The sequence below is a fragment of the Dactylosporangium sp. CA-139066 genome (assembly GCF_050936175.1).
Lineage (GTDB): Bacteria > Actinomycetota > Actinomycetes > Mycobacteriales > Micromonosporaceae > Dactylosporangium.
In genome coordinates this window covers 7,199,889-7,430,574 of sequence record NZ_JBNJNH010000001.1, presented here as the reverse complement: position 1 = coordinate 7,430,574, position 230,686 = coordinate 7,199,889, and the positions used below count along the sequence as shown (strand labels likewise).

General features: G+C 72.5%; 185 protein-coding genes, 8 tRNA genes and 3 pseudogenes (1 of these 196 running past the window's edge). 94 read left to right on the top strand and 102 right to left on the bottom strand.

Translation table 11 applies throughout. From position 1 onward, the window contains the following. Positions 1-322: 322 nt before the first annotated feature. Positions 323-4,381 carry a PIN domain-containing protein gene (locus tag ACQEVU_RS34055; protein ID WP_433330870.1) on the top strand — a complete coding sequence of 1,353 codons (4,059 nt, stop codon included), beginning with the start codon at positions 323-325 and terminating at the stop codon, positions 4,379-4,381. Positions 4,382-4,608: 227 nt separating this feature from the next. Here ACQEVU_RS34055 and ACQEVU_RS34050 read toward each other — a convergent pair whose 3' ends face one another. The 3 genes from ACQEVU_RS34050 to ACQEVU_RS34040 form a co-directional block, all read right to left on the bottom strand. After that, a complete protein-coding gene (locus ACQEVU_RS34050) occupies positions 4,609-5,001 on the bottom strand; it encodes a hypothetical protein (RefSeq protein WP_433330868.1) in 393 nt (130 codons plus the stop codon). A 55-nt stretch (positions 5,002-5,056) separates the two neighbouring features. Further along, complete coding sequence (locus tag ACQEVU_RS34045; protein ID WP_433330866.1) at positions 5,057-5,515, bottom strand: MarR family winged helix-turn-helix transcriptional regulator; 459 nt, start codon at positions 5,513-5,515, stop codon at positions 5,057-5,059. Positions 5,516-5,954: 439 nt separating this feature from the next. Further along, a complete protein-coding gene (locus ACQEVU_RS34040; protein ID WP_433330864.1) occupies positions 5,955-7,193 on the bottom strand; it encodes a tyrosine-type recombinase/integrase in 1,239 nt (412 codons plus the stop codon). A 334-nt stretch (positions 7,194-7,527) separates the two neighbouring features. Between ACQEVU_RS34040 and ACQEVU_RS34035 the strand changes: the two genes are divergently transcribed. Next, positions 7,528-7,908, top strand: coding sequence for a helix-turn-helix domain-containing protein (locus ACQEVU_RS34035; protein ID WP_433330862.1), 381 nt, complete (start codon positions 7,528-7,530; stop codon positions 7,906-7,908). A 38-nt stretch (positions 7,909-7,946) separates the two neighbouring features. Here the strand turns inward: ACQEVU_RS34035 and ACQEVU_RS34030 are convergent, their stop codons facing one another. The 7 genes from ACQEVU_RS34030 to ACQEVU_RS34000 all read right to left on the bottom strand — a co-directional run bounded on the left by ACQEVU_RS34030 (position 7,947) and on the right by ACQEVU_RS34000 (position 13,218). Beyond that, positions 7,947-9,056, bottom strand: coding sequence for a hypothetical protein (locus ACQEVU_RS34030; RefSeq protein WP_433330860.1), 1,110 nt, complete (start codon positions 9,054-9,056; stop codon positions 7,947-7,949). Continuing rightward, the gene (locus ACQEVU_RS34025; protein ID WP_433330858.1) at positions 9,053-10,105 is read right to left on the bottom strand and encodes a tyrosine-type recombinase/integrase; all 1,053 of its coding nucleotides are present in this window, start codon (positions 10,103-10,105) and stop codon (positions 9,053-9,055) included. The genes ACQEVU_RS34030 and ACQEVU_RS34025 overlap by 4 nt, the downstream gene beginning before the upstream one ends. A gap of 512 nt (positions 10,106-10,617) precedes the next feature. Beyond that, a complete protein-coding gene (locus tag ACQEVU_RS34020; RefSeq protein ID WP_433330856.1) occupies positions 10,618-11,628 on the bottom strand; it encodes a tyrosine-type recombinase/integrase in 1,011 nt (336 codons plus the stop codon). Next, positions 11,625-12,074 (bottom strand): AbrB/MazE/SpoVT family DNA-binding domain-containing protein, encoded by a 450-nt coding sequence (locus ACQEVU_RS34015; protein ID WP_433330854.1) that lies wholly within the window; start codon positions 12,072-12,074, stop codon positions 11,625-11,627. Before ACQEVU_RS34015 ends, ACQEVU_RS34020 begins: the two co-directional genes overlap by 4 nt. Positions 12,075-12,170: 96 nt before the next feature. After that, a tRNA-Leu gene (locus ACQEVU_RS34010) sits at positions 12,171-12,254 on the bottom strand. A gap of 176 nt (positions 12,255-12,430) precedes the next feature. Continuing rightward, a complete protein-coding gene (locus tag ACQEVU_RS34005) occupies positions 12,431-12,577 on the bottom strand; it encodes a GPGG-motif small membrane protein (RefSeq protein ID WP_433330852.1) in 147 nt (48 codons plus the stop codon). A gap of 44 nt (positions 12,578-12,621) precedes the next feature. Then, positions 12,622-13,218: a hemerythrin domain-containing protein gene (locus ACQEVU_RS34000; RefSeq protein ID WP_433330850.1), complete on the bottom strand. Its 597-nt coding sequence runs from the start codon at positions 13,216-13,218 to the stop codon at positions 12,622-12,624. 92 nt (positions 13,219-13,310) lie between these two features. Between ACQEVU_RS34000 and ACQEVU_RS33995 the strand changes: the two genes are divergently transcribed. The 7 genes and pseudogenes from ACQEVU_RS33995 to ACQEVU_RS33965 all read left to right on the top strand — a co-directional run bounded on the left by ACQEVU_RS33995 (position 13,311) and on the right by ACQEVU_RS33965 (position 17,286). Then, the gene (locus ACQEVU_RS33995) at positions 13,311-14,144 is read left to right on the top strand and encodes an SGNH/GDSL hydrolase family protein (RefSeq protein ID WP_433330848.1); all 834 of its coding nucleotides are present in this window, start codon (positions 13,311-13,313) and stop codon (positions 14,142-14,144) included. Between the two features lie 85 nt (positions 14,145-14,229). Then, positions 14,230-15,531 (top strand): M20/M25/M40 family metallo-hydrolase, encoded by a 1,302-nt coding sequence (locus ACQEVU_RS33990; protein ID WP_433330846.1) that lies wholly within the window; start codon positions 14,230-14,232, stop codon positions 15,529-15,531. 37 nt (positions 15,532-15,568) lie between these two features. Further along, positions 15,569-16,270, top strand: coding sequence for a hypothetical protein (locus ACQEVU_RS33985; RefSeq protein WP_433330844.1), 702 nt, complete (start codon positions 15,569-15,571; stop codon positions 16,268-16,270). 199 nt (positions 16,271-16,469) lie between these two features. Next, positions 16,470-16,592: a hypothetical protein gene (locus tag ACQEVU_RS33980; protein ID WP_433330842.1), complete on the top strand. Its 123-nt coding sequence runs from the start codon at positions 16,470-16,472 to the stop codon at positions 16,590-16,592. 37 nt (positions 16,593-16,629) lie between these two features. Continuing rightward, positions 16,630-16,938 carry a sigma factor gene (locus tag ACQEVU_RS33975; protein WP_433330840.1) on the top strand — a complete coding sequence of 103 codons (309 nt, stop codon included), beginning with the start codon at positions 16,630-16,632 and terminating at the stop codon, positions 16,936-16,938. Continuing rightward, positions 16,847-17,077 (top strand): annotated as a pseudogene (locus ACQEVU_RS33970) (sigma factor-like helix-turn-helix DNA-binding protein); the annotation flags it as partial. The gene ACQEVU_RS33975 and the pseudogene ACQEVU_RS33970, both read left to right, overlap by 92 nt. Before the next feature lie 26 nt (positions 17,078-17,103). Next, positions 17,104-17,286 (top strand): hypothetical protein, encoded by a 183-nt coding sequence (locus ACQEVU_RS33965; RefSeq protein WP_433330838.1) that lies wholly within the window; start codon positions 17,104-17,106, stop codon positions 17,284-17,286. 40 nt (positions 17,287-17,326) lie between these two features. Here the strand turns inward: ACQEVU_RS33965 and ACQEVU_RS33960 are convergent, their stop codons facing one another. From ACQEVU_RS33960 to ACQEVU_RS33925, 8 genes are all read right to left on the bottom strand, one after another. After that, positions 17,327-17,656: a hypothetical protein gene (locus tag ACQEVU_RS33960; RefSeq protein WP_433330836.1), complete on the bottom strand. Its 330-nt coding sequence runs from the start codon at positions 17,654-17,656 to the stop codon at positions 17,327-17,329. A 200-nt stretch (positions 17,657-17,856) separates the two neighbouring features. Next, entirely contained in the window at positions 17,857-21,753 is a 3,897-nt protein-coding gene (locus tag ACQEVU_RS33955; RefSeq protein ID WP_433330834.1) for a hypothetical protein, read from the bottom strand. Positions 21,754-22,076: 323 nt separating this feature from the next. Then, positions 22,077-23,195, bottom strand: a complete 1,119-nt coding sequence (locus ACQEVU_RS33950) for a phosphorylase (RefSeq protein ID WP_433330832.1) — start codon at positions 23,193-23,195, stop codon at positions 22,077-22,079. Further along, complete coding sequence (locus ACQEVU_RS33945) at positions 23,192-23,389, bottom strand: hypothetical protein (protein WP_433330830.1); 198 nt, start codon at positions 23,387-23,389, stop codon at positions 23,192-23,194. The genes ACQEVU_RS33950 and ACQEVU_RS33945 overlap by 4 nt, the downstream gene beginning before the upstream one ends. A gap of 22 nt (positions 23,390-23,411) precedes the next feature. Further along, a complete protein-coding gene (locus ACQEVU_RS33940) occupies positions 23,412-24,026 on the bottom strand; it encodes a GTP-binding protein (protein ID WP_433330828.1) in 615 nt (204 codons plus the stop codon). Next, positions 24,007-24,405 carry a DUF742 domain-containing protein gene (locus ACQEVU_RS33935; RefSeq protein ID WP_433330826.1) on the bottom strand — a complete coding sequence of 133 codons (399 nt, stop codon included), beginning with the start codon at positions 24,403-24,405 and terminating at the stop codon, positions 24,007-24,009. Before ACQEVU_RS33935 ends, ACQEVU_RS33940 begins: the two co-directional genes overlap by 20 nt. Positions 24,406-24,415: 10 nt before the next feature. Next, on the bottom strand, positions 24,416-24,838 hold the full coding sequence (locus tag ACQEVU_RS33930; protein WP_433330824.1) for a roadblock/LC7 domain-containing protein: 423 nt from the start codon (positions 24,836-24,838) through the stop codon (positions 24,416-24,418). Between the two features lie 46 nt (positions 24,839-24,884). After that, positions 24,885-27,215, bottom strand: a complete 2,331-nt coding sequence (locus ACQEVU_RS33925; protein ID WP_433330822.1) for a sensor histidine kinase — start codon at positions 27,213-27,215, stop codon at positions 24,885-24,887. Positions 27,216-27,242: 27 nt separating this feature from the next. On the opposite strand from ACQEVU_RS33925, the pseudogene ACQEVU_RS33920 reads away from it, so the two are divergent. Then, positions 27,243-28,763 (top strand): annotated as a pseudogene (locus ACQEVU_RS33920) (hypothetical protein); the annotation flags it as partial. Between the two features lie 196 nt (positions 28,764-28,959). Here ACQEVU_RS33920 and ACQEVU_RS33915 read toward each other — a convergent pair. Together ACQEVU_RS33915 and ACQEVU_RS33910 are read right to left on the bottom strand one after the other, a co-directional pair. Further along, positions 28,960-30,279 carry a cytochrome P450 gene (locus ACQEVU_RS33915; RefSeq protein ID WP_433330820.1) on the bottom strand — a complete coding sequence of 440 codons (1,320 nt, stop codon included), beginning with the start codon at positions 30,277-30,279 and terminating at the stop codon, positions 28,960-28,962. Between the two features lie 9 nt (positions 30,280-30,288). Then, positions 30,289-31,140: a terpene synthase family protein gene (locus ACQEVU_RS33910; RefSeq protein WP_433330818.1), complete on the bottom strand. Its 852-nt coding sequence runs from the start codon at positions 31,138-31,140 to the stop codon at positions 30,289-30,291. A gap of 234 nt (positions 31,141-31,374) precedes the next feature. Between ACQEVU_RS33910 and ACQEVU_RS33905 the strand changes: the two genes are divergently transcribed. Further along, on the top strand, positions 31,375-32,370 hold the full coding sequence (locus tag ACQEVU_RS33905) for a helix-turn-helix domain-containing protein (RefSeq protein ID WP_433330816.1): 996 nt from the start codon (positions 31,375-31,377) through the stop codon (positions 32,368-32,370). A 185-nt stretch (positions 32,371-32,555) separates the two neighbouring features. Here the strand turns inward: ACQEVU_RS33905 and ACQEVU_RS33900 are convergent, their stop codons facing one another. The 5 genes from ACQEVU_RS33900 to ACQEVU_RS33880 form a co-directional block, all read right to left on the bottom strand. Beyond that, on the bottom strand, positions 32,556-33,980 hold the full coding sequence (locus tag ACQEVU_RS33900; protein ID WP_433330814.1) for a dihydrolipoyl dehydrogenase family protein: 1,425 nt from the start codon (positions 33,978-33,980) through the stop codon (positions 32,556-32,558). A 124-nt stretch (positions 33,981-34,104) separates the two neighbouring features. Further along, complete coding sequence (locus ACQEVU_RS33895) at positions 34,105-35,412, bottom strand: cytochrome P450 (RefSeq protein ID WP_433330812.1); 1,308 nt, start codon at positions 35,410-35,412, stop codon at positions 34,105-34,107. A 1-nt stretch (position 35,413) separates the two neighbouring features. Then, positions 35,414-37,135, bottom strand: coding sequence for an FAD-dependent oxidoreductase (locus ACQEVU_RS33890; RefSeq protein ID WP_433330810.1), 1,722 nt, complete (start codon positions 37,133-37,135; stop codon positions 35,414-35,416). An 86-nt stretch (positions 37,136-37,221) separates the two neighbouring features. Then, complete coding sequence (locus ACQEVU_RS33885; RefSeq protein ID WP_433330808.1) at positions 37,222-39,063, bottom strand: DUF4118 domain-containing protein; 1,842 nt, start codon at positions 39,061-39,063, stop codon at positions 37,222-37,224. Between the two features lie 155 nt (positions 39,064-39,218). Continuing rightward, positions 39,219-40,565, bottom strand: a complete 1,347-nt coding sequence (locus ACQEVU_RS33880; protein ID WP_433330806.1) for a family 43 glycosylhydrolase — start codon at positions 40,563-40,565, stop codon at positions 39,219-39,221. 257 nt (positions 40,566-40,822) lie between these two features. Between ACQEVU_RS33880 and ACQEVU_RS33875 the strand changes: the two genes are divergently transcribed. The 6 genes from ACQEVU_RS33875 to ACQEVU_RS33850 are packed head-to-tail and all read left to right on the top strand — an operon-like array spanning position 40,823 to position 47,258. Then, positions 40,823-42,106 carry an ROK family transcriptional regulator gene (locus tag ACQEVU_RS33875; protein WP_433330804.1) on the top strand — a complete coding sequence of 428 codons (1,284 nt, stop codon included), beginning with the start codon at positions 40,823-40,825 and terminating at the stop codon, positions 42,104-42,106. Then, a complete protein-coding gene (locus ACQEVU_RS33870; protein ID WP_433330802.1) occupies positions 42,090-42,911 on the top strand; it encodes an ABC transporter permease in 822 nt (273 codons plus the stop codon). The genes ACQEVU_RS33875 and ACQEVU_RS33870 overlap by 17 nt, the downstream gene beginning before the upstream one ends. Next, positions 42,908-43,750, top strand: a complete 843-nt coding sequence (locus ACQEVU_RS33865) for an ABC transporter ATP-binding protein (RefSeq protein ID WP_433330800.1) — start codon at positions 42,908-42,910, stop codon at positions 43,748-43,750. Before ACQEVU_RS33870 ends, ACQEVU_RS33865 begins: the two co-directional genes overlap by 4 nt. Positions 43,751-43,768: 18 nt before the next feature. Beyond that, complete coding sequence (locus ACQEVU_RS33860; RefSeq protein ID WP_433330798.1) at positions 43,769-44,782, top strand: aliphatic sulfonate ABC transporter substrate-binding protein; 1,014 nt, start codon at positions 43,769-43,771, stop codon at positions 44,780-44,782. After that, the gene (locus tag ACQEVU_RS33855) at positions 44,779-46,281 is read left to right on the top strand and encodes a sulfatase-like hydrolase/transferase (RefSeq protein WP_433330796.1); all 1,503 of its coding nucleotides are present in this window, start codon (positions 44,779-44,781) and stop codon (positions 46,279-46,281) included. The genes ACQEVU_RS33860 and ACQEVU_RS33855 overlap by 4 nt, the downstream gene beginning before the upstream one ends. Then, complete coding sequence (locus ACQEVU_RS33850; protein ID WP_433330794.1) at positions 46,278-47,258, top strand: formylglycine-generating enzyme family protein; 981 nt, start codon at positions 46,278-46,280, stop codon at positions 47,256-47,258. Before ACQEVU_RS33855 ends, ACQEVU_RS33850 begins: the two co-directional genes overlap by 4 nt. Before the next feature lie 59 nt (positions 47,259-47,317). Here ACQEVU_RS33850 and ACQEVU_RS33845 read toward each other — a convergent pair whose 3' ends face one another. From ACQEVU_RS33845 to ACQEVU_RS33830, 4 genes are all read right to left on the bottom strand, one after another. Further along, complete coding sequence (locus ACQEVU_RS33845; RefSeq protein WP_433330792.1) at positions 47,318-49,687, bottom strand: family 43 glycosylhydrolase; 2,370 nt, start codon at positions 49,685-49,687, stop codon at positions 47,318-47,320. A 202-nt stretch (positions 49,688-49,889) separates the two neighbouring features. Beyond that, positions 49,890-51,314, bottom strand: a complete 1,425-nt coding sequence (locus tag ACQEVU_RS33840; protein ID WP_433330790.1) for a sulfatase family protein — start codon at positions 51,312-51,314, stop codon at positions 49,890-49,892. 46 nt (positions 51,315-51,360) lie between these two features. Then, complete coding sequence (locus tag ACQEVU_RS33835) at positions 51,361-51,702, bottom strand: DUF202 domain-containing protein (protein ID WP_433330788.1); 342 nt, start codon at positions 51,700-51,702, stop codon at positions 51,361-51,363. Beyond that, entirely contained in the window at positions 51,699-52,070 is a 372-nt protein-coding gene (locus ACQEVU_RS33830) for a YidH family protein (RefSeq protein ID WP_433330786.1), read from the bottom strand. Before ACQEVU_RS33830 ends, ACQEVU_RS33835 begins: the two co-directional genes overlap by 4 nt. Before the next feature lie 78 nt (positions 52,071-52,148). Here ACQEVU_RS33830 and ACQEVU_RS33825 point away from each other — a divergent pair, with 78 nt between their 5' ends. Then, positions 52,149-53,321 (top strand): ROK family transcriptional regulator, encoded by a 1,173-nt coding sequence (locus tag ACQEVU_RS33825; RefSeq protein ID WP_433330784.1) that lies wholly within the window; start codon positions 52,149-52,151, stop codon positions 53,319-53,321. Between the two features lie 76 nt (positions 53,322-53,397). Here the strand turns inward: ACQEVU_RS33825 and ACQEVU_RS33820 are convergent, their stop codons facing one another. Then, positions 53,398-54,375: a YihY/virulence factor BrkB family protein gene (locus ACQEVU_RS33820; protein ID WP_433330782.1), complete on the bottom strand. Its 978-nt coding sequence runs from the start codon at positions 54,373-54,375 to the stop codon at positions 53,398-53,400. A gap of 110 nt (positions 54,376-54,485) precedes the next feature. Here ACQEVU_RS33820 and ACQEVU_RS33815 point away from each other — a divergent pair, with 110 nt between their 5' ends. Beyond that, positions 54,486-55,880 (top strand): MFS transporter, encoded by a 1,395-nt coding sequence (locus ACQEVU_RS33815; protein ID WP_433330780.1) that lies wholly within the window; start codon positions 54,486-54,488, stop codon positions 55,878-55,880. Positions 55,881-55,887: 7 nt separating this feature from the next. Here the strand turns inward: ACQEVU_RS33815 and ACQEVU_RS33810 are convergent, their stop codons facing one another. From ACQEVU_RS33810 to ACQEVU_RS33800, 3 genes are all read right to left on the bottom strand, one after another. Next, on the bottom strand, positions 55,888-56,790 hold the full coding sequence (locus ACQEVU_RS33810) for a cutinase family protein (RefSeq protein ID WP_433330778.1): 903 nt from the start codon (positions 56,788-56,790) through the stop codon (positions 55,888-55,890). A 269-nt stretch (positions 56,791-57,059) separates the two neighbouring features. Beyond that, a complete protein-coding gene (locus ACQEVU_RS33805) occupies positions 57,060-57,845 on the bottom strand; it encodes a hypothetical protein (protein WP_433330776.1) in 786 nt (261 codons plus the stop codon). A gap of 255 nt (positions 57,846-58,100) precedes the next feature. After that, positions 58,101-58,880, bottom strand: a complete 780-nt coding sequence (locus ACQEVU_RS33800) for an SDR family NAD(P)-dependent oxidoreductase (RefSeq protein ID WP_433330774.1) — start codon at positions 58,878-58,880, stop codon at positions 58,101-58,103. Between the two features lie 149 nt (positions 58,881-59,029). Between ACQEVU_RS33800 and ACQEVU_RS33795 the strand changes: the two genes are divergently transcribed. Further along, positions 59,030-59,686: a hypothetical protein gene (locus ACQEVU_RS33795; protein WP_433330772.1), complete on the top strand. Its 657-nt coding sequence runs from the start codon at positions 59,030-59,032 to the stop codon at positions 59,684-59,686. 50 nt (positions 59,687-59,736) lie between these two features. On the opposite strand, the gene ACQEVU_RS33790 is transcribed toward ACQEVU_RS33795, so the two are convergent. From ACQEVU_RS33790 to ACQEVU_RS33770, 5 genes are all read right to left on the bottom strand, one after another. Next, positions 59,737-61,098, bottom strand: coding sequence for a hypothetical protein (locus ACQEVU_RS33790; RefSeq protein WP_433330770.1), 1,362 nt, complete (start codon positions 61,096-61,098; stop codon positions 59,737-59,739). Positions 61,099-61,244: 146 nt separating this feature from the next. Then, positions 61,245-62,591, bottom strand: coding sequence for a hypothetical protein (locus tag ACQEVU_RS33785; RefSeq protein ID WP_433330768.1), 1,347 nt, complete (start codon positions 62,589-62,591; stop codon positions 61,245-61,247). Then, a complete protein-coding gene (locus ACQEVU_RS33780; protein WP_433330766.1) occupies positions 62,566-63,576 on the bottom strand; it encodes a sugar transferase in 1,011 nt (336 codons plus the stop codon). Before ACQEVU_RS33780 ends, ACQEVU_RS33785 begins: the two co-directional genes overlap by 26 nt. Before the next feature lie 40 nt (positions 63,577-63,616). Then, positions 63,617-65,503: an asparagine synthase (glutamine-hydrolyzing) gene (asnB, locus tag ACQEVU_RS33775; RefSeq protein ID WP_433330764.1), complete on the bottom strand. Its 1,887-nt coding sequence runs from the start codon at positions 65,501-65,503 to the stop codon at positions 63,617-63,619. Positions 65,504-65,551: 48 nt separating this feature from the next. Then, positions 65,552-66,331, bottom strand: a complete 780-nt coding sequence (locus ACQEVU_RS33770) for a WecB/TagA/CpsF family glycosyltransferase (protein WP_433335186.1) — start codon at positions 66,329-66,331, stop codon at positions 65,552-65,554. A gap of 348 nt (positions 66,332-66,679) precedes the next feature. Here ACQEVU_RS33770 and ACQEVU_RS33765 point away from each other — a divergent pair, with 348 nt between their 5' ends. Further along, entirely contained in the window at positions 66,680-67,882 is a 1,203-nt protein-coding gene (locus tag ACQEVU_RS33765; protein WP_433330762.1) for an LCP family protein, read from the top strand. A gap of 11 nt (positions 67,883-67,893) precedes the next feature. Here the strand turns inward: ACQEVU_RS33765 and ACQEVU_RS33760 are convergent, their stop codons facing one another. From ACQEVU_RS33760 to ACQEVU_RS33695, 14 genes are all read right to left on the bottom strand, one after another. Then, complete coding sequence (locus ACQEVU_RS33760; RefSeq protein WP_433330760.1) at positions 67,894-72,063, bottom strand: CHAT domain-containing protein; 4,170 nt, start codon at positions 72,061-72,063, stop codon at positions 67,894-67,896. Between the two features lie 14 nt (positions 72,064-72,077). Further along, on the bottom strand, positions 72,078-72,977 hold the full coding sequence (locus ACQEVU_RS33755) for a hypothetical protein (RefSeq protein ID WP_433330758.1): 900 nt from the start codon (positions 72,975-72,977) through the stop codon (positions 72,078-72,080). Next, entirely contained in the window at positions 72,974-73,354 is a 381-nt protein-coding gene (locus tag ACQEVU_RS33750) for a hypothetical protein (RefSeq protein ID WP_433330756.1), read from the bottom strand. The genes ACQEVU_RS33755 and ACQEVU_RS33750 overlap by 4 nt, the downstream gene beginning before the upstream one ends. A gap of 121 nt (positions 73,355-73,475) precedes the next feature. Further along, complete coding sequence (locus ACQEVU_RS33745) at positions 73,476-74,807, bottom strand: Dyp-type peroxidase (protein WP_433330754.1); 1,332 nt, start codon at positions 74,805-74,807, stop codon at positions 73,476-73,478. Continuing rightward, entirely contained in the window at positions 74,804-75,829 is a 1,026-nt protein-coding gene (locus tag ACQEVU_RS33740) for a hypothetical protein (RefSeq protein WP_433330752.1), read from the bottom strand. Before ACQEVU_RS33740 ends, ACQEVU_RS33745 begins: the two co-directional genes overlap by 4 nt. A gap of 13 nt (positions 75,830-75,842) precedes the next feature. Continuing rightward, a complete protein-coding gene (locus tag ACQEVU_RS33735; RefSeq protein WP_433330750.1) occupies positions 75,843-76,376 on the bottom strand; it encodes a hypothetical protein in 534 nt (177 codons plus the stop codon). Between the two features lie 176 nt (positions 76,377-76,552). Then, positions 76,553-79,909 carry a S8 family serine peptidase gene (locus ACQEVU_RS33730; protein WP_433330748.1) on the bottom strand — a complete coding sequence of 1,119 codons (3,357 nt, stop codon included), beginning with the start codon at positions 79,907-79,909 and terminating at the stop codon, positions 76,553-76,555. A gap of 288 nt (positions 79,910-80,197) precedes the next feature. Next, on the bottom strand, positions 80,198-80,809 hold the full coding sequence (locus tag ACQEVU_RS33725; RefSeq protein ID WP_433330746.1) for a TetR family transcriptional regulator: 612 nt from the start codon (positions 80,807-80,809) through the stop codon (positions 80,198-80,200). An 18-nt stretch (positions 80,810-80,827) separates the two neighbouring features. Next, a complete protein-coding gene (locus tag ACQEVU_RS33720; RefSeq protein WP_433330744.1) occupies positions 80,828-81,640 on the bottom strand; it encodes a fatty acid desaturase in 813 nt (270 codons plus the stop codon). After that, positions 81,637-83,145 (bottom strand): phytoene desaturase family protein, encoded by a 1,509-nt coding sequence (locus ACQEVU_RS33715; protein ID WP_433330742.1) that lies wholly within the window; start codon positions 83,143-83,145, stop codon positions 81,637-81,639. The genes ACQEVU_RS33720 and ACQEVU_RS33715 overlap by 4 nt, the downstream gene beginning before the upstream one ends. A gap of 142 nt (positions 83,146-83,287) precedes the next feature. Further along, positions 83,288-84,340, bottom strand: coding sequence for a trypsin-like peptidase domain-containing protein (locus tag ACQEVU_RS33710; protein ID WP_433330740.1), 1,053 nt, complete (start codon positions 84,338-84,340; stop codon positions 83,288-83,290). 467 nt (positions 84,341-84,807) lie between these two features. Beyond that, positions 84,808-86,922: a (Fe-S)-binding protein gene (locus tag ACQEVU_RS33705; protein ID WP_433330738.1), complete on the bottom strand. Its 2,115-nt coding sequence runs from the start codon at positions 86,920-86,922 to the stop codon at positions 84,808-84,810. Further along, a complete protein-coding gene (locus ACQEVU_RS33700) occupies positions 86,919-87,947 on the bottom strand; it encodes an electron transfer flavoprotein subunit alpha/FixB family protein (protein WP_433330736.1) in 1,029 nt (342 codons plus the stop codon). The genes ACQEVU_RS33705 and ACQEVU_RS33700 overlap by 4 nt, the downstream gene beginning before the upstream one ends. Further along, positions 87,944-88,714: an electron transfer flavoprotein subunit beta/FixA family protein gene (locus ACQEVU_RS33695; protein ID WP_433330734.1), complete on the bottom strand. Its 771-nt coding sequence runs from the start codon at positions 88,712-88,714 to the stop codon at positions 87,944-87,946. The genes ACQEVU_RS33700 and ACQEVU_RS33695 overlap by 4 nt, the downstream gene beginning before the upstream one ends. A 238-nt stretch (positions 88,715-88,952) precedes the next feature. Here ACQEVU_RS33695 and ACQEVU_RS33690 point away from each other — a divergent pair, with 238 nt between their 5' ends. After that, complete coding sequence (locus ACQEVU_RS33690; RefSeq protein WP_433330732.1) at positions 88,953-89,903, top strand: LLM class flavin-dependent oxidoreductase; 951 nt, start codon at positions 88,953-88,955, stop codon at positions 89,901-89,903. A gap of 158 nt (positions 89,904-90,061) precedes the next feature. Here the strand turns inward: ACQEVU_RS33690 and ACQEVU_RS33685 are convergent, their stop codons facing one another. Further along, the gene (locus ACQEVU_RS33685) at positions 90,062-91,027 is read right to left on the bottom strand and encodes a DUF1152 domain-containing protein (RefSeq protein ID WP_433330730.1); all 966 of its coding nucleotides are present in this window, start codon (positions 91,025-91,027) and stop codon (positions 90,062-90,064) included. Positions 91,028-91,050: 23 nt separating this feature from the next. After that, a complete protein-coding gene (locus tag ACQEVU_RS33680; protein WP_433330728.1) occupies positions 91,051-93,339 on the bottom strand; it encodes a putative bifunctional diguanylate cyclase/phosphodiesterase in 2,289 nt (762 codons plus the stop codon). Positions 93,340-93,484: 145 nt separating this feature from the next. On the opposite strand from ACQEVU_RS33680, the gene ACQEVU_RS33675 reads away from it, so the two are divergent. From ACQEVU_RS33675 to ACQEVU_RS33620, 12 genes are all read left to right on the top strand, one after another. After that, positions 93,485-94,429, top strand: coding sequence for a hypothetical protein (locus ACQEVU_RS33675; protein ID WP_433330726.1), 945 nt, complete (start codon positions 93,485-93,487; stop codon positions 94,427-94,429). 348 nt (positions 94,430-94,777) lie between these two features. Continuing rightward, positions 94,778-95,596: a hypothetical protein gene (locus ACQEVU_RS33670; protein WP_433330724.1), complete on the top strand. Its 819-nt coding sequence runs from the start codon at positions 94,778-94,780 to the stop codon at positions 95,594-95,596. 32 nt (positions 95,597-95,628) lie between these two features. Further along, positions 95,629-96,264 (top strand): hypothetical protein, encoded by a 636-nt coding sequence (locus tag ACQEVU_RS33665; protein ID WP_433330722.1) that lies wholly within the window; start codon positions 95,629-95,631, stop codon positions 96,262-96,264. Then, positions 96,264-97,139: a PP2C family protein-serine/threonine phosphatase gene (locus ACQEVU_RS33660; protein ID WP_433330720.1), complete on the top strand. Its 876-nt coding sequence runs from the start codon at positions 96,264-96,266 to the stop codon at positions 97,137-97,139. The genes ACQEVU_RS33665 and ACQEVU_RS33660 overlap by 1 nt, the downstream gene beginning before the upstream one ends. After that, positions 97,136-98,629 (top strand): FHA domain-containing protein, encoded by a 1,494-nt coding sequence (locus ACQEVU_RS33655; RefSeq protein ID WP_433330718.1) that lies wholly within the window; start codon positions 97,136-97,138, stop codon positions 98,627-98,629. The genes ACQEVU_RS33660 and ACQEVU_RS33655 overlap by 4 nt, the downstream gene beginning before the upstream one ends. Then, entirely contained in the window at positions 98,626-100,098 is a 1,473-nt protein-coding gene (locus ACQEVU_RS33650) for a serine/threonine-protein kinase (protein WP_433330716.1), read from the top strand. The genes ACQEVU_RS33655 and ACQEVU_RS33650 overlap by 4 nt, the downstream gene beginning before the upstream one ends. Then, positions 100,095-106,292, top strand: coding sequence for an Ig-like domain-containing protein (locus tag ACQEVU_RS33645; RefSeq protein ID WP_433330714.1), 6,198 nt, complete (start codon positions 100,095-100,097; stop codon positions 106,290-106,292). The genes ACQEVU_RS33650 and ACQEVU_RS33645 overlap by 4 nt, the downstream gene beginning before the upstream one ends. 19 nt (positions 106,293-106,311) lie before the next feature. Then, the gene (locus ACQEVU_RS33640) at positions 106,312-107,280 is read left to right on the top strand and encodes an AAA family ATPase (protein WP_433330712.1); all 969 of its coding nucleotides are present in this window, start codon (positions 106,312-106,314) and stop codon (positions 107,278-107,280) included. Further along, entirely contained in the window at positions 107,277-108,461 is a 1,185-nt protein-coding gene (locus ACQEVU_RS33635; protein WP_433330710.1) for a DUF58 domain-containing protein, read from the top strand. The genes ACQEVU_RS33640 and ACQEVU_RS33635 overlap by 4 nt, the downstream gene beginning before the upstream one ends. Then, positions 108,458-110,776, top strand: coding sequence for a transglutaminase-like domain-containing protein (locus ACQEVU_RS33630; RefSeq protein ID WP_433330708.1), 2,319 nt, complete (start codon positions 108,458-108,460; stop codon positions 110,774-110,776). Before ACQEVU_RS33635 ends, ACQEVU_RS33630 begins: the two co-directional genes overlap by 4 nt. Next, the gene (locus ACQEVU_RS33625) at positions 110,773-115,182 is read left to right on the top strand and encodes an FtsK/SpoIIIE domain-containing protein (protein ID WP_433330705.1); all 4,410 of its coding nucleotides are present in this window, start codon (positions 110,773-110,775) and stop codon (positions 115,180-115,182) included. The genes ACQEVU_RS33630 and ACQEVU_RS33625 overlap by 4 nt, the downstream gene beginning before the upstream one ends. Positions 115,183-115,229: 47 nt before the next feature. Next, on the top strand, positions 115,230-115,496 hold the full coding sequence (locus ACQEVU_RS33620) for a hypothetical protein (protein ID WP_433330703.1): 267 nt from the start codon (positions 115,230-115,232) through the stop codon (positions 115,494-115,496). 89 nt (positions 115,497-115,585) lie between these two features. On the opposite strand, the gene ACQEVU_RS33615 is transcribed toward ACQEVU_RS33620, so the two are convergent. The 4 genes from ACQEVU_RS33615 to ACQEVU_RS33600 all read right to left on the bottom strand — a co-directional run bounded on the left by ACQEVU_RS33615 (position 115,586) and on the right by ACQEVU_RS33600 (position 120,329). After that, complete coding sequence (locus ACQEVU_RS33615) at positions 115,586-118,066, bottom strand: EAL domain-containing protein (RefSeq protein WP_433330701.1); 2,481 nt, start codon at positions 118,064-118,066, stop codon at positions 115,586-115,588. Between the two features lie 115 nt (positions 118,067-118,181). Beyond that, positions 118,182-118,373: a DUF5703 family protein gene (locus ACQEVU_RS33610; protein WP_433330699.1), complete on the bottom strand. Its 192-nt coding sequence runs from the start codon at positions 118,371-118,373 to the stop codon at positions 118,182-118,184. Between the two features lie 12 nt (positions 118,374-118,385). Next, on the bottom strand, positions 118,386-119,345 hold the full coding sequence (locus tag ACQEVU_RS33605) for a YncE family protein (protein ID WP_433330697.1): 960 nt from the start codon (positions 119,343-119,345) through the stop codon (positions 118,386-118,388). Positions 119,346-119,357: 12 nt separating this feature from the next. Beyond that, positions 119,358-120,329, bottom strand: a complete 972-nt coding sequence (locus ACQEVU_RS33600; RefSeq protein WP_433330695.1) for an aldo/keto reductase — start codon at positions 120,327-120,329, stop codon at positions 119,358-119,360. A 117-nt stretch (positions 120,330-120,446) separates the two neighbouring features. On the opposite strand from ACQEVU_RS33600, the gene ACQEVU_RS33595 reads away from it, so the two are divergent. Genes ACQEVU_RS33595 through ACQEVU_RS33580 form a run of 4 tightly spaced genes read left to right on the top strand, consistent with a single transcriptional unit; the run spans position 120,447 to position 123,625 of the window. After that, on the top strand, positions 120,447-121,490 hold the full coding sequence (locus tag ACQEVU_RS33595) for an LLM class F420-dependent oxidoreductase (RefSeq protein WP_433330693.1): 1,044 nt from the start codon (positions 120,447-120,449) through the stop codon (positions 121,488-121,490). Positions 121,491-121,492: 2 nt separating this feature from the next. After that, the gene (locus ACQEVU_RS33590) at positions 121,493-122,197 is read left to right on the top strand and encodes an MSMEG_4193 family putative phosphomutase (protein WP_433330691.1); all 705 of its coding nucleotides are present in this window, start codon (positions 121,493-121,495) and stop codon (positions 122,195-122,197) included. Between the two features lie 51 nt (positions 122,198-122,248). Then, positions 122,249-122,815: a DUF3090 domain-containing protein gene (locus ACQEVU_RS33585; protein ID WP_433330689.1), complete on the top strand. Its 567-nt coding sequence runs from the start codon at positions 122,249-122,251 to the stop codon at positions 122,813-122,815. Positions 122,816-122,821: 6 nt separating this feature from the next. Further along, complete coding sequence (locus ACQEVU_RS33580) at positions 122,822-123,625, top strand: SCO1664 family protein (protein ID WP_433330687.1); 804 nt, start codon at positions 122,822-122,824, stop codon at positions 123,623-123,625. On the opposite strand, the gene ACQEVU_RS33575 is transcribed toward ACQEVU_RS33580, so the two are convergent. After that, positions 123,622-123,984, bottom strand: a complete 363-nt coding sequence (locus ACQEVU_RS33575; protein ID WP_433330685.1) for a VOC family protein — start codon at positions 123,982-123,984, stop codon at positions 123,622-123,624. The genes ACQEVU_RS33580 and ACQEVU_RS33575 overlap by 4 nt on opposite strands. Positions 123,985-124,335: 351 nt before the next feature. Next, complete coding sequence (locus ACQEVU_RS33570) at positions 124,336-125,124, bottom strand: MerR family transcriptional regulator (protein ID WP_433330683.1); 789 nt, start codon at positions 125,122-125,124, stop codon at positions 124,336-124,338. Positions 125,125-125,221: 97 nt separating this feature from the next. Between ACQEVU_RS33570 and mshC the strand changes: the two genes are divergently transcribed. Beyond that, entirely contained in the window at positions 125,222-126,472 is a 1,251-nt protein-coding gene (gene mshC / locus ACQEVU_RS33565; protein ID WP_433330681.1) for a cysteine--1-D-myo-inosityl 2-amino-2-deoxy-alpha-D-glucopyranoside ligase, read from the top strand. A 542-nt stretch (positions 126,473-127,014) separates the two neighbouring features. Here mshC and ACQEVU_RS33560 read toward each other — a convergent pair. Beyond that, positions 127,015-127,875: a LysR family transcriptional regulator gene (locus ACQEVU_RS33560; protein ID WP_433330679.1), complete on the bottom strand. Its 861-nt coding sequence runs from the start codon at positions 127,873-127,875 to the stop codon at positions 127,015-127,017. 84 nt (positions 127,876-127,959) lie between these two features. Here ACQEVU_RS33560 and ACQEVU_RS33555 point away from each other — a divergent pair, with 84 nt between their 5' ends. From ACQEVU_RS33555 to mctP, 3 genes are all read left to right on the top strand, one after another. Continuing rightward, the gene (locus ACQEVU_RS33555; protein WP_433330677.1) at positions 127,960-128,874 is read left to right on the top strand and encodes a threonine ammonia-lyase; all 915 of its coding nucleotides are present in this window, start codon (positions 127,960-127,962) and stop codon (positions 128,872-128,874) included. A gap of 105 nt (positions 128,875-128,979) precedes the next feature. Continuing rightward, entirely contained in the window at positions 128,980-129,201 is a 222-nt protein-coding gene (locus ACQEVU_RS33550) for a DUF3311 domain-containing protein (RefSeq protein WP_433330675.1), read from the top strand. Positions 129,202-129,207: 6 nt separating this feature from the next. Then, positions 129,208-130,866 carry a monocarboxylate uptake permease MctP gene (mctP, locus tag ACQEVU_RS33545; RefSeq protein WP_433330673.1) on the top strand — a complete coding sequence of 553 codons (1,659 nt, stop codon included), beginning with the start codon at positions 129,208-129,210 and terminating at the stop codon, positions 130,864-130,866. Between the two features lie 63 nt (positions 130,867-130,929). On the opposite strand, the gene ACQEVU_RS33540 is transcribed toward mctP, so the two are convergent. The 4 genes from ACQEVU_RS33540 to ACQEVU_RS33525 all read right to left on the bottom strand — a co-directional run bounded on the left by ACQEVU_RS33540 (position 130,930) and on the right by ACQEVU_RS33525 (position 134,104). Further along, positions 130,930-131,724, bottom strand: a complete 795-nt coding sequence (locus ACQEVU_RS33540) for a GntR family transcriptional regulator (protein WP_433330671.1) — start codon at positions 131,722-131,724, stop codon at positions 130,930-130,932. Between the two features lie 555 nt (positions 131,725-132,279). Continuing rightward, complete coding sequence (locus ACQEVU_RS33535; RefSeq protein ID WP_433330669.1) at positions 132,280-133,242, bottom strand: ketopantoate reductase family protein; 963 nt, start codon at positions 133,240-133,242, stop codon at positions 132,280-132,282. 20 nt (positions 133,243-133,262) lie between these two features. After that, positions 133,263-133,736 carry a hypothetical protein gene (locus ACQEVU_RS33530; protein ID WP_433330667.1) on the bottom strand — a complete coding sequence of 158 codons (474 nt, stop codon included), beginning with the start codon at positions 133,734-133,736 and terminating at the stop codon, positions 133,263-133,265. Then, complete coding sequence (locus tag ACQEVU_RS33525) at positions 133,733-134,104, bottom strand: BlaI/MecI/CopY family transcriptional regulator (RefSeq protein WP_433330665.1); 372 nt, start codon at positions 134,102-134,104, stop codon at positions 133,733-133,735. The genes ACQEVU_RS33530 and ACQEVU_RS33525 overlap by 4 nt, the downstream gene beginning before the upstream one ends. A gap of 137 nt (positions 134,105-134,241) precedes the next feature. On the opposite strand from ACQEVU_RS33525, the gene ACQEVU_RS33520 reads away from it, so the two are divergent. Continuing rightward, entirely contained in the window at positions 134,242-135,456 is a 1,215-nt protein-coding gene (locus ACQEVU_RS33520; RefSeq protein ID WP_433330662.1) for a pyridoxal phosphate-dependent aminotransferase, read from the top strand. Between the two features lie 16 nt (positions 135,457-135,472). Here ACQEVU_RS33520 and ACQEVU_RS33515 read toward each other — a convergent pair whose 3' ends face one another. Next, entirely contained in the window at positions 135,473-136,354 is an 882-nt protein-coding gene (locus ACQEVU_RS33515; protein WP_433330660.1) for a PAC2 family protein, read from the bottom strand. 148 nt (positions 136,355-136,502) lie between these two features. On the opposite strand from ACQEVU_RS33515, the gene ACQEVU_RS33510 reads away from it, so the two are divergent. From ACQEVU_RS33510 to ACQEVU_RS33500, 3 genes are all read left to right on the top strand, one after another. Beyond that, positions 136,503-138,092: a DUF2142 domain-containing protein gene (locus tag ACQEVU_RS33510; protein WP_433330658.1), complete on the top strand. Its 1,590-nt coding sequence runs from the start codon at positions 136,503-136,505 to the stop codon at positions 138,090-138,092. A 10-nt stretch (positions 138,093-138,102) separates the two neighbouring features. Then, positions 138,103-141,615 (top strand): methionine synthase, encoded by a 3,513-nt coding sequence (gene metH / locus ACQEVU_RS33505; protein WP_433330656.1) that lies wholly within the window; start codon positions 138,103-138,105, stop codon positions 141,613-141,615. A gap of 803 nt (positions 141,616-142,418) precedes the next feature. Next, positions 142,419-142,829, top strand: coding sequence for a DNA-binding protein (locus ACQEVU_RS33500; protein WP_433330654.1), 411 nt, complete (start codon positions 142,419-142,421; stop codon positions 142,827-142,829). A 2-nt stretch (positions 142,830-142,831) separates the two neighbouring features. On the opposite strand, the gene ACQEVU_RS33495 is transcribed toward ACQEVU_RS33500, so the two are convergent. After that, entirely contained in the window at positions 142,832-143,401 is a 570-nt protein-coding gene (locus ACQEVU_RS33495) for a hypothetical protein (protein ID WP_433330652.1), read from the bottom strand. Positions 143,402-143,499: 98 nt separating this feature from the next. Between ACQEVU_RS33495 and ACQEVU_RS33490 the strand changes: the two genes are divergently transcribed. Continuing rightward, positions 143,500-144,147, top strand: a complete 648-nt coding sequence (locus ACQEVU_RS33490) for an HAD family hydrolase (RefSeq protein WP_433335184.1) — start codon at positions 143,500-143,502, stop codon at positions 144,145-144,147. A gap of 66 nt (positions 144,148-144,213) precedes the next feature. Here ACQEVU_RS33490 and ACQEVU_RS33485 read toward each other — a convergent pair whose 3' ends face one another. The 7 genes from ACQEVU_RS33485 to ACQEVU_RS33455 all read right to left on the bottom strand — a co-directional run bounded on the left by ACQEVU_RS33485 (position 144,214) and on the right by ACQEVU_RS33455 (position 154,326). Next, the gene (locus tag ACQEVU_RS33485; RefSeq protein ID WP_433330650.1) at positions 144,214-146,763 is read right to left on the bottom strand and encodes an ABC transporter permease; all 2,550 of its coding nucleotides are present in this window, start codon (positions 146,761-146,763) and stop codon (positions 144,214-144,216) included. A 5-nt stretch (positions 146,764-146,768) separates the two neighbouring features. Next, complete coding sequence (locus ACQEVU_RS33480; RefSeq protein WP_433330648.1) at positions 146,769-147,524, bottom strand: ABC transporter ATP-binding protein; 756 nt, start codon at positions 147,522-147,524, stop codon at positions 146,769-146,771. A 221-nt stretch (positions 147,525-147,745) separates the two neighbouring features. Continuing rightward, a complete protein-coding gene (locus tag ACQEVU_RS33475; protein ID WP_433330646.1) occupies positions 147,746-150,304 on the bottom strand; it encodes an ABC transporter permease in 2,559 nt (852 codons plus the stop codon). 4 nt (positions 150,305-150,308) lie between these two features. After that, entirely contained in the window at positions 150,309-151,088 is a 780-nt protein-coding gene (locus tag ACQEVU_RS33470; RefSeq protein ID WP_433330644.1) for an ABC transporter ATP-binding protein, read from the bottom strand. A gap of 90 nt (positions 151,089-151,178) precedes the next feature. Then, complete coding sequence (locus ACQEVU_RS33465) at positions 151,179-151,853, bottom strand: response regulator transcription factor (protein WP_345129515.1); 675 nt, start codon at positions 151,851-151,853, stop codon at positions 151,179-151,181. Next, positions 151,850-153,058, bottom strand: a complete 1,209-nt coding sequence (locus tag ACQEVU_RS33460; protein WP_433330641.1) for a sensor histidine kinase — start codon at positions 153,056-153,058, stop codon at positions 151,850-151,852. Before ACQEVU_RS33460 ends, ACQEVU_RS33465 begins: the two co-directional genes overlap by 4 nt. A 419-nt stretch (positions 153,059-153,477) precedes the next feature. Beyond that, complete coding sequence (locus ACQEVU_RS33455; protein WP_433330639.1) at positions 153,478-154,326, bottom strand: RecB family exonuclease; 849 nt, start codon at positions 154,324-154,326, stop codon at positions 153,478-153,480. Positions 154,327-154,396: 70 nt separating this feature from the next. On the opposite strand from ACQEVU_RS33455, the gene ACQEVU_RS33450 reads away from it, so the two are divergent. The 3 genes from ACQEVU_RS33450 to ACQEVU_RS33440 are packed head-to-tail and all read left to right on the top strand — an operon-like array spanning position 154,397 to position 157,105. After that, a complete protein-coding gene (locus ACQEVU_RS33450; RefSeq protein WP_433330637.1) occupies positions 154,397-155,614 on the top strand; it encodes a site-2 protease family protein in 1,218 nt (405 codons plus the stop codon). Continuing rightward, positions 155,611-156,558: a tRNA (adenine-N1)-methyltransferase gene (locus tag ACQEVU_RS33445; protein ID WP_433330635.1), complete on the top strand. Its 948-nt coding sequence runs from the start codon at positions 155,611-155,613 to the stop codon at positions 156,556-156,558. Before ACQEVU_RS33450 ends, ACQEVU_RS33445 begins: the two co-directional genes overlap by 4 nt. After that, positions 156,536-157,105: a hypothetical protein gene (locus ACQEVU_RS33440; protein ID WP_433045632.1), complete on the top strand. Its 570-nt coding sequence runs from the start codon at positions 156,536-156,538 to the stop codon at positions 157,103-157,105. The genes ACQEVU_RS33445 and ACQEVU_RS33440 overlap by 23 nt, the downstream gene beginning before the upstream one ends. 36 nt (positions 157,106-157,141) lie before the next feature. Here ACQEVU_RS33440 and ACQEVU_RS33435 read toward each other — a convergent pair whose 3' ends face one another. Beyond that, positions 157,142-157,429, bottom strand: a complete 288-nt coding sequence (locus ACQEVU_RS33435; RefSeq protein WP_433335182.1) for a ferredoxin — start codon at positions 157,427-157,429, stop codon at positions 157,142-157,144. A 209-nt stretch (positions 157,430-157,638) separates the two neighbouring features. Between ACQEVU_RS33435 and arc the strand changes: the two genes are divergently transcribed. The 5 genes from arc to prcA all read left to right on the top strand — a co-directional run bounded on the left by arc (position 157,639) and on the right by prcA (position 163,688). After that, positions 157,639-159,405, top strand: a complete 1,767-nt coding sequence (gene arc, locus ACQEVU_RS33430) for a proteasome ATPase (protein ID WP_433330633.1) — start codon at positions 157,639-157,641, stop codon at positions 159,403-159,405. A 649-nt stretch (positions 159,406-160,054) separates the two neighbouring features. After that, entirely contained in the window at positions 160,055-161,572 is a 1,518-nt protein-coding gene (gene dop, locus ACQEVU_RS33425; RefSeq protein WP_433330631.1) for a depupylase/deamidase Dop, read from the top strand. A 46-nt stretch (positions 161,573-161,618) separates the two neighbouring features. Beyond that, a complete protein-coding gene (locus ACQEVU_RS33420) occupies positions 161,619-161,834 on the top strand; it encodes a ubiquitin-like protein Pup (protein WP_190257990.1) in 216 nt (71 codons plus the stop codon). A 150-nt stretch (positions 161,835-161,984) separates the two neighbouring features. Beyond that, on the top strand, positions 161,985-162,824 hold the full coding sequence (prcB, locus tag ACQEVU_RS33415; protein WP_433330628.1) for a proteasome subunit beta: 840 nt from the start codon (positions 161,985-161,987) through the stop codon (positions 162,822-162,824). Positions 162,825-162,863: 39 nt separating this feature from the next. Next, positions 162,864-163,688, top strand: coding sequence for a proteasome subunit alpha (prcA, locus tag ACQEVU_RS33410; RefSeq protein ID WP_433330626.1), 825 nt, complete (start codon positions 162,864-162,866; stop codon positions 163,686-163,688). Positions 163,689-163,724: 36 nt separating this feature from the next. Here prcA and ACQEVU_RS33405 read toward each other — a convergent pair whose 3' ends face one another. From ACQEVU_RS33405 to rfbB, 4 genes are read right to left on the bottom strand one after another with little or no spacing between them, the layout of a single operon-like run. Beyond that, the gene (locus ACQEVU_RS33405; protein WP_433330624.1) at positions 163,725-164,426 is read right to left on the bottom strand and encodes a glycosyltransferase family 2 protein; all 702 of its coding nucleotides are present in this window, start codon (positions 164,424-164,426) and stop codon (positions 163,725-163,727) included. Then, complete coding sequence (locus ACQEVU_RS33400) at positions 164,413-164,817, bottom strand: DUF2304 domain-containing protein (RefSeq protein WP_433330622.1); 405 nt, start codon at positions 164,815-164,817, stop codon at positions 164,413-164,415. The genes ACQEVU_RS33405 and ACQEVU_RS33400 overlap by 14 nt, the downstream gene beginning before the upstream one ends. Continuing rightward, positions 164,814-165,698, bottom strand: coding sequence for a dTDP-4-dehydrorhamnose reductase (rfbD, locus tag ACQEVU_RS33395; RefSeq protein WP_433330621.1), 885 nt, complete (start codon positions 165,696-165,698; stop codon positions 164,814-164,816). The genes ACQEVU_RS33400 and rfbD overlap by 4 nt, the downstream gene beginning before the upstream one ends. Then, the gene (gene rfbB, locus ACQEVU_RS33390) at positions 165,656-166,648 is read right to left on the bottom strand and encodes a dTDP-glucose 4,6-dehydratase (protein WP_433330619.1); all 993 of its coding nucleotides are present in this window, start codon (positions 166,646-166,648) and stop codon (positions 165,656-165,658) included. Before rfbB ends, rfbD begins: the two co-directional genes overlap by 43 nt. 54 nt (positions 166,649-166,702) lie before the next feature. On the opposite strand from rfbB, the gene rfbA reads away from it, so the two are divergent. From rfbA to ACQEVU_RS33365, 5 genes are read left to right on the top strand one after another with little or no spacing between them, the layout of a single operon-like run. Continuing rightward, positions 166,703-167,572 (top strand): glucose-1-phosphate thymidylyltransferase RfbA, encoded by an 870-nt coding sequence (gene rfbA, locus ACQEVU_RS33385; protein ID WP_433330617.1) that lies wholly within the window; start codon positions 166,703-166,705, stop codon positions 167,570-167,572. A gap of 56 nt (positions 167,573-167,628) precedes the next feature. Next, positions 167,629-168,228 (top strand): dTDP-4-dehydrorhamnose 3,5-epimerase family protein, encoded by a 600-nt coding sequence (locus ACQEVU_RS33380; RefSeq protein WP_433330615.1) that lies wholly within the window; start codon positions 167,629-167,631, stop codon positions 168,226-168,228. A gap of 35 nt (positions 168,229-168,263) precedes the next feature. Continuing rightward, the gene (pafA, locus tag ACQEVU_RS33375; RefSeq protein ID WP_433330613.1) at positions 168,264-169,622 is read left to right on the top strand and encodes a Pup--protein ligase; all 1,359 of its coding nucleotides are present in this window, start codon (positions 168,264-168,266) and stop codon (positions 169,620-169,622) included. Positions 169,623-169,658: 36 nt separating this feature from the next. Then, complete coding sequence (locus ACQEVU_RS33370) at positions 169,659-169,880, top strand: hypothetical protein (RefSeq protein ID WP_433330611.1); 222 nt, start codon at positions 169,659-169,661, stop codon at positions 169,878-169,880. After that, positions 169,877-170,458, top strand: a complete 582-nt coding sequence (locus tag ACQEVU_RS33365; protein ID WP_433330609.1) for a hypothetical protein — start codon at positions 169,877-169,879, stop codon at positions 170,456-170,458. The genes ACQEVU_RS33370 and ACQEVU_RS33365 overlap by 4 nt, the downstream gene beginning before the upstream one ends. A 562-nt stretch (positions 170,459-171,020) precedes the next feature. Here the strand turns inward: ACQEVU_RS33365 and ACQEVU_RS33360 are convergent. Beyond that, positions 171,021-172,109: a DUF3866 family protein gene (locus ACQEVU_RS33360; protein WP_433330607.1), complete on the bottom strand. Its 1,089-nt coding sequence runs from the start codon at positions 172,107-172,109 to the stop codon at positions 171,021-171,023. A 105-nt stretch (positions 172,110-172,214) separates the two neighbouring features. Between ACQEVU_RS33360 and ACQEVU_RS33355 the strand changes: the two genes are divergently transcribed. From ACQEVU_RS33355 to ACQEVU_RS33330, 6 genes are all read left to right on the top strand, one after another. Further along, positions 172,215-173,210, top strand: a complete 996-nt coding sequence (locus tag ACQEVU_RS33355) for a helix-turn-helix transcriptional regulator (RefSeq protein ID WP_433330605.1) — start codon at positions 172,215-172,217, stop codon at positions 173,208-173,210. Then, a complete protein-coding gene (locus ACQEVU_RS33350; protein WP_433330603.1) occupies positions 173,207-174,154 on the top strand; it encodes a helix-turn-helix transcriptional regulator in 948 nt (315 codons plus the stop codon). The genes ACQEVU_RS33355 and ACQEVU_RS33350 overlap by 4 nt, the downstream gene beginning before the upstream one ends. 10 nt (positions 174,155-174,164) lie before the next feature. Then, a complete protein-coding gene (locus ACQEVU_RS33345) occupies positions 174,165-174,425 on the top strand; it encodes a hypothetical protein (RefSeq protein WP_433330601.1) in 261 nt (86 codons plus the stop codon). Positions 174,426-174,617: 192 nt separating this feature from the next. Continuing rightward, positions 174,618-174,884 (top strand): Sec-independent protein translocase subunit TatA, encoded by a 267-nt coding sequence (gene tatA, locus ACQEVU_RS33340; protein WP_433330599.1) that lies wholly within the window; start codon positions 174,618-174,620, stop codon positions 174,882-174,884. An 80-nt stretch (positions 174,885-174,964) separates the two neighbouring features. Beyond that, the gene (tatC, locus tag ACQEVU_RS33335) at positions 174,965-175,903 is read left to right on the top strand and encodes a twin-arginine translocase subunit TatC (RefSeq protein WP_433330597.1); all 939 of its coding nucleotides are present in this window, start codon (positions 174,965-174,967) and stop codon (positions 175,901-175,903) included. An 88-nt stretch (positions 175,904-175,991) separates the two neighbouring features. After that, a complete protein-coding gene (locus ACQEVU_RS33330) occupies positions 175,992-176,891 on the top strand; it encodes a diacylglycerol kinase (RefSeq protein WP_433330595.1) in 900 nt (299 codons plus the stop codon). On the opposite strand, the gene ACQEVU_RS33325 is transcribed toward ACQEVU_RS33330, so the two are convergent. Beyond that, the gene (locus ACQEVU_RS33325) at positions 176,888-177,262 is read right to left on the bottom strand and encodes an Hsp20 family protein (protein WP_433330593.1); all 375 of its coding nucleotides are present in this window, start codon (positions 177,260-177,262) and stop codon (positions 176,888-176,890) included. The genes ACQEVU_RS33330 and ACQEVU_RS33325 overlap by 4 nt on opposite strands. 127 nt (positions 177,263-177,389) lie before the next feature. Then, the gene (locus ACQEVU_RS33320) at positions 177,390-178,130 is read right to left on the bottom strand and encodes an HAD family hydrolase (protein WP_433330591.1); all 741 of its coding nucleotides are present in this window, start codon (positions 178,128-178,130) and stop codon (positions 177,390-177,392) included. A gap of 21 nt (positions 178,131-178,151) precedes the next feature. On the opposite strand from ACQEVU_RS33320, the gene ACQEVU_RS33315 reads away from it, so the two are divergent. The 3 genes from ACQEVU_RS33315 (at position 178,152) to ACQEVU_RS33305 (ending at position 185,026) form a co-directional block, all read left to right on the top strand. After that, a complete protein-coding gene (locus tag ACQEVU_RS33315) occupies positions 178,152-180,917 on the top strand; it encodes a DEAD/DEAH box helicase (protein WP_433330589.1) in 2,766 nt (921 codons plus the stop codon). Positions 180,918-180,996: 79 nt separating this feature from the next. Continuing rightward, complete coding sequence (locus ACQEVU_RS33310; protein WP_433330587.1) at positions 180,997-181,932, top strand: MHYT domain-containing protein; 936 nt, start codon at positions 180,997-180,999, stop codon at positions 181,930-181,932. 637 nt (positions 181,933-182,569) lie between these two features. Beyond that, on the top strand, positions 182,570-185,026 hold the full coding sequence (locus ACQEVU_RS33305; protein ID WP_433330585.1) for a glycogen/starch/alpha-glucan phosphorylase: 2,457 nt from the start codon (positions 182,570-182,572) through the stop codon (positions 185,024-185,026). Here the strand turns inward: ACQEVU_RS33305 and ACQEVU_RS33300 are convergent. Both ACQEVU_RS33300 and ACQEVU_RS33295 read right to left on the bottom strand, forming a co-directional pair. Then, a complete protein-coding gene (locus ACQEVU_RS33300) occupies positions 185,012-185,923 on the bottom strand; it encodes a 5'-3' exonuclease (RefSeq protein ID WP_433330583.1) in 912 nt (303 codons plus the stop codon). The genes ACQEVU_RS33305 and ACQEVU_RS33300 overlap by 15 nt on opposite strands. Before the next feature lie 13 nt (positions 185,924-185,936). Continuing rightward, positions 185,937-186,869 carry an anti-sigma factor RsbA family regulatory protein gene (locus ACQEVU_RS33295; protein ID WP_433330581.1) on the bottom strand — a complete coding sequence of 311 codons (933 nt, stop codon included), beginning with the start codon at positions 186,867-186,869 and terminating at the stop codon, positions 185,937-185,939. 147 nt (positions 186,870-187,016) lie between these two features. On the opposite strand from ACQEVU_RS33295, the gene ACQEVU_RS33290 reads away from it, so the two are divergent. From ACQEVU_RS33290 to ACQEVU_RS33280, 3 genes are read left to right on the top strand one after another with little or no spacing between them, the layout of a single operon-like run. Further along, a complete protein-coding gene (locus ACQEVU_RS33290; RefSeq protein WP_433330579.1) occupies positions 187,017-188,114 on the top strand; it encodes a M24 family metallopeptidase in 1,098 nt (365 codons plus the stop codon). Next, positions 188,111-189,247, top strand: a complete 1,137-nt coding sequence (locus ACQEVU_RS33285; RefSeq protein WP_433330577.1) for an acyl-CoA dehydrogenase family protein — start codon at positions 188,111-188,113, stop codon at positions 189,245-189,247. The genes ACQEVU_RS33290 and ACQEVU_RS33285 overlap by 4 nt, the downstream gene beginning before the upstream one ends. A gap of 14 nt (positions 189,248-189,261) precedes the next feature. Continuing rightward, positions 189,262-189,708 carry an Lrp/AsnC family transcriptional regulator gene (locus ACQEVU_RS33280; protein WP_433330575.1) on the top strand — a complete coding sequence of 149 codons (447 nt, stop codon included), beginning with the start codon at positions 189,262-189,264 and terminating at the stop codon, positions 189,706-189,708. Here the strand turns inward: ACQEVU_RS33280 and ACQEVU_RS33275 are convergent. Further along, positions 189,689-190,378, bottom strand: a complete 690-nt coding sequence (locus ACQEVU_RS33275; RefSeq protein WP_433330573.1) for an HAD family hydrolase — start codon at positions 190,376-190,378, stop codon at positions 189,689-189,691. The two genes, ACQEVU_RS33280 and ACQEVU_RS33275, sit on opposite strands and share 20 nt — an antisense overlap. Positions 190,379-190,414: 36 nt before the next feature. Here ACQEVU_RS33275 and ACQEVU_RS33270 point away from each other — a divergent pair, with 36 nt between their 5' ends. After that, a complete protein-coding gene (locus ACQEVU_RS33270; RefSeq protein WP_433330571.1) occupies positions 190,415-190,987 on the top strand; it encodes a histidine phosphatase family protein in 573 nt (190 codons plus the stop codon). Positions 190,988-191,800: 813 nt separating this feature from the next. Here ACQEVU_RS33270 and ACQEVU_RS33265 read toward each other — a convergent pair. After that, positions 191,801-192,325: a GNAT family N-acetyltransferase gene (locus ACQEVU_RS33265; RefSeq protein WP_433330569.1), complete on the bottom strand. Its 525-nt coding sequence runs from the start codon at positions 192,323-192,325 to the stop codon at positions 191,801-191,803. 187 nt (positions 192,326-192,512) lie between these two features. On the opposite strand from ACQEVU_RS33265, the pseudogene ACQEVU_RS33260 reads away from it, so the two are divergent. The 10 genes and pseudogenes from ACQEVU_RS33260 to ACQEVU_RS33215 form a co-directional block, all read left to right on the top strand. Beyond that, a pseudogene (locus ACQEVU_RS33260) lies at positions 192,513-192,659 on the top strand (response regulator transcription factor); the annotation flags it as partial. Positions 192,660-192,984: 325 nt separating this feature from the next. Further along, a tRNA-Asp gene (locus ACQEVU_RS33255) sits at positions 192,985-193,056 on the top strand. Positions 193,057-193,072: 16 nt separating this feature from the next. After that, positions 193,073-193,147, top strand: a tRNA-Gly gene (locus ACQEVU_RS33250). A gap of 14 nt (positions 193,148-193,161) precedes the next feature. After that, positions 193,162-193,234, top strand: a tRNA-Leu gene (locus tag ACQEVU_RS33245). A gap of 24 nt (positions 193,235-193,258) precedes the next feature. Continuing rightward, positions 193,259-193,333 (top strand) — tRNA-Glu (locus ACQEVU_RS33240). Positions 193,334-193,357: 24 nt separating this feature from the next. Further along, positions 193,358-193,437: transfer RNA gene (locus ACQEVU_RS33235), tRNA-Met, on the top strand. A gap of 56 nt (positions 193,438-193,493) precedes the next feature. Then, positions 193,494-193,575: transfer RNA gene (locus ACQEVU_RS33230), tRNA-Tyr, on the top strand. A 14-nt stretch (positions 193,576-193,589) separates the two neighbouring features. Then, a tRNA-Cys gene (locus ACQEVU_RS33225) sits at positions 193,590-193,660 on the top strand. 58 nt (positions 193,661-193,718) lie between these two features. Next, the gene (locus tag ACQEVU_RS33220; RefSeq protein ID WP_433330567.1) at positions 193,719-194,216 is read left to right on the top strand and encodes a hypothetical protein; all 498 of its coding nucleotides are present in this window, start codon (positions 193,719-193,721) and stop codon (positions 194,214-194,216) included. A gap of 199 nt (positions 194,217-194,415) precedes the next feature. Next, the gene (locus tag ACQEVU_RS33215; RefSeq protein WP_433330565.1) at positions 194,416-196,206 is read left to right on the top strand and encodes an LLM class flavin-dependent oxidoreductase; all 1,791 of its coding nucleotides are present in this window, start codon (positions 194,416-194,418) and stop codon (positions 196,204-196,206) included. On the opposite strand, the gene ACQEVU_RS33210 is transcribed toward ACQEVU_RS33215, so the two are convergent. Beyond that, positions 196,191-197,120: an SDR family NAD(P)-dependent oxidoreductase gene (locus ACQEVU_RS33210; protein ID WP_433330563.1), complete on the bottom strand. Its 930-nt coding sequence runs from the start codon at positions 197,118-197,120 to the stop codon at positions 196,191-196,193. The genes ACQEVU_RS33215 and ACQEVU_RS33210 overlap by 16 nt on opposite strands. Before the next feature lie 16 nt (positions 197,121-197,136). After that, complete coding sequence (locus ACQEVU_RS33205) at positions 197,137-198,054, bottom strand: SDR family NAD(P)-dependent oxidoreductase (RefSeq protein ID WP_433330561.1); 918 nt, start codon at positions 198,052-198,054, stop codon at positions 197,137-197,139. A gap of 110 nt (positions 198,055-198,164) precedes the next feature. On the opposite strand from ACQEVU_RS33205, the gene ACQEVU_RS33200 reads away from it, so the two are divergent. Beyond that, positions 198,165-198,743, top strand: a complete 579-nt coding sequence (locus ACQEVU_RS33200) for a TetR/AcrR family transcriptional regulator (RefSeq protein WP_433330559.1) — start codon at positions 198,165-198,167, stop codon at positions 198,741-198,743. On the opposite strand, the gene ACQEVU_RS33195 is transcribed toward ACQEVU_RS33200, so the two are convergent. The 4 genes from ACQEVU_RS33195 to ACQEVU_RS33180 all read right to left on the bottom strand — a co-directional run bounded on the left by ACQEVU_RS33195 (position 198,740) and on the right by ACQEVU_RS33180 (position 203,550). Continuing rightward, positions 198,740-199,231: an LURP-one-related/scramblase family protein gene (locus ACQEVU_RS33195; protein ID WP_433330557.1), complete on the bottom strand. Its 492-nt coding sequence runs from the start codon at positions 199,229-199,231 to the stop codon at positions 198,740-198,742. The genes ACQEVU_RS33200 and ACQEVU_RS33195 overlap by 4 nt on opposite strands. Before the next feature lie 157 nt (positions 199,232-199,388). Continuing rightward, entirely contained in the window at positions 199,389-200,717 is a 1,329-nt protein-coding gene (locus ACQEVU_RS33190; protein ID WP_433330555.1) for a PQQ-binding-like beta-propeller repeat protein, read from the bottom strand. Positions 200,718-200,745: 28 nt separating this feature from the next. After that, entirely contained in the window at positions 200,746-202,773 is a 2,028-nt protein-coding gene (locus tag ACQEVU_RS33185; protein ID WP_433330553.1) for a methyl-accepting chemotaxis protein, read from the bottom strand. Between the two features lie 147 nt (positions 202,774-202,920). Further along, the gene (locus tag ACQEVU_RS33180) at positions 202,921-203,550 is read right to left on the bottom strand and encodes a C40 family peptidase (RefSeq protein WP_433330551.1); all 630 of its coding nucleotides are present in this window, start codon (positions 203,548-203,550) and stop codon (positions 202,921-202,923) included. Between the two features lie 384 nt (positions 203,551-203,934). On the opposite strand from ACQEVU_RS33180, the gene ACQEVU_RS33175 reads away from it, so the two are divergent. Together ACQEVU_RS33175 and ACQEVU_RS33170 are read left to right on the top strand one after the other, a co-directional pair. After that, positions 203,935-205,263: an ABC transporter substrate-binding protein gene (locus ACQEVU_RS33175; RefSeq protein WP_433330549.1), complete on the top strand. Its 1,329-nt coding sequence runs from the start codon at positions 203,935-203,937 to the stop codon at positions 205,261-205,263. A 30-nt stretch (positions 205,264-205,293) separates the two neighbouring features. Further along, on the top strand, positions 205,294-206,613 hold the full coding sequence (locus ACQEVU_RS33170) for a diguanylate cyclase domain-containing protein (RefSeq protein ID WP_433330547.1): 1,320 nt from the start codon (positions 205,294-205,296) through the stop codon (positions 206,611-206,613). Between the two features lie 822 nt (positions 206,614-207,435). Here ACQEVU_RS33170 and ACQEVU_RS33165 read toward each other — a convergent pair. Beyond that, a complete protein-coding gene (locus ACQEVU_RS33165) occupies positions 207,436-207,939 on the bottom strand; it encodes a hypothetical protein (protein ID WP_433330545.1) in 504 nt (167 codons plus the stop codon). Positions 207,940-207,961: 22 nt separating this feature from the next. Here ACQEVU_RS33165 and ACQEVU_RS33160 point away from each other — a divergent pair, with 22 nt between their 5' ends. Both ACQEVU_RS33160 and ACQEVU_RS33155 read left to right on the top strand, forming a co-directional pair. Continuing rightward, positions 207,962-208,783 carry a serine hydrolase gene (locus ACQEVU_RS33160; RefSeq protein ID WP_433330543.1) on the top strand — a complete coding sequence of 274 codons (822 nt, stop codon included), beginning with the start codon at positions 207,962-207,964 and terminating at the stop codon, positions 208,781-208,783. Positions 208,784-208,792: 9 nt separating this feature from the next. Beyond that, the gene (locus tag ACQEVU_RS33155; RefSeq protein ID WP_433330541.1) at positions 208,793-209,620 is read left to right on the top strand and encodes a transglutaminase domain-containing protein; all 828 of its coding nucleotides are present in this window, start codon (positions 208,793-208,795) and stop codon (positions 209,618-209,620) included. A 10-nt stretch (positions 209,621-209,630) separates the two neighbouring features. Here ACQEVU_RS33155 and ACQEVU_RS33150 read toward each other — a convergent pair whose 3' ends face one another. Next, positions 209,631-210,254 (bottom strand): hypothetical protein, encoded by a 624-nt coding sequence (locus ACQEVU_RS33150; RefSeq protein ID WP_433330539.1) that lies wholly within the window; start codon positions 210,252-210,254, stop codon positions 209,631-209,633. 143 nt (positions 210,255-210,397) lie between these two features. Here ACQEVU_RS33150 and ACQEVU_RS33145 point away from each other — a divergent pair, with 143 nt between their 5' ends. The 4 genes from ACQEVU_RS33145 to ACQEVU_RS33130 all read left to right on the top strand — a co-directional run bounded on the left by ACQEVU_RS33145 (position 210,398) and on the right by ACQEVU_RS33130 (position 215,364). Then, entirely contained in the window at positions 210,398-212,083 is a 1,686-nt protein-coding gene (locus ACQEVU_RS33145) for a hypothetical protein (RefSeq protein ID WP_433330537.1), read from the top strand. A 17-nt stretch (positions 212,084-212,100) separates the two neighbouring features. Beyond that, entirely contained in the window at positions 212,101-212,562 is a 462-nt protein-coding gene (locus ACQEVU_RS33140; protein WP_433330535.1) for a hypothetical protein, read from the top strand. A gap of 46 nt (positions 212,563-212,608) precedes the next feature. Further along, complete coding sequence (locus tag ACQEVU_RS33135; protein WP_433330533.1) at positions 212,609-213,715, top strand: IS630 family transposase; 1,107 nt, start codon at positions 212,609-212,611, stop codon at positions 213,713-213,715. 65 nt (positions 213,716-213,780) lie between these two features. After that, positions 213,781-215,364 (top strand): IS1182 family transposase, encoded by a 1,584-nt coding sequence (locus ACQEVU_RS33130; RefSeq protein ID WP_433330531.1) that lies wholly within the window; start codon positions 213,781-213,783, stop codon positions 215,362-215,364. A 183-nt stretch (positions 215,365-215,547) separates the two neighbouring features. Here ACQEVU_RS33130 and ACQEVU_RS33125 read toward each other — a convergent pair whose 3' ends face one another. The 6 genes from ACQEVU_RS33125 to glgC all read right to left on the bottom strand — a co-directional run bounded on the left by ACQEVU_RS33125 (position 215,548) and on the right by glgC (position 224,691). Continuing rightward, positions 215,548-215,988, bottom strand: coding sequence for an SRPBCC family protein (locus ACQEVU_RS33125; RefSeq protein WP_433330529.1), 441 nt, complete (start codon positions 215,986-215,988; stop codon positions 215,548-215,550). A gap of 107 nt (positions 215,989-216,095) precedes the next feature. Then, entirely contained in the window at positions 216,096-218,204 is a 2,109-nt protein-coding gene (gene glgB, locus ACQEVU_RS33120) for a 1,4-alpha-glucan branching protein GlgB (protein ID WP_433330527.1), read from the bottom strand. Positions 218,205-218,212: 8 nt separating this feature from the next. After that, positions 218,213-219,547 carry a maltokinase N-terminal cap-like domain-containing protein gene (locus ACQEVU_RS33115; protein ID WP_433330525.1) on the bottom strand — a complete coding sequence of 445 codons (1,335 nt, stop codon included), beginning with the start codon at positions 219,545-219,547 and terminating at the stop codon, positions 218,213-218,215. A 10-nt stretch (positions 219,548-219,557) separates the two neighbouring features. Continuing rightward, positions 219,558-221,276 carry a maltose alpha-D-glucosyltransferase gene (gene treS, locus ACQEVU_RS33110; RefSeq protein ID WP_433330523.1) on the bottom strand — a complete coding sequence of 573 codons (1,719 nt, stop codon included), beginning with the start codon at positions 221,274-221,276 and terminating at the stop codon, positions 219,558-219,560. 22 nt (positions 221,277-221,298) lie between these two features. Further along, complete coding sequence (locus ACQEVU_RS33105) at positions 221,299-223,413, bottom strand: alpha-1,4-glucan--maltose-1-phosphate maltosyltransferase (protein ID WP_433330521.1); 2,115 nt, start codon at positions 223,411-223,413, stop codon at positions 221,299-221,301. 42 nt (positions 223,414-223,455) lie between these two features. Then, a complete protein-coding gene (glgC, locus tag ACQEVU_RS33100) occupies positions 223,456-224,691 on the bottom strand; it encodes a glucose-1-phosphate adenylyltransferase (protein WP_433330519.1) in 1,236 nt (411 codons plus the stop codon). Positions 224,692-224,753: 62 nt separating this feature from the next. On the opposite strand from glgC, the gene glgA reads away from it, so the two are divergent. Further along, complete coding sequence (gene glgA / locus ACQEVU_RS33095; RefSeq protein ID WP_433330517.1) at positions 224,754-225,947, top strand: glycogen synthase; 1,194 nt, start codon at positions 224,754-224,756, stop codon at positions 225,945-225,947. Here glgA and pcaD read toward each other — a convergent pair. Next, the gene (gene pcaD / locus ACQEVU_RS33090; RefSeq protein ID WP_433330515.1) at positions 225,932-226,699 is read right to left on the bottom strand and encodes a 3-oxoadipate enol-lactonase; all 768 of its coding nucleotides are present in this window, start codon (positions 226,697-226,699) and stop codon (positions 225,932-225,934) included. The two genes, glgA and pcaD, sit on opposite strands and share 16 nt — an antisense overlap. Positions 226,700-226,886: 187 nt before the next feature. On the opposite strand from pcaD, the gene ACQEVU_RS33085 reads away from it, so the two are divergent. Further along, complete coding sequence (locus ACQEVU_RS33085; RefSeq protein ID WP_433335180.1) at positions 226,887-229,388, top strand: ATP-dependent Clp protease ATP-binding subunit; 2,502 nt, start codon at positions 226,887-226,889, stop codon at positions 229,386-229,388. 481 nt (positions 229,389-229,869) lie between these two features. Here ACQEVU_RS33085 and ACQEVU_RS33080 read toward each other — a convergent pair whose 3' ends face one another. After that, positions 229,870-230,686, bottom strand: the 3' portion of a protein-coding gene (locus ACQEVU_RS33080; protein ID WP_433330513.1) for a hypothetical protein. It continues 62 nt past the right edge of the window; the window shows 817 of its 879 coding nt (coding positions 63-879); its start codon lies off the right edge, out of view; it ends in the stop codon at positions 229,870-229,872.

Sequence of the window (230,686 nt, the reverse complement as noted above, 5' to 3'; positions counted from 1 at the left end):
GGCGCCACCATGCGCGGCGCCACCATGCGCTTCCATCACGTGTCGCCGCATCGTGCCCTGGTGCGTGCTGGCTGGCGGCGGTCGAGGGCTGTGCGATCACAATGACCGTGGCAGACGGCATGAACTCTCGCGTCGGCTGAATAGGCATCCAGGGATGCGGTTCCGGTGGTTGCTGCAGCGGAACGGACTCGAGGCTTGCGAGCGCCACGCCCCGAGAATTGTCGTACCGCCGCGAGATGATGGTCCTCGTGCGCGCCCGTTACGTCGCGGCGGCGCTGAGCGTGAGGGGGCGGCTTCGCCGGTGGAGTCGAACGATGGTGGTTTGGCCAGCCCGTACGCCACTGGTGGTGGTGGCACGGTGTTGGAGCACACGTACGGCGCGGTGCTGCTAGCTGCCTTGCTGCAGGGCCATCCGGTGCCCGGCCTCGGCAACGCGATAACGCCGCGTCAGGTAGCGTTCCAGCAAGCTGCCTCGTGTCCCGTCGATGACCTGGTCGTGGTTGGTGACGGCCCGACAGGTTCTCGCTTGATGGCTGTTGGTGTCCGCCGTGCGCCGACGATCAGCGGGGGTAGCGCTCCGTTCGTCACCCTGCTGGTGGACTATCTGCGTGCGGTTATTGATCGGCAGTCCGCACTCGACGGCGATCGTGAGCGGCTGGCCCTTGCTGTCGCCGCGCCCCACTCGGGAGCGAACGAGGTCGAACAGCTGGCGTTCTGGGCCCGGAAGCGGCCCGACGACGCGGCCTTCCGGGACTTCATAGCGGCCCCGAAGCACACCAACGGCAAGGTCCGGGCCAGGCTTCGGCACCTGGACAGCGCAGTGCAGGCGGCCGTGAAGCAGGGCAGGCTAACGCTCGGCAGCCCTGCAGAAGCCGACGCGCTGACCTGGCGGCTGTTGAAGGCGTTGCGGATCATCGAGCTGCGGCTGGAAGGCGATGACCCAGCCGACGCGACGAACGTCGTCAGCCAGTTGGTGCCACTGGCTGGCGGCGCGGCCCGGGCAGTGGCGCTGTGGCAGCACCTGCTGTACCTATCCGCTCAATACGCCCAATCCGCTGCCATCGTCACGTTGGACATGCTCGTACGTGATGTCTCCGCCGTCGTCCAAGTCCCGGGACCAGCGTCGGTACCGATGGCAACGCGTGCAGAGCAGGTCAACGACCGGCTACGGCAGCTTCCGGCTGCGTGCGGGCCGCGGCTACTCGCGGCGTGGCGCGACGACCAGGACCTTGCCTGGCGGCTGATCGCTGCAGTGACCGGTGTCGAAGATCGTCCCGCTGCGGTGCTGGGGCAGTGGCAGGACCATTGTCCTGAATGGCTGGGGACAGCGTCCTGGCAGGTGCAGCTTGCCGCTGGTGAGCTCGCCGCCAGCTATGGCGCAGGTATGCTCGCGGCCGAGCTGTTCATCGCGGCCGCTGACCAGGGAGCCCCGCGCCGCAGTTTGTGGCTCGCCCGGGCGGCCATGATCTACGAGGGCAGCAGTACCGATGACGGTCGTCGGCAGGCGCTCGCAACGCTTCACAGCGCCACCGCCGATGAACCGTACGCGGAGGCCGTCGCCGCGCTGCTGCGCGACGACCCAGGCACCGCGTCCCGGATCGTGGAGGCATGGGTACCGGACCACCCGAGCGACCGCACGCTGCGCGCCGCGTTGCGGGTTCGGCTGGCTGGCCCGGGCGACCCGCGCGTGGACCTATCGCGGGACATGCTCGACCGTGGCTTGCATGTCCTGGCCGACGCGCTTCGGGAACAGTGGGTCCCCGGGCTGGCCGCAGCCAGGGCCGAGCTGCTGATCATCCGCGCCCGGCGCGGGGAGTCCCCGAACTGGGACGCCGACCTGCGCGAGGCTCGGACGTTGGCGCTGCGTGCCCGCGACGAGCGACGCATGTATCGCGGTGACAGTCCGGAGGCCGTCGCGCTGGCCTGCCACGCCAGCCTGCTGCTGATGGACCTGCGCCAGGTCCTGGCACTCGGTGCTCCAGGTGGTGACGCGCTGCCGGTCGAGTCTGCCTCACCGCAGGTATGTGAGTACGTAGCGTTCGCCGCGCTCCACCTCGATGCCCTCGATCTCGCCCGGGACTGCGCGACCCGGCTCACCCACGCTGCCACCATCGCACTGATCGGCGGATACCTCACCAAGGCCGACGGCGGCGACCCGAGTTCGGCGTGGTGGCGTGCAGCCGAGCTCGCTGACGATGACGAGAAACTCGCCCAAGCACTGCTGGCGCTGGCCACCGCTGGAGTCGACGGCCTGACCCGGTTCCCAGCGTTCGCGGCCCGCTACCCGGATGAGGCGGCCGAGCTGCAAGCCGTGGCCGAACTCGCCGCCGGTCGGCCCGGCGCGGCGATCGGCCGCCTGCGACAGCGGCGCCGCTCCTCGATCACCGCCGCGCTCAGCCTCGCCATGGCCTACCAGAAGCTCGGCAACACCGACGACCAGGCGCAAACGCTGCGCGATGCTGCCGACCACTTCAACGACCCGTCACTGCGCCACGCTGCCGCTGAGGCCCTTGCCCGCGCCGACCGTATTGTCGAGGCGCAGGCCGAGGTCGACGCGCTGCTGGCCCGCACGAGCCCGCAGTGGAGTGGCAGAGCCGACGCGCTGCGGCTCGCCACCCACCTCGCCAGCCGCGACGCCCGACTGGATGAGATGTGCCACCTGCTGCATGCCGTACTCGAAGTCGAGCCGGGCGACAGCACAGGCCGATGGGCACTGATCCGCACCCTGTTACAGCGCGGTGACCTCAACGCGGCCTGGCGGGTCCTGCACGACGCACCCGAGCCGCTCGAGCCGTCCAACCCTGCCGACGCTCGGGCCTGGGTGAAGATGTCCCGCCGGCTGGGCCAGCCGGCCGACACGGTCACTGGCTGCCTGCGGCTGCTGCGCCGGTTCGGCGACGACGAACAGTTCGTAGCTACTGTGCTGATCAATTTCGCGCTGCCCTGGCCGACCCCGGTCGAACTCCCCGACGATGTCCGCGCCGGGATCGCTGCCGAAACGGAACGGTTCTTCCAGCGCTGGCCCGACAGCATCCACCTGCGCCGGATCCAAACCATCGACCAGGAGCAGCTGCGCGCGGATCTGGTGGACATGGCCCGCCGTAGCGACGACGAACAGCAGCACTGGCGCCGCCTCGTCCATAACCTTGCCCGCGGCACCGCACCGCTCTGTCTGCTCGCCGCCATGGCCCGACGCAGCTACACCGAGATCTGCCTGTACCGCGCGGACGGCGTACTCCCAGCCCACAAACCCGACCTGCACGAGCTCACCGTATGCACCGAGGCCGCGCGCTCCGCCGAAGACCACGACATCGTGCTCGACGTCCCGGCGATCACGGTTATCCTGGCGCTTCCCGACGACATCCGTATGACAGTGACCGCGCGGTTCGCCCGGGTCATCACCGCCGACGACGTCATGCTCGACGCGCTCAACGCCAGAGACACCCTCAACCTGCGCAGCACCGCATCCTGGCGCTATGACGAACAGCAGGACCACCTGCTGTTGGACGAGACCACCGAGGCCGAAGCGGACCGGCTCGCCCTCGAAGCCAACCGTCTCCACGACGCCGTCGAGGCGCTGAACCGACTCACCCCTCCCAGCGAACGTATCGTCGGCAACCACGCCTCGCCCGCCGTCGTGACCTGGGCCGCGCCGCTGGACCTTGCCCGCGCACGCGGGGCCACCCTCTGGAGCGACGACCCGGCGCTACGCGCTCTTGCCCGCGCAGCCGGCGTCCCTACGACCTCCACCCTGGCCGTATTACGGCATCTCACCACCAGCGGCGCCATCACCGACGACAGACTCGAGCAGTGCATCAGGACGCTGATCAAGGCCCGCATCGGAGACTTCCCACTCAACGAGCAGCGCCTACTCGAATTGGCCGAGGACGACAACTGGAACCCCGCAGCGGTAGCAGCCGCGCTCTCCCGGCCAGCAAGCTGGGCCGACCCCCTGCGCGCGCTCGCGCTCTACCGGCGCATCGTGACTCAGGTCAACTGCCACGCTCCGGCCACCCTCCCGCATTGGCTCTACGCCGCCGTCCGCGGCAGCACGCTCCTCGCCCACCCCGAGCAGGCCACCGGCATGGCCGCAGCCCTGCTCACCGCCACCCTCAAAGCCACCGCAGCGCGTGGCGAACGCGTCGCCCACCTGCTCGCAGCCGCCCGCCAGGCACTCGCCGACACCGCCCATCCCGACCAGGCACCAGCAGCCGACCCGCTGCCCACCGCCGTGACACTGCTGCGCGACGACACCGCCAAGCTGTCTTCGCACCAACTCGCCGCACACTTCGTCACCGCGACCTTCTCCGCACTCCCCGACGCCGACCGGAACACCGTCGCCAAGGCGATGCTCGTCAGACACCGCGATGCATCATGGTGATGAATCGGCAGTCCGCCGCCTGCGGCGGTCTCATTGAGGAGTTCGGCGAACCGCAGGTCGGGTTGCTTGCTGGGGCCCACGCGCCGGGCAGAGACGGGTCGACGAGGACCAGGGCGCGCAGTTGGGCTGGCCGGCACCGGGCGGTACAGCGCAGCTGCGCCATCTGCGCGAGTTGGGCGTCGAGCTGGTGGCGCAGTTCGGCATCCAGGTCCGCGGCCGGCGCAGCGTTACCGGCCGTCACGGGCGGCGAGCATGGACCGGGCCTGGACAATGCCGGGCGGGCGGTGCAGCGCCGCAGCGCGCAGCCGCTCGACCGCCGCGGCGGCGGCCGCAGCCGGCTCCGGCCGGCCGGGCCAGTACGCGCCCAGCAGCGGGCGGACGGCGTTGACGGTCGCGGTCACGCCAGCGCCGTCGGGCAGCGCCGCGAGCGCCGTGCGGGTGCTGGCAACGATCTGGACAAGCCGCGTGCCAACGCCGTCGTTCGACCACGCCGGCCTAGCCCGCCACGCGTCGAGCGCGTCGAACACCGCGGCGGCCGCGGCGTGGATATCGTCGACGAGCTCGGCGTCGGTGACGGCCGCAAGCTCGTGCAGCAGCGCCTCGAACTCGGCGTCGTCCATGGACCGACCGTACCGAACGCCGGTCCTAGCTGCATCACCGGCGGCCGATGAACGATCACCGCAGCCCCAGATCGCCCAAGTGGCGCTCTACCGCCTCGCAGAGACCGCGGAGGTCACCGTGCCTTCTGATATAGGTGACGTCAGACGTACGCAGCGTCGCCTCGACTCGGTCGACGAGCGCATCACCATCTGGCGTGCACACCAGCGCGGCAAGACGTCGATCGTCTACCGGCGTGCGACGGCTGACCAAATCCTTACGGCGAAGCTTCGCGAGGATGCCGCTCAAGGTGGCTCTCGCGATGCCCGCCTGACGGCTCACCTCCATGACGTTGACGTCCGGCTGCACGTGAATGAGGTGCAGCACGACGTAATCCGGCAGTGTGAGACCGGTGCCAGCCAGAGCCCGACGCTCGGCGTTCGCCCGCAACCGCCGGGCGAGTGTCCAAACCGCGACTACCATTGACGTGTCCGCGTCAGCGACAGCCAGGCCGGGCAGCGCCTCTCTGCTGGTCAATGGTGCCGCCTAACCGCTTGGGACGACCGCTTCCACTGAGGGCGTCGCAGCGCCGCGCGATGTTTACCACCTCGCTTGGTCCGAGGAACGGCACCTCCCTGTTGCAGCACAGGCAGTTCAGCCGCTTGCGAGTTCCACCAACTGTCGGCCATACGCTCCCTGCGGACCTGAGCCCCATCACTGTATCGGCACCACGATGGACGCCAAGCAGTTCGAACTCGACCCTGCTCCGCAAGGGGCGACGAGGGAAGGTGCGGGGACGTGTCAGCCAGTGCCACGTCCCCGCACCTTGGCAGCACCAAACGAAGCCTAGGTGCGAGCCCATCGCCTGGACGTCACCGGACGCTCGCGCCTACATTGGAACAGCCTGGCGATGGTGGGCCACTGCCCGAACGGTCAGACAGTCCCGCCACCGATTGCGCCGGGCGACATCGCAGCCCTACGCGGCCATCAGCTCGTCGAGCCGCTCCAACTCCTCGGGGTTGCCCTCGGCGCGCAAGTGGCCGTACACGTCAAACGTCGTCTTGATCGACTCGTGGCCGATCCGAATCTGGATGGCGTACAGGTTCCAGCCCGCATCGATGAGCAGCCCAACATGCGTGTGCCGCAAGTCGTGAAACCGAGGCGTCCGGTGCAGCCGCGACGCACACGAACACGACGACACGGCAAGCGGATCCATCAGAACGCCACGCGACGTCTGCTTCAGCGCAGGCGGGTGCGTCCCGCAGCGCTGCGCGCTCGCCACGGCCCGCAACCAATACTGGTTACGAAAATTATTCGCGTTCCAGATCCTGCCTGACGGTGACGGAAACACGACCCCCTCGGGCGTCGGAATCGCCTCCAGCCGCCTCCGCAAAATCACGCCCAGGCGCCGAGAAACCGTGATCGTGCGAATTGACTTCTTCGATTTCGGCTTACCGACCGTGCCGTTTGCCTTCAGTGCGCGCCGGACGTGAATCTTCACCTGCTTGCCACTCAGGGAAACGTCCTGTTTCTGTAGCGCCGCCAACTCGCCCCACCGCATGCCTGAACCCAGGGCGACGTCAACCATATCCCGAATCTGCCACGGGCAATTCTTCACAAGAACGGCAATCTCAGCCTTTTCGAGGAAGACTGCGTCGAACGGCTCAATAGCCGGAAGATTCTTTCGCTTCTTCCCCGGTTCGGGCGTGCACGGATTGTCGAAGATGTGCTTACCCATCGCCAGTGCGAAAACTTGATGGAGCACCGCGTGGTATCGGTGAATCGAACGTGGCTTCAATCTTGGAATAAGCTTGTCCACCCACTCGTCGACGTCGTCGCGAGTCACAGCATTTAGCCGCTTGCCCCCGAGGACCGGCTTGACCTCGACGTCCAGCATCCGGCGATACTCCTTGAGCACGCCATCCTGAATACCCTTCTTCTTGCCGGTGAACGTGTCGATCCAATCGCCGACGGTCGGAACCTCGGTCGCCGGCGGCGCGTCTGCCTGACTCGAAACGACCTTTAGCTCCGGCAGGTCGAGCACAACCTGGTACACATCCTCGGCCTTAATTTTGTTCCCGTGTCCATCCACGAGCTGCTTCGCGCGAAGCGCAAGCGCCTCGGTTGCGAACGTGCAGTTCTCCCACTTGGCGCCGCGTCCCGCGCGCCACTTCACGCGGAACTGGTCGCTGGCCCGCTGTTCGATCGAAGCCATCCCCGTTGCCTCCCGTCAAAGCCTTCCCGGCGAGACGGACAGTAGCGCGAATCCGTGTTCCCACTGGGAACACGCGACTGACTCGGGGCTGCATCCAGGGCGTATGAACCGGCCATCCCACAGCACATCTACCAGCAGCAATTACAGAAAGTCGCAGGTCGAAAGCATGTCCATAATCACTCGTAATGAACGGTTCATCCCATGAAAGTATGAACCATCCGCGGTGGCCTCTCTAGCCTTAAATACAAATGGATTCGAATGTATTTCGCTTTGACGTATTTGTTCGGGCCGTGCAGCACGGTGCCATCCGACCGGGGACCCCCATTGTCCTAGGATGCTGGACGTGATGTGGCCGATGCCGCAGTCACTGCTCAACACAAAGACTCTGGAGGTTGAGATGCCGAATGCTGCCAGCACCGCCGACGACGGTCAGCGGGTTGAACCGGCGGGAAAGCTGCTGACGATCGACGCGGTGGCCGAGCTCCTCGGGGTCTCGAAGCGTTGGCTGGCGGACGAGTGCCGAGCCGAGCGGGTTGCTCACGTTTACATTGCGCGGCGGCGGCGTTTCAGCACCAAGCAGGTCGAGCAACTCATCGAGCGCTTCAGCGTGCAGCCGCGGCAGAAGGAGCCTGAGCGGCTGCATCCGGCAGTCAGTAACCGGGTCTACCGTCGCCTGCAACGGCAAGGTGTGATCCCACCGAGCGCGCCTGCGTAGACGCTCCGCCGTCGTCGCTGGCGACGGTCGAAGTCCAGTCAGGCCGCAAGCTGCGCAGCGGTGTCTGCTGCGCGGGCCCGTACGGCGTCTATGAAGGCTTGCCGGGCCTGGCGTTCGTGCGCGGTCTCCACGTCTTCGGCGCTGTCGACGTATTCGGCGTACACGGTCCAGCATCCTCGGATCGCGTCAACGAGCTGTTCCAGCAGATCGGGCGACGGTCGGCGCGGGTCGAGCGGGGTCAGCCGGACCGGCTCAACGTGCTCAACCTCGTCGAGGCCGCCCTCGGTCTCGGCCCGCCGGATCGCCTGCTCGATGGCGTCCCTGGCCTCGTAGAGGTCGGCGGCCTCGCCGGCGGCGACAGCGGCTGCCTGTTGGACCAGGCCGATGACCGCCTCACGTGGCGAGCACCGCAGGGACATCATTTCCAGGATCGTCGCCGCCACCGCGTGGGGAAGGGCCTCGAGCCCGTCCGCCGTGTGCAGCACGTCAACGGTGGGAATCCCGGCCATGTCAGCGGCGACACTGGCGGCCGCCCGCAGCCAGTGGGCAGCGGCGACCGCAGCGGCGGTTGGCTCCAGCGTCGTGAACAGCTCCTCGCTGCCGAAGGGGTCACGCCGCAGGGCCTGATCCGCAGCCGCGACCTGGACTGGGGACACGTCGAGCCGGCTCAATGTCACCGCCTGACGAGCCCGTCCGGCAAGGTCACCACCCCCAGCCGCATCAACCCCGGCAACCTCACGCCGCACCTCGGCAAGCACCGTGTCGTCCAGGGCGACGCTTCCGATGGGCCCCAACGCGCGCCCGACCTGGTGTGCGGCGTCTTCGATCGGGTCGTAGAAGTCGAGGTGCACGTCGGCGGCGGTGCGGGCTGCTCGTTGCACCAGTGCGACGATCCGATCGCTCCACGCGGGGCCGGACCCGAGGACCGCCTCGTCATCGTCCCCTCCGTCGCCTGCCATCGAGCCGGCCTGGACGTAACGGTCCCAGAGAGCCGCTGAAAGCGCCGAGAGGCTGTCCGCGAGCGCGGAGCCGTGCCCCGGCGACACAGCCGCGGGCAGCGTCGCCACGGTCTCCGCGAAGGCGCCCCGCCCGGCCGGCCATATGGCGAGCAGTAGGCCGCGATCGGCGTTAACGCCGTAGTTCGTCATACCGTCTCCTCCAGGGTGACGCTCAGATCGCTGGGGTGCAGCCGCGGCGCTGCAGCGAGCGGATGCGGTTCGCCGGTGAGTGCGGCGGTGGCCGCCGCGACCTCATGGACGTCGGCGCGGACATAGGTGGCGGTCGGGCCAGCGTCGCTGCGACCGGTATGACCGGCGAACGCGCGGGCCACGGCGTAGCTGAAGTTCCGCTCCACCCAGGTCAGGGTGGTGTGCCGCAGCCAGTGGGTACTGATCTGCTGCGTCGCGACCCACGGCAGGTGCCGGCCGATGCGCTGCCAGATGTAGTCGTACCGTCGGCGGGTGATCGCTCGGCCGTTGCGGTAACGCACGAGCTGCCCGCGACCGTCCAACGCGGAGCCGCGCTGCTCGGCATGTGTCAGGAGGTGCTGCATGAGCGACGGCGAGATCGGCTGCCAGCGAACGGTTTCACCTTTCTCCCGCAGCCGGACGAGGCACTGCTCGCCGTCCAGGTCGAACCGACGCAGCGCGAGCGCGCCGCCGCGGCGGCAGGCCGTCTCCAGATGCAGCCGCAGCAGCAGGGTATCCAGCTCGGGATCGTTCCCGGTCGTCGAGGCCGTCGCGAACACCTGCGCCAGCTGACCGTCCGTCAATGCGTGCCGGGCACTGGCCAGCCGCCGCGGCTTCGCGACCCGGACCGTCGGATTCGCCCCTTCTGCCAGGAGGCCGTCGGCGACCGCATGTTGATACAGACACCGCAACGCCGAGATCATGTGCTCCGCGGCGCTGCGGCCTCCGCGCGAGTTCGCGCGCACCACCGCAGCCTGCTTCGCGGACTCGGCCAGCTGCTTGATCTCCGAAGCGGTCGGCTCGTCGAGCCGCCGATGACCCCAGACCTGGCGAACCCGCCGCCAGTACGACGCATACGCCCGGCGGCTGCCCGGCGAAACCGCCTCGCTGATCTGATCGAGGTACTCGTCGAAAGTCGGCACGGCGCGCGAGGCCGAGCCGGCGACAAGGTCGTCCGCGGACACGCCCAGGCGGTCCAGCAACAGCCGAACCGTCTGCAGATCAACCACCCCGGATCGACCTTCAGCCGCAATCACGCGAAGACCCCGTTCAGGGGCCGGAGTCGCTCCACGAGGACCGGCATCGAATAGATCATCACCGTGTCACGGGCCGGCCGTGCCACAGCCAGGACGCGATCACCCGGGACGAGTCCAACAGCATGCCGGATCTGCGACGGCAGCCGAAGGTACCCCTGCCTCGTAACGGCCACCCCACCGTCCCCGGCCGGAGCCAGCTGGACCACACCCGCAGCGACGGCGACGGCGAGCAGCCGGCCCGGCGACCACCCGAGCACACGAGCCGGTGACCCGTCCGCCAACCGCCCACGCGCGTCGATCGTCGTCACCACGCAATACCACTCCGCAGCCGTCGCCACTGGCCGCAACACCGGCAACGGCAAACCGGCACGGCGGTGCGGCCCAGCGGCGTCAGGAAGGAACGTCACGCTCCCACCCTCCGGCACCGGCGGCCCGAGCGGCACGTGTCATCACGTGCGTCCACGTGCCGGCCGGGCCGACCAGCGTCACACCAGCGGGTGCGGCTCGCCGGTCAGCGCCGCCACCGCCACGGCGAGTTCTTCGATAGTCGCCTTCACGTACGTGGCGGTGCTGCCGACGTCGCTGCCGCGGTCGGTGTGCCCGGCGTAACCGCGGGCAATGGCGTACCCGAAGTTGCGTTCCACCCAGGTCAAGGTCGTGTGCCGCAGCCAGTGCGTGCTGATCTGCTGCGTCGCCACCCACGGCAGCGCCTCACCGATCCGACCCCACAACGTGTCGTAGCGGCGGCGGGTGATCGGCCGGCCATTGCGGTACCGCAACAACGGCCCGTCCGCCGGCGCCTGCCGCTGCTCGGCATGCAGCAGCAGATGCTGCATGAGCGTGGGGGAGACCGGCTGCCAGCGGACCGTGTCACCCTTCTCTTGCAGCCGGATCAGGCACTGCTTCGCGTCGAGATCCATCGGCCGCAGCGCCAGCGCTCCACCGCGGCGGCACGCGGTCTCGGTATGCAGCCGCAGCAGCAGACCGTCGAGGTCCGGATCGTCACTCGTCCGGACCGCGGCCTCGTTGATCTCCGCCAGCCGGGTGTCCGGCACCGCCCGCCGCGTCGACGGCGCCCGCCGCGGCTTGCCAACCTTCAACGCCGGATTCTCACCCTCCGACAACAGCCCGTCAGCGACCGCCCGCCGGTACAGACACCGCAACGCCGAGATCAGGTTCTCCGCCGAACCGTGCCCGCCCCGCGCATTACGCCGCTGCACCCGATTCGCCTTCACATGCTCCGCCAGCCGCTCGATATCCGACGCCCGAACCTCATCAATCCGCCGCTGCGCCCAATGCTCGAGGACCCGGTTCCAATAGCTGTTGTACGCCTTGCGGCTGCCGTCCGTGACCGCCTCCCGCACGACCGGGATGTACTCGGCGAACGTCGGCGCTGCCGGCCGCCCGGCACCGACGAGATCAGCGGGGGAGATGCCCATCCGCGCCAGCAGCAGCCGGGCGGCCTCCAACTCCGCCGGTCCGACTGCGGCGGTCACAGCGGGTCTCCGAGACGGATCGCGTGCAGCTGCTCGACCATCGCGTCGATCGCCTCCGGCGGATGCACGACGATCAGCTTCCGGTCCGGGTCGCCGGCGAGCAGAACCCGGTCACCGGGCCGCAGATCGGCCCACCGCCGGACTGCCACCGGGATCAGCAGGTGCCCGGTCTGGCTGATCTGGAACACGCCCTGCTCGTCCAGGACGGCAACGATCAGGCGACCCTGCTCGCGGACGTGCAGCCGGGTACCGGCCGCCCACCCGAGCGCCCGGACGACCGACGTTTCGGCGACCCGGCCGCGGTTGTCGATCGTGGAGACCGCGTACTGCCACGAGCGCCGTCGGCCCTCCGGCAGCGTTGCGAGGGGGAGCGGCGGCCGGGCGAGCGGACGCTGCGGCTCACTGCCGGCGGATGACAGGATGAGTGGAGCGATCGGGCGCGTCACGACGCGCCCTCGTAGGTGCGCAGAGATGCACATGGCGAGTGCTCAAGAACACTTGAACACTCGCCACCAAAGTAGGGCAGGTATGCCACAAAAGTGTGTCGAAGGGGGGACTTGAACCCCCACGCCCTATACGGGCACTAGCACCTCAAGCTAGCGCGTCTGCCATTCCGCCACTTCGACCGGCTCGACCATTGTACGCGGTGCTTTCGCCCCGCTCGAACGGTCCTGCGACACATTACACGGTCGGGGCGATCTTGACGAATCGGGGGGTCCGCGACACGCGGCGGCCCCCGGCGCGAGGGCGCCGGGGGCCGTTGTCCGAGCGTGGCCGGAGGGGGTGCCGGCACACTCGGGGTCTATGGATGGAAGATGCTGACGCCACCGGGACCGACCAGCAGCGCAACGATGATCAGGATGATGCCCCACAAGATCTGCCGGCGCAGCAGCGCGACGACACCGGCGATGCCGATCAGCACCGCGAGAATCCACAGGATGGTGTACATATCAGTGTGATACCTCCGTCGGTTGATCGATAAACGTCAGGCGCTCAGAGGTCTTCTTCCCATGTCGTACGCCGGGTAAGCGCGTCCATCACCTTGTCCACGACGCCCAGGGCCGGATCGACGACCTTGTTGAGCGGCGGCGTCGACGGCGTGCCGGGGTGGGGGCGGGTCGGGGCGGCCGACCGGGCGATCTCCACGCGGTTGCCGAGGCGGACGAGCTCGCCGCCGGTGCAGCGCTCGCGCAGGGCCGGGAAGAGCTCGTCGGCGGTGCGCCGGGCGTGGGCGTGCACGTGCTCGGTCACCGAGCGCAGGGCGGCCTCGTCGACGCCCGAGTGCAGGCGCTGCAGGGCCACGAGCAGTTCCGCGTCCGCTGCCAGCTCGCGTTCGGCGATGGCGCGGCCTTCCGGGTGTACCGCATAAATGGCCGGATAAAGGTATTGCTCCTCGGCCGACAGGTGCCGGGCCAGGGTCGCCACCAGCACGTCGGACGCGGCGGGCTCGGTCTGCGCGCGGGCGCACAGGCGGTCGAGGGCCGCGTGGTCGGCCTCGAGCAGGTCGATCATGTCGGGGCCGGCCGGCTCGAAGTCCTCGTCGGGCACGCCCGGGACCGGGGGCAGCGGGGGCAGCGGGGCGTCGCTCATGGGCCGCGGGGTACCCGAGCGCCGAATTCTTGAAACGGCAGGTTACTGGCCGGTACCCTCTCATCAACGTACCTCGATGAAGAGGAGCCGCCATGTCGCTGACCTGGCGGGGGTCCGCCACCCTCGCCGCCCTCACCGCCGCACTGCTTCTCGGGACCGCCGTCCCCGCCGCCGCGGCCGCCACCCCGCCGCCCGGCTCCATCGCCTCCATGGGCGACTCGATCTCCCGCGGCTTCAACGCCTGCGGATGGTACGTCGACTGCCCCAGCCGGTCGTTCAGCACCGGCACCGACAGCGGCGTCAACAGCCACTACCTGCGCATCCGGGCCGTCAACCCGGCGATCAACGGCCACAACCTGAACGACGCGAAGTCCGGCGCCAAGGTCGCCGACATGCCGGGCCAGGCCGCGACCGTCGTGAGCCAGGGCGCGGCCTACGTGACGATCCTCATCGGAGCCAATGACGCGTGTACGTCGTCGGAGTCCTCGATGACCACCGTCGCCGCGTTCCGCTCGTCGCTCGACTCGGCGCTGGGCACGCTGAAGTCGGGGCTGCCGGACGCGAAGGTCCTGATCATCAGCATCCCGGACATCAAGCGCCTCTGGCAGGTCGGCAGCGCGAGCTCCTCGGCGCGGTCGGTCTGGTCGCTTTTCGGCGTATGCCAGTCGATGCTGGCCAACCCGTCCTCGACCGCGGCCGCCGACGCCGCGCGGCGGGACCGGGTGCGCCAGCGCGTCATCGACTTCAACGGGCAGCTCGCCGCCGCGTGTGCCGCGTACGGTGCGAACTGCAAGTATGACGGCGGGGCCGTCTTCGGGTACCAGTTCGTGCTGTCCCAGGTCTCCACCTGGGACTATTTCCACCCGAACGCGTCGGGACAGGCGGTGCTGGCCTCGATCAGCTACGCCGCCGGGTTCGGTTGGTGAAACTTTGGGTGGTCCGGCGGCGACACTGGGTAGCCGTCGCCGGACCACCGGAAAAACTGTCAGTGCCGCCTGATATGACTTCTCCATGGACGCCACCGACGAGGTCATCGACATCTGCCGCGACCTGCTGCGCATCGACACCACCAACACCGGCGATCTCGACACGAGCGCCGGTGAGCGGGTCGCCGCCGAGTATGTTGCGGAGAAGCTCGCCGAGGTCGGCTTCCAGCCGGAGATCTTCGAGAGCGCGCCGGGGCGGGCCAGCGTGGTGGCCCGGTTCGAGGGCGAGGACCCCGCGCGTGACGCGCTGCTGATCCACGGCCACCTCGACGTGGTGCCCGCCGACGCGTCCGAGTGGTCGGTGCACCCGTTCGGCGGCGAGCTCAAGGACGGCTACCTGTGGGGGCGCGGGGCCGTGGACATGAAGGACTTCGACGCCATGGTCCTCGCCTTGGTACGGCAGATGAAGCGCGAAGGCCGCAAGCCCCCGCGCGACGTGGTGCTCGCGTTCGTCGCCGATGAGGAGGCGGGCAGCACCTACGGCGCGCAGTATCTGGTGGACGAGCACCGCGCCCACTTCGACGGCGTGACCGAGGCGATCGGCGAGGTCGGCGGGTTCTCCGTGAGCATCGGCGGCGACCAGCGCCTCTACCTGGTCGAGACCGCGCAGAAGGGCATCGACTGGCTGCGGCTGCACGCCAAGGGTCGGCCCGGGCACGGCTCGATGATCAACGACGACAACGCGGTCACCGCGCTCGCCGAGGCGGTCGCGCGGGTCGGCCGGCACAGGTTCCCGGTCGTGCTCACGCCGACCGTGCGCGACTTCCTGGAGCAGGTGTCGCAGGTCCTCGGCATCGAGTTCGACCTCGACGACCCCGAGGCGGCCGTCGGCAAGATCGGGCCGATCGCGATGATCATCGGGGCGACGCTGCGCAACACGGCCAACCCGACGCGGCTGGCCGCCGGCTACAAGGACAACGTCATTCCGGGCCGCGCCACCGCCACGATCGACTGCCGCACCCTGCCGGGGCAGTCGGAGCTGTTCGAGGAGCAGCTGCGGCGCATCGTCGGGCCGGACATCGAGCTGGAGTACATCCACCGCCAGCCCGCCCTCGAGACCACGTTCGACGGCGCCCTGGTCGAGGCCATGTCGGCGGCGCTGCGGGCCGAGGACCCGGGCGCCGTGCCGGTCCCCTACATGCTCAGCGGCGGCACCGACGCCAAGCAGTTCGCGCGGCTGGGCATCCGCTGCTTCGGCTTCTCGCCGGTCCGCCTGCCCGCCGACCTGAACTTCGGCGCGTTGTTCCACGGCATTGACGAGCGCATTCCCGTGGAGGGACTACAGTTCGGCGTGCGAGTGCTCGACAGGTTCCTGCAGCAGTCCTGACCAAAGCTCTTCAATCGATCTCAGGGGGAGTCCCATCATGACCGACCGGCACGCGGAGCTTGACGCCGCGCTCGAGCGCGTGATCGCGGCGGCCCGCGAGCATCTTGCCGCGGTCAAGGCCGCCAACGGGCGGGCCGACGACGACGAGGTGTGGCGCGCCTACGTGGAGCTCAACAACGCCTCCAACAGTTACGACGAACTGCTGCTCGACGAGTTCGGCGAGGTCACCCCGTGGGACGTCGAGGCGATCGACCCGGAGGAGGCCGACCGCCAGCTCGGCGTCGGCATCGGCGGCGTTGACGGCACCGAGGCCGAGGACCCGCACCCGCAGGTCATCTCGGTCCGCCAGCGCCGCGACTACCGCGTCCCGAGCGTCGCCGCCCTGCTCCGCCTGGCCGAGGCCGCCCGCCGCAACAACCCGGGCGACGGCGACACGTCAGCGGTCGAGACCGTCGGCGAGGCCATCCTGGAGCTCATGCAGGCCGGCGACGGCTCGCTCGGCGCCCTGGACATCCCCGAGCTCGAGTCCCTGGACGGCGTCGTCATCGTCGCCGAGGTCGAGACCCCACTCGACCCGGAGACCTACGACGACACGGACGGCACCGGCCCCTTCACCCTCTCCGACGGCGACCGCGTCGTCGACCGCCTCGACGAGCACGCCTTCGTCGACCTGGACGACGAGCTCGCCGAGGACGCCGACGCGTCGGAGCCGGAGGGCAAGACCGCCGACCGCACCTGACGCCACCCGCCACCTGGCCGCGCCTATCGCACCCGGCCAGGTGGCACCGCACCCCGCGCCCGGCCCGCCGCACCCGGCTGGCCGGGCGCACCGCACTCAGCCAGCCGGATCACCGCCCCAGGCCGGCCGGCTCGCCCCACCCGCCCCGCCGGGGGCACCACATCGCATTCGGCGGGACGTGGCTTCGTCGGCGACGAACATGATGGCGTCGAAATCGGGCCGGGACCACCACGGAGCGTTCGGCCGCGGCTGCAACGCCCTCGACGCCGCCACCCGCCGCACCAGCACGGTGAACCGCGCCATCGTCGCGGGCTGGGACTGAACCCGACCCGCTGTCAACGCGGCGGCGGGCTGGGCGTATGTCTTGCAGGAGTGCCGGCGGGCGGGGGGTCACGGTGCGCGACGGCGAGGACTTTACGCAGTTCGTAGAGCGCTGCGCCCATCGCCTGAAGAAGGTCGCGTTCCTGCTCACCGGCAGCGAGCACGACGCCGAGGACCTCCTGCAGATCGCGCTGGCGAAGTTGTACGTCAGGTGGCGCCGCCTCGACCGGGAGGGCGGTCCGATCGCCTACGCCCATCGAGTCCTCGTCACCACCCACGCGAGCGTGCGGCGGCGGTGGTGGTGGGGCGAACAACCCACCGGCGAGGTGCCTGAGCGGGGGCCGTGAACCGGACCCGGCCGGACGCGTCGACGCTGCGCTCGCCCTGCGGGACGCGCTGCTGACGCTCACGCCGCGGCAGCGGGCGGTCGTGGTGCTGCGGCACTACGAGGACCTCGATGAGCGCCGGGTGGCCGAAATCCTGGGCTGCTCGGTCGGCTGCCGAGCGGGTGGGTGGCCTTCGACCTGGCGGCCCCCGGCTACACGGTCGCGGTGCCGTCGGTGCCCGGCGAGGACCTGCCGCCCGGGGTGCACGACCCGCCGGGCGAGTTCGTCCAGCGGCCCGCCAACGGGCCGAAGACCGTGGTTACCGTCCTGCGCGGCGGGCAGCCGATCCTGGAGCATGACCTCGGCTGACCGGCGGCCGCCCGAAGGCGACCACCGGCCAGCGCCCGGATCAGGCGACCACGTCGACGCCGATCGCCTTGAGGATCAGCTCACCGGTGGCGACGTCGTACACGTCGGTATAGACGTCCTTGACGATCGGGGCGATGCCCTGGGCCGCGTTGAACGCGCCCATCGTCGTCCGCTTGGCGGCGGCCGGCAGCGCCGACGCCTGGGCGGCCGTGAGCCCGCAGGTCGGGTACCCGTCCGCGTTCAAGCGGTAGGCCGCGACTGCGCCCGCCTGGGTCATCCACTTGTCCTTGGGCGGCAGGGACGGGTGGCCGTCGGGAACTCCTCGGCCCGGGCCGCGGTCGCGGACGTCGAACCGGCACACTGCCGGCATGGGTATCAACGCATCGACGACTTTCCCGCCGAGGGTGCTGAGTCCACGATGGCAAGGCCGGGCAGCCGCGCTGTGACGCGCCGCCGCGGCCACGAGCCGTCGCGCAGCCATCGATCCCTTTCAACTGCAAGAGATCCACCTGTCATGGCCCGTCCGGCGGTGCCGCGGACTCTCAATGGCGAGGGTCTGAGGCGCCCGGATCAACCACGGCGCCGGAGCTGACGGTTAAGCTCCTGTGGGAATGAACTGTCGACGACCTGCGACCCGGGTCGTTGCGCGATGAGTGCAGCCAGCCATCGTTTCGCTGAACGGTCGCCAGCGCTGACGCGAGCCTGGCACAGCGTGATGGCGCCGCTGAAGTCGCCCAGCGCGGCCATCTCCTCCGCCTTAAGCCGCGCCGCCTCTGCATCCTGCCATTGACGGGGCGCACGGACGGCGGCATCCCCAACGTCAGTTGCCCCGATCGCCGACTGTGTCGCCGCCAACCACTCCGAAGCCCGCAGGTCGGCCGCTTCGCTTGAAGCACGCAGGCTCTCCTCACGAACCTGTGTCGCGAGCGCAACCTCGAGTTGCCGCCGGGCGTAGATATCCCCGGCATCGCTCATGGCCTGCAGCTCCTCCACGGATCCTTCCGCGGCAAGAAGGTCGGCAAGGCGGCGCGCGCAGGCAAGGTCACCTCGGGAGGCACGTTCGCGAAGCTCCTCAACGGCGCCGCTATCGGCGTACAGATCAGCGAGCCGCCGGACCGCTGCAGCATCGTCGGCGTCGGCGAGCGCCCGCAACTCCTCCACGTGCCCATTCACGGCCAGCACCTCGGCCAGCCGCCAGGCCGCCGCCATGTCGCCCTCCTTCGCGCGTGCTCGAAGTGCCTCGACGTCGCCGGTCTTGGCCAGCACGTGCGCAAGCCGGGCGGCCATGTCAAGGTCACCGGCATCCGCCCGGACCCCCAGTTCCGTCACCTGCCCGTAGTCCTCCAGCAGTTGGGCAAGCGCTATGACGGCAGGCCGATCGCCGGCGTCAGCCCGCTCGCGGAGCTGCACCAAGCGACCGTGCTTGACGAGCAGCTCGGCAAGTGCTTGGCCGATCACCGGGTCGGCGGCGTCTCTAAGCCGGACAGCGATGGCACTGTCGACGCGATTTCGCGTCTCCAGCAGATGCACGAACGCCTTGGTGGTCGATTCGTCAGGGTCCGCGATGCTCGGCCACAGTTCGAGCACGTCATCGACCCGCCCGAACGCGATCAGCAGCGCAGCGAGCCGCGCCGCGTCGCCCTGGTCACCGGCTGCCGCTCCCGCCCGCAGCTGACCGACCCGACGATCCAGATTCCGCAACGCGATCATCTGGGCGTCGGCATATCGGTCCGTGTCGGCGGAAGGCCGCCACACCGCCGCGGCGTCGTCGGTCCGGCCTTGGAGCAGATGCAGGTAGGTGAGCCAGGACAGCGCGACGTCGTCGCCTGCGTCTGCCCGTACCCGCCACACCACGATCGCTTCCTCGACGGTCCCTCTGACCACCATTAGGCTCGCCGCCCACTCGGCGGCGGTCCGATCGCCTGCCGCGGCACGGTCCTGCAATACCCGGACAGCGTCGTCGCTGCGGCCCTCGAGGATCAGTGACACCGCATCGCCACGGGCGTCCACAGCATGCAGGTCCCAAGGTTTCGCGGTCCTGGCCAGTTCGATCTGGACATCTTTCGACAGTGCGGCGGCAAGCGCGTCGCCATGGCTCGCCTGCGCCCTCAGGTGCGCGAGCTTGTCGCGGGTCGCCAACAGATAGGACAGGCGCTCGGCCGCGGCCCGTACGGTGACGTGCTCATACAGCGCCGACGATGTCAGGCGGTTCGACTCGTTGATTTCATCGCGGAGCAGACGCTCGACTCGCTGCTTGGCAATCTCATCGCCGGCTTCCGCCTGCTTGAAAAGGTGGTCCTTGTGCGTCTGGCTGGCCAGACGGTCGTGCAGCAGCGCGTGCCGGAACTGCCACGCCGTGCCTGCCTGACGGATCGTGCCACGCTTGTACGCATCCTCCAGGAACGCCCACAGCCGCCATGGCAGCCGGCCGTTCAGGGCAAGATAGCCGTGCGCGACGCGGAAGCTGATCCAGGTACTCAAGCCGGCACGCAGGGCCGCCGCTGTTCCGTAGACAGCCGCTGCGGTGCCGGCGACGACGGCAACGGACCGAAACTGCGCCAGCGGAGAGTCGAGATCCGGAACGTCGAGGTTCCAGGTGACCGCGAGCCTGAGCCACCCGAACTCGAGCCCACCGAAGGCGGTTGCGGCAATGCCCGCGAACTGGGCGGCCGCCATGATTGCCAGCCGCCGGTTCTCCCACACCGTAGCGATCGGGCTGGATCGCCGGATCCTGGACGGCACCCGCCAGCCGACGAGGGCAGCCGTGAGGCCTCCGCACGCCAGGCCGCCAATGCCGCCGAGGACAAGGTCGTGGACGAGGATGCCGACGACCACCCCGTACACGATCCCGAACGCGAACGAGATGCGGACGCCGCCGTGTCGGCGCCACCGTCGAGACCGATACTTCGACGGCAGGTACGGCGGAAATCCGTTCGGCCACATCGACCTAAACGCTCGAGTGGCGTTGATCGCGATGACCGCCGCGGCCGCGAACGCCGCAAGACCCCCATCCGCCACCCCGCTCACCAGCCCCACGACAAGGCCGACCAGCACGGTCGCAGCGATCGCGGGTAGTGCGGAAAGCCATCGGTTCACCCGCCCCGGGTGGATCGACAGCAGGCCCGGCTTAAGCTGCCACCACCAGAAGTCACGCGAGCCGACGCGGAACAACTGGTACGCGAGGCAGCTCAGCCAGCGCCGAGCACTGACCGGGTCGTAGGTCCGCACGCTGCGCCCACGAACCTGCGGGGCGACCTGCTCCGGGATGTAGACGCTCGCCACGAACGTGTCGATCAGAGAATCGGCAAGCGCCGTCCTATCCGCTAACTGCAGCAGCCTGGACGGCTCGGTGTGCGCTGGGCGATATGCGCTGCGGGCGAGCGACACCATCAGCGGCGTCGACAACACCGCCGCGAGCGGCCCGTCCGGCTCTTGGCGCAACCGGTCGAATACCGGCTGCCATCGGGGCAGGCCCGGCGCCGGATTCGTCAGGAACTCGATCGCCTGCTCCACGTCGACCGGCTCGATCTCAACCACCGCGGCCCGGGAGATGACGACACCGCTGCCGACGACTGCCTGCTCGTACTCGCGGCTCCGACAGGTCACCACCAGGGCGCGGTCGTCGGCCGCGAACGAGTCGAGCGCCTGCACCGCCGCTGCATGGCACCCGCTCGGCACCTCGTCGAGGCCGTCGATGATCGGCAGAATCCCGCCCTGGGACAGCAAGGCGTCCGCCATGGTTCGACCGTCTGCAACGGACCTGCCAAGAAAGGTGAACTCCTCCCGCAACCGGCGCAATAGGAACGCCTCGATCGCCTCCTCCACGGGATTCCAGGAAGCGACCTGCAGCAATACCGGCACGGCGGCTCCGACGCGCCGCCTCTCGATCAGCTGCAAGGTCAGCAGTATCGCCAGCACACTTTTGCCAGCCCCCGGCTCACCCAGGACGACCAATTGCTTACGTGGGAGCTCGACGAATCGTTCCGCGATCTCGTCGACGTTGCCATGCAGCGGCAAGGTATGCCAATCCGCTGCCGAACCGTCGGACACCACCATCTGCCGGCTCGCCGCTACCGCCCGTCCCGTGGACGACCAGCGCACCCGAAGAGGCACCGGCTGCACCACCTGCCGGTGGATCGCCTCCTGCTGCCACTCCCTGCGGACTTCCTTCGCCAGGTCCTCCATCACAAGCGCAACCGCAGGATCTACGGAATTGCCACGGTGATCCCCGAGACTGCCCTGATACAGAACGTCCGCGAGGTCGCCACGGGAGATCGCCAGCAGAGCTGTCGGAAGGTCGTCGAGCCGCTTGCGCTGCTCGAGCCAGTGCCAAGTGTCCAGAGGCTCGTACCCGGTGCGAAATCTCCGTTGCTCGTACGGCGGTACCCCCAGGCATGTGACCAGGTCGATCCAGTCGTCACCGAGCCTCGTGCAGAACTCCCGCTGCGCATCCGTCGAATAGGACATGGCCAGCCGAGCACCACCTTAGTCGAGATCGCTTCACGAACCAATGCATGATCGACGCCGTCGGCGGCAGCTGTTCTTGAGAGCTCATCCGACGTGTCACGAAGCGCAGCGGCCGAAAGGATCGCGATCGGCACCACCGAGCCGCGAGCATGATAACGCTTGCCACATTGCGGCATCCGCACTACTGAGGCGCCACGGTTGTATCGTCGTTAAGCATTGACTGGCTTACTCAAGGAACCTTTCGACAGTGAGCCTCTTCCAACGCGACCTGGCTGGTCAGGTGCGGGTGTCGCAACTTTCCTGATCCACGTGCCGAGGCTTGACTACTGGCCGAAATGGTTGGTCTGAACGTTGTGATCACCGATCCGGACGCCCTGGCCGCCAGTGATGTTGACCGTGTAACGGCCGGGCGTGCCGCTGACGGCGGCGGGCTGGGCGTCCGGTTCGCTACCGGCGCTGTCCAAGACGGTAAACGCGAACGCGGCCGCGTGCCGGGCCGCCGCCGACCGCCGGTGTTCGTCGCCGACCGGCTCGTCGACGCCGAGCATCTCGCTGATGCCAAGAACGGCCAGAGCCTCGGTGCGGCGTCCGAGGTACGCCCCGTGTAGCAGTCCTTCAAACCCCGCGGCGACTGCATCGCTACAGCACCGGCGCAGACGTGCGGCAGCCGCTGATCGGTCTTCGCCGACGACATTGCCGATGGGGACGACCGGCCTGATGACCGCTCGCGGCGGGGTGGCAGGGCCCGGCGGCCGGATCTGCCGCTGCCACCGGCCGTGCCGCGCCACCAGCCGGGCGTGCTGCTGGAGCCGGTGTCCTGGCGCGTGCATCTTGACCTCTGGTGGGTATTCCTCGCCCGCGTCATGATCATAGATAGCGTCAGCGGCGACCACGTCGCCTGGCGCGAGATCCTGCAGGCCGCCGGCCACCCCGACCAGCAGGACCGCATCCGGCTGGAATGCGGCGCTGGCGCGGCCGATTGCCGCATTCGCGGTCACGCCGCCGGCACTGATCTCGGCGATGGCCACCTTCCAGTTGCTGCGTTCGCCAGCGAACGTCCCGATTTCGAACAGCGTGCCCCGTTCCTCCCTGCGTGCCAGTTGATCGAGTTCCTCCTGCAGGTGGCCCGTCACCGCCAGCGTCTCAGCGTCATACGTGGTTAAGACCACCGCTGTCCGCTCGGGCAGGGGCCGAGCCGGCATTTCACGGCCGGCCGGGGCGGCACGGGTCAGTTCCGCGAGATCGTCGCGCCCGATCGCTAGCAGGGCGGGGCCGAGTTCGGCCAGCTTGGTCCGCTGCTCCAGCCATTCCACAATCATGCGCGCCTCATTGCCCTGGATGAAACGCTGCCGCTGCCATGCCGGGATCGCGAGATAGTCAGCGAGTTCGTGCCGGCTGTCGCCGAGACGGCGGTACAGCTCAAGTCGTTGCTGTGGCGTCATGCGCGGCGTGCCTTCCTCTTGCGGGCCGTGCCGTGTCTGCTTCCCATGGCCCGCCGGATCTGGCGCAGCGCGTCATCGGTGAGCAGCGCATCCTGGTGTTCGGGGCCGAGTATCTCGCGTTGGTCCGCCCATAGCGTCCGAAGAGCGATCTCGGCCTGCACCGGGTTGCCCTGTTGCCATTCGTTGGCCGCCATCTCATGGGCTGACCGGGGGGCGCTAGGACGTCGCGGCGCCGGTGCGCTGGAGCTGGGCCCGCTGCTGGGCATGCTTCAGCAGCGTGATCAGGACGGACTTGACCGATTCGCGGCTGCGGGCGTCGCAAAGGACGACGGGGATTTCCGCGCCGAGGTCGAGGGCCACGCTCACCTCGTAAGGCTCATATTGGCGGGCGCCGTCGAAGCAGTTGACCGCGACGATGAACGGCATGCCGATCCGCTCGAAGTAGTCGATCGAGAGGAAGCTGTCTTCGAGGCGGCGGGTGTCCGCAAGGACCACGGCGCCGAGCGCGCCGACCGCGAGCTCGTCCCAGACGAAGAAAAAGCGGTCCTGGCCGGGGGTGCCGAACAGGTACAGCACCAACTGACTGCTGATGGTGATGCGGCCGAAGTCCATGGCCACCGTGGTGGTCGTCTTTCCGGCGACGCCGGTGAGGTTGTCGATGCCGACGCCGGCCTCGGTGAGCGTCTCCTCGGTGCGCAGCGGCAGGGTTTCGCTGACCGCGCCGACGAGCGTGGTCTTGCCGACCCCGAAGCCGCCCGCGACGAGGATCTTCGTAGCCTGGGGCACGATTGGCGCGGCACCGCGGGCCGCGCTAGAGCTGTCGAATGCCACGGATCACCGCTTCGAAGAGGTCGTCGGACGGGGGAGTGGCGGCCGGGTTCGGGTTGTGCGCTCGGATGAGCATCCGGCCGAGCAGGTCGCCGAGCAGGACCCGCACGATCCCGACGGGCAGGTCGAGGAAGGCGGATAACTCGGCGACGGACTGCGGTTGCTGGCAGAGCTCGACAAGGGCGTGGTGCTCCGGGCCGAGCCCTACGTCGGCCGCGGTGAGGGTACGGCCGGCCACGACGATGGTGATGAGGTCGAAGTCGCCGGCGAGAGGTTCGGTGCGGCCGCGGGCAATGGCGTACGGACGGACAACGGGTCCGGCATCAGCGTCGACCCACAGGTCGTCGTCGTGTTCTTCCGGCGTGTTGTAGGGCGTCGTCATCGTCGTCGGGTCACCCCCCGCTCGCCTGGTAGATGTGCGGCCGGGGCTGTGCGGCCAGGTGCTCTTCGGCGCGGGTGATGAGCATGGCCATCTCGTACGCCACCAGCCCGGCATCGGCGTCCGGGCCGGCCAGGACGGTGAGGCAGGCGCCGTGGCCGGCGGCCATGACGAACAGGAATCCCTTGTCGTACTGGATGATGGTCTGCTGGATCGGGCCGACCGGGAACCGCGTCGCGACGCTGCGGGTCAGGCTCTGCATTCCCGAGGCGACCGCGGAAAGGTGCTCGGCATCATCTCGGCCGATCGCGTCGGAGGAGGCGATGCGAAGGCCGTCGGCCGAGAGCACGACAGCATGCTGCACGTCGTCGATGCGGTGGACGAAGTCCTGCATCAGCCAGCTCAGGTCGTGGGGTGCCGTCGAGTCCTGTCCCACGATGGGGTCCTCTCTATGCTGTCGGTGATCGCCGGGGAGAGCGGCGTCACGGCTGCTCATCAGTTGCGGTCGCCGCTGAGGCGCCCGCCGGCGTGGTCTGTTCCGGCCTGGGCAGGCGGCCGGCCTGCTTCAGGCCCGCCTGGAAGGCGCTGACCGCTGTTCTCATGCGCTCCGGCTCGGGCGTCGGAGCGCTTGAAACTGGGCTGCCGGGAGTGACCGAGTCGGCGGCGCTGCCGCTCGCGGCGTGCTGGGCCGCCCTGCGCTGGCGTCGTGGCAGGCCGAAGACCGTGGCCGGCGGGGCGGCGTCGGCGCTCGCCGATGCCGGTGGCGCCGGGCTGATGGCAGGTTGCAGGTCCCGATCCGGGATGACGGGCGGGACCGGGCGGCCGACGGCGGCGGCCGGTGCTGCGGTTTCGTCGGCGTCGGTTTCCTCGGCGGGCGCGTCGAGCGCGGCTAGCGGTTCGGCCTGCTCGCCGCCGGTCGGGACGATGAGCGTATTCGGGAACAGCACGATCGCGGTGGCCCCGCCGTACGGCGAGTGCCGCAGTTGTACGCGTATGCCGTGGCGGTCGGCGAGCCGGCCGACGACGTACAGGCCGAGCCGGACCTTGCCGGTCAGCATGAACTCGGGCGTGTTGGTCAGCTGCTCATTGGCCTGTTCGAGCGCCGCATCGCTCATGCCGAGGCCGCGGTCCACGATCTCGACCACGTAGCCGTTGCCGACGACCTGGCCGCTGACGTCGACGCTGGTGTGCGGCGGGGAGAACGACGCGGCGTTCTCGATCAGCTCGGCCAGCAGGTGTACGGCGTCGGCGACGACGCGGCCGGCCAGGCCCGCCGCCGGGATCTGATGGACGTTGACGCGACCGTAGTCTTCGATCTCCGCGAGCGCGGCGCGGACCACGTCGACCATCGCGACCGGCCGGCGCCAGGTGCGGCCCGGCTTGCCGCCGGCGAGCACGATGAGGTTCTCCGCGTTGCGCCGCATCCGGGTGGCGAGGTGGTCGACGCTGAACAGCCGGGCCAGCGCGGCCGTGTCGGTTTCCTGCCGCTCCATGGCGTCCAGGGTCCGCAGCTGGCGGTGCACCAGGGTCTGGGTACGCCGGGCCAGGCTGTAGAACACGTCGCGGACGCTCTGGCGCAGCTCGGCCTGCTGCACGGCGGCGCGCACGGCGCTTTCCTGCACGGCGTTGAATGCCCGGCCGACCTGACCGATCTCGTCGGTACCGAACTCCAGTGGCGGCGCCTCGGCGGTGACGTCGACCGTCTCGCCGCGGCTCAGCTTCGCCATGACGGCGGGTAGCCGCTGGCCGGCCAGTTCGTCGGCGGCGTCGCGCAGCCGGATCAGCTGGGCGAGCAGCTTCCGGGCGGTGGTGATCGAGATGACGATCGAGGCGATGACGGCGATGAGGCCGAGGCCGCCGGCCAGCAGGAGCCGGACGATGACACCGATGACGGCGGGCGTGGCGCGCTGCAGCGTCTGGTCGGCGGACACCAGCTCGAACTGGCGTAGCTCATCGGTGGCGCCGCTGATCGCGGCCGTCCATTCGGCAATGGTGACCGGGGCGGCCGAGCCCGGCCGGGCGTTCGCGATCACCTTGTCCTCGACCGCGCGCAGCCTCGTCAACGCCTCGTCGGCGATAAGCCGGTCGTACTGCTCACGCTCCGGGCTCGGCAGGTCGGCGGACGCCTCCGCGTAGGCATAGCGCGCCACGCTCACCAGGCCGGCGAAGTCGGCTGGCTCCGTGCCGGTGAACCGGCCGACGGCGAAGACGCCGGAGAGCAGGGCGTCCTCCTGCGACAGGGTTTCGCGGGCGCGGGTGAGCGCGATGAGCGTGCGGGACTCCTTGGCGATCTCGGGGTCGTCCAAGGCGGAGATCGATCCGTACACCCGGAACGCGGCATCGATGATTTTGGTGTAGTCGCCCGCGGTGCTCGATGCGGGCGCGGCGGTGCTGGCGTCGAGGGCGGCCCGTTGGTCGGGGAGCCGGTCCAGCAGAGCCGTCAGGTCGCGGATGCGGGTCTTGAGCGTGCCGTCGGCCGCCAGGGACACGCTGGTTGCGGCGGTGTTGGTGCGGAAGGTGGCGATCGCCTCGTCGGTGCGTTTGCGTTGCTCGCCCAGCGCCTGACGCTGGGCGTCGCGGTTGGCTGCGCTGGCGTGGTAGATCACCGACAGGCGCCGTTCCGCCTGCAGCGCGGCGACCAGCGACTCGGTCGGCCGGCCGACGCCGCCGTCGAGGCTGCTCACCCACAGCACGTTGAGTCCTTCGCGCAGCGTCACCCACGCCGCGAAGGCCCATAGCGCCACCAGCGACAGCAGCAGAGCGATGACCTTGGAGCGTAGCCGTGTACCGCGTTGTTTACCGGACCTGCGCATGCTTACCAAGTTCATTCACCCGTCCCGATGCGAGGCTGGGAATGCGACCGTTGGTGTTCAGCGGGCCGCGCCGGACGTCACCGAATGGGCAAAGCCACCCGGCGGACACAGGCGGGGAATGTATCAGTCTCAGCCGAAGTCGTACACTCGGGTCCTTCGAATGGGTGCCGATGCGTGGTGGGATATTCCTTGGGCAAAGACGTCAATGCAGGCCAGTTGCTTCCCGATCACGATGAGACCGCCGAAACATTGATCGCCGAGACCGCCGCTGACCCGCATGGCGCGGTTTCCGCATCGGTCTACGACACGGCAAGGGTGATCAGTCTCACCCCGTCGCTGGCGGGCCACGCCGCCCGGCTGGAATTTCTCCTGGCGACCCAGGGCGACGACGGCGGCTGGGGCGAGCCGGACGGCTACGCCCTGGTGCCCACGCTGAGCGCCACCGAGGCCATGCTCGCCTGCCTGTCCCGGCCGCCGGCGGCCGTCCCGGCGGCCCGGATGCTCGCCGCGGCACGGCGTGGCCTGGCCGCGCTGCAGTCCTGGTCCGGCGCCCGTGCCCCCGTGCCGGACACGATCGCGGTCGAGGTCGTCGTGCCCGCGCTGATCGATGCGATCAACCGCCACCTCGACGCGCCGATCTCCGAGATCGGGGCGGTGGCCCGGCTCGCGGTGCCGGAGGGCATGGACCCGAACGCGGTGCATCGGGTGACCGCCCGGCTCGGCCAGGGCGCGGTCATCCCGCAGACGTGGTGGGCGTCGCTGGAGGCGCTCGGCCCGGCGGCGACCCGCTCCGCCTTGGTGCGGCCCCACGAGGACGGGATGATCGCCTGCTCGCCGGCGGCGACCGCGGCGTGGCTCGGCGACGGACCCGACCGCGACGCGCCGGGCGCCGCAGCCGCCGCGCGCTACCTCGAACGGCTGCAGTCCGACGGCGGCGGGCCCGTCGCCGGCGTCTCGCCGATCACCTTCTTCGAACGGGCCTGGGTGCTCTCGGCGCTCCCGGCGGGCGCCGCGGCCGCCGCCGGCATCGCGGACATCCTGGACAGCCTGGACACGGCGCTCGGCGTGGCCGGAGCGCCGGCGGGACCGAGCCTGCCGCCGGACTGCGACGACGGCGCGGCCGTCATCACCGCTCTGCACCGCCACGGCCGGCCCCGGCCCGTCGACGGGCTGCTCGGCTACCACACCGGCGAGTACTTCCGGTGCTTCGAGACCGAGCGGACCCCATCGGTCAGCACCAACGCCCACGCGCTGGAGGCGCTGCACGAGGTGATGGCGGCCCGGCCCGGTGAGCGGGCGCGGCTGACCCCGTTCGCCGACTCCACCGCGGCCTGGCTGCTCGAGGCCCAGCATGAGGACGGCTGCTGGTGGGACAAGTGGCACGCCTCGCCGTACTACGCCACCACCGGCTGCGTCGATGCCCTGCGACCCCGCACAGACCCCGGCGCCGTCCGGGCAATCGACCGGGCGGTCGCGTGGACGCTGGCGACGCAGCACCCCGACGGGTCCTGGGGGCGCTGGGGCGGCACCGTGGAGGAGACCGCGTATGCAGTACAGACGCTGGCCAAAGGCCCTTCGAGCCTGAACGTCGCGGCGGCGGTCGCGGCCGGGGCGCAGTACCTGCGCCAGCACCCGGGCACCGGCCCCCAGCGGGGCCTGTGGCACGCCAAGGACCTCTACGCCCCGCTCCGCGTCATCCGGGCCGCCCGGCTCGCGGCCCTGGCCGCCGCGCAGCAGCTCTCCGTCAGCGGCGCTGCAACAGCAGCGTCCCGGGCCGGCGGGGCCGCAGCGCAGCCGTTGCCCGCGCCACGAGCGGACCCGACCCGACCAGCGTCGGCCGGTAGCGGGCCAGGACAGCCGCGACGATGAGCTGCGCCTCCGCCATGAAGAGGTGATTGCCGAGGCACTGGTGGGGGCCGCCGCCGAAGGGCAGGTACGCGTAGCGGTGACGCCTCCCGGCCTGCGGCGCGAACCGGGCCGGGTCGAACCGGGCCGGCTGTTCCCACAGGTTCGGCAGGCGGTGCATCACGTACGGGCTGATCAGCACCGTCGCGCCGGCCGGGATCGGCGCCCCGTCGACGACGTCGGGCTCGGCAACGGTCCGCGGGATCAGCCAGCCGGCCGGAAACAGCCGCATCGTCTCCTGCAGCACCATCTTGGTGTAGCCCAGCCCGTCCAGATGCGCCTGCGTCGGCGCCGACCCGCCGACGACCCGGTCGACCTCGGCGGCGACCTGGGCCGCGACGTCCTGGTGTGCGTCGAGGACCATCCACAGCCAGGTGAGGGTCAACGCCGTCGCCTCGGTGCCGGCGACGAACATCGACACCACGTCGTCGCGGACCTGCCGGTCGGTCAGCGGCTGGCCGTGCTCGTCGCGGGCCGCGACGAGCAGCGACAGGATGTCGTGCCCTCCGGCGCCGGCGTCGCGCGCCCGCCGAACGTGCGGGTACACGATCGCGTCGATCTGGCGGACGGCCCGGTGGAATGCCTTGTCGCCGGGCAGGCGAACCGAGTCGGGGACGAACGGCAGCGCGATGCGCCAGCCCAGCGCGGCGAACGCGGTTGAGATGGCGGCGCCGAGCACCCCCGCCTCCTCGGCGCTGACCCGGTCGGCGAAGAAGGCCCGGATGAGCGCGCGGAACACCACCCGCGTCATCCCCTCGACGAGCGCGACCGGCCGGCCGGCCCGTCCGTCGGCCTCGAGCTCGGCGACGGCGCCCTCAATGGCGTCGGCCATCGTGTCGAGGACCGCTGTGACGCTGCGGGCGGTGAAGATCGGTTGCAGCAACGATCGGCTGCGCTGCCAGTTCGGACCGTCGCTGGCGATGCCGTCGCCCTCCAGCCGGCGTAGCGGCTTCCACAGCATGCCCTCACGGACGTACTGGGCCGGCCGTTCGCGTAGCGCCCGCTGGACATGGTCGGGGTTGGTCAGCAGCAGCGGCCGGACCACCCCCAGGTTCAGCCGCACGATCTCGCCGCCGCTGGCCGCGCCGATGCGCTCCAGGGCGGTCAGCGGATCGCGGGCCAGGGCCGGGACGGCTCGCCACGGTGCAACGCGCTGCATCTGATCCCCTTACCGCAGGTCGGTGACGCGGTAGATCCCAACCGCGACGCGGAGGCTCCGGCGCAGCACGTCGGCCTCGGCGACGTCACGCAGGAGGCGGTCGTGCAACCGCACGTAGTGGTCGATCTGGCGCTCGAGCGCGGCCGCGTCCATCGCCCCCGGGGGCAGCAGCATGACGTTGAGCCGGCCGGCGGCGCGGTCGCGATCGACCGACCTGAGATCGTTGGCGATCCGGACCGCGCGGGCGGCGGCCGTGAGCGCCATGTCGGTCCGTGCCCCGGCAACGGACGCCGGGTCCGGTCCGGCGAGGATGAGCAGGGCGTAGGCGAAGCTGCGGTAGTTGACGTGGTGGGCCGCGACCGAGAGGTACTCCACCACGGTCGGGGCGGCGGCGCGACGCTGACGTATCGCTTGCGCGCGAACGGTGTGCTGCACGCCGGTGTCGATCGCGACGCACAGCGCGTCGGAGAACCGATGGAGCAGCGCCGGCGACGCCGAAGCCGCCCGCAGCGACTCGACGAGCTCGGCGAGCATGGTTTCCAGCACGTGCGGCGCCCCGCTGCCGGCGGGCGCTGCCCGGGCGACCCTCGAAAGACGGGCGGCCAGCCCGGCGAGCACCGCCGCGTCCGCGGCCGTATCGTCCAGTTCGTCGTCAACGAGGAAGGTCCACAGGGTGTAGCGTGCGAGGACGGTGAGCCGGGCGACGTCCAGGTCGGGCGTGATCGCCGCCACGACCCCGGCGAGCCGCATGGCCAGGCCGAGGTCGACGTCGGCACCCCCGGCGCGCCCCCACCGGCACAGGTCCGTGCCGATCGCCTGCGCGACTGCTTCCGCTTGCTCGCACCCCTCGGCCACGATCACGACGTACCCCCTACCGGAGCCAAGGCAGGACTTGCCGCGCTGACCGTCACACAGCGTCGTTCAGCGTTGTTCTCATGGTCACCCTATATCGATGGCGACCACAACCTCTCCGGCCATCTCCGGTGATGTGATCATGCGCACGGTGTCCGCGGGCCACCGCGAAACGCCGGGGCCCCGCCCGCTCTCCGCTACATTGGCGTGCGGCGAAACCGGGCAATGGAGGGTGGTGCCGAGATGCTCGTGACGCAAACCGTCGACGTGTCGGAGCTGCCGGCCAAGGAACGGTTCGACTACTGGTCAGACCTTATTGCCCGGGAGGCGTTGCCGCAGCTTTTCGAGAGCGAGCACGCCGGCGACTTCAACGCCTGGATGCGGGTGACGGAGCTGGGGAATATCCGGCTCTCGTCGTTCAGCTACCCGTCGCTGTACACACGACGGACACCGAGGATGATCCGTCGCGGCGACCCGGAGCTGTATCAGCTGTCGCTGCCGACCACGGGCCGCAGCGTGATCGCGCAGGGCGGTCGCGAGTCAGTGCTGAGGCCGGCCGATTTCGCCCTGGTCGACTCCTCCCGCCCTCATGAGGCATCCCACAGGGTCCACTCGGCGGGCCCGTCGCAGCGGCGGGCCGGGTCGATCACCGTCCTGGTCCCGCACGCCGTGCTGCCCCTGCCGCGCGCCAAGGTCGGCCAGTTGTTCGCGGCGCGCCTGCCCTCCGATGAGGGGATGGGGGCGCTGCTGGGGCAGTACCTGCTGCACATCGCGAAGCATCCTGAGCAGTACGAGGCGTCGGACGCGACGTTCCTCGGCAACACGGCGCTGGACCTGATCGTCGCGATGCTCGCCCGTCAGCTCGACGCGTTGCCGATGCTGCCGGTGGACGCCCAGCACCGCGCGCTGCGCACCCGGATCAGAGCATTCATCGACCAGAACCTCGGCAACCCGCGGCTGACCCCGAAACTGGTGGCCGCGGCCCACAACGTCTCGTCCCGGACGTTGTACCGGCTGTTCCAGGACGAGCCGATGACGGTTGCCGAGCTGATCCGGATGCGCCGCCTCGAGCGGTGCAAGCGCGACCTCGTGCTGCTGGACCGTTCGACCGCGGCGATCGCCGCCCACTGGGGGTTCTCGAGCAACACCCACTTCAACCGGCTGTTCCGGGCAACGTTCGGGGTCACGCCCCAGGCGTACCGCGAGCAGGCTCGGCAACCGGGGTCAACCGCGGTGTAGCCCTCCTGCTCGCAACGTTGGCGCCAATTGTCAACGGGTTGGCGGTGGCTGTCATCGGCGAAGATCGGAACTGCCGCAGACTGGTTCGGCACCAAACGTGCGAACGGGGGATGGGCATGGCGGCGCCGCGGGCCGCCAGCTCATTGACGATGTGGCTGAGCCGGTGGTGAGCGCCGCGGCGGCCTTCACAGGCCGTACTGCTCCAGCAGGCGCAGCCAGATTTCGCTGACGGTCGGGAACGGCGGGACGGCGTGCCACAGCCGATCGAGGGGGACCTCCGCGTTCACCGCGATGGTGGCCGAATGCAGCATGTCCGCCAGGTCGGAGGCGACGAAGGTGGCCCCGAGCAGCACCCGGCGGTCCTCGTCGACGACCAGCTTCGCCCGGCCCGTGTAGCCGACGCCGCGGACCACGGCGCCCGCGACCTCGCCGATGTCGTACTCCACCGTCCGGACGTTGAAGCCGTCGGCGCGGGCCCGCGCCTCGGTGCGCCCCACCATGCTCACCTGCGGCTCGGTGAACACGACCTGGGGCGCGCCCCGGTCGTCGGCGGTGTCGCGCAGCCCCGGTGCCTCGTCGGGGGTGCCGTTGGCGCGGGCGGCGATCACGTCGCCGCACACCCGGGCCTGGTACTTGCCCATGTGGGTGAGCAGGTTGCGGCCGTTGACGTCGCCGACGGCGTACAGCCAGCCGTCCGCGACGGCGGTGGTCCGCATGCTGGCGTCGACCTCGAGCGGGCCGTCCACGCGCAGGCCGATCGTCTCCAGCCCGATGTCGTCGACCGCCGGCCGGCGGCCGGTACCGACCAGGATCTCGTCAGCGTCGATCCGTGCACCGTCGTCGGTGTGCACGGTCACCGGGCCGCCCGGCACCGGCCGCTCGACCTGGGCGACTGAACGGCCGAAGCGCACGTCGATGCCCGACTCGCGCAACGAGCGCGCCACCAGTTCGCCGGCGAACGGCTCGGCCTGGGTGAGCAGCCGCTCGCCGCGCACGAGCATGGTCGTCTCCTCGGCGCCGAGGGAATGCAGCGCCTGGGACATCTCGCACGCCACCGGCCCGCCGCCGATCACGACCAGCCGCTTGGGTACCTGCTGGACGCTGGTCGCCTCCCGGTTGGTCCACGGGCGGGCCTCGGCCAGCCCGGGCAGCGCGGGAATCGCCGGCTTGCTGCCGGTGGCGACGACGACGGCGTGCCGGGCCCGCAGCGTGCGTGTGCCATGCTCCGCCGTCGCGACCTCGGCCTGCAGCGGCCCGGCCAGCCGTCCGTGGCCCCGCACGAACGTCGCCGGGAACTTCTCGATCACGTTCACCGCGTGGCCGTCGTCGTGGTGGGACACCGTCTCGTCGCGGCGGGCCAGCACCTCGGGGGCGTCGATCGGGCCGCGCAGGTGCAGCCCGGGCATCCGGTCCACCTCGGCCGCGAGCTCCATCGGCCACAGCAGCGCCTTGCTCGGTATGCACGCGTAGTACTCGCACTCGCCGCCGGCCAGGCGCTCCTCGACCACGGCCGCGCTCAGTCCACCCCGTGCGGCGCGCGCGGCAACGGTCACCCCGACCGGACCCGCGCCGATCACCACCACGTCGAAGACGTCGTCCTTGTCCGCCATGACGCATCCCTCCCAGCGCCGGATGTGCAGTCCCACGTACCTCCCCGGCAAGCCGGCGATCGAACCGGTGATCCGGTAGGAACCGGTGATCCGTAGGAACCGGCGCGCAGGAGACTCGCAGGAGCTATCGGTGGGCCGGCCGCAGGACACGCTCGCGGGCCGCCGTCCCGGTCGCCGGGGTGACGGCGTCGATGTCGACGAGGAGGTGGCGGGGGCCGCGCAGTGTCGGGTTGGGCCGGTACGGCGGCGGGTCGGCGACGAGGCGGGGGTTCACCAGCCGGCGGGCCAGCGCGGGCAGGGCGACCTGCGTCTCGACCCGGGCGAGCGGGGCGCCGTAGCAGTAGTGGATGCCGCTGCCGTAGCCGAGGTGGACGTTGTCGGTGCGGTCGGGGTCGAAGCGGTCCGGGTCGGGGAAGCGGCCGGGATCACGGCTGCCCGCGGCGAGCATCAGCGCGATCGGCGATCCCCGGGGGATGGTGGTGCCGGCGATGTCGATGTCGGCGAGGGCCGTGCGGCTGGTCAGCAGCTGCACCGGCGGTTCGTAGCGCAGCAGCTCCTCGACCAGCGGGGTGACGAGGTCGGGTTCCTCGCGCAGCCGGTCGAGCACGTCGGGGTGGCGCAGCAGGGTGAGCATGCCGTTGGTGATGAGGTTGACGGTGGTCTCGTGGCCGGCGACCAGCAGCAACGCGCAGGTGCTGAGCAGGTCGGCGCGGGCCATCGGCGCGTGGGGGCCGGTGTCGGTGAGCAGTCCGGAGATCAGGTCGTCGCCGGGGCGGGCGGCGTGGTCGTCGGCCAGCCCGCCCAGGTACTCGCCGAGTTCGCCGGTGATCTGGTTCCGCCTGCGCTGGCGTTCGGCGAACGTGCCGGTGGTCGGGTCGGCGGTCTCGACCAGCCCGTCGGCCCAGTGGTGGAAGCGCGGCTGGTCCTCGCGGGGGACGCCGAGCAGCCGGCAGATCGCGGTGACCGGCAGCGGATAGGCGAAGTCGTCGACGATGTCGATGCGGTGCCGGCCGGCGAGGTTGCCGATCAGGTCGTCGGTGGTCTCGGTCAACCACGGGCGCATGCCCTCGATGCGCTCCGGGGTGCAGGGCGGCCCGAACGGCCGGGTGGCCAGCTCCCGCAGCCGGTCGTGTTCGGGCGGGTCCCGGCTGATGAAGGACAGCGGCAGCCCGGGCAGACCCTCGGCGAACTCGGCGCGGCTGCGGGGGTCGGAGCTGACCCGGTGGTCGTGCAGCAGCATGAGGATCTCGGCGTAGGTGCTGACCACGTACGTGCCGTCGGCCTCCCGCGTCACCGGGGTCCTGCGCAGCTGCGTGTAGAGCGGGTACGGGTTGGCCCGGTTGGCGGGGTCGAGGATCTGTTCATAGATGCTGGCCTGTGCCATGACGGTGCCTTCCTCGGTGGTGCGGCGCCGGCGGGGGCGCGCCGGCACGTCAGCGGTGGTAGATCAGCTCGGCGCGGCGCTCGCTGGGGTCGTGGCCGGTCACCGAGACGGTGGCGTGGCGGTTGCGGATACGGTGGTCCGGAATCTGCGCCGCGACCGGCCGCTCGTCGGTCGGCTCGTCAACCCCGCGCAGATCCGGCGGGAACGGCGCGCCGGCCTCGATCAGGGCCTGGTACGACTCCAGCCATTTGCCCTGGTCGAACCCGACCGCGGCGGTCAGGCGGCCGCGGTAGCCGTAGGCGGCCACGAACCTGCGCTGCGCCACCGAACCCTGGGTGATGACGACCTGGTCGGCGAGCGTCGGCACCCCGACGGATTTGATGTTGGTGCCGAACTGCACCGACCAGAACACGGGGACGGCCAGGTGCGGCCACCGCTCGGCCGGGGCGCTGATCATGTTGTGGGCGGCCACCTGGGCCTGGGCGACCGCGTTGCCCCAGTGCTCGAGCGCCAGGAACTGGTAGTCGTACAGCGGGTGCGGGAAACGGGCCACGTCACCGGCGACGAACACGTCGTCGGTGACCACGCCGTTGATGTCGAAGGCGCGGCAGCCGGCGTCGCAGCCGACCCCCCATTCGCCGACGGCCAGGCCGCAGTCGTACAGCCATTCGGTGTTGCGGACCGCGCCCAGCGCCACCACGGCCACCTCCGCGTCGATGGTGCTGCCGTCGGAGAGGTGGGCGCGGCGCAGCCGCCCGGCCGTGTCACCCTCCAGGCGTGTGACGGTGACCCCGCAGCGCAGGTCGACGCCGTGCTCACGCTGCAGGTCGGCGGCCACCGCACCGATCACCCCGCCCAGCGCGCCGACCAGGGGCGTGGGCCCGCGCTCGACGAGGGTGACCGCCAGATCGCGGTCCCGGCAGGCCGAGGCGACCTCCGAGCCGGTGAACCCGCCGCCGATGACCAGCACCCGGCCGGGCCGGGCGGCCAGCCGCTGCTGCAGGCCGGCGGCGTCGTCGCGGGTCCGCAGCACGAACACGCCGTCGAGGGCGGCCTCGTCCGCGTTGAACCAGGGCCGGGCCCGCGTACCGGTGGCGATCAACACGCGGTCATAGTTGATGACGCCGCCGTCGCCGAGGCGGACCTGCCTGCCGGCGGGGTCCAGCCCGGTTGCCGGCACGCCGAGCAGCCACCGCGCGCCGAGCTCGTCGACGCGGGGTAGCGTGGTGTGGTCCGGGGGTACCCACCCGTCGAGCACCTGCTTGGACAGCGGCGGACGGTCGTAGGGCCGGTACGGCTCGTCCCCGATCATCGTCAGGGAGCCCTTGAAGCCCTCCCGGCGCAGGGTCGCCGCGGCGGTCAGGCCGGCCAGCGACGCGCCCACGATCACGATCCGGCCGCTGCGGCGGAAGGCCTCGAGCGCCGCGCCATGTCCGTCCGGCGACGGGTGCCCGCCCGTTCGCGACGGTGCGGCCGTCCTCGCCGACGCCGCCGGCCCGGTCCTCGCCGACGCCGCCGGCCCGGTCGTCGCCGACACTGCCGGCCCGGTCGTCGCGGACTCCATGGCGGCCTCCCGGTCGTCGACGTGGTCGACCAGGATGGCCTGCACCGGGCAGGCCGCCGCCGCTCGCAGCACCCGCTCGCGCTGCACGTCGCTGGGCTCCGGGTCGTACATCAGCGCCTCGGCGCCGCGCATCCGGAACACCTCGGGAGCAAGGAAGGCGCACTGCGCGTACCCCTGGCAGCGCGTCAGGTTCACCACCACTCGCATGACCGAACCCCCCGACAAGCGGCATTGCCCATTCCCCTGCCCGGCCGTCCGACCGGCAAACCGCAAGGCGCCGGCCGCAACAGCCACTACGCAGGAGAACCGGGGGTGGGGGCAGCCGGGATGGTGGCCTGCAGCAGGGTGCCCTCGCCGGCGCGGCTGGTGATGGTGAAGTCTCCGCCGAGTGCCTCGACGCGGTCCTGCAGGCCGGTGAGGCCGGTTCCGCAGTGCGGGTCGGCGCCTCCGATGCCGTCGTCGTGGATCGACAGGCACAGCATGTCGTTGCGGGTTGACGTCTGCACGTTCACGACTGTGGCGCGGGAGTGTTTGGCCGCGTTGGCCAGCGCTTCGGAGACGATGTAGTACGCGGCCGTCTCGACCAGCGGGGGCATGCGCTGGTCGGTGTGGAGGTCGAGGTCGACCGGTATCGGGGATCTGCGGGCGAGTGCCTTGAGCGCGGTTGGCAGACCGCCCGAGGCAAGCAACGTCGGATGGATGCCCCGTGAGATCTCCCGCAGGTTGTCCATCGCCTTGTTCAGGCTGCACAGGGCGCGGGACAGCTCGTCCCTGGCCTGCTGCATCTCCGGCGGCAGGACGGCCTGCGTGGCACTGAGCTGCATCGCGACGGCGAGGAAGTGCTGGATCGCGCCGTCGTGCAGGTCGCGCTCGATGCGCTGGCGGGCCTGGTCCGCGGCGGCAACGAGCCGGGCCCGGGACGCGGCGAGCTCAGCCTTGCTGTGGGCGTTGGCGATGGCGGTCGCCGCAAGGTCGGTGAAGTCCGCGACGCGTGCCTCGGTGTCGGCCGGCAGGGGCTCGGGCCGGGTCCACGAAACGCCGGCCACGCCCCACAGCCGCCCGTCGACCACGATCGGCACCCCGACCACGGAATGGATACCCAGGTCACGGGCCATGGCGGCGAAGGGGCCGGCCGCGTCCTCGAACCCGTCCACTCTGGCCGCGCGGCCTGTGTTGCGCACCTTGACCAGGACATTCTCACCCTCGATGGGCCAGCTCATCTGGTCCGAGCCTTCGTCGGCGAGGTTGGTCGAGACAACGCTGGCGGTGCCGTCGGGCTCGTAGCGACACAGCCAGGTGCTGTATTCACCCAGCAGCCCGTGCAGCTCGGTGGTGATCGCATGGAAGACGTCGGGCGGGGGACTACCGTGGGCCACGAGCTTCGCCACCCGCCCGAGCGCGGTTTGTTCGGCGGCGAGCCGGCGCAGCTGCTCACGGCTGGTTTCCAGCGAGTCCAGCACGGCCGCACGTTCCCGGCCGGCGTGCAGCAGGGACGCCAATGACGGCACGACGCAGTCCTGCAGCCGCCGGATCGTCTGCTCGGGCACGTCGGCCGGCACGATCAGGGTCCCGAGCTGGACAGTGCTGGCGCGCAGGGGAAACGCGAGGTGCCGGTCATCACCGGGGACGGCCGCGAGGTCGATCGCGGCGTCCGGCAGTTGGAGGGACCGCGCGATGCACTGTGCGACAGCGGGCAGCACCGAGGGAAGGTCGTCGGCGTGCAGCAGCAGCCGGGCCATCCCGGCGGTGAGATCAGACTCCTCGGCCTGGACGGTGCGCAGCCGGGACAGGTCCGCCACCGTACTCGTGGCCACCGCGACGATGAGCAGGGCCGCCAGCTCGACGACCTGCCGCATGTCCGAGGCGGCGAACCGGTCGACGGGCTGGACGTGGAAGAAGACGAAGGCCGCCGTGCTGACCACCGCGGTGGCGAGCCCGAGCCACATGCCCCACACCATCGAGGCGACCAGCACGCCGACGATGTAGACGAAGCCCGGGAAGTACGATGCCATGACCGACTGCAGCGGATAGACCAGCAGGGTCTCGACCGCGATCAGCAAGGCGGCGACCGCGATCCCCAACCCGCGGGGCGGGGGTGTCGGTCGCACCAGCCGGGACAGCGAACCGACATGCACCGTCACCAGTCTAATGCGACTTTTGCGCCGCATCGGGCTGCGGGCGATACCACCCGCAGGCCGTCACACCGCCGGTTGCGTGAGGTCGTACCGCACGGTTGCCCGCGTGCGCGGCGGCCGGCCGTGGACGCCCAGCCGGCCGCCGTGCGCGTGGGTCAGTCGCTTGCGTGGCCCGGGTTGCGCCGCTTGACGTACAGGTGGTTGCCCTGGGGGCCCGTCCACTCCAGCTGGACGACGCCGGGCACGGCCGAGTCGCCGATGCGCGAAGGGTCGGCCCAGTAACCGAAGTTGGGGTTGCGGAAGAACGTCGCCCACAGCTTGCCGCTGCGATCCACGAAGATGTTGTTGTGGCCGGCGCCGACGCCCAGCGTCCACCGCTTGGAGTACGGCCCCTCGAACCTGTCGGCGACGGCGACGATCGCGTCGTACTGGAACTGCACCCGGCCCGGGGCGGCCGTGTCGTAGCCGTACCGCGTGGTGCCGTCGGGCCGGGCCGACGTCCGGTCCCACGCGGCGTGGACGAGGAAGTACTTGCCGCCGTACTTGAACACGTACGCGCCTTCCAGGTACGGCTCGGGCGCGTAGGGCGACTGCTGGAACGCCGGGAGGTTCGTCGTGGGGACGATGTCCTCCATGTCGTCGCGGAACTTCGCATACAGGTTGTTGTGCAGCACGAGCCAGGCGTCGTCACCCTCGGTGTACAGGCCGCCGTCGATGTGGTGGTAGGCGCCGGGCTTGATGAAGGCCGGGCCGCCGATGAACGAGTCGCCGAAGGGCTTGTTCAGGTTGCCCTCGATGAGCCGGTACGGGCCCTCGGGGCCGCCCTCGCTCACCAGCATGAACGAGCCGACCTTCTGGGAGTGGTCGCCCATGCACGCGACGATGTACCACCTGCCCTGGAAGTAGTGCACCTCGGGCGCCCAGACGTTGCCGCGCTTGCCGAACTGGGTGTCGTACCAGTACTCCTGCCACGGCGCGACCACCGTGCGCCCGGGCCCGTTCTCACCGGCGAACTCGGGCGACCACACCTTGCCCCGCTCGGCGTCGGGCCGGATGCCGGTGGTGTCGGCGAGCCGCCACGGCCCGTTCAGCGACGGGGAGGTCCACAGGAAGATGCCGTCGTTCCACGGGCCGGCGGCGTCGAGCCCGGGCACGCGGGTGGTGCCGGTGGCGACGTAGACGGGGCGGCCGCCGACGTCGAAGTAGTTGACGTACGTGTCGCGCATCCAGACCCGGCCGAGCGCCTCGTCGCGGGGGCGCAGCTCGAGCGGGAGCACGAACGAGTTGTCGTCGCGCGGCCACAGGTCCAGCCGCGTGTCGGCGAGGCCGTAGGGCTCGAGCTCGGGCCAGTTCAACGGATACGGTCGCTGGGAGGCGGCCGGGGGATCGGCCTGCACCGCGTGCGCGGCGGTCGCGGGCAGCGCCGCGGCGGCCAGCAGGCCGGCGGCGCCGGCCAGCAGGGAACGCCGGTCGATGGGCAGACCGTTGCCGGAACCGGTCATCAGTCACGTCCTCCTCATTCAGGCAGGACCTCGATGCCCTGCGGGAGGCCAGGCTAATAAGAGCTATTTCGACAGTGAACAGATGACAAAAAAGCGTTTTCGCCGATCGCCCGGCCGGGTGCCGCAATACGGCAGAACGTCGTATGGCGGATGAGAAGCAGGAGCTTGCGGGCGGCCGATGACGGGCTCCGGATGAATTGAGGTTGAATTTTGCCGGATCGTTGACGGAAAAATTCACCGCTGTAACGGTGGTCACCATGCCGACATCCGGTGGACTGCGTGCGCTTGTCCGGCTCACGCATGAGGAGCGCGTATTACGCACCCTGCGCGAACAGGGGGCGCTGAGCCGTAGCCAAATTGCCCGCGCCGTGGGCCTTTCGCGTTCCACGCTGTCCGAAATCACCGGCAGCCTGCTGCAGCGCGGCGCCATCGTGGTCGTCGACACCGACGCGGCGAAGCGCGAAGGCAGCGGCCGGCCCGCCGAGCGGCTCGCCCTCGACCCCTCCTCCGGGCAGTTCATGGGCGTCGACTTCGGCCATCGCCGGGTCTGCGTCGCGATCGCCGACGCGTCGCACGAGATCATCGCCTCGGGCGTGGAGCGGTACGTCGACGACGCGCCCTGGCCGGAGCGGCTGGACACCGCCTTCCGGCTCATCGACCGCCTCCGGAAGGAGGCCGACGTCCACTTCGGCGCGCTGCAGGGCATCGGGATCGGGGTACCCGGCCCGCATCACGCCCCGCCCGCCGCGCACCCGCGCCTGCGCGAGCTGCCGCCCGGCGGCCCGCGCGACGACGTGCACGACGTCGGCCCAGCCTTCGCCGCCCGGTTCGACACGCCGGTCCTGGTGGACAACAACACCCGCTTCGCCGCCCTCGCCGAGGCGATCACCGGCAGCGGCGCCGTTGCCGACCTGCTCTACGTGCGGATGTCCGACGGCGTCGGTGGCGGTCTCGTCGTCGGCGGCCGCCTCGTCACCGGGTCGGCCGGGCTGGCCGGCGAGTTCGGCCACGTCGGCGTCAACGCGCACGGCGCGTCGTGCCGATGCGGCAAGAACGGCTGCCTGGAGACGGTGGCCTCGGTGCCGGCCATCCTGGCCAACTGCCGCACCCGCGGCGTCCCGATCAACAACCTCGACGAGCTGCGCGCGGCGGTGCAACGGTGCCACCCGGTCGTCGACCAGGTCCTGCGGGCGGCGGCCGCCGCCGTGGGCTGGGTCGTCGGCGCGGCGGCGATGGCGCTGAACCCGGCCGAGATCGTCATCGGCGGCGACATCGTGCGCATCGCCCCCGTCATCGTCGAGCAGATCCGCTCCGCCATCGCGTACGAGCTGCTGCCCAGCGTTTCGGCCGCACCGGTCGTGCGCGCGGCGGAGCTCTCCGACGACGACGGCTCGCTGGGCGCGCTCGCCGCGCTGTTCCACAGCTCGCCGCTGCTGGCGGGCTACCCCGAACCGCCGAAGACCCGGGCAGCCGGCGGCGTGGGCGAGTCCCGCGCCCTGCCGCCCACGATTGAAGGAGTGGACCATGGCCGTCGTCACTGATACGGCTGCGCCCACCGACACGGGCGGCCGCAACGGCTCGCCGCAGACCCGACGCGGACGCCCCCGCGGGCTGCCGCTGCTGCTCAACGCCGTGTCGGTCCTGCTGGGCATCGCGATCTGGTGGATCCTCGCCGCGTCCGGCCTCACGATACCGTCGCCGGTCGAGGTGGTGCAGCGGGCCAAGGACCTGCTCGCGGACGGCACGCTGGAGCAGGACATCCTCGTCAGCCTCGCGCGGGTGTTGGCCGGGTTCGTCCTCGGCACGGCGGTCGCCATCCCCGTGGGCTTCCTGATGGGCTGGTACGGCCCCGTCCGGAGCCTGATCGAGCCGTGGGTGCAGTTCTTCCGCACGATCCCGCCGCTCGCCATCATCCCCCTGGCGATCGTGCTGATGGGCATCGACGAGACGCCGAAGATCTTCGTGATCTTCCTCGCCGCGTTCCTGTCCTGCGTCATCTCGACGTTCCAGGGCGTGGTGAACGTCGACCGCACGCTCATCAACGCCGCCCGCGTGCTCGGCACCCGCGACCCGGGCATCTTCGCCCGCGTCGTGGTGCCCGCGTCCACTCCGTTCATCCTCGTCGGCATGCGCGTCGGCCTCGGCTCGTCCTGGGCCACGCTGGTCGCCGCCGAGCTGATCGCCGCCCAGCAGGGCCTCGGCTACCGGATGCAGAACGCGCAGCTGTACTACGACCTGCCGACGATCTTCGTCGGGCTGATCTCCATCGGCATCCTCGGCCTGCTGATGGACCGCGTGCTGCTCCTGGCCGAACGCCGGCTCACCAGATGGCAGGAACGCCGATGACCCCGAACCGCATGGCCCCGGGCGCCGGGCAGCCGGCCAAGATCTCCGTGCAGGAGGTCACCAAGACGTTCGCGCTGGGCCGGGAGACGTTCACCGCGCTCGACCGCGTCTGCCTCGACATCGCCGACAACGAGTTCGTCACCGTGGTCGGGCCGTCCGGCTGCGGCAAGAGCACGCTGATGAACATCCTGGCCGGGCTGGAGACGCCGACCGAGGGCCGCGCGCTCGTCGACGGTGCGCCGGTCTGCGGGCCGGGCCCCGAGCGCGGCGTCATCTTCCAGCAGTACGCCCTGTTTCCCTGGCTGACCGTGCGCAAGAACGTCGAGTTCGGCCTGAAGACCGCCCGCGTGCCCCGCGCCGAGCGGCGCGAGCGGGCCGAGCACTTCATCCGCATGGTCGGGCTGGAGCAGTTTGCCGACGCGCTGCCGAAGATGCTCTCCGGCGGGATGCGCCAGCGCTGCGCCATCGCCCGGGCGTACGCGGTGAACCCGTCGATCCTGCTCATGGACGAGCCGTTCGGCGCCCTCGACGCGCTGACCCGGGTCAAGCTGCAGGAGCAGCTGCTCGACACGTGGAGCAAGGAGCAGCGCACCGTCTTGTTCATCACGCACGACGTGGACGAGGCGGTGTTCCTCGCCAACCGCGTGATCGTCATGGCGGCCCGGCCCGGCCGCATCTACGACGTCGTCGACGTCGACCTGCCCTATCCGCGCTCGGAGGAGTTCCGGCTCAGCCCGGAGTTCGCCGCCCTGCGCAACCGGGTCTGGCACTCCGTCTACCACCAGGACGGCCGCACCGCCGCCTCGTCAAACCCCGCGCCGTCGGTCACGCCGGCCTGAAAATTCGAAGGAAATCACATGACCATGTCCCGCCGGCTCTTCATGGGCCTCACCGCCGCCTCCGCCGCGTCCGCCTTACTGTCCGCCTGCGGCAAGGACGACTCGTCCTCCTCCGGCGGGTCCGGCGGCGGCAAGACCGAGGACGTGAAGTTCGGGTACATCGGCGACTACAACGGCACCAGTCTGCTCGCCATCGCCGAGGATCAGAAGCTGTGGGCCAAGCACGGGCTCAACGCGACCACCCGGGTGTTCACCAACGGCCCGCTGCAGATCCAGGCCCTCGGCACCGGCGACCTCGACTTCGGCTACATCGGCCCCGGCGCGATGTGGCTGCCCGCCTCCGGCCAGGCCAAGGTCGTCGCGATCAACACGCTCGGCAACGCCGACCGGGTCATCGCCCAGCCCGGCATCACCTCGATCGAACAGCTCAAGGGCAAGACCGTCGCGGTGCCGGAGGGCACGTCCGGCGACATGATCCTCACGCTCGCGCTCAAGCGGGCGGGCATGACCAAGCAGGACCTCAAGATCGTGCCGATGGACGCCTCCGTCATCGTGTCGTCGTTCTCGTCGAAGAAGATCGACGGCGCCGGCTTCTGGTACCCGGCCATCGCGACCATCAAGAAGCAGGTGCCGGACCTCGTCGAGCTGGCCAGGAACGACGACTTCTCCTCCGAGGTCTCCTTCCCGACCGCGTTCGTCGCGGGCAACAAGGTCATCTCGGAGCAGCAGTCGAAGGCGCAGAAGACGATCGCGGCGCTGCGCGACGCGATGGAGTTCCGCACGGCGAACATGGACAAGAGCATCGAGCTGACCGCGAAGATGCTCAAGATCCCGGCCGAGCAGGTCAAGGCGGACGCGGCCAACGTCAAGGTCCTCTCGGTGCAGGAGCTCGACACGATGACCAAGGACGGCACCATCAACAAGTGGCTCACCGGGATGGGCGACTACTTCGTCGGGGCCGGCAAGCTCAAGTCGCCGGTCGACCCGTCCACGTACTACACGGGCGACCTGTTCACGGCGGGCGCGAAGTGACCGGTCGCAAGAACATCCTGTTCCTCATGACCGACCAGCACCGGGTGGACACGCTGGGCGCCTACGGCGGCGTCCGGCCCACACCGGTCCTGGACGAGCTGGCCAGGAGCGGGACGCGGTTCGACCGGTGGTACACGCCCACCGCGATCTGCACGCCGGCCCGGGCGAGCCTGCTGACCGGTCAGGCGCCGTTCCGGCACAAGCTGCTGGCCAACCACGAGCGCAACGTCGGGTACATCGAGGACCTGCCCGACGGGCAGTTCGCGTTCTCCACGGCGTTGCGGCAGGCGGGGTACAACTGCGGCCTGATCGGCAAGTGGCACGTAGGGACGCAGAAGAGCGCGCGCGACTTCGGCTTCGACGGTCCGGACTTCCCCGGCTGGCACAACGCCGTGGACCACCCGGACTACCTGGCCTACCTCGCCGGGCACGACCTGCCGCCGTACGAGATCTCGGACCGCATCCGCGGCGTGCTGCCCAACGGCGGCCCCGGCAACCTGCTGGCCGCGCGCCTGCACCAGCCGGTGGAGGCGACGTTCGAGTACTACCTGGCGACGCGCACCATCGAGCTGCTGGAGCGCTACGCCGAGGCCGCGCGGGAGCGCGACGAGCCGTTCTTCCTCGCGCTGCACTTCTTCGGCCCGCACCTGCCCTACATCCTGCCGGACGAGTTCTTCGACCTGGTCGACCCCGCCGACGTCGAGCTGCCCCGCTCGATCGCGGAGACCTTCCAGGGCAAGCCGCCGGTGCAGCGCAACTACAGCGCGCACTGGACGTTCGACACGATGCCGATCGAGACCACCCGCAAGCTCATCGCGGTGTACCACGGGTACGTGGCGCTCATCGACCGGCAGATCGGGCGGGTCATGGACGCCATGGCCCGCCTCGGCCTGGCCGACGACACCGCGGTGTTCTTCACGTGCGACCACGGCGAGTTCACCGGCGCGCACCGCCTGCACGACAAGGGGCCGGCGATGTACGAGGACATCTACCGCACGCCGGGGCTGCTGCGCGTGCCGGGGGAGCCCGGCGGGGTCGTGCGCTCGGAGTTCGTGAGCCTGCTCGACTGCACCGCGACGATCCTCGACCTGGCCGGCCTCGAGCCGAAGCTGGCGGTGGACTCGCGCAGCCTCCTGCCGCTCGTCGGCGGGGCCGAGGTGCCGTGGGAGGAGGACATCGTGTGCGAGTTCCACGGCCACCACTTCCCCTATCCGCAGCGCATGCTACGCACGGACCGCTACAAGCTGGTGGTGAACCCCGACTCGGTCAACGAGCTGTACGACCTGCGGCTCGACCCCGACGAGCTGCTCAACGTCTACGAGCACCCGGAGATGGCGCCGGTCCGCAAGCGGATGATGCACCGGCTGTACCAGCTCCTGCGGGAGCGCGGCGACAACTTCTACCACTGGATGACCTCGATGTACGACGTCGGCGCGACGGACTACGACCCGACGCTGAGCGGGCTGGACGAGGCGACCTACCAGAGCCCGGCGCCGTGAACCCGGGCGAGCCGGAGCACAGCGGCCCCGCCTGCTGTGCTCCCGGCCGGCCCCGGCCCGCCGGCGAGGCACCGCGACCCGCTCCGGCGCTCGTCGGCCTCCCGTCCGCACCGCCCGCCGTCCGGCACACCATCGAGCAGGTGGCGCTGCCGGGCGGCGAGTTCCGTATGGGCGACGCGACGGGCGACGGCAACCCCGGCGACGGGGAGCGGCCGGTCCACGCGGTCGTCGTCGGGCCGTTGCGCATCGACGCGACGCCGGTCACCAACGCCGGCTTCGCGCGCTTCGTGGCCGCGACCGGTTACCGCACCGAGGCGGAGACCTTCGGCTACTCCGCCGTGTTCCACCTCGCCCTGCGGGCCCCCGGCGACGAGGTCATCGGCCCCGTCGCCGGCACGCCGTGGTGGTTCGGCGTGCGCGGCGCGGACTGGCGCCACCCGGGCGGCTCGCGCTCGGGCATCGACGGGCTGGACGACCACCCGGTCGTCCACGTCAGCTGGAACGACGCCATGGCCTACTGCCGGTGGGCGGGGCGGCGGCTGCCGACGGAGGCCGAGTGGGAGTACGCCTCGCGCGGCGGCCTCGACGGCGCTCGCTACCCGTGGGGGGACGACCTGCCGGCCGCGGACGGTTCCTGGCGGTGCAACATCTGGCAGGGCCGCTTTCCGGCGTACAACGCCCTCGACGACGGCTATCTCACGACCGCGCCGGTCCGCGCGTACGCCCCGAACGGCTTCGGGCTGTGGCAGACGGTCGGCAACGTCTGGGAGTGGTGCGCGGACTGGTACGACCCCGGTTACTACACCCGGTCCCCGCGCGAGGACCCGCGGGGCCCGGCGTTCGGCACGGCCCGCGTCCTGCGCGGCGGCTCGTACCTGTGCCACGACTCGTACTGCAACCGCTACCGCAACTCGGCGCGCTCGGCGAACACCCCGGACTCCTCGATGGGCAACGCCGGCTTCCGCACCGTCGAGTGATCCGTGCGGCAAAGGGCCGGCACCCCGCCACGGGTGCCGGCCCTTCGCCCTCGCTCAGGTCAGCGGGGCGCGACCCCGTAGGTGCGCACGTAGTCGAAGCTGCCGGTCGCGCCGGTGCCGCCGAACGACACGAGCCCGATGCGCAGCTTGCCCTTGACCGGCAACGACCAGCTGCCGCCCCAGGTCCAGTCGCTGCCGTCGGTGCTCGACGCCATCCGCACGTCGTGCTCCTGGTGCTCGGCGTCGTAGTGGTACTCCAGCCGCAGCCAGGTGGTGGCGGCCGGCGGCCCGCCGAACATCGGCCCGTTGAAGACCGCCGTCGGCGGCGTGGTCGTCGGCCGCTCGCCCTCCTTGCCGAACTCGGTCTGGTGCGTGAACGCGCCCGCGATCCCGTTGATCGGCAGCACCGAGTGGGTCAGCTTGAAGTAACGGTCGTCGTTCTCGTACAGCACCATGCCCGCCTGCTGCGCGGCCTTCGTGCCGTCGAACGTCACCTTGGTCTCGACCACGAAGTCGCCCTCGGGCGCGTCGCGCAGCAGCACCGACGCCGTGTTGTTGCCGGTGTGCAGATCGCCGTTCTGGGTGGGCCAGGTGAGCGCGCCGCCGTTCTCGGTCGCGGCCGCCGAGGCACCGCGGACCCAGCTCCACGCCGGGTTCGCCGACTCGGGCCGGCCGGTGCCGTCGAACTCGTCGGAGTAGGCCGGCTGGAACTCGCCCGGCACCGGGTCCGCGACCCGCTGCGTGACCGGCTGGTAGAGCGGTGCGGCGCTGATGTTGTCGGCCTGGCCGGGCGCGCCCAGCGAGGCGGCGCCGACCCGGCCCGGCGCCGGCGAGTCCGGCACCGCGGCGTGCACCGTCGCCTGCGGGTCGCGCAGCCGGTCGGCGGAGACCTCGACGGTCAGGGCGGTGCCGCGCACCTCGGCCGTCACGGTGTGCCAGCTGCCGAAGTCGAAGGAGGCCGGCAGCGGCGCGCTGGTCTGTGTGGTCTGCCCGTGGTCGGTCACCGACACCACGAGGGCGCGGCGGCCGCGGTCGAGCCACGCGATGACCCGGTTCTGCGGGCCGCGGTCGGAGACCGCCAGCCCGACGGCGCCGGAGTCACCGGCCCGGGTCAGGCGCAGGTCGCCCTCGACGCGCCGGTCACCGGAGACGGGCTGCGCCTGCACGAACACCGAGGGCTGCGCCGGCTCGCCGGACTGGGCGAGTACACCCTGCGCGTCGGCGTCGTGCGCAAGCCCCCACTGGCCCTTGCCCGGCCCGTCGGGGACCCAGGCGGCCGGAATCCCGTCGTTGAAGGTGCTGCCCGCGACCGCCTCGGTGACGGGGGCGAGCTGTGGGCCGCTGGACGGTCCGGCCCCGGCGCGCAGCACCGGCCAGCCGTCGATCCAGTCGAGCCGGTCGATCATCAGCGGCCGCTTCGACAGCGCGGCCAGCCGCCCGCCGCCGGCGCCGTTGACCGGCGGGAAGTCGGGGTCGGCGGTGGGAATCGCGTGGTAGACCAGCCAGTCCTGGCCGGACAGGTCGGTCTGGATGGCGTTGTGCCCCGGCCCGGCGAAGCCGTTGCCGTTGGCGGCGGCGACGATGCCGCCCTTGCTGCGCCGGTCCATGAGCGGCTGCCCGTCCTCGGTGACGAACGGTCCGCGCGGGTTGTCGGCCCGGCCCACCTTCACGGTGTACCCGCTGAACGCGCCGTCGCAGCAGCCGCCGTCGGAGAAGAACAGGTAGTAGTGCCCGTCGCGGGCGACCACGAAGGCGCCCTCGGCCCGCCGGCCCTGCGCGACCTGGGTGACCGGGCCGGTCAGCGCGGTCGCGTCGGCGTTCATCGCCGACACGCAGATGGTGTCGTAGCTGCCCCAGTAGAGGTAGTTCGTGCCGTCGGAGTCGGTGAACATCGCCTGGTCGATGTTGCCCGTCGGGCAGCCGCTGCCGCCGGCCGGGACGATCAGGCCGTGGTCGGTCCACGGCCCGGTCGGGCGGTCGCTGGTGAGCAGCGCGACGCCGCCGCCGGACAGCGCGTAGGTCAGGTGGTAGGAGCCGTTGACGTAACGGATGTCGGGGGCCCAGGGACGGGTCCCGCCCGGCCACCACGCGGGGGTGGCGCCGGCGGCGATGGCGTCGCCCGCGTAGATCCAGGTGGCCATGTCGGTCGAGCGCAGCATCGGCAGGATGTGCTCGCCGGTCTCGCCCTTGCTGTTGAAGATGGGGTTCGTCGTGCCGTAGGCGTACCAGGCGCCGTCCTTGCCGCGGATCATGGCCGGGTCCGGGAAGGTGTCGACGGCCGGCTGGGAAACCGGATTGGTGTAGGTCCGGGCCTGGTCTGCGGCCGGCGGCGCGGCGGAGACCGCATGGGTGTATGCAATGCCGGCGAGAGCCAGCGACACCACCAGCCCCGAACCGATGCCGGCGCGCAGGGCGCGGCGGGTTGGCATGGGTGAACGTCCTTTCGTCGCTGTCGGTTTGACGCACGGCGATCCGGGCGCAAAGCGCGCGGCATGCGGGGGTTGGTCGGGGGTGCGCGACCGGACCGCCGCAGGCGGTCGGAGCCCGTGCCACAACGACGGTATGAAGGGCAAATTCTTCCGGCAACAACCTGTCACAATTCGCTCACGGACGGCCCGGGCCGTCCGTGGCTCACACGCCCGGGGGCCTCGGCTGGCTCGGGTGCGGATCGTCGCCGACGGCGGCCTGCGCGAGCCACATCCGCCGCTTCAGGTCCTCGCGGATCTCGGCGTAGGCGGTGTCGTCGTAGACGTTGCGGGTCTCGTCCGGGTCGGCGACGAGGTCGTACAGCTCCCACTCCGGCGGATACGTGAAGGGACCGCAGCCGGGGATGCCGAGGCCGTCGTTGTAGAAGTAGATGATCTTATGGGTGTGCGTGCGGTAGCCGTAGTGGGCGGGCGCCTTGTGGAAGACGTCGTCGTGCTCCCAGTAGCGGTAGTACATGCCGGGCCGGTCCGGGCCGGGCTCCCCGAGCAGCTCGCCGAAGAAGCTGGTGCCCTGCATCCGCGGGTGGTGCGCGACCCCGGCGGCGTCGAGGATCGTCTGGGCGAGGTCGACGTTGGTGACGATGCCCTCGAAGCTGCGGCCGCGGGCCAGGCGGCGCGGGTAGGAGAGCACGAAGGGCATGCGCAGGGATTCCTCGTACATGAACCGCTTGTCGAACCAGCCGTGGTCGCCGAGGAAGAAGCCCTGGTCGGAGGCGTACATCAGCAGCGTGTCGGCGAAGTCGCCGCGCCCGCGCAGCCAGTCGACGACCCGGCCGACGTTGTCGTCGACGGACGCGACGCAGGCGAGGTAGTCCTCCATGAACCGCTGGTACTTCCACATCGCCAGTTCCTCGTAGGACAGCCCCGGCGGCGGGGTCTGCTTGAGGTCGTCGGCGTTGAGGTGCTCGGCGATGCGCATCGCGGCCCGGCGCGCCGAGGACGACCGGCTGTCGTAGTCGTCGTCGAAGGTCCTCGGCAACGGGATCGGGTCGCGGTACATCCCGGCGTGCCGCTCGTCCGGCTCCCAGGGCCGGTGCGGCGACTTGTGGTAGATCAGCACGCACCAGGGGTCGTCGCCGGGCAGGCCCTCGACCCATTCGACGGCCAGGTCGGTGATGAGGTCCGTGGTGTACCCGGGTACCTGCCGCAGGCCCTGCGCGGATAGGAACTGCGGGTCGAAGTACTCGCCCTGCTCGATGAGCACGTCCCAGTAGTCGAAGCCCTGCGGGTCGTGCCCGTCCCCGTCGCCCATGTGCCACTTGCCGATCATCGCGGTGCGGTACCCGGCGGCCTTCAGCTGCGTGACGAACGTCGGCTGACTGGCGTCGATGGGCGTGACGAGCGTGCGGACGCCGTTGACGTGACTGTAGGTGCCGGTCAGGATCGACGCCCGGCTCGGCGAGCACAGCGAGTTGGTGGCGAAGCAGTTGTCCAGCCGCCAGCCCTCGGCGGCGATCTCGTCGATCCGCGGGGTGCGGTTGACCACCGAGCCGTAGGCGCTGATCGCGTGGGACGCGTGGTCGTCGGTGAGGATCATGACGATGTTGGGTCGGCGGTGGTGGTTCGTCATCGTGCTGCCTTCCGTGCTTGCTGCCGTGCGCGCCGGCGTCGGTCCCTCAGAGGTTCGCCGTGAGGCATGCGGCCAGCGCGGCCGCGCCGAGCAGGGTGGCGACGCAGGCCAGCGCGGCGTTCGACACCCCGGGGCGCTCCGTGCGCCCGGCGGCGGTCCAGCGCCGGTAGCGGCGACGCGCCGCGACGACGACGGCGAGCGCCGCGAGCCCGCCCGCGACGGCCGGCACGGCGGCGGCGACGCCGACGACGGCGGCGAGGGCGCGCGCGGCCAGCAACGACGCGCCGGCCAGGGCGAGCGCGGTCCGTGACCAGGCGAGGGTGGTGCGCTCGGCCTGCAGCCCGGGGTCGCGGACGGTGCCGGGCCGCCGGTCCGTACGGGTCCTCATCGCAGCAGCACCGCCAGCGCGACGAGGACGCCGATGACGGCGACCGCGACGCCCAGCGGCACCGACAGCAACGGCGACGGCAGCGGCTCCTCCCGGCGCAGTGCGCGCTCGCTGCGCGCCCAGTGGAACCAGGCGTGCACCGGCACCGCCACGCCGCTGACGATGAGCAGCAGCGACGCCGCCAGGCGCAGGCCGGGCTGCAGCCGCAGCCCCAGCGACTCCAGCGCCACCCCGCCCGCGATGAGCGCGAGCGACGTGCGGATCCAGGCCAGGAACGTGCGCTCGTTGGCGAAGCTGAACCGCGCGTCCGGCTCGGAGCCCTCGGTGTAGACGCTCGCGGGAAACCGGCGTGGGCTCCCGTGCCCCATGTAAGGCTCCTTTACTTTCTCAAGTTGAGAAAGTAACATCGAGGCTCTGGCCCGTCAATCCGCACGCCGAGGACGGACATGGCAGCAGAAGGCCGCTTCGAGCGGCTCGGCCGCAACGAGCGCGCCGTCATGCGACTCGTCCGCGACGCCGGGCCGTGCTCCCGCACGGCGCTCGCCGCGCAGCTCGGCCTGTCCGCGACCACCATCACGAAGACGGCGGCGCCCCTGCTCGCCCGCGGCTACCTGACCGAGCACGACACCGGCGGCGGGGCCGGGATCGGGCGCCCGGCGATACCGCTCGCGGCGGTGCCGGAGGCCGTGACCGTCTGCGGCGTCCAGCTCGGCGTGGGCGCGGCGGCCATCGGCCTGGCCGACGGGCGGGCCCGCGTCCGGCTGGAACGGTCGATGGCGATCGACCCGGGCCTCGGCGCGCCGGCGGTGCTGGACCTGGTCGCCGCCGCGGTGGCCGGCATCCTCGCCCGGGACGGCGGCGCCCCGTGCATCGCCGTCGGCGTGGCCGCGCCGGGCCCGGTCGACCCCGGCCGCCGCATCAACCTGATGTCGGTGAACCTGGGCTGGCGCGACGTCCCCGTCGCCGAGCGGCTGGAGGCGAAGCTCGGCATCCCCGTCCACGTCGACCACAACGTCCGCACGATGGCGCTGGCCGAGACGCTGTACGGCGGGACGGACGTGCGCGACCTCGCCTACGTCTACGTCCGCACGGGCGTCGGCCTGGGGCTGGTCCTGGACCGCAGGCCCTTCTACCCCGGGCTGCACGGCCTGAGCGAGCTGGGCCACCTGCGGGCCGTCGAGGACGGCGCCGCCTGCGCCTGCGGTGCGCGCGGATGCCTCGAGACCGTGCTGTCCGAGCCGCACCTGCTCGGCCGGGCCCGCGACGCCGGGCTCCTGGGCGACGGCCCCGCGCACGCGCGGGGCGTCCTCACCGTCGTGGAGTCCGCGGCCGGGTCGGGCTCGCGGGCCGCCGTCGCCATCCGGGCCGACGTGGTGCACCATCTGTCGAACGCGCTCGCCGGCGTGGTGAACCTGTTCAACCCGCGGCGCATCGTGCTCGGCGGCATCTTCGAGGCGGCCCCCGAGCCGCTGCTGGCGGACATCCGCGCGGCCACGAAGCGCGTGGTCTTCCCCTTCCTGCGCGAGGAGTTCCGCATCGAGCGCCCTGCACTGCCCAGCCCCGGCGTCGCGGGCGGCGCGGCGCTCGCCCTGGAAGCGGTCCTCTACGGACCGTCCTGACCGCTACCGTGCTGCCCGGCCGGCCGACGCAGTCCGGACGGCCGGGCGGTCGTCCGTGCGCCGGGCGCGCCGATGCCTATCGTTGCGACGGCCGGCCGAAGTCGACCCGCACCGTCTCGAACTCCTTGAATCGCTGAGCGGCCGCGAACGTCGTGTAGATCCGCCGGTCGGCCTCGGTCAGCTGGACATCGTCGGTGAACGCGGTGAGCAGCGCCCGCGGCCACAGGCGGTAGTTCGCAATCATGTTGATCTCGGCGCAGAGCATCAGCACGAGCGCCTGCAGATAGATCCAGGCGAGAGCGGCGAGCACGAGCCCGAACGTGCCGTAGAGCGCGCTCGCGTGGCTGAGCCGGGCGCCGACGTATCGAGCGCCGACGGTCTGCAGGGCCATCCAGGAGGTCGCGGCGATCAAGCCGCCGGCGAGGACCTGGCGTACATGCAGCGGCCGGGCGGTCAGCAGCTGCATCGCCGCGGTGAACATGCCGGCATTGACCATGAACGTCAACAGGTAGCCGAGGATCCGCAGTCCGGGCCCGGACCGGCCGGTGAGCTCGTTGGCGAAGGCCACGAACGTCGCGGCCGCCGCCGACAGCAGCACCGCGCCGCCGAGCATCAGCAACAGCCCGAGGCTGCGCAGCCTGGAGCGGATCGGATTGGGCTGTTCGTTGCGCGGGACGCCGTAGATGTGGTTGAACCCGGCCTGCGCGGCCTGCATCGCCCCCAGTCCGCCGTACAGTGCACCGAGGATGCTGAACACCAGGCGCGTGCCGCTGCCGCGCAACCCGCTGATGTTGCGCTCCAACTCCGGCCCGATGGCCGGCAGATCCTCGACCGCCGTCTGCACCAGTTGCTGGTGCAGGCCGGGGTTGGCCTCCAGGAAGAAGCCCAGCGCCGTGAAGAACAGCAGGGTCAGCGGGAACAGCGAGATGAAGGCGTAGTAGGTCACCATCGCGGCCAGGTGCGGACCACGGTCGTCGATGAACTTGTAGACGACCGCCAGCGGGAATCCCAGCCAGGCGTGCCGGCGCTGGTAACGATCCAACCACGCGACCACCGCGACCACTTACCCCGTCAGCCCGGCGTCACGCTCGGCCGTCCGCTGGTACCCGCTCCGTTAGGAACCCATCGGCGCGGGTAGCCGTCCGCCCGATGCCGTTCGGACGGTTGGAAGCACTCTTCGGCGGGCCGGCGCGGACCCGGGTCATCCTGCTGTTCGCCGGCGTGCTGGCCCTGGGCTCCGCGGATCTCGGCATGGTCGGCGCGCTGGCCCGGGAGCTGGAGAACGCCTTCCGGATCACCCACGCGCAGCTCGGCCTGCTGGCGACCGTGTCGTCCGGGGTCGGCGCGCTCGCCACGATCCCGATGGGGGCGCTCGCCGATCAGGTCAGCCGGGTCCGGCTGCTGATCTACGCGATCGTCCTGTGGAGCCTGGCGCTCCTCGCCGGCGGGGCGGCCCAGTCGTACCTGTGGCTGCTGCTGTCCCGGCTCGCCATGGGCGGTGCGATCGCGGCGGCCGGGCCGCTGCTCGCCTCCCTGACCGGTGACCTCATTCCGGCCGCCGAGCGGGCGAAGGTGTACGGCTGGATCCTGAGCGGCGAGATGGTCGGCGCGGGCATCGGGCTGATCGTCGGGGCCAACGTCGGCGCCGCGGCGTCCTGGCGGTACGGATTCTGGCTGCTCGGGCTCGTCGGCGCCGGGCTGGCCGTCGCCGTGTACCGGTGGCTGCCCGAACCCGCCCGCGGCGGGGCGAGCCAGGTGCCGCCGGGCGCGCCCGAGATCCCGCTGGCCGCCCCCGTCCGGATGCGCGGCAACCCCCTGGGAGTGCCACAGGGCGTCGGGGGCGCCGACGTCCTGCGCCAGGCCTGGGGGTCGCTGGGCCGGGCCTTCGCGTACATCCTGCGGATCCCGACGATCCGGATCCTCATCGTCGCCTCGTCCGTCGGGTACTTCTTCTTCGCCGGCCTGCGCACGTTCAGCGTGGTCTTCGTGCTGAGCTGGTACGACGTCGACATCCGCGAGCTGACCGGTCTCGTCGTGGCGGTGGGTGCGGGCGCACTCGCCGGCACCGTCCTCGGCGGGCGCCTGGCCGACCGGCTGCTGCACAACGGCCGCCCGAACGCCAGGATCATGGTTCCGGCCGTGGGGTACACGGCGACGGCGCTGCTGTTCGCGCCCGGCCTGGCGAGCGCGTCGGTGGCGTTCGCCCTGCCGTTCATCATCCTGGGTGCGGCGACACTGGGCGCTGCGAACCCGCCGCTGGACGCGGCCCGGCTCGACACCGTCACGCCCTGGCTGTGGGGCCGCGCGGAGAGCGCGCGGACGATCCTGAGGCTCGCCGGGGAGGCGCTCGGTCCCGTGTGCTTCGGCCTCGTCGCGGACGCGCTGGCCGGCCGGGGCGGGACGAGCCGGGCGGCCAGCCTGCGCGACACCTTCTTGATCATGCTCGTTCCGCTGCTGGCCAACGGGCTGATCATGCTCTCGGCGCGGCACACCTACCTGGCGGACAAGGAGGCGGCGAGCCGGGCCGGCGCGGCCGGGCGCGGCCCGGCCGCCTACTGACCCGGGGTCAGGCGCCGGTGACCTTGCCGGCCGCGAACTGGGCGGCCTGCTGGACCGAGCCGTCGGTCATGTACTGCAGGTGGGCCATCGAGTTGGCGCCGTTGCCGCAGATCGGGTCGCCGACGCTGCAGAACTCCTTGGCCTTGGGCCCGTAGACCGGGCTGCGCTGGGTGATGGTCTGGTGCATGATGCCGAGCGGGTTGCCGAAGACGACCACGGCCGCCACCCGCGAAGCGAGCCCGGCCGGGATCGCCTCGCCGGTGGACGTACCGAAGGGGATGCCGATCGCGATGTCGGTGACGGTCGCCCCCTGGGAGTACCCCCCGATGACGAACCTGGTGCCGGGGCACGCCGCCGCGACCGTGCGCACGTGCCGGCTCATGTCCGTGGCGCCGGGCCCGGCGCTGGCCTGCGACGCTTCGGCGGCGTAGTTCACGCCGTACGCGTTGACGGTGCGGCCGGGCAGCGCGGAGCGGATCGCGCTGACGAGCGGGGTGCCCAGCACGCCGAGGCCGGGAAGGTCACCGGTGCCGCGAGCGAACACGACCTCCACATCGGCGCAGCTGCCGCCGCGGGCCGGGGCCCCCGTCGCCGGTGCCGCGGCCGTCGCCGGTGCTGAGGCCGTCGCCGGTGCCGGTGCGCTCGGGGGTGCCGCGGCGGTGCCGGGCGCCGCGCCGAGGCCGGCCACGCCCGGCTGGGCCGGCCAGCCGGTCGGCCACGACGCCGGACCGGCGGCCGGCCACGGCGCCGGCTGGGATGCGTGGCCCGATCGGTGGCTGTACCAGGAGAGCCACCGCTGGACGAGGCCGGCGCCGGACCCGTCGCCGCCCCGGACCGACGCGGAGGCGAACGGCGCGGTCAGTGCCCCGCCGACGAGCAGCGCGCCCGTCAGTACCGTGACTGCCGTCAACCGGCGGGACCCTACGCGCTTCCAACTTGCCACTGAGCATCCTCCACGAACACCGATCACGTGCGCTGGCCGGACCCAGCCTCGCGCCGTTCGGGCTGCTCAGGGAAGGCCGGCGCGGGAACTTAAGCCGGAAATCAAGGTCCCGAAAGAATCGGCACTCGCAGTGCAGCTTCACGCCACCCGGCCCGGCGGAACGTGTCGTACTGCCCGCCAGCGAACCGCGCGCCGGCCCGGCCCGGTGCGCGCAGCACCGGGCCGAGCGTGCGCCGTCAGTACAGGGCGGTGGTGCTGACGCTGCCGAAGCCGGGCGCCGTGATGGTGAGGCTCGTCGCGTTGGCCGGACGCGTGCCCGGCACCGACACCCGGCCGGTGCCGTCATGCGGCGGCAGCGTGTAGGTCAGCGTCCGGGGCGCCGCGATCCTCACGCTGCTGCCCGGGATCGTCTGCCACACGTAGTAGTCCCAGCGGACGTCGAAGCGGGTCTCGCCGAGGACGTTGTCATCGAACGCGATCATCCACTGGCCGGCGGTGTAGTCGTAGAAGGACTGGATGTTCGTGGCCACCGGCACGTCGTAGGTCTTGCAGCCGAGCTGCCGGTTGGCCAGCGGGGTGGCGCCGGCCGGGGTCACGTTGATCGCCCACGCGCAGACGCTGTGGGCGCCGTGGCGCGAGGGCACGAAGGCGTCGTAGCCGCGGTAGGCGCCGAAGGACGGGTACACGGCGGCGACGTCGGGGCGGTAGGTGTTGGCGGTCAGCGTCTTGGCGAACGCGCCGTCGATCCAGATGTCGACCAGCAGCGGGCCGCTGCCGTCGGGGTCGGCGGCCCAGCCGGTGACGTTCACGCCGTTGCCCACGAACGTCATCGTGTCGAACGCGCCGCGGGGCGGGCTGTCGACGGGACCGGGGTCCGGGTCCCCGCCCCCGCCGTTGCAGCTCGGCGGGGGTTCGGGCTGATTGCACATCGACGCCGCATGTGCAGGTGCGCCGGGTGCCGCGACAGCGGCGAACAGTGCCAGCAGCACCGGGATGCCGGCGCGGACGAGTGTGCTTCTCATGAATGCGGGCTCCTTGCTTCAGGCGGTCCGCGGATAGCCGACCGTCACCGTCCCTCGTGGACGGTTGGGCCACCGTAGGCGCCGCATCGCCGCACTTCACGGGCCTGATCGAGTTCCCGACTCCGCCATGATGCCGTGCAACCGCCGGCCCGCCTCGCACGTCTGCCCAACCCTGACGACGGTGCTCGGGACCTTCTTCCCGGCCCGTTCGGGACGCTGACCCTTGCCGCCCGGGACAGCCGGCCCCCTGGAGTTTCAGACCGCGTCGGCGCCGGGGTCGACCGGCTTGCCGTCCTCGAAGAGCACACCGGTCGGGCCGCCGGCCGGCAGCATCGCCGCCCACGCCACCCAGCGTGCGCTCTCGGCCGTCGGGCGCCCGTCGTTGTCGTCGCCGAGCTCGGGATGGCTGGCGAACTGCCCGGGGTCGACGGAGTTGGCCAGGATCCCGGCGTCGCGCAGCTCGACGGCCAGCGAGGCGGTCAGGGCGTCGGCGGTGAACTTGGCCATCGAGTACCCCGGCGCGCCGACGGGGCGGGGCAGCGCGGCGCCGGCGCGGACCTGCATCGCGGCGCCGCTGGACACCGTGACGATCCGGGCCGCCGGCGCCGCCTCCAGCAGCGGCAGGCAGGCCTGGGTGAGTGCCCACGGGCCGAAGACGCTCACTTCGAACGCGGCGCGTACGGCGCCGGCATCGGCCTCCAGGAGCCGGAACGTGTCCCAGTCGGGCATCAGGGCGGCGTTGTGGATCAGCGCGTCGAGCCGGCCGAACTCGGCACGGATCCGCGCGGCGGCCTCGGCGATGGTCGCGGGATCGCTCAGGTCGATGCGTACCGCGGTGGCCGCGAAGCCGGCGGCGGACATCTCCTCGGCCCGCAGCCGGGTCTCGTCGAGGTCGCGGCCGGCCAGGACGGCATGGAAGCCGTGTGCCGCAAGCTCGTGGGCGACGGCGACCCCGAGGCCGTGCGGGCGGCTGGCCCCGGTGACGAGGGCGACCCGGCCGGTGGCGTAGTCGTCGGTGCTGGAGGTGGTGGGCATGGGAGATCCTCTCCTGGTGCAGGATGCCGCCGCCGTGGCGGCGCGCATCCGGCCGCACCGGTCGCGCGCTGTCTCGATCCGGACAGCGCGTATCGCCCCGCGACGGTCCGGCGTCCTTCCCGCAAACGTAACGCGGAGAGGGACAAGCGATGATCATCAATCAGTTCACCATGCACACCGTTGGCGGGGTGCCCGCGTCCGTGCACATCGGCACGGACGAGCTGGCCGTCTCGCACTCGGGTGTGGCGGTGTACACCCAGTCGCTGAGCAACTGCGTGGGCGTCGTGGTCCACAACCCGGCCCGGCGGACCGGGTGCCTGGGGCACATGTCGCCGCCGGGGAGCAGCGACTCGGCGACCGAGTGCGCGCTCGCGAGCGCGTTCCTGGACTACTGCATCCGGGTGCAACTGGGCATCTCGCGGGACGACGACAACGCCCGGCGGCAGCTCGAGGTGTACATCACCGGCGGCCGGGGCCGGGGCGCCGACTTCGAGACGGGGTGGGCGGCCGCACTCACGTCGGAGAAGATCCCGAACACCAACTGGTACGAAGGGCTGAACCTGGTCCCGGCCGCGCGGGGCCAGTTGAACGGCGCGCTCGGCGTGCACCATGGCGCGCAGCCCGGCGGCACGATGGTGGCCTACGAGCCGCACAGCGGGCAGGTCTGGGTCAGCAGCGACCTGCCGCTGGTGGCGCAGCGTCCGGAGCAGACGACGGGCGAGGCGGTCAAGCACATGATGTACGCCGCCAAGCAGGTCAACTCCCCGGTGCTGCAGGCCGGCTGGATCAAGTACCTGTTCGGGTGAGCAGCCCGGTACGGCCGGCCGGGACCGCGCGCGGTCCCGGCCGGCGGTGGTCAGCCGTCCTGGCCCTGGTCGTGCGCAACGGTGACCGTGACGGCGCAGCCGACCGGGCGGCCGATCTCGTCGTGGCCGCGATAGGTCAGCGTGTAGACCCGGTCGCCGCCGTTGCCGGCGCGCTCGGCGCGCAGCTGCCCCGTCAGCGACGGCTGCCCGGAGACGAATCCCGCGACGTCCGCCGCGTCGCCGCCGGTGACGTCGGCGAGCTGGAACGCGCGCGGCCCGAGGACGCCGTCCGGGAGGTCGACGCGCACGTTGACGTCGACCATGCGGTGGTTCGGCGGCCACAGCCGCGGCTGGTCGACGGTGCAGTCCAGCCGCCGCTCGGGCAGCGGCTCGTCCAGGGTGGCGACCGCGTGCCCGATGGTGGCGGTGAGCCGCGCACCGGCCTCGTAGTACATGTGGACGGTGGTGCCGTCGAAGTAGAAGGTGGGCGCCGCGGAGCGGCCCAGGTCCGGCGCGGCCGTCATCGAGTCGTGCACGACGCCGAGGTGGATCTCCTGGTCGAAGTTCTCGCCGACGTCCACGGCGTGCATGTCCCCGTCGGCGGCGTGGTAGATCACGAGGTTGCGGTCCTGCCAGCGCAGGTAGAAGGGGCCGGAGGCATTGGGGCCTTCGTCGCCCTGCGGGGTGACGATCGGTTGCGGCTGGATCGTCCAGTTCCGGGCGTCGGTGGAGACGGCCCAGCGGATGCGCCGCGCCACCGGGCCGGTCGGGCCGGGCAGCGCGTTGATCGGGTTGTCCATGAACAGCATCAGGTACCTGCTGCCGAGCCGCGGAATCGACTGCTCGAAGACCCGGGCGTACGAGGTCTCGCGGCCGGTGCTGGCGTCGCTCTGGACCGCCGCGCCGCCGTACTCGAAGTGGATGCCGTCGTCGGAGGTGGCGTACCGGGTGATCGAGTTCTCGCCGTGGAAGTAGAGGAACAGCTTCTGCTCGCCCTCGATCCAGATGGCGTGCGGTGAGGAGATGTGGCTGACCGTGTTGTAGTACGGCAACCAGGTGTTGGAGATCAGCGGGTTGCTCGGGTACTCGGTCCACGGTCCGTTGATGGAGTCCGAATAGGCCAGCGAGATGCCGCCCGGCTTCTCGTGCGGCGCGTAGTACAGGTAGTAGGTGCCGAGCGGGTGGGCGAAGTAGTCGGCCGCCCGGATGACGCTCGGGAAGATGAACTCGTTCGTCGGGTTGTACTTCATCTGGCTCTTGTCGAACGCCGTGCCGACATAGGTGAAGCTGGGAAAGCTGAACGCGGCGGCGGCCGGCGACGCGGTAGCGGCCGGGGTCGCGGCGAGGGCGGCGGTGACGAGTCCAGTAGCCGCAGCGTATGCAGTACGGCGGGCGAGGCGCTGAGATGTCACAGATCTTCTCCCTGGTGGGCGGCGGTCGCGCGACGGGCACGACAGACCGTCCGGGTGCTGGGGTTCCACAGTGGACGGACGCGGATTACCTGCGTGTTATCGCATCGTGGACGGCACGCTACGGTAAGTCAAGACGCTAATACGTATTAGCTATGGCTACCCGCGAGCCTGGCCGTCCGCGCGGCCATGGGCGCCCGGGGCCGGACCCGTTGCACGGCGTAGGCGTAGAGGCCGGCCATGCAGAGCAGGCTGGCGGTCGAGCCGGTGAGCAGGCCCCAGGCGGCGCCGCGCAGGCCGGCGTGGCCGGCCCCGAGGGTGAGGCCGCTGAGGGAGACGACGACGAAGACGACGTACTGCACGAACAGCATCCGGGCGCGGTGCATGCCGCGCATGGCGGCGGTGAAGGGGACCTGCAGCAGGTACAGCGCGCATTGCAGCGCGATGGGCAGGGCCAGCGGGGCGGCCTCGGCGAACTTGTGCGTGCGGACCAGCACGTGGGAGACGACGGGCCAGGCGGTGAGCACCATGAGTGCGCCGATGACCGCGAAGGCGATCACCAGCCGGCGGGTCCGGCGGCGCAGTGCGACGGCGGCGCGGGCGCCGTCCGGGCCGGGCTCGGCGGCGTCGGCGGCGTCGCGCGAGGCGCGGGGGACCAGCAGGCTCTGGACGGCAGTGACCAGGTTTTGTACGGGCTGGAGCTGCACGGTCTGCACGAAGCGCAGGTTGGCCAGGTCGATCCTGGACAGGCGGCCGGCGACGACCAGGCTGATCGCCAGGACCTGCACCTGGGCGACGATCGCGGTGGCGGTGAACCAGCCCGAGAGGTGGCGGGTCTCGCGGAGCCAGGCGCGCGGGCTGCCCTGCCACGGCAGGCGGCGCTCGCGCAGCAGGTAGACAGTGATGCCGGCGGTGGCGCCGAGGCCCCAGGCGGTGAGCAGCCCGCCGGCGCTGGGGGTGCGGGTGAGGACCATGACGGCGACCGCGACGGCCTGGGTGCCGGCCCAGACCAGGTCGATGCCGAGGGCCTTGTCGGGGCGGCGGTCGGCCAGGTAATCGGCGCGGGCGGTGTCGTGCAGCATGACCGGGACCGTGAACGGCGCGATCCAGATGAGCTGGTGCAGGTCGATCTCGCCGCGGCCGGGGGAGAGGGCCCACAGGGCCACGAAGACAACGCCCGTGATCAGGCCCGAGCACAGCGCGGTGGCCAGGCCGTTGCGGGCCAGCCGCGCACGGGGCTCGCCGTCGTACCGCGACGCCAGCGCCAGCAGCACGTCACCGACGACGGCCCGATTGAGGCACGTCGCGAAGTAGCCCACCGCCAGCGCCAGGGCGAGCGCGCCGAAGCGCCCCTTGGGCAGCAGGACCCCGCCCAGGAGGGTGTTCGCCGAGTTGGCGGCGGCGATCACCACCTGGTCGAGCAGCCCGGCGCCGACGAGCCGGCCCCGGGTGCCCCGGATGCGCGTCCGCTCAGGCGTCCTGAGCGTGGCCGGCATGCTCGACCACCCTCGGCCGCTCTGCGTCGGTCCGGCCCGCCGGAACGGCGGCGGACGCCGGCGCGGGCGCGGGGATCACCGGCTCGTCGTAGTGACGCTCGCCGCGGACCGTGCTCAGCACGGCGCGGACGAGCAGCTGCAGGTCGAGCCGCACGCTCTGGTGCTCGATGTACGCGAGGTCCTTCGCCAGCCGCTCCTGCGGCGGCATGTGGAACTTCTCGATCTGGGCGATGCACGCGATGCCGGGCCGCACCGTGTGCCGTTCGGCGTAACCGCGGACCGACTCGAGATGCTTGCGGACGAGCACGGTGCGCAGCGGCCGCGGCCCGACCAGGCTCATCGAGCCGTTGAGCACGTTGATCAGCTCGGGGAGCTCGTCAATGTGCCAGTGGCGCAGCCGGCGACCGATCCGCAGCGTGCGCGGGTCACCGGCGGGGGACACGATCGGCCCCGTGAGCCGCTCGGCGCCGTACTGCATGCTGCGGAACTTGAACTGCCGGAACGTGCGGCCGCCGCGGCCGACGGAGTTCTTGGTGAAGAAGATCGGCCCGGGCTCCTCGAACCAGATGAGCAGTCCGATGATCGGCCACAGCGGCAGCGTGAGCGTGAGGCCGAGGAGGGCGCCGGTCACGTCCATCAGCCGCTTGCCCCGCGGTTCCGGGCGCGCGGCACGGCCTGTGTGGTACCGCAGGACCGCATGCTGGACCTCGGCCGACGGCGGCGCGTTGTCCTCGACGATCCCGGCGGTGGCGCCGCTGAGCACGATCCCGCCGGCGAACGACCCGGTGATCAGGATCATGGCGACCCGCGCCGGCACCTCGTGCCCCAGGCGCAGCCAGATCCACGGCGCGGCGATCAGCGCCGCGGTGACGACGAAGGCGATCCGGCAGGCCCACGCCCGGACCCGCGGCGGGACGGAGGAGGTGAGGACGACGGCGGGCAGGAGCGCCAGCAACAGCGGGAACAGCAGCACCCAGATTCTCACGGGATTTCGTACCTCCAGGGCAGGCGGGCAGGCGCCGTCGTCATCGGTATGCCTTCTCCTGCTCGGCCCACATGGTGAACAGCAGCAGGATCCAGATCTCGCGGGCGTGTTCGGCCCCACCGCTGAGGTGACGCTCGACGATCTCGTGCACCGCGTCGAAGCGCAGATAGCCCTGCCGCCGCAGGACGTCGCGGCACAGGTACTCGCGCACCAGCGGCCGGAACTCGCCGCGCAGCCAGTGCGGGAGCGGGGCGTTGAAGCCCTTCTTGCCCATGGCGAGCGTCCGCGGCGGCAGCAGGCCGGCCATCGCCCGCCGCAGCAGCCACTTCGGCCGCCGTCCCGGAAACTTCAACCGGCCGGGCAACGAGAAGGCGAACTCGAGCATCGGCGTGGCCAGCAGCGGCACCCGCACCTCCAGGGAGTGCGCCATGCTCACCCGGTCGACCTTCGTCAGCACGTCGTCGGGCAGGTAGACGTGGGCGTCGGTGTACTGGAAGCGGGTCAGCCGGTCGAAGCCGGCGCCGGCCTCGTAGTGCCCCTCGTGCGTGTCGTACGTGTCGCTCAGCTCGGCGAACACGTCCGGCTGCAGCAGCCGCGCCTTGTGCGCCTCCCGGAACACGACCCGCCACAGGTAGTGGCTGCGGCCGGGCTCCTCCAGGGCGTTCTCGACGAAGCGGCGGGCCTTGAAGTCGAAGCTCGCCCGGGCGCTGGAGCGCGGAAGGAAGCGCAGCAGGCTCGGCACCATCCGGGCCGTCACCGCACGCGGCAGGTGGCGGTAGTAGCGGGCGTACTTGTCGGCCTGGTACGTCTGGTAGCCGGCGAACAGCTCGTCCCCGCCGTCGCCGCTCAACGCCACCGTGACCTCCCGGCGGGCGAGCCGGCACAGGTAGTACGTGGGCACCATCGACGGGTCGGCGAACGGCTCGTCGAAGGCCGGCAGGATGCTGTCCACGACGTCCTGCGCCGACGGTTCGACCACGAGCTCGGTGTGGTCGGTGCCGAACCGGGCCGCGGCGACGGCGGCCTCGGCGCGCTCGTCGTACGACCGGTCGGCGAAGCCCACCGAGAAGGTCTTCAGCGTGGCGTCGGGCAGCGCGCGGCGGGCGGCCGCGACGACCGTGCCGGAGTCCATGCCGCCGCTGAGGAAGAAGCCCACCGGCACGTCGGCCTCCATCTGCTGGCGGACGCAGTCGACCACGATGTCGCGCAGGATCGCCGACGCGCGGGGGGCGGTGAGGTACGCCCGGTGCGGCACGTCGGCGAGCGCCCAGTACCGCTGCAGCGTGCTGCGGTTGTCCTGCCAGACCAGCGTCGTGCCGGGCTCGAGCTTGCGGATCTCCCGGTACATGGTCCGCGGCGCGGGCACGTACATCAGCGACAGGTACGCGCTGAACGCCTGCAGGTCCGGTGTCCGATCGGGGATCGCGCACAGCACCGCCTTGATCTCCGAGCCGAACACGAGGCCGTCGGGGCGCTCCGCGTAGTGCAGCGGCTTCACCCCGACCCGGTCGCGGCACAGGACCAGGCGGTGGTTGGCGCTGTCGTACAGGGCGACGGCGAACATGCCCTCCAGGTGCCGCGCGAAGCCGGTGCCGAACTCCTCGTACAGGTGCGGGATCACCTCGGCGTCGTTGCCGGAGCGGAAGGTGTGGCCGCGCGCGGCGAGGTACTGCCGAAGCCTTCGATGGTTGTAGATCTCGCCGTTGAGCACCGCGTGCACGGTGCCGTCCTCGGACCGCACCGGCTGCCGGCCGTGCAGCACGTCGATGACCGCCAGCCGGCGCACCGCGAGGCCGGCGGTGGGTGCGATGAAGAAGCCGTCCTCGTCCGGGCCGCGGTGGGCGAGGCTGGCGCACATGGCGCGCAACCGGTCCTCGTCCACGGCTGGCCCGTCGTCGGCCACTACCATTCCGGCGATTCCGCACATGTGTGCCCAGTCCTCCGCCTCGGTCTCGTCGATGAACAGGCGGCGCGGTCAGACCGGTGCGGGCTCGGCCGGCCGGTGCGAGGGCACGGGTACCAGCGGCTCCCACAGGCCCGCCTTCTGCGCCGAGAGCCGCACGACGTAGCGGGGGCCGAGGACCAGGTAGCGCCGCCACAGCCGGCGCGGCTCGAGCAGCAGCCGCCACGTCCACGCCAGGCCGTTGCGCTGCATCCAGCGCGGTGCGTAGCTCAGCAGCCCCGCGTGATAGTCGAAGGCGGCGCCGACGGCGAGCAGCGGCATGGTGAGCAGCGGCCGCATCGCGTGGACGAAGGACTCCTGCCGCGGACAGCCGAGACCGACGAGGACCAGGCGGGCCCCCGACGCGTTGATGCGTTCGGCGATGCGGGCGTACTCGCCCGGCTCGGCGTCACGGAACCGCGACGGTTCGGCGCCGGCGATCCGCAGCCCCGGGTTCGTCCGGGCCAGCGCCCCGACCAGCCTCGCGACGGTGCGAGGCGTGGATCCGTACAGGTACACCGGCAGCTGCTGCGCCGCGGCGCGCGCCAGCACCCGGGACGTCAGCTCCGGCCCGCTCACCCACTCGCGCAGCCCGGACTGGTGCAGCAGGTTCAGCGCCCATCGCACCGGCTGGCCGTCCGGGGCGACCACGTCGAAGGCGTTGAGCCGGGCGTTGTGCCGCCGATCGGACACCCCGGTCATCACGCCGTGCACAGCCAGCGCGGTGAGGATGAACGGGCGCCGCTGCTCGGCGGCCGCGAACACCTTCGCGATCGCCGCGTCGTAGTCGATGACGTTGACCAGCACCCCCATGACGCTGCGTTTTCCCGCGTCGACCAACGATCTTCCTTTCCTCTCGCCCCGCCGACACGCGCCGGCCACGCCGACCGGCTCGAGGCAACGAACGCCGGCCTCAGCTGCGGGATGCTGAGCGCGCCTGTACCCACGCGACTGCCGATAAACGCCGCCCGGCGGCGAGGCGGAGGTGACTTGCGGAGGGGGCGGGCCGGTGGCCGTCACGGCATCGCCGAGGTGTTCCCCGGCCCCCACCTGCGTTATCACCTGTGGATACGCCGTCCGGCCCGGTGCGTGGCTTTTATGCTTGCCAGGTCACGCAGATGTCGGCTCCCGGCGCACCGGTTCGAGGACAGTGGACACGTTATGGGCAAACCATTCCCCGACCCGCGCGGCCGGGTGAGCGCGCGGGCCGGCGTTCCGCCGCACGCATTGGCCGTCCCCGAGGCCGCCGGCCGGCCGCGGCGGTCCGGCCGCCGCCCACGCTGGGCCCGGGTGCTGGTCGCCCTCGGGGCGCTGCTGATCGTGGTCAGCGCCGCCGGCATCGCCGGCTCCCGGGTGCTGCTGCACCGCTACACCGACTCGATCGGGCAGCAGAGCCTGCTCGGCGACGCGGGGACCCCGCATGTCAGCATCGACGGGCCGATCAACCTCCTGCTGGTCGGGATCGACGAACGCAACGACGATCCGGACTCCGACCGCAACGCGGACTCGATCCTGATCGTGCACATCCCGGCGAGCCACGACGCCGCCTACCTGGCGTCGGTGCCCAGGGACTCCTATGTGTCGATCCCGTCGTACTCGAAGAGCCGATTCGAGGGCGGCAGCGACAAAATCAACGCGGCGTTTCCCGACGGCTACGGCAACGGCGCCGGCCGGGCGGGCGGGTTCGAACTGCTCGCCTTGACGATCAAGAAGCTGACCGGGATCTCGTTCAACGGCGGGGCGATCGTCGACTTCTCCGGGTTCAAGTCGCTGGTGGCGGCCCTGGGCGGCGTGAACATGTGCGTGGACGAGCGCACGGTCTCCGTCCACATCGGACACGACGCCCGCGGCCGGTACCAGATGCCGTACGAGCTCACCGATGAAGGGCCGGTTCCCGTACCCGGGGTCACCCCGCAGGTCTACCAGCCCGGCTGCCAGCACCTGGCCGACTGGCAGGCCCTGGACTACGTGCGGCAGCGCGAGCTGCTGCCGGACGGGGACTACGGGCGGCAGCGGCACCAGCAACAGTTCCTCAAGGCGGTACTGAAACAGGCCACCGGCAGCGGCATGCTCACCAACCCCGTCAAGCTCGACCGCGTCCTGCGCGCCGCCGGTCAGGCAATGACCGTCGACAACGGCGGGATCTCCATCCCCGACTGGCTCTTCGCGCTGCGCGACATCCGCTCGGGCGCCGTGACCATGCTCAAGACCAACGGCGGCACCTTCAACTCCGAGCTGATCGACGGCAAGGACACGGAGATTCTCAGCGACACCAGCCTGAAGCTGTTCTCCGCCATCCGCGACGACAACGTGCCCGCGTTCGTCGCGGCCCATCCCGACTGGGTGTCGCCCGACTCCGCATAGCCGGCTCCACCCTAGGTATGGTCGCCGCTCGTGAGGTGGTGCCCGCCCAGATGGACGTACGGGGCCCAGAGCTCCGGGCGGTTCGGGTGGGCCGAGCGCAGCGGCGCGACCGCACGGTGCAGCGCCGTCGCCGGGCCCTCGCCCGCCAGCAGGGCCGCGTAGAACTCCTTCGCCACCAGCGGCGCCGGTTCGTCGGCGATCGACCAGAGCGTGGCGACGACGTGCCGGTAACCGGCGAACTGCATCGCGGCGCCGAGGTGGATCGCCTCGTCGAGCAGGACCGCGCCGCCCGTCGCGGTCTGGCAGGCGGAGAGGAAGGCAAGCGTCGCATGGCGCAGGTGGCGCTGCGCGACCTCGGCCACGGTCAGCGGGCCGTCGTGCAGGTACAGGGCGCCCCGGTTGGGCCGCAGCAGATCCTGCGCGCCGTGGCAGGACAGGTGCGCCCAGTCCGCGTCCACCAGCGACGCCAGGACCCGCGCGCGGGTCGCGTCCGGGCCGACCAGCTCGACCGCGGACGGAACGAGCGCGCGCACCGCGTCGAGCTCGCCGCGGACCGCCGGCAGGTCGGGCTGGCCGGGGGTTTCGGGCATGCCCACCAGGACCGCGGCGGGCCGGCCGGGCCCGGTGGCGGCCGCCGGGGTGCGGGCGCGCAGCAGCGCGGCGAGCGTCGGCGTGTACGACGACACCACCGCGCCGGACCGGTCGGCGGCGTGCAGCGGCAGCAGCGTCAGCGGCCCGGTCGGGCACCACCACACCCGCGTGCCGTCCACCGCCGCCAGCACCGGCTCGACCACCGTGCCGGCCAGCCAGTCGAGCGTCTCCAGCAGGACCTGCCGCAGGTGCAGCAGCGGCGCCGCGCGCCGGCTCCCGGCGGCCGCCTGCAGCGCCGTCAGCAGGGCGTCGGCGCGGCCCGTGGCGTTCTCGACCGTCAGCGCCGGCAGCTCGACCACCCGCAGGTCCCCGGCCGTGAGCACGAGCGCCGCGCAGCCGTACTCGCTGACGTTGACGAGCACCACCGGCCCGTCGTCGCCGGCCGGCCGGAGCTCCTCGAACGGGGTGGGGCCGAGGAAGTTGCCGAAGCCGGGCAGCCGGCGCACCTGCTCGACGAGGGCGTCCCACTGCTCCACCAGCCGCCGGTGGCTGCGCGCGCCGTCCTCGCGCACCCCGCGCTCGAGCTCGCCGGAGTGCGCCGGCCGGGGGCTGTCCAGCGCCGAACGGACCTCGTCGAGGCGGCGGCCCAGCTCGGGCGCGGTCGCGTGCAGTTCGGCGAAGTCGCCGCGGGTCTGGAACGCCTGGCTCCACATGATCGAGCGCCCCTGCTCCAGCAGCTCCACCGCGCGGCACGGGTCGCCCGAGCGGATCGCCCAGGCCGCCGCGTCACTGCCGATGCCCGGCCAGGCGGTCAGCTGCCGCTCGCGGACCTCCCGGTCGAGCCCGGGCCAGGTCAGCAGCGGCAGCAGGCGGACCGCGGTCGCGAAGCCGTCGGTCGCGGACGGGGCGTCGGACACCTGCGCCGCCGCCGTACCCCAGGCATGGGCCGCGCGGACGCGGACCTCGATCGGCCCGTTGCCGGCCGCGGCGGCGGCGCGCCAGCAGGCCACGGCTTCGTCGAGGTCGGCCCGCTGCCCGGTCGCGTCGAAGCGGTCCTTGAGCGCGAAGCCGAGGTTCGTGGCGTACCCGGCCCGGGACGGCGCGTCGGCCGGCGCACCGGCGACCGCCTCCCGGATCAGGTCGATCGCGCGGTTCAGCTCGCCCGGGCCGCCCCGGCGGCGCAGCGCGAGGCCCAGCGTGGACAGCAGGCCGAAGCGGTCCGCATGGTCGGCCGGGCAGGCCGCGAGCGCCTCGCGCTTCAGGGCCACCGCCGCGTCCAGGTCGTCCCGGTCGCCGGTGACCCCGAACCGGTCGAGCAGGGCCAGGCCCGCGTTGGACTGCCGCCGCCACCGGTCGGCATCGTCGGGCGCGGTGTGCTCGAGCGCCTCCTGGCCGGCGCGGACCGCCTGGTCGAGGTCGGCCGGGTCCCCGGTGTGCCGGAAGCGGGACCGCCAGGCCACACCGAGGTTGCCCAGCAGCGACGCGCGGTCCGGGCGGTCCGGCGGGGTCGCGTCGGCGGCGTCGCGGCCGAGCCGGATCGCCTCGTCGAGGTCGTCGAGGTCGCCCGTGTGCTCGAAGCGGTCGTTGAGCGCCGTCGCCAGGTTCGCGACGGCGATGTACAGGCTCGGGTGGTCGGCGGCGGCCTCGGCCACGGCCCTGCGCCCGACCTGGACGGCCTCGTCGAGGTCGGCGAGGCGGCCCGTGCGGTGGGCCCTGGTCCGCAGCGCCGAGCCGAGCGTCGACAGGTAGATCCGCCGGTCGGGATGGCCCACCGGGGTCGCCTCGGCGGCCTCGCGGGACGTCTCGATCGCGCCGTCGAGGGCTTCCTCGTCGCCCGTGCGGTCGAACCGGGCGAGGTACGTGACGCCGAGGTTGCTCACGCTCGTGGCCCGGTCCGGGTGCCCCGGCGGCGTCGCGTCCCGCGCCGCCCGGCCGGCCTCGACCGCCTCGGCCAGGTCGGCCGCCGCTCCCGTGCGGTCGAACCGGGTCGTCAGGGCCAGGCCGAGGCTGGACAGGTACATGGCGCGGTGCGGGTTGGCGGGGCCGGCGTCGGCGACGGCGAGACGGCCGGCGTCGACCGCGCCGTCGATGTCGTCGAGGGCGCCGGTCCGCTTGAAGCGCATCTGCAGGGCCCCGCACAGGTTGCTCAGGCACATCGAGCGCACCGGATGGCCCGCCGGCAGGTTGCCGGCCGCCTCGCGGAGCAGGGACACCGCCCGGTCGACGTCCTCCTCCCGGCCGGCGCGCTCGTACCGCCGGCGCAACGCCACGCCGACGGTGTTGAGCACCACCGAGCGCTGCGGATCGCCGGGCACGGTGAGCGCCAGCGCGCGCTCGCCGACCGCGATCGCCTCGTCCACATCGGACACTGCCCCGGTGTCCTCGGACTGGGCGGAGAGGTTCGCCGCGAGGAGGTTCAGCGCATCCGCGCTGAGCGAGGGGTCCTGCCCGGCGATGTCGGCCGCCCGGCGCAGCACGTCGACCGCCCGGCCCAGGTCGGCCGGGTCCTGGGAGACGACGAACCGGTCGCGCAGCGCCACCCCGAGGTTCGACAGGTACGTGTACCTCGCCGGGTTCAGCGCGACGGCCTGCTCCAGGTGACCGATCGCCCGCGTGAGGTCGTCGGGGGAGCCGGTCCGCCGGAACCAGGTCCACCAGGTGTTGCCGAGGCTGGAGACGATGGCGTCCCGGTCCGGGTGGTCCGCCGCGGCGGCGCGCAACGCCTCGTCCAGCGCCTCGGTGGCCTGGACGAGCGCCGGCGCGTCGCCCCGGGCGTCGTACCGGCGGCGCAGCGCCACCGCCAGGTTCACCAGGTATCGCGGGTACTCGACGCTCGACTCCGGGGTGAGCTCGACCGCCTGCCGGCTCACCGCGACCGCCTCCTCGGCGTCGCTGTCGCCGCCGAGGACGTCGGCGCGGTTGCGCAGGGCGATCCCCAGGCTGGACAGGTATCGGGCGCGCTGCGCCCGGGCCTCGTCCGGATCCCGGCCCTGATCCGCCGAAAGTACCGTGAGCGCGGTGCGCCACAGCTCGGGCACGGTGTCCAGGTCGGCCGAGGAACCCGTGTGGTAGAAGCGCTTCTCGACCATGATGGCCAGGTTGGACAGCACAGTGAGCCGGTGCCCGGCTTCCGCCGAGGCGTCCGCGGCCAGCTCGTGCAGCACGTCGATGGCCCGGTTGAGATGCGCGATGTCGCCGGTCCGCTCGAACTCGCCGACCAGCGCGACGGCGAGGTCGTTGTCGTCCGGCTCGTCACCGTCCGGCGCGGTGAGCGCCTCGGCGATCGACTCGGGCACCATGTCGGGCGCCGCCGCGTAGACGACCGAGAACAGCGCGAGGGTCAGCGCGAGGTCCCGTTGCGGGTCCTCGGAGCCCGAGGCCCAGCGGATCCAGTGGAAGGTGGCCAGGACGTTGGCGGTGCGCAGGTCCATGCCGGACAGGTCGCCACCGGGCGCCGAGGCCTGCAGCAGCGCGTCCGCCTCGCGCAGCGCCCGCGGATCGAGCAGGACCGACGGGTCGTGCCGGTCGACGTAGCGGTGCAGCCGGCCCTCGAGCCGGACGATCAGGCCTTTGCGCAGGAACTCACGCACCGCCGCGCCTCCCGTTACGCCGGATGGGTGTAGGTCAACGGGACCGGCTTGCCCTGCCGCCACAGCGCGGACAGTTCGGCGGCCAGCCGGGCCTCCGCCTCGGTGTCGGCCGGCAGCGGCAGGTGCAGCGCGGCCAGCAGATCGAACCGGTGCAGGTCGAACGCCACCTCCACGGATTCGCCGTAGGCGATGGCCGCCTGTACCGCACCCCGGTACGACAGCCACGACACGGCGAGGGGCACGAGCGTCAGCGCGATCCAGCCGCCCGACGCGCCCAGCAGGGCCACCGTGACGACGGTGGTCAGCGCCGCGACGACCGCCAGCCGGGCGGCGGCGTCGACCGTGTCGCGCCGGTCGTCGACGATCGTCCGGGTCCGGTCGCCGAGCAGCGGGTACAGCCGGGGCCAGGCCACCACCGCGTCCCAGCCGAAGCGGGCGCCCGCCCGGCCCTCCGCCGCGGCCAGCGCGTTGCCCAGCGCCGTCGCCCGGACCTGGTCCGCGGCCGGATATCGCAGCCGCAGCCGCGTTCCGGCCAGCCCGATCCGGTTGACCTCCTCGGCGGCGAGATCCTCGGGCCGCTCGGGCAGCGCGGCCGCCGCCGCCAGCCGGGCCCGGCGCCGTAGCTGCCGGCGGCGCGGCGGCCCCGAGAGCCGGGCCGGCCAGTACCCCTCGAGCAGCCGGAGCAGCACCAGCTGCAACGGCTGCAGGATCAGCCCCACCGACACGACGGCGGCCAGCAGGAGCAGCAGGTCGCCGGCGGTCAGTTTGCCCGCCGCCCGCCAGGCGGCGCTGAAGTGCAGCGCGCCGGGCGCGCCGGCCCAGATCAGCAGCAGCAGGAAGACGGCGGCGGTGTAGGTGGGCAGGTAGCCCACGACGAAGAACCGCCGGCCGAGGGCCATCGAGTCGAAGGTCACGACGCCGGCTCCAGGGGCCCGTGACCCCGCGGGCACACCGGTGGGTCGCGCGGGTCGACGTGCAGGCGGTAGGTCACCTCGTCGCAGACTCCGCAGACGTACCGCAGCAGCTCGTACCTGCCCGAAAAGCCGGGAAGGCTGGCCCCGTCGCCGTCACCGAGGCCGCGGACGTGCCCGTCCGGCATGATGTGCTGCCGGCTGGTCGCGCCCAGTTCCTCCGCGCCGACCACGACGGACACGCCCTGGATGCCGGGCGCGGCCTCGAACAGCGCCTCGAGGGCCTCGGCCGCCGCCAGCACCGGCATGCCGGCGGGCAGCTCGACGCGGGGCAGCGGTCCGGGGCGCGCCGCCGGATCGAGCAAGATCGAATAGTCCATCCCGCCTCCATATCGATGCCTCGCTCGATGGTCTCCCATCCGGCATCGATACGGATACGGGGCGTACCCCCTAGAAAACGCGCCCTGCCCGTCGATCGGGGGCGGTTCGGCAGTCCGATGGTCAGGCGGCCTGGTCGCCGAGCCATCGCAGGGCGCGCAGCCCCGGCATGAAGCAGTACTCGCCGCCGCGGGTGACGACGAACTGCGGGAGACCTTCCAGGCGCCGGCGCAGCGGGCGTCGCGGGATGGTGTAACCGGCGTGTTCGGGCGAGTGCCGGCCGGCGATCGGGTCGCGTGCGCCGCCGGCGCCGAAGAACACGCCGTCGTTGATCCACTCGGACTGGACGAACTCGAACTGCCGCCCCAGGTGCGCGCCCACGAAGGCGAACATGATGCCGCGGTCGGCGCCGTCGTCGTCGAGCACCCCGTCGGGCAGCGGCGGGCCGTAGACGGTACCGCGGCGGATCATCCGGTGCAGTCGTGGCTCGCCGGCGACGGCGGCGTCGCGAGGGTTGGTGCGGCGGATGTGGCTGCCGCCGGGCGTCACGTACCCGGTGGGGTCGTCGGCGTAGCCGAAGGCGTTGCGCCGGTGCGGGTCGGCGCCGAGGGCGGGGTCGTCGCGGTGCGGGCTGAGCGCGAGCGGGGCCCCGCTGCGCCAGCGACCCATGAGCTTGGCGGCCAGCATCGCCTCGTCGCCGGGTGTCGTGGCGTGCTCGGCGAGGTACCGGCGGAACGCCGCGACGCGCTGGTGGAGTTTGCGGAAGGCCACGTAACTGCCGTTGCGGCCGAGGATCTCCGGCTGGATGCGCTGGGTGCCGCCGAGCTCGTCGGGGTAGCCCAGGACGAACTCGCCGGGTTCGAGGGGCGGCTCGAGCGGGTTGGAGCCCGGGATGCCGCTGCCCTTGACGGCCGGGTGGCTGACGCCGTCGCGGTAGCCGAACGGTTCGGTCTCGCTCGTCAGCGCATGGCACTCCTGGCGCCAGATCGCCGTCACGCCGGGCAGGGTGGCGTAGGCCGGGCGGGCGCGGTCGATCGCCGCGTCGAGGAGGCCGCGGTCGGGGGCCACGACGGTCACGGCGACGTGGACGTCCGGCGAACCCAGCGGCGGTTCCCAGCGTTCGGGGGCGCTGTCGGCGGTGTCGCCGAGCGCGGCGTGCCGGGCGGCCATCCCCTGGCGGAACTCCCACGCGAACGTGTCGAGCGACCGCTGCGGCAGGCCGAGCGTGCGCAGCCCGTGGTAGGTGACCGCGACGCTGACCGACGTGTCGCCCAGGGCGCTCGCCTCGTCCGCGGCCGAGGTCACGACCCCGGCCGCGCGCCGCATGAGCTGCCGGCCGTCGGCCGGGTCGTCGATGCGGAACAGCAGGTATGTCGCGGCGTACGGCGTGGGACGGGGGCTGAGCACCCCGCGCTGGATGTCGCGCAGCTCCAGCCGCGCGGCGGTGGTGTTCATCGCCGCCCTGGCGGGTCGGTGACGAGGTTGTGCCAGAACCGGCGCACACTGTCGTCGACGCCGAACAGCGTACTGAAGATCGTCGAGTCGGCGACGAGGACGTCGGCGGCCCGTTCGCCGCGTGGTGGCATCCACAGCAGCGCGTTGAAGTGGCTGTTGCCGGCTTCGATGAACGGATGCGGCCGCGAGGTGTCGATCGGTTGCCGCGCGAGCACGCGCACGTCGCCGGGCTCGGTCGTCGTCACGGCGTAGTGTGGCAGGTGCTGGTGGAAGTTGAAGCCGGTGACGCCGTCCAGCCAGCCCGGCTCGTCGAGATCGGCGTCAACGGCCAGCGGGGCGATGCCCCCGTCGTCGCGGGCCGCGGGCCGCAGGCCCCACCGGTTCTCGACCGGCACGCCGAGCCCGGCCATGACGGAGCGCGTGTACCGGCCGAACCGTTGCTGGCGGGGCACCAGCGGGTCGGCGTGGTGGTGATGCTCCACATCCCGGCGGGCCAGATCGTCAGTTGCGCCGACATCGTGGTGCGGGCCCAGTACCAGCCGGGCCTCGGGCCGGGTCAGGAACTGCCGCAGCGCCCCGATCTCGGCATCGGTGGCCTCCTGGCCGGTCACCATGTGGTCCAGGCCGAAGACGAGCAGCACGTCGGTGTCGGCGAGCACCCGCTCATCGAGCGGGGCGGTGACGCCCGCCTGGTCGACGCGCTGATACACCGGGACGGGATGGCCGGTGACCTCGGCGGCGTACTGCTGGAACGGCTCCCAGGCCAGGAAGAACAGCTCCAGCGAGCCGGCGACGCCCTGCAGGTACCGGGCCGGATCGGACCACCTCGGGTCCTCGTACGCCGGCCACGCCACGCGGCGGACCTCGGTCATGGTCGAGTACCGGTTGTCGAGCCCGGCCGGGTCGCGGGCCGCCTCGGCCGGGTAGCTCCAGGCCACGTAGATGCTCACCCGGCGTCCCGGCGTGGCCGGGCGGGGCCGGTGGCGCTGGTTGTACGTCCGGGCGGTGGCCGACGGGTCCATCAACACTCCGGCGTCACTGCAGCTGGTCCAGCATGGCGGAGAAGGCGTCCTTGAGCTGCAGGGCCCGCTTGATCTCGTCCGCCGTCACGTACGGGTACTCGCCGTACTCCATGAAGCTCGGGCACTGGTGCTCCCGCACGAACCTGACGAACGCCTCCGGATTCGTGCGCCAGTCGTCGGGGAAGCCCTCGAGGTTCTCGAACACCGTGGCCACGCCGGCCTTGATGAACAAGGCGATGGCGTCCTCGGTGTACTTGTCGAAGTCGGTGTCGAAGATTCCCTGGTACATGAACCGCGTGTCGTTGTCGAACAGCACCCACCGCAGGTAGTGCAGCTTCAACGGCGCGAGCAGCTGCGGCTCCGCCTCCAGCGCCTTGGCCAGCGTCTGCCCGTAGCCGCGTACCGCGTCCGCGCGGCCGGGCTTGACCGTCGCGATGACCGTGAACCCGTAACACGCCGGCGTCCGCGGAAACACCGGACCGTACCTTCCCTGCGGCAGCCGGCTGGTGTCCGCCGGCAGGACGGCGGCCTCGGGCGTGATGTGCATCCGGCTCTCCTACGAGTAGATACCCCGCTCCACGTTGCAAAGGAAGGACCGCCGCGTCCTCACCCGCCACGGACGAGATCCATGACGCCCGCCGCCGGGAGCCGGGGCGCCCGCTCACAGCCGAACGGCCGGCCCCCTGCTGGGGACCGGCCGCCGGTGTTGCGGTGGTGCCGTCGTTACCTGTGGTTCGTCACGGTCAGCGGTGTGCTGACCACGGTCGTGCCGGGCACGATCGGACTGACCATCGACGTCTTGGCCGACGTCGAACCGGGAAGGATCCCGATCATGGTGTAGGTGTACGACACCGTGGCGCCCGCCTCCGGGGCGGTGCTCGTCACCACGAGGTCGCCCGCGGGAACCGTGCCGACGGGCAGCTGGCCGCCGCCGGTGCCGGCCGAGTTCTCCGCGCCGATCCGGAACGGCTGACCCAACGGCGGGGCCAGGGTCGCCGGGTCGTACGTGAAGGAGATGTCCTGCACGCCGTTGTCACCGAGCCAGACCTGGAACTTCCGCACGCTGGTCGTGCCGTACACGTTGACCCGCCACTCGATGACGGTCCAGTTGTGCACCCCGTCCGTGAGCACGTTGACCATGAGGCCCTGCGCTCCACTGCCGTCCAGGTCCGTCCAGAACGGTGCCAGGATGTTGTTCGGCGGTGCCGGGTTGGGGATGTCGGGGATGTCGCAGCACTGGTTGTCGGTCGAGGCGCCGCTGCCACCCGGGATCAGGTAGCCGTTGCTGTCGACCGCGACCGAGCTGTAGGTCACCCCGTTGTACACGAACGGCGGCACGTTGTACTTCGTCTGCTGCTCGTCACCGATCGGCGTGACGATGGTGCCGCCGAACAGGTCGAGCGGCAGGTAGCCGCCGGCCGGGCTCTCGCCGGGGCCGATGGAGGGGATGCCGGGCTTCGCGCCGGTGAGCGCGACGCCCTTCTTCTCCACCTGCAGCGCGTTGACCACCGTGGCGCCGTTCGCCGACGTGACCAGGGTGTTGAGACCACCCGGGGTGCTGACGAAGTCGGCCGTGGTGTCGGTGAACGTGTTGTTGGCGGCGGTGACCGTGCACGTGGTGGTCGCGAGCCAGTTCACCGTCGTCGGGTTGCAGGTCTGGGACACGGTGATCCCGCCCTGCTTCGGCACGAACGCCACCGGCAGGTGCAGCGTCGGCAGCGAGCCGCCGACCGGCACCAGCCGAACCTCGCCGAAGTACTGCCCGGTGGGCGCGTTCGACTTGATGGTGATCTTCAGCTCGACCGTGGCGCCCGCCTTCACGGAGAACAGCGCCGGTGAAACGGTGATCGAGCTGCCGGACGGAGCCGTGGACTCCGCGCGGTACACCTGGTTCTTGCCCGAGACGTTCTTCGCGACCCGGGTCGCGGTGATCGCGCCCGGCATCACCGGGGCGTCGATCGCCGGCGTGTTGAGCTGTACGCCGTTGACCGGGTCCTTGCCGAGGGTGAACATGCGGTCCGCGGTCTCATCGAACGTCAGACCGGGGTTGGCCGCCTTGTTCACCTGCACCCGTCCGGCACCGAAGTCGAACGGGTCGGCCGGCGTGTGACCGTCCTCCTTGACCACGGCCGTGGTCGCGGTGGTCATGAGCGCCGACTTGATCTGACCCGGCGTCCAGTCCGGGTGCAGGGCCCGCTGCAGGATCGCCGAGCCGGCGATGTGCGGCGAGGCCATCGACGTGCCGGCGATCGCCTGGAAGTACTGTCCGGACGGCCCGCTGGCGATCTCGTCCGGGGTCGGCGTGTTGCCGGCCAGGATCTGCACGCCGGGAGCGGCGATGTCGGGCTTGATGAACTGGCTGCCCGGGCCGCGCGAGGAGAACGCGGCCATCACATCGCCCGGACCCTGTGCCTTGACGCCCTGCGTGAACGAGGCGGTCAGGCCGGGGTGGGCGCCCGCGTACGCCAGGAACGCGGTGCCGTCGGCAAGGTGCACCGTCGGCAGGAAGTGGTTGTCCGTCTCGGTGTCGGCGAGCGGCTGGTTGTACAGGATCATGCCGGCGGCGCCACCCTGGCTGACGTTGAACCCCTTCTGGACGCGGCCGATGGACGCGCCGTTCACGGTTCCGCCGCGCTGGCACACCACGATCTTCCCGGTGAACAGGCCGGGAGGCGCGGGGTGCGAGCACAGGATGTCGTTGTACGGTGCCGCCGACGCGAGCACCACCGGGGCCGGACCGGCACCCTGGGTGATCGACGAGCCGGTGAACGTCGCCGACGTGCCGTCAGTGGACCTGACGGTCAGCGCCGAGTCGAACTCCCGCTTCTGCGTCGACGCCGCCACCGTGGTGACCCACGGGCTGACGTGGTCGGTCGTGGCCGCACCCGGACCGGAGTTACCGGCCGACGCCGCCACGAAGACACCGGCCGCGTACGCGTCGAGGAACGCCAGCTCCACCGGGTCGGTGTACGGGCTGGACCCGCCACTGATGGAGAAGTTGATGACCTTGACGCCGTCGAGGATGGCCTGGGCCACCGCCGCCGCCGAGTCGCTGCTGTAGCAGCCGTTCACGCCACAGACCTTGTACACCGAGACCCACGCCCCGGGCGCGATGCCGTTGATCGGCCCGCGGTCGACGCCGAAGATCGGCGCCGATGCGACCGGGTCGCCCGCCGCCGTGGAGGCGGTGTGCGTGCCGTGGCCGCCGGAGTCGCGCGCGGTGCTGTACACCTCGGGCGGGTTGTTGGCGTTGTAGGTGGCCATGAAGGCGCGGCCACCGATGAGCTTCTTGTTGCAGGTGAACACGTCGGTCGCCGGCGTGAGCGGGTTGTCGCCGAAGTCGCACGTCCGTGGCGTGCCGTCGGCCTTCGCCGGCGGCGCGGACAGGTTGCCGTTGTCGGCGAACGACGGGTGCTCAGGCCAGACACCGGTGTCGAGCGAGCCGAAGATGATGCCCTTGCCGGCGTTCGGCGCGCCACCCAGCTGCGGGTAGAGAGCCGATGCGCCGATGAAGTCCGAGCTGGCGTCGGTCGACACCTTGTTGACCGAGTCCGTCTGGACCGCGACGACGCCGGGCACCGACAGGAGCTTGCCCACGGAGTTCGCCGGGACGGTCATGGCCACGCCGCCGTAGACGGTGCGCAGCCGCTGGCCGACCTTGACGTTCGGCACCTTCTTGCTGACCTCGCCGAGCACCTTGTCCTCGATGCCGGCGATGCGCTGCTCGTACTTCTGCTCCGACTGGCCGCGGGACAGCGGCCGGCCGGTCACCGACGGGCTGGTCGCGGCGAATCCGGCCACGTTGCCGTCATAGGTCGCAACCGAGTCGTAGTCCAGCTTGACCACGACCGAGATCGGCGTGCTGTCGTTGCGGTTCAGCAGCGCCGGGTCGGTCTGGGCCATCTTGCTGGTCGCCGTCTTGGCCGACGTCGTCGAACCCGACGGCGACAGCGACTGGACCAGGCTGAACTTGCCGGTTCCGGCCGGAGCCGCACCGGCGGGCCCGGCCGGGCCCACGACGAGCATGGGCAGGATCGCCACCGCGGCGGCCGCCGCGGGGACCCACCTCCGTCGATTCATACGTTCCCCCTCTCGTTACCCTTGGTGCTCGATGGGAGGCCACGCCGCCTCGTTTTGGGTACGCCGAACATCCGTATGTCCGATCTGGACGCACGGTCGGCGTAGAGGTGGTTGGACCAGCGCGGATGCGAGCCCCGTATCCCGTGGCCGCGCCGGTGCCTAACATGCCATGCGGCGCTCTGATACGGAAGTTCTTGATTCAGCCAGTTTTTGGGAAAGGGCAATGTCAAGGGCAACGCTGCGTATCGAGATGCGTGCACTCAGACCGCATAGGCCCGTTTCACGTTGTCACATTTCCGACAGGCCGCTCTTGCCCGGCAGGAATACGCCGAGCAGCGCGGCCAGGGGCTCGGCGGCGGCGAACAGCGCCTCGCCCCGCGCCCGGTCGCCGTCGAGGTGCGTGATCATCTCGAGGCCGAGGTAGAAGGCCATGACGGCGGTCGCGGCGGCCCGGGCCGGGATGAGCTCCTCGAGCGGGGTGCCGGCGGTGAGCCGGCGCAGCAGCGTCTCCGCGTAGTCCTCCCACCGCGCGATCTCGGCGCGGACGCCCCCGGCCAGGCGGGCCGAGCCGGCGGCGCCGACGACCAGCTCCTGGACCGCGCCGATGTGGCCCGTCGCCACGTCCTCGGCGTAGAGCTCACGCAGCGCCTGCAGCAGCGAGGACGGGCCGGTGGCGGCGGCGGTGCGCTCGACGTAGCGCTCCATGCGCCGGTCGCTGGTGTAGCGCATGGCCGCCAGGAACAGGTCGTCGAGGTCGTCGAAGTGGTAGTAGATGACGCCGGGCGCGAAGCCCCCGGTGACCGCGATCGCGCGCGCCGTCGCGGCGGCGAACCCCTGGGCGGCGAGCGTGTCGATGGCGGCGCGCAGGATGCGGTCGCGGGCCTCGGCTTTGCGGTTCATCGGGGACGAGACTAGCCGTCACGGCACGCGGCGCGGGCGGACCCCGTTGGCGGCCAGGAACGGGTCGAGCCGGCGGGCCAGCTCGGCGAGGTGGTGGCTCGGCACCTGGGGGTACAGGTGGTGCTCCAGGTGGTAGGTGAGCTCGAGGAACACGGCGGGCACGATCCGGCCGCGCAGCGTGCGGGTCTGCGTGAGCGGCGAGTCGCCGTGCCGGTCGTGCGGCAGGTGGACGGTGAGCAGCGGGTACACCCAGCTGCCGACGACGGCCATGACGACGTAGGCGAGCACCGCCGGCGTATGGGGCCACAGCAGCACCCCGGCCGTCGCGGCGACCGGCAGCGCGGCGGCCTCGGCGAGCAGCCAGCCGCGCTCGGTCCGGGTGCGGCGGAAGGCCCACCACCACAGCCTCGCCAGGAAGACCGGCCCGTAGAGCACCGCGGCGGCGGCGCTGATCCTGGCCGGGTAGCCCTCGGGGTCGTCGTCGCGCGGGAAGCGCCGGTGGTGCTGCAGGTGCGTCGCGCGATAGGCGTGCCCACTCTCCAGCAGGGCCAGTCCACAGAACAGGAGCGCCCATTCGGTACCGCGGGAGCCCAGCCCGATCGCGCGGTGCACCACGTCGTGGGTCACGGTGACGACCGCGACGAAGACGCCGAAGACGACGACCGGCGTGAGCAGCCACAGCCAGGGACGGCTCGCCGCGGCCGCGCTGACGGCGGCGTACAGGGCGATCCCGCCCGCCGGCCGGGCCAGGGCCAGCGCCCGCCTCCCGCGGCCGGTGGACAGCAGGTCGGGGCCGAGGTCGGCCAGCGCGGGCCGCTCCGCGGTCCTCATGCGCGCCTCCGCCGCAGCACCCGCTCGGCGACGATGCGGCTGCCGAGCACGCAGGCGACGGTGCCCAGGCCGGGCCACGTCGAGTCGCCGACGACCCAGAACCCGGGCACGCCGATGTCGTGCGGGACGGCGTGCTGGTTGGCGTTGGCCGGGCTCTGCCGTACCCCGCCGACCGCACCGCGGGGGCGGGAGGTGTAGCGCGCGTACGCCCGCGGCGTGCCGACCTCGCGCACGACGGGCCGTCCGGCCAGCCGGGGGTACACCCGCCGGGCCTCCTCGATCATGATTTCGGCGACCTTGTCGCGCCGCTCGGCGTGCCCGGCGTCGTCGAGGTCCTCCCAGCTCGCGAGCTCGGTGTGGGTGGACAGCATGACGGCCCGGTGGCCGGGCGGCGCGCTGGCGGTGTCGCCGGGGGAGGAGACGGAGACGAACATGTTGTTGCCGTCGCCGAGCGGCTCGCGGTAGGAGCGCAGCAGCTGGTGGTGGGTGAACGCCGGCCCGTCGACCTCGTCCTCGGGCACGCCGAGGAACACCACCACGGCCCCGCCCTGCTCGCCGGCGTCGCGGCGCACGAACGGCTCCAGCGCGGCCCGCACGCCGGGCACGTCGGCGAGCGCGGCGGTGGTGGCGACCGGCAGCGCGCTGACGACCTGCCGGGCGCGCACGCTGCCGCGGGCGCCGCGGACGAGGAAGTCGCCGTCGCGCCCGGCGACGGCCGTCGCGCGCCACCCGCAGTACAGGCGGCCGCCCTGGCTTTTGTAGTGCTTTGTGACCGCCTGCCAGAAGCCGCGCATGCCGCCGGCGGCCCGGCTCAGGCCGGCCCCGCGGATCGTGATGCCGAGCGCGGCGTTGATGAGCGGCGCGCGGTCGACGGTGCTGTGCACGGTGTCCTCGACGAGCATCGACAGCAGCCCGACGAGCGGGTCGTCGCCGCGCAGCCCGTGCCGGCGCAGCGCGCCGCCGAGCGTGTCGTTGAGGTGGCGGGCCAGCGCGAGGTCGCGCGGGCGCACGATCCGCCCGTTGTGCACGACGTCGGCGAGGCCGCGCATCGGCATCCGCACCCCGGCGCGGCTGGCCCGCCAGAACGCCTCGGCGAGCCGGTCGAGCCGGCCCCAGAACGCGCGGTGGGCCGGGCTGTCGCCGAGCTTGCGCAGCCGCTCGGCGCGCCAGGCTCCCTGGTCGCGGTGCAGCACGACGGTGCGGTCGGGCAGCCAGGCCACGTAGCCGGGCAGCGGCTCGGCCGGCGGGGCGGGCAGGCCCGTGGCGCCGAACAGTTCGGCGCCGACCCCGCCGGGCTCGAAGTCGACGAGGGTGGTCGCGCCGACGTCGAAGGAGAAGCCGCGGCGGCGGTAGTAGCCGGCGCACCCGCCGGCGTGGCCGTGCGCCTCGAGCACGACCGTGCGGAGCCCGCCGGCCTGCAGGCGCATCGCCGTGGCCAGCCCGGCGAGCCCGCCGCCGACGACGGCGACATCGAAGAGGGTGTTCTGAACGTCAGTTCTGAACATGTGTTCAAACTACGGCACGCGCGAGCGCCGTGACAAGACGTCGATCGCGGTGACTACGTGCGCGACGGCCGGCAGGAGCGTCGCGACGACCGGGATCAGTCGTGTTCGCGCGCGCTCCTGCCGGTCGTCGTTCGCCGGTGGATCAGCCGGTGCGCAGGAAGCCCGGCAGGCCGTAGTAGGCGAACCAGATGTCGGTGAAGCCGCCGCTGCACGGGATCAGCGAGGTGCCGCTGCCGTTGACGCCGCCACCGCCCCAGCTCCAGATGCCCTTCGCGGCCACGGCGCCGTCGCCGCGGATGGTGTAGACGGGGCCGCCGGAGTCGCCGGGGATGCTGCACGTGCCCGAGTACTTGTAGGCCGCGGTGGTGGTGCGGACCCACTCGCCGGTGCTGAGCCGGTAGTCGAACCCGGTCTGCTGCACGACCCAGCCGCACTGCTCGCCGGACAGGCGCCCGCCGCTGCAGAACTGGTCGCCGCGGGCCGGCGAGCGGCTCCACATCTCCGCCACCGTGCGGGAGCTGGTGGAGTTCTGCCCGCCGCTGTAGATCTTGCCGGCGGAGTGCCGGCCGTTGCTCAGCTCAACGAGGGCCAGGTCGCCGTAGTAGGTGCTCTGGCCGGTGAAGAACTGGGTGCCGGTGCCCGACAGCCAGTTCTCCCGGCTGCCCGGGGTCACGAACCCCATGTTCTCCGCCGGGGTCCAGGCGCCGCCGCCGGAGTGGAAGCAGTGTCCGGCGGTGAGCATGTAGTTGGTCGTGCCCGAGTACCAGGAGAACCCGGACGTGCACCCCGAGCCGGTGTTGGTGCCCTGCAGGTTGGCCCCGCCGTAGAAGCCGAGGCCGCCGGACGTGTCGTTCTCGCGGGCCTGCAGCCGGCCGCGGTCGGTGGGCTGCTCGTAGCGCACCGCGATGAGCTCGGTGCCGTACCGTGCGGCGAGCCCGTCGAGCAGCCCGTCGTCGAGCCGGTCGACGTCGAGGATGAGCCGGTTGTTCGCGCCGTCCGGGGTGACGGCGGTGATGTGCTCCTGGCCCGGCAGCTTCGCCGAGGTCAGCGTGGTGATGTCGGCGCGCAGCCGGTCGAACGTGGCCCGGCTGGCCTTCACCGTCCGCTGCCGCTGGCGGGCGCCGGCGGAGCGCTGGCCGGGCTTCCAGCCGGTGACGGCGTCGCGGCCCCGGGCGGTGGTCGTGTCCAGCACCACCTCGCCGGTCGTGTCGTCCAGCCACGGGTAGGAGAAAGTCGGCCGGGTTCTGCTCGGCCAGGTGAGCGGCGTCGCTGAGCAGCTGCGCGGTGGGCTCCGGCAGCGGTTTCGGGGCGCTCTTGTCGGCCGGCGGCAGCAGCGCCAGGCCGCTGCGGTGCCGGTTCGGGTCCTTGGCCGGGGCGGCCGCGGCCGGGCCGGCCACCTGGAGGCTGCCGATGACGGCCAGCGCGACCAGGGCGGGCAGGGCGGGACGCAGATGTGTTCGCAAGTGGTTCCCCCGCAGTCGAAGTGTGGTGGGTCGCGACGCACCGCACCGACCTATGGGCAACCGCGGCGCTGCGGTCGGCGGTCGGCGGCGTGCTGATCGTGCGAGAGAGCGCTCTCTTGCTTGGGCGGAACTCTACGATCGGCCGCGCTCCCACCGCCGCCCCGTTTCAGATGGCGAACGCACGGTCAAAAGGGCGAAATCACCCGGCGTCGGCCGGGCCCCGGACCGAGCGCAGGAGCAGGTCCGACACGTCCGCCACGCGCACCTGCTCGCCGGCCCGGTCCTGCTGCTTGCGGGTGGCCACGCCGTCGGTGAGCATCGCGATGCAGAAGGGGCAGGCGGCCGCCACCACCTCGGCGCCGGTGCCCAGCGCCTGGTCGGTACGGGCCTCGTTGATCCGGGTGCCGATGCGCTCCTCCAGCCACATCCGGGCGCCGCCGGCGCCGCAGCAGAAGGACGTCTCCCGGCTGCGTTCCATCTCGGTGTACGTCACCCCCGGCACCGCGCCGATGAGGTCCCGCGGCGGGCTGAAGACGCGGTTGTGCCGGCCGAGGTAGCACGGGTCGTGGTAGGTGACGGCGGCGTCGACCGGGTGCGCCGGGCGCAGCCGGCCCTCGGCGACGAGGCGGGACAGCAGCTGGGTGTGGTGCACGACCTCGTAGTCGCCGCCCAGCTGCGGGTACTCGTTGGCGATGGTGTTGAAGCAGTGCGCGCAGGTGACCACGATCTTCTTCGCGCCGGCCGCGTCGAGCGTCTCGACGTTGCTCTTGCCGAGCTCCTGGAACAGCAGCTCCTGGCCGAGGCGGCGGGCGGCGTCGCCGGTGCAGGTCTCGGCGCCGCCCAGGACCATGAACGGCACGTCGGCGGTGTGCAGCAGCTCGGCCACGGCGCGGGTGGTGCGCTTGGCGTTCTCGTCGAGGGCGCCCGCGCAGCCGACCCAGAACAGGTACTCGACGTCGTCCGGCAGCCGCCCGCCCTCCAGCACCCGGACCGGGAACGGCAGCCCGGCCGTCCACTCGAGGCGGGCCTTCGCGCCGCGGCCCCACGGGTCGCCGGCCCGCTCGAGGTTGCGCAGCAGGACGTTGGCCTCCTTCGGGAAGCTCGACTCGATGAGGACCTGGTGGCGGCGCATGTCGACGATGTGGTCGACGTGCTCGATGTCGACCGGGCACTGCTCGACGCAGGCGCCGCAGGTCACGCACGACCACAGCACGTCCGGGTCGATGACGCCGCCGTCCTCGGCCGGCCCGACGAGCGGCCGCCCGGCCTCGGCGAGCACGTCGGCCGGCAGGGCGGCGCGGGCCTCGTCCGAGCCGGCCAGCAGGTAGGGCGCCTTGGCCAGCGCGTGGTCGCGCAGGCCCATGATGACGAGCTTGGGGTTGAGCGGCTTGTCGGTGTGCCACGCCGGGCACTGCGACTGGCAGCGGCCGCACTCGGTGCACGTGCCGAAGTCCAGCAGGCCCTTCCAGGTGAAGTCCTCGATGGCGCCCCGGCCGATCCGGTCGTCCTCGCCGGGGTCCTCGAAGTCGACGGGTACGCCGCCGGAGTGCACCGGCAGCAGCGGCCCGAGCGCCCGGGGCCGGCGGGAGAACAGCACGTTGAGCGGGGCGAGGCCGATGTGCAGGTGCTTGGAGTGCACGACGATGACGAGGAACGTGAGCACGACGCCGAGGGACAGCAGCACGCCGACGGTCTCGAGGACCTCGTTGGCGCCGGTCCCGAGCGGGGCGAGCAGGCGCCCGGCGGCCGCGGAGGCGAAGGCGCCGTGCCGGTACGGGAACGTGCCGGTGTTGACCTGCGCGCCGCGGAACAGCAGCAGCGTCCACATCACGTTGAAGATCATGAACAGGACGAGCCAGGCGGCGCCGAGATGCGAGCCGAAGAACCGCGACCGCCGCCCCTCGCCGGCCGGCCGGTGCCGCAGGCGGATCGCGGCGAACACGGCCAACCCGGCGAGGACCGCGACGACGAAGAGGTCCTCGATGAAGCCCAGCCACGCCTGCGTACCGATGAGGGGAATGTGGAAGTCGCGGTCGAACAGGGCGCCGTAGCCCTCGACGATGGTCGCGCCCAGGATGACGAACCCCCAGAAGACCGCGAAGTGGGCGAGGCCGGGGACGCTCCACCTGAGCAGCTTGCGCTGGCCGAGCACCTCGGTCGCGATCGCCCGCAGGCGGGGGCCGAGCCCGCGGGTCCGCTCCGGCTCGGCGGGCTGGCCCGTGCGGGCGATCCGGTAGAGGGTCCACACGCGCCGGCCGGCGAGGGCGAACGCCGCCGCCGTCATGGCCAGGCCGAGCACCAGTCGCAGGATCATCGGTCCTCCGGGGGTTCGTGGTCGGGGATGGCGGGGCGGGCCCGGCGGCGGCGGATCTCCGCGAGCAGTTCCGGCACGACCCGGCGCACGTCGCCGACGACGCCGAGGTCGGCGATGGCGAAGATGGGGGCGGCCGGGTCGCGGTCGATCGCGACGATCGTCTCGGCGTGCTGCATCGCCGCCCGGTGGCGCACCGAGCCGGAGATGCCCAGCGCCAGGTACAGCCGGGGGTGCACGATCGTGCCGAGCTGGTCGATGCGGGCCCCGCGCGGGCACCAGCCGAGCTCGGTCGCGGTGTGCGAGCCGCCGGCGGCCCCGCCCAGCGCGTCGGCGAGCTGCCCGACCAGGCCGAACGCCTGCCGCGAGCCCAGGCCGTGCCCGCCGGCGACGACGACCGCGGCGGTGGCCAGGTCGCGCGGGCCCGCTGCCGCGGCCTCGGTGAGGCCTTCGGGCCGGGCGACGCGGCGCACCCGCCGGCCGCGCGGTGCGGCGCCGGCCAGCCGGCGCACGACCGGCGGACCCGCCGGGGCCGGGCCGGCGGGGACCGCCGCCGGCGCGACCGCCTCGGTGCGCACCACGAGCACCGGGGTGCCGCGCACCACCACCGACTCGACCACGTAGGCCCCGCCGAGCACCGACTGCACCGCGACCGGCCCGCCCGGCTCGGCCCGCACGTCGACGATGTCGCCGAGCAGCCCGGCGCGCAGCCGCACGGCCAGCCGGGCGGCGACCTCACGGCCGACCCGGTTGGACGCCAGCAGCACGGCCGCCGGGTTCAGCCGCCGGGTGAGCCGGTCGAGCAGGTCGAGGCGGGCCGCGGCCGGGTAGCCGCCGTCGGCGGCGCCGGTCCAGACCGTGTCGGCGCCGAAGCGGCCCAGCAGCGCCACCGCGGCCGGGTCGGCGGGGGCGTCGAGGACCGCGGCGGGCGCGCCGAGCCGGCGGGCCAGGGTGAGCAGGGCGCACGTCGAACGGCACACGGCGCCGGCCGCCGCGTCGCGCTCCGCGAGCACCAGCACGGGCCTCACACGAACTGCCGGTCCTCGAGAAAGTCGGCGAGGCCGGCCGCGACGGCCGCCGGGTCGCCGGCGAGCAGCCGGTGATCACGGCCGCCGCCGCCCGGGGTGACGGCCCGCACGACGGTCGTCGCGGCCGCCCGGCCCACCTCGCCCGGGGCGACGCCGAGGTCGTCGAGCGTCCACGTGCGCACGAGCTTGTGCGCGGCCTCGGCGCCGGCCGTCCAGGCGCGCTGGCCCGGCTCGCCGCAGCGCTCGGTGACCGACACGACGACCGGCAGCGCCGCGGCGAAGCCCTCGAGCCCGCCGCCGTCGTCGCGGCCGATCTCGACCCGGCGCTCGCGCACCCGCAGCGCGTCGGCGAAGCACAGGGCGGGCACGCCGAGGAACTCGGCGACCATCGCCGGCACCGCGCCCATGCCCGAGTCGGCCGAGGCCGTGCCGCACAGCACGAGGTCGAACCCGAGCCGGCCGGCGGCCGCGGCGAGCACCCGGCCGGTGGCCAGGGCGTCGCACCCGCGCAGCCGCTCGTCGCGCACGTGCACGGCGTCGTCGGCGCCGAGGACCAGCGCCCGGCGCAGGGCCCCGGCGGCCGGGGCCGGCCCCATCGTCACCGCGGTGATCTGCACGTCGCGGCGCCGGCGGGCGATGCGCAGCGCCTGGTCGACGGCGTACTCGTCGGCCTCGTTGAGCCGGCCGGGCCCGACGCGGCGCAGCATGCCGTCGGCCCCGAACGCCCGCGCCGCCGGCACGTGCTTGACCAGCACCACGATCCTCATCCGGGCCAGTCCTCCGCTCGCGTCAGCGTCCGAACCTGAACGAGAGTTTAGGCGGCCGTCGATCCGCCGAGAAGCCCTCGGCATTGATCGACATCGTTCGGCGCGTCGATCACCTGGGGCACCGACTCCAGCGGCGGCAACGGCTACCGCGAGGAGCTGCGCCGCCACCTCGTCGTCGACGCCATCCACATCGACGACCCGCCCGCGTAGGCCGGGATGTGTGCGCCAGGATGTGAGCATGGCGCGTATCGGGGTGATGCTCCCGCGGGACCTGCCCGCCGGCCGGGTGCTGGCCTTCGCCCGGGAGGCGGAGCGGCTCGGGTTCGACGAGCTGTGGGTCGTGGAGGACCTGGGCTTCCGCGGCGGCGTGGCGCAGGCCGGCGCCGTGCTGGCGGCCACGTCGCGGATCGTGGTGGGCATCGGGATCCTGCCGGCCGGGGCGCGCAACGCCGCGTTCGCCGCGATGGAGCTCGCGACGCTCGCGCAGCTGTTCCCGGGCCGGCTGATCGCGGGCATCGGCCACGGCATGCGGGACTGGATGCGGCAGGTCGGCGTCCGGCCGGCCAGCCCCCTCACCCTGCTGCGGGAGTACACGGTCGCGGTGCGCGCCCTCATCCGCGGCGAGCCCGGGCCGGCGGCCGGGCGGTACGTCGACGTCGAGGGCGTGGTCCTCGCCGAGACCCCGCACGTGGTGCCGCCGGTCGTGCTCGGCGTGCGCGGCCCGAAGTCGATCGCCGTCGCCGGCCGGTTCGCGGAGGGGGTGCTGCTGGCCGAGCCGTCCGCGCCGCCCTACGTCGCGGCCGCGCTCGAACGCCTCGCGTCGCCGTCGCCGGAGGTCATCACCTACGACGCCGCGGTCATCGGCGACGACGGGCCGGCCGCCCGCGACCGGGTGCGGCCCGGCCTGGCCTGGATCGGCGAGCCGGACTGGGCGCCGCACCTGGCCGCGCTGCCCTTCGCGGCCGACCTGGCGCGGCACCGCGCGGCGGCGGCGGACCGCGACGCGTTCGCGGCCACGATGCCCGACGCGTGGGTCCGGGAGCTGTCGCTGGCCGGGACGCCGGACGAGGTGCGGGCCCGCATCGCCGCCCGGCACGCCGCCGGCGCCACGAGCGTCGTGCTGATCCCGGCCGAGCCCGACGCCCTCGACGCGCTGCCCCGCCTGGCCCGGGCGCTGCCCGGGGCCTAGCGCCTGCTTCATCACTGAGGCGGAGGCGGCGGCCGGCCCGGATTCCGCCTGGCGGTGTCCCGCGAAAGCCGGGTTACAACACCGGTAGCCAGGCTTGCGCGGGCCACCGCCAGACGAAATCTGGCTCGGCCTCGCACCCACCCCAGTGATGAAAGACGCTAGTGCGGAAAGGCGCGCGGGACGCGGGCGCGGGGCAGCTCGTCGCGGAACGCCTTGATGCGCCCGATCACCTGCCGCCGGCCGATCGTGTGCTCGATGCGGTCCACGTAGAGGCAGCGGGCGGCGAGCTTGGCGAGGTCGACGGTGAAGTAGATCGCCATGAGCGGGTTGACGAACAACTGCCCGCCGCTCGTACGCCGGCTGAAGCGCACATCGCCGAAGGCGCCCCCGGTGGCCGCGGCGATCTGCCCGTGGACGATGCTCGGCCGGTCCGGGGTGGCGGCCTGGGCGTCGGCGACCGCGTCGCGGTAGAGCCGCGCCTCCGGGCTGGAGCCGGGGATGGACAGCGCCCCGAGATAGCCGCCCTCGCGGTCGAGCGCGGCCAGGTTCTCCAGCACCTGCACGTGGTTGACGCCGTCATAGGCGTCGATGCCGAAGCCGAGGCTGACGACCAGCTTGACCGGCACGTCGAGCGGGGCCACGGCGGCGAGGCTCGTGATGTCCTCGGCCGGGGTGCCGAGGTCGCTCTCGTCGCCGCGCAGCAGCACGTCGGTGCCGCCGTCGACGAGCACGATCGCGTCGACGTCCAGGTGCTCGACGAGGTACCGGTAGGCGTCGCGCAGCGGCTGCACGCCCAGCGGCGGGAAGGCGTACACGGTCGAGGGCAGGTCGTGCGCGGCGAGCCAGCGGGCGAGGGTGCCCTCCGGGAAGTACCAGTCGGGGCTGGTCGTGTCCGGCCGCACCGCCACGACGTGCTCGGCCGCCCACGCGTCCCGGCCGACCAGCTCCAGCTCGGAGAACGACAGGCTGGCCAGGTGCACCCGCACGCCGCGGCGCCACAGGGCGAGCGCCAAGGGCAGGCCGGCGTACACGTCGAAGCCCCCGCCGGCGCCGGCGATCAGGATGCTGCGGGCCGGGGCCAGCGCGGCGAACAGCGGCGGGACGGCGAGCGAGAACGACGTCACCCCGCCATGATCCGCCATCGGGCTCAGGCCGGGGCGACCAGCCGGTGCTGGGCCGCGAGGAGCCGGGTCACGCCGTCGGCCGGCATGGGCCGGGCCAGGTGGTACCCCTGGCCGAGGGCGTAGCCGAGCTCGACCAGCCGGTCGGCCTGTTCGCGGTTCTCGACGCCCTCGGCGACGGTCTCCAGCCCGAGGGCCAGCGCGAGCTGCATAACCGCCCGGGCGACCGCCTGCCGGGCGTCGGCCTCCGGCGAGCCCGGCGCGTCGAGCTCGATGCCGTCGACGAACGACTTGTCGAGCTTGATGATCGCGGCCGGGAACGAGCGCAGCAGGCTCAGCGAGGACTCACCGGTGCCGAAGTCGTCGAGCGCCAGCCGTACGCCGAGGCCGTGCAGCTGGTACAGGGCGCGGGACACCTGCTGGCCGCGCAGGGCCGACGACTCGGTCAACTCCAGCACCAGCCGGTCGGCGGGCAGGCCGGAGTCGGCCAGGGCGGCCTCGACGTCGGCGACGAAGTCGGGGTCGTGCAGCTGGCGGGCGGAGACGTTCGGCCCGAACTTCTGCAGCGCGTCCGAGCCGAACTCGGCGAGCCAGCGGGCCGCCTGGTGGCACGCCTCGCGCAGCACGAGCCGGCCGAGCGGCACGATCAGCCCGGTGCTCTCGGCGGCCGGGATGAACTCGGCCGGGGGGATCATCCCGCGGGTCGGGTGCTGCCAGCGGGCCAGCGCCTCGACGCCGATGATCCGCCCGGTGCGCAGGGCCATGATCGGCTGGTAGTGCACGGTGAACTCGCCCGCGTCCAGCGCCCGGCGCAGCTCCCCGCCCAGCTGCGCGTGGCCGGCGACGGGCCGCGCCATGCCGTCGTGGTAGCGCACCCAGTTGGCTTTGCCGCGCTGCTTGGCCGCGTACATCGCGACGTCGGCGTCGCGCAGCAGGTGCCCCAGCGCCGTGCCGGCCGGCGCCGTGGCGATGCCGACGCTGGCGTGCACGAGCAGCCGGTGGTCGCTGAGCGGGGCCGCGAACGCGTCGAGGATGCGCTGCGCGACCGTCTCGCCGAGGGTGGTCGGCCCGGTCAGCAGGACCGCGAACTCGTCGCCGCCGAGGCGGGCCGGCAGGGCGTCGGGCCCGCTGCGGGCCCGCAGCACGTCGGCGACCGCGATCAGCAGGTGGTCGCCGACGTCGTGGCCGAGCGAGTCGTTGATCGTCTTGAAGTCGTCGAGGTCGACCAGGAGTACCGTCGCGTCGCCCTGCTCCAGCCGGCCGCCGAGGCGCTGCTGGAACAGGGCCCGGTTGGCCAGCCCGGTCAGCCCGTCGTGGGTCGCCTCGTGCTCCAGGTGCCGCTGCGAGGCCCGCTTGTCGGCCAGCAGCCGGGCGTTCTCCCGGAACGCGACGAACTGCCGGACGGTGACCAGCCCGGTCACCAGCACGGACGACACGATGACGAGCTTGTCGGACCACGTCAGCTCGCCGGGGATGACGGCGATGAGCGGCACGTCGACGGCCACGACCGCGAGATAGGGCAGCCAGTTGCCGGCGCGCCCGGGCCGGGCGGTCGCGCGCCGCCACTGCTGCCGGACGGCCAGCGCGCCGAGTACCGGCGCGAGCGGCATGACCACGGCCTGGGCCGGCACCGAGCCGGGGTCGCCGCCGAGCACCAGCAGCAGCGCCACCGCGGCGCCGACCAGCCCCGTGAGCCCGACCAGGCGCAGCGCCGAGCGGTCGATCGGCCCGCCCCGGATGTAGGCGACCTTGGTGATGCCGCCGACCGCGAGCGCGAACGACATCCCGAGCAGCACGATCGTCTGGGCGCTCCACTGCCCGGTGTTCGTGATCATCGGAGCCAGCCCGAAGTGGAACAGCACCGTGCCGCAGCCGAGGAAGGCGATCGAGCGGTCCAGCCACTGCCGCCAGCGCTCGCCCGCACTGGCGACGCCGAGCGGCACGCGCGCCATCGCCCACATGGCGGCCAGGAACCCGATCCCGGCCGGCACGGCCGCCGCGATCGGCATCGGCGGCAGCGTCGAGGTGTCCCGGAACCCGGCGACGGCCAGCACGGTGTATCCGGCGCTGAGGCAGCCGAACGCGACCAGCATCAGCCGCCAGAACCCGCGCGCGGCCCCGCCGAGCCCCGCGTGGCGCAGCAGGTCGAGGACGGCGACGGCGGTGGCCGCGGCGCCGAGCGGCAGCGCGAGGTACGACACGGCGGCCGGCCCGGCGCCCGTGGCCAGCCAGACGAAGTACCACAGCGTCGCCAGCACCGCGATGGCGGCGGTGACCACGACGTGGCGCAGGGGGGCGCGGCGTTCAGCGGTCACGGCCTGCCCCATCGGTCGGCGCCCGGGCCGGCTGAGGCGGTTGGGCACCCGCTACCGCGCCGCTCCACAACCGCAACCGGCCCCGCGGTGTCGGGTTTCGGCCGTGCCGGGGCAATGCGGCGCCCGAGTTCCTACCGTGCCCGGGATGAAGCGTCCGTTCGTGCCAGGCCTCGCCGCGCTGGCGGGGCTCCTCCTCATCCCGGCCGTGGCCACCCCGGCCGCCGCGGCCTTCCCGGGCCGCAACGCGCGCATCGCGTTCATGCGGTTCGACAGTGCGAACCCGCTCGGCGAGATCCACTCGGTCAAGCCCACCGGACTGGCCGATCTCAACCTGACCAACACGCCGGCGATCGAGGACCGCGATCCGGCCTGGTCGCCCGACGGGCGGCGGATCGCGTTGCGGCGCTACGGCGCCGGGGCCGACCAGCTGTGGGTGATGAACGCCGACGGCTCCGGGCTCGCCGTGGTGCCCGGCAGCGGCGAGGCCGGCTCGCCGGCGTGGTCGCCGGACGGGAAGCGGCTGGTGTACGAGTGCTACGACCCGGTGACGTTCGTCGGGCACATCTGCGTGCGGGAGTTCAGCGGCGCCGGCTTCCAGCTGCTCAGCGCGCCGCCGGCCGGGGCCGACGACCGGCAGCCGGTGTGGTCGCCCGACGGTACGCGCATCGTGTGGGTGCGCTCGCTCGCCGCCGGTGGGAGCCAGCTCGTGGCGCTCACGCTGAGCACGCTGTCGCTCGACCCGGTGACGCCGGCGGTGGCCGGGCAGTACGACGCGTGGCCCGACTGGTCGCCGGACAGCCGGGAGATCGTGTTCAGCCGCACCCGCAGCGGCGCGACCAGCGCGGGCATCTACCGCGTGCCGTCCTCGGGCGGCCCCGGGAAGCTGTTCATCGCGCCGCCGCCCGCGGCCACCGACTCGCACTACACGATGCCGGCGTGGTCGCCGGACGGCCGGAAGATCGCGTACGTCCACCTCGACGACGACGAGGCCTGGGGCTACATCTACACGGTCAACACCGACGGCTCCGGCACCACGCAGATCACCTTCGGCCCGGCCACCGACGAGGTGCCCGACTGGTCGCCGGCCTGACCCAGACCTTCGGCGCGGGCAGCGCCGCCTCACCCGATCGGGTTCCGCCGGATGTACCGCGCAACGGCACCCCCGCCGGCCGGCGCACCCGGAACGGCTCCGCCCTACGGTTCGCTCCGCCCGCCGCTCGCATCGAACGCCGCCATCGAGCCGCCAGTTCATCGCTGGCCGGGCGCATCGCACCGCATATCCAAAGGTGCCGACGTCCCGTGAACCCCGATGACAAACGAGCGGCGACCGTTAATGTCGACCGCGCCGAAATCGCCCGACGGGGCCGCCCGGGCGCAGCGCGCCCGGCGGCGGGTGCGGCACGTCTGCATTCGTCGATCTGGGTTCCGGAGGGGGCGCATGGCGGGCTTGTACGGTGCGGACGCCGACGAGCTGGAGCGGTTCGGGCAGCGGCTGCGCGAGTCGGCGGACCGGCTGGAGGCCATCCGCGGGGAGGTCGGCTCCGCCTTCGCCCGGGCCCAGTGGGAGGGCGACGACGCCCAGCACTTCCACGACCTGTGGCAGCACCAGCTCTCCGGGCGGCTGCGCGCCGCGTCGACCGCCACCCGAGACGCGGCCGGCGTGGTGGTCCGCAACGCCCGGCAGCAGCGCGACGCCAGCGCCGCCGACGGTGGCGGTGGCGGTGGCGGCGGCGCCTGGGGCCCGCACCTCGGCGACCCCGGCGCCGTCACTGCGTGGAGCGTCGACCTGGACAAGCTCGAGCCGTGGGTCGAGCGGGCGGGGGGTCTCGTCACGATTCTGGGCGGCATGAAGGCCCTGGAGCGCTTCGAGCCCGCCTTCAACGTCGCCGAGAAGAGGCTGGGCTACGTCTCCGCGGCCGTCGGCGGGTTCAAGTTCGGCGCCGCGCTGGCCAATCACGACACCGACGGCGTCAAGGCCGGCGCCGTCGACCTGACCGCCGACGCCGTCTTCGCCGGGCTTGCGGTCGTCTCGGTCGGCTGCCCGCCGCTCGCGATCGGCGTCGGCCTGGCCGAGATCGGCTACTCGTTCGTCCCCGCGGAGGCGAAGGTCGCCGCCGCGGACGCGGTCATCGACGCCGGCAAGCACGTCGGGCACGCCGCGACCGAGCTCGGCCACGCGGCCGCCGATGTCGGCGGGGCGGTCGGCGGGATGATCTCCGGCGGGTTCCACGGCATCCAGAAGGCGCTGCACCGGTGAGCACGAACGACGACGAGGGAGCGATTGCGCCGATGGCCACGACAACCCTGTTCACCTTCGCCGAGCTGGAGTTCCTGCTGCGCTCGGCGGCGGGCTCCGAGGGCGCGGCGGCCCGGGTCGATGCCGTGCGCGAGCGGCTGGGCCTGCGCGCCGAGGACGGCGCCGAGCGCATCGCCGCCGCGGGAGTGGCGTCGCTGCTGGCCCGCGACCTGTGCGCCGAACGCGACGGCGACGTCGTGCCCGGTGCGCTGGTGACCGCCGCGGTCGCCGCGCTGACGACGGCGCACACACGTACCGAGGCGGCCGGCTGGATCGACGGGCGGCCGGTGGCGGTCCACCTGTTCACCGGCGCCGTGGCGCGGCTGGTGCTCTCCCCGGCGTCCTTCGGGTTGTACACCGCCGAGGTCATCGACCCGGCCGAGCCCGTCAGCCGTCCGCTGGAGCGGTTCATCGACCTGTGCGCCGCCGCCCCCGGGCAGACCGCGGTCGCGATCCGCTCGGAACGAATCGGAACCGGCGCCGAGACCGGCCTCGCGGTGGCCCGCACCGAGGACGGCGGCTGGCTGCTCTCCGACACCGTGCGCAACCCCGACGACGGCCGCCCCGCGACCCGGGCCGAGATCGATGCCCGCCTGGAGGCCCTGTTCGGCGCGGCGGTGGGCGCCTGATGACGGTCGACGGCGCGCACAACGGCGGCCACTGGGGCGGGCACCGCACCACCGCGGCGCTCCCGCCGGTACCGCCGGTGGCGGTGGCGTCCGCGGCGCTGACCGTGCGGGCCGGCGCGGCCAGTGACGCGGGCCGGATGCGCCCCGTCAACGAGGACACCGCGCTGGCCGGGCCGGGCGTGTTCGCAGTGGCCGACGGCATGGGCGGGCACGCCGCCGGCGACGTCGCCAGCGCGCTCGCGGTCGCGGCGCTCGAACGGCTCGGCGGGCGCCCCGGGCTCGTACCGCAGGACATCCGCGACGGCATCGCCCGCGCCAACCGCGACATCCTGGCGGCCGCCTCGGCCGACCGGGCCCGCACGGGCATGGGCACGACCCTGGCCGGCGTCGGCGTGGTGCGCGTCGCCGGCACCGAGCACTGGGCGGTCTTCAACGTCGGCGACTCGCGCGTGTACCGGTTCATGGCCGGCGCCCTCACCCAGATCACCGTCGACCATGCGGCCGACACCCCCGGTCGCCGCGGGGTCATCACCCGGGCGCTCGGCACGGATCCGGCGCCCCAGGCCGACCTGTGGGTGTTCCCGCCGACCCCGGGCGAGCGCTTCCTGATCTGCTCGGACGGCCTGCCGCTGGAGCTGGCCGACGGCGAGATCGCCGCGGTGCTGGGCGCCGAGCCCGCCCCACTGGAGGCTGCGGAGCAGCTGGTCCGCCGGGCCGTGGCGGCCGGCGGGCGCGACAACGTGACGGCGGTCGTGGTCGACAACGTGACGGCCGCGGCGACGGGCGACGTGGCCGCGCTCGTCACCGCCCCGATCGCCGTGCCCGACGACCCCGACGTCGGCGTCGACACCACTGCGCCGCGGCGGCGGGCATGACGACGTACGACGCCGCCTACGCTCCCGGCGACTGGCTCGCGATTGCCGAGTCCGGGCTCTGGCTCATCGCCGACCTGGACCCCAACGACCCCCTCGCCGCCGAGTGCTGGGCCCTCGCCGTCGGCGGGGCGCCGCTGGAACGACTGGCGGCGCTGCTGCGCTCGGCCGAGCGCCCGGTCTCCTTCGCCGCCGCGTGCCTGGAGTCCGCCGGCGTCGGCGCGATCGCCCGCGGCGGTGCGGTGGCCGAGATCGTCGGCGCGGACGGCCGGACCGAGACCGTGCGCGACGACGCCGGCGGGTCGCCCGCCGCCCGTCCGGCGGCGCGGTTCCGGCTGGCCGGGACCAGGCCCGCGACCGGTGACGGGCGGCTGCCGATCGTCGCCGGCATGGTTCTTGCGGCGGAGCTGACCGCCGTGCTGCGCACGGATGCGGAGATGATGCCGGCGCCGCAAACCGGAACGGACCCAACCCCCCTCGCCGCCTGGCCGCCCCCGGCCGCCCCGGAACCGTCTCCCGGCATCACGTGGCCGCCGCCGGCTCCGGAACCGGCTCCGGCCGCGACCTGGCCGCCGCCCGCGCCGGGTCCCGTCACGATGTGGCCGCCGCCGGATCCGGCGCCGGTCGCGACGTGGCCGCAGCACGAACCGGCTCCGGTCGAGGCGGGCACCTGGCCACCGGCCGCGGACGCCGAGGACGGCGATCCGACGCGCTACGACGCGATGTTCGGCTTCGCCGCTCCGGCCGTCGCGCCGGTCGAGGAGTTCCCCGAGACCGTGGCCGTGCCGGTGGTGCGCCCCGAGCCCGAGCCGGCCGTCGGCCACACCACGATGCGACCCGCAACCCCCCACGAGGCCCCGGCGGACGACTTCATCGACGTGGACTCGCTCGGCTGGCTCTCCACCGCCGCCCCGCCGCCGATGGTCGTGCCCCCGACGGTCGCGCCGCCGCCGGCCCCTCCGGCGCTGGAGCCGGCCCCGGACGAGCTCATCCTCACCACCGTGCGCGGCGGTCGGGCCGCGCCCGTTCCGGGCCCGCTCGTGGACGCCGTGAGCTGCCCGGCCGGCCATCTGGACGACCCCGGCGCGCGTGAGTGCCGCGTGTGCCGCGCCCAGATCCAGCCGCAGTCGCCGACCCGGGTCAACCGCCCGCCGCTGGGCGTGCTGCGCCTGTCGACCGGCGACTCCATCGCCCTGGACCGCAACGTCGTGCTCGGCCGCGCGCCCGGCGGCCCGTCCGGCAGCGGCGCCGGCGAGCCGCACTACGTGAAGCTGCCCAGCCCGTACCACGACATCTCCCGCCGCCACGTCGAGATCCGCCTCGACGGCTGGTCCGTCGTCGCCGTCGACCTGGACTCGCGCAACGGCACCTTCGTCGAGCAGCCCGGCGAACGGGCCGTCGAGCTGCCCCGCGGCGGCGCGTGCCGGCTGCGCAACGGGGCGGTCATCGGCCTGACCGAGGACGTGTCGATCCGGTTCGAGGCGGCCGGATGAGCGTCGAGGAGGTCAGTATGCGCGCCGACGACCCCCGGCCACCGCGGATCGACGGCTACGAGTACCGCGAACCGCTCGCCCGCGGCGGCCACTCCGTCGTGCTGCGCTACCACCAGCTGCGTGAGCAGCGCGACGTGGCGGTCAAGGTGCTCACCCTGCACGGCGCGCAGCGGGGCGCCTCGGCGCAGGTCGTGGCCGAGGCCAACAAGATGGCCCGGCTCAGCCTCCACCCCAACATCGTGCCGGTGTTCTTCAGCGCCGAGGACGGCGACCGCCCGTACATCGTGATGGCCTTCTGCCCCGGCCGCGACCTCTGGACGCTGCTGCGCGAGCACGGCCCGTTCGACGCCCGCCGGGTGCTTCGGGTGGGTGTGCAGATCGCCGGCGCGCTGCAGGCGGCGCACTCGCACGGCATCGTCCACCGCGACCTCAAACCGGCCAACATCCTCACCGACGAGTACGGCGCGCCGCGCCTGACCGACTTCGGCATCTCGGCACTGGAGGGCGACGCCGCCGACGGTATCGCCGTGTCCGTGCCGTGGGCGCCGCCCGAGGTGCTCGCCGGCCGTCCGGGCGACGTGGCCGCGGACGTCTACTCGCTCGGCGCCACCCTCTGGAACCTGCTCGCCGGGCGCATGCCGTTCGACCGGCCGGGCGCCAACTCGCCCGAGCAGATGGAGGCCCGCATCCGCGCCGGCCGGGCCCCGCGCACGGGCCGCGCCGGGGTGCCGCCGGCCCTCGAGGACCTGCTGCAGCGGATGATGGCCCCGGTGCCCGCGCAGCGGCCCGCCACCGCGGCCGCGGTGGCCGCCGAGCTCGAGCGCATCGAGGAGGCGTGCGGCGGCCCCGTGCGCGCCGACGACCCGTGGCACGCCGGCCCGGTCGCCGTCGCGACACCGCGGTACGGCGAGGAACTGCTCACCCGCACCCGCGTGCGGCATCGGCCGCCGGAGCCGGAGGAGCCGGAGATCGTGTCGGCCGGCACGCAGCGCCGCAAGCCGGACGGCACCCGGGCGCCGATCGCCGAGCTCGAGCCGCCGGCCCCCGCGCCGCGGCGCAACCGGTGGGTGTGGGGCGCCGCCGCGGCCGGGGTGGCCGCCGCCGCGGTCCTCGCCACGGTGCTCGCCCAGCGCGGGGGACAGGCCGGCGGACCGGCCGACCGGCCCAGCGCCGCCGCCGAGAACGCGGGTGGCCAGGACGCGGGCGCCGGCGGCGACCTCGTGCCGCCCGGCGTGCCCACCGTGACCGGCGAGCGCGTCGATGCGCAGCACGTGCGGTTCACGTGGACCTATTCGGCCCCGTACGACAGCGACACGTTCCTGTGGCGCACCGGCGCCGACAACGGCACCGCGCCCGAGGCGTCCGTCAGCCTCGCCGGCAGTGGCGAGGTGTGCCTGGAGGTGAAGGTGATCCGCGCCGACGGCCGCAACGGCAGCGTCGACTGGTCCCCGAAGGCGTGCGTGCGATGAGGATGGCGAGGGTCGGCGGTCTTCCCGCGGTGGGCGCGTTCGCGCGCCGCCGCTGGCGCGAGGCGGTCTCCGCGGTCGTCATCGGCGGCGGCGTGCTCGTGCTGGTCCTCTCCGCGGTCTTCGCCGCCGGCATACCGGTCCGCCGGGTCGACCTCAACGACGGCGGGATCTGGGTCACCAGTGACCGCGACGGGCTCTTCGGCCGGCTCAACCGGCCCGCCGGCGCCCTCGACGCCGCCCTCTTCCCGCCCGGAGGCGCGCAGAAGGCCTACGCGCTCGACGTCGTGCAGGACGGCAAGGCGGTCGCCGCCTGGGACAAGGGCACCGGCCGGCTCATCCCGGTCGACGTCGCCCACGCCGTGGCCGTCGGCGACGGCGGGGGTACCCCGGTCGCGGCCGCCCAGCAGGTGCAGCTCGCCGGAGGCACCCTGGCGCTGCTCGACCCGCCGACCGGGCGGGTCTGGGCGGTCCGCGCCGACCCGGAGCGCGGCCTGGCCGCCGGCAACGGGCTCGCCGGGCTCGACCCGGCCGGCACGCCGCTGGCGACGGTGGGGCCGAACGCGGCCCTCGCGGTCGGCGTGGACGGCATCGTGCACGCGGTCGCCGCCGACGGCCGCCTCGTCGCCGTCCGGCCCGAGGGCGACGGCTTCGCGGCCCCGCAGTACAGCCGGACCGCGCCCCTGGGCAAGCCCCGCCTCACCGCCGTCGGCGCGCAGGCCGTGGCCCTCGACGGGGCGACCGGCCGCCTCACCGTGCCCGGCACCGGCACCGCGGTGACGGTCGACGGCGCCGACGAGCACGCGGTGCTGCAGCTTCCCGGCCCCGACGCCGCGACGGTCGTGGTGGCCACCGCCCGCTCGCTCGCCGCCGTCGCCCTCGCCGACGGCTCCGCCACGCGGCTCGGCGGCTCCGACGGCGGCGAGCCGGCCGCCCCGGTGCGGCTCGACGACTGCGTGCACGCCGCGTGGTCCGGCGCGTCCGGCGGCTACTGGCGCGCCTGCGGCACCGCCCCGGCCGCCCGCGGCAACCTCAAGAACGCCGACGTCCTGCAGCACCCCGTCTTCCGCGTCAACCGCGGTGCCATCGTGCTCAACGACCTGAGCACCGGCGCCGTGTGGGACCTGGCCGACCAGCGCCGCGTCGACGACTGGTCCTCGGTGCGCCCGCCGCCGCTGAAGAGCGACGACGACAAGCAGCAGAACTCGACCGACGCGCCGCCGGCGCAGAGCAAGCCCAAGGCGGTCGACGACACGCTCGGCGCCCGGCCGGGGCGCACGACGCTGCTGTACCTGCTCGACAACGACTCGGACCCGGCCGCCGCCATCCTCACCATCACCGCGACCACGGCCCCCGACGACCCGAACGTGCACGCCGTCATCGCCTCCGACGGGCAGTCGGTGGCGCTGACCCTGCCGGCCGAGGCCCGGCCGGGCGCGAGCATCCATTTCCGGTACACCGCCGACGACGGGCGGGCCACGGCGGACGCCGGCGTCACCGTGCAGGTGCGCGGCCCCAACGACAACAAGGCTCCCGCGCTGCGGCCCGGCTACAAGCCACCGGCCTGGACCGTGGCGTCCGGCGGCCGGCTGTCGATGCCGGTGCTCGCCGACTGGCGCGACTTCGACGGCGACCCGGTCGCGCTGACCGACGCCGCCGTCAAGGCCGGCACCGTCACCACCACGCCCGGCGGGCTGCTCGTGTACGGCGCCCCGAACGACGGCGGCGTGCAGCACATCGCCTACCACGTCGGCGATGCCATCGCCCCGCCCGTCGCCGGCGCGGCCGACGTCACGGTGCTTGCCGCCACCGCGGCCACCGCCGTCGCGGCCACCGCCCAGCCCGATGTCGCCCGCGGCCAGGTCGGCCAGCCGATCACCATCCGGCCGCTGGACAACGACCTGCCCGGCGCCGACCCGGCCGACCCGAACGCCCGGCTCGCCCTCGCCGGCGAGCTCGCCAGCCCGGCGAACACCACGGTCGTGACCAACCTGCGCGACGGCACCGTCGTGCTCACCGCCGGCAAGCCCGGGCCGTATCAGCTCGAGTACAAGGCGGCGTACGGCAACGCGCCCTTCGCCCGCGGCCAGATCCGCGTCGACGTGGTACCCGCGCCGTCCTCGCCGGCGCCGCCCGTCGCCATGCCCGACTCGGCCGTGCTGCGCGGCCAGCTGCCCGCGACGGTCGACGTGCTCGCCAACGACTTCGCCCCGAGCGGCGGCGTGCTCGTCGTGCAGCGCGCGGCCTCCGCCGACCCGGCCACCCGGCTCAGCGTCGCCGTCGTGGACGGGCACTGGCTGCGCATCGCGGCGCTCAGCGCCGCCGCTTCGGGGCCGGCGCCGCTCCTCGTGCGGTACACCGTGACCGACGGCATCACCGCCCCGGTCACCGGCGAGGTCACCGTCACCGTGCTCACCGACCCGCCCGACGTGCGCCCCGCGCCGCAGGACGACGCCGCCACCGTCCGGGCCGGCGACGCCGTCTCCGTCGCGGTCCTGGCCAACGACACCAACCCGGGCGGCGCGCCCATGTCCCTGGCCGCCGACGTGCCCGGCGCACCGGGCCCCGGACGGCTCACCGTCACCTCGGCCAAGGGCTCCGGCGAGGACGTCGCCGGGCGGGCCTACGTGTCCGGCGACCTCGTGCGCTACGTGGCGCCGGCCCGCGTCGCCGCCCCGCTGCCGGTGGGCGTCGACTACGTCGTGCGGAACACCGCCGGCGACCAGGCCACCGGGCACGTGCGGATCACCGTCCTCCCGGCGCCGGCCGACGGTGCCGGCAACCACCCGCCGGCGCCGCCGCCGCTGGAGGCGCGGGCCGTGGCCGGGCAGACCATCCGCATCGGCGTGCCGGCCGGCGCCGACCCCGACGGCGACACGGTCGCCGTGGCCGGGCTCGGCTCCGCGCCGATGCTCGGGCGCGTGCTCAGCGTCAATGCCACGTCGCTGGAGTACCAGGCGTATCCGACGGCCGCCGGCACCGACACGTTCACGTACCGGGTCACCGACCGCTTCGGCGCCGTCGGCGAGGCCGCGATCCGCGTCGGCATCGCCCCGCCCGGCGCGCCGCAGCCGCCGGTGGCCGTCGACGACGAGGTCACCGCCGCGCCCGGCGCCCGGCTGCACGTCGACGTGCTCGCCAACGACCTGTACGCCGCCGGCGACCCGGTCAGCATCGCGCCGCTGCAGGACGCCCCGCCGGGCGTCGCGCTCGCCGGGAAGAACGGGCCGATCGACGTCACCGTGCCCGAGGCCGGCGGCAAGCCGCTCGTGGTGGTGTACGCCATCACCGACGGCGTCGGCGAGCCCTCCGCCGCCACCCTCACCGTGCGCGGCCAGCCCGGCTACGACATCCCGCCGGTCGTCTTCGACGCCTACCCGGCCGCCGACGGCCCGGTCGTGACCGTCGACATCGGCCAGCAGGTCGTCGATCCCGACGGCGACGCCGCAGCGGTCACCGTCACCCGCGTGTTCGACCCCGCCGCCCGGGCCGACGGGCGCATCGTCACCGCGCCGGTCACCGATCGGCCGTACACGGTCGCCTACGAGGTACGCGACGCGGGCGGGGCCACCGCGGTCGGGCTGATCCACGTCCCGGTGCCGGGCGCCGGCGCGCCCTACGCCACCCCGGGCCGCACGATCATGCTGGATCGCGACGGTACCGCGAAGGTCGACCTCGCCCAGTACGTCACCGACCCGGCCGGCAAGGCGGTCCGGCTCACCACCACCGACAAGCTCTGGGCCACGCCGGGCACGGCGCTGACCGCCAAGGCCGACGGCGACCGCGCCGTCACGCTCACCGCCCGCGGCGGCTACACCGGCCCGGGCGCGCTCACCTTCGAGGTCACCGACGGCGCCTCGCTCACCGACCCGGCCGCCCGCGTCGCCGTCGTGACGATCCCCGTCCAGGTCGGGCCCCCGACGCCGGTTCTGCACTGCCCGGCCGACCCGCTGCCGGTCGTCGAGGGCGGCGCGTCCGTCGCCCTGGACGTCACCAGCGTCTGCCACGTGTGGGCGCCGGACCCGGACAGCCTGCCCGGGCTGCGGTACACCCTGCAGTGGAAGCGCCGCCCGGCCGGCGACGTGGCCCTGGCCGGCGACGGCGAGCACGCCGGCTCCGTCACCGCGGCCTCCGGCACCCCGCCCGGCTCGACCGGGGTCGTCGCGGTCGGCGTGAAGGGCTTCGACGGCCCCGCGGCCGAGCTCGCCGTCCAGGTCGTGGCGGCCGCACCGCCGTCGGTCAGCCCCGTCACCGTCGACGGCGTCAAGGCCGGCGAGGCGGTCACCGTCGACATCGCCCGCTACGTGCGCTCGCAGCTGCGCGAGCCGCGCGTGTCGGTCGTCTCGGCGAGCCAGACGTCGGGCCAGCCGGCGGCGGTCACGACCAGCGGCTCGCGGGTCCAGCTGGCGCCGGGCGCGGACACCCACGGCACGATGACGTTCGTCGTCACCGTCACCGACGTGGCCGACCCGGGCCGCGTCGACCGGCACGCGACCGGGCGGATCACCCTGCACGTGCTCGGCCCGCCCGACGCGCCGGGCACCCCGGCCGTCGACCGCACGGTGCTGAGCCGCTCCGTCGCCCTGTCGTGGACGGCCCCGGCCAACAACGGCGCGCCGATCGACCGCTACGAGGTCGACTGGTCCGGCGGCTCCCAGTCGTGCGCGGCCTCGCCGTGCCTCATCACCGGCCTGACCAACGGGCAGAACTACACCTTCACGGTCAAGGCCCACAACCTCGTCGGCTGGAGCAGACCCAGCGGCGCATCGGCGACCGCGCAGCCCAACACGGTCCCGGGCGCGGTCACCGGCGTGGCCGCCGCCGACCCGCAGGACCACACGCTCAGGCTGAGCTGGTCCGCGCCGCCCAACGACGGCACGCCGGTGCTGCGCTACGACGTGAGCTGGACCGGCGGCGGGCGGGCCAGCTCGACCGGCCCGGCCCTCACCGCCACCGGCCTGGACAACGACGTCGTCTACACGTTCACGGTCGTCGCGGTCAACGCCAAGGGTCCCGGCGAGGCGGCCACGACGCAGGGCCAGTCGGCCGGCACCCCGCCCGCCCCGGCCGCGCCCGACGTGGCCTCGGTCAACGCGGCCGACTCGGCGACCCGGGCGGTCACCGTCTCCTGGGCGGCCGTCGACCCGAACGGGCCCGGGCCGGTGAGCTACACGGTGACCCGCGGCGCGAAGACCGTCTGCGCGGCGGTCACCGCCCGATCCTGCACCGACGACGGGCTGGCCAACGACGGGACCGTGTACACGTACACCGTCTCCGCCACCAACGGCGCCGGGCACGCCTCGGCGCCCGGGCCCGGCACCCGCCTGGAGGCGGCGTCCACCCCGGATCCGATCACCGGCGCGTCCGCGGCCGCGACCGGCGCCGACGGGCAGGCGACGCTCCGCTTCGACGTGCCCGCCTCGCACGGCGCGTCGAACACCGTCACCTGCACCTGGAGCGGCGGCGGGTGCGGGTCGTGGACGTACCCGACCGGCGGGCAGGCCGGCGCCACGCAGACCATCAACGGCCTGCCCAACGGCCAGGCGGTCACGCTGAGCCTGCAGGCCTGCAACGGCAGCAGCGGCGGGGCCGGCTCCGGCAGCCCCTGCGACGCCGCGGTGACCGCCGGTGTGACGACGTACGGCCCGCTGAAGAACCTCGGCATCGCCACCTCGGCGTCGGGGCAGACGGTGTCGTTCACCGTCTCGGTGGACCCGAACGGCAAGCCGGCCACGGTGACGGTGCAGACGTCGCGGCAGACCCAGACCTTCACCACCGGCGTCGGGGCGTGGAGCTGGTCCGGCTCGGACACCATGGGCTACAGCGCCACCGACACGATCAACGTCACCGTGTCCGACGGCGGCCGGGCCACGCTGTCGCAGTCCAAGCAGCAGGCGACCCCGCCGCCCCCGCCGACCGTGACGGTGAGCAAGGGCGCCCCGTGCGGCGGTGGTGGCGGCTCGGCCTGCGCCGGCGGCTCCTGCGCGAGCGGCAGCTGCGCCTACATCCACGTCGCGACGGCCAATTTCGGCGGCAACGTCACCTGCACGTTCAACAGCCAGCACGGGCCCGGCGGCTTCATCACCGGCACCTGGGGCCCGAACCAGAGCAAGGACTCCGGCAACTGGTACGGCTACCCCAACGAATGGGTGTCCGTGACCTGCGGGGGCGTAACGGGGCAGATGACGTGGTACTAACCCAGAGAGGAAGACATCGATGAGCGTGACGCCCGAGCACGCGGCGAGGTTCCGCGAGACCTTCGAGCGGCTCGTCGCCAACGTCAACGCGGCGATCCTCGGCAAGGACCACGTGGTCCGGCTCGCCTTCACATGCCTGCTGTCCGAGGGGCACCTGCTGCTCGAGGACTACCCCGGCACCGGCAAGACCTCGCTGGCCCGCGCCCTGGCCCAGACCGTCAAGGGCACCAGCTCCCGCATCCAGTTCACGCCGGACCTGCTGCCGTCCGACGTCACCGGCGTGCAGGTGTACGACCAGGGGACCCGCCGCTTCGAGTTCAAGCCCGGCCCGATCTTCCATTCGATCGTCCTCGCCGACGAGATCAACCGGGCCTCGCCGAAGACCCAGTCGGCGCTGCTGGAGGTCATGGACGAGGGCCACGTCACTGTCGACGGCACCCGCTACCCGGTCGGCCGGCCGTTCATGGTGGTTGCCACCCAGAACCCGGTCGAGCAGGCGGGCACCTACCCGCTGCCCGAGGCGCAGCTCGACCGGTTCCTGATGAAGGCGAGCCTCGACTACCCCGACCACGACGCGATGGTGGCGCTGCTGCGCGACTCGGCCGTGCGCGACCGGGCCGCCGAGATCCGCCCGGCCATCGCCGCCGAGGTGCTCGAGCCGCTCAGCCGCCTCGCCGACCACGTGCTGGTCCGCGACGAGGTGCTCGCCTACGTCAGCCGCATCGCCGAGGTCTCCCGCCAGCACAAGCACGTGAAGCTCGGAGTCTCCGCCCGCGGCTGCCTGGCGTACGTGCGCTGCGCCAAGACGTGGGCGATCGCGCACGGGCGGACCTTCGTGACGCCGGACGACATCCGCGTCCTGGCCGGACCGGTGCTGTCGCACCGGGTGCTGGTCAACGCCGAGGCCCAGTTCGACGGGGTGACCGTGCGCCAGGTGCTCAACGACATTTTCTACGAGGTCGCCCCGCCGCTGGACCGCGCGGCATGAGGCGCGTCGCGTCGGGCGTCGCCGCGGCCGCCGCCACCGTCACGCCGCTGGGCCGGGTGGTGCTCGCCGGGGCGGTGGCGCTGTGGGCGGCGGGCGCCCGGTTCGGCTGGGTCGAGGCCGTGTACGCCGGCCTCACCGGCCTGTGCGCACTCGGCCTCGGCGCGCTGTTCACCCTCGGCCGGACCGCGGTCGCGGTGACGGTCGAGCCGCAGCGGCGCCGCCTCACCGCCGGCGTGCCGGGCGAGCACACGCCGGTGACGGTGTCGGTGACCAACACGTCCAGGCGGCGGCTGCTGCCGTTCCGGCTCGAGGTGGTCAACGGCGCCGCGGTCGAGTCGTTCCCGATCCCGGGCCTGGCCCCCGTCGGCGTGCGCGCGGCGGTGTTCGAGGTGCCGGCCCGGCGCCGCGGCGTGATCGTGCTCGGCCCGGCCACCAGCGTCCGCGGCGACCCCCTCGGGCTGCTGCAGCGCCGCGTCGAATGGTCCGGCGCCACCGAGGTCGTCGTGCACCCGGCGACCGTCCGGCTCGACCCGGTCGGGCAGGGGCTGCTGCGCGACCTTGAGGGGCGCACCAGCAACGACATCTCGATGAGCGACCTCGCCTTCCACACCCTGCGCGACTACGTGCCGGGCGACGACCGGCGGTACATCCACTGGCGCTCGTCCGCGAAGGCCGGCGCGTTCCTCGTCCGCCAGTTCCAGGACACCCGCCGCACCTGCCTGCTGCTCGTGGTCGACGGCGACCCCGCCGCCTACGCCGATCCCGGCGAGTTCGAGACTGCGATCTCCGCGGCCGCCTCGGTCGCGGTGCGGGCCGTCGACGACGGGGTCGACGCCACCCTCGTGGCCGGCGAGGCCTGGAGCGGCAGCGCGCCCGCCCAGCGCCGCAGCCGGCAGGTGCTGCTGGACACGTGCGCCCGCGCGGCCCTGGGCGGGGCGGGCCTGCCGGCGCAGGTGGCCCGCGGCGTCCGCTCGGTGCCGGAGGCGACCTACGCGTTCGTCGTCACGGGGCCCCGGGTGCCCTTCGCCGACCTGCGCCGCGCCTGCGCCCGGCTGCCGGTGGGAACACCCGCCGTGGCCGTGCGGGTGGCGCCGGCCGAGCGGGCGCGGCTGGCGGCGTCCGGCTCGCTGAGCGTCGTCACCCTTCCCGCCCTGGGCGACCTGCCGGGGCTGCTGCGATGAGGCCGCGCGCCGCCGCGGCCGACGCCGCGTTCCTGCTTGCCCTGGCCGCGCTCGCGCTGCTGGGCCTCGGCAACACCTTCGCCGGCCGCGGGTACCTGTGGACCGGCCTGGCCGGCGTCGCCGCCGGCGCGTTGCTCGCCTTCGGCCTGCGCGCGCTGCGCCAGCCGGCGATCGTGCTCGCCGCCGCGACCGTCGTGGTCTTCTTCGCCGCCGGTGTGCCGGTCACGCGCCCCGGCGACGCGCCGTCGGTGCCGGCGGTGCGGGCGCTGTCCGAGTCGGCCGTGTTCGGCTGGAAGGACCTGCTCACCACGCTGCCGCCGATCGACGACGCCCGGCTGCTGGTCGTGCCGTGGACGCTGGGCCTGGTCTGCGGAGTGGCCGGCGCCGCGATGTCCGCGGCGCTCCCGCCGCGGCGGCCCCGGTGGGTCGCGCTTTGGGCCGCGGCTCCGTTGGCCGCGCCGTCGCTGCTGCTCGCGGCGGTGCTGCTGTTCGGCACGCACGATCCGGTGGTGCCGCTCGCCTCCGGCGCCGGCTTCGGCGCGCTGGCGCTGACCTGGGCCGCCTGGCGGCGCCGGCGCGCCGCGGCCGCCCCGGCGGGTGGCGTGCGGGCCGGTCGCGCCGCGGTGCGGGCGCTCGCCGCCGCCGCGGTTCTCGGCCTGGCCGCGCTGGCCGGCGTGGCAGCGGCGCCGGTGCTGGGCGGGGACGCCGGCGGCCGCTGGGTCCTGCGCGACCAGGTGGTGCCGCCGTTCGACATCGGCGCGTACCCGAGCCCGCTCGTAGGCTTCCGCAAGTACACCAAGGACGCAAACCAGCTCTGGGACCAGGAGCTGTTCCGGGTCGAGGGTCTGCCTGAGGGCGTCGCCGTGCGCATCGCGCTGCTCGACGACTACGACGGCTCCGTGTGGGGCGCCGGCTCCGGTGGCGACGGCGGATACCACCGGGTCGGCGCCGCGTTCGGCCCGACCGGCGACACCGTGCTGCGGGTGACCATCGCGCCCGCCTACGCCGCGGCCGGCGACCTCAACCCGTGGCTGCCCGGCGCCGGCCGCGCCGGTTCGATCGAGTTCGGCGGCCCGCGCCGCGCCGCCCTCGCGGACTCGCTGCGGGTCAACCTCGCCGCCGCGACCGGGCTGAGCACCGCCCGGCTCGCCGCCGGCGACACCTACACCGTCCGGACCGCCGTGCGCGGCGCGCCCGACACCGTGGCGCTGCCCGACAACGCCCAGCCGGCCGGACGGCCCGCCCTGACCGAGAGCGCCCAGGCGCTGCTGGCCAGCAAGGTCGCGGCGTGGACCAAGGGCACCAGCGGCCTCTCGGCCCAGCTGCGGGCGGTGGCCGACTACCTGCGCACCAACGGCGCATACAGCGACGGCGGCCCAGGGGAGACGCAGTACCTGCCCGGCCACAGCCTCGGCCGGCTGGCGACGTTCTTCAACGCGCCCCGGCCCGTGGGCGACGACGAGCAGTACGCCGCCGCTTACGCCCTCGTCGCCGGCTACCTCGGCATCCCGTCGCGCGTCGTGCTCGGCGCCCGGCCGGGCCCCGGCGGCGTGGTCCGCGGCAGCGACGTGCACGCCTGGGTCGAGGTGCACCTGGCCGACGGGCGGTGGGCGACGGTGCCGCAGACCGCGTTCATGCCCGACGTGACGAAGCGGCCCGAGCAGCGCCCGCCGCAGGCCGCCGAGAACACCGACGCGATCGTCGTGCCGCCGCCCAACGCGGCCAAGCAGAACACCGCGTCCACCGACACGTCGCGCAACGACCCGCGCCGATCCGGTGGCGACCCGGCCCCGGACCCCTGGTGGCGGCGGTGGTGGGCCGCCATCGCCCCGGTGGTCACCTGGGGCGGGCCGCCGGTGCTGGCCGCCGCGCTGGTCGTCGCCGGGATCGTCGGGTGGAAGGCCCGCCGGCGACGGCGCCGGCGGACCCGGGGCACGCCCGCGGCCCGCTACGCCGGCGGCTGGCGCGAGCTCGTCGACGCAGCCCGCGACGCCGGCGCCGCGGCGCCGGCCGGGCACACCCGCCGCGAGGAGGCCGCCCGCCTGGGCGGCGACCTCGACGCGCTCGCCGCGGCGGCCGACGCCGCCGTGTACGGGCCGGGCGAGCCCAGCCCGCAGGACGCGGCGCTGTACTGGCGGGACGTCGAGCGCGCCCGCCGCGGGCTGGTCGGGGGACGGCGGCTGCGGGCCGCGCTGAGCCTGCGATCGCTGCGCCCGCGCCGGACGGCGGCGAAGCCGGCCGCGCGCCCGAGCGCAACGCGGCCGGCCACGCGGCCGGCCGCATCGACACCGGCCGCGACGAGAGGGGCCTCGTGAAGCTCAAGTTCACCCTGCGCCGGCCCGGTGCCCCGGACGCCGACCTGCTCGCCACCGTCGACGCCGGCGCGACCGTCGGCGACCTCGCCGCCCACCTGCTGCTGGCCGACCCGCGCGGGCGCGGTGCGGCTCGGCCCGGCGAGGCGCCGACCCTGCGCCTCTTCGGCGACCGCGACCGGACCCTGGACCCGGCACTGAAGCTCGCTGAGAGCGGCGTGCACTCCGGCATGACCGCCGCCGTCACCCTGGCCCGCGACGCCTACGACGCCCGCCGCGGCGACGTCGTCGCCGTCGTGCTCGTCACCGCCGGGCCGGACACCGGCCGCGAGTTCGTGCTGCAGTCCCGCACCGTCGTGATCGGCCGTGACCGGTCCTGCGAGGTACGCCTCACCGACCCGCTCGTGTCACGCCAGCACGCCCGGCTCACCGTCGGCGGCGCGGCCGAGATCGTCGACCTGGGTTCGGCCAACGGCGTGGAGTTCGGCGGCGAGCAGACGACCCGGGCCTCGCTGCGCTCCGGCGACACGATTCGCATCGGCGACACCGACCTTGTCGTGCGCATCCCCAGCGGGGCGCCGGTGGAGCGGGACCGGGCCGCCGAGGGATTCATCCGCTCGCCGCTCGTCGAGCCGGTCTACGCGGGCACGGCCCGGTCCGCGCCCGAGCCGCCGCAGCGGCCGGCGCCGTCGCGGCTGCCGCTCGTCGCGCTGGCCATGCCGATGGTGCTCGGCGCGGTGCTGTACTTCGTCACCCGTTCCACCAGCTCGCTGGTCTTCGTCGCCCTCGGCCCGCTGATGATGGTCGGCTACACCGTCGAGAGCACGCTGGGCAACCGCTCGGCGTTCCGCAAGGCGCTGCGCGTCTTCCGCGACGACCTGCTGGCCCTCGACGCCGAGGCGACGGCCGCGGCCACCGCGGAGGCCGCCGCCCGCCACCGAGAGCACCCGGGCCTCGCCGCCTGCGTCGAGGCGATCCGGCATGGCATGCCGCTGCTGTGGTCGCGCCGCCCGGACGGCCCGGGCTTCGCCGAGCTGCGCCTCGGCACCGGGTCGCGGCCGGCTCGCGACACCATCGAGCCGCCGACCGCCCGGCACCTGCCGCGGGACCTCATGGCGGAGGTGCACGAGCTCATCGCCCGGCATGCCACCGTGGCCGGGGTGCCGATCGTCGCCGGCCTCGCCGAGGACGGCGCCGTGGGTGTCGCCGGCCCGCCGGAGGCGCGACTCGCCGCCGGCCGGGCGCTCGTGCTGCAGCTGGCAGCCCTGCACTCGCCGGCCGAGCTGGTGCTGTGCGCGTTCGCCTCCAGCGCCTCGGCCCACCAGTGGCACTGGCTCACGTGGCTGCCGCACACCACCTCGCCGCACAGCCCGCTCCCGGTGCGCCACCTTGCGTCCGGGGCCGACACCGGCGCACTGGCGCTCGCCTCCGCGATCGAGGACCTCCTCGCCGCCCGCCGGTCCGGCGCCGCGCCGGCGCTGCCCGCGGTCGTCGTCCTCGTCACCGACGACACCCCGGTGGAGCGCAGCCGGCTGGTCGGGCTGGCCGAGGAGGGCGGGCCGCACGGCGTGCACGTGCTGTGGCTGGCCGCCGACGCGGCTCGCCTGCCCGCCGCGTGCCGCACGTTCGTCGAGCTCACCGCCGGCGGCCACGACGGCGCGGGCAGCGCCTACGCCGGGTTCGCCCACACGGGCGAGCGCGTCGATCCCGTCGCCGTGGAGCTGCTGGACGAGGCGACCGCCGCCGAGCTGGCCCGCCGGCTCGCGCCGCGGGTCGACGTCGGCGCCCGCGTGGACGACGACTCCGACCTGCCGCGCTCGGTGCCGCTGCTGGCGGTCGCGGAGCGGGCGCTGCGCCCCGAGCCCGGCATCATCGTCGAGCGCTGGCAGGCCAACCGCTCGATCCTCGCCGGTCCGTGCGCGCCGCCGGAGCCGGCGAAGCAGGCCGGCACGCTGCGGGCCGTGCTCGGCCGCTCGGTGCTCGGCCCGTACGCGCTGGACCTGCGCACCGACGGCCCGCACGCCCTCGTCGGCGGTACCACCGGCGCCGGCAAGAGCGAGCTGCTCCAGTCGTGGATCCTCGCGCTGGCGGCCGCCCACAGCCCGCAGCGGCTCACGTTCCTGCTCATCGATTACAAGGGCGGCTCGGCGTTCAAGGACCTCCGGGACCTGCCGCACAAGGTGGGCCTGGTCACCGACCTCGACCCGCACGAGGTCCGGCGCGCGCACGTCTCGCTCGGCGCCGAGCTGCGCCGCCGCGAGCGGCTCTTCGCCAAGCACGGGGTGAAGGACCTGGTCGAGCTGGAGAAGAAGGGCATCGCCGACGCCCCGCCCAGCCTCGTCATCGTCGTGGACGAGTTCGCCGCGCTCGTCACCGAGTTGCCGGAGTTCGTCGACGGGATGATCAACGTGGCGCAGCGGGGGCGCTCCCTCGGGGTTCACCTCATCCTCGCGACGCAACGGCCGGCCGGCGTCATCAAGGACAACCTGCGGGCCAACACCAACCTGCGGATCGCGCTGCGCACGGCCGACGAGTCCGACAGCGTCGACGTGCTCGGCTCGCCGCAGGCCGCCTACTTCGACTCCGCCGTGCCGGGCCGCGCGGTGTCCAAGACCGGTCCGGGCCGGCTCGTGCCGTTCCAGACGGCCTACGCCGGCGGCTGGACCCGCGACGAGCCGGACCCACCGGAGATCCTCGTGGAGGAGCTGGGCTTCGGCGCCCGCCCGGCATGGGAGCCGCCGGAGCGCGACGACGCCCCGGTCGACCTCGGCCGCACCGACATCCAGCGGCTCGTCGAGGCGCTGGAGGGCGCGCGGGTCCAGGCGCAGATCCGCCGGCCCGCGCAGCCCTGGCTGCCGCCGCTGCAGGAGGTGTACGACCTGTCGGACCCCGCCGCCGTACCGGGCTCGCCCACCGATGCGGTGCTGGTCTTCGGCATCCGGGACGCCCCCGACGACCAGGCGCAGCCGACGGTGGCGTTCCGGCCCGACGTCGACGGCAACCTGGCCGTGTACGGCACCGGCGGCTCCGGCAAGAGCACCCTGCTGCGCACCATCGCGATCGCGGCCGGCTCCACGTCCGTGCAGGGCGCGCCGTGTCACGTCTACGGCCTCGACTTCGGCGCCCGCGGCCTGGACATGCTCGAGCCCCTGCCGCACGTCGGCGCCGTCCTGGCCGGCGGCGAGCACGAGCGCATCGCGCGGCTCATCGACCGGCTGACCCGGGAGGTCGCCGAGCGCGCCGAGCGGTTCGCCCGCGCCGGCGCCGGCACGATCACCGAGTATCGCGCCGCGCCCGGCGGCCGCCCGGACGAAGCGCGCATCCTGCTGCTCGTCGACGGCGTCACCGCGTTCCGGCAGGCCTACGAGACCGGCGAGCGGGCGCGCCTGTTCGACGCGTTCTGCGCCATCGCCGTCGACGGGCGCCCGGTCGGCATCCACGTGCTGCTGACCGCCGACCGGCCGGCCGCGGTGCCGTCCCAGCTCGCCTCGGCCGTGCAGACCCGGGTGGTGCTGCGCATGGCCGACGCTAACGAGTACCACTCGATGAGCCTGCCGGCCGACGTGCTCAAGCCGACCTCGAAGCCCGGCCGGGGCCTGCTCGGCGGGGCCGAGGTGCAGGTCGCGATCCTCGGCCGGCACGTCGACGTCGGCAACCAGGCCGCCGAGCTGCGCCGCTTCGCCCAGGCGCTGGCCCGGGCCGGCGTGGCCGCCGCGCCGCGGGTGGCCGAGGTGCCCAAGGAGGTACCGCTGGAGGCCCTGCCGCCGGCCGTGGACGGCCTGCCCGTCCTCGGCGTCGCCACCGCCGGCCTCACCGTGCAGCGCTTCGCCCCCGAGGGCGTGTTCCTTGTCGTGGGCGCGCCCGGGTCGGGCCGCACCGCGGGGCTGCGCGCGATCGCCGGGGCGCTGCGGCGCTGGGATCCGGCGATCCGCCTGTACTGCCTGAGCCCGCAGCGGCGCTCCCGGCTCGCCGCCCAGTCGTGCTGGACTGAGCGGGCCACCGGCTCCGACGACGTCAACCGGCTCGCGAAGCAGCTCGCCGACGAGCTGCCCGCCCGCCCCGACGGCCGCCGGGCGGCGGTGTTCCTGGAGAGCGTCGTCGAGCTCGCCGGCATGGCCGAGACGCCGCTGTCGGACCTGCTCAAGATCTGCCGCGACGAGGACGTGTTCGTCGTGGCCGAGAACGAGTCGTCGGCGCTCACGTCGAGCTTCGGCGTGCTCGGTCAGGTCCGGGCGGGCCGCTACGGCCTGGCGTTCGCGCCCGACCTGAACGACGGCGACCGCTTCCGCACGCCGTTCCCGCCGCGGCTGAACCGGGCCGACTTCCCGCCCGGCCGGGCGATGTTCGTCCGCGGCGGCACCACCACCGTCGTCCAGGTCGGCTGGGCCGAGGAGGAGCCCGGACGCTGACCCGGCGTCCATTTCGCACCGCAAGACGAACCGAAAAGGAGATCACGATGGCACTGACCGGCATGGACGTCTCGGCGGTCCGCACCCTCGCCAACCAGCTCTCGGCGAAGGCGGACGAGATCGAGACCATCGCGGGCTCGCTGAGCTCGCAACTGGACGGCACGCAGTGGCTCGGCGCCGACGCCGACAGCTTCCGCGGCGACTGGCAGAACACGCACCGCACGCAGCTGCAGAACGTTGCGGGCGCCCTGCGCGACGCCTCGACCCGGGCCTCGCAGAACGCCACGCAGCAGGAGCAGGCCTCCAGCAGCTGACCGCGCGGCGCCGTGACTTTCCGGGCAGGCCTGGCGCCCTGCCTGGAAAGTGCCGCCGCCGGCGCTGCGCCGAGCCGGCGTGGGGGTCGTTACAGGGCGCGCTGGGCGTCGAGGTACGCCTCGAGGCGCTCCGGGACCGAGGGCGGGCAGAACAGGGGGCCCTGCGCCAGGTGACAGCCGGCGGAGGTGATGGTGCGCAGCTCGGCCTCCTGCTGTACACCCTCGACCGCCACCTCGACGCCCAGCTGGCGGGCCAGGTTGACGACCGCGGTGACCACGGCGGCGTCGGCGCCCGCGAACGTGGGGCGGTCCACGCGCACCAGGTCCAGGGGGAGGCGGCGCAGCAGGCTCAGCGACGTGGCCAGCGCCCCGAAGCCGGACAGCGCGGTGCGGGCGCCCAGCATGCGTACCGCGGCCAGGCGCTCCACCAGGTCCGGCAGCGGCGGGTCGGGGACGGTGAACTGCACGACGAGGCGGGAGGCGGGCAGGCCCGAGGCGGTCAGCAGGTCGACGAAGCCGTCGTGGCCCAGCAGCGCGGGCGAGACCGGCACCGACAGCCACAGCCGGCGGCCGTCCGGCGCGGTGCCGCCCCAGGCGGCCAGCTGCCGGCCGGCGGCGCCGAGCAGCCAGGCGCCGAGCTCGTGGTGCAGGCCGAGCTGGTCGGCGACCGGGAGGAACTCGTGCTCCTCGACCGGGCCGAGGCCGGCGCGGCGCCAGCGGGGGCGGGCCTCGACGCCGGCGACGCGGCCGGACGGCAGCGCGACGACGGGCTCGAAGAGCAGGTCGAGCTCGCCGCGGGACAGGGCGCCGGGCAGGTCCTGCTCGATGGTGAGGCGGCGGCGCAGCAGGGCCGCGGTCGCCTCGTCGTACCACTGCGGCGGCGGCGCGGGGCCGAGCCGTCGGGCGCGCTGCAGGGCGAGCTCGGCGCGGCTGAGCGCGCTCATCGACGGGCCGTCGCCGGCGGTGGTGTGCTCGGCGAGGCCGGCGGAGGCGGACAGGTGCGAGGTGACGCCGAGGACCGGGTACGGGTCGGCGAGCAGGGTCAGCAGGCGGCCGGCGGTCATCTGGGCGTGCACGACGCCGCCGTTGGTGAGCACGGCGAACTGGTCGCCGCCGAGGCGGGCGGCGACCTCGCCGGGCGCGAGGGCGGAGCTCAGCCGGCGGGCCGCCTCGACGAGGACGGCGTCGCCGACCTCGTGGCCGCGCAGCTGGTTGACGGAGGACAGGCCGTCCAGGCCGAGCACGACGATCACGCAGGGGAGGGTGCGCTCGGCGAGCTGGCGGCGCAGCTCGGTGCGGTTGGCCAGGCCCGTGAGGTGGTCGCGGCGGGCGGCCTGGTGCAGGGCGTGCTCGAGCCGGCGGCGCTGGCCGATGTCGCGGATGTGCACGACCACGGCCCGCACCGACGGGTCGGCGCGCTGGTCGCTGACGCTCCACTCGGTCTCGCGCCACACGCCGGAGCCGTCGCCGAGGCGGGCCTCGACCAGGGGCTCGCCGGCGGCGAGGGCGGCGGCGACCGTGGCGGCCTCGTCGGGATGGACCCGGTCGAGCAGGGGCCGGCCGACGACGTCGGCGTCGGCGAGCACCCCGTCGAGGCGGCGCGCCGCCGCGGGGGACCGCCAGCGCACGACCAGGGCGTCGTCGAGCATCATGATGATGTCGGCGGAGCCGGCGACGAGGGCGCGGAAGCGGGCCTCGCGCTGGGCGAGCCGGTGTGCGTACTGCCGGACGTCGGCGACGGCGAGGGCCTCCCGGGCGGCGACGATGAGCACGGCGACGACCGCCAGCAGCGCCGGGACGGCGTCGAACCGGCCGGCGACGAGCAGGTGGTAGGCGGCGGCGGCGAGCGCGGCCGCGAGGGGCAGCGCGAGCAGCGGGTGGCGGGCGAAGCTGCCGTCGGGCGGGGCGGCGTCGGGGGCCGGCGGCGGCGCGGCGACCGGCAGGGCGCGGCCGGCCAGCAGCGGGCCGGCGACAAGGAGCACCCCGGCGGCGAGCAGCCCGGCGGCCGGGGCCTGGTAGTCCAGCAGCAGCACGAGCGCGGTCTGGGCGACGATCGTGACGAGGACGCCGGCGCCGCACGGCACGGCGCCGGGCTGCATCGGGGCGGCGCGCATGATGCCCACCACGGCGGCGCCGACGGCGACGCTCGCCGCCACGACCGCGGTCAGCGCGGCGCCCTTGAGGCCGGCCCGCTCGAACACGACGAGCCAGGCGATGAAGAACAGCAGGACGCCGATGCCGGCGCCGTCGAGCAGCCGGCGGGCCCGCCCGATGTGGGTGGCGGCCTGGCCGGGCAGGTGGAACAGGCCGGCCAGCAACGGGCCGGCGACGAAGAACAGGCCGATGAGCGGCAGCTCGGCGGCCAGCGGCACGCCGGACAGGCGGGCCTGCGGCGCGGTGACGAGGGCGGCGCCGGCGGCGGCGGTCGACACCCCGCAGAACGCCAGACCGGTCCCGGCCGGGCGGTACCAGGCGGCGGCGCGACCGGTGCCGGTGCGCAGAAGCAACCCGCCGGCGCGCGCGACGGCGACGAGCGCGGCGGCGCTGAGCGTAACGGATACGGACAGCACGGCGGTTCTTTCCTCGGAGGGGTCGAGGGCGAGCTTCGCGCAGCCTGTACAACGCGCCAGGCATCGATGAGATTACCGTGCGCGAAGGTTGCGTGAAGAGACCGTGCTGAATGCGCTACGTGCTGAGGCCGGGCAGGGTGTCGTTGGTCACTCGGCGCCGGAGCATCACCTGGCGGCTGCCGTCGGGGTAGAGCCGGACCCGGGCCAGCTCCCAGCCGCCGTACTCGGCCTGGATCGTCAGCTGTGCGTTAGCGGTCATCCGGTCGACGTTCGACGGTAACCGCAGCGGCACGTATTCGTAGTCCATGTCCCGATACTGCTACGCCGAAATGCGCTGCACCAGCCCTTCGGCGCCGCCGGCATCCGTCCCGGCGACGACGACCGCGCCGGTGCGCGCCTCGACGGCGACCGCGAGCGGCAGCCGCACGGTCGGGTGGCGGCCGATCTCGCGCGGCGCGCCGCCGCCCAGGTCGAACCCGACCACCTCGTTGCGCTGCGTCAGGGTCACCCACACCACGCCGCGCCCGGGGTCGGCCGCGGCGGCCCACGCCCCGCCCTTCACCGGGTAGCGCTGGCGCAGCAGGAGGGGGCCGGTGTCGTACACCAGCAGCTCCCCGTCCCGCCCGTCGACCACCGCGAACCGCCCGCGGCCGGCGGCGACCACGGCGACGGCCCCGTCCCCGGCCCGCAGCGCCTCCTGCCGGGCCCCGCTCGCCGCGTCGAACACGGTGATCGACGACTCGCCGAAGTCCAGCACGGCCAGGCGCGACTCGTCGGCGGCGAGCGCGGACGGCCGCCCGCCGGTGTGGATCGTGCGCTGGACGGCGCCGGTCGCCGACAGGATGACCACGTCGCCGCGGTCGGGCAGCGCGACCGCGGTCCAGTCGCCCTCGTGGGGCACGGCGATCGCGCCGCCCTCGGCGGGCAGCGGCCAGGACCGCAACGCGGCCGCCCCGGCCGGTCGGTCGAGCACGGCGGCGCCGGCCACGATGCGGAAGCCGCCGCCGGGCGCGGCCACGACGCCGCGCGGCGTTCCCGGGACGGGCACGTCGGCGAGCGCCACCGAAGCGGCCCGGTCCGAGATCACCGCGACGTCGCCGGCGACCGCGACGCCGGTCGGGGAGGCCGGGGCCGGCGCGGTGGTGCCGGCCGGGCTGGTCGCGGGCGCCGGGGCCCACGTCGGCGTGGGCACGGTCACGTCCGGGTGGCGACCGGAGGGCGCGCCCGCGCAGGCGGCGAGCAGCAGCAGGGCGGTGAGGGGCAGAAGTCGGCGCAGCATGGTGCGCCAAGGTTATGTCTGGCGCTCCGGGTAGCCCGAGGTGGGCGCCGAGACGTCGTCGAGGGCGGCGCGGATCTCCCGCGGCAGCACGATCTCCTCCGTCTGCAGCGCGCCGAGCAGCTGCCCGACCGTCCGGGCGCCGAGCACCGGGGCGACCACGCCGGGGCGGTCGCGGACCCAGGCCAGGGCCACCTCGAGCGGCGACACGCCGAGGCCGCCGGCCGCGGTCGCCACCGCCTCGACGATGCCCGAGCAGCGGTCGTCCAGGTAGGGCGCGACGAACCGCTCGAAGTGCGGCGACGCGGCCCGGGAGTCGGCGGGGACGCCGGTGCGGTACTTGCCGGTGAGCACCCCGCGGCCCAGCGGCGACCAGGGCAGGATGCCGACGCCCAGCGCGGCGCACGCGGGAATCACCTCGCGCTCGATGCCGCGCTCCAGCAGGGAGTACTCCACCTGCGTCGACACCAGCGGCGCCCGGCCCGGCCACGCGGCCTGCCACGTCGCCGCCCGGGCGGTCTGCCAGCCTGAGAAGTTCGACACACCGGCGTAGCGGGCCCGGCCGGTGCTCACCGCCGTGTCGATCGCCGAGAGCGTCTCCTCCAGCGGCGTGTCGGGGTCGTACCCGTGCACCTGCCACAGGTCGACGTGGTCGGTGCCCAGCCGCTGCAGTGAGGTGTCCAGGGCGCGCAGGAGGTGCCCGCGGGAGCCCTCGCGGCGGCGGGCCATGCCCGGGCGCAGCCCCGCCTTCGTGGCGATGACCAGCTCTTCCCTGGGCACGAGGCGCCCCACGAGGGCGCCGATGACGGACTCGGCCTCGCCGTCGGCGTAGACGTCCGCGGTGTCCAGCAGCGTGCCGCCGGCGTCGCGGAACGTCTTGAGCTGGGCGGCCGCGTCGTCGGCGTCGGTGTCACGGCCCCACGTCATGGTGCCGAGGGCCAGCCGGGATACCGCCAGCCCGCTACGGCCGAGCGGTCGCTGCTGCATGCATGGAACGATACGGCCGGATGGCGCCTTCGTACGGTAGGCGGGCCCCGGGCTACCCTGGTGCCGCCCGTGCAGGGATCGTACGGAGGTTCGTTCCAGAGAACACAGGAGGCAGTTGTGCGGCTGGCGTTGAACCTCGGTTACCTGTCGTCGTGGAACGACCCCGAAGGCCACCTGGCCATCGCGAAGGAGGCCGACCGGCTCGGTTTCTCCTGCGTATGGGTCGCCGAGGCGTACGGGTCCGACGCGCCGTCGATGCTCGCCTGGATCGCCGGGCAGACGGAGCGGATCGAGCTGGGCTCCGCCGTCTTCCAGATCCCGGCCCGCACCCCGGCCATGGCCGCGATGACGGCCGCCACGATCGACAAGCTCTCCGGCGGCCGGTTCCGCCTCGGGCTCGGCGTGTCGGGGCCGCAGGTGTCCGAGGGGTGGCACGGCGTGCGGTTCGGCAAGCCGCTCAAGCGCACCCGGGAGTACGTCGACATCGTCAACCTGGCGCTGACGCGCAAGACGGTGCAGTACGACGGCGAGCACTACCAGCTGCCCCTGCCCGACGGGCCGGGCAAGCCGCTGAAGCTGATCCTGCATCCGGTGCGCGACCACGTGCCGGTGTACCTCGCCGCCGTCGGCCCCAAGAACCTCGAACTGGCCGGCGAGATCGCCGACGGCTGGCTGGCCATCTTCTTCGCGCCCGAGTTCGCGAGCGAGTCGCTCGGCTCGATCGCCGCCGGGCGGGCCAAGGCGGGCAAGACGCTGGAGGGCTTCGAGGTGTCCGCGGGTGTACCCGTGGTCTTCGGCGACGACGTCGCGATGTGCGCGGAGCTGGTGCGGCCGTACGCGTCGCTCTACGTCGGCGGCATGGGCTCCCGGGAGCAGAACTTCTACAACGCCCTCGCCACGCGCATGGGCTACGGCGACGCGGCCCGCGAGGTGCAGGACCTCTACCTGGCCAAGCGCCACCGGGACGCGGCCGCCGCGGTGCCGCTGGAGTTCATCGACCGCACCTCGCTGCTCGGCCCCGTCGAGCGCGTCGCCGAGCGGCTGCAGGCGTTCAAGGAGGCCGGCGTGACGGAGCTGTCCACGATCATCTTCGGCGACGCCGACTACTCGATCTCGACGCTGCGCCAGCTCGCCGGCGCGGCGGAGAAGGCGGGTCTGTAACGGTGACGACTGTCCTGCTGCTGCGCCACGGCCGCACCACGACCAACGCCACCGGGGTCCTCGCCGGGCACCAGCCCGTGGGGCTGGACGAGGTCGGCCGGGCGCAGGCCGTCGCCGTCGGCGAGCGCCTCGCCGCCGCCAAGCTGCCCCTCGCCGCCGTCGTGAGCAGCCCGCTGCCGCGCTGCCGGGAGACCCTCTCCCTCGCCCTGCCCGACGTCGCCGACGTGATCGAGGACGAGGGGATCATCGAGTGCCGGTACGGCGACTGGACCGGCCGCCCGCTCAAGGAGCTGGCCCAGGAGCCGCTGTGGGCGACCGTGCAGGCGCACCCGTCGGCGGCGGTGTTCCCGGGCGCCGAGGGCGAGTCGATGGCCGCGATGTCGGCCCGCGCCATCGCCGCGATCCGCACCCGCGACGCGCGCATCGCCGAGACCCACGGCCCGGAGGCCGTCTGGCTGGCGTGCAGCCACGGCGACATCATCAAGGCGGTCGTGGCCGATGCCCTGGGAATGCACCTGGACCTCTTCCAGCGCATCGCGGTCGAACCGGCGTCGGTGACCGTCATCCGGTACACCCCATTGCGCTCCTTCGTCCTTCGCCTCAACGACACGGGCGGCGATCTGTCGGGATTCCTGCCCCCGGAGAAGTCCGAAGGCGAACCGTCCTCGGATGCGGAGGTCGGTGGCGGTTCCGGCGGTTCCGTATGATCTGGTGCCCGCCTGCGGCACACCTGGCCGAGAGTGGATAGAGTTCTGAGCATGAGCCACCACGTGTACGCATTCGAGCCGCCGGAGCGGTTCGTTGCCGGCACCGTCGGTGCGCCGGGGGAGCGGACCTTCTTCTTGCAGGCGCGCGGCGGCGGCCGGCTGATCAGCGTCGCCCTGGAGAAGGTGCAGGTCTCCCTGCTGGCCGAGAAGCTCGAGGAGCTGCTGCAGGAGGCCCACCGCCGCTTCGGGGTCGACCTCGCCGGGGAGGCGGTCGCCGAGACCGCCGACAACGAGCCCCTCGACACGCCGCTCGACGAGGAGTTCCGGGTCGGCACCCTCGGCCTGCAGTTCGACGTCGACACCGCCACCGTCATCATCGAGGCGATCGCCGTCGGCGAGGAAGAGCCCGAGGAGGCCGAGGAGGCGGAGGAGGACGACGAGCTCGTCACCGCCGACCGCGACCGGCTGCGGGTCCGGCTGACGCCGGCCGCCACGCGCGCGTTCATCGAGCGCGCCAAGCGGGTCGTCGCCTCCGGCCGGCCCCCGTGCCCGCTGTGCGGCCAGCCCCTCGACGCCCGCGGGCACCTCTGCCCGCGGCACAACGGCTACCGCCGGTAGTCCGGCGTGCCGGCCCTGCCCGAGGACGAGGCGCTCGAGCTGCTCCGCCACGGCACGATGGAGATCGAGGGCCGGCTCATGGACGCCTCCAACGCGACCCTGCGCTGCGTCATCACCCACGCCGGCGCCGAGGCCCGCTGCGTCTACAAGCCGGTCAGCGGCGAGCGCCCGCTGTGGGACTTCCCCGACGGTACGCTCGCCGGCCGCGAGTACTCGGCGTGGCTGCTCTCCCGGGCCACCGGCTGGGGCATCGTCCCGCCCACCGTCCTGCGCGATGGCCCGCTCGGCCCCGGCATGGTCCAGCTGTGGATCGACGACGAGCTCCAGAGCGACGAGCTGCTGCTCGGCTTCGTGCCGGCGGGCAAGGTGCCGAAGGGCTGGCGCCGGATCATGTCGGCGCGCGACGAGCACGGCCGCCCGTACGTGCTCGCCCACGCCGACGACCCCCGCCTGGCCCGCCTGGCCGTCTTCGACGCCGTGGCCAACAACGCCGACCGCAAGGGCGGCCACGTGATCGACACCGTGGACGGCCGGGTGTTCGGTGTCGACCACGGCATCTGCTTCCACACCGAGGACAAGCTGCGCACCATCATCTGGGGCTGGGCCGGCGAGCCCATCCCGGACGAGGCGCTCGAGGTGCTGGAGAAGCTGCGGGCGCAGTACTCCGCGGGCCTCGCCGAGTCGCTGTCGGAGCACCTGACCCCGGCCGAGGTCGCGATGGTGTCCGTGCGCATCGGCGCCCTGCTGTCGGCCCGGACTTTCCCGGAGCCCGACGAGGACCGCCACGCGATCCCCTGGCCGCCGATCTAGCCGTTGCCCGACGGCCTGCCGATGTCGAACAGGTTGCCCTCGGGGTCGGCGAGCGTGGTCCACTGCGCGCCGTACTCGTCGAAGTCCCCGACGTGCTTCGCCCCGAGCCCGACGGCCCGCTCCACCGCGGCCGGGAGGTCCTCGGCGTGCAGGTCGAGGTGGACGCTGTTCTTCCCGGTCGTGCGGTCGGGCACCCGGATGAACATGAGCACCGGCACGTCGCCGGCGCCGCGCCCGACGGTCGCGAAGTAGGGCGAGGCCCCGTCGTCGACGCTCCTGCCGAGCAGCTGCGCGTAGAACCCGGCGAGCACGGCGGCGTCCCCGCTGCAGTCGACGGTGACATTGGCGATGCGAATCATGATCGGTTCCTTTCGTGGCCGCGGCACGATGTACCGCTAAATCGGATTTTTCGGTTTTGTCGGTCGCGCCCAGCTTCGAGCGCCTTCCTCGGGCTGCTTCGGGCGTCTTCGGGTTGCTGGCTGTGCGCTGCTTCGAGCGCCTGCGGGTTGTCGCCTTCGGACTGCTTCGAGCGCCTCCGGGTTGTCGCCTTCGGACGCTTCGGGCGTCTTCGGGTTGCCGCGTCCGGGCTGCTTCGAGCGGCTTCGGGTTGCTGGCTGTGCGCTGCTTCGAGTGCCTTCGTCGGGGTTGGCTGGCTGAACGCCGCTCGACATATCCGGCGCTGGCGCGCCAGATATGTCGGAAATTTCGTATTATTTGATGGGCCAGCACACTTCGGTGCGGTATCGCTCGGGATCGTTCGTGTGCTGCGGGCCGACCAGGTACAGCTCGACGATCGGATCGTCCAGGCCGGCGTCGTGCTCGGCCACGTGGGCGCCGAGCGCCCCGTACGTCAGGTCGCAGTCCTGGAACGGCCCGGCGTGCACGGCCACGGCGTACCGGCGAGCGGGCAGGACCGCGGTGTGCTCGGCGCCCGGCGGCACCGGCACGAACGCCACGACCTCGCCCTCGTCGCGCTCGAAGAACTCGGTCGAATAGGTCGATCCGGCCGCGCCCGCCGGGTCCAGACCCCGCTCGCCGAGGAGGCCGAAGAGCTCCCCGAAGGTGTACCCGCACCAGTCGCCGACATCCGGGCGCGCCACACGGGCGGCGGCGTGCAGGACGGGAGTCGGGACGCTGCGGCGGTACAGCACCGTCACCGGCGGCGCCGCGTCCAGCAGGCGGCGCAGGGAGGCCACGACGTCGCGGGTCCGGGCGAGCTCGGCCTCCATCCGGTCCAGGTGCCGGCTCAGCGCCGCCGCCCGCTCGCCCTCGCCGGGCTCGGCGAGCACGGTGCGGATCTCGGCGAGGGGCATGTCCAGCCCGCGCAGCCGCCGGATGAGGTGCGCGTCGACGACCTGGCCGGGCTGGTAGCGGCGGTGGCCGGTGCCGGCGTCCACCTCGGCCGGGACCAGCAGCTCGATGTCGTGGTAGTAGCGCAGCGTCTTCGCGGACAGGTGGCACAGCCGCGAGAACTCCCCGATCGGGACGCCCGTCGTCATGGGGACAAGTCAAACCCTTCCAGCGACGGGAAGTACAAGAGGAGGGCAACGATCGTCACATCCCTTGTGAGGACTCCTCGCAGATAGGCTGTTGGTCATGGAGTCATGGACCGCACCGGCGCTGCCCACGCTGCCCCACCCCGGAGCCGGCGTCGCGCCGCTCGCCCTCTTCGACTCGGCGCGGCGGGAGATCGCCCCAGTTGAGCTCGAGGGCCGGCCCGCGACCATGTACGTCTGCGGCATCACCCCGTATGACGCGACCCACCTGGGCCACGCCGCCACGATGATCGCGTTCGACCTCGCCAACCGCCTCTGGCGCGACGCCGGCCACGACGTCGACTACGTCCAGAACGTCACCGACGTCGACGACCCCCTGCTCGAGCGGGCCGCCCGCGACGGCGAGGACTGGGTGGTGCTCGCGATGCGCGAGACGGCACTGTTCCGCGAGGACATGGAGTCGCTGCGGATCATCCCCCCGAAGCGGTACGTCGGCGCGGTCGAGTCGATCCCGCAGATCGCCCGCAAGGTCTCCGCGCTGCTCGAGTCCGGCCACGCGTACACGCTCGAGGACGGCACCGGCGACGTGTACTTCTCCGTGGCCACGGCCCCCCGCTTCGGCACCGAGTCCAACCTGTCCCGCACCGAGATGCTGCGCCTGGCCGCCGAGCGCGGCGGCGACCCCCAGCGCCCCGGCAAGCGCGACCCGCTCGACCCCCTGCTGTGGCGCGGCCTGCGCGAGGGCGAGCCGGCCTGGGACGGCGGCGACCTGGGCCCCGGCCGCCCCGGCTGGCACATCGAGTGCGCGGTGATCGCCCAGAGCCTGCTCGGCGACACGATCGACGTCCAGGGCGGCGGCAACGACCTGCTCTTCCCGCACCACGAGTGTTCGGCCGCCCACGCCGAGGCCCTCTCGGGCAAGGAGCCCTTCGCCACCCACTACGTCCACGCCGGCATGATCGGCCTGGACGGCGACAAGATGTCGAAGAGCAAGGGCAACCTCGTCTTCGTCTCCCGCCTCCGCGCCGACGGCGTCGACCCGATGGCCGTGCGCCTGGCACTGCTCGCCGACCACTACCGCAACGACCGCCAGTGGACCGACGACGTCCTGAAGGCCGGCCAGCAGCGCCTGTCCCGCTGGCGCGAGGCGGCGCGGGCCAACATCGGCCCGTCGGGCGCCGAGCTGGTCGCCCAGCTGCGCGAGCGCCTCAACGACGACCTGGACTCCCCGGGCGCCCTGGCCGCCGTGGACGCCTGGGTCGACGCGACGCTGGCCGACGCCGGCGACGACCGCGAGGCCCCGGCGATGATGGCGACCGCGGTCGACGCCCTGCTGGGCATCAAGCTCTAGCCCCGTCCCCAAGGCTCCCGCCCCTCAGTGCGAAAGCTCTCCCGCGGGGCGGGGGCCCGAAGCTCCGCACCTCCCCTCCGGGGCGTGGGGGCTCGGAGCTTCGCAGGGGTGGGCCCGAAGGTCCACACTTGTCCTGCAGCCCGCGCCTTTCGACTCCCGACGCTCCGCACGTCCCCAACGCTCGACCTCCCGCGGGAGCGGGCTTGGGCCCGAAGTTCCGCACCTCTCCGATTCCCCGACGCTGCGCACCTCGTTGACGGTCTGAAGCTCCGCACCTCGGCGACCCCCGATTCCCCCACCGCCTGGGCTCGTCCCGGAGCGCCGACACCATCGGTTCGCGCACCACCGGCTCTTCGGCGCCGGCCACCTGTCGGACGGTGGCCGGCGGCGGAGTCTTCTCGCAGTAGCTTTCGCCCCGCGATCATGAAAACCGCGCCGACGAGCACAGGCCGGATTTATCCCCTGACAGGGTATAAATCCGACATGTCGTGGCACGGAGTGCCCGACATGTCGCGCCACGGCACGCCACCGCGCGGCCCGGGTCATTGGGTCAGGAACGTCAGCAGGCGGGCCGTGGCCGGCGGGTCCGGCGGCACCCCGTACGCGGCCACGCTCACCCGCCGCTCGCCACCCTCCAGCCGAGTCGTCGACACCATGGGGGAGCGGTGCGCCCGCAACGCCAGGTCCGGCAGGATCGTCACGCCCAGTCCCGCCGCCACCAGCGCCTGCACCGCAACGTAGTCGTCGGTCGTGAACGCAATGTCCGGCACGAACCCCGCCTCGCCGCAGCGGCGGATCAAACTCTCCCGGCACCGCTCACACCCGGCAATCCACCGACTGTCCGAAAAATCCGACAAATCGTAAAAATCGGTACCAGCTGTCACGAGATGCAGTGGCTCCGAGAACAGCGGAGACAAGCGCACGTCGCCGGGAGGGGGCGGCGACGACGAGCCGTAGTCGAACACCACCGCCAGGTCCGCCGCGCCCGAGCGGAGCAGCCGCAGAGCCTCCGGCGGCTCCGCCTCCACGAACTCCAGCTCGACCCCGGGGTGCGCCGCCGCGAACCGGGCCGCGGCGGCCGGGACGAACGAGCCGAGCGCCGACGGGAACGCGGCCAGCCGGACCCGGCCCGCGCGCAGCCCGCTGTGCTGGGCCAGCTCGGCCTCCGCGGCGTCCAGCCGGCCCAGGATCTCCTCGGCGCGCTCGGCCAGCATCCGGCCCGCCTCGGTCAGGCGTACCCCGCGGCCGACCCGCTGCAGCAGCTGGGCGCCCGTCTCGGCCTCCAGCCGGGCCAGGTGATGGCTCACCGACGGCTGCGCATAGTGCAGCGCCTCCGCGGCGGCGGTCACCGAGCCGTGCCGCGCCACCGCCAGGAGCACCCGCAGCCGGGTCACGTCGAGCACAGGGCGCAACGTATCAGTACGACCAATAGGTTTGAAAGAAAACCGGCACTGGTTCTATGAGTCTGCGTCCGGCAGCGTCGGAGCATGCTCACGATGAACGACGTGCTGCGCGCCCGGCGGGTCGTCGCGGCCCACCTGCCGCCCACGCCCTCCTGGTCGTACCCGCTGATGGACGAGGTCGCCGGGCGGCGCCTCGTGGTCAAGCACGAGAACGCGCAGCCGACGGGGGCGTTCAAGGTCCGCGGCGCGCTCAACCTCCTGAGCGGGCTGCGGGACGACGTCGTCACGTACTCGACCGGCAATCACGCGCGGGCGATCGCCTATGCGGCGCGGGAGTTCGGGCGGAGGGCCACCGTCGTCATGCCGGCCGCCGCGGCCGAGCTCAAGGTCCGCGCCGTCGAGGCCCTGGGAGCCGCGGTGGTACTCCACGGTGCCCGCATGGCCGACGCCGAGGAACACGCCCGCACGCTGCCCGGCCGGCTGGTCAGCCCCGGGGACGAGCCCGAACTGATCGCGGGGGTGGCCACCGCGTACCTCGAGCTGTTCGAGCGCCACCCCGGCCTCGACACCGTCGTCGTCCCCGTCGGCTCGGGCACGGGCGCGGCCGCCGCCTGCCTGGTCGCCGCCGCCGTGGCACCGCAGTGCCGCGTGATCGGGGTCCAGTCGGCGGCCGCCCCGGCGGCGCACGATTCGTGGCGGGGCGGGCGGTGCGTGTACCGCGGCAACCACACCCGCATCGACGGCCTGGCCACCGGCCGCGGCTTCGAGGTGCCCCAGGCCGTCATCCGCGAGAGCCGGCAGCTCAAGGACTTCGTGCTCGTCGAGGACGACGCGATCGACGCGGCCTGCCGGGTGCTGGCGCTGCGCGCGGGCACGCAGGCGGAGGGCGCGGGGGCGGCGGCGCTCGCCGCGGTGCTGCAGCGGCCGGACCTGATGGGCGACGCCGTCGGGGTGGTCGTGTCGGGGGCCAACATCACCGAATTGGAGCTTGCCCGTTAGGCGCTTCGTATCGACCGCTCGCCGATTCGCGGGCCGGAGGGCCTCGGCAAGCGCCAGGGATCAGGTTACGTCGATCATTACACCCCCTTCGAAGGAGAGGTCGCCGTGACCGGTCCTGACGAGCCGAACGCCCCGCGGGCGGGGGACCGCAGCCCCTGGAACTGGCTGCTGTTCATCCCGATCGTGGTGCCGCTGCTCACCTTCCTGTACAACGCCGACGGACCCCGCATCCTCGGCTTCCCGCGGTTCTACTGGCTCCAGCTGGCCTTCATCATCCTCGGCGTGGGCGCCACCACGCTCGTGTACCAGATGACGAAGAAGAGGTGAGCGGTCATGTGGCGCGACCATGAGCTCGAGATCGCCATCTTCGTGATCCTGTTCCTCGCCGTCAGCGGGATAGGCTTCTTCGCCGCCCGCTGGCGCCGGCCCGACACCCTGGACCACCTCGACGAGTGGGGCCTGGGCGGGCGCAGCTTCGGCGGCTGGATCACCTGGTTCCTCGTCGGCGGCGACCTGTACACCGCCTACACCTTCGTCGCCGTCCCGGCGCTGCTGTTCGCCTCCGGCGCCGCCGGGTTCTTCGCCGTGCCCTACACGGTGATCATCTACCCGCTGGTGTTCCTCGTGCTGGTGCGGATGTGGTCGGTGTCGCACCGGCACGGGTTCGTCACCCCGGCCGACTTCGTGCGGGCCCGGTTCCAGTCGCCGACCCTCGCCCTGCTGATCGCGATCACCGGGATCGTGGCGACGATGCCGTACATCGCCCTGCAGCTCGTCGGCATCGAGTCGGTGCTCAAGACGATGGGCATCACCGGCTCCGGCACCCTCGCCCGGCACCTGCCGATCATCATCGCGTTCGCGATCCTGGCCGCGTACACGTACTCCAGCGGCCTGCGCGCCCCGGCGCTCATCGCGTTCGTGAAGGACATCCTCATCTACGTCGTCATCCTGGTCGCGGTGTTCTACCTGCCGGCGAAGCTGCACGGCTGGGGCGCGATCTTCGACGCCGCCGACGCGAAGTTCGCCAAGACGCCCGCGGTCACCGACGGCATCCTGCTCAATGCCAACAACCAGGTCCAGTACTTCACGCTGGCGCTCGGTTCGGCGCTGGCCCTGTTCCTGTACCCGCACAGCCTCACCGGCGTCCTGGCGAGCAAGAACCGCGGCGTCATCAAGCGCAACATGTCCGCGCTGCCGGCCTACAGCTTCCTGCTCGGGCTCATCGCGCTGCTGGGCTTCGCGGCGATCGCGGCCGGGGTGGTACCGCTGAAGAACGCCAACGGCACGCCCGACAACAACACGGTGGTGCCGCTGCTGTTCGACAAGCTGTTCCCGGACTGGTTCGCCGGCATCGCGTACGCCGCCGTCGGCATCGGCGCGCTCGTGCCCGCCGCGATCATGTCCATCGCCGCGGCCAACCTCTTCACCCGCAACATCTACCGGGAGTACCTCAAGCGCGACGCCTCCCCGGCCCAGGAGGCCAAGGCGTCGAAGATCATGTCGCTGCTGGTGAAGTTCGGCGCCCTGGTCTTCGTCGTCTTCGTCGACCCGCAGTTCTCCATCGACCTGCAGCTCATCGGCGGCGTCATCATCCTGCAGACGCTGCCGGCCGTCGGCCTGGGCCTGTTCACGCGCTGGTTCCACCGCGGCGCGCTCGTCGCCGGCTGGGTCGCCGGCATGGGCGTGGGCCTGTGGATGCTGTACAAGGTGGTCAACCCGACGACGGGCCGGCACTTCGCCGGTTCGGCGTTCCCGCTCAGCGAGTGGGGCTTCGACACGAAGAAGACCATCTACGTCGGCTTCGTCGCCGTCGTGGTCAACCTCGCCGTCGCCGCCATCGCCACGCTGATCCTGCGGTCCGCCTCGGTCGCCGACGGCGGCGACTCGACGCAGCGCGACGACTACTTCGCCGACGAGGGCGACCCCCGCCTGTCCGACGCCCCGACGTCCCCGGCCCCGGCCGGCGCCGCGGCCCCGGACCCGATCACCTGAGCGCCGCCCCCGGCGAGCGGCCCGCGCCGCTCGCCGGGTAGGCGAACGCCCACCCCGCGGGCGTCACCCCAGCGCCAGGCCCGGCTCGTCGTCGGGCAGCCCCGCCCGCGGCGCCGGGATCCGGTACTCCTCGGTCAGCGCCGTCATCGGCCCCGGCCACGCGGCCTGGGCCACTTCGATCGGCTTGTGGTCCTCGTCGTACGCCACGTGCAGCAGCACCAGCACGGGCGTGTCCGGCCGGATCTGCAGCAGCTCGGCCTCTTCCCGCGTGGGCAGCCGCGCACTGACCTGGTCGCGGGCGCTGGCGTACCGCCGCCCGAGCTCCTCCTCGACCTCTTGGTAGAGCGGCCGATCGAACACGTCGGCCCGCTCGATCGAGGTCCCCCGCACGTCGTTGGGCTTGAACCACGAGGCCCCGACCTCCACGGGCGAGTCCCCGGTCCGCACAATATGCCGCCGGACCAGCAACGGCGCCCCCGCATCGAGCCCGAACGCCTCGGCAACGTCCGCCGGCGCCGGGAGCTGGGCCACAATCATGAGATGCTGCCGGTACCGCGCCGCCAGCTCGGCGTGATACCCCCGCTGCGCCCCATAGCGCCCCCGCGACAGCCGATTCATCCGCCGCTTGGTCCCGCGCACAAAGGTCCCCGACCCCGGCCGCGTGATGAGCAACCCTTCGATGCGCAGCTGATCGATCGTCCGCTGCACGGTCTGCTTGGCCACCCCGAACTGCGCCGCGAGCGCCGGGATCGACGGCAGCCTTTCCCCGGGCGCCCAGTCCCCACGCTGAATCTGCGCCCGGATCTGCGCCCCGATCTGCCGGTGCGGAAACTCGGCAGCCCCCGGATTGATGGTCATGGCCACCAAACTAGCCTCCTAGGATGCCGTACGCAACGCGTTCGAACATCTTGATGGCGGGTCAGACTGACGTAGATATAGCGCCTGCGGAGATCAAGGCGTGTCGGGCTGAGCCGGATCGGTACTCGGTTCCGCCGGCCTGCGCTACGGTGCTGGCGCGAGACACGTCGCCGCTTCAATTCCGGGCCGTTTCCGGACCTTCATCGCCGCCCTGCGCAACGCCGCTATCGGCGCACTTCGCCTCACCGGCGCCCGAACATCGCCGCCACCAACCGCCACCACGCCCGCAACGCCAACCGACCACTGGCCCTACCCGGCTCACCTAACGACCTTGCCGGGACCCTGGGATCCGAGTACCCGTCAACTGGTCCTGCATGGCAAGGACGAGGACGTGCGTGCGTTCGCCCTGGCAAATGGCCTGGTCGTCGATACGATGGTGCTATTCAGGGTGCTTCAGTCGGTTCGAGCCGGCACTCTTGACCGCTCGCACGTCCGGGCGGCTCTGCGGGACTCAACCGGACGATTCTCGATCTACGACCCGTTACCTTGCTCAAGTCAGGCGACCGCCGAGTAGGCGGACAGGAGCTGCGAAGGGGTCAGCGTGCCGGGTGGGGTGCCGCGGCGGGCGGCCTCGACGACCAGGCGCCGTGCCGCTTCGTTCGCCGGGGTCGGGATGTCGAACAGGCGGCCCAGCAGGACGATCTCGCCGTTCAGGTAGTCGGCCTCCACCGTGCCCGTCGCGCGGGCCAGGCTCTGCCACGTCGAGCCGCCGGCGCGCTCCTGGCCCGCCACCGCGCGCATCTGCAGGATGTCGCCGCGGCGCTGCCCGTCCTCCGCGGTGGAGACGAAGTCGATGCCGGCGGCGCGCAGGACCGACTCGCCCTCCGCGCGCAGCGGGGCCGTCGCCTCGTCCAGGCCGTCGACGCGGCCGCACAGGGCCTCCGCCGCGTTGCCGAGGTTCATCAGGAGTTTTCGGTACTTCCAGCGCATCACGTCCGGCCTGACCTCCGAGTGGAAGCCGGCCTTGACGAGGTGACCGGAGATCTCCGAAGCGAGCGCGTCCGTGCCCCAGGGGTAGCGGCCGATGTCCAGGATGCCCGGCACCGGGGAGCACTGCGCGATCACCACGCCGGGGGCGAGGTGGGACGCCGGCAGCATGACGCACACGGCGTACACCTGGGAGAACAGGCGCAGGGCGGAGCGCTCGTTGGCGACGCCGTTCTGCAGGCAGACGACCGGGACGGAGCGCGGCAGCTGCGCGAGGACCGCCTGGGTGTCGCCGCCCTTGACCGCGAGGACCGCGACGTCGTCGGCGCGCCAGTCGACGGCTGCCGGGGAGTCGTGGGCGGGGATGGGGTGCACGCTGTCGCCCGTCGCCTCGCGCAGCAGCAGGCCGTCGCGGCGGATCGCCTCGAGGTGGGGGCCGCGGGCCACGACCGCCACGTCCGCGCCCGAACCGGACAGGCGGGCGGCGACCACGCCGCCGACCGCGCCGGCGCCGATGATGATGAATCGCACGGTCCGACCGTACCCGGGGCTCAGAGCAGGTCGACGCAGGCCAGGCCGACGGGGGTCACGGGCACGAGGTACGCGGCCGGCTCGGGGTGCGGCACGACCGTCGCCCCGGGGACGGCGGTGCGGGCGCCGGCCAGGCGCAGCAGCAGGCGCAGACGGCTGCGGGTGCCGCGGTGGGCGGCGTGGACGCGGCGGGCGCTGTGCGTCATGCGGGCGGCGATGAGCAGCAGGGCGAGCGAGCCGAGCAGCGCCGCGGTGCGCGGGATGTGGCCGGCCCGGCCGCGCAGGGCGTGCCAGGCGCTGCCGAGCTCGCTGCCGCAGTACAGCAGCAGGCCCGAGGCGGCGAGCAGCGCGGACAGCACGATCGCGGCGGACAGCGCCAGCCACGCGGCGACGCCGAGGCCCGGGGCGCGGGCCACCCAGCCGGCGGCGGCCAGGCGGGGCGCGCCGAGCAGGGCGAGCGCGGCGGCGAACGCGACCAGCAGCAGCGGGCTCACCGACCGGCGATCCGGCGTTCGTAGCTGCTGAGCGCCTCGCGCAGGGCGGCGGCCTCGTCGAGGCTCATCCGGCCGACGAACTGGGTGAGGGCCTCGAGGCGGTCGCCGCTGTCGACGAGGGCCTCGTGCATGGTCCTGGCCACGTACTGGTCGCGGGTGAGGGCGGGGGTGTAGCGGTACGCCCGGCCGTCGGGCTCCCGGGTGAGCCAGCCCTTGCGGAAGAGGGTGTCCAGCACCGTCATCACGGTGGTGTACGCCAGGTCGCGGTGCCACGTCAGCTCCGACATCGCCTCCCGGACCGTGGTCGGCCGCTCGCGGCGCCACAGCAGCTCCATCAGCGCCGCCTCGAGATCGCCGAAGCCCTGCATCCGCCCTCCCGCCGGCCGGTGTACAGCGTACTTTTTCTTGGGGGCAGAATCGTACCGGCGGCCCGAATACACGCCAGAAGCCACATGGTGGGAACTGGTTACCGGGGAAGCGGCCGCGCAGACGTAGGGTGCCTGCCATGCAGGTGACTCAGTCCGCGAAGCTGGCCAACGTCTGTTACGACATCCGCGGACCGGTCATGGCCGCCGCCAAGCGCATGGAGGCCGACGGCCACCACATCCTCAAGCTCAACATCGGCAACCCGGCGCCGTTCGGGTTCGATGCGCCGGAGGAGATCCTGCAGGACGTCATCCTCAACCTGCCGGCGGCGCACGGCTACGGCGACTCCAAGGGGCTGCTGTCGGCCCGCCGGGCCGTGGTGCAGTACTACCAGCAGAAACAGGTGTACGGCGTCGACATCGAGGACGTGTACCTCGGCAACGGCGTCTCCGAGCTCATCGTGATGTCGCTGCAGGCGCTGCTGGACAACGGCGACGAGGTGCTCATCCCGTCGCCGGACTACCCGCTGTGGACGGCGTCGGTGTCGCTGTCCGGCGGGCGGCCGGTGCACTACCTGTGCGACGAGAGCAACGGCTGGATGCCCGACGTGGAGGACATCGCGGCGAAGGTGACGCCGCGGACCAAGGCGATCGTGGTCATCAACCCCAACAACCCGACCGGTGCGGTGTACTCCACCCAGCTGCTGGAGCAGATCCTCGAGGTCGCCCGCCAGCACGGGCTGCTGGTGTTCTCCGACGAGATCTACGACAAGATCCTCTACGACGGCGCGGAGCACACCTCGACCGCGGCGCTCGCCCCCGACCTGCTCACGATCACGTTCAACGGCCTGTCGAAGGCCTACCGGGTGGCGGGCTTCCGCACCGGCTGGATGGTGCTGGCCGGGCCGAAGGAGCACGCCGCCAGCTACATCGAGGGCCTCGACGTGCTCGCCAACATGCGCCTGTGCCCCAACGTGCCGACGCAGCACGCGGTGCAGACGGCGCTCGGGGGGTACCAGAGCATCAACGACCTGATCCTGCCTGGCGGGCGGCTGCTGGAGCAGCGCGACATCGCGTGGCGGTTGCTCAACGACATCCCGGGCGTGTCGTGCGTGAAGCCGACCGGCGCCCTGTACATGTTCCCCCGCCTGGACCCCGAGGTGTACCCGATCAAGGACGACCTGCAGTTCGCCCTCGACCTGCTGCGCACGCAGAAGGTCATGGTGGTGCAGGGCACCGGCTTCAACTGGCACCAGCCGGACCACTTCCGCATCGTCACGCTGCCGCGGGTGGCGGACCTCGAGGACGCGATCGGCCGGCTGGGCCGGTTCCTGGCCACGTACGCCCAGGACTGAGCGAGGGACCCCTGCGCTACCAGGCGCCGGTGGCGGAGGGACCGGCCTGGCCGCCTCGGCGGCGCAGGTACTTCTCGAACTCCTGGGCGATCTCGTCGCCCGACAGCGGCTGCAGGCCGGCGTCGCCGGAGCGCTCCTCGAGGTCGCGCACGTACTCGGCGAGCTCGGCGTCCTGCTCGGCGGCCTGCTTGAGCCGCTCCTCCCACTCGGCGGACTGCATGGCCAGGTCGCCGGTCGGCACCGGCAGGTCGAGGATCTCCTCGACGCGGTGCAGCAGGGCCAGGGTCGCCTTCGGGCACGGCGGGTTGTTGGCGTAGTGCGGCACGTGCACCCAGAACGACACCGGCTCGACGTCGGCGCGCAGGCAGGCGTCGTGCAGCACGCCGACGATGCCGGTCGGGCCCTCGTAGCGGGTCGGGATGAGCCCCAGCCGCTCCGCCGCCTCGGCCGTGGAGCGGGCCGGCGCCGAGCCGCTCACCGGCAGCGGCCGGGTGTAGGGCACGTCGGCCAGCAGCGCGCCGAGCAGCACGATGCGGTTGACCTCGAGGCTGTGGCACACCTCGAGGACCTGCTCGCAGAACGTGCGCCAGCGCATGCTGGGCTCGATGCCGCGGATGAGCACGATGTCGCGCTCGGCGTCGGGCGGGCTGGCCACCGCGAAGCGGGTCGTCGGCCACTCGATGCGCCGCGTCTCGCCATCCGACATGAGCACCGTCGGGCGGTTGACCTGGAAGTCGTAGAAGTCCTCCGGGTCCAGCGAGGCGATCGTCTCGGCGCCCCACTCCTGTTCGAGGTGCTCGACGACGGCGGTCGACGCGTCGGCAGCGTCGTTCCACCCTTCGAACGCGGCAATCGCGACAGGGGAGCGCAATACGGGCAGGCCGTCGAACTCGGTCACGGTCCCAGCCTACGTGGAGCGCACCGAGATGGCTTGTCGGCCGCGCGGGAGCGGGCCCAGATCGAGGTGAATACGGTGGGCGACGAGCGGCGGGTGATCTGTAACCGCGCGTAGCCGGATGTCCAAGATCTCTCGATAGCATCCGGAAATGCGATATGGACGAAAGTCCTGGTTCGTGGCCTTCACGGCCTTCTTCCTGGTTTTCGGGGCCTGGTGCTTCGCGGCGCCGTTCGACGGACCCGCCGACGAGGTCCAGCACGCCATCCGGGCGGCCGGGGTGGCGTCGCTCGACCCGGGGCAGATCTTCGCCCGGCCGGCCGTGGTGCCCGACGCGTTCGGGCGACCCGGCATGGGTGCCTACCAGCGCGTCCCGGTCGGCATGAACGCCCACGCGACCTGCTTCGGCTTCGATCCGAAGCGCTCCGCGGCCTGCGCCGCCGGGCTGCACGGCGGGCCGGTCGGCGAGGTCAGCACCAGCGCCGGGCGGTACAACCCGCTGTACTACCTGGTCGTCGGCCCGCCGCTGCGCTGGTTCCCGAACTGGGGCGGCCTCGTCGCCGCCCGGCTCATCAGCGCGGCGATCTGCGCGGCGCTGGTCGCCTCCGCGTTCGTGTCGCTGCTGCGCTGGTCGCGCTACGGGCTCACCGCCGCCGCCCTGCTCACGGTGGCCACGCCGATGCTCGCCCACCTGGCCGGCGGGGTGAACCCCAACTCCGTGGAGATCGCCGCCGGCATCGCCTTCTTCTCCGCCGGCATCCCGCTGCTGCTCGAGCCGCCCGACCCCGTCCGCAAGCGCGGGCTGGTCACGCTGCTCGGGATCAGCTCGGTCCTGCTGCTGACCCTGCGCTCGGCCGGGCCCGCCTGGTTCGCGTTCGGGCTGTTCGCCCTCGCGGTGCCGATGCGCCGGGCGTGGCTGCGCGAGTACTGGCGGGTGCGGCGGGTCCGGCTCTGGACCGCCGGCGTGGCGCTGGCCGGGGTGCTCTCGGCCGCCTGGATCATCGGGATGCGGACCGGGGAGCTCGTGCCGCCGCCGCCGGGGCTGTGGCACTACCGCTTCGGCGAGGCGGTGGCCGGCTACGCCGACAGCTGGTGGGTGTACATCCAGGGCATGATCGGCGTCGCGGGCTGGTTCGACGTCACGATGTGGCAGCCGGTGTACATCGTGTGGGCCATGCTCGTCGGCGGCCTGATCTTCTTCGGCGGGGTGGCCGGCAGTTGGACGCTTCGGTGGCGATACTTGGTCATTTTGCTCGGCGGCGTCGCGCTGCCCGGCGTCCTGCAGGTGAGCCAGGTCAACCAGACCGGGTTCATCACCGCCGGCCGGTACATGCTGCCGCTACTGGCCGGCCTGCCGCTGCTCGCCGCCTGGATCCTCGAGCGGCGGCTCCTGGACGCGCCGCTGGCCCGCACCCTGACGCACACGTTCGTGATCTTCCTTCTGCCGGTACACCTGGTCCTGCTCATCTGGGCCATGGTCCGCTGGCAGCGGGGACTGCCCAACGGCACCGGGGCCGGCCATTTCAACCCCTTCGTGGGCGACTGGCACCCGCCCACCGGCTCCCTCCCGCCATTGATGATCATGGCTTTTGGCCTGCTCCTCACCGCCGCGGTGTTCTGGGTCGTACCGCACGACGACACCCAGGCCGCGGGCGAGGTGCCCACCCAGCGGGAGCTGCGTTCCGATACGTGGCGCGAATCGCGTCTGCCCGGGGCTGATGTCACCCGCGGCTCCCGATAGCCTTTGGGGCATGGCGGACCTACTGAAGACGCTTGCAGAGCGGGTGCTCATCGCCGACGGTGCGATGGGCACCATGCTGCAGGCGGCCGACCTCACCCTCGACGACTTCGAGGGGCACGAGGGCTGTAACGAGGTACTCAACGTGACGCGGCCGGACGTCGTCCGCGGAGTGCACGAGCAGTACTTCGCGGCTGGTTCCGACGCCGTGGAGACCAATACATTCGGTGCCAATCTGGCCAACCTCGGTGAGTACGGCATCGAGTCGCGGATCCGCGAGCTGTCCGAGGCCGGCGCCCGCCTGGCCCGGGAGGCCGCCGCCGCGCACAGCACCCCCGACCGGCCGCGCTTCGTGCTCGGCTCGATCGGCCCCGGCACCAAGCTGCCCACGCTCGGGCACGCCCCGTTCTCCGCGCTGCGCGACGCCTACTTCGACAACGCGGCCGGCCTCATCGAGGGCGGCGCCGACGCGCTCATCATCGAGACCTGCCAGGACCTGCTGCAGACCAAGTCCGCCATCATCGGCGCGCAGCGCGCCATGTCCGCCACCGGCCGGATCGTCCCGATCATCACGCACGTCACGGTCGAGACGACCGGCACGATGCTGCTCGGCTCGGAGATCGGCGCGGCGCTGACGGCGCTGGAGCCGCTCGGCATCGACCTCATCGGCCTCAACTGCGCCACCGGCCCCGCCGAGATGAGCGAGCACCTGCGCTACCTCGCCCAGCACGCCAAGGTGCCGGTCTCCGTCATGCCCAACGCCGGCCTGCCGCAGCTGACCGCCAACGGCGCCTACTACCCGCTGACCCCGGACGAGCTGGCCGAGGCGCTGCAGCGCTTCGTCCTCGAGTACGGGGCGGGCCTCGTCGGCGGCTGTTGCGGTACGACTCCGGCCCACATCTCCGCCGTCGCGCGCCAGCTCGGCGCCCAGACCCCGGTGACCCGCCAGCCGCAGGTCGAGCACGGCACCGCCAGCATCTACCACCACGTGCCGTTCCACCAGGAAGCCAGCGTGCTCATGGTCGGCGAGCGGACCAACGCCAACGGCTCCAAGGCCTTCCGTGAGGCCATGCTCGCCGCCGACTACCAGGCCTGCGTCGAGATCGCCCGCCAGCAGGCCCGCGACGGCTCCCACATGCTCGACCTCAACGTCGACTACGTCGGCCGCGACGGCGCCCAGGACATGCGCGAGCTCGCCGGCCGCTTCGCCACCGCCTCCACGCTGCCGATCATGCTCGACTCGACCGAGCCCGAGGTCATCGCGGCCGGCCTGGAGATGCTCGGCGGCCGCTGCATCGTCAACTCCGTCAACTTCGAGGACGGCGACGGCCCCGGCTCCCGCTACGCCCGCATGATGCCGCTGGTCAAGGAGCACGGCGCCGCCGTCGTCGCGCTCACCATCGACGAGGAGGGCCAGGCCCGCACCGCCGAGTGGAAGGTCCGCGTCGCCGCCCGGCTCATCGACGACCTGACCACGAAGTGGGGCATGCAGGTCGAGGACATCCTGGTGGACTGCCTGACCTTCCCCATCACCACGGGCCAGGAGGAGGTGCGCCGCGACGGCATCGAGACCATCGAGGCCATCCGCGAGATCTCCCGGCTGTATCCCGGCATCAACTTCACGCTGGGCATCTCCAACGTGTCGTTCGGCATCAACCCCGCCGCCCGCCAGGTCCTCAACTCGGTCTTCCTGCACGAGTGCCAGCAGGCCGGCCTGACCAGCGCCATCGTGCACGCCTCGAAGATCCTGCCGATGAGCCGCATCCCCGACGAGCAGCGCGAGGTCGCCCTCGACCTCGTCTACGACCGCCGCCGCGAGGGCTACGACCCGCTGCAGAAGTTCATCGCCCTGTTCGAGGGCGTCGACGTCGCCTCGGCCAAGGCCTCCCGCGCCGAGGAGCTCGCCGCGCTGCCGCTGGACGAGCGGCTCAAGCGCCGCATCATCGACGGCGAGCGCAACGGCCTCGAAGCCGACCTCGACGAGGCCCTGACCGGCATGAGCGCCCTGGCGATCATCAACGACGTCCTGCTGGACGGCATGAAGACGGTCGGCGAGCTGTTCGGCTCCGGCCAGATGCAGCTGCCGTTCGTGCTGCAGTCGGCCGAGGTCATGAAGACCGCCGTCGCCTACCTCGAGCCGCACATGGAGAAGTCCGACGACGACGCCGGCAAGGGCCGCATCGTGCTGGCCACCGTCAAGGGCGACGTCCACGACATCGGCAAGAACCTCGTCGACATCATCCTGTCCAACAACGGCTACGAGGTCGTCAACATCGGCATCAAGCAGCCGATCTCCGCGATCATCGAGGCCGCCGAGAGCCGCCAGGCAGACGCGATCGGCATGTCCGGCCTGCTCGTCAAGTCCACGGTGATCATGAAGGAGAACCTGGAGGAGATGAACGCCCGCGGCGTGGCCGAGCGCTGGCCGGTGCTGCTCGGCGGCGCCGCCCTGACCCGCGCCTACGTCGAGGACGACCTCCGCGCGCTCTACCACGGCGACGTGCACTACGCCCGCGACGCCTTCGAGGGCCTCGCCCTCATGGACCGCGTCATGACCGCCAAGCGCGGCGGCGCCCCGGTCATCGACGCCGAGCGCGAGGCCGCCCTGGCCGCCCGCCGCGAGCGCCGCGCCCGCACGGTCGAGGTCCGCGAGGACCTGCCGTCGCTCGACGACTCGTCGGTGCGCTCCGACATCGACTTCAACGCCGCCGTCCCCACCGCCCCGTTCTTCGGCACCCGGGTCGTCAAGGGCATCCCCCTCGCCGACTACGCGGCCCTGCTCGACGAGCGCGCCACGTTCCTCGGCCAGTGGGGCCTGCGCGGCGCCCGCGGCGGCAGCGGCCCCTCCTACGAGGAGCTGGTCGAGACCGAGGGCCGCCCGCGGCTGCGATACTGGATGGACCGCCTGGCGTCGGACCGCGTCCTCGAGGCCGCCGTCGTCTACGGCTACTTCCCGTGCTACTCCGACGGCAACGACCTCATCGTGCTCGACGAGAACGGCCACAGCGAGCGCGCGAGGTTCTCCTTCCCGCGCCAGCGCCGCGACCGCCGCCTATGCATCGCCGACTTCTTCAAGCCGAAGGACGCCGGCGAGCTCGACGTCATCGGCATGCAGCTCGTCACCGTCGGTCAGCCCGTCTCGGACTACACCGCCAAGCTCTTCGCCGAGAACGCCTACCGCGACTACCTTGAGGTCCACGGCCTGTCGGTGCAGCTGACGGAGGCCCTGGCGGAGTACTGGCACCGGCGCGTCCGCGAGGAGCTCATCCTCCCCGACGGCCGCCGCATGGTCGACGAGGACCCGTCCGACCTGGACGGCCTGCTGCGCACCGACTTCCGCGGCTGCCGATACAGCTTCGGCTACCCGGCCTGCCCGGACCTGGAGGACCGCGCGAAGACCGTGGCCCTGCTGCGGCCGGACCGCATCGGGGTGTCGCTGTCGGAGGAGTTCCAGCTGGTGCCGGAGCAGGCCACGGACGCGATCATCGTGCACCACCCGGACGCGTCGTACTTCAACGCCAAGTAGCTCATTCGCCCCGGTGCGGCCCGCCTTCCGCGGGCCGCACCGGGTTGGTGTTTTCCGACAAGTCGGGCGCTGCGCGCCACGACTTGTCGGATTTATACGTCACCGGGCGATAAATCCGTGCGGAGGGTGCGCGGGTCGCTGGATGTCGCCGGCGCGCGGCGCCTCGCGGTCAAGGTCACGCCGTGCGAGGCATGCGGTCATAGGGCCGTGCCGCGCCGCGCAGGCAGGGCGGCGTCGCGGGGCCGGGTCGCGCGGTGCGGTTGGGTTTGGACTGTCAGATCGGCGCCGGCCCTCGGCGGTCAGATCGCACTGCGGCCGAAGTGTGTCGTCCGGCCAGGCCGCGGCGTGCATTCAGCGTCGCGCAGCGCCGTTGAGCCCCACGGCGGTTGAGCCCCCGGGCGGTTGAGCCCCACGGCGGTTGAGCCCCCGGGCGGTTGAGCCCCCGGGCGGTTGAGCCCCCGGGCGGTTGAGCCCCCGGGCGGTTGAGCCCCCGGGCGGTTGAGCCCCCGGGCGGTTGAGCCCACAGCGGTTGAGCCCCCGGGCGGTTGAGCCCACAGCGGTTGAGCCCCCGGGCGGTTGAGCCCACAGCGGTTGAGCCCCCGGGCGGTTGAGCCCCACGGCGGTCGAGCCCCCGCGGTTGAGCCCCACGCGCGGTCGAGCTCGCGTCGGTGCGTTCACGCCCGCACCCGGCGGCGAGGGCCGCACTGTGCGCGGCAGCGCGCGCCCGAAAGCTGCGCCAAGCGCCGCGCGATCTGCTTGAACAAAATGTTGAAAACAAAGCGTTGATGCACCAGGATGGGTGCATGAACGAGATCTTCGCGCGGCCCGATGCGGAAACCCGGCGAGCCGAGCGGACCTACGGCGCCCTCGCCCACCTCACCCAACGGCACGCCGGCAGTGCCGAGCTGCGGGCGCGCCAGATCCACCCCGACGTCGTCGCCCCCCACGAGGCCGTCCGCCTCGCCGCCGGAATGGCCGGCGGCTCGATCCCCGTCCGGCCCGACGAACCCGACCTCGACGCGGACGACCTGCTGGCCGCGCTCACGCTGCTGCCCGACGTACGCGCCGAGCTCGACGCCGCCGAGCTGCAGCTGCTGCGCCGGGCCCGGGGTGGGGGGATGACGTGGCAGGACATCGCGTTCGGGCTCGGGCTCGGGACCCCGCAGGCGGCCCGGCAGCGCTTCGAACGCCTCGAGGCCCGCGCGGACGGGTGAGCTCAGCAGGACGTCTCGGCCGTGTAGGCCTTCACGGTGGCGCCCGACTGGTAGGCGATCTGTGCCGGCCACTGCCGCCACGGCAGCGGCGCGGTCGCGACGAAGATCTGGCCGTCGTAGCAGCGGCTCAACCGCAGTATCGCGCGGGACGCCTGGTCGGGGGTCGTCACGAGGATGACCGAGCGCCAGCCGCGCTCGCGGGCCATGTCGGCGATCGCGCGGGCCTCGCCGCGGGTGGTGTACGGGTCGGGGTGGAAGCAGGTGACCGGCACGTTGTCCAGGCGGCCCTTGTAGCACCAGGTCGTGTCCACCTCGTCGACGGAGACCGAGATCGCGGCCAGCGGGGCGCGGCCCTGCCGGACCAGGTCGAGGGCCACGGGGCGTCGCTCGCCGGGGCCGCCGAGCTCCACGACGGCGTCGGCCCGCGCCGGCAGCGGGGGCAGGTCCGGCCACACGAACAGGCGGGCGATGGTCGCCGACGCGGCCGCGAGGGTGAGGGCCAGGACGGCCGTCACGGCGCGGCGCCGGCGCCGGCGGCGGGCGGGCGGCGGGGCGCTGTCCGTCTCGCTCATCGCGATCAGATTACCCGGGCGACGCCGTGAGTTTGCGCACGGTACGGGCCGGGGGCGGCGGGAAATCGGGGGGCGCTTGGGAGGATCCGGATGTGGCGATGCAAGCGGTGCTCTTCGACATGGACGGGACCCTCGTGGACAGCGAGAAGGTCTGGGAGGTCGGGCTCAACGAGCTCGCCGCCCACCATGGCCGGCCCCTGTCCGCGCAGGCGCGCCGCGCGATGATCGGCAGCAACATGACCGACTCGATGCGCATCCTGCACGAGGACCTCGAGCTGCCGATGACCCGGGCGGCCACGGACGAGAGCGTGGTGTGGCTCGAGGAGCGGGTCAAGGAGCTGCTGCACCAGGGGGTGCCGTGGCGGCCGGGGGCGAAGGAGCTGCTCGCCGCGCTGCGGGGCGAAGGGGTGCCGCTGGCGCTCGTCACGGCCACGCACCGGCACCTCGTCGACGTCGCGCTGCTGACCATCGGGGCCGGCAACTTCGACGCCGTCGTGGCGGGGGACGAGGTCGACGAGACCAAGCCGCATCCGATGCCGTACCTCACCGCGGCGCGGCTGCTCGGCGCCGAGGCGCGCAACTGCGTCGCCGTCGAGGACTCGCCGAACGGCATCCGCAGTGCGCGGGCGGCGGGGTGCGCCGTCCTTGCCGTACCGTGCGAAATTGATCTTGATCCGGAGGGCGTGACGCTGGTCGGGTCGCTGCTCGACGTCGACGTCGACTACCTGCGCAAGCTGGTCGCATAGACGGCGGGGCGCCCGCGGCCGGCAAGCCGCGGGCGCCCCTACCATTCCCCCGGGAAAAGCCCTGCGTCAGTCGTGCGCGATGGCCTGCAGCACGTTGACCCGCGCCGCCCGGATCGACGGCAGCACCGCGGCGATGACGCCGATGACGGCCGCCAGCACCAGGTACGTCGCCATCTGCGACCACGGGAACGCCATCTTCGTGAAACCCTCGTTCTTCAGCGCCCGCACCACCGCGGCGCCCAGGCCCGTGCCGACCGCGAGGCCGAGCAGCGCGCCGAAGACCGAGATGACGACCGCCTCGACGGTGACCATGCGCATCGTCTGCGCCCGGCGCATGCCGATCGCCCGCAGCAGGCCCAGCTCCCGGGTCCGCTCCAGCACCGACAGGGCCAGGGTGTTGATGATGCCGAGCACCGCGATGAGGATCGCCAGGGCCAGCAGCACCTGGATCATCGTGAGCAGCTGGTCGAACTGCGCCGACTGGGCCGCCACGTACTGGGCGCGGTTGGCCACCGACACCTCCGGGTTGTCCTTGAGCAGCGTGTCGACCTGCTGCTGGACCGCGTCCACCGAGGTGCCCGGGGCGACCTTCACGTAGCCCCAGGCCGGCTGCTGGGTGCGGAAGTCCGCGACGACGTCCGGCGAGAGGTACATGCCGCCGGCGACGTTGCTCTTGGCGTAGATGCCCACGACCGTCACGTGGTGTACCTCGCCGCGGCTGAACTGGACGTCGACCGTCTTGCCCAGGGCCAGCCCGCGCTTCGTGGCCGTCTCCGGGTCGACGACGGCCTGGTCCTTGCCGGTGAAGGCGAGCTGGCCCTGCTCGGCGCGCAGCTTGAACATGCCGGCGTACGCCGCGAAGTCCGACACCGCCGTCACGTTGTGCCGCTCGGTGCCGACCTGGGCGAACTCGTAGTACTCGCTGGCCACGCTCGACACGCCCGGGATCTTCGCCGTCGAGGTCATCACGGCCGGGTCGAACGTCGCCGGGCCGTTCTGGTCCCCGTCGCCGGAGATGATCAGGTCGACGGTCACGTCGTTGGCGGCCTGCTGCTTCAGGCTCTGCTTCGCCGAGGCCAGGATGACGTTGACGCCGGTGATGAGCGCCAGGCCGACCATGAGCGCGGCCGCGGTGATCGCCGTGCGGCGCGGGTTGCGGCCCGAGTTGAGCCGGCCCAGCTTGCCCGGCACCGACCAGGAGAACAGCCGGCCGAGCAGGCCGACGACCGGGCGGGCCAGCAGCGGCGTGAGCAGCGCGACGCCGATGAACGTGATGAGGACGCCGCCGAGGATCAGCCACAGCGTGGTGGTGCCGCTGCCCTTGCCGGCCAGGCCCAGGCCCAGCAGCGTGCCGCCGGCCGCGCCGACGAGCGCGCCGCTGATCGTGAGCTTCGTCAGCGGCCGGTCGGGCGTGGCCACCTCCTGCAGCGCGGCGATCGGCGGGATGCGGCTGGCCCGCAGCGCCGGCATGACCGCCGCCACCACCGTCACGACCAGGCCGACCACGAAGGCGCTGATCACCGCGGCGGCCGGCACGCCGACCGAGGCCAGGCTCACGCCCGTGAGGCTGCCGAAGAGCGATGCCAGCAGTACGCCCACGCCGATGCCGGCGGCCAGGCCCACCACGGAGGCGATGAGCCCGATCGCGACCGCCTCGGTGAGCACCGAGCCGAGCGTCTGCCCGCGGCTGCCGCCCAGCGCCCGCATGAGCGCCAGCTCGCGGGTCCGCTGCGCCACGATGATCGAGAACGTGTTGAGGATGAGGAACGTGCCGACGAACAGCGCCACGCCGGCGAAGCCGATGAGGATGTTGTTGAAGAAGCCGAGGCCCTGCTTGAACGACGCGCTCGTCGCCGCCTGCAGCTGGGCGTTGGTCTGCACCTTGTAGGTGTCGCCGATCGCCGCGGCGATCCGGTCGCGCACCTGGTCGTGGGTCACGCCCGGCTCGGTCTTGACGTCGATGCTGGAGTACACGTTCTGCTCGCCGAGCATCAGCTGCTGGGCGACCGGCGTGGTGAACGCGACCTCCAGGGCGCCGCCCAGGGAGTCCCGGTTGCCGCTGTACCCGAAGATGCCCACCAGCTTGAACATGCGCTTCGGCTGCAGGGTGAGCACCCCGACCTCGTCGCCGACCTTGATCCCGGCGTTCTTGGCCGTCTCGGCGTTCACCGCGATCTCGTCGTCGGCGCTCGGGCCGCGGCCCTCGCGCAGCTGCAGGAAGTCGCTGGTGCCGGTCCAGTTCTCGCCGATGCGGGGCGGGCCGAACGTCGTGACGACCTTGCCGTTCCTGCCGATGACCCGCGCGCCGTCGGCGGAGGCCGACGCGGTCACGCTCGCCACGCCCGGCACCGCCTTGACCTTGTCGACCAGGTCGGCCGGGATGTTCGTGACGGTGTCCGGGGCGTCCATCTCGGCGCCGCCGATCTTCGGCTTGTGCGTCACCTGCACGTCGGTGCCGGCGTACACGGAGGCGAAGAGGCTGTCGAAGGAGCGGCCGAGGGTATCGGTGAGCACGAACGCCCCCGACACGAACATCACGCCGAGCACGACCGCCAGCCCGGACAGGATGAGTCGCAGCTTGCGCGACAGCAGGCTCTTGATGGTGGCCTTCAGCATCGCCGTCAGCCCACCTTGTCCAGGCGCTTCAGGCGGTCCAGGACGGCGTCCGCGGTCGGCGCGTAGAGCTCGTCGACGATGTGGCCGTCGGCGAGGAACACGACCCGGTCGGCGTAGGAGGCCGCGTTCGGGTCGTGGGTGACCATGACGATCGTCTGGCCGAAGTCGCGCACGGAGTTGCGCAGGAACGACAGCACCTCGGCGCCGGAGCGCGAGTCGAGGTTGCCGGTGGGCTCGTCGGCGAAGATGACCTCGGGCCGCGACACGAGGGCCCGGGCGCACGCGACGCGCTGCTGCTGGCCGCCGGAGAGCTGGCTGGGCCGGTGCTTGAGCCGGTCGCGCAGGCCGACGGTGTCGATCACGGTGTCGTACCACGCCGGGTCCGCCTTGCGCCCGCCGATGGACAGCGGCAGCAGGATGTTCTCCTCGGCGGTCAGCGTCGGCAGCAGGTTGAACTGCTGGAAGATGAACCCGACCTTCGTGCGCCGCAGGTTCGTCAGCCCCCGGTCGGACATATCGGTGATCTTGGTGTCGCCGACGTACACCTGCCCCCGCGTCACGGCGTCGAGCCCGGCGAGGCAGTGCATGAGCGTGGACTTGCCCGAGCCGGACGGGCCCATGATGGCGGTGAAGCGGCCCTTCTCCAGCTCCACCGAAACCCCCGCGAGCGCGTTGACCTGCGCCTCGCCGGAGCCGTAGACCTTCCACACGTCGACCGCCCGCGCGGCCACCTCGGTGCGCGTCGCAACCGATGCAGTCATGATTCCCCCTGGTGAATGGTGTGCACTCATCGTCGGGGCGGCGGGGCCGGGAAACGTCCGCCCGTGGGCCTAGCCGGCCACGGATATTGCGCTGGGGGAGCGTCCCCTAGCCCGGGTCAGGGTCAACCCCGACCCGGGTGCCACAGGTTTCTCAGACACGCCACATGAACAGGGCCGCGGCCACCCGGAGGCGGCCGCGGCCCTGGTCGGTCCGCGTGCGGTTACTCGTAGGCGATGGCGCCCAGCACGTTGAGGCGCACGGCCCGCACCGACGGGATGAGGCCCGCGATGCCGCCGACGATGATGGAGGCGATGAAGTACACCACCATCAGCCCCCACGGCAGGGTGACCGCGCCGAAGCCCAGCACGCTCTTGAGCGCGGACACGATCGCCGCGCCGAGCCCGGCGCCGACGGCGAGACCGAGGACCGTGCCGAACATCGTGATGACCACGGACTCCGTCGTCACCATCCGCCAGGTCTGCCCGCGCCGCAGGCCGACCGCGCGGAGCATGCCCAGCTCGCGGGTGCGCTCGATGACCGACAGCAGCAGGGTGTTGATGACGCCGAGGATCGAGATGGCCAGCGCCACCAGCAGCAGCACCTGCACGATCACCAGCGCGTAGTCGAAGCCCTGCAGGTTGCTCTTGATGTACTCGTCCTTGGTGTACGCCTGGACCTGCGGGTTGTCCTTGAGGATGTCGTTGACGGCCGCCTTCGCGTCGGTGACCGACGAGCCGTCCTTGACCGACATGAACACCTGCCACGCCTGCGGGAAGGCGAAGCCCGCCTTCGCGTCGTCGTAGCTGATGACGATGCCGTCGCCCAGGGCCGACTCGCCGGTGATGCCGACGAGCGTGAGCTGCTTCTGCGCGCCCTTGGTGAACTTCACCGTGATGCTGTCGCCGAGCTTGAGCTTGCGGTTGTCGGCGGTCTTCTTGTCCACCACGAACTCGCCGGAGCCGATCCGGTCGGTGCGGCCCTGGTCGGTCTTGAGCTGCAGCACCGACATGCCCGCCGCCGGGTCGAAGTAGGCGTACACGAAGCCCGGCTCGCCGTTGACCTCGACCTGGTCGACGGTGACCGCGGCCACCGTCTTGGCCGCCGGCAGCGCCTCGATCCTGTCCAGCTGATCGTCGGAGACGACCGGCGGCACGTCGTTGGTCCGCTGGCCGAGCACGACGACGTCGGCCGCCAGGTCCTTGTTCACCGTGTCGCCCAGCGCCGTGGACAGCGACGTGAAGATCGTGCTGATCGCCGTGACGATCGCGATGCCGATCATCACCGCGCCGGCCGTGATCGCCGTGCGGCGCGGGTTGCGCGACGAGTTGCGCTTGCCGAGCTTGCCCGGGATCGACCAGGAGAAGAGCGAGCCGAGCACGGCCACCAGCGGCTTGGAGATGATCGGCGTCAGCAGCGCCACGCCGATGAGCAGGCCGAGGACGCCGCCGAAGACCAGCAACAGCGTGCCGCCGCCGGCGCCGGCCAGGCCCCAGCTCAGCGAGCCGATCGCGAGCGCGGTGATGACCGAGCCGAAGATCGTGAGCTTGGTCAGCGGCCGGTCCGGGGCGGCCGACTCGCGCATCGCCGCGATCGGCGCCACCCGGGACGCCTTGACCGCCGGCATGAGCGCCGCGACGATCGTGACCCCGATGCCGATCGCGAACGACGCGATCACCGCCGAGATCGGGAAGCCCAGGCTCGCGACCTGGGCGCCGTCGGCCAGGCTGACGAACGCCCGCGCGCCGCCGGCCCCGAGGCCGAGGCCGACGAGGAAGCCCAGCGCCGAGCCGATGACCCCGATGATGACCGCCTCGAGCAGCACCGAGCGCAGCACCTGGCCCCGGGCCGCGCCCATCGCCCGCAGCAGCGCCAGCTCCTGCGTGCGCTGAGCCACGATGATCGAGAACGTGTTGAGGATCAGGAACACGCCCACGAGCAGCGCGACGGCGCCGAAGCCGAGCAGGACGTAGTTGAAGTACTTGAGGATGTCCTTGATCGCCTTGCTGGACTCCTCGGACAGGTCCTTGCCGGTCTGCACCACGAACCCGCTGCCGAGCTCGGCCTTGATGTCGTCGCGCAGCTTGTCGTCGCTGACCCCGGACCTGGCCTTGACGTCCATGACGTTGAACTGGGTGTGCGTGGTGTCGCCCAGCATCGACTCCTGGGCGCGGGGCGTGGTGAAGAAGATGGCGCTCTCGCCGGCCATCGAGTCACGGCCGCCGGTGTACACCATGATGCCCACGATCTTGTACGTCGCCCGCTTCTGGTCGCGGGTGATGACGTCCATCGAGTCGCCGACGTTGAAGCCGGCCTTCTTGGCCAGGCCCTTGTTGATGACGATCTCGTTGTCGGACCGGGGTCCCTCGCCCGTGTACAGCTTCACCAGCTGGTCCTCGCCGGTCCAGTTGGCGCCGAACTCCTGGCCGGTCTGGTTGATGACGACCTTGTTGTTCTTGCCGATCGGCATGGCCCCGTTGAGGAACACCTGGCCGGTGGCCTTCTGCACGCCGTCGACCTTGGCGACCCGGTCCACGACCGAGGCCGGGAACGGGGTGACGGGGTTGTTGCCGCCGCCCTGCTGCTCGATCTGGTTCTTCGCGGAGATCTGCACGTCGGTGTACGTGTAGATGTTGGCGAACAGGTTGTCGAACGTGCGCCCGAGCGTGTCGGTGAGCACGAGCGAGCCGGACACGAACATGACCGACAGCACGACCGCGAGGGTCGAAAGCGTCAGCCGCAGCTTGCGCGCCAGCAGGCTTTTGAGGGTTGCGCGCAGCATGGGGTCAGGCCACCTCTTCGGCCATGCGGCCCGCCGCCGTGTCGAGGCCCTTGAGCTTGTCGAGCAGGGCGTCGGCCGTGGGCTCGCGCAGCTCGTCGACGATCTGGCCGTCGGCCAGGAAGATGACCCGGTCGGCGTAGGAGGCCGCGTTCGGGTCGTGCGTCACCATGACGATCGTCTGGCCGTACTCGCGCACGGAGTTGCGCAGGAACGACAGCACCTCGGCGCCGGAGCGCGAGTCGAGGTTGCCGGTGGGCTCGTCGGCGAAGATGACGTCGGGCCGGGCGACGAGGGCCCGCGCGCACGCGACGCGCTGCTGCTGGCCGCCGGAGAGCTGGCTGGGCCGGTGCCCGAGCCGGTCGCCGAGCCCGACCGTCTTGATCACGGTGTCGTACCACGCCGGGTCCGCCTTGCGGCCCGAGATGGACAGCGGCAGGAGGATGTTCTCCTCCGCGGTCAGCGTCGGCAGCAGGTTGAACTGCTGGAAGATGAACCCGACCTTGGTCCGCCGCAGGTTGGTCAGCTCCTTGTCGGACATCCCGGTGAGCCGGGTGTCGCCGATGAAGATCTCCCCGCGGGTGACCGAGTCGAGGCCCGCGAGCGTGTGCATCAGCGTCGACTTGCCGGACCCGGACGGCCCCATGATCGCGGTGAAGTGCCCGCGCTCGAGCTCGACGCTCACCCCGTGCAGCGCGATGACCTGAGCCTCGCCGCTGCCGTACACCTTCCACACGTCAACTGCGCGGGCGGCGACGCCGTCCCCGTTCGTGACAGTCGTGGTCACGCTCAGCTCCCCCTTGAAGTGGTACCCCTTGTCCTGTCCACTTCAAGCTAAGGGCGCCCCGCACCCCGTCCCTCGTCCCTGGGGACGACCTCACGACCCGGGCCGGACCAGGCCCGTCTCGTACGCGAGGACGACGGCCTGTACGCGATCGCGGAGCCCCAGCTTCGTGAGCACGTGACCGACATGGGTCTTGACGGTGGTCTCGCTCACCGACAGTGCACGGGCGATCTCGGCATTGGACAGCCCCTTGGCCAGTTGTACCAGGACCTCGCGCTCCCGGTCGGTCAGAACGCGCAGGTCGCGCGGGGGAGCGGCGTCCGGATCGGGCAGCGCGTCGGCGAACTTGTCCAGCAGCCGCTTGAGGATCCGCGGCGCCACGACCGCCTCCCCGGCCGCCACCGTGCGGATCGCGATGACCAGGTCGTCGGCCGGCACGTCCTTGGCCAGGAACCCGCTGGCCCCGGCCCGAAGGGCCCCGACGACGTACTCGTCCAGGTCGAACGTGGTGAGGATCAGCACCCGCACCGGCAGCTTGGCCTCGACGATCGCCCGGGTCGCGGCGACCCCGTCCATGCGCGGCATCCGGATGTCCATGAGCACCACGTCGGGCAGCAGCCGCCGCGCCAGTTCCACGGCCTCGACCCCGTCGCCGGCCTCGGCCACGATGTCGAGCCCCGGCTCGCCCCCGAGCACCATCCGGAACCCGGTGCGCAGCAGGGGCTGGTCGTCGGCGAGCAGGAGCCGGATGGGACGCGCCTCGGTCAACTCGCCAACTGCCTCTCTACCGGCACCTCGATGGGGATCCTCGCGTGGACACGGTATCCGCCGCCGGGCCGGGGCCCGGTGCGCAGGGTCCCTCCGTACAGCATCACGCGCTCCCGCATCCCGAGCAGCCCGTGCCCGACGGCCGCCGTCCCCAGCTGCGGCCCGCGCCCGGTGTCGCAGATCTCCACGGTCACGTCGGCCGCCCCGAACGTCAGCCGCACCTCGACGGTGGCGGCCCCCGCGTGCTTCAGGGCGTTGGTCAGGGCTTCCTGCACGATCCGGTACAGCGTCAGCGACACGCCCGGCTCCAGCGGCCCCGGCTCCCCGTCGACCCGCAGCAGCGCCGGCAGCCCGGCCTCCTGGATCTGTTCGACCAGCCCCTCAATGCCGGCCAGCCCCGGCTGCGGCGCCAGCTCCCCGGCCGGCTCGGCCTCGGTGCGCAGCACGCTGAGCAGCCGCCGCATCTCCCGCAGCGCCGTGCGCCCGGTCTCCTCGATCGTGGCCAGCGCCTCGTCGGCCGCGTGCGGGTCCCGCTTCAGCATCCGCCGCGACCCGGTGGCCAGCACCCCCATGACGCTGACGTGATGCGCGACGACGTCGTGCAGCTCACGCGCGATCCGCCGCCGCTCCTCGGCCACCGCCTTCTCGGTGAGCGCCCGCTGACTGGTCTCCGCGGTCCGCGCCCGGTCCTCCAGCGCCGCGATGTACGCCCGCCGCGTCGCCACGGTCCGCCCCACGGTGAAACACACCAGCGCGCTCATCGTGTTGAACGTCAGGAAGATCTTCACGTCCGGGTAGAAGGGCGTGCTGCCCGCCCGCCCGAGCACGCTGGCCAGCGCCATCCCCGGCAGCCACATGAGCGCCGCCGCCCCGAGCGCCCGCCGCGGCGGCAGGTACACGGCCACGGTGTAGGTCAGGACAATGATCCCGAGCCCACCCTGAACCAGACTGAGCCCGGCCGCGAACGGCGTGACGACGTGCAGCGACGTCCACAGCACGGCCCCCCACAGCCACCGCCGCCGAAACGCCACCCCGACGAGCCCGAGCGCGCCGTACACCAGCTGCCAGACGAATTCCGTGACCCCGACCCGCGTCGCGGTGACGACCTCGAGGCTGGTGCTGAAGAGCATGAGCCCGATCGCGAGCACGATGTCCTGGGCGAACGGATCCCCCCGCCACCTGAACGTCTCCCGGACCCACCGCACGCTATCGACGGTATCGGCACGCACGCGGCCCGCTTTCATCGCCGCGCCCGACGCCCCCTCCTCCTCAGGGAGGACCCCGCAAGCCGCAGGGATGACGCGTCGCCACCGCCGGGAAGGGGTGCGGTCCTGACGTCGACCCGTGCCCGGACAGCTCCGGCCCGGTGACCTGAGCCACTGCCCAGGGTCAGGCGGGGCTTTCGGAGACGCCGACCCGTGCCCGGACAGCCCCGGGCCGACGACCGCAACCAAATGCCCAGACAACGCGCCATGCTCGTGCCACCACGGACCTGGCAGGGAGACGCCCCAGCGTCGACCGGTGTCTGGTGGGAACAACGGTCGCAGGTTGCACGGACCCGAGCCAAGAAGAGGGTGACCATCCCCCGGCCCCGGCCCCCCGGAGGTTTTCAAGAGAGCCGAGGTCAGTCCCGCTCCACGACCACCTCACCCACCGGCTCCGGCGCCGGCGACGGAAACGGCGGCGGCGTCCCCCCATACGACGGGCACAGCGCCTGATGCGCACACCACCCGCACAACCGGCTCGGCTTCGGCCGGAAGTCGCGGTTCTGCGTCGCCAGCTCGATCGCCTGCCACAGCGCCAGCAGCGTGCGCTCGAAGCGCACCAGGTCGTCGGCGTCCGGAGCGAAGTCGCAGACCTCCTGGTCGCGCAGATACATGAGGCGCAGCACGCGGGGCACGACGCCGCGGGTGCGCCACAGGACCAGGGCGTAGAACTTCAGCTGGAACATCGCGCGGGCCTCGAACGCCTCGCGGGGCGCGCCGCCGGTCTTGTAGTCCACGACGCGCAGGTCGCCGGCGGGGGAGACGTCCAGGCGGTCGATGATGCCGCGGATGACCAGGCGGCCGTCGACCTCGGCCTCGACGTAGGCCTCGCGGTCGCCGGGCTCCAGGCGGTTGGGGTCCTCGACGGCGAAGTAGCCCTGCAGCAGCTCGGCGGCGCCGGACAGGAAGTCGTCGGGGGAAAGGGGCGGGTCGGTGAAGATCGTCGCCAGCTCCGGCTCCTGCTCGACCAGGCGCTGCCACTGCGGGGCGACCAGGGCGGCCGCGGCGTCCGGGGTGCGCTCGCCGGCCGGGGCGTCGAACAGGGCCTCGAGCACGGCGTGGACCAGGGTGCCGCGGGCCTGGTCGGCGGTCGGACGCTCGGGAAGCCGGTCGATGCTTCTGAACCGGTACAGCAACGGGCAGGTCTTGAAGTCGGCGGCGCGCGACGGCGACAGGGTTGGCAGGGCGGAGGTAACGGGCACCGTCATGCCCAAGAGGTTAAACGTGGGGTACGACGAAAACGCGCATCGAACCCCTCAGCCCGTAGCATCGGGGGCGATGGACGAACACCGCACGGCATCCGCGCCGGCGTCGCCGGCCGCCCGCGCCCAACCGCGGGAGCGCGGCGCGGGCATTCCGCTGGGCCGGGTGGCCGGCGTCCCGGTCTATCTGGCGCCCTCGTGGCTGCTGCTGGCGGCGCTGATAACCCTGACGTACGGCACGTTCATGCAGGCCCGCAGCCAGGAGAGGCTGCCGTTCACGACCGGGGTCGTGGTCGGGTTCGGGTTCGTGGTGTGCCTGCTGGTCTCGGTCCTGCTGCATGAGCTCGGGCACGCGGTGACGAGCCGGCGCAGCGGGATCGGTGTGCGCGGGATCACGCTGGAGATGCTCGGCGGCTACACCGAGATGGAGCGCGAGGCCCCCCGCCCGGGCGTCGAGCTGCTCGTGTCGCTGGCCGGGCCGCTCGTGTCGCTGGTGCTCGGGGTGCTCGCCGCCGGCGCCGCGGCGATCCTGCCGACCGGCGGGATCGCGGCGACGTTCGCGTTCCAGCTGGCGCTGTCCAACGTCGTGGTCGCCGTGTTCAATGCGCTGCCGGGGCTGCCCCTGGACGGCGGGCGGGCGCTGCAGGCCCTGGTGTGGAAGCTCACCGGCGACGCCAACGTCGGGCGCGTGGTGGCCGGGTGGATCGGGCGGCTGCTCGCGCTGGGCACGGCCGCGCTCGCCCTGCTGCTGTGGAAGTTCCAGCCCTTTCATCACGCGTACTTCGGGATGGCCTTCACCCTGCTCGTCGCGATCACCATGTGGGTCGGCGCGGGCCAGGCGATCCGGCACGCCCGGGCGGCCGCCCGGCTGCCCCCGTTCAGCGCCCGCGAGCTGGCCCGGCCCGTCGTCGCCGTCACCGCCGGCACGCCGCTGGCCGAGGCGGACCGGATCGCGGCCCTGGGCGACGAGCGCGGGCCGGTCGTCGCCGTGGTGGAGGAGTCCGGGAGCATGATCGGGTTCGTGCACGGGGCGCGGGCGCGCGCGGTGCCGGCCGAGCGCCGGCCGTGGGTGCCGATCGTCGACGTGACCCGGCGCCTCGACCGGCACCACGTCCTGCCGGGTGATCTTCGCGGCACCGACCTGCTCATGGCGATCAGGGACGACCCGGGCGGCGACTACCTGGTGGTCACCGGGGAGGATGTGCACGGCGTCCTGCGCGGCGCCGAGCTCGTCTCCCTCGTGGCCCCGACCCGGCGGCCGCGCAGGCCGACCGTCCGGAGGAACAGCGCGTGAGTGTGGAAAGCCCCGTCGAGACCCCGTCCGTCGTGCGCCGGGGGCCCTTCCGCCCGGGCGACCGGGTCCAGCTCACCGACCCCAAGGGGCGGATGCACACCATCGTGCTGGAGGCGGGCAAGGAGTTCCACACCCACCGCGGGCGGCTCGCCCACGACGATCTCATCGGCGCGCCCGACGGCAGCGTGGTGACCTCGACCGGCGGCACCGCCTACCTGGCGCTGCGGCCGCTGCTGGCCGACTACGTGCTGTCGATGCCGCGTGGCGCTCAGGTGATCTACCCCAAGGACGCGGCGCAGATCGTGGCCATGGGCGACATCTTCCCCGGTGCCCGGGTGCTGGAGGCCGGGGCCGGCTCCGGCGCGCTGACCTGCTCCCTGCTGCGGGCGGTGGGCCCGGCGGGGAGCGTCACGTCGTACGAGATGCGGGAGGACTTCGCCGAGATCGCCCGGCGCAACGTCGAGGCGTTCATCGGCGCCTCGCCGAACTGGTCATTACGCGTGGGGGACGTGGCCGGCTGCGAAGATGCCGGGTTTGATCGGATAATCCTGGACATGCTCACGCCGTGGGAGATCCTTCCGCTCGTCTCGCGGGCGCTCATTCCGGGCGGGGTGTTCATCGGCTACGTGGCAACAACACCCCAATTGTCGGAGTTGGTGGAGGCCTTGCGCGAGGATGGTGGGTACACCGAACCTCGAGCTTGGGAGAGCCTGGTGCGCGACTGGCACGCGGAGGGCCTGGCCGTCCGGCCCGATCACCGCATGATCGCGCACACGGCGTTCCTGGTGAGCGCGCGCAAGCTGGCACCGGGCGTGACGGCGCCGCCGCGCCGGCGCAAGCCGAGCAAGGGGGCCGAGGCGTACGCGGCACGGCGGTTGGCGGCCGCCGCGGCCGCTCGGGCAGACGAGGAGGCCGAAGCGAATGAGCCGACCGAGCTTCAGTGACCTACCCGCGGTCTTTCCCGACTGGTCGCCGTATCCCGACCTCGAGTCGGCGGCCCGGGCCTACCTGCGGGACCCGGACATCGCCTTGGATGCCATGGCGGGTGTACTGCGAGGTCAGAGCGTTCTGGGCTTCACCCTCGAACGGTTCGTGAACGACGTCAACGGGGTCTGGCAGGAGGTCGTCGTCTGCGACGGCAACCGGCTGATCCTCTGGCACGGCGAGGACATCCCGCCGGAGGAGGCGCCGCCGGGGTCGATGACGTCGTCGCTGCGGGTGGTGGCCCTCTCGGCGGTGACCGAGGTGGGCTGCCGGCGGCGGATCAGCCGCAACCCGAACGGGTCGCACCGGGTCGACAGCGTCGACGTGTATCTGCTGCTCACGTCGCTGGACGAGGCCAACGTGGCGGCGGAGGAGGCCGGTTCGGTGATCCGCCACGACGCGCTGCGCTTCGGCAAGACGCTGGACGACGGCGGGGCCGGGCAGATCGCCCGGCTGGAGGAGTTTGCGCGCCTGGTGAGCTCGCTGGTCGGCAAGCCGATGCTCTAACAGCGCAGCTCGGCCGCCGGTGACGGAAATCGCAGGTCAGTCCGCGTTGGGTCCGGCGACGGGGGCGTCGTCGGACTGGCGGTGCACGTGGATGCAGTCGCCGGGGCACTCCTTGGCCGCGTCGATGACCTCCAGCCGCAGGTGGGCGGGGACGTCGGCCCGGCTGCCGGGCGCCAGCTGCAGCTCGCCGTCGGGGCCCTTCACGTAGGCGAGCCCGTCGACGTCGAACTCGAAGACCTCCGGTGCGTACTGCACGCACAGCCCGTCACCGGTGCACAGGTCCTGGTCGACCCACACCTGCAAAGAGTCCTGAGAAGTCTCCACGCTCACGTTCTTGACGCTACCCGACGGTTCCGGAACCGTGCAGGGGGCCGTGACACACGCCGCAGTAAGCCGGAAAGGGTGCTGGATAGGGCCCGTCGAGCATCCCGGATTTGTAAACACCCTGTGGCGCACGTGTTCGAGGGGGCCTGAACCGCCGATCAGCAGTTAGTGTTAGAGCACAACGTTCAAAGCCCCCGGGGAGGTGGGACGTGGCACGCAGCGACGACGCGGAGACGCGCGCCGCACGATGGGAGAAGGACGCCCACGATCTCTCCACGCAGGTCGCGTTTCTTCAGGAGGAACTCGCCCTGGTGCGGCGCAAGCTGACGGAGACTCCGCGACACGTGCGACAGCTCGAGGAGCGGCTCGCCGCAGCGCAGGCGCAGATTGCCCGGCTGACCGAAAACAATGAGCGGCTCGTGGCCACCCTCAAGGAGGCCCGTGCCCAGATCGTGACGCTGAAGGAGGAGGTTGACCGCCTGGCGCAGCCGCCGAGCGGTTATGGAGTCTTCCTCGCCCGCCACGACGACGGAACCGTCGACGTGTTCACAGGCGGGCGCAAGCTGCGCGTGGCAGTCTCCCCGGCGATCGAGACCGAGGAACTGCGCCGAGGCCAGGAGGTCCTGCTCAACGACGCCCTCAACATCGTCGACGCGCTCGGGTTCGAGCGGGCCGGTGAGGTCGTCATGTTGAAGGAGGTCCTCGAGGGCGGCGACCGTGCACTCGTCATCTCGCACGCCGACGAGGAACGGATCGTCCACCTGGCGCACACGCTCGCCGACGCGCCGCTGCGCGCCGGCGACTCGCTCATGATCGAGCCGCGCTCGGCGTACGCGTACGAGCGCATCCCGAAGAGCGAGGTCGAGGAGCTGGTCCTGGAGGAGGTGCCCGACGTCGACTACCACGACATCGGTGGACTCTCCCCGCAGATCGAGCAGATCCGCGACGCGGTGGAGCTGCCATTCCTGCACGCGGACCTTTTCCGGGAGCACAAGCTGCGCCCGCCGAAGGGCGTGCTGCTCTACGGGCCGCCCGGCTGTGGCAAGACGCTCATCGCCAAGGCCGTGGCCAACTCGCTGGCGAAGAAGATCGCCGAGCAGCGAGGCGAGGAGAAGCAGACCAGCTACTTCCTCAACATCAAGGGTCCTGAGCTGCTCAACAAGTACGTCGGCGAGACCGAGCGGCACATCCGGCTGATCTTCCAGCGGGCCCGTGAGAAGGCCAGCGAGGGCACGCCGGTCATCGTGTTCTTCGACGAGATGGACTCCGTGTTCCGCACCCGCGGCTCCGGCGTCTCCTCCGACGTCGAGAACACGATCGTCCCGCAGCTGCTCAGCGAGATCGACGGCGTGGAGGGCCTGGAGAACGTCATCGTCATCGGCGCGTCGAACCGGGAAGACATGATCGACCCGGCGATCCTGCGCCCCGGCCGGCTCGACGTGAAGATCAAGATCGAGCGGCCGGACGCCGAGGCGGCCAAGGACATCTTCTCGAAGTACATCCTGACCGACGTACCGCTGCACAAGGACGACATCGCCGAGCACGGCGAATCGCCCGAGGCGACGGTCGCCGCCATGATCGACGCGGTCGTGCTGCGGATGTACTCCGAGACCGAGGAGAACCGCTTCCTCGAGGTGACCTACGCCAACGGCGACAAGGAGGTCCTGTACTTCAAGGACTTCAACTCGGGCGCGATGATCCAGAACATCGTCGACCGGGCGAAGAAGATGGCGATCAAGGACTTCCTCAGCAGCGGCCAGAAGGGTGTGCGCCTGCAGCACCTGCTGGACTCCTGCGTCGACGAGTTCCGCGAGAACGAGGACCTGCCCAACACCACCAACCCGGACGACTGGGCCCGCATCTCCGGCAAGAAGGGCGAGCGGATCGTGTACATCCGCACGCTCGTCTCCGGCGGCAAGGGCGCCGAGGCCGGCCGCTCCATCGAGACGGCAACCAACACCGGCCAGTACTTGTAACTCGAACGAGGGACGGGCGGGCGACCTGCAGAGGGTCTCCCGCCCGTCTTTTTGCGCGCGGACGGCTATTTGCGACAAGTCGGGCGCTGCGCGCCACGACTTGTCGGATTTATGCCCCGTCAGGGTATAAACGCGACATAGAGCGCCGGCGACGTCAAGATCATGTCCGGCAGCGCCATCGCCAGAGTGCTGTGCTCGGCCGCGGTGTATCCCCACAGCGCGCAAAGCGCTCAGGCTCGTCGCGGCGCAGCCGTGCTGGGGGCGGACGGCTCGGGCCGTCACAGTGCTCGTTGGCCGGCGACGGGCACGTCGATCGGTCGGGGACGAGGCCGCTCGGCGGGCTCATCCGCCGCCGGGCGCCAGGGCAGGTTTGAGCGGAGTTCCCCGGTCATGAGAAACGGAGCGCCCGAGCTGCCACGCGGGGAAGGCCGCTGATCGGCACGATCGATCGGTCGTGGACGAGACCCGCTGAGAGGACTCATTCGTCGGCGAGCGCGCCGCTGCAGGTGTTGAGGGGGTTCGGGTGGAGCGGAGCTCCCCCGGCTATAGAGAACGCAGCGGAGCCCCCCCGGCGTCAGAAACACAGCACGAATAAATACAGCCCGGGCAGTGCGAGCCGGGTGGCACGTCATGCGACTAGGGTTGTGGCATGAGTGTGCGGCGCGTGATGGGCACCGAGGTCGAGTACGGCGTGTCCGTGCCCGGCCAGCCGGGTGCCAACCCGATGGTCACGTCCTCCCAGGTGGTCAACGCCTACGGCGCGCGGCCCGAGCTCAGCAAGAACGGGCGGGCCCGCTGGGACTACGAGGAGGAGTCGCCGCTGCGCGACGCCCGCGGGTTCACCTACTCGGGCGCGCTCTACGACCCGGCGGAGGCCCTCGCGGACGAGGACCTCGGGCTGGCCAACGTGATACTGACCAACGGCGCCCGGCTGTACGTCGACCACGCCCACCCCGAGTACTCCACGCCCGAGGTGACCAACCCGCGCGACATCGTGCTGTGGGACAAGGCGGGCGAGCGGGTGATGGCCGAGGCGTCCCGGCGCGCGGCGACGATCCCGGGCACGCTGCCGATCCACCTGTACAAGAACAACACCGACAACAAGGGCGCGAGCTACGGCGCGCACGAAAACTACCTCATGCGCCGGCAGACGCCGTTCGCCGACATCGTGATGCACCTGACGCCGTTCTTCGTGACGCGGCAGATCGTGTGCGGCGCCGGGCGGGTCGGCATCGGGCAGGACGGGTCCGGGCCCGGGTTCCAGATCTCCCAGCGGGCCGACTTCTTCGAGGTCGAGGTCGGGCTGGAGACCACGCTCAAGCGGCCGATCATCAACACGCGCGACGAGCCGCACGCGGACGCGGACAAGTACCGGCGGCTGCACGTCATCATCGGCGACGCCAACCTGTCGGAGATCTCGACGTACCTCAAGGTTGGCACGACGTCGCTCATCCTCGCGATGATCGAGGAGAAGGTGCTCTCGGGCGACCTGGGCATCGCCGATCCGGTGACGGAGCTCAAGTCGGTGAGCCACGACCCGTCGCTGAAGCACCTCATCCGGATGCGCGACGGGCGGCGGCTGTCGGCGCTGGACATCCAGTGGGCGTTCTACGAGCGGGCGCGGGCCTTCGTCGAGGAGCGGCAGGGCGCCGACGCCGACGAGATCACCCTCGACGTGCTCGACCGGTGGGAGGACGCGCTGGACAAGCTCGGGCGCGACCCGATGCTGTGCGCCGGCGAGCTGGACTGGGTGGCCAAGCTGCGGCTGCTGGAGGGCTACCGCGAGCGGGAGTCGCTCGGCTGGTCGTCGCACAAGCTGCAACTCGTCGACCTGCAGTACTCCGACGTCCGCCCGGAGAAGGGCCTCTACCAGCGGCTGGTCGCCCGCGGCTCGATGGCGACGCTGTTCACCGAGGAGGAGGTCCAGCGGGCGATCGTCGAGCCGCCGGACGACACCCGCGCCTACTTCCGCGGCCGCTGCCTGGCCAAATACCCCGCCGAGGTGGTGGCGGCGAGCTGGGACTCGGTCATCTTCGACGTGGGCCGGGAGTCGCTCGTTCGGGTGCCGATGATGGAGCCCGAGCGAGGGACGAAGAAACACGTCGGCGCGCTGTTCGACAAGTGCCCGAGTGCGAAGGATCTGCTGGAGGCGATCACTTCCGGGTAAGTTCGATGCAGCGGTTCGTTGGTGGTCCCCCCGAGGAGGATGAGTCATGGCTACGAGGGATACGGGCGGGCAGTCCCAGTCCGGGAAGTCCCGGCGCGACGAGGAAGAGGACGTCGTCGCGCCTGAGGTCAACCCGGAGACGGCCGAGCGGGTCGAGCAGCTTGGCGAGGACGTCGACGACCTCCTCGACGAGATCGACTCCGTGCTCGAGGAGAACGCCGAGGAATTCGTCCGCGGATACGTGCAGAAGGGCGGCGAGTAGCCGCTCCAGCGCCGCCCGTCCGGTCATCAACCGGGCGGGCGGCGCCTGTTCGCCCACAGCGTTGTGGCGCGCCGCTTGCGAGCCCTTCCGCGGCGTATTGTTGCCACACAGCAGTCGATCACCGCACCCATCACCTAGGAGGAGCTTCCGTTGCCGACGGGTCTTGACCACTCAGGGCGCCTGCCCGCCGCGTTTCACGCCGCCGGGACCTCGTCGTTCAGCGAGTTCCTCGGCAACGTGGCGCCGGAGCTGCTCCCGGGACGGCGGCCGCTGCCGCCGGGAATGGCGGCCGACGTGAGTGCGCACGCCACCACGATCGTCGCGATCACCTGCGCCGACGGCGTCCTCATGGGCGGCGACCGGCGGGCCACCATGGGCAACCTCATCGCCCAGCGCGACATCGAGAAGGTCTTCGCCGCCGACGCCTACTCGCTCGTCGGCATGGCCGGCACCGCGGGCTTCGGCCTGGAGATGATGCGGCTGTTCCAGGTCGAGCTGGAGCACTACGAGAAGATCGAGAGCAGCATGCTCTCACTGGAGGGCAAGGCCAACCGGCTGGCCAGCATGGTGCGCAACAACCTCGGCGCCGCGATGCAGGGCCTGGCCGTCGTGCCGCTGTTCGCCGGCTTCGACCTCGAGGCCAAGAGCGTGGACAAGGCCGGCCGGATCTTCAGCTTCGACGTCGCCGGCGGCGTCTACGAGGAGCGCGGCTACGACTCGATCGGCTCCGGCTCCCTGTTCGCCAAGTCGTCGCTCAAGAAGCGCTACCGCCCGGGCGTGACCACCGACGAGGCCGTGAAGCTCGCCATCGAGGCGCTCTACGACGCCGCCGACGACGACACCGCGACCGGCGGCCCGGACCTGCTGCGGGGCATCTTCCCGGTCATCATGACCGCCACGGTGGAGGGCACCCGCCGCCTCAGCGACGACGAGACCCGCGCCGTGGCCGAGCAGATCATCGCCGAGCGCACCAACAACCCCGGCGTCTGAACAACCCCGTAGAGACCAGCAGAAGGAGAACTCGCCACCGTGGCCATGCAGTTCTACGCCTCGCCCGAGCAGATCATGCGGGACCGCTCGGAATACGCGCGCAAGGGCATCGCCCGTGGTCGCAGTGTCGTGGTGCTGAGCTACGAGGGCGGCGTGCTGTTCGTCGCCGAGAACCTGTCGACCGCCCTGCACAAGGTCAGTGAGATCTACGACCGGATCGGCTTCGCCGCCGTCGGGCGCTACCCCGAGTTCGAAAACCTGCGCTCGGCCGGCGTGCGCCTCGCCGACCTGCACGGATACTCCTACGGCCGCCGCGACGTGACCGGCCGGCAGATCGCCAACGCCTACGCCCGCACCCTCGGCGCCATCTTCACCCAGGAGCAGAAGCCCTACGAGGTGGAGATCTGCGTCGCCGAGGCCGGCGCGACGGCCGCGGAGGACGAGCTGTACCGGATCACCTACGACGGCTCCGTGCAGGACGAGCCGGGCCTGGTCACCATGGGCGGGCAGTCCGACGCCATCTCCGGCGCCGTGAAAACCCGTCTGCGGCCCGACCAGACGCTCGCTGAGGCCCTGAAGCTCGCCGTTGAGGGTCTGGGTAGCGTCGGCGGCGAGGGCGGCCAGCCGCGCAAGCTGGCGGCCAACCAGCTGGAGGTCGCGGTCCTGGACCGCACCCGGCCGGGGCGCACGTTCCGCCGCCTCACCGGGCTGGCGCTGACGGCGATCCTCGAGGAGCCGGCGGCGGCCAAGACCGAGGACGTCGAGGAGGGGCTCGAGGACAAGCCGCAGCCCCCGGCGTCGCCCAGCACCCCGGCGGACAATGCTTCCGGGGGTACCGAGGAAGACTCCGCCGACACCGAATGACGCGACGGGCCGGGGGAGACCCCGGCCCGCACCACGTCAGGCCCGGATCATCGCCAGGAGCAGCACGATGAACGCGCGGCCCAGGTAGATCGTCGCCTTCACGGGGGAGTTGCTCGGCGTGCCGGCCATCCGCGGCCGCATCGCCACCGGGATCTGCGTGATCTTGTAGCCGTTGCGGGCCAGCCGGACCAGCACCTCGATCGTGTCGCCGAGGTACTCCGCGGGGTACCAGTGCGCGAAGAACTCGATCACCCGCCGGTTGGCCGCCCGGTGCCCCGACGTCGTGTCGGTCAGCCGGCTGCGCGACAGCCGCGACAGCACCGCGGAGAGCATCCGCATCGCCCACTTGCGCGGGCCCTTGACGCTGTAGCCGCCCTCGCCGGCGAACCGGGCGCCGATCACCAGGTCGTGATCGTCCAGGGCGTCGACGAGCTTCGGGATGTACCGCGGGTCGTGCTGGCCGTCGGCGTCGACCTGGATGGCCACGTCGTAGCCGTAGTCGCGGGCGTAGCGGTACCCGGTGCGCATCGCCCCGCCGACGCCGAGGTTGAACGGCAGCCGGGCCACGATCGCGCCGGCCTCGGCGGCCCGGGCCGCGGTGTCGTCGGAGGAGCCGTCGTCGACCACGATGATGTCCACCGACGGCAGCTCGCCGTGCACCTCCCGGATCACGTCGGCGATCGACGCCGCCTCGTTCCAGGCCGGGATGATGATCAGGACGCGCTTACCGTTGATCATCGGCCAGGTCTCCGGAGGCCATCGTCCCGGCGTCGGCCGCCGTGGCGTCCTGCGGCCGCGGGCGGCCGAGCTCGGTGCGCAGCAGCGCCAGGTCCTCGGCCAGGGTGCGCGTCTCCTCCTCCAGCCGGCTCACCTCCCAGCTCAGGTGCACGGTCACCAGCAGCAGGAACACGATGCCGAGGAACAGCACCAGGCTCACGCCGGAGGCGATGCCGAGCAGCCTGGCCAGGTTGTCGGTGATGAACGGCATGAACGCCAGCGGCACGATGAGCACGCTGACGGACAGCCAGAGGATCGCGTACTTCTCCTGCAGCTGCCGGCGCCGCAGCAGCTCGACCATGAACGCGAGCACCGCGAGGGCGGTCAGTCCGGTGACGATCGTGAGCTTCACCGGGCAACTCCAGGCACCATGTCATGCAGCATGTCACGCCAGGGGCGCATGGGCGCCAGCCCGGCGGCCGCCCACCGCGCGTGACCGAGCACGCTGAAGGCCGGGCGGGCGGCCGGCCGCACGAATGCGGCGCTCGTCGTGGGGCGGACCCGGGCCGGGTCGTGGCCGGCCTCCTCGAAGACCGCGGCGGCCAGCCCGTGCCAGGACGTCCGCCCGGAGGCGGTGCCGTGGTAGATCCCGGGCGGCCCGCCGCCGTCGGCGAGGGCCACCAGGCGCTCGGCCAGGTCGCGTGACCACGTCGGCTGCCCGACCTGGTCGTCGACGACCTCGACGAACTCGCGCTCGGCGGCCAGGCGCAGCATCGTGCGCACGAAGTTCTTGCCGTGCGCGCCGTAGAGCCAGGCGGTGCGCACCACGTAGCCGGTGTCCGGCAGCGCGTCGAGCACGGCCCGCTCGCCGGCCAGCTTGCTGCGTCCGTAGGCGTTGATCGGCGCGGTCGGGGCGTCCTCGGCGTACGGCTCGGTGGCGTCGCCCGCGAACACGTAGTCGGTGGAGACGTGCACCAGGCGCGCACCGGTCGCGGCGCAGGCGGCGGCGAGGGAGGCCACCGCCGTACCGTTGACGGCGGTTGCGCCCCGTTCATCGGCCTCGGCGCCGTCGACGTCGGTCCAGGCGGCCGCGTTGAGGACCACGTCGTGGCCCTCGACCAGGTCACGGACCTTCGCCGCGTCGGTGATGTCGAGCTCCGCGCGGGTCGCCGCGGTCACGTCCCGGCCGTCGAGCGCGGCCAGCAGGTCACGGCCCAGCATCCCGCGGGCGCCCGTGACGAGGTATCGCGTCATGAGCTCAGGGCCGCCCGGGCCTTGAGCGGCTCCCACCATGCACGGTTCTCGTTGTACCAGGCGACCGTCTCGGCGATGCCCTGTTCGAAGGTGACCTGCGGGGTGTACCCGAGCTCGTCGCTGATCTTGTCGTGGCACAGCGAGTACCGCCGGTCGTGGCCCTTGCGGTCCTCGACGTAGCGCACGGCGGAGTCCCAGTCCCGCCCGGTCGCGGCCAGCAGCACCTCGGTCAGCTCGCGGTTGGTGAGCTCACGGCCGCCGCCGATGTTGTAGACCTCGCCGGCGCGGCCCTTCTCCAGGGCGAGCTGGATGCCGGCGCAGTGGTCGGACACGTGCAGCCAGTCGCGGATGTTGCCGCCGTCGCCGTACAGCGGCACGGTCCCGCCGTCGATGAGGTTGGTGACGAAGAGCGGAATCACCTTTTCGGGGAACTGGTAGTGCCCGTAGTTGTTCGAGCAGCGGGTCACCACCACCTCCATCCCGTGGGTGCGGTGGTAGGCCAGCGCGAGCAGGTCGGAGCCGGCCTTCGACGCCGAGTACGGCGAGTTCGGGGCCAGCGGCCACTCCTCGGTCCACGACCCTTCCTGGATCGAGCCGTACACCTCGTCGGTGGACACGTGCAGGAAGCGCCCGACGCCGGCGGCCCGGGCCGCGTCCAGCAGCACCTGGGTGCCCAGGACGTTGGTCGTCACGAACGGGCCGGCGCCCAGGATCGAGCGGTCCACGTGCGACTCGGCGGCGAAGTGCACGACCGCGTCGTGGCCGGGCATGAGCTCCCCGACGAGCGCGGCGTCGCAGATGTCGCCCTCCACGAACGTGAGCGCAGGGTCATCGGCCACCGGGTCGAGGTTGGCCCGGTTACCCGAATAGGTGAGCTTGTCCAGCACGGTCACGGATGCACCGGAATACGCGGGATACCCGCCGCTGAGCAGGGTGCGCACGTAATGCGAGCCGATGAAACCGGCACCGCCGGTGACGAGGATTCTCACGGGTCCCGGAGTCTAGTCGAAGCGGGCGGCCGCGGACCCCGTAAGGTGACCCAGGTGCGTGGCATCATCCTCGCCGGTGGGACCGGCTCACGTCTGTGGCCCCTGACCCGGGCCGTGTCGAAGCAGCTGATGCCCGTCTTCGACAAGCCGATGATCTACTACCCGCTCACCACGCTGGTGATGGCGGGCATCCACGAGATCCTCGTCATCACCACGCCGGAGGACCAGGAGCAGTTCCAGCGGCTGCTCGGCGACGGTTCCCAGTGGGGCCTGCGGCTGTCGTACGCCGCCCAGCCCCGCCCCGAGGGCCTGGCCCAGGCGTTCGTCATCGGCGCCGACTTCATCGGCGATGACAGCGTGGCGCTGGTGCTCGGCGACAACATCTTCCACGGCGCCGCGCTCGGCCAGCGCCTCGCCGACAACGCCGACGTCAAGGGCGGCCGGGTCTTCGCCTACCCGGTGGCCAACCCGCAGGACTACGGCGTGGTCGAGTTCGCGCCGGACGGCCGGGTGCTGTCCATCGAGGAGAAGCCGGTCAAGCCCAAGAGCCGCTACGCGGTCCCCGGCCTGTACTTCTACGACAACCGCGTCGTGCAGATCGCCCGCGACCTCAAGCCCAGCGACCGCGGCGAGCTGGAGATCACCGCCGTCAACGCGGCCTACCTCGATCGGGATGAACTGCACGTGGTCGTGCTGGACCGGGGCACGGCGTGGCTGGACACGGGTACCTTCAACACGATGGTGCAGGCCGCCGAGTTCGTGCGCGTCATCGAGGAGCGGCAGGGCTTCAAGATCGGTTGCGTCGAGGAGGCCTGCTGGCGGGCCGGGCTCATCACCGACGGGCAGCTGGCCGACCTCGCCGAGCCGTTGCGCAAGAGCGGATACGGCGAATACCTGCTCCATCTTCTCGATTGGAAGAGTTGAGCGGCCCGCGCACAATCGCACCGCCACACACGACCGACACGCTACGGAGTCAGCACGTGAAGTTCCGACAGCTCTCGATCGGCGGAGCCTGGGAGATCAGTCCCGTCCTGCGCGGTGACCCCCGCGGCCTGTTCACGGAGTTCTACCGCTTCGACCACCTCGAGGCCGAGATCGGCCACCCGCTGCGGCTGGCGCAGGGCAACCTCTCGGTCAGCGCGCGCGGGGTGGTGCGCGGCATCCACTTCGCGGACGTGCCGCCGGGGCAGGCGAAGTACGTCATGTGCACCCGCGGCGCCGTCCTCGACGTCATCGTGGACATCCGCGTCGGATCCCCGACATTCGGCCGCTGGGAGGGCGTCCAGCTCGACGACATCGAGCGCCGGGCGGTGTACGTCTCGGAGGGCCTCGGGCACGGGTTCTGCGCGCTCACCGACGACGCCACGCTGACGTACCTGGTGTCGGAGACCTACAACCCGACCGGCGAGCACGGCATCCACCCGCTGGACCCGGATCTGGCCATCGCGTGGCCCGCGGCCGACCCGACCCTGTCGGCCCGCGACGCCGCGTCGCCGTCGCTGGCCGAGATGCTCGGCGAGGGCCGCCTGCCGGACTACGCCACCTGCCAGGGTTATACGGAAAGTCTCCGCTCCCAATAGGTTCGAAACCGGCCTCAGGCGGCTAATGTCTGTACATGGACCGGCGAATTTTCGGCCTTGAGACCGAATACGGGGTCACGTGCACCTACCGGGGGCAGCGCCGCCTGTCTCCGGACGAGGTTGCCCGCTATCTGTTCCGGCGCGTCGTGTCGTGGGGCCGTTCCAGCAACGTCTTCCTGCGCAACGGCGCGCGCCTCTACCTGGATGTGGGCTCCCACCCGGAATACGCCACCCCTGAATGCGACTCGGTGCCCGATCTGGTCGTCCACGACCGGGCCGGTGAGCGCATCCTCGAGGGCCTGCTCGTCGATGCCGAGCGGCGCCTGCACGACGAGGGCATCGCGGGCGAGATCTACCTGTTCAAGAACAACACCGACTCCGCCGGCAACTCCTACGGCTGCCACGAGAACTACCTGGTCAGCCGGCACGGCGAGTTCGGGCGCCTGGCCGACATCCTGATCCCGTTCCTGGTGACCCGCCAGCTCATCTGCGGCGCCGGCAAGGTGCTGCAGACCCCGCGCGGGGCCGTGTACTGCCTCTCCCAGCGCGCCGAGCACATCTGGGAAGGCGTCTCGTCGGCGACCACCCGGTCCCGCCCCATCATCAACACGCGCGACGAGCCGCACGCCGACGCCGAGCGCTACCGCCGCCTGCACGTCATCGTCGGCGACTCCAACATGAACGAGGTCACGACGCTGCTCAAGGTCGGCACCGCCGACATCGTGCTGCGCATGATCGAGGCCGGCGTGGCGATGCGCGACCTGTCGCTGGAGAACCCGATCCGGGCCATCCGCGAGGTGTCGCACGACATCACCGGCCGGCGGCGGGTGCGCCTGGCCAGCGGCAAGGAGATCTCGGCGCTGGAGATCCAGCAGGAGTACTTCGACAAGGCGACCGAGTTCCTGGACCGCCGCGGCGCCGACGCGGCGACCAAGCGCGTGATGGACCTGTGGGGCCGCGTCATCAACGCCGTCGAGACGGGCAACCACAAGGACGTCGAGCGCGAGGTCGACTGGGTGACCAAGCTCGGCCTCATCGAGCGCTACCAGGCCAAGCACGACCTCCCGCTGTCGCACCCGCGGGTGGCGCAGATGGACCTCGCCTACCACGACCTGCGCCGCGGCCGCGGCCTCTACGGCCTGCTGGAGAAGCGGGGCTCGGTCGACCGCGTCGCCACCGACCTGGAGATCTTCGAGGCCAAGGAGACCCCGCCGCAGACGACCCGGGCCCGCCTGCGCGGCGAGTTCATCCGCCACGCCCAGGAGCGCCGCCGCGACTTCACCGTCGACTGGGTGCACCTGAAGCTCAACGACCAGGCGCAGCGCACCGTGCTGTGCAAGGACCCGTTCCGCGCCTACGACGAGCGGGTCGACCGGCTCATCGCGAGCATGTGACGTTCGAGGGAGGCGGGGGTTAGGCTGGCGCGCGCTATGTATGACGCACCCGACCAGCCGCCCCCGAAGCCCTCGAAGCTCGGCGCCGACTTCAACCCGGACCGCCCGGCCCGCAGCCGCCAGGGCCGCCGGCTGCAGCGCATCCGCGAGGAGATCGAGCGCAACCGGACCGAGGGCCCGAAGTACCCCACCTGGCTGTTGGCCCTGGTCCTGATCGCCATTATCGCGGCCTTCGTCCTGATCGTGATCTACGCATGAGGCGTCTCGTCCTGCCGGCGGCGCTGCTGGCGCTCGTCGCGCTGGCCGGCTGCACCGACGACGGCCCCAAGCACAGCGCCCTGCCCGCCGCCCCGTCGGGTGGGGAGGTGCCGCGCCAGCCGCTGGCGTCCCCGACCCGCCCGCCGGTCGTCAACTCCGACGGGTGCCAGGGCCTCATCACCGCGGCCCAGGTCAAGCAGGCCACGGGCCTGCCGGTCGAGCCCAGCCCCGGCGACGGCGCCGCCGCCGTCGCGCAGTACGGCCAGGCGGTGCAGAGCATCGGGCTGAACGCCCACGCCCGCACCTGCCCCTTCGGCAGCGGCGCCGGCGACCAGGTCACGGTCGTCGCCCTGACCTTCACCGACGCCGGCCAGGCCCAGAAGCTGTGGTCGACGATCGCGTCGCTGGAGGCGGTGGGCGGCGTCGGCGAGGCCGCGCTGAGCGACAAGTCGAAGACGCTGCTGGCCCGGCGCGGCAAGGCCATCGTCGCCGTCTACCTGGTCGTGGCCGCGTCGCCGAACGCCGACCACCTGGGCCAGCTCCGCTCGGTCGCGAACACGGCCCTGTCCAAGGCCTGACCCGCGCCGGCGGGCGACGTGCGCCTGGGCCCGCTCCGCTCGGTCGCGAATACGGCCCCGTCGAAGACGTGACGCGCGTTGGCGCGACATGTCGTGCGCCGCGCCGGCAGCGCCGTGGCGGTGCCCTGGTTCGGCCGCATCACCGGCCTCGGCCGGCTCATGCCGCTCGACTTCGCGCTCGGCCGCGATGGCCGCAGCCTTGCCCTGCAGGAACCGGTGGGAGGGCGCGGACCCGTACCGGAAGCTGCACCTGGTCGACCTCGTCGCGGGGGACCGGCACACCATGCCGGCGTCCGGACCGCCGCCGCCGTCCGGCTGGACGGGGCCGTCCGCGCCCCGCCACCCGCACTTCCGCTCGCCGGATCCTCGGCCTCGTCTGCCGTGGCCCCACCGCCCGCCGGAAGCCGGGCCGCCCGTTATCGTCTCGCCGGAGCCGGAGCCGGAGCCGGAGCCGGAGCCGGAGCCGGAGCCGGAGCCGGAGCCGGAGCCGGAGCCGGATGTGCGGTACCGGGTCAGGCGGTGACCGCCGACCCGGACATAACCGAAATGTCGGATATGTCCGTCACGAAGTGGCGGACATATCCGCGGCATGCCGGCCGGCGGCGGCCGCGGACAGGAAGTAGGCGCGGTCCTGCGCGAAGGAGCGGCCCATCGTCGACAGCTTCACCGGCAGGTCCGACAGCGACGGCTCCAGGTCCGCCGAGGCGACCTCGACCAGCGAGTGGGGCGGGCACAGGGCCGACAGGGCGCGGCGGACCTCCCCGGCCAGCTCGGGGGAGAGGTCCGACGGCATCACCAGGTCCGCGGAGGCCAGGGCGACCCGGCCGAACGCCGTCAGGCTGTGGTGCGACACGCCGCGGTGGCGCGGGCGGGGATCTGCGTCCGAGATGCGCGGCGCCGCGACCGGGCGGCCGCCGAGCGCCGCCACCGCGTTGACCGCCTCGCCGGCCGCGACCCCCGAGAAGCCCCAGCTCGTACCCGTACCGAGATTGCCGGGGCCCTGCGTGACGATCGCCAGGTCGGCGTGCAGGGCGTGGCGGGCGGCGAGCAGGCCGCTGTGGACGTTGGTGGACTCGAGGTCGCCGCCGAAGGCCTGGCCCGTTGTCACCGTGCCGGCCAGCAGCGGGGTCAGGGCGTCCAGGGTGCGGGAGAACCAGGCGGGCAGGGCGCCGCCGTCGGTCATGACGTACGCGATGCGGCCGTCCGGGCGGGCCGCCCGCGCGCCGGCGACGACCGCGGGCAGGGCCGAGTGCAGGTCGGCCACGACCACCGGCAGGCCGTCCAGGGACGTCGCGCCGGCCAGGGCGGCGCGCAGGGGGGAGGCCTCCTCGTCGGCGGCCAGGACGATCGACTGCAGCGGCGTGTACCGCGCCTTGACCACGTGGCCGGGCGCGTCCACGTCCTCGGGCAGGCGATCCGGGATGGCCACCACCAGGGCGTAGCCGCCGGTGCCGAGGCCCAGGGCGAGGGCGTTGACGTTGAGCAGGACCCGGTCGCCGGGGCGCGGGGTGCCCACCAGCGCGGGGTAGGCCAGCGCGCGGACCGACGGGGGGTCGGACGGGCGGCGGGCGTCGACGGCGACATCGAGCTCGAGGCTGCCGCGCCATTCGTGGCGGGCGGCGACGACGGTACCCCAGCGCCAGCGGATCATGGCGCTTACCGTAACCCAGCGACGGTACGCGCTGTGACGGTGACCGTGGGTCGCGCACCGCGTGGGCGACGCAGAACAGGCGTTCGGGCTGGTAGGTTCGCTGGCGTGTCGCGGACCCGAACCGAGCGCCTGGTCAATCTGGTGATCTGCCTGCTCGCCACGCGCCGCTTCCTGACCGCGGAGCAGATTGCCGCGATCGTGCCGGGCTACGAGCACGATCCCAACGACGAGCGCGACCACGAGGCGTTCCAGCGCAAGTTCGAGCGGGACAAGTCGGAGCTGCGTGAGCTGGGCGTACCCCTCGAAATGGGCACCGCCAGCATCTTCGACAACGAGCAGGGCTACCGCATCGCCCGGCGCGAGTATGCGCTGCCCGACATCCCGCTCGCGCCCGACGAGGCGGCGGCGGTCGGCATCGCGGCGCGGCTGTGGCAGCAGACCGGGCTCGCCGCGGCGGCCTCCTCCGGGCTGGCGAAGCTGCGGGCCGGCGGGATCGACGTCGACCCGCACGCCACGCTCGGCGTCGAGGCGGTCGTCACGGTCGACCCGGCGTTCGAGCCGCTGACCGCGGCGGTGCGCGACCGGCAGGCGGTGACGTTCTCCTACGAGGTGCCCGAGCGCGACGCCGCCGGCGTGCGGCGGCTGCAGCCGTGGGGCGTCGTGTGCTGGCGCGGCCGGTGGTATGTCGTCGGCCACGACCTCGACCGGGCCGCCGAGCGCTGCTTCCGGCTGTCGCGCATCGTGAGCGGCGTGCGGCGCATCGGGCGGCGCGGGGCCTACGAGCCGCCGCCGAAGGTCGACCTGATCGGGTACGTCGCCCGCTCCAGCGGCCCGATCGAGCGCACCGGGCGGGCGACCGTGCTGGCCCGGCCGGGCCGGGCGGCGGGCGTGCGGCGCTGGGCGGAGAGCTGCGTGAGCACCCCCGACGGCGACCGGCTCACGCTGAGTTACGGCGACGCCGACCAGTTCGCCGGCTGGCTGGTGGGCTACGGCGCCGACGTCGTCGTGCTCGACCCGCCCGAGGTCCGGGAGCGCATCGTGCGCCGGCTGCAGGCGGTCGCCGCGGCGTACGAGAGCCCGGGGATCGGGGTGCCGGCGTGACGAACTCCGCCGACCGGCTGGGCCGGCTGCTCAACCTGGTGCCCTACCTGCAGGCCCGCCCCGGCGTCACGATCGCCGAGGCGGCCGCTGACCAGGGGATCACCGACCGGCAGCTGCGCGAGGACCTCGAGCTGCTGTGGATGTGCGGCCTGCCGGGCTACGGGCCGGGGGACCTCATCGACATGGCGTTCGTCGGCGACAGCGTCACCCTGACGTACGACGCCGGGATCGACCGCCCGCTGCGCCTCACGCCCGACGAGGCGCTCGCGCTCATCGTCGCGCTGCGGATGCTCGCCGAGACGCCGGGCGTCACCGGCGGTGACGGTGTCCACCGGGCCCTGGCCAAGATCGAGCACGCGGCCGGCGACCTCGCCGACGCGCCGGTCGCGGTGCGGCTGCCCGGCAACACCGACCGCCTGGAGGAGCTGCGCGGCGCCGTCGACCGGCGCCACGCGCTGCGCATCACGTACTACACGGCCACCCGGGACGAGACCACCGAGCGGGTCGTCGACCCGATGCGGGTGCTCGTCGTCGGGCGATGGTCCTACCTCGAGGCCTGGTGCCGGCGGGCGCAGGCGGTGCGGCTGTTCCGCATCGACCGCATCGACGCCTCCACCGAGCTCGACGAGCCGGCCCGGGTGCCGCAGCAGGCCCGGCCGACCGACACCCGCACCGGGAGCCTGTTCACGCCGACCCCGGACCTGCCGCTGGTGACGCTGCGGGTCGGCCGGGGCGCGCGGTGGATCACCGAGCAGTACCCCTGCGAAGAGGTCGTCCGCGGCCCCGGCGAGCACTGGACGGTGTCGCTGCGCGCCTCCGACCTCGACTGGGCCCGCCGCTTCGTCCTGGGCCTCGGCGCCGAGGTGACGGTCCTGGCCCCGGCGCAACTCGCCGAAGCGGTGGCGGCGGAGGCGCACGCTGCGCTGGCGGCCTACGTGCACTAAGGTCGATCACGTGCTGTGGTGGATCTCGGGCGGTCTCGTCGTCGTTGCGCTGATCGTCCTGGTCGGCGTCGCCGTGAGCGTCATGGGCCGGCTGCGCGAGTTCGACAACGCCGCCCGCGCGATGCAGGCCCGCCTGATCGACGGCCAGCGGCGCGTCGAGCCGCGCCTGGCCGTGCTGCAGCAGACCGTGGAGACCATCCTGCCGCAGCTGGAGGCCATGCAGGCGCAGGCCGAGCAGCGCGCGCTGGTCAAGCAGGCGGAGAACAGTTAACAATCCTTGCGGATGAACTGCGCAAAAGACACCTTTGTCCGGACGGATGGTTGACGATCCGGCGCGGCACCGTCAACACTCGTCAAGACTTCAGCGGCCGGACCCCATTCAGCTATCCCCCGGCCTCTGCCCTCACTCCGTCGAGGTCAGTACGATGGGTGAGGCAGCTCGAATACAGTGAGGTGGCTTCACATGGGTGCAGTTAGGCCGTGGCACATCATCGTTCTGGTGGTGGTGCTGATCCTGCTGTTCGGCGCCAAGCGCCTGCCGGACGCGGCGCGAGCGCTCGGCCGCTCGATGCGGATCATCAAGGCCGAGACGAAGGGCCTCGCCGACGACGACGTGGACGCCAAGGCGGAGGCGCAGTCCGGCCGGCAGCCGCTCAGCGGCCAGATCGCCGATGGCCAGCCGTCGCCGAAGCCGCAGGTGGACCCGGTCGATCACGCACGTGAGCGCTGAGGCGCTCTCGGGTCGTGAGCATCCTCGCACGGCGGCGTAACAAGCAGCCGTCGAACTTCACGCGCGCCGCAGATGGCTCCATGACGCTCTTGGAGCATCTGCGGGAGCTGCGCACGAGGCTTTTCCGGGCGTCGATCGCGATCGTCATCGGCGTGATCATCGGGTACCTCATCCACAACTACATCCTGCACATCCTGCAGGACCCGTACTGCGCACTGTCCGAGAAGCAGGTCCGCAACTCCAACCACGGAGCGTTGCCGGCCGGCTGGCAGTGCCAGTTCGTCGTGATGAAGGTGACCGACCCGCTGCTGCTGACGCTGAAGATCTCGCTGTACGCGGGGCTCATCGTCGCGTCACCGTTCTGGATGTACCAGCTGTGGGCGTTCGTCGCCCCCGGTCTGCACCGCAACGAGCGCCGGTGGGCCTACGTGTTCGCCGGGCTCGCCGCGCCGCTGTTCGCGCTCGGCGCGGTGCTCGCGTTCGTCGTGGTCTCCAAGGGCCTCGAGTTCCTGGTCAACTTCATGCCGCCGTCGACGTCGCTGCTCATCGAGGCGATGGCCTACATCGACTTCGTCACCGGCATGATGCTCGTCTTCGGCGTGGCCTTCGAGTTCCCATTGGGGATCATGCTGGCCAACATCGCCGGCATCGCCACCGGCAAGCGCCTGCTCGGCTGGTGGCGGATCGCGGTCTTCATCTTCTTCGTGTTCGCCGCCATCGCCACCCCGACGGCCGACCCGTTCGGCATGACGTTCCTGGCGCTGTGCATGTCGCTGCTGTACTTCGGGGCGGTGATCTTCGCGCTCGTCAACGACAAGCGCAGGGGCCGCAACCGCCCGGCGTACGCGAACATCGACGACGACGAGATGTCCTCGCTGGACGACTACGAGGTCGAGCCGGTCGAGGCGGCCGGCCCGATCGACGGCTACGACCCGATCGACGCCCCGACCGCGGTGGCCGCGCCCACGCCCGTCGAGCGGCCCCGGCCGCTGGACCGCGGGTACGACGACATCACGTAGGACGACATCACGTAGCAGGATCGGAACTGCCCGTTCAGCGCCCCGGCGGCCATAGGCCCCGGGGCGCTGAACGTTTACAGTCTGCGCCGTGAACATCGCGTTACTCGCCAATCCCACGGCCGGCAAGGGCCGGCGCGCGGCGCTGCTGCCCGCGGTCGTCGAGCGCCTCGGGGCCGGCGGGGCCGCCGTCTCGGTGCTGTCCGGCGCTACCGCCGCGGAAGTGCGTGAGGGGGCGCGGCAGGCCGTCGCGGACGGGTGCGACGCGCTCGTGGCCATGGGCGGCGACGGCACCGTCCACCTCGGGCTGCAGGCGGTGGCCGGCAGCGGGGTGCCGTTCGGGATCGTGCCCGCCGGGACCGGCAACGACTTCGCGGTGCGGGTCGGGCTGCCGCTGTCGCCGGTCGCCGCGGCCGGGGTGGTCGCCGACGCGCTGCGCGACGGGGCCCGCCGGGCGATCGACCTGGCCCGCCTGGAGGGGGCCGACGGGACCCGCGCGTGGTTCGGCGCGGTGCTCGCCGCCGGGTTCGACGCGTTCGTCAACGAGCGGGCCAACCGCATCCGGTGGCCGCGGGGGCCCCAGCGGTACAACCGGGCGATCGTGGAGGAGCTCGCCACGCTGCGGCCGCGGCGGTACCGCATGAGCCTCGACGGCGCCGAAAGCGAGTTCGACTCCGTCCTGGTGGCGGTGGGCAACACGGAGAGCTACGGCGGCGGGTTCCGCATCGTGCCCGGCGCCGACCCCACCGACGGCCTGCTCGACGTTGTCGTGGCCGAGCCGCTGGGCCGCCTGACGCTGATGTGGCTGCGCCCGAAGGTGCTCAAGGGCACCCACGTGCACGACCGGCGGGTCGCGATGCACCGGGCCCGCACGATCGAGCTGGCCGGCGACGGCGTCACCGCATACGCCGACGGGGAGCGGATCTGCCCGCTCCCCGTGACCATCACGTGTGTTCCGGCCGCGCTGTCGCTGCTCGCCCCGGCAGGCTAGGCGGCGTTGCGGATGCGGATCTTCACGCCGTTGCCGGACGCCTCGGTCGAGACGTCGGACTGCTCGACGCCGTCCGGGACCGAGAAGCTGCGGCTGAACGAGGACGAGCTGGACGAGCTCGACGAGAAGTGACCGCCGGCGACGTCGCCGCTCTCCGACGTACTGCTGCCGCTCTGGCCCTTGATCGTCAGGCGGCCGCCGGAGACCTGGACGTCGACGCCGGACGGGTCGACGCCTTCAACGGTGATGACGAGGTCGTCGCCGTCGGTGGCGGTGTTCACCGAGGCGTGGTGGGCGTGGTGCGCGGCGCCGGCCATGTCCTCCTGCATCCGGGCCAGCGCGTTCGAGGGATCCCAGCGGTTCAAGGGCATGACGTACCTCCGCAGCAAAGAAATCATGTTCGTCTGGATGCACTGTCGTCGCGAGGGATCGGCGCGACAAGCGCAGAGCCGGTGTTGCGACACTGTTTCCCGCGCGGCCCGGTTTTGACACGTGGCGCTAGAGCAGCCGGAGGATCCCGCCGAGGCCGTGGACCTTGCCCGGTTCACTCTCCGGGAGGACAAGGACGCTGCAGCCCGCCGCCGCCGCGCCCGCGTCGGCCGGGGTGTCGCCGACCATGAGCGCCCGCTCCGGGTCGACCCGCAGCGCCGCGCACGCCCGCCAGAAGATGGCCGGGTCCGGCTTGATCCGCCCGACCTCGTAGGACAGCACGAACTCGGTCACCAGGTCGGCGAAGCCCAGCTCGGCGCACAGCTCCCGCAGGTCGAAGCCGATGTTGCTGACCACGGCGACCGGCACCCCGGCGGCCCGCAGCGCCCGCAGCGTCGGCACGGTGTCGGCGTAGAGCTCCCAGCCGTCGGCGAGCAGCAGCCGGTCGTACAGCGGGGTGGCCAGCTCCTCGTCCACGGTCGCGGCCAGGCCCGTGTAGCAGGCGCGGTGCGCGTCCGCCGACAGGTCCCGGTCGGCCCACACCTCGGCCAGGTGCGCCGGCACCCGCTGCGGCTTCGGCCCGCCGGCCCGGCCCGCCGTGGTGAGCCGGTCGGCCAGGACGGTCGCGCGGCCCCGGTCCAGGTCGCGCCCGACGCCCTGCGCGGCCAGTGTCACCCAGCGCACCGCGTCCTCCACCTGCGCGAGCGTGCCGTGGAAGTCCAGCAGCACCGCCTCGATCGGTCGTCGGGAAGGCAGAGACTCATCGCTTTCCGGCACGCCAGCACGATACCTATGAGCGGATCCGGGCATGCTTCGCCTAGCCTTGGGGGCGTGAGCGGTACCGAGGACACTGCAACGAGCCCCGCAGACCGCTACGAGGCGGCCCGGTTGCGCGCCCGCAGTGCCAGCGAGCGGCCGGCGCTGACCGAGTTCGCCGACGGGCTGGACTTCGAGCTGGACCCGTTCCAGGCCGACGCGTGCGCGGCCCTGGAGCGCGGCACCGGCGTGCTCGTCTGCGCCCCGACCGGTGCGGGCAAGACCGTCGTCGGCGAGTTCGCCGTGCACCTGGCGCTGCGGCAGGGGCGCAAGTGCTTCTACACGACGCCGATCAAGGCGCTGTCCAACCAGAAGTACAACGACCTGGTCCAGCGCCACGGCGCCGAGCGGGTCGGCCTGCTCACCGGCGACAACGCGATCAACGGCGACGCGCCCGTGGTGGTGATGACCACCGAGGTGCTGCGCAACATGCTGTACGCCGGCTCCGGCACGCTGGAGGGCCTCTCCTACGTCGTCATGGACGAGGTGCACTACCTCGCCGACCGTTTCCGCGGCGCCGTCTGGGAAGAGGTGATCATCCACCTGCCCGAGTCGGTGACCCTCGTGTCATTGTCGGCGACCGTGTCCAACGCCGAGGAGTTCGCCGACTGGCTCGTCACCGTGCGCGGCGAGACGTCGGTCGTGGTCAGCGAGCACCGGCCCGTGCCGCTGTGGCAGCACATGCTGGTCGGCAAGCGCATGTTCGACCTGTTCCACGACGCCGAGGCCGCCCAGAAGCACGACGTGCACCCGGAGCTGCTGCGCTACCACCGCGAGATGCTGCGCCGGGTCGAGCTCGCCGGCGGCGACCTGCGCCGCGGCAAGCGCGGCCGCTGGACCGGCCCGCACCGCGCCGAGATCGTCGAGCGCCTCGACCGCGAGGGCCTGCTCCCGGCGATCCTGTTCATCTTCAGCCGGGCCGGCTGCGACGCCGCCGTCCAGCAGTGCCTGGCCGCCGGCCTGCGCCTCACCGGCCCCGACGAGCGCGCCGAGATCCGCACCATCGTCGAGGACCGCACCAAGCACATCCCGAGCGAGGACCTGCAGGTGCTCGGCTACTGGGAGTGGCTCGACGGCCTCGAGCGCGGCCTCGCCGCCCACCACGCCGGCATGCTGCCCGCCTTCAAGGAGGTCGTCGAGGAGCTGTTCGTGCGCGGCCTGGTCAAGGCCGTCTTCGCGACCGAGACCCTCGCCCTGGGTATCAACATGCCGGCCCGCTGCGTCGTGCTCGAGCGCCTCGTGAAGTACAACGGCGAGGCCCATGTCGACCTGACCCCCGGCGAGTACACGCAGCTGACCGGCCGCGCCGGCCGCCGCGGCATCGACGTGGAGGGCCACGCCGTCGTCGTCTGGGCGCCCGAGGTCGACCCGCGCCACGTCGCCGGCCTCGCCTCGACCCGCACGTACCCGCTCAAGTCGAGCTTCCGTCCGTCGTACAACATGGCGGTCAACCTCGTCGGCAGCGTCGGCTTCGCGTCCGCCCGCGAGCTCCTCGAAAGCTCGTTCGCGCAGTTCCAGGCCGACCGCTCGGTCGTCGGGCTGGCCCGGCAGGTGCAGCGCAACACCGAGACCATGGCCACGTACGCCGGGGAGATGCACTGCCACCTCGGCGACTTCGCCGAGTACTTCGCCATCCGCGTCGCCATCGCCGACCGCGAGAAGGCCATCGCCCGCCAGGGCGTGCAGCAGCGCCGCGCGGCCGCCCTGGAGTCGCTGGAGCGGCTGCGGTCCGGCGACGTCATCCGGGTCCCGGCCGGGCGCCGCTCGGGCCTCGCGATCGTCATCGACCCCGGCACCGGCGGCTTCGGCGAGCCGCGCCCGCTGGTGCTCACCGAGGACCGGTGGGCCGGGCGCATCTCCGGCGCCGACTTCACCACCCCGGTCGAGGCGATCGGCCGCGTCCGTGTGCCGCGGCAGTTCAACTACCGCTCGGCCCAGGACCGCCGCGACCTCGCCGCGCAGCTGCGCCGCATGGAGGTCGCCCCGGCGGAGCGCGGCCGGGGGGCCCGCGCCCGCAACAGCGCCGCCGCCGAGGACCACGAGCTCGACACGCTGCGCGCCTCGCTGCGCCGCCACCCGTGCCACCGCTGCCCGGAGCGCGAGGAGCACGCCCGCTGGGCCGAGCGGCGCTGGCGCCTCGATCGCGACACCGAGGGCCTGCGCGGCAAGGTCGCCAGCCGCACCGGCTCCCTGGCCCGCACCTTCGACCGGGTCTGCGGGCTGCTCACCGACCGCGGGTACCTCACCGCCGAGGGCGGCGTCAGCGACGCGGGCCGGATGCTGGCCCGCATCTGGTCGGAGACCGACCTGCTCGTCGCCGAGTGCCTGCGCCGCGGGGTGTGGGACAAGCTCGGCCCGGCCGAGCTGGCCGCGGCCGCCAGCGTCCTGGTCTACGAGGCCCGCCGCGAGGCCGAGGACCGCGCCTCGGTGCCGCGCGGCGAGGTGACGGACGCCATCGACGCGACCCTGAAGCTGTGGGCCGACCTGCGCGACGACGAGGACTCGCGGGGTCTGCAGCTGACCCGGGAGCTGGACCTGGGGTTCGCGTGGCCGATGTACCGCTGGGCCCGTGGCGAGTCCCTCACCAAGGTCCTCGGCAGCGTCCACGGCCTCGAGGGCGACATGCCGGCCGGCGACTTCGTGCGCTGGTCGCGGCAGGTCCTCGACCTGCTCGGCCAGCTCGCCGAGGCCTCCGGCGCGCCGGAGCCGATCCGCCGCACGGCCCGCCTCGCGATGGCCGCCATCACCCGGGGAGTGCTCGCCTACAGCGTCCTGGGCTGAGCACGCTGCAAGTGAAGTTGGAAAATTTCTTCGGGTCCGTAATGATGCACAGGCATAACGCCTGGCGTTGGAGGGACTCGTGGGTCAACTGCACCATTTCACGTACGGCGCGATCACTCCGATCTTTGCCTACGCCATGTCGTTCCTGGGTTCGCTCCTGGGCCTCGTGAGCACCGCGCGCGCCCGCGCCGCGCAGGAGACCCGCCGCCGCGCGTGGCTGCTGGTCCTCGCCGCCTGGGCGATCGGCGGCACCGGCATCTGGGTCATGCACTTCATGGCGATGGTCGGCTTCAGCGTGCAGGACAGCCCGCTGCGCTACGACGTCCCGACCACGATCGCGAGCTTCTTCATCGCCGTGATCACGGTCGGCATCGGCCTGTTCATCGTGGGCCTGGGCAAGCCGAAGCTGTGGAAGGTCTTCGTCGGCGGCCCGATCACCGGCGTGTCGGTCGCGTTCATGCACTACACGGGCATGGAGGCGATGCGGGTCAACGGCACGTTCGAGTACAAGACCAATTTGTTCCTCGCCTCCTACGCGATCGCCATCGTGGCCGCGACGGTCGCCCTGTGGTTCACGATCGTGGTCCGCGGCCCCGTCGCGACCGTCGCCGCCGCCGCCGTGATGGGCGTGGCGGTCTGCGGCATGCACTACACCGGCATGTACGCGATGCAGGTCCACCTCAACCACAACATCACCCCCGTCCCCGGCGTGGACGTGAACTGGTTCCTGGCCCCCATCGTCCTGTTCGTCCTGGTCGTGGCCATCGCTCTGGTCAGCGCCGTGATGGCGGTCCCGTCGGAGCGCGAGCAGGCCGAGGCCGCCGCCGTGCGCGACAAGATCGCCGCGGGCCAGGCGCTGCGCTCGTCGGGCGGCCCGGTCTTCGGCGGCGGCTCGAACAGCGTCGCCGCCCCGCCGGCTCAGCCCGGCGCTCCCGGCTCCGGCAAGGCGGGCCAGGCGTTCGCGGCTCGCGCCGCGAACGGCATCGCCGACGCCCGCCGCCAGCGTGGCCGCTGACGTCCGGTCCGGGTCTGCAGCATTTTTCCTGGCTAGCGTCGCCGCCCCACCGGCCCGGCAAGGCGCCAGGCGTTCGCGGCTCGCGCGGCGAACGGCATCGCCGACGCGCGCCGCCAGCGTGGCCGCTGACGTCCGGTCCGGGTCCGCAGCATTGTCCTGGCTAGCGTCGCCGCCCACCGGCCCGGCGCCGCCGGCTCCGGCAAGGCGGGCCAGGCGTTCGCGGCCCGCGCCGCGAACGGCATCGCCGACGCCCGCCGGCAGCGCGGCCGCTGACGTCCGGTCCGGGTCCGCAGCATTTCCTGGCTCGGGTCCGTACAACTGACGACCGTAGTTCCCACCAGACACCGCTTCGCTGCCACCTCCGCGGTGCCCAAGAGCCCGACCGGCTCAAGCTGCGCGCTAACCCCCTTTATCGTGATAAGTCCGAAAAGTCCGGCGCCGAAGGCGCCGGACTTTTCGCCAATTTCAGCATTTATCGGTGAACCGGCCGGAATCGCCTCGACAAAACGGACGCGGCGGGCTCGAACGTCCCGGAAGGGCGCGAACGGGCGAAAGTGTCCAGCGGGGCGAACGCCGGAAGGTGCGGGCTCCCGCGCGGGATAATAAACACGTGACCGATGACCGGCCTCGTCCCAGGATGCGTTCCGTCGGCAGCACGCTCGAGGACTTCGAGCGGGACCTCATCAGCAACCTGTACTTCCAGCGCGGCACCACACTCGAGTCGGCCAGCGGGTCGGACGGGTACCAGACGCTGGCGCTCACCGTGCGCGACCGGCTCGTGGAGCGCTACGCGCGCACCGCCGCCGCGCACTACCAGGCCAACCCGCGGTTCGTGTACTACCTGTCCGCCGAGTACCTGCTCGGGCGGCAGCTGCGGCAGAACCTGCTCTACACCGACACCGAGCGGTTCGTGCACCCCATCGCCGAGGAGCTCGGGGTCAGCCTCGAGGACCTCGAGAGCTACGACGTCGAGCCGGGGCTCGGCAACGGGGGGCTCGGGCGGCTCGCGGCCTGCCTGCTGGACTCCATGGCGACCCTGGACATTCCGGCCGTCGGGTACGGCATCCGGTACGAGTTCGGCATCTTCAAGCAGGGGTTCCGCGACGGGGCGCAAATCGAGCGGCCCGACGACTGGACGTTCTACGGCAACCCGTGGGAGTTCCCGGCGCCCGACGACCGGCAGGTGATCGGCTTCTACGGCACGACCGCGCCGGCGCTGGACGACCCGACCGGGCTGCGGCGGCAGTGGACGCCGGGCGAGACCGTGCGCGGGGAGCCGAGCCACATGCTCGTGCCCGGGTACGGCACCCAGACCGTCAACATCGTCCGGCTGTGGCAGGCGCGCGCCAGCCGGCAGTCGTTCGACCTGTCGCGCTTCGGGGCCGGGCAGTACAAGGAGGCCGTCGAGGACATCGTGCGGGCCGAGAACATCAGCAAGGTGCTGTACCCCGACGACAGCACCGAGCAGGGGCGCGAGCTGCGGCTGAAGCAGCAGTACTTCCTCGTGGCCTGTTCCCTGCGCGACATCATCCGCCGGTACCGGCTGCGCAACACCGGGTGGGACGCGTTCCCGGCCAAGGTCGTCATCCAGCTCAACGACACCCACCCCGTCATGGCGGTCACGGAGCTCATGCGGCTGCTCGTCGACGAGTACCGCCTCGACTGGGACCTGGCCTGGTCGATCACCCGCCGGACGTTCAACTACACGTGCCACACCCTGCTGCCCGAGGCGCTGGAGACGTGGCCGGTGGCGCTGCTCGAGCGGCTGCTGCCCCGGCACATGGAGATCATCTACGCGATCAACCACTTCTTCCTGCAGGAGGTCGAGGCGACGTACCCGGGCGACACCGACCGCATCCGCCGGCTCTCGATCATCCAGGAGGAGCCGGAGAAGCGGGTCCGGATGGCGCACCTGGCGGTCGTGGCCAGCACCGCCGTCAACGGCGTCGCCGAGCTGCACACGCGGCTGCTGCAGGCCACCACGCTGCGCGACTTCGCCGAGCTGTGGCCGCAGAAGTTCCACAACGTCACCAACGGCGTCACCCCGCGCCGGTTCGTGCGGCTGGCCAACCCGCGGCTGTCGCAGCTCATCACCGAGCGGCTCGGGGACGAGGGCTGGCTGACCGACCTGGACCGCCTCGAGGGGCTCGCCGGGGCCGCCGACGACCCCGAGTTCCTGGAGCGGTGGCGGGCCGTCAAGCGGGCCAACAAGGCCGACCTCGCCGCGACCGTTGAGCGCTCCACGGGCATCGTCATCGACCCCGACGCCCTGTGCGATGTGATGATCAAGCGCTTCCACGAGTACAAACGGCAGCATTTGAAGCTCTTGCACGTGATCACGCTGTTCAACCGCATCCGCGAGAACCCGGACCTGGACGTCGTGCCGCGCACGGTGCTGTTCGGGGGGAAGGCGGCCCCGGGGTACCACTCCATGAAGCTGCTGATCCGGCTCGTCAACGCGGTCGCGGACGCGGTGAACACCGACCCCGTCGTGTCGCGGCACCTGAAGGTCGTGCTGCTGCCGGACTACAACGTGACCCGGGCCCAGGTGATCATCCCGGCGGCGGACCTGTCGGAGCAGATCTCCCTGGCCGGCAAGGAGGCGTCGGGGACGGGCAACATGAAGCTGGCGCTGAACGGCGCGGTCACGATCGGCACGCTGGACGGGGCCAACATCGAGATCCGCGACCGGGTCGGGGCGGAGAACTTCTTCCTGTTCGGCCTCGACGCGCAGGAGGCCGCCGAGGCCCGGCGCAACTACAACCCGCGGCAGTACTACGACGTCGACCCCGAGCTGCGCGCCGCCGTCGACGCGATCGCCGGCGGCCAGTTCGCCAAGGGCGACCGCACCCTGTTCGCGCCGGTGGTGGACTCGATGCTCGGCCGCGACGAGTACCTGGCCGTGGCCGACTACCGCCCCTACCTCGAGTGCCAGGAGCGGGTCGAGCGGGCCTGGCGCGACCCGGGCGCGTGGGCGCGCATGTCGGTGCTCAACGCGGCCCGGTGCGGCTTCTTCTCCTCCGACCGCACCGTGCGCGACTACTGCGACCTGATCTGGCGCGTCGACCCGGTGCGGATCTCAGACGGAGGCTAGGGCGTCCACGATCCGCTTCGCCGCCCCGGCGAGGCCCCACCGCTCGGCGAGCTCGACGAGCCGGTCGGGGTCGGCCGGGGCGGTCGGCAGCTTCGTCGACACCGCCGGGATCGGCACCGTGCGGGAGACGGCGACGACGTCGCGGGCGTTGGCGAGGTACTCCCGGCCGGCCTCGATCTTGCCGCGCAGCCCCGGCGCGAAGCCCGACGACGGGTCGTCCAGCGCGGCGAGGATCCCGTCGAGGCCGCCGTAGCGGTCCACGAGCCGGGCCGCGGTCTTCTCGCCGACCCCGGCGACGCCCGGCAGGCCGTCGCTGGGGTCGCCGCGCAGCGCCGCGAGGTCGGCGTAGCCGGCGGCCGGGACCCCGTACTTGGCGTGCAGGCCGGCGTTGTCGAGGACCTCGAGCTTGGCGACGCCGCGGCCGCAGTACAGCACCCGGACCGGCTTGGCGTCGTCGATGACCTGGAAGAGGTCCCGGTCGCCGGTGGCCACCTCGACCGGCCCCGGCTCGCGGAAGGCGAGGGTGCCGATGACGTCGTCGGCCTCGAAGTCGTGGGCGCCGACGGCGGTGATGCCGAGCGCGGCGAGGAAGTCCAGGATGATCGGCACCTGGGTCTCCAGCGCGGCCGGCACCTCCTCGCCGCCGGCCGGGGTGAGCCGGTGCGCCTTGTAGGAGGGCAGCAGCGCGACCCGCCAGGCCGGGCGCCAGCTCTCGTCGAGGCAGCACACCATGCGATCCGGGCTCCGGCCGCGGATCAGGGTCGAGAGCATGTCAAGGAAGCCGCGCACGGCGTTGACCGGGGTGCCGTCGGGGGCCTTCGCGGCGGCCTCGGGCACCCCGAAGAACGCGCGGAAGTAGAGGCTGGCGGAGTCGATCAGCAGCAGGGGGCGGTCCACCCGGTCAGATTACTCAGCGCAGCACGTGTACGCGGGTCGTGGTGCCCGTCGGGCTGTTGTGTCGCTGCACCAGGTCGGCCAGGAAGTGGACCATGACCAGGCCGCGGCCCCGCCCGTGCGGCGGGCGCAGGCGGCCGATCATCACGTCGGTGACGTGGCCGAAGTCGCGCACCTCGCACACGACACGGTGGTCGTCGTACCAGGTCCGCAGGGTGCCGGAGCCGCCGCCGTGCTGGACGCTGTTGGTGGCCAGCTCGTTCACGGCGCTCTGCAGGTCGATGATGCGCTCCGGCGGCAGGTCGGCGTCCAGCCCGGCCTCGGCGACCCGGCGGCGCACGAGGACGAGCTCGTTGAGCTCGAAGCGCATCGTGGTCGCGCCGGCCGGCGGCTCGGGCAGCGGCACGTTGTAGGCCTCGGCGATGCCGTAGGGGTCGTAGGCGTCGCTCGGGAAGTGCCCGGCGTCGCCGGCCATGATCGGGTGGGTGGCGTACGAGTCGCGGATCCGGCGCCGGTCGAGGCGGGACGCGTCGTACGGGCACAGGATCGACGCCTCGCGCCCGGTGAACGCCACGTTGATCATCGCCTCGTGCTGGACGCAGGCCGGATACTCCTCCTCGGAGCGGCCGGCCCAGATCGGCTCGCCGACGATGCGGACCCGCCGCCCGGCGTGCTCGTCCATGAACCGGCTCAGCACCCACGGGATGATCCGGCCCGGGTTGCGCCCGGCCTCGGTCATGTCGATGAAGCGCACGGAGTCGGCGAAGGCGCCGAGGCGCTCGCGCAGCATCGCGAGGTTGTCCGGCGGGGCGGCCACGGCGGTGGGCTCGTCGAGGGAGAAGCCCTCGTAGATGAACTTCATGGTGCCGTCGAGGAAGCCGGCCGCGTCGTCGTACAGCAACGCCGCATGCACGAACGGGTCGGGGGCCCGGTCGTTGGACGTCGGCACGCTTGCGAGGCCCATCATCTCGATTCGGCGACGGCTACGGTGGTCTTACTCAACCTCAGGCGACACACTACGCCACGAGCCGCGTCCGAACACCTATCCGGAGGCGCCGGGTACCACACAAAACCAAACGAACGTTAAGCTCTGAGTGTGGAGCTCTACTCAACCGACCGGCTCGCCGCGGCCCGCCGGGCCGCCGCCGACGCCGGGCTCGACGCCCTGCTGATCGGGCCGAGCGCCGACCTGCGGTACCTGACCGCCTACGACGCGCACGCCCTCGAGCGGCTCACCCTGCTCGTGCTGCCCGCCGACGGCGACGCGACGCTCATCGTCCCGCGCCTGGAGCGCCCGGCCGCCGAGGCCGCCGTCGGCGACGCCGTCCGGCTGGTCGACCACGAGGACGGCACCGACCCGTATGCCATCGTCCAGGACCTCCTGGGCGACCGGGCCAAGACCGTCGGCCTCGGCGACCGCCTGTGGGCCGAGCAGGTCCTCGCGCTGCGCGACGCCCTGCCGGACGCCCGCCAGGCCCTCGCCGGCGCGGTGCTGCGCGGCCTGCGGCTGCGCAAGAGCCCGGCCGAGGTGGAGGCGCTGCGCCGGGCCGGGCGGGCGATCGACGCCGTGCACGAGCGGATGGGGCAGTGGCTGCGCCCCGGGCGCACCGAGGCCGAGGTCGCCGCGGACATCGCCGCCGGCATCCGGGAGGCCGGCCACGCCACCGTCGAGTTCACCATCGTCGCCGCCGGCCCCAACGGCGCGAGCCCGCACCACGGTGTCTCCGACCGGGTGATCGCCGCGGGCGAGCCGGTCGTCGTCGACATCGGCGGCAAGATGCCCGACGGCTACTGCTCCGACTCCACCCGCACCTACTGCATCGGCGAGCCGCCGGCCGACTTCGCCGCCTACTACGCGGTCCTGCACGAGGCCCAGCGCGCCGCGGTCGCCGCCGTGCGCCCGGGCGTGAGCGCCGAGTCCGTCGACGCCGCCGCCCGCGACCTCATCGCCGCCGCCGGCTACGGCGCGCAGTTCCTGCACCGCACCGGGCACGGCATCGGCCTCGACGGCCACGAGGACCCGTACATCGTGGCCGGCAACGCCGCCCCGCTCGAGCCCGGCATGGCGTTCTCGGTCGAGCCCGGCATCTACCTCGCCGGCCGCCACGGCGCCCGCATCGAGGACATCGTCGTGTGCACCGACGACGGCGTCGAGCGCCTCAATACCATCGACACGGAGCTGGTGATCCTATGACCGTGCAGCGCCCGTTCCTGACCGAGGAGGGGCAGGCCCTGATCGGGCTGGCGCGCGAGATCGCCGACGGCGAGCTCGCGCCGCGGGTGGACGAGTTCGAGGCCGAGCGGCGCTTCCCGCGCGAGCTGTTCCGCGTGCTCGGCCGGGCCGGCCTGCTCGGCCTGCCCTACGCCGAGGAGCACGGCGGCGGTGGCGTGCCCTACGAGCTGTACCTGCAGGTCCTCGAGGAGGTCGCGGCCCGCTGGCTGGCCGTCGCCGAGGGCATGTCCGTGCACACCCTGTCCTGCTACCCGCTGGCCGCCCACGGCACCGACGTGCAGCGCAAGCGGCTGCTGCCCGACATGCTCGGCGGCGAGCTGCTCGGCGCCTACTGCCTGTCCGAGCCGCACAGCGGTTCGGACGCGGCGGCACTGAAGACCCGGGCCGAGGCGTGCCCGGACGGGTACGTGGTCCGCGGTACCAAGGCCTGGATCACCCATGCCGGCCAGGCCGACTTCTACAACGTGTTCGTGCGCACCGGCGGCCCCGGCGCCGCGGGCATCTCGTGCCTGCTGATCGACGCGCAGACTCCGGGTGTCGTACCGCAGGGGCCGGAGAAGACCATGGGCCTGCGCTCCTCCACGGTGGCCCAGCTCGTCTTCGACGGCGCCGCGGTCCCCGCCGACCGGCTCGTCGGCGACGAGGGGGCCGGCTTCCGGATCGCGCTGAGCGCCCTGGACGGCGGCCGCCTCGGCATCGCCGCGTGCGCCGTCGGCCTGGCCCAGGCGGCGCTGGACTACGCCGCGGCCTACGCGAAGGAGCGCGAGCAGTTTGGCCGCCCGATCGCCGAGTTCCAGGGCGTCGGCTTCATGCTGGCCGACATGGCGACCCAGGTCGCCGCGGCCCGCGCCCTGTACCTTTCGGCGGCCCGCCTCCGCGACGCGGGCCTGCCCCACACGGCGGAGGCGGCGAAGGCCAAGCTCTTCTGCACCGACACGGCGATGAAGGTGACGACGGACGCGGTCCAGGTGCTCGGCGGCGCCGGCTACGTCAGCGACCATCCCGTGGAGCGCTACATGCGCGAGGCGAAGGTGCTGCAGATCTTCGAGGGCACCAACCAGATCCAGCGCGTCGTGATCTCCCGGTCGCTGTAGTTTATCGTTCCACCGTGGAAGAGACCGATCGCGCGATCGTGGCAGCCCTGGCCGTCGACGGCCGCCTATCCTACACCGACCTGGCCGAGCGCGTGGGCCTGTCGGTGTCGGCGGTGCACCAGCGGGTGCGCCGGCTCGAGCAGCGCGGCGTCATCAAGGGCTACGCCGCGCGCGTCGACCACGACGCGCTCGGCCTGTCCCTGACCGCGTTCGTCGCGATCCGCCCCCTCGACCCGTCCCAGCCGGACGACGCCCCGGATCGCCTGGCGAAGCTGCCGCAGATCGAGTCCTGCTACTCGGTCGCCGGCGAGGACTTCTACATGCTGCTCGTCCGCGTCGAGAACCCGCTGGCGCTGGAGCGGCTCCTGCAGGAGATCCGTTCCGCGGCCAACGTGACGACGCGGACGACGGTCGTGCTGTCCACGCCGTACGAGCACCGCCCTAGCGCGCGGCCGTCGTGATCGCCGCCTGCACCTGGTCGACGTCGCTGAGGTCGTCGAGCGTGACGTGCGCCCCGGCCGCACCGAGCTCGGCGACCGTGTAGCGCCCGGTCGCCACCCCGACGACGCCGGCGTCGCTGTGCAGGGCGGCCCTCACGTCCTCGGGCGTGTCGCCGACGAGCACGACGCGGTGGTACTCCCGGCCGTACCTGCGATGCGCGTTGCCCTTCGCGATGGCGACGAGCTCGGCCCGGACCTCGTGGCTCCACCCGTACGCCCCGGTGTCCAGGTCCAGATGCTCGATGAGCCCGAACGGCCCGAGCTTGACCTCGGCGATCCGCCGCACGTTCCCGGTCAGCAGCGACTGGACGGTCCGCGCCCGGACCGCCGCCAGCGCCGCCGCGGCCCCCGGCAGCGCCCGCCCGCGCGCCGGCAGCAGGTGCGCGAGCTCGTCGAGCGCCGCCTCGGCCCCTTCGCGCAGATCCTCGAGATGCCGCTCGGTGACGCTGACGTCGTTGAGCCGCAGCATGTCCATCGCGATCGCCCGGTCGGTCCGCCCCGCCATCGGCGGCTGCACCTTCACCGGCACGCCGAACCGCCGCAGGAACGCCAGGTCGTACGCTTCCCGCCCCAGCCCGTCGACGTCGACCAGCGTGTGGTCCACGTCCCAGAGCACCAGAACCCCGTCCATCGGGTGCAGCGTAGCCGCAACCGGCACAATGTTGGGATGGGCGAGATCGTGGTCGTGCGGCACGGCGAGACCGAGTGGAGCGCCGCGGGCCGGCACACCTCCACCACCGACCTGGAGCTCACCGGCGCGGGCGAGACGGCCGCGCAGGCTCTGGCCAGGACCCTGACCAACCGCGCCTTCGTGGCGGTCGTGAGCAGCCCGCGCCGCCGCGCCCTGCGCACCGCGGAGCTGGCCGGCCTGATGGTCACGGACGTGGACTCGGACATCTCGGAGTGGAACTACGGCGACTACGAGGGCCGCACCACCGCCGAGATCCACGCCGACGCCCCGTCGTGGAACCTGTGGACCGACGGCTGCCCCGGCGGCGAGACCCCGCAGCAGGTGACCGACCGCCTGGACCGCTTCCTGACGAAGCTCCGCCCGACGCTCGCTTTGGGCGACGTGGCGGTGGTGAGCCACGGCCACGCGTCGCGCGCCCTGGCCGCGCTGTGGCTGGAGCAGCCGATCGCGTTCGGCGCCCACCTCACGCTCGGCACCGCGACGATCTCGGTCCTGGGCCACGAGCACGGCGCCCCGTCGCTGCGCCAGTGGAACGCCCCGCCGACGTAGGGCGGTCGCCCTCGCAGCCCACAGCCGGCGGGCGTCTTCGGTAATCGGCTCGGCGACATCGCGGCTCCCTCGGCGGCGGTCGCGGCGGCATTGTTTGCGCGGCTGGCCGCGGCTCGCTCCGACGTTGCACTCGCCTTCCACACCGCGGCTCGGGACCGGCGTCGCGGCCCGCGCCCGACGCCGCGCCCGCCGCCGACCTCACGGCCCGCGACCGACGCCGCGCCCGCCGCCGCCGCGGCGACCCGCGCCACCGCCCGCCGCGGACCCCACGGCCCGCGCCCGACGCCACGCCCGCCGCCGCCGCGGCGACCCGCGCCACCGCCCGCCGCCGACCCCACGGCTCGCGACCGACGCCACGGCTCGCTGCCGACATCACCGCCCACGACCGCCGCCACGCCCGCCGCCGTGGCGGGCCGCCGACCTCACGGCCCGCGGCGCCCGCCACGCCAGCCGCGGACCTCACGGCCCGCGACCGACACCGCGGCCCCGCCGCCGACGCCGCGGCTCGCCAGTGACGGCCGCGGCCCGCGGCCAACGTCGCAGCCGGCCACCGACGCAGCCCGCCCGCCGACGCGCGCCGCGGGAGAGAGCGTGTGCGATCCCAGAGCGGAAAGAACGCGCATGCGCACGCGGGCGGCGTCAGGCGGGCTCGGACCGGGGAGGCGACCCCGACGAGGCGTGTCGCGTGGCCGCAATGGCGACACGAAGCTCGGCGGTGCCGGCTCCGTCCTCTGGCTTTTCCACCGTAACCCACCCCACCTAATTGACCATGAGAGGCGAGCACGCAGCGTCACTCACACAAGCGCCACGTAATCAGGCCAGCGTGATCCAGTAGCGGCGCGTGTGGCCGAGCCACGTGTCGCGGACGTCCTCCAGGGCGCCGCCGCAGTGTTCGATGACCCGGGCCGACGCCGGGTTGGACGAGTCGCAGGTGAGCAGGACGCGGTCCAGGCCCATCGCCGTCGCCTCGCGCAGGACCTCGCGCAGCGCCCACGTCGCGATGCCGCGGCCGCGGGACGACGGGCGTACGCCGTAGCCGATGTGGCCGCCGGCCTCCAGCAGCTTGCGGTTCAGGCGGTGGCGCAGCGAGATCGCGCCCAGGATCTCGCCGTCCGAGGCGATCCACCAGTGCGTGGCGGGGACGCGGTCGTCCGGGTGCGAAGGGCACACGTCGGGTTGCGCGTTGAGCCGGGATACCCAGGCGGCGAAGCCGGGCGGCGAGTCGACGTCGTCGTCGGGGGAGAGGCCGCTGCCGTGCTGCTGCTCGCCGGCCCAGTCGTCGCGGGCGGCGAGCCAGGCCTGGTGCAGGGTCGCCGTAGGGGTGATCAACTGCGGCATACGGGGCACCGTACCCCGTGCGAGGTACGCCGGGTGACCGCCTCGGGGCGACGTACGTCACCGCCGCCGGCGGTACGCTCAGCCGTGGCGACCCCGACGACCGCACGGGCTTCGCCGTCGGGCTCATGACCGGCTACCTCGTCGCCGGCGAGAGTGGCGGGGGTCGTCCGCGCCCGCCCTCGGCCGCTCCAACGCCGAGCTCGCGGAGCTGCTCACGATCGCCGAATCGACCGCGAAAACGCACGTGAAACGCATTCTCGGCAAGATCGGCGCGTGCGACCGGGTCCAGGCCGTCGCCATCGCGTATCGGGGCGGCCTCATGAAGTCGCGATAAATGTATTGTGCGATCGCCGCGCAATGCGTAACGTATTCATCAGCACCGGGGAGAGCCCCGGGACACCGAAGCGCGAGAGTGAAGGAGACGGCCATGACGCGGCACACCGAGCTTGGTCTCCTCGCCGCTCTCGATTGTCTCGAAGGTTATGACCTCCTGGGCGGTTACGCCACGGGCGGGTGGAGCAGCTAGCGCGGCCGCTAGCGACGCCTCCGCCGCCCACCCCCACCGGGGACCGGGCGGTTTTTTTCATGCCTCGAATTCGCGCCGGATTCGATAATCTGACAATTCCATAGTGGATGCTGCGCATTTTATGAATACCAATGCCGTCGTAGCTCAGCGGAAGAGCAAGGCCCTGTCGAGGCCGAGGTCGCCGGTTCAATTCCGGTCGGCGGTGCGCACAAAACATCAATGCGGTCGTAGCTCAGTCAGGTCAGAGCGTCGCCTCGCCATGGCGAAGGTCCCGGGTTCGAATCCCGGCTGCCGCTCGCAGCACAACCATGCCCTCGTAGCCCAAAGGCAGAGGCACGACGTTGAGGACGTCGACGGTGCGCGTTCGACTCGCGCCGGGGGCACGCGGCACAAAGCAAGCACCACCGGGCGCGGTGGACGAATGGGGAGAGTCGCCTGGTTTTCACCCAGGACATGTGCGGGTTCGAGTCCCGTCCGCGCTTCGCAGTACCAGCACCACCAACCGGAGCAGGGTGGAGGAGTTCGGTCGTCCTCGCCGGTCTCATAAGCCGGAGATCGCGGTGTTCAAATCCCGCCCCTGCGACCACAGCACCAGCACCAGGCGAGCCGGCCCGTCGACGGGGGCGGCCGGCTCGCCATCAAGCGGGCGCGTCGACGTCGGAGAGTCGAGGCTGGCTGTAACCCAGCTGCAAGCGCTGAGGGGGTTCGAATCCCTCCGCCCGCACGCACGACCAGCACGACCTTGTGCCCGAGTGGTCAGGGAGCCGCCTGCAAAGCGGAACACGCCGGTTCGATTCCGGCCTTGGTCTCAAAGCCGCGCCGCCATCCACTATGGACAGTGCGCGGCCGGAGGGGACAATCGCCACCATGGACCCCGACCCTCCGGTGTGGCTGCTCGACGTCGACGGCGTCATCAACGTGCGCCGGCCCGGGTGGGGCGCCGCGCCGCGGCGCGGGTTCGCCGTCGCCGAGGGGGTCGGGTGGCCGATCCGCTTCGCGCCTGCCCTTGTCGGCCGGATCCGCCAGCTGCACCGCGACGGCGTCGTCGAGGCGCGCTGGTGCTCCACCTGGTGTTCGTGGCCGGCCGAGATCGAGCGCGTCCTGCGCATGCCGCCGCTGGACCGCGCGTTCGGCGACGTGCCCGACGCCTCCGTCGCCAAGCTCGCCGCCGCGCGGGCCGTCCTGCTCGGCGGCCGCCGCCTCGTGTGGACCGACGACGTCGTCGTGCCCGAGCCCGGCCCGCTGTACGACGAGCTCACCGCCGGCGGCCGGGCGCTGCTGATCCGCCCCGACCCGCGCCGGGGCCTCACCCCGGCCGACGTCGACGAGATCGAGCGCTTCGCGCGGCGCACGGATACAGCGTGACCCGGTGGGCCAGCGCGACCGCCCGCAGCTGCGCCTGGCTTACCGGCTCGCCCCGGCGGCTGTACTCCAGGACGACCGTCACCGTCGATCCGTCCCGGCGGTCGACGTCGACGAACGGAACCATGGGGCGGGCGGGTTGCCGGTACGGTGAGAGGCGCTTCACTTTGCGCGGAAATGATCTGCGTGGAATATTATCTGCATGACCGACTATGGCCACGAGCTGAGCTTCGGCACGTTCCTGCCGCCCGACGCCGCCGGCGCCGCCGAGGCGCTGCGGCTGGCCGTGCGCACCGAGGACCTCGGGCTGGATCTGACCAGCGTCCAGGACCACCCGTACCAGGCGCGCTTCCTCGACGCCTGGACCCTGCTGTCGGTGATCGCCGCGCACACCGAGCGGATCTCCGTCTTCCCCAACGTCGCCAACCTGCCGCTGCGCCCGCCGGCGGTCCTCGCCCGGGCCGCGGCCAGCCTCGACCTGCTCTCCGGCGGCCGGGTCGAGCTCGGCCTGGGTGCCGGCGCGTTCTGGGACGCGATCGCCGGCATGGGCGGCGAGCGCCGCACCGCCGCCGAGTCGCTCAAGGCGCTCGAGGAGGCGATCGCGGTCCTGCGCGCCCTGTGGAGCGAGGAGCGCTCGGCCCGCGTGGACGGCGAGCACTACCGCCTGCAGGGCGCCCACCCCGGCCCGGGCGCCGCCCACGACATCGGGATCTGGGTCGGCGGCTACAAGCCGCGGATGCTGTCGCTGATCGGGCGGCTGGCCGACGGGTGGCTGCCCAGCGCGCCGTACCTGCCGCCGGACCAGCTCGCCGACGCCAACCGCCGCATCGACGAGGCCGCCGAGGCCGCGGGGCGCCGCCCCGAGGACGTGCGCCGGCTGTACAACATCGCCGGTACCTTCCGCGGCGACGGCCGCGAGTTCCTGCAGGGCCCGCCGAAGGTCTGGGTGGAGCAGCTCGCGGAGCTGGCGGTCACCGAGGGGATGAGCGCCTTCATCCTGATGGTCCAGGCCGGCGGCGACGCCGACCTGGAGCGCTTCGCCCTGGAGGTCGTTCCGGCGGTACGCGAGCTGGTGGCGGCCGAGCGCACCCGCCCGTCCGGCGACGTCGGCACCTTCGTCCCCTCATCCGATAAAAGCGATAAATCGGAAATGTCCGGCTTGCCGGATATTTCCGATCAAGCGTCGCGCGACGGGAGTGGGCTGCGCGACGGAAGCGGCCCGCGCGACGGGAACGGCCTGCGCGACGGGAGTGAGCTGGGCGACGGGAGTGGACTGCGCGAGGGGAACAGGCTGGGCGACGGGAGCGGGCCGCGCGACGGGCACGGGCTGGCCGACGGGAGCGGGGCCGGGGCGGGGCAGCGCGCCGCGGCCGGGAACGGTGTACGGCCGTTCAACGAGACCCTCGCGACGCCGACCGCGGACGACGGTGTGCGGCTGTCGGCGACACGGCTGTGGGACGAGAGCGAGCGCCCGGCCGGCCCCGAGAGCGACCTCAGCGTCACCTACTCGCCGCGGCAGCGGGCGTCGGGGCAGCACCTCATCGACGTACACAATCATCTGCGGCAGGAACTGGCGCAACTGCGCGACCTCGTCGAGCAGGTCGCGGCAGGGGCGCTCGACCTCGGGCGGGCCCGCTCGATGATCAACACGATGGCGATGCGGCAGAACAACTGGACCCTGGGGACCTACTGCGAGACGTACTGCCGCGTCGTCACCACGCACCACACGATCGAGGACGTCAGCCTGTTCCCGCGCCTGCGGGCGGCCGACCCCCGGCTCGTGCCGGTCGTCGACCGCCTGGAGGCGGAGCACCACGTCATCGCCGAGGTCCTCGAGCGCGTCGACGCGGCCCTCGTCGCGATGGTCTCCGAGCCGGAGGGCATCGCGGCGGTGCGGGAGGCGGTCGACCTGCTCACCGACACGCTGCTGTCGCACCTGTCGTACGAGGAGCGCGAGCTGGTCGAGCCGCTCAGCCGCTACAACGTGATGTGAAGCGTGTCCACCGTGACGTTCCACAGCCGGGCGGCCGCCTCGGGGTCCAGCGCGTACGCCGCGACCCCGGTGCGGGAGCCCGGCTGGTTGGGGACGGCCTCGTTGCAGTCCTCGTAGTACTTCCCGCCGACGCCCTCGGCCAGCGGCGAGGCGGCCAGCAGGGCCGAGGTCGCCGCGCCCTGCTGCGGGGTCTTCCAGGCGATCGCCCGGCCGCCGTTGGCCTCCTGCACCGAACGTTCCAGCGCCGCGACGTCGATGTGGCGCTGCAGGTTGGTGCGGATGCCGCCGGGGTTGAGGGCGTTGACCCGGATCCCGTCGCCGGCCCAGCGCCGGTCCGCCTCGACGGCGAAGAGCACGTTGGCCGTCTTGGACTGGCCGTAGGCGAGCCACGGCTCGTACTCGCGGCGCTCGAAGTGGATGTCGTCGAAGACGACGGGGGAGCGCAGGTGGGCCGACGAGCTCACCGCGACGACCCGGGCGCCGCCCGCGGCCCGCAGCGCCGGCAGCAGGCCGGCGGCGAGGGCGAAGTGGCCGAGGTGGTTGGTCGCGAACTGCATCTCCCAGCCCTCGGCGGTGCGGGCCAGGGGCGAGGCCATGACGCCGGCGTTGTTGACGAGGATGTGCAGCGGCCCTTCCCACCCGGCGGCGAAGCCGCGCACGGAGGCCTGGTCGGACAGGTCGAGCCGGCCGACGTGGATCTGCTTGTTGCCGGTGTCGGCGATCAGGTCGGCGGCGGTGCGCTCGCCGGCCTCGACGTTGCGCACCGCGATGGTGACCTCGGCCCCGGCGGCGGCCAGGGCGCGGGCGGTCTCGATGCCGATGCCGGAGGCGGCGCCGGTGACGACCGCGCGCCGGCCGGTGAGGTCGACGCCGGCGAGTACCTCGGCGGCGGTCGATGAGAACCCGAATGACATGGTCAAGCCCTTCGAACTAGGCGAGCGTGGTGACGGTGACGTCCCAGAGGCGGGCGGCCGCCTCGGGGTCGAGGGCGTAGGCGGCGACGCCGCGGTTGCCTTCGGTGTGCGGCTCGGCCTCCTGGCAGTCCTCGTAGTACCGCCCGCCGACGCCGTCGGCGAGCGGCGACGCGGCCAGCAGCACCGAGGTGGCGGCGCCCTGCTGCGGGGTCTTCATGCGCCGCGGCTGGCCGGCCAGCCGGCGCCGGGCCAGGGCCTCGAGTTCGGCCGCGTCGACGTGGCGCTGCAGGTTGGTGCTGATCGAGCCCGGGTGCAGGGCGTTGACCCGGATCCCGGCGTCGGCCCAGCGCCGGTCGGCCTCGACGGCGAAGAGGATGTTGGCCGTCTTGGACTGGCCGTAGGCGAGCCACGGGTCGTACGCGCGGTGCTCGAAGTGGATGTCCTCGAACACGACGGGCGAGAACTGGTGGCCGGACGAGCTCACCGACACCACCCGGGCGCCGTCCGCGGCGCGCAGCGCCGGCAGCAGGCCCGTGGCGAGGGCGAAGTGGCCCAGGTGGTTGGTGGCGAACTGCAGCTCCCACCCCTGCGGCGTGCGGGCCAGGGGCGAGGCCATGACCCCGGCGTTGTTGACCAGGATGTGCAGCGGGCCGTCCCAGCCGGCGGTGAACGCGCGCACCGAGGCCTGGTCGGACAGCTCCAGCGCGCCGACGTGGATCTGCTTGTTGCCGGTGTCGGCGACCAGGTCGGCGGCGGTGCGCTCGCCGGCCTCGAGGTTGCGCACGGCGAGCGTCACCTCGGCCCCGGCCGCGGCGAGCGCCCGGGCGGTCTCGATCCCGATGCCGGACGCGCCGCCGGTGACGACGGCCCGCTTCCCGGCGAGGTCGACGCCGGCGATGACGTCGGCGGCGGTCGATTCGAATCCAAACGACATGATCACTCCTCGGTTGGCCCCCAGCGGTACCATTTGAAGCGGAGGCGCCTCCAGATGACACCAACCGTAACCGGAGGAACCTCCGCTTTGCTTCCCCCTTGGAGTGTGACGTGACCCACCCTGATGCCGAGCCGGCGCGCCCGCTGCGGGCCGACGCCCGGCGCAACCGCGAGCGCCTGCTCGAGGCGGCGCTGAAGGCCTTCTCCACCGAGGCGGACGCCGAGGTGAGCCTGGAGCGGGTGGCGCGCGACGCCGGGGTCGGCATCGGCACGCTCTACCGGCATTTCCCGACCCGGGAGGCACTGGTCGAGGAGGTGTACCGCACGGAGCTCACCCGCCTGTGCGAGTCCGCCCCGCGGCTGCTCGCGCAGCGGCCGCCCGTGGAGGCGCTGCGCGCGTGGATGGACGCGTTCATCGACTACCTGGCGACGAAGCGCGGGCTGGCCGAGGCGCTGCGCGCGGTGATCGCGGCCGGCGGGCGCCCGTTCGCGCGCAGCCGGGAGCTGCTGCTCGGCGCCCTCGGGGAGCTGCTGGCGGCCGGCGCGGGCGCGGGGCTGCGCTCCGACGTGGCCGCGGAGGACATTCTCATCGCGCTCAACGGCATCTCGCTGGCCGCCGCCGACCCGTCGCAGCGCGACCAGGTCGGGCGCGTGCTCGACCTGATCGTCGACGGCCTGCGGGCGCGCTAGTCGGAGTCGCCCTTCTCGCGCTGCAGGGCGAGCTCCAGCGCGAGGACGGCGCACAGGATGAGCAGGTGGTTCTCGCCCTCGGCGATGTTCACCGCGTAGCTGTCGCGGATGCTCAGCCACCGCTTCGACACCGACGCGACCTCGCGGCCGCCGCGTTCGACCGTGAACTCGTGGTCGAAGAGGTCCCCGGACATCTCCAGGTCGTCGGGGCCCGGCACGTCGATGGTGAACTTGTCGCGGAACGGCGTGAAGAGCTTCTTGCGGACCTCGGCGGCCTCCTCGCCGTCGATCTCGATGGTGTACGTCGGGCGGAGCGCGATGAGCTTGCGCGCCACCGACGCCACCTCGTGACCGGACGGGTCCTCGATGACGAGCCGGTCGCGCAGGCTCAGCACCTTGCCGTCGACGTGCAGCACCTTGCGCCCGTGGTCGTCGACGACGTCGAAGTCGTCGCCGATGTCGAAGAAGCGCTCCTTGATGACATACATGCCCTCGATTGTCGGCCCGCCACGCCAGTCACGCCCGGCGAGCCGGCGCCTCACCGCCGGAACCGGCCGGGCCGGCGCAGGCGGGCGGAGCCGCCCACGCCGACCCGTCGCGGGCGTCAGAACGCCGCGATGGCCACGGCGGTGTAGGCCGGCCGCGTCAGTAGTCGACCGCGACGACCCCCGTGAGGGTGCCGACGTAGCCGTGCCCGCGGGCGACGGTGGGCGAGGCGAAGTGCGGCGCCCGGCCGATGTCGAGGCGGGCCCGCTGATGCCCGTCGGCCGGGTCGAGCAGGTAGAGCACGCCCGCGCTGACGTCGACGACCCACACCGCGCCGCCGGCCAGGATCGGAGAGCCGGTGGCGCCGTCCGGGCCGTGCCAGCCGAGGCTGATCCGGCCCGACGCGGGGTTGACCGTCGCCGCCCGGATGCCGTCGTTGCACGGCAGGAACAGCGTGCTCCCGGCGACGGCCGCGCCGCCGAACGCGGCACACGCCTTGCCCTGCGCCACCTGGCCGCCGATGCCGCCGAGGTGGCCCGGGTCGAGCACGTAGCCGGTGCCGCGCTTGCCGGCGATGAAGACGCGCGCGCCGACGGCCGCCGGCGTCATCGAGCCGAGGTCGAGGTCGCCGGCGTTGTCGTCGGCCCACGTGTCCGGGGCGAAGTAGTCGGTGCGGCGCAGGTCATGGTCGAGCGCGATGACGGTGTCGCTGCCGTCGAAGCCGGTCGTGGACTCGCCGTTGCCGACCGCGTAGAACAGCCGCTGGCCGATGACGGCGCCGCCGGCCGGGGACCAGATGCCGCCCTCGCGCGGCGTCGGCACGGCGTAGGTCTGCAGCGGGCCTTCGCCGCTCGTGGGCGCGGACACGACCGAGCCGACGTACTTGGCGCAGTCACCGGCCAGGCCGCCGTAGGCGATGTAGACGCGCCCGGCGTACACGGTGAGGGCGGCCCGCTGCTGGTGCGCGATCGGGTCGCCGAGCGGCGGCTCGACCGCCCGGCGCAGCTTCACCGCGCCGGTGGCGGCGTCGACGCCGACGAGGGTGTGCGCGCCGCCGGTCGTCTCGGCGACCGCGAACACCAGGCCGGTCTGGGCGTCGTACGCCATGGTGCCGGTGATGCCGAGGGGGTCGATGTTGCCGCACGGCAGGTCGCCGCCGGGCACGGGCTGGCCGACGTTCACCGACCACAGCACGGCGCCGGTCTTCGGGTCGAGGGCGTAGACCGTGTCGTGCTCGGTGGCGGCGAGCACCCGGCCGCCGACGACGAGCGGCTGGCCGTAGACGGCGCCGTCCAGGCGGGCCTCCCACGCCTTGGCCAGCCGGGTCGCGGCCGGTGTGGCCGGGCTGGTGCCGGTGCGGGTGTTGTCGCGGTGGTACGTCGGCCAGTCCCCGTCGTCGGCGGTCTGCACGGGGACGGGCACCGGCGGCGGCGGTCCGGAGCACCCGCCGAGCAGCAGCGCGAGGAGCAGGATCGCGGTTCGGCGCATGGCATCCAACCTACGTCCGGCCGGCGGTTCAGGCGGCCGAGGCGATGTACCGCTGGATGCGCCCGGCCACATCCGGCCCCGGCGCCAGGAACTGCAGCCCCACCTCGGTCTGCGCCCCCTGCCGCACGCAGTGCACGACCTGCCCGTGCAACCGCACCGCGTCGCCGTCCAGGTCGAGCTCGACCGAGACCGTGTCGCCGGTGCGCACCGGCACGTCGCCCTCGGCGGCGCAGCGCAGCCCGCCGTTGCTGAGGTCCATGAGCCGGCCGACGACGAGCTCGCTGCCGCCGTCGACGCCGAAGCGGACCGGGCCGCTCGCGGCGATGCGCTCGGCGTCGCGGCGCTCGAGGCGCTCGGCGATGGCCGACATGGCCTCGATGCGCTCCATCGTCTCGTTGACCCGGCCGGTGAGCCGCTCGACGGTGGCGTGCTGGTCCAGGGCGACGTTGCGCAGTACCGCCGTCGCCTCCCCGATCCCGCCGACCCCGGTGACCATCGCCCGGATCGTGCCGGTCATCTGCGCCGCGGTGCGCTCCAGCTCCGTGACGGTCGCGGCGATGCGCTCGGTCGACTCGGCGGTGTTGCCGGCGAGGTCCTTGACCTCGTTGGCCACGACGGTGAAGCCGCGCCCGGCCTCGCCGGCCCGGGCCGCCTCGATGGTGGCGTTGAGGGCCAGCAGCCGCGTCTGGGCGGCGATGCCGGCGATGAGCTGCGTGGTGCCGTCGACCTGGCGCAGGCTGTCGCCGAGCGCGGCGACGACCCGCTCGGCCTCGCCGGCCCGCTGCACGACGGAGGCGGTGGCCTGGTCCGCCTCGGCGACGCGGTCCTCGATGGTGCGGGCGGCCTGGCGTACCTCGTTGACCTGGGCGACGACGTCGTGCAGCTCGGCCGAGATCGCCCCGACGGACTCGTCGACGACGCCCTGCGCCCGCTCGCGCAGTTGCCGCTGGCCCTCCCGCTGCTGCTCGAAGCTCGCGTGCAGCTGCTCCTCGCGGATCTGCTGCGAGCGGCGCAGCTGCTCGTCCTGCTCGGCCAGGCGCCGCCGGGAGCGCTCCAGGGCCCGGCCGATGTCGCCGAGCTCGTCGCGGCCGGCCGGCATCTCGCGGGCGTCGAGGTCGCCCTCGGCGATCGCGGTGACGGCCCCGACGGCGAGGTGGACGTCGTGGCGGGTGCGCCACCAGACCGAGGCGGCGAACCAGATCGCGGCGACGGCGGTGACCGCGGTGACGGTGAGGTTGACGGTCCGGTCCCGCGACAGGTGCCCGCGCCGGGCGTCGAGCAGCCGCTGCAGCACGGTCGTGGCCGGCCCGATCGCCGCGCGTACCGCGGCCGCGGCGGCCGTCGCGTCGACCGGCGCCGGCGTGGCGAGGGTGCCGGTCATCGTCTTGGACAGCGCGGCGAGCGCGTCGGCGGCCGTGCCGAGCGGGGCGAGGTCGCCGCCGAGCGCGGCGTCGCCGGTGTGGCCGGCGGCGGTCTGTATCCCGGTGCGGATCGCGGTCGCGGCGCCGTCGATGGCGCCGGCCCGCACGGCCTGCGCGGCGACCCGGCCGGCCAGGGCGCCCGAGGCGTCGGGGGCGGCCGCGCCGGCCGCGGCGGCGAGGGCCCGGGGCAGCTCGACGATGAGCGCGTCCATGACGTAGTAGGAGTCGAGGTCCGGGTCGAGGATCAGGTTGGAGTTGTTGCCGGCGTCGGTCACGAGCGCGGCGATCGCGTCCGCGGCGGCCGGGCCGCCGCCGGCTGGGATCGCGGCCAGCCGCCCGTTGAGGTTGAGGTCCGCGTGCTCGCTCACGAGCGCGCGCAGCGGGGCGAGATCGGGCGCCCGGCCGGCGGCGACGTCGGCCATGGCGGTGAGCGCGGGCAGCACGACCTCGCTGCCGGCGCGCTCCTTCGCGGTGAAGTCGATCTGGCCGCCGACGGAGCCGGTGTACGCCCACGTGGTGCCCAGGCCCGGCACCAGCAGGACGACGACGAGGACCGCGAGCCGGGTACTCGTGCGCACCCGGTCGGACAGCCACAGGACCGGCACGAGCAGCCTGGGCCGGCGTGATCCGCTCATGCCGCGCTGATCGGCCCGGGCGGGCACCGAGATGAGGAATTCGCCCGCCCGGGCCGTTCGGCGCTTATGGTTGCAAGAACCGATATATCGTGGGCTTGTATGGGAACCGGTATTCCGGGCTGTGTGGGAACCGGTGTGCCGGGGAATTTATAGGAACCGGTATGCCGTGCCGCCCCGGACGGGGGCGATGCGCACACCGGCGGAAGGGTTGGCCGCCTCGACCATCTTGCCGTTGCCGATGTAGATGGCCACGTGCCCCGGCATGTGGATGACGTCGCCCGGCATCCACTGCCCCGAGGGCACCTGCCGGCCGCGGGCCGCGATCTGCTCGCTCTGGTGCGGCAGCTTGATGCCGACCTTTGCGTAGGCGGCCATCACCAGGCCGCTGCAGTCGTACGTGTTCGGCCCCGCCGTGGCGTAGACGTAGCGCTTGCCGACCTGGGCGAGCGCGAAGTTCACCACGGTGCCGGCCGCCCCGGACGGGGGCTTCACGGTGGTCGTGTTCGACGACCCGGGCTTCGATCCCGAGCTCGTCGTCTTCTTCGTAGTGGCCGGCTTCGTGTTCGCCGGCTTCGTGGCCGGCTTCGACGCGGGCGGCGGCGGAGCGGGCGCCGGCGGTACCGCGGCCACGGGCGTGGCGGGCATCCCGATCGTCAGATGCGCGGGATGAGCGCGATCGGCCCGCTCGTACGCGGTGAGCAGTGCCTCCTGCTCGAAGAGCGTCAGCGCGCCCGACTCGGCCGTCGCGGCGGGCTTCTTGGGTTGAGGGCCGGCCACGGCCGCGGAGGGGCCGAGCCAGACGGTGTACAGGGCAAGGGCTGCGGTGCCCGCGGCAATGCGGTGCAGCGGCTGACGAGCGTTCAGTTCGACTCCACGATCGGCCCGGTGCTCTCTCGCGTGTCTCGGGTGGGGCGCCACGTGGTGTCGGCGCTGGCCCGAAGTACCGGACGAAACGGACAATCTTGCACGGCGGCCCCAAGGGGTGCCGTCGGCGACGCTAGCGCCAGGGACACGCCGGTCCGGACGGTGGTGACATTCCTCACCACCTATCTCACCCACACCTGAACGGGTATCGACCGATATGTCCGTCCAACCGGGCCAACCTTTTCCGACCGTTAGGACGTCAGGGTGCGCGCCCCATTTGCGGCTTATGCTGCATTCATGGGTCATGCAGCGGTGCCGCGGTTTGCGGCCGCCGCCGCGACCGCCCTATTGCTGGGCGCGTGCGGCGGCAACGACGCGCAGGGGCCGGCCGCCGACCCCGCCTGCGCCCCGTACGCGCAGTATCAGGGCCACCGCGGCCGGACGGTCTCCGTCTCGTCGTCGATCCGCGACGTGGAGGCGGACAAGCTCACCCACTCCTGGGAGGCGTTCCAGACCTGCACCGGCATCACCATCGACTACACCGGCAGCGCCGACTTCGAGGCCACGCTGCCGGCCGAGGTCGCCGCCGGCCGCAGCCCGGACCTCGCGTTCTTCCCGCAGCCCGGCCTGCTCGCCGAGATGGTCGCCACCGGCAAGCTCAAGCCGGCCGGCAAGGCCGTCGCCGCGAACGTCGACAAGTACTTCTCGGCGGACTGGAAGCGCTACGGGAGCGTCGGCGAGGTGCTCTACGGCGCCCCGATCGACGCCAACGTCAAGTCCTTCGTCTGGTACTCCCCGAAGTACTTCGCCGAGCACGGGTACACGGTCCCGCAGACCTGGGCCGACCTGCTGGCGCTGAGCGACCGCATCGCCGCCACCGGGGTCAAGCCGTGGTGCGCCGGCATCGAGTCCGGCGGCGCCACCGGCTGGCCGGTCACCGACTGGCTCGAGGACGTGCTGCTGCGCACCTCGGGCCCCGACGTGTACGACCAGTGGGTCGAACACAGGATCCCGTTCGACGACCCGCGGGTGGTCGCCGCGCTGGACAAGGTCGGCGACATCCTGCGCAACCCGAAGTACGTCAACGGCGGCTATGGCGGGGTCGACAGCATCGCCACGACGGCGTTCCAGGAGGGCGGCCTGCCGATCCTGCAGCACACGTGCGTGCTGCACCGCCAGGCGTCGTTCTACACCAACTGGTGGCCGGCCAACGCCACCGTCGCCGAGGACGGCGACATCTACGCGTTCTACCTGCCCCCGATCGACCCGTCGGCGGGCCGGCCGGTGCTCGGCGCCGGCGTGTTCGCCGCCGCGTTCGCCGACCGCCCCGAGGTCCAGGCCGTCGCCGCGTTCCTGGCCACCCCGGAGTTCGCCGACAACCGCGCCCGCAACGGCGGCGTCGTCAGCGCCAACCGCGAGCTCGACAAGTCGCTGCTGAACACCCCGATCGAGAAGCTCTCGGCCACCATCCTCGCCGACGACAAGATCACGTTCCGCTTCGACGGCTCCGACATGATGCCCGGCACCGTCGGCGCCGGCACGTTCTGGACCGGCATGACGGACTGGATCAAGGGCGCCGACACCGCTACCGTCCTGCACCGCATCGAGACCACCTGGCCCGCTTGATCCGATTCCCCTCGTGCCGATGTCTGAACTGTGTGGAGACGGGCGCGCCGACGACTGGCTGATCTGCGGATCGCCACGAAGATCGTCAGCGTGTCCCTGGTCGTCACGGCCATCTTCACCGCGTCCGGCGTCGTCGGCCTGGTGAACCTCAGCCGCCTCATCGACGAGCAGGACCGCGAGTACAACGTCAACGTCCGCGCCCTGGACGAGATGACCCACGTCCGCTCCAGCGTGAGTGCCCAGCTGGAGGCGGTCCTGGCGTACATCCTGTCGGATCCCGGGTTCTACCGGGACACCTACGCCGAGATCATCGACGAGTCCGACGCCGACATCGACGCCCGCATCGCCACGCTGCGCGGCATCGACCTGCCCACGAGCGAGAAGACGGGCCTGCGCGGCTTCACGGCCACGGTCGACATGTGGCGCACGACCCGCGACGCGGCGCTCGATGCCGCCCGCGGCGGCGACCAGAAGAAGGCCGCCTCGGTGGTGCTGGTCCGCTCGGAGGCGATCGCCCGGGCGGTGAAGGACCGCGCCAGCTCGTTCCTGGCCCAGCTGGTCGAGGCCGTGGCCGACGGCGCCCGCAAGGCCAAGGCGGCCGCGATGCGCAACGCCCAGCTGACGACGGCCCTGCTGGTCGCCGGCGCCCTGACGGCGGTGCTGCTGGCGGTGCTGACGGGCCGCGCCATCTCCCGCCCGCTGCGCCAGGTGGTGGACGTCCTGGCCCGCGTGGCCCGCGGCGACCTGAGCCGCCGCGTGGAGCTGGACCGCGCCGACGAGGTCGGCCAGATGGGCCGCTCTCTCAACGAAACCTTGGGCGTGCTGCGCAACGCGTTCGAGGAGGTCCACCACCGCGCCTGCCACGACGGCCTGACCGGCCTGCCCAACCGCGCCCTGCTGCGCGAGCGCATCGCCGCGGCCCGCGCGAACGCCACGGGCGGCCTGCCGGTCGCGATGCTGCTCATCGACCTGGATGGCTTCAAGCAGGTCAACGACGCCCTCGGCCACGCCGCCGGCGACCACCTGCTGACGGTCGTCGCCCAGCGCCTGCAGTCCGGCGTACGCTCGGCCGACACGGTGGCCCGCCTGGGCGGCGACGAGTTCGCCGTGCTGCTGGACGGCGTGGACCACGTCTCGGACGTGTACGTGGTCGCGGACCGCCTGCTGACGGACCTGCAGCAGCCGTCGGAGTACCACGGCCGGGTCATCACCCCAAGGGCCAGCATCGGCGTCTCCCTGTGGGACGGCGAGACCCCGATCGACGCTCTGATGCACGACGCCGACCAGGCGATGTACGCCGCGAAGACCAGCGGCAAGGGCCGCGTGGTCCACGCCGCCGCCACAACGTAGTCTGTCGCTGACGCTGGGTGTATCGCTAGATCGGCAATTTGGCGGCGTCGGCTACGGTGGAGACATCGGAATCGGGCCGCCGACGGGGTGCGTTTGCCGGCACTGGCGCGATCGCATGCCGGACAACGCGATCGGTGAGGCCGACTCCGGGAACGGCCGCTTCGCAACGGCCCACGCGGACGCCCGGGTGCGCGTGCGGTCACCGGACGGCTCGCAGGAATCGTCGTTCGCGGCGCTCCCCGGCCCGCTTGTCCACCCTGCTCTCTCGGTCCCACAACTCGTCGTCGGCGTCGCGGGGCCCGGTTCCGGGCCGGCGCCCCCGCCAGCCTGCCACCGACGGCCGGTCCGTCGTTTGTGGACGGTGCGGTTTGTGAGGGCGCCGTGGCGGCCGGGAGTGGTGGTGCGGGCTCCGCGAGCGGCGCGGCCTCTGCGGCCGAAGGCGGTTCGGTGAATGCCGATGCGACCGCGGCGGGCGGGGGGCGCGTGGATCGAGGTCGCCGGCGCGTCCGCGACGCGGGGCCGAATCAGGGTTTCGCTGCGTCCGGGGGGTCGACCAACCGCCGGTCTGGCGTCTGGAGATCGACAAGTTCGCCTTGCTCGCCGCCGCGCCCGGGATGCGAACCCTGCTCTACGGGCGGCTGCGACTCATCGGCCCCGACGGCGTCGAGCGCTGGTCCACCTCGACCCGCGAAATCGGGCGGATCACCCAGATTGCGATATATCCGAAAAATCGGGAAAGATCGCTTAGTTGGGGTCCGCGCTGAATGAGGGGGCCGGGGAAGCGAACGTGCGGCAGGTCGGCGCGGACGGGCGCACGGGCGATCAGGGTTCCGAATCCAGCGGCATCGGGGCGAAGTCGCCGAGAGGGGCCGAATGCTCCGGCGCCGGCCGCGGCGCGCCGCCCGAGTGCGAATGCACCCGACCGCCCGCCGGCCCCCGGCGCGAGATGACCGTGAACGGCACGAGCAGCACCGGAGGCGGCGGCGCGGCGAAGCGGCCCGCGCCCCAGCGTACCCACAGCGCCACCCGGCCCGCCGCGGCCTCCGCGGCCAGCTTGTCCAGCGTCCGGCGGCGGTCGGCGTGGTCCACCTCGACGACGATCGGGGCGGCGCCGGGCCGCGCGATGCCGACGTCCACGACCGAGAACTGCTGCTCGTACGGCGGCGGCAGCGGTACCACGCTCGCCGCCCGCCGATAGGCCCGCCAGCCCAGGGTGTGCGCCCAGTCGACGGCGGCGTCGATCAGGAGTGCGGTGACGTCGTCCGTGGACCGGTCGGTGAACGACAGGGCCGACAGATGATTCCCGAGGGCCGCCGCGACGTCCATGCCAGCACCCTAGACTGCCCTGGTGAGCCCGGCGCCCGGAGCATCGTTGCGGCGCGCGTACGCCGCGCAGACACGCCGCGCCGGAGGGGACTGGCACGCCCGGATCAGCGTCGGCGACCGCGTGGTCGTGAGCGATGACGACGAGCGGGTGGTGAAGGGGTACAGCGTCCAGAAGCTCGCCGTCGCGGTCGCCCTGCTCGACAAGGTCGACCGGGGCGAGGCGGGGCTCGACACCAGGGTCCGGCTGCGCTGCGAGGACGTGCTGCCGGGCAGCGGGCTGTACCACCTCCAGCCCGTCTGGGGCGACGAGCTCACCCTGGCCGGCGTCATCACAGCGCTGCTGCTCGTCTCGGACAACACCGCCGTGCGGCTGTGCGGGCGGCTCGCCCCGGCGGCCGAGATCAACGAGATCCTCGCCGCGAAGGGGTTCCGTCGCACCCGCGTGGTGCCCGTCGAGCGGCCGGACCGGTTCCTGCTCGGGGACACCACGGCCGTCGAGACGCACGACCTGCTCACCCGGCTGGCCGGGGGCACCCTGCTGGAGGGTGGCACCGGCGCGTTCATGCTGCGCGTCCTGCGGGGCGCCGGGGGATACCAGGATGGTGTACGCCGGGACATGACCTCGGCGCAGCGTGAGCGCGTGGCCACGAAGCACGGCGCCGACCACGAAGGGGGCCGCGCGGCCCGGCACGAGGCGGGCATCGTCTTCGGCGAGCACGGGCGGCCCGCGATCGTGTACAGCCTGTTCGCCGACGGCCTCGACCGGGCCGGCGACTACGGGCCGACGCACCCGGCCGTGCGGGCGCACGCGGCGCTGGGGCGGGCGATGCTCAAATGTTGCTAGGTTCGATCCATGATGCAGCGGTACCGCGAGCAGACCCGGTTCAGCGACCCGGGTCGGCTCGGTCATCTGCTCGACGACCTGCCCGAGGACGTGCCGGGGTTATTGGCCGCCGTGCGCAACCTGGTCGTGCACTACCGCGCCGCGGGGATCACGTTCACCGGTGAGCGGCTCGCCGAGGTCGACACGCGGTGGCTGAGCAAGATGCTGGAGCTGGACCAGGGGCGCTTCCCGGTGCCGCTGACCGAGGCCCGGCCGGAGCGGGAGCGGATCGTCGGCTGCTGCCGCGACTTCACGCTGCTGACCGTCGCGGCGCTGCGCCGGCGGGGGGTGCCGGCGCGCAGCCGGGTCGGGTTCGCGCCCTACTTCGCCGACGACTTCAACTACGACCACGCCGTCGCCGAGTACTGGAACGGCCGCCGCTGGGTGCTCGCCGACGCGCAACTGGACCCGGCCGCGTTCCCGTTCGACACGGCGGACGTGCCGCAGTTCATCACGGCCGCGCAGGCGTGGACGGCGCACCGGCGGGGGCTGATCGACGCCGAGAACTACGGTGTCGACCCCTACCTGCCGTTCCGCGGCCACCAGTTCCTGCTCGACTACGTGCTGCTCGAGCTCGCCCACCGCAACGGCGACGAGGTGCTGCTGTGGGACCAGTGGGGCGCGATCACCGACCGCACCGCCGACGAGCTGGCCGAGCTGCTGCTGTCGGCCGACCGCGGCGACGTGGACGCCGAGCGGACCCTGACGAAGCGGTACGAGACGGATCCCGCCCTGCACGTCGACGGCCGCGTGCACTGCCTGTCACCGAGCGGCTTCGACGGCTGGGTGAAGGTCTGAGCGAAGCGGTCTAGGCCGGGGGCTGCGCGGCGAAGAGCTTCTCGAAGATCGGCATCGGGTCCAGGGTGGCGTACGAGCGGGCCCGCGTGTCGGCGCCGTCGTTGGCGACGAGGGCCGCGCAGTTGCGGTCGACCACCACGACCAGCGGCCAGCGCTCGGCGGCGGGGTCGAAGATGAACACGAAGCTCAGCTGCGTCGGAAACGCGATGTGCAGGCACGCCTGGTCGGGCGCGACGGACGGCAGCGTGTTGAGCAGCTGCACGAAGCTGTCGACGTTGGTGGTGAGCGCCTCCGGCGGCGCGAGCGTCGGCCGGGGGCGGGCCGCCGACCCGGCCGAGGGCGCGTCGAGGGCGGTGTCGCAGCGCGTCACGGTCTTCGCGCCGAACGGCACCAGGTCGCCCGGGGTGTCGCCGAACGGCCCGCCGACGTTGTAGCGCAGGATTGCGGCGCAGTCGACGACCAGGGCCCCGGGCCCGGACACGACGGGCGACGGGTAGGGCGACGGGGGCGTCATCGACGGCGACGGGTCGGCCGAGGGCCGGCCGCTGGCCGAGCCGGCCAGCAGCGCGGCGAGGGCGGCGGGTGCGACGACGGCCGCGGCCACCGCCGCCCAGCGGGCGCGATTGGTACTCATGGCGTCACTGATTGTAGTCGGTGGGCGGGCAGCGGTGTTGGTGTGACGCCGCGAACCGGGCCGGAGGTTGCCACCCCGGGCCCTACTGTCAGTGATCGGACGTGGCGGATGGCCGACAGCGCGCGTGGCCCAGAATGGCGCGGGTGAGTCCGACGCCCGCCGCGGTCACCGCGGCCCAGACGACGACGATCCCGCGGCAGCGCACCGGCACCGCCGCCCCAGGTACCACCGATCGGCGCACCCGCGGCCGGTTCCTCACCGCCGGGCTGCTCGTGTCGGCGCTCGCGGTCATGCTCATCGGGTACCTGCGCATGGCCCGCAACAACGGCACCAACGCCGACGGCGCGGCCAACGCCCTGCAGGCCTGGGACCTGCTGCACGGCAACGTGGGCCTGGCCGGCTGGACGCTCAGCGACGTCTCGTTCTACCCGACGGAGCTGGTGCAGTACGCGCTGATCGAGCTGGCCTACGGGCTCAACGAGGACGTCGTGCACGTCGCGGCGGCCACGACCTACCTGCTACTGATCGTCTTCGCCGCGCTGGTCGCCCGCGGGGAGGCGACGGGCCGCGCGGCGTGGGCCCGGATCGCGTTCGTGGTTTCGGTACTGCTGGTGCCGCAGCCCCACGCCGGCTGGGCGATCGTCCTGTACGTCCCCGACCACACCGGCACCGGCGTCCCCCTGCTGGTCACGGCGCTGCTGATCGACCGCCGGGCGGCGCTGCGGCGCTGGTGGCCCGCGGCCGTCACCGCCGTGCTCACGGTTGCGCAGATGGGCGACCCGCTGGCGATGTACATCGGCGCCGTCCCCCTGGCCGCGGTGAGCCTGCTGCGCCTGGCGCGGGCGTGGCGCACCGGCGGCGAGAAGGCCACCGACGCGCACCTGCTCGTCGCCGCGGCCGCCTCGGTCGCCCTGGCCCACGCGGCCCTGCGCCTCATCGGCCTGGCCGGCGGGTTCCGGGTGCACCAGCCGGTCGCGGAGTTCAGCGCGTGGTCCGACGTCCCGGACCACCTGTCGATGCTGTGGCGGCTCGTCGCCGTCGACTACGGCGCGTACTTCCCGTTCCTGGTCGACGAGGGCCCGTGGCTGACCGGCCTCAACTACGCCGCCGGCGCGGTCAAGGCGCTGCTCATGGCCGCCGCGTTCGCCGCCGCGGCGGTGACCCTGGCCCGCCTGCTGGGCCGGCGCGGCCACGCCGACCGGGTCGCGCAGTGGCTGGCCGTCGGCCTGGCCGTGAACCTGGCCGCGTTCGCCGCCTCGACGCAGGCCGCCGACATGGCCAGCGCCCGCCAGGTCGTCAACGTGGCCGCGTTCGGCGCGGTCCTGGCCAGCCGGGTGTTCGGCGACCGGCTGGCGGCCGCCTGGTCGGCGCGGGCCCGCCGGCCCCGCCTCGCGCTGCGGGTCACCGCGGGTGCCCTCGCCGCGGTGCTGGTGGCCGCGTTCGGGGTGCAGGCGGCGGTGGTGCCCGCCAAGCCGGCCGAGGCCGCCGAGCTCGCCGAGTGGCTGCAGGCCCACGACCTGCACTACGGCATCGGCGCCTACTGGGCGTCGCACACGGTGACGGTCGCCTCCGGCGGGCGGGTGCGCATCGCCCCGGTCGTCGACGAGATGCCACGCGCGTTCGACTGGGAGTCGCGGGAGGACTGGTTCGACGCGGGGCGCCACGACGCCCGGTTCATCGTCATCGACCGCACGCTGCCGCACTACGGCACGGTCAGCGGCGCGATCGAGACGTTCGGGATGCCGCTGGAGCGTATTGATCTCGACCGGTGGGCGGTTCTGGTGTACAACCACAACCTGCTGCCCGATCTTCCCCGGCACCGACCCTGAACCGGAGCGTGACCCCCGTGGCCGTCGAGCGTGTCTTCGTCGTGCGCGAACTGCCGGACGGCCCGGCCGTCGTGCTGCCGTGGATCGGCACCACCTGGCTGGAGCGCGGCCGGGACTACCGGCGCCGGCGCGCCCTGACGTCGGCCGGCGCGGTGCTGGGCGCCGTGGCCGCCGCGGCGCTGACCGCCTTCGCCGCGGTCTCCGTGTTCGGGTCGGAGGGCACGGGCGGCCGCGTCGTGTTCGCCCTCATCGCGCTGCCGCTGGTGGCGTACGGGTATTTCCTCGGGCGGCTGTGGCTGCACCATGTGCCGATGAAGGAGACCAACGACGCCGGCCGCGGCTCGTACCACGGCAGCCTGCTCGTGATCCTGGCCCCGCTCGGCATCGGCTTCGCCGCGGCGGCGCTGCACCGCTTCTTCGGCGAGCAGTTCCCGGGCGAGCAGCGGGCCCGCGAGATGACGCAGCGCCTGCGGGCCTAGTGTCCTGAGTCGTTGTTTCAATGCTGAACCATGTAGCGTGTTGTCTATGCCGAGTCCCGGCCGCCCGAAGGCGGAGCTCGTACTGTCCGATGTGGAGCGTCAGACGCTGCTTTCGTGGTCTCGTCGGGCGAAGACGGCACAGGCTCTCGCGTTGCGGGCCCGAATCGTGCTGGCGTGCGCGGAAGGTACGAACAACAAGGACGTGGCCGCGTCATTGGGGATCTGGCCGCAGACGGTAAACAAATGGCGGGCCAGATTCGTGCGGGACCGGCTGGAGGGCTTGTCGGATGAGCCCCGTCCGGGCGCGGCCCGGAAGATCACCGACGAGCAGATCGAGGCCGTGATCACCAAGACCCTCGAAGAGGCGCCGACGAACAACGACACCCACTGGTCCACCCGCTCGATGGCCGCTGCGGTCGGGTTGAACCAGACGGCGATCTCGCGGATCTGGCGGGCGTTCGGGCTCAAGCCGCATCTGGTGGACACCTGGAAGCTGTCCAGGGACCCGCAGTTCATTGAGAAGGTCCGCGATGTCGTGGGGCTGTATCTCGACCCGCCGGACAAGGCCATGGTCCTCGCTGTGGACGAGAAATCCCAGATGCAGGCCCTGGACCGCAGCGCGCCGGTGCTGCCGATGATGCCGGGCGTGCCCGGCCGGCAGACCCACGACTACATCCGGTACGGCACCACGAGTCTGTTCGCCGCGTTGGACGTAGCCACCGGTCGAGTGATCGGCCAGCACCAACGCCGGCACCGGCATCAGGAGTTCCTGCGGTTCCTCAAGACCATCGACGCGAACACCCCGCCCGAACTGGACCTACACCTCATCTGCGACAACTACGCCACCCACAAGACCCCGGCGATCAAGACCTGGCTGGCCGCGCATCCCCGCTTCCACCTGCACTTCACCCCCACCTCCGGCAGCTGGCTCAACCTCGTCGAGCGATGGTTCGCCGAACTCACCCGCCGCAAGCTGCGCCGCAGCAGCCACCGCAGCGTCAAAGACCTCGAGACCGACGTCACCGCCTGGATTGCGGCGTGGAACGCCGATCCGAAACCCTTCGTCTGGGTCAAGACCGCCGACGAGATCCTCGACAACCTCGCAAACTACTGCACCAGACTTAATCAACTCATCAACGACTCAGAACACTAGGAGACCGCTGAATAATCCGGCATGCTGTTACCCCAATTTGATCGGGTTTGGTCGATAATTGGTGGGTGCAGGGTCGTTCTGGTCCCGGGCGGGAGTTGCTGGACACCGCGGCGCTGGTGGGACATCTGGTCCCGGCGGGCAGTGTGTACGCGTTGCTGGCCGAGCAGCGTGAGGTGCTGTTCCCGGACGGGATGTTCGCGGACTTGTTCCCGTCCGGGCGGGGCCGGCCGTCGCTGCCGGGTGCGGTGATCGCCTCGGTGCTGGTGTTGCAGATGTTGCAGGATCTGTCCGACCCGGAGGCGGTCCAGGCAGTGCGCTGTGATCTGCGGTGGAAGGTGGCGTGCGGGCTGCCGATCGACCATGCAGGGTTTCATCCGACGACGTTGACGGTGTGGCGGCAGCGGCTGCGGGCCTCGGACCGCCCGGACCGGATTTTCGAGGCGGTCCGGGCGGTGGTCGCGGCGACCGGGGTCCTCACGGGCAAGACCCGCCGGGCCCTGGATTCGGTGGTGTTCGACGATGCGGTGGCCACCCAGGACACGATTACGCAGTTGATCGCGGCGATGCGCCGGGTGCGGCGGGAGGTGCCCGGCGCCGCCGGGGTCATCGCCGCGCAGTGTCACGCTCATGACTGGGACGATCCGGGTATGCCCCGTATCGCCTGGGACGACAAGACCGCCCGCGACGCCCTGGTCTCAGCGCTGGTGGGCGACGCGACCACGGTCGTGGACGCGTTCGCCGGCGCGAAGCTGACCGAGCCGGCCGGGCAGGCCCTGGCCCTGCTTGCCCTGGTCGCCGGGCAGGACGTCGAACCGGCCGAGGGCTCCGACGGCACCGACGGGCGGTGGCGTATCGCCCGCCGGGTCGCGCCGGAGCGGGTGATCTCCACCGTCGACCCGCAGGCCCGGCACGTGCACAAAACCGTCCACCACCGCCAGGACGGGTTCAAAGGCCACGTCATCATCGAGCCGGACACCGGCCTGTTCACCGGCGCCACCCTCACCGAAGCCGCCGGTGAGACCAACCACGAGGCCGTCGTCGGGCTGGCCCTGCTCCAGCAGGACATCGACGCAGCCACCACCGACAACCCCCGAGCGTTCGAGGTGCTCGGTGACACCGCCTACGGCACCGGCGAAGCCCGCGCCGCCCTCGGCGAGGCCGGGCACACCGCGATCATCAAACCCGGCCCGCTGCGCCCGGCCGTGCCCGGCGGCTTCACCCTCGACGACTTCACCATCGACGAGACCAACGGCACCGTCACCTGCCCGGGCGGGCTCACCCGGCGGCTGAGCGTCAACCGCACCGCCACATTCGGTGCCGGCTGCCGCGGCTGCCCGCTACGCGCGCAGTGCACCACCGCCAAAGACGGCCGGTCGATCACCCTGCACCCACACGACGCGCTGCTGCGCGCCGCCCGCCGCGACTGGGCCACCAACCCCCACCTGCGCACCACCTACCGCCGCCACCGGCCCATGGTCGAACGCTCCATCGCCTGGCTCATCGGCCCGAAAGGCCGCTGCCGCAAACTGCGCTACCACGGCACCACCGCCAACACCTGGTGGCTGCGCACCCGCATCGCCGCCCTCAACCTCCGCCGCCTGCTCAACCTCGGCCTCACCCGACAGACCACCGGCTGGACCCTGACCTGAACCCCCCGAGACCAGACACTCCCCGCCCCGCCCAACAGCCCCTACGCTGAACCTGACGGGGAAGGCAAGCTCGCTGTCCAGCCACACGCTGTGACTCACACGCCGCCAGACGGCCTATTGAGACACCTTCCCCGTCACCTCTGACCAGACCCCGGTCCAGAAACCGGATTGTTCAGCGGTCTCCTAGCCGGCCGCGGCGCGCTCCTCGGCGGCCTTGCGCAGGCCCTCGGCCTCCATCCTGATGTACCGCCGGATCAGGCCGGAGTAGAGCAGCGTCACGACGCGGGCCAGCGGGCCGGCGAACGACAGCGTCAGCTCGGCGGTGCAGGTGCCGTCGCCGTTGTCGATGGCCCAGTGGCCGCCGACGTTGCGGACGCCGGGGGAGGACGACGACGCCCACTCGAAGCCGTGCGCGTCGACGCGGGTCACGTTCCACGTCGACGGGGTCAGCTTCGGCTGCTTCACCTTGATGGTCTCGCCGACGGTCAGGGGGCCGGTGGCCGTGCGGTCCACACTGGACATGGAGGCGGTCCAGGACGGCCAGTCCTGAACCGCCTTCATGATGTCCCCGGCAACGGCCGCCGGCGCCGCGATCGTGATGGTGTCGCGGAACTGCACGCTCACGTCAAACCTCCGCTTCGCTCCGGCTTGCCATGAGCCTAAACCCTGTATCTCTTCGTTGAGCGGCCCCTCCGCTTCGCTCCGGACCGCTCATGGCAGCGAGGGTACGCTCACCCCAGCCTGAACCAGACCGCGCCCAGGGGCGGGATGCGGATCTCGGCGGATGCGGGCAGGCCGTTGTGCGGGATGCCCTCCGCCTCGATGGCGCCGAAGTTGCCCACGCCGGAGCCGCCGTAGACGTCGGCGTCGGTGTTGAGGATCTCCGTCCAGCGGCCGGTGAAGGGCAGGCCGATGCGGTACCCCTCGTGCGGGTGCGCGGCGAAGTTGACCGCCACCGCGACGACCGACCCGTCGCCGCCCCAGCGCAGGTACGTGAACGCGTTGCCGCCGGAGTCCTCGTTGTTGATCCAGCGGAAGCCGTCCGGGGTCGTGTCCTGGCTCCACAGCGCCGGGGTGCGCCGGTACACGTCGTTGAGGTCGTGCACCAGGCGCTGCAGCCCGGAGCGCAGCGGGTCGTGCAGCAGGTCCCAGTTGAGGCCCCGCTCCTCGCTCCACTCCTGCTCGTCGCCGAGCTCGCAGCCCATGAACAGCAGCTGCTTGCCGGGGAACGACCACATGTAGGCCAGCAGCGCGCGGGCGTTGGCGACCTTCTTCCACAGGTCGCCGGGCATCTTGCCGACCAGGGAACCCTTGCCGTGCACGACCTCGTCGTGGCTGATCGGCAGGACGTAGTTCTCGCTCCAGGCGTACACCGTGGCGAACGTCATCTGGTTGTGGTGGTACTGCCGGTAGATGGGGTCCTTGCTCACGTAGGTGAGCGTGTCGTGCATCCAGCCCATGTTCCACTTGAAGCCGAAGCCCAGGCCGCCGGAGTCGGTGGGGCGGGTCACGCCCAGCCAGGCCGTCGACTCCTCGGCGATCATCATGATGCCGGGGTGGTGCTTGTAGACGGTGGCGTTGGCCTCCTGCAGGAAGGAGATCGCGTCGAGGTTCTCCCGGCCGCCGTACTGGTTGGGGGCCCACTGCCCCTGCTCGCGGGAGTAGTCGAGGTACAGCATCGAGGCGACCGCGTCGACCCGCAGCGCGTCGGCGTGGAACTCGTCGCACCAGTACAGGGCGTTGGCCACCAGGAAGTTGCGGACCTCCTTGCGGCCGAAGTCGAAGATGAGCGTCCCCCAGTCGGGGTGCTCGCCGCGGCGCCAGTCGCCGTGCTCGTACAGCGGCGTGCCGTCAAAGCGCGCGAGGGCCCACGCGTCCTTCGGGAAGTGCGCCGGCACCCAGTCCAGGATCACACCGATGTCGGCCTGGTGGAGCCGGTCGACGAGGTAGCGGAACTCGTCCGGGGAGCCGAAGCGGGCCGTCGGCGCGTAGTAGCCGGTGACCTGGTAGCCCCAGGAGCCGCCGAACGGGTGCTCCATGACCGGCAGGAACTCGACGTGAGTGAAGCCGAGGTCCTTGACGTACTCGGTCAGCTGGTCGGCGAGCTCCACATAGGACAGCCCGGGCCGCCACGAGCCGAGGTGCACCTCGTAGATGCTGACCGGCCCCTCGTGGACGTGCCGCTCGGCCCGGGCGGCGCACCAGTCGGCGTCCTTCCAGTTGTACGCCGAGCGGTACACCACGCTCGCGGTCGCCGGCGGCGCCTCCGTGTGCTGCGCGAGCGGGTCGGCCTTCTCCACCCACTCGTTGTCGGGGGTCAGCAGCCGGAACTTGTACTTGTCGCCCGCCTTGGCGCCGGGCACGTACAGTTCCCACACGCCGCTGCCGCCGAGCGAGCGCATCGGCCAGCCGTCGTGGATGCCCCAGCCGGTGAAGTCGCCGACGACGCGCACGCCGCGGGCGTTGGGCGCCCACACGGCGAACGCGACGCCGCCGTCGCGGACCTGCGCGCCGAGGACGGTCCACAGCCGCTCGTGCCGGCCCTCCTGGATGAGGTGCAGGTCGAGCTCGCCGACGGTCGGCAGGTGCCGGTACGGGTCGTCGGTGAGGACGCCGTCGGCGTCGATGCGGTAGTCGTGCACGGCGCCGGGCACCTCGACCTCGAACACGCCCTCGCCGTGCACCTGGCGCATCGGGTACCGCTCCGCGTCGACGACCACCGCCACCTCGTGCGCGCCGCGGCGCAGCGCCCGGATCACGGTGGTGTCGGTGTCGGAGTGGGCGCCGAGGAGGCCGTGCGGGTCGTGCGCGCGGCCGGCGATGAGGTCGTCGAGATTCATTGGGGTGCTCACCTTGTCGTCAGGTCCGAACGGTTCACCATGCGCTCGATCGACTGCAGGGGGATCCGCAGCCAGCCCGGCCGGTACCGTGCCTCATAGGTGGCCTCGTAGACCGCCTTGTCCAGCTCGTAGGCCCGCAGCAGCGCACCGTCGTCGCGCGGGTCGTACCCCGCCGCGGCAGCATAACCGTCGCAGAATGCGTCCCGGTTACGGTCCACCCACTGCCGGGCCCGCCGCTGCAGGTCCTCGTCGTCCTCGGTGAGCAGCAGCTGGTAGGCGGCGTACTCGTAGGAGCGCAGCATCGCGGCGACGTCGCGCAGGGCCGAGTCCGGCTTGCGGCGCTCGTCGACCGGCGTGCCCGGCTCGCCCTCGAAGTCGATGAGCAGCCACGACTCCGGGGTCCGCAGCACCTGGCCGAGGTGCAGGTCCCCGTGGATGCGCTGGGTCGTGATGGGCTGCTCGCCGACCGTGCGGAAGGTGGCCGAGATGTCGGCGGCCAGGCCGGCCAGCTCGGGCACGATCCCCACCGCGGCGTCGAGACGCTCGAGCATGTTCGCGGTCGGGGCCGGGTCGAGCTGCGTGCCGAGCTGCTCCGCCAGGGTGCGGTGCACGTGCGCGACCGCCTCGCCGAGGCGGGCCGACTCGCTGGCGAAGTCGCCGCCCACCTCGTCGGCGTTGAGATCGTGCTCGGCGAACAGGTCGCGGGCGCTGGTGGTCGCCATCGCCCAGCCCTCGGCCGAGTTCTGCGCGTACTCCGTCACCATCGCCAGGGCCAGGTGCTCGCCGTCGGGGGTGTCGCTCTCGATGGCGCCGAGCAGCCGGGCGACGTTGGGGCAGCCGGCGCGGGCGAGGACCCGGTTGAGCTCCAGATCCGGGTTGATGCCGGGGCTGATCTTGCGGAACACCTTGAGGATCGCGGCGGCGTCGAAGATCACGCTGGTGTTGCTCTGCTCGGCGCCGCCGATGCGGGCCGGCGTGTCGACCGGCAGTGCGACGCCCGGCTCGGGCACGAACCGGATGCCGTCGATGACGGCGCCGGTGTCGATCAGCGCCAGGATGCGCTGCGCCGAGCGCTCGTCGTAGAGAGCGTCGGAGGCGGTGCGGTCGCCGTCGGCGCCGATGAGCGCGGCCGCGGACAGCTCGGCCGCGACGTCGAGGTTCCAGCCGACGAACAGCTGGTAGTGCTCCGTCGGGCCCTCGGCGAAGTGGGCGTCGAGGAGCACGTGGTCGAGGCCGTCGGGCAGGTGGGTGACCAGGACGGGATCGACGTGGGTCAGTTCGCGGTGGCGGCCGGCGTACCAGCGCTGGTGCGGCAGCCAGACGGTGAACGGCAGAGACGTCATGGCACTCCCTCTAGCCCTGCTCGACCGGGGCCGTGAGCTGGAACCAGTAGAAGCCGTGCCCCGGCAGCGTGAGCAGGTACGGCAGCTGGCCGATACTGGGAAACTGCACGTGGCCGGTGAGCTCGACCGGGATGAAGCCGGCCCACGGCTGGAGGTTGAGCTCGATCGGCTGCGGGAACCGGGACAGGTTGTTGACGCACAGCACGACGTCCTCGCCGTGGATGCGCACGAAGGCGAGGATCGACGGGTTGGAGCCGCCGAGCTCGCGGAACTCACCGGCGGCGAAGGCCTCGTGCCGGCGGCGCACCTGCAGCATCGTGCGGGTCCAGTTCAGCACCGAGGTCGACGACTCGCGCTGCGCCTCGACGTTGACGGACTGGTAGCCGTACACGTGGTCCTGGATCGCCGGCAGGTACAGCCGGCCGGGGTTGGCCTGCGAGAAGCCGGCGTTGCGGTCGGGGGTCCACTGCATCGGCGTGCGCACGCCGTCGCGGTCGCCGAGCCAGATGTTGTCGCCCATGCCGATCTCGTCGCCGTAGTACAGCACCGGGGACCCCGGCAGCGACAGCAGCAGGGCGGTGAACAGCTCGATCTGGTTGCGGTCGTTCTCCAGCAGCGGGGCGAGTCGGCGGCGGATGCCGACGTTGGCGCGCATGCGCGGGTCCTTGGCGTACTCCGCGTACATGTAGTCGCGCTCCTCGTCGGTGACCATCTCCAGGGTCAGCTCGTCGTGGTTGCGCAGGAAGATGCCCCACTGGCAGTTCGCCGGGATCTGCGGGGTGTTGGCCAGGATCTCCGAGATCGGGAAGCGCGACTCGCGGCGCACGGCCATGAAGATGCGGGGCATGAGCGGGAAGTGGAACGCCATGTGGCACTCGTCGCCGTCGCCGAAGTACTCCACGACGTCCGCCGGCCACTGGTTGGCCTCGGCGAGCAGGACCCGGCCGGGGAACTCGTCGTCGATGACCTTGCGGCAGCGGCGCAGGAACTCGTGGGTCTCCGGGAGGTTCTCGCAGTTGCTGCCCTCGGACTCGAACAGGTACGGCACCGCGTCGAGCCGGAACCCGTCGATGCCCAGGTCGAGCCAGAACCGCAGCACGTCGATCATCTCGCGCTGGACCTCGGGGTTGGCGTAGTTGAGGTCCGGCTGGTGGGAGAAGAACCGGTGCCAGAAGAACTGCCGCCGCACCGGGTCGAACGTCCAGTTGGACTCCTCGGTGTCGACGAAGATGATCCGCGCGTCGCTGTAGGCCTTGTCGCTGTCGGACCACACGTAGTAGTCCCCGTACGGCCCGGTCGGGTCGCGCCGCGACTCCTGGAACCACTGGTGGGAGTCCGACGTGTGGTTCATCACGAGGTCGGTGATGACCCGGATGCCGCGCTTGTGGGCCGCGTCGAGCAGCTCGACGAAGTCGTCGACGGTGCCGAACTCGGGCAGCACCTTGTAGAAGTCGCGGATGTCGTACCCGCCGTCGCGCAGCGGCGAGTCGTAGAACGGCGGCAGCCACAGGCAGTCCACGCCGAGCCATTGCAGGTAGTCGAGCTGGCCGATGAGCCCCTTGATGTCGCCGGAGCCGTCGGCGTTGGAGTCGGCGAACGCCCGCACCAGCACCTCGTAGAACACGGCCCGCTGGAACCATGACTCGTCGGCCGGCAGCGTTCGCGCCTGCCCGAACTCGCTCGAGGACGGATGCTCGACGGTTGAGTGCTCGACGGCGGCGTCGCTCATGTCGTACCTACCTGCCTTGCTTTTAGCGGTGGCGATGCACCGTGAAGACGTGCGCCGGCTCGTAGTAGGGGTCGAGCCGGACCGCGTTGTGCTGTCCCCAGTCGAAGGTCGCCCGCGTGACCTCGTCGCGCACGGTGAAGCGCTCGTGCCAGTCGAAGCCCAGGGCGGGCATGTCCAGGGTCGTGTTACCCCACTGCACATTGTGCGAATCCAGCGACACCACGACCAGCACCGTGTCGTCGGTGGCGGGGTCACGCTTGGAAAAACACAGCATCTGCTCGTTGTCGATGCCGTGGAACACGACGTTGCGCAGCCGCTGCAGGGCCCGGTGCTCGCGGCGCACGGTGTTGAGCCGGGTCAGGTAGGGCGCGAGGGACTCGCCGTTCTGCTCGGCGGCCGCCCAGTCGCGCGGGCGCAGCTGGTACTTCTCGTTGTCCAGGTACTCCTCGGAGCCCGGCCGGGGCAGGTGCTCGAAGAGCTCGAACCCGGCGTACATCCCCCAGGATGGGCTGAGCATCGCGGCCAGCACGGCCCGGATCTTGAACATCGGCGGGCCGCCGTGCTGCAGGTGCTCGGGCAGGATGTCGGGCGTGTTGGGCCAGAAGTTCGGCCGCATGTAGTCCGCGGCGGCGGCGAGCTCCTGGACGTACTCGCGGATCTCCCACGCCTGCACGCGCCAGGTGAAGTACGTGTACGACTGCGTGAACCCGATCTTGCCCAGCCCGTGCATCATCGCGGGCCGGGTGAACGCCTCGGCGAGGAACAGCACGTCGGGGTCGACGGCCTTGACCTCGCCGATGAGCCAGTGCCAGAACCCGACCGGCTTGGTGTGCGGGTTGTCGACCCGGAAGATCTTCACGCCCTGCGCCACCCAGTGCAGCACCACGCGCAGCACCTCGGCGCGGATGCCCTCCGGGTCGTTGTCGAAGTTGAGCGGGTAGATGTCCTGGTACTTCTTCGGCGGGTTCTCGGCGTAGGCGATGCTGCCGTCGGCGCGGGTGGTGAACCACTCCGGGTGCTCGGTGACCCACGGGTGGTCGGGCGCGCACTGCAGCGCGAGGTCCATGGCGATCTCGACGCCGGCGCGGTGCGCCTCGGCGACGAACGCCCGGAAATCCTCCGGCGAGCCGAGGTCCGGGTGGATCGCGTCGTGGCCGCCCTCGGCGGCGCCGATCGCCCACGGCGAGCCGACGTCGTCGGGGCCGGCGACGAGGGTGTTGTTCGGGCCCTTGCGGTTGACCCGGCCGATCGGGTGGATCGGCGGGAGGTACACCACGTCGAAGCCCATGGCGGCGACCTGCGCCAGCCGCGGCGTGGCGGAGGCGAACGTGCCGTGCTTGACCGGCTTGCCGTGCTCGTCGACGACGGCGCCCTCGGAGCGCGGGAAGAACTCGTACCACGCCGAGAACAGCGCCCGCTCCCGGTCGCACCACAGCGGCAGCGCCTCGCCCCGGGTGACCTGCTGGCGCAGCGGATGCCGCCACAGCACGTCGGTCAGCCCCAGCGCGGGCGAGACCCGGGCGAACAGCGCGATGCCGGCGTCGTCCAGCGCCGCGGCGGCGCCGAGCACCCGGCCGCGCTCGTCCTCCGGCACGCCGTCGGCCGCCTCGCGCAGCAGCGCCGCGCCCTCGGCCAGGTCGTTGGCGAGGTCCTCCAGGCCCTGCCCGGCGGCGATCTTCTTGGAGACCGCGTTGTGCCAGGTGAGGTACGGGTCGCTGAACGCCTCGATCGCGAACGTCCACGCCCCGACCGCGTCGGCGGCCATCTCGCCGTGCCACGAGTCGGTGCCGGCCGCCCCGGGCCGCAGCCGGTTGAACGGTCGCTCGGTGCCGTCCGGCGCCATGAGCACCACGTTGGTGCCCATCATGGCGTGGCCCTCGCGGTAGGACACGGCCGAGACCGGCACGAGCTCGCCGACGACGGCCTTGGCGGCGAAGCGGCCGCCCTCGATCTGCGGGGTGACGCGCTCGATGGGGAAGCGCTGCCCGACGCCGAGCGGCGGGGCGTGGAACGCCGCCGCGGGCGACTCGGCCGCCTCCTCCTGGGGCTGCACGGGTTCCGCGGACAACGCGATCTCCGTCTCGGTCGCTTCCGTGGTGGCGATCTCGGTCTTCAGGGCCTCGGGGGTCTCACCCATGATCCTCACCGTATCGAATCCGCGTGGAGGCCGCAGCGGAAGCTAGGGCTCCACTCGCTGACCTTTGCCGATGACCACAATGCCACCGTCGGACACCGTGAACCGCTTGCGGTCGCGCTCGAGGTCCACGCCGATCTCGGCGCCCTCGGGCACGACCACGTTCTTGTCCAGGATGGCGTTGCGCACCACGGCGTGGCGGCCGATGTCGACGCCCTCCATGATCACCGAGCCCTCCACGTGGGCCCACGAGTGCACGTGCACGTTGGGCGACACGACCGAGTTCTCCACCAGCGCGCCGGAGATGACCGCGCCGGGGGAGATCATCGAGCCGATCGCCCGGCCGACCCGCTCGCCCCAGCCGTGCACGAACTTCGCCGGCGGCCACGGGCTGTTGCCCGTGAAGATCGGCCACTCGAAGTTGTACAGGTTGAACACCGGCTGCACGCTGATGAGGTCCATGTTGGCCTCGTAGTACGAGTCCAGCGTCCCGACGTCGCGCCAGTAGCCGCGGTCGCGTTCCGTGCTGCCCGGCACGATGTTCTGGCTGAAGTCGTACACCGCGGCGTCGTTCTTCTCGACGAAGTACGGGATGATGTTGCCGCCCATGTCGTGCTTGCTGGACGGGTCCTGCGCGTCGCGGGTGACGGCGTCGATGAGCGCCTCGGTGGTGAACACGTAGTTGCCCATCGACGCGTAGATCTCGTCGGGTGAGCCGGGCAGGCCCTTGGCGTCCTTGGGCTTCTCCCGGAACGCGCTGATCTGCCGGGCGTCCGCGCCGACCTCGATCACCCCGAACTGGTCGGCGGTCGACAGCGGCTGGCGGATGCCCGCGACTGTCGCCGCGGCGCCCGACTCGATGTGCTGGCGCACCATCTGCTCGGGGTCCATGCGGTAGATGTGGTCGGCGCCGAAGACGATGACGTAGTCGGGCTTCTCGTCGTTGATGAGGTTCAGGCTCTGGTAGATGGCGTCCGCGGAGCCGGCGAACCAGCGCGGGCCCAGCCGCTGCTGCGCGGGCACCGGCGTGACGTAGTTGCCCAGCAGCGTGGACATCCGCCACGTCTTCGTCACGTGCCGGTCGAGCGAGTGCGACTTGTACTGCGTCAGCACGACCATCTTGAGATAGCCGCCGTTGGCGAGGTTGGACAGCACGAAGTCGACCAGCCGGTAGATGCCGCCGAACGGCACCGCGGGCTTGGCCCGGTCGGTGGTCAAGGGCATGAGCCGCTTGCCCTCGCCTCCGGCGAGGACGATCGCGAGGACGTTCTTGGCAGCCATGGCGCAGACGCTAAACGTGTCCGGCGTGTTGCGCCAGACGAACAGCAATTACTGTTTGGGGGGTGCGTGTAGACCTGCTCACTCGAGAGTACCCGCCCGACGTGTACGGCGGCGCGGGCGTGCATCTGGAGTACCTGGCCCGCGAGCTTCGCAACCTGCGTTCTGCATCCCTCGACGTGCGCGTGCACTGCTTCGGCGCGCCGCGCACCGAGCCCGGCGTGACGGGCTACCCCGACCCGCCGGGCCTGTCCGGGGCGAACGCGGCGCTGCGCACCATGGGCGTCGACCTCGAGATGGCCGCCGGTTGTTCGGGAACGAACATCGTGCACAGCCACACGTGGTACGCCAACCTCGCCGGCCACGTCGCCAAGCTCCTGCACGGCGTGCCGCACGTGGTGACCACCCACAGCCTGGAGCCGCTGCGCCCGTGGAAGGCCGAGCAGCTCGGCGGCGGCTACGCGCTCTCGTCCTGGTGCGAGCGGACCGCGATCGAGGCCGCCGACGCCGTCATCGCCGTGTCGGCCGGCATGAAGGCCGACGTGCTGCGCGCCTACCCCGCGGTCGACCCGGACAAGGTCCACGTCGTCTACAACGGCATCGACACCGAGCAGTACTCCCCGGACGCCGCCACCGACGTCCTGGCCCGCCTCGGCATCGACCCGGACCGCCCGAGCGTCGTCTACGTCGGGCGGATCACCCGGCAGAAGGGGCTGCCGTACCTGCTGCGGGCCGCCCGCCGCCTGCCGCCCGACACCCAGCTCGTCCTGCTGGCCGGCGCGCCCGACACGCCCGAGATCGCCGCCGAGGTCACGGCCCTGGCCGACGAGCTCAAGGCGACCCGCTCCGGCGTCGTGTGGGTCCAGGAGATGCTGCCCAAGCGCGAGGTCATCCAGGTCCTCACCCACGCCACGCTGTTCGTCTGCCCGTCCATCTACGAGCCGATGGGTATCGTCAACCTCGAGGCGATGGCCTGCCAGACCGCGGTCGTGGCCACCGCGACCGGCGGCATCCCCGAGGTCGTCGCCGACCGCGAGACCGGCCTGCTGGTGCCGATCGAGCAGGTCTCCGACGGCTCCGGCACCCCGCTGGACGAGTCGCGGTTCGTCGCCGACCTCGCCGACGCGATGATCGCCCTGCTGGAGGACCCGGCGCGGGCCGCCGCGTTCGGCCGGGCCGGCCGCCAGCGGGCCGTCGACCACTTCTCGTGGGCGGCGATCGCCGACCGCACCCTGGCGGTCTATCAGTCCGTGACGTGATCCATGATCAGCTGGGCTATCGCGTCCGGCTGCTCGACGTTGGCCAGATGGGCCGCATTCGGTACCACCACGAGCCGGCTGCCCGCGATCCCCGCGTGGATGCGCTCGCCGTGCTCCGGCGGGGAGGCCGGGTCGTCGGCGCCCGCGATGACGAGGGTCGGCGCGCCGATGCGGTCCAGGTCGGCGCGCAGGTCCATGGCGGCGATCGCCTCGCAGCCGGCGGCGTAGCCCTCGGCCGGGCAGGCGGCGACCATCGCCCGGTACGGCGCGACCCGGGCCGGCAGCGCGGCCCGGAACCGCGGCGTGAACCAGCGGCCGAGCACGGCGTCGGCGACGGGCGCCATCCCGCCCGCCCGCACCTGCGCGGCCCGCTCCAGCCAGCCGTCGGCCGGCGGCAGGTGGGCGGCGGTGCAGATCAGGACCAGCCGGTCGATGCGCTCCGGGGCGTTCGCGGCCAGCCACATGCCGACCATGCCGCCGAGGGAGAGGCCGCAGTACGACGTCCGCTCGATCCCCAGGCGGTCGAGCAGCGCCAGCACGTCGCGGCCGAGCTCCTCGATGCTGTACGGCCCCGGGGGCACCGGCGACCCGCCGTGCCCGCGGTGGTCGAAGCGCACCACCCGCAGCGCGTCGCCGAAGTGCGCCAGCTGCGGCCGCCACATGTCCAGGTTGCTGCCCAGCACCCCGCCGAGCAGCAGGAACGGGGCCCCGAGCGGCCCGGTCGTGCGTTGGAACAGCGTCGTTGCCGTCACCGGATGTGTGTATCACCCCGGTTCGCTGTCGGCGGAACGGCGGCGCCCCCGCTGTGGGATATCGTGATTCCAGGTGGCGCGCCCGCCTGAGCACTTCGCCAAGAGGCTTCGACTCAGCGCATCCCTCCCTCTCTTCTGTCGTGGGCGGGGTGCGTGCTGCGTGCCCCGCCGGAAGGCGTTGATGGCGATGTTCGAGCGTTTCACCGACCGCGCCCGCCGGGTGGTGGTGCTGGCCCAGGAGGCCGCCCGCACCCTCAACCACAGCTACATCGGCACCGAGCACATCCTGCTGGGCCTGCTGCACGAGGGCGACGGCGTGGCCGCGTCCGCCCTGTCGAGCCTCGGCGTGTCCCTGGACGCGGTCCGCCTGCAGGTCGAGGAGGTCATCGGCGTCGGCACGCACGCCCCCGCCGCCCACATCCCGTTCACCCCGAGCGCGAAGCGGGTCCTGGAGCTCGCCCTGCGCGAGGCGCTGCGCCTGGGCCACAACCACATCGGCACCGAGCACGTGCTGCTGGGCCTCGTCCGCGAGGGCGAGGGCGTCGCCGCCCAGGTCCTGGCCCGGCTGGGCGTGACCCCCAACGCGGTCCGCGCGCAGGTCATGGACGGCCTGACCGGCGGGATGGCCGAGCACCCGTCGGCCGCCGGCCCGGACCGCCCCGCCGTCTCCAGCCCGACGCTGGAGCAGTTCGGCCACAACCTCACCGACGACGCCCGCAACGGCACCCTGGACCCGGTCATCGGCCGCGACCGCGAGATCGAGCGGGTGGTGCAGATCCTCAGCTGCCGCCGCAAGAACAACCCGATCCTGACCGGCGACCCCGGCGTCGGCAAGACCGCGGTCGTCGAGGGCCTGGCCCAGCGCATCGCCGCCGGCGACGTCCCGGCCACGCTGCTGGACCGCCAGCTGTACTCCCTCGACCTCGGCGGCCTGGTCGCCGGCTCGCGCTACCGCGGCGACTTCGAGGAGCGCCTGCGCAAGGTGATCCGCGAGATCCGCACCCGCGGCGACGTCATCGTCTTCATCGACGAGATCCACACCCTGGTCGGCGCCGGCGCCGCCGAGGGCGCCATCGACGCCGCGTCGCTGCTCAAGCCCCTGCTGGCCCGCGGCGAGCTGCAGACGATCGGCGCCACGACCACGGAGGAGTACCGCCGCTACATCGCCCGCGACGGCGCCCTGGAGCGCCGCTTCCAGCCGGTCGAGGTGGACGCCCCGACCCCGGAGCAGTCCCTGGCGATCCTGCGCGGCCTGCGCCCGGCGTACGAGTCCCACCACGGCGTGCGCTACACCGACGACGCCCTGACCGCCGCGGTCACCCTGGCCGAACGCTACCTGCCCGACCGCCGCCTCCCCGACAAGGCCATCGACCTGCTCGACGAGTCCGGCGCCCGGGCCCGCATCGCGGCTTCGGCCCCCGACGCCACGCCCGTCGACGGCGCCCTGATCGCGGAGGTGCTCGCCGCCTGGACGGGCATCCCGGTCGGCGCCCTCTCCGCGAGCGAGACGACCCGCCTGCTCGACCTGGAGGCGTCACTGCACCGCCGCGTGACGGGCCAGGACCACGCCGTGCGCGCCGTGTCCCAGTCGATCCGCCGCTCGCGCGCCGGCCTGGCCGACCCGAAGCGCCCCACCGCCTCGTTCATCTTCGCGGGCCCGTCCGGCGTCGGAAAGTCCTCACTGGCCAAGGCCCTGGCCGAGCACCTGTTCGGCACGCAGGACGCACTGATCCAGCTCGACATGTCCGAGTACCACGACCACCACACGGTCGCCCGCCTGGTCGGCGCCCCACCCGGCTACATCGGCCACGACGACGGCGGCCAGCTCACCGAGCGCGTCCGCCGCCGCCCGTTCTCGGTCATCCTGTTCGACGAGATCGAGAAGGCCCACCCGGACGTCTTCAACACGCTGCTGCAGGTCCTCGAGGACGGCCACCTGACCGACGCCCAGGGCCGCCGCACCGACTTCCGCCACACGATCCTGATCCTGACCACCAACCTCGGCACCGCAACGACATCGGCCGGCTTCGCTCTGCCGCCTGCGCCCGCCGCCACCTCCCCGTCGTCTTCCCCGCCCCCGTCGTCCTCCTCGTCCTCGTCGTCGCCGTCCTCGCCGTCCCCGTCCCCGTCGTCCTCGTCGTCGCCCTCGTCCCCGTCCCCGTCGTCCTCGTCGTCGCCCTCGTCCCCGTCTTCGTCGCCGGCGTCCCCGTCTTCCCCGTCATCGTCGCCGTCGTCCTCGTTGTCGTCGTTGTCCGAGCCCGCCGCTGTCCCGAGCTCCTACGCCCGCGAGCTGGCCCGCCACTTCCGCCCGGAGTTCCTCAACCGCATCGACGAGGTCCTCGTCTTCCACCCGCTGGGCCCTCACCACCTGCTGGCGATCGTGGAGCAGCACCTGACCCGCCTGACCGCCGACCTGGCATCCCGCGGCGTCAACCTCGTCGTGACGGCGGCCGCCCGCCGCTACCTGGCCGAGTCGGGCTCGGACCCGAGACTGGGCGCCCGCCCGGTACGCCGCACCATCCAACGCACCCTGGAGAACGAACTCTCCACCCGCCTCCTGGACTCGACGCTCCCACCCGGCACAACGTTCACGGTCGACGCCCCCGGTGGCGAGTCCCTGACCTACACCACGACCCGACCGACCCAGATCCGCCACCCGGATCGCCCCACCCCAGTCCCAGCCGCGTAGCCAACCCCGGCGCCCGCCTTATCCCACGGCTGGCGCCGGTCCCTCGCGCCGAAGGTCATCCGCGCGGGGCGCGCCGGTCTCTGCGTCGAAGGTCATCCGCGCGGAGGGCGCCCGGTGCCTCGCGCCGAAGGTCATCGGCACGGGGCGCGCCGGTCTCTGCGCCGAAGGTCATCCGCGCGGAGGGCGCCCGGTGCCTCGCGCCGAAGGTCATCGGCACGGGGCGCGCCGGTCTCTGCGCCGAAGGTCATCCGCGCGGAGGGCGCCTGGTCCCTCGCGCCGAAGGTCATCGGCACGGTGGGCGCCGGTCCCTCGCGCTGAAAGTCATCCGAACGGGGCGGGGGTCCCTCGCGGCGAAAGTCATCCGCACAGGGCGTGTCCCTCGCGGCCAGGGCGTGTCCCTCGCGGCGAAAGTCCACGTCGGACGGCCGACGTCGGTGGCCGCGCTTGCGCGTTGGACGATCGGTGCCGGCGGCGGCGTGCGTCAGTAGGTCAGTGCTGGGGCGTCGGACTCCTGGGCGGGCAGGACCACCATGTCGGGCGGCAGGACGGTGCGGGTGGTGGGGTCGTCGTCGAGGGCGATGTCGTACGCGATGGGGGCGCCCGCCGCGGCCCAGTGTGCGCCCGTCACCGTGCCCTCGCGGTGGGGGGCCTTGCCGGGGAGGCGGATCCGGGTGCCGGGGGCGTGGCCGTCCTCGGCTACGACGAGGAGGGCGTCGAGGGTTTGGCGTACGCCGCGCCACGGTGCCGGCCGCACCTGCGGCTCGCCGGCCGGGTCCTCCGTCGGGGTCGTCAGGCGGCGGTGGGCCAGCGTGAGCAGGTCCGCGGCGTAGCGGATCGCGGGCTCGTTGTGGTGCTGGGCCGCGGTCAGGGCGGCGTCGATGCGGTGCCAGCGCTGGGCGGCGCGGTCGTCGAGCACGGCGCGGGCGGCCCGGTCCAGGTCTGCGCAGGCCGTGTCGACCGCTGTCTCCTCGCCGAGCTCGGCCGTCCACGACAGGTCGAGCGGGGGCGGGACCAGGCCGGGGGCCTCGTGGGCCGCCACCAGGTACACCATGGCGAGCAGTTCGGCGCGCAGCTCGCCGTCGTAGAAGACGATGCCGGCGGCCTCGCCCGGTGGGAAACGGTCGGTCAGGTGACGGGCGCGGCCGGCGGGGAGGCGGGCGCCGGTCCGGGTCGTGGACAGCTTGTCGGCGGGGGTGCGCTCCTCTCGGGCGACGATGCTCCAGCGGCCGCCAGCCAATGCGGCCGGGTACACGGTCCGGCCCGCGTTGCCCAGGGTCTCGCCCGGCGACAGGCCGGCG

Excerpts from the sequence above, each read along its gene's own strand:
- ACQEVU_RS33945 (WP_433330830.1), bottom strand. The coding sequence starts at position 23,389 with ATGGCGGCCAACGAATGGCAACAGGGCAACCCGGTGCAGGCCGAGATC.
- ACQEVU_RS33650 (WP_433330716.1), top strand. The coding sequence starts at position 98,626 with ATGAGCGTCGAGGAGGTCAGTATGCGCGCCGACGACCCCCGGCCACCG.
- ACQEVU_RS33860 (WP_433330798.1), top strand. The coding sequence starts at position 43,769 with ATGACCATGTCCCGCCGGCTCTTCATGGGCCTCACCGCCGCCTCCGCC.
- ACQEVU_RS33205 (WP_433330561.1), bottom strand. The coding sequence starts at position 198,054 with ATGTCGTTTGGATTCGAATCGACCGCCGCCGACGTCATCGCCGGCGTC.
- ACQEVU_RS33285 (WP_433330577.1), top strand. The coding sequence starts at position 188,111 with ATGACCGTGCAGCGCCCGTTCCTGACCGAGGAGGGGCAGGCCCTGATC.
- ACQEVU_RS33665 (WP_433330722.1), top strand. The coding sequence starts at position 95,629 with ATGGCCACGACAACCCTGTTCACCTTCGCCGAGCTGGAGTTCCTGCTG.
- ACQEVU_RS33955 (WP_433330834.1), bottom strand. The coding sequence starts at position 21,753 with ATGTCCTATTCGACGGATGCGCAGCGGGAGTTCTGCACGAGGCTCGGT.
- ACQEVU_RS33985 (WP_433330844.1), top strand. The coding sequence starts at position 15,569 with ATGACCGACCGGCACGCGGAGCTTGACGCCGCGCTCGAGCGCGTGATC.
- ACQEVU_RS33645 (WP_433330714.1), top strand. The coding sequence starts at position 100,095 with ATGAGGATGGCGAGGGTCGGCGGTCTTCCCGCGGTGGGCGCGTTCGCG.
- dop (WP_433330631.1), top strand. The coding sequence starts at position 160,055 with ATGAGTGTGCGGCGCGTGATGGGCACCGAGGTCGAGTACGGCGTGTCC.
- ACQEVU_RS33865 (WP_433330800.1), top strand. The coding sequence starts at position 42,908 with ATGACCCCGAACCGCATGGCCCCGGGCGCCGGGCAGCCGGCCAAGATC.
- ACQEVU_RS33440 (WP_433045632.1), top strand. The coding sequence starts at position 156,536 with ATGAGCCGACCGAGCTTCAGTGACCTACCCGCGGTCTTTCCCGACTGG.
- ACQEVU_RS33520 (WP_433330662.1), top strand. The coding sequence starts at position 134,242 with ATGCAGGTGACTCAGTCCGCGAAGCTGGCCAACGTCTGTTACGACATC.
- pafA (WP_433330613.1), top strand. The coding sequence starts at position 168,264 with ATGGACCGGCGAATTTTCGGCCTTGAGACCGAATACGGGGTCACGTGC.
- ACQEVU_RS33270 (WP_433330571.1), top strand. The coding sequence starts at position 190,415 with ATGGGCGAGATCGTGGTCGTGCGGCACGGCGAGACCGAGTGGAGCGCC.
- ACQEVU_RS33695 (WP_433330734.1), bottom strand. The coding sequence starts at position 88,714 with ATGAGGATCGTGGTGCTGGTCAAGCACGTGCCGGCGGCGCGGGCGTTC.
- ACQEVU_RS33745 (WP_433330754.1), bottom strand. The coding sequence starts at position 74,807 with ATGAACACCACCGCCGCGCGGCTGGAGCTGCGCGACATCCAGCGCGGG.
- ACQEVU_RS33805 (WP_433330776.1), bottom strand. The coding sequence starts at position 57,845 with ATGAGAAGCACACTCGTCCGCGCCGGCATCCCGGTGCTGCTGGCACTG.
- ACQEVU_RS33840 (WP_433330790.1), bottom strand. The coding sequence starts at position 51,314 with ATGACGAACCACCACCGCCGACCCAACATCGTCATGATCCTCACCGAC.
- ACQEVU_RS33165 (WP_433330545.1), bottom strand. The coding sequence starts at position 207,939 with ATGGACGTCGCGGCGGCCCTCGGGAATCATCTGTCGGCCCTGTCGTTC.
- ACQEVU_RS33195 (WP_433330557.1), bottom strand. The coding sequence starts at position 199,231 with ATGTATGTCATCAAGGAGCGCTTCTTCGACATCGGCGACGACTTCGAC.
- ACQEVU_RS33220 (WP_433330567.1), top strand. The coding sequence starts at position 193,719 with ATGGACCCCGACCCTCCGGTGTGGCTGCTCGACGTCGACGGCGTCATC.
- treS (WP_433330523.1), bottom strand. The coding sequence starts at position 221,276 with ATGAGCGACGCCGCCGTCGAGCACTCAACCGTCGAGCATCCGTCCTCG.
- ACQEVU_RS33510 (WP_433330658.1), top strand. The coding sequence starts at position 136,503 with ATGCGATATGGACGAAAGTCCTGGTTCGTGGCCTTCACGGCCTTCTTC.
- ACQEVU_RS33715 (WP_433330742.1), bottom strand. The coding sequence starts at position 83,145 with ATGTTCAGAACTGACGTTCAGAACACCCTCTTCGATGTCGCCGTCGTC.
- ACQEVU_RS33705 (WP_433330738.1), bottom strand. The coding sequence starts at position 86,922 with ATGATCCTGCGACTGGTGCTCGGCCTGGCCATGACGGCGGCGGCGTTC.
- ACQEVU_RS33525 (WP_433330665.1), bottom strand. The coding sequence starts at position 134,104 with ATGCAGGGCTTCGGCGATCTCGAGGCGGCGCTGATGGAGCTGCTGTGG.
- ACQEVU_RS33875 (WP_433330804.1), top strand. The coding sequence starts at position 40,823 with ATGCCGACATCCGGTGGACTGCGTGCGCTTGTCCGGCTCACGCATGAG.
- ACQEVU_RS33105 (WP_433330521.1), bottom strand. The coding sequence starts at position 223,413 with ATGGGTGAGACCCCCGAGGCCCTGAAGACCGAGATCGCCACCACGGAA.
- ACQEVU_RS33450 (WP_433330637.1), top strand. The coding sequence starts at position 154,397 with ATGGACGAACACCGCACGGCATCCGCGCCGGCGTCGCCGGCCGCCCGC.
- ACQEVU_RS33630 (WP_433330708.1), top strand. The coding sequence starts at position 108,458 with ATGAGGCCGCGCGCCGCCGCGGCCGACGCCGCGTTCCTGCTTGCCCTG.
- ACQEVU_RS33995 (WP_433330848.1), top strand. The coding sequence starts at position 13,311 with ATGTCGCTGACCTGGCGGGGGTCCGCCACCCTCGCCGCCCTCACCGCC.
- ACQEVU_RS33735 (WP_433330750.1), bottom strand. The coding sequence starts at position 76,376 with ATGCACATCACGCCCGAGGCCGCCGTCCTGCCGGCGGACACCAGCCGG.
- ACQEVU_RS33795 (WP_433330772.1), top strand. The coding sequence starts at position 59,030 with ATGATCATCAATCAGTTCACCATGCACACCGTTGGCGGGGTGCCCGCG.
- ACQEVU_RS33890 (WP_433330810.1), bottom strand. The coding sequence starts at position 37,135 with ATGCGAGTGGTGGTGAACCTGACGCGCTGCCAGGGGTACGCGCAGTGC.
- metH (WP_433330656.1), top strand. The coding sequence starts at position 138,103 with ATGGCGGACCTACTGAAGACGCTTGCAGAGCGGGTGCTCATCGCCGAC.
- ACQEVU_RS33175 (WP_433330549.1), top strand. The coding sequence starts at position 203,935 with ATGGGTCATGCAGCGGTGCCGCGGTTTGCGGCCGCCGCCGCGACCGCC.
- ACQEVU_RS33950 (WP_433330832.1), bottom strand. The coding sequence starts at position 23,195 with ATGACGCCACAGCAACGACTTGAGCTGTACCGCCGTCTCGGCGACAGC.
- ACQEVU_RS33585 (WP_433330689.1), top strand. The coding sequence starts at position 122,249 with ATGAGCCACCACGTGTACGCATTCGAGCCGCCGGAGCGGTTCGTTGCC.
- ACQEVU_RS33540 (WP_433330671.1), bottom strand. The coding sequence starts at position 131,724 with ATGACCATCAATCCGGGGGCTGCCGAGTTTCCGCACCGGCAGATCGGG.
- ACQEVU_RS33725 (WP_433330746.1), bottom strand. The coding sequence starts at position 80,809 with ATGAACCGCAAAGCCGAGGCCCGCGACCGCATCCTGCGCGCCGCCATC.
- ACQEVU_RS33980 (WP_433330842.1), top strand. The coding sequence starts at position 16,470 with ATGATGGCGTCGAAATCGGGCCGGGACCACCACGGAGCGTTCGGCCGC.
- ACQEVU_RS33210 (WP_433330563.1), bottom strand. The coding sequence starts at position 197,120 with ATGTCATTCGGGTTCTCATCGACCGCCGCCGAGGTACTCGCCGGCGTC.
- ACQEVU_RS33765 (WP_433330762.1), top strand. The coding sequence starts at position 66,680 with ATGGGCAAACCATTCCCCGACCCGCGCGGCCGGGTGAGCGCGCGGGCC.
- ACQEVU_RS34005 (WP_433330852.1), bottom strand. The coding sequence starts at position 12,577 with ATGTACACCATCCTGTGGATTCTCGCGGTGCTGATCGGCATCGCCGGT.
- ACQEVU_RS33750 (WP_433330756.1), bottom strand. The coding sequence starts at position 73,354 with ATGGACTATTCGATCTTGCTCGATCCGGCGGCGCGCCCCGGACCGCTG.
- ACQEVU_RS33570 (WP_433330683.1), bottom strand. The coding sequence starts at position 125,124 with ATGACGACGGGCGTCCCGATCGGGGAGTTCTCGCGGCTGTGCCACCTG.
- ACQEVU_RS33500 (WP_433330654.1), top strand. The coding sequence starts at position 142,419 with ATGAACGAGATCTTCGCGCGGCCCGATGCGGAAACCCGGCGAGCCGAG.
- ACQEVU_RS33265 (WP_433330569.1), bottom strand. The coding sequence starts at position 192,325 with ATGCCGCAGTTGATCACCCCTACGGCGACCCTGCACCAGGCCTGGCTC.
- ACQEVU_RS33495 (WP_433330652.1), bottom strand. The coding sequence starts at position 143,401 with ATGAGCGAGACGGACAGCGCCCCGCCGCCCGCCCGCCGCCGGCGCCGG.
- ACQEVU_RS33620 (WP_433330703.1), top strand. The coding sequence starts at position 115,230 with ATGGCACTGACCGGCATGGACGTCTCGGCGGTCCGCACCCTCGCCAAC.
- ACQEVU_RS34000 (WP_433330850.1), bottom strand. The coding sequence starts at position 13,218 with ATGAGCGACGCCCCGCTGCCCCCGCTGCCCCCGGTCCCGGGCGTGCCC.
- ACQEVU_RS33190 (WP_433330555.1), bottom strand. The coding sequence starts at position 200,717 with ATGCGCCGAACCGCGATCCTGCTCCTCGCGCTGCTGCTCGGCGGGTGC.
- mctP (WP_433330673.1), top strand. The coding sequence starts at position 129,208 with ATGTGGCGCGACCATGAGCTCGAGATCGCCATCTTCGTGATCCTGTTC.
- ACQEVU_RS33605 (WP_433330697.1), bottom strand. The coding sequence starts at position 119,345 with ATGCTGCGCCGACTTCTGCCCCTCACCGCCCTGCTGCTGCTCGCCGCC.
- ACQEVU_RS33730 (WP_433330748.1), bottom strand. The coding sequence starts at position 79,909 with ATGAATCGACGGAGGTGGGTCCCCGCGGCGGCCGCCGCGGTGGCGATC.
- ACQEVU_RS33825 (WP_433330784.1), top strand. The coding sequence starts at position 52,149 with ATGGCAGCAGAAGGCCGCTTCGAGCGGCTCGGCCGCAACGAGCGCGCC.
- ACQEVU_RS33975 (WP_433330840.1), top strand. The coding sequence starts at position 16,630 with ATGTCTTGCAGGAGTGCCGGCGGGCGGGGGGTCACGGTGCGCGACGGC.
- glgC (WP_433330519.1), bottom strand. The coding sequence starts at position 224,691 with ATGGCTGCCAAGAACGTCCTCGCGATCGTCCTCGCCGGAGGCGAGGGC.
- ACQEVU_RS33555 (WP_433330677.1), top strand. The coding sequence starts at position 127,960 with ATGCTCACGATGAACGACGTGCTGCGCGCCCGGCGGGTCGTCGCGGCC.
- ACQEVU_RS33370 (WP_433330611.1), top strand. The coding sequence starts at position 169,659 with ATGTATGACGCACCCGACCAGCCGCCCCCGAAGCCCTCGAAGCTCGGC.
- ACQEVU_RS33155 (WP_433330541.1), top strand. The coding sequence starts at position 208,793 with ATGATGCAGCGGTACCGCGAGCAGACCCGGTTCAGCGACCCGGGTCGG.
- ACQEVU_RS33845 (WP_433330792.1), bottom strand. The coding sequence starts at position 49,687 with ATGCCAACCCGCCGCGCCCTGCGCGCCGGCATCGGTTCGGGGCTGGTG.
- ACQEVU_RS33800 (WP_433330774.1), bottom strand. The coding sequence starts at position 58,880 with ATGCCCACCACCTCCAGCACCGACGACTACGCCACCGGCCGGGTCGCC.
- ACQEVU_RS33690 (WP_433330732.1), top strand. The coding sequence starts at position 88,953 with ATGGCGCGTATCGGGGTGATGCTCCCGCGGGACCTGCCCGCCGGCCGG.
- ACQEVU_RS33720 (WP_433330744.1), bottom strand. The coding sequence starts at position 81,640 with ATGAGGACCGCGGAGCGGCCCGCGCTGGCCGACCTCGGCCCCGACCTG.
- ACQEVU_RS33135 (WP_433330533.1), top strand. The coding sequence starts at position 212,609 with ATGCCGAGTCCCGGCCGCCCGAAGGCGGAGCTCGTACTGTCCGATGTG.
- mshC (WP_433330681.1), top strand. The coding sequence starts at position 125,222 with ATGGAGTCATGGACCGCACCGGCGCTGCCCACGCTGCCCCACCCCGGA.
- ACQEVU_RS33150 (WP_433330539.1), bottom strand. The coding sequence starts at position 210,254 with ATGAGTACCAATCGCGCCCGCTGGGCGGCGGTGGCCGCGGCCGTCGTC.
- ACQEVU_RS33485 (WP_433330650.1), bottom strand. The coding sequence starts at position 146,763 with ATGCTGAAGGCCACCATCAAGAGCCTGCTGTCGCGCAAGCTGCGACTC.
- ACQEVU_RS33490 (WP_433335184.1), top strand. The coding sequence starts at position 143,500 with ATGCAAGCGGTGCTCTTCGACATGGACGGGACCCTCGTGGACAGCGAG.
- ACQEVU_RS33475 (WP_433330646.1), bottom strand. The coding sequence starts at position 150,304 with ATGCTGCGCGCAACCCTCAAAAGCCTGCTGGCGCGCAAGCTGCGGCTG.
- ACQEVU_RS33405 (WP_433330624.1), bottom strand. The coding sequence starts at position 164,426 with ATGATCAACGGTAAGCGCGTCCTGATCATCATCCCGGCCTGGAACGAG.
- ACQEVU_RS33275 (WP_433330573.1), bottom strand. The coding sequence starts at position 190,378 with ATGGACGGGGTTCTGGTGCTCTGGGACGTGGACCACACGCTGGTCGAC.
- ACQEVU_RS33610 (WP_433330699.1), bottom strand. The coding sequence starts at position 118,373 with ATGGACTACGAATACGTGCCGCTGCGGTTACCGTCGAACGTCGACCGG.
- ACQEVU_RS33785 (WP_433330768.1), bottom strand. The coding sequence starts at position 62,591 with ATGCCGGCCACGCTCAGGACGCCTGAGCGGACGCGCATCCGGGGCACC.
- ACQEVU_RS33675 (WP_433330726.1), top strand. The coding sequence starts at position 93,485 with ATGAAGCGTCCGTTCGTGCCAGGCCTCGCCGCGCTGGCGGGGCTCCTC.
- ACQEVU_RS34035 (WP_433330862.1), top strand. The coding sequence starts at position 7,528 with ATGCTGGACGTGATGTGGCCGATGCCGCAGTCACTGCTCAACACAAAG.
- ACQEVU_RS33670 (WP_433330724.1), top strand. The coding sequence starts at position 94,778 with ATGGCGGGCTTGTACGGTGCGGACGCCGACGAGCTGGAGCGGTTCGGG.
- ACQEVU_RS33660 (WP_433330720.1), top strand. The coding sequence starts at position 96,264 with ATGACGGTCGACGGCGCGCACAACGGCGGCCACTGGGGCGGGCACCGC.
- ACQEVU_RS33990 (WP_433330846.1), top strand. The coding sequence starts at position 14,230 with ATGGACGCCACCGACGAGGTCATCGACATCTGCCGCGACCTGCTGCGC.
- ACQEVU_RS33935 (WP_433330826.1), bottom strand. The coding sequence starts at position 24,405 with ATGACGACGCCCTACAACACGCCGGAAGAACACGACGACGACCTGTGG.
- ACQEVU_RS33455 (WP_433330639.1), bottom strand. The coding sequence starts at position 154,326 with ATGACGGTGCCCGTTACCTCCGCCCTGCCAACCCTGTCGCCGTCGCGC.
- ACQEVU_RS33880 (WP_433330806.1), bottom strand. The coding sequence starts at position 40,565 with ATGACCGGTTCCGGCAACGGTCTGCCCATCGACCGGCGTTCCCTGCTG.
- ACQEVU_RS33915 (WP_433330820.1), bottom strand. The coding sequence starts at position 30,279 with ATGCAGCGCGTTGCACCGTGGCGAGCCGTCCCGGCCCTGGCCCGCGAT.
- ACQEVU_RS33420 (WP_190257990.1), top strand. The coding sequence starts at position 161,619 with ATGGCTACGAGGGATACGGGCGGGCAGTCCCAGTCCGGGAAGTCCCGG.
- ACQEVU_RS33215 (WP_433330565.1), top strand. The coding sequence starts at position 194,416 with ATGACCGACTATGGCCACGAGCTGAGCTTCGGCACGTTCCTGCCGCCC.
- ACQEVU_RS33925 (WP_433330822.1), bottom strand. The coding sequence starts at position 27,215 with ATGCGCAGGTCCGGTAAACAACGCGGTACACGGCTACGCTCCAAGGTC.
- ACQEVU_RS34030 (WP_433330860.1), bottom strand. The coding sequence starts at position 9,056 with ATGACGAACTACGGCGTTAACGCCGATCGCGGCCTACTGCTCGCCATA.
- ACQEVU_RS33085 (WP_433335180.1), top strand. The coding sequence starts at position 226,887 with ATGTTCGAGCGTTTCACCGACCGCGCCCGCCGGGTGGTGGTGCTGGCC.
- ACQEVU_RS33360 (WP_433330607.1), bottom strand. The coding sequence starts at position 172,109 with ATGATCCGCTGGCGCTGGGGTACCGTCGTCGCCGCCCGCCACGAATGG.
- ACQEVU_RS33740 (WP_433330752.1), bottom strand. The coding sequence starts at position 75,829 with ATGGACCCGTCGGCCACCGCCCGGACGTACAACCAGCGCCACCGGCCC.
- rfbD (WP_433330621.1), bottom strand. The coding sequence starts at position 165,698 with ATGGTGGGAGCCGCTCAAGGCCCGGGCGGCCCTGAGCTCATGACGCGA.
- ACQEVU_RS33905 (WP_433330816.1), top strand. The coding sequence starts at position 31,375 with ATGCTCGTGACGCAAACCGTCGACGTGTCGGAGCTGCCGGCCAAGGAA.
- tatA (WP_433330599.1), top strand. The coding sequence starts at position 174,618 with ATGGGTGCAGTTAGGCCGTGGCACATCATCGTTCTGGTGGTGGTGCTG.
- ACQEVU_RS33770 (WP_433335186.1), bottom strand. The coding sequence starts at position 66,331 with ATGGGGGTGCTGGTCAACGTCATCGACTACGACGCGGCGATCGCGAAG.
- ACQEVU_RS33305 (WP_433330585.1), top strand. The coding sequence starts at position 182,570 with ATGCGTTCCGTCGGCAGCACGCTCGAGGACTTCGAGCGGGACCTCATC.
- ACQEVU_RS33575 (WP_433330685.1), bottom strand. The coding sequence starts at position 123,984 with ATGATTCGCATCGCCAATGTCACCGTCGACTGCAGCGGGGACGCCGCC.
- ACQEVU_RS33640 (WP_433330712.1), top strand. The coding sequence starts at position 106,312 with ATGAGCGTGACGCCCGAGCACGCGGCGAGGTTCCGCGAGACCTTCGAG.
- asnB (WP_433330764.1), bottom strand. The coding sequence starts at position 65,503 with ATGTGCGGAATCGCCGGAATGGTAGTGGCCGACGACGGGCCAGCCGTG.
- tatC (WP_433330597.1), top strand. The coding sequence starts at position 174,965 with ATGACGCTCTTGGAGCATCTGCGGGAGCTGCGCACGAGGCTTTTCCGG.
- ACQEVU_RS33185 (WP_433330553.1), bottom strand. The coding sequence starts at position 202,773 with ATGAGCGGATCACGCCGGCCCAGGCTGCTCGTGCCGGTCCTGTGGCTG.
- glgB (WP_433330527.1), bottom strand. The coding sequence starts at position 218,204 with ATGAATCTCGACGACCTCATCGCCGGCCGCGCGCACGACCCGCACGGC.
- ACQEVU_RS33600 (WP_433330695.1), bottom strand. The coding sequence starts at position 120,329 with ATGCAGCAGCGACCGCTCGGCCGTAGCGGGCTGGCGGTATCCCGGCTG.
- ACQEVU_RS33655 (WP_433330718.1), top strand. The coding sequence starts at position 97,136 with ATGACGACGTACGACGCCGCCTACGCTCCCGGCGACTGGCTCGCGATT.
- ACQEVU_RS33325 (WP_433330593.1), bottom strand. The coding sequence starts at position 177,262 with ATGCCCTTGAACCGCTGGGATCCCTCGAACGCGCTGGCCCGGATGCAG.
- ACQEVU_RS33830 (WP_433330786.1), bottom strand. The coding sequence starts at position 52,070 with ATGGGGCACGGGAGCCCACGCCGGTTTCCCGCGAGCGTCTACACCGAG.
- ACQEVU_RS33480 (WP_433330648.1), bottom strand. The coding sequence starts at position 147,524 with ATGACTGCATCGGTTGCGACGCGCACCGAGGTGGCCGCGCGGGCGGTC.
- ACQEVU_RS34040 (WP_433330864.1), bottom strand. The coding sequence starts at position 7,193 with ATGGCTTCGATCGAACAGCGGGCCAGCGACCAGTTCCGCGTGAAGTGG.
- ACQEVU_RS33115 (WP_433330525.1), bottom strand. The coding sequence starts at position 219,547 with ATGACGTCTCTGCCGTTCACCGTCTGGCTGCCGCACCAGCGCTGGTAC.
- ACQEVU_RS33960 (WP_433330836.1), bottom strand. The coding sequence starts at position 17,656 with ATGCCGGCAGTGTGCCGGTTCGACGTCCGCGACCGCGGCCCGGGCCGA.
- ACQEVU_RS33635 (WP_433330710.1), top strand. The coding sequence starts at position 107,277 with ATGAGGCGCGTCGCGTCGGGCGTCGCCGCGGCCGCCGCCACCGTCACG.
- ACQEVU_RS33870 (WP_433330802.1), top strand. The coding sequence starts at position 42,090 with ATGGCCGTCGTCACTGATACGGCTGCGCCCACCGACACGGGCGGCCGC.
- ACQEVU_RS34050 (WP_433330868.1), bottom strand. The coding sequence starts at position 5,001 with ATGGACGACGCCGAGTTCGAGGCGCTGCTGCACGAGCTTGCGGCCGTC.
- ACQEVU_RS33835 (WP_433330788.1), bottom strand. The coding sequence starts at position 51,702 with ATGAGGACCCGTACGGACCGGCGGCCCGGCACCGTCCGCGACCCCGGG.
- ACQEVU_RS33900 (WP_433330814.1), bottom strand. The coding sequence starts at position 33,980 with ATGGCGGACAAGGACGACGTCTTCGACGTGGTGGTGATCGGCGCGGGT.
- ACQEVU_RS33365 (WP_433330609.1), top strand. The coding sequence starts at position 169,877 with ATGAGGCGTCTCGTCCTGCCGGCGGCGCTGCTGGCGCTCGTCGCGCTG.
- ACQEVU_RS33320 (WP_433330591.1), bottom strand. The coding sequence starts at position 178,130 with ATGCCCGGATCCGCTCATAGGTATCGTGCTGGCGTGCCGGAAAGCGAT.